Annotated in this window: 184 protein-coding genes, 1 tRNA gene, 3 rRNA genes, 1 other RNA gene and 2 pseudogenes (2 of these 191 only partly in view); 75 read left to right on the plus strand and 116 right to left on the minus strand. The window is 70.9% G+C overall.

Going from position 1 to position 230,686, the window contains the following annotated elements:
- A protein-coding gene (locus PGH47_RS16610; protein WP_271664087.1) for an immune inhibitor A domain-containing protein crosses the window boundary here: on the minus strand, window positions 1-2,286 show its 5' portion. Its footprint begins 63 nt before the window's first position; only the first 2,286 of its 2,349 coding nucleotides appear in the window; its start codon is at window positions 2,284-2,286; its stop codon lies beyond the left edge, outside the window.
- Between the two features lie 388 nt (window positions 2,287-2,674).
- Here PGH47_RS16610 and PGH47_RS16615 point away from each other — a divergent pair, with 388 nt between their 5' ends.
- Window positions 2,675-2,932: a hypothetical protein gene (locus PGH47_RS16615; protein ID WP_093866544.1), complete on the plus strand. Its 258-nt coding sequence runs from the start codon at window positions 2,675-2,677 to the stop codon at window positions 2,930-2,932.
- Window positions 2,933-2,938: 6 nt separating this feature from the next.
- Here the strand turns inward: PGH47_RS16615 and PGH47_RS16620 are convergent, their stop codons facing one another.
- Both PGH47_RS16620 and PGH47_RS16625 read right to left on the minus strand, forming a co-directional pair.
- A complete protein-coding gene (locus PGH47_RS16620; RefSeq protein ID WP_271664088.1) occupies window positions 2,939-3,601 on the minus strand; it encodes an RDD family protein in 663 nt (220 codons plus the stop codon).
- Between the two features lie 90 nt (window positions 3,602-3,691).
- A complete protein-coding gene (locus tag PGH47_RS16625) occupies window positions 3,692-5,236 on the minus strand; it encodes an RDD family protein (protein WP_271664089.1) in 1,545 nt (514 codons plus the stop codon).
- 421 nt (window positions 5,237-5,657) lie between these two features.
- Between PGH47_RS16625 and PGH47_RS16630 the strand changes: the two genes are divergently transcribed.
- Window positions 5,658-6,071 (plus strand): SsgA family sporulation/cell division regulator, encoded by a 414-nt coding sequence (locus tag PGH47_RS16630; RefSeq protein ID WP_271664090.1) that lies wholly within the window; start codon window positions 5,658-5,660, stop codon window positions 6,069-6,071.
- An 11-nt stretch (window positions 6,072-6,082) separates the two neighbouring features.
- On the opposite strand, the gene PGH47_RS16635 is transcribed toward PGH47_RS16630, so the two are convergent.
- Window positions 6,083-7,489 (minus strand): FAD-binding oxidoreductase, encoded by a 1,407-nt coding sequence (locus tag PGH47_RS16635; RefSeq protein ID WP_271664091.1) that lies wholly within the window; start codon window positions 7,487-7,489, stop codon window positions 6,083-6,085.
- A gap of 103 nt (window positions 7,490-7,592) precedes the next feature.
- On the opposite strand from PGH47_RS16635, the gene PGH47_RS16640 reads away from it, so the two are divergent.
- Entirely contained in the window at window positions 7,593-9,044 is a 1,452-nt protein-coding gene (locus PGH47_RS16640; RefSeq protein WP_271664092.1) for a tetratricopeptide repeat protein, read from the plus strand.
- Between the two features lie 10 nt (window positions 9,045-9,054).
- Here the strand turns inward: PGH47_RS16640 and PGH47_RS16645 are convergent, their stop codons facing one another.
- Together PGH47_RS16645 and hppD are read right to left on the minus strand one after the other, a co-directional pair.
- Window positions 9,055-9,927 (minus strand): phage baseplate protein, encoded by an 873-nt coding sequence (locus tag PGH47_RS16645; RefSeq protein WP_271664093.1) that lies wholly within the window; start codon window positions 9,925-9,927, stop codon window positions 9,055-9,057.
- A gap of 69 nt (window positions 9,928-9,996) precedes the next feature.
- Complete coding sequence (gene hppD, locus PGH47_RS16650) at window positions 9,997-11,142, minus strand: 4-hydroxyphenylpyruvate dioxygenase (RefSeq protein WP_271664094.1); 1,146 nt, start codon at window positions 11,140-11,142, stop codon at window positions 9,997-9,999.
- 128 nt (window positions 11,143-11,270) lie between these two features.
- Here hppD and PGH47_RS16655 point away from each other — a divergent pair, with 128 nt between their 5' ends.
- The 7 genes from PGH47_RS16655 to PGH47_RS16685 all read left to right on the plus strand — a co-directional run bounded on the left by PGH47_RS16655 (window position 11,271) and on the right by PGH47_RS16685 (window position 16,528).
- Window positions 11,271-11,750, plus strand: a complete 480-nt coding sequence (locus PGH47_RS16655; RefSeq protein ID WP_271664095.1) for an Lrp/AsnC family transcriptional regulator — start codon at window positions 11,271-11,273, stop codon at window positions 11,748-11,750.
- Window positions 11,751-11,776: 26 nt separating this feature from the next.
- Window positions 11,777-12,424 (plus strand): ABC transporter permease, encoded by a 648-nt coding sequence (locus PGH47_RS16660; RefSeq protein WP_030950710.1) that lies wholly within the window; start codon window positions 11,777-11,779, stop codon window positions 12,422-12,424.
- A complete protein-coding gene (locus tag PGH47_RS16665; protein WP_271664096.1) occupies window positions 12,417-13,667 on the plus strand; it encodes a betaine/proline/choline family ABC transporter ATP-binding protein in 1,251 nt (416 codons plus the stop codon). Before PGH47_RS16660 ends, PGH47_RS16665 begins: the two co-directional genes overlap by 8 nt.
- On the plus strand, window positions 13,664-14,686 hold the full coding sequence (locus tag PGH47_RS16670; RefSeq protein ID WP_333938046.1) for an ABC transporter permease: 1,023 nt from the start codon (window positions 13,664-13,666) through the stop codon (window positions 14,684-14,686). Before PGH47_RS16665 ends, PGH47_RS16670 begins: the two co-directional genes overlap by 4 nt.
- 74 nt (window positions 14,687-14,760) lie before the next feature.
- Window positions 14,761-15,642, plus strand: a complete 882-nt coding sequence (locus tag PGH47_RS16675) for a glycine betaine ABC transporter substrate-binding protein (protein ID WP_376052915.1) — start codon at window positions 14,761-14,763, stop codon at window positions 15,640-15,642.
- Window positions 15,643-15,737: 95 nt separating this feature from the next.
- Window positions 15,738-16,322 (plus strand): ArsR/SmtB family transcription factor, encoded by a 585-nt coding sequence (locus tag PGH47_RS16680; RefSeq protein WP_271664098.1) that lies wholly within the window; start codon window positions 15,738-15,740, stop codon window positions 16,320-16,322.
- Window positions 16,323-16,336: 14 nt separating this feature from the next.
- Window positions 16,337-16,528 carry a hypothetical protein gene (locus PGH47_RS16685; RefSeq protein WP_271664099.1) on the plus strand — a complete coding sequence of 64 codons (192 nt, stop codon included), beginning with the start codon at window positions 16,337-16,339 and terminating at the stop codon, window positions 16,526-16,528.
- Between the two features lie 8 nt (window positions 16,529-16,536).
- Here PGH47_RS16685 and PGH47_RS16690 read toward each other — a convergent pair whose 3' ends face one another.
- The 9 genes from PGH47_RS16690 to PGH47_RS16730 all read right to left on the minus strand — a co-directional run bounded on the left by PGH47_RS16690 (window position 16,537) and on the right by PGH47_RS16730 (window position 25,972).
- Window positions 16,537-17,937, minus strand: a complete 1,401-nt coding sequence (locus PGH47_RS16690; RefSeq protein WP_271664100.1) for a hypothetical protein — start codon at window positions 17,935-17,937, stop codon at window positions 16,537-16,539.
- 56 nt (window positions 17,938-17,993) lie between these two features.
- Complete coding sequence (locus PGH47_RS16695; protein ID WP_271664101.1) at window positions 17,994-18,785, minus strand: S16 family serine protease; 792 nt, start codon at window positions 18,783-18,785, stop codon at window positions 17,994-17,996.
- Window positions 18,786-18,873: 88 nt separating this feature from the next.
- Window positions 18,874-19,983, minus strand: a complete 1,110-nt coding sequence (gene menC, locus PGH47_RS16700; RefSeq protein WP_271664102.1) for an o-succinylbenzoate synthase — start codon at window positions 19,981-19,983, stop codon at window positions 18,874-18,876.
- Window positions 19,980-20,753, minus strand: coding sequence for a chorismate synthase (locus tag PGH47_RS16705; RefSeq protein WP_271664103.1), 774 nt, complete (start codon window positions 20,751-20,753; stop codon window positions 19,980-19,982). The genes menC and PGH47_RS16705 overlap by 4 nt, the downstream gene beginning before the upstream one ends.
- A 246-nt stretch (window positions 20,754-20,999) precedes the next feature.
- Entirely contained in the window at window positions 21,000-21,641 is a 642-nt protein-coding gene (locus PGH47_RS16710; RefSeq protein ID WP_030955484.1) for an IclR family transcriptional regulator, read from the minus strand.
- A gap of 291 nt (window positions 21,642-21,932) precedes the next feature.
- Window positions 21,933-23,726, minus strand: coding sequence for a DEAD/DEAH box helicase (locus tag PGH47_RS16715; RefSeq protein ID WP_126902752.1), 1,794 nt, complete (start codon window positions 23,724-23,726; stop codon window positions 21,933-21,935).
- Between the two features lie 116 nt (window positions 23,727-23,842).
- Window positions 23,843-24,217 (minus strand): type II toxin-antitoxin system death-on-curing family toxin, encoded by a 375-nt coding sequence (locus PGH47_RS16720; RefSeq protein WP_271664104.1) that lies wholly within the window; start codon window positions 24,215-24,217, stop codon window positions 23,843-23,845.
- The gene (locus tag PGH47_RS16725; RefSeq protein WP_271664105.1) at window positions 24,214-24,414 is read right to left on the minus strand and encodes a hypothetical protein; all 201 of its coding nucleotides are present in this window, start codon (window positions 24,412-24,414) and stop codon (window positions 24,214-24,216) included. The genes PGH47_RS16720 and PGH47_RS16725 overlap by 4 nt, the downstream gene beginning before the upstream one ends.
- Before the next feature lie 103 nt (window positions 24,415-24,517).
- Window positions 24,518-25,972 (minus strand): MFS transporter, encoded by a 1,455-nt coding sequence (locus PGH47_RS16730; RefSeq protein WP_271664106.1) that lies wholly within the window; start codon window positions 25,970-25,972, stop codon window positions 24,518-24,520.
- A 267-nt stretch (window positions 25,973-26,239) separates the two neighbouring features.
- Here PGH47_RS16730 and PGH47_RS16735 point away from each other — a divergent pair.
- Window positions 26,240-26,314 (plus strand) — tRNA-Cys (locus PGH47_RS16735).
- A gap of 164 nt (window positions 26,315-26,478) precedes the next feature.
- Window positions 26,479-27,720, plus strand: a complete 1,242-nt coding sequence (locus PGH47_RS16740; RefSeq protein WP_271664107.1) for a hypothetical protein — start codon at window positions 26,479-26,481, stop codon at window positions 27,718-27,720.
- 87 nt (window positions 27,721-27,807) lie between these two features.
- Here PGH47_RS16740 and PGH47_RS16745 read toward each other — a convergent pair whose 3' ends face one another.
- The 10 genes from PGH47_RS16745 to PGH47_RS16790 form a co-directional block, all read right to left on the minus strand.
- Window positions 27,808-29,022 carry an SUKH-4 family immunity protein gene (locus tag PGH47_RS16745; protein ID WP_271664108.1) on the minus strand — a complete coding sequence of 405 codons (1,215 nt, stop codon included), beginning with the start codon at window positions 29,020-29,022 and terminating at the stop codon, window positions 27,808-27,810.
- A 301-nt stretch (window positions 29,023-29,323) separates the two neighbouring features.
- The gene (locus tag PGH47_RS16750) at window positions 29,324-31,633 is read right to left on the minus strand and encodes a xanthine dehydrogenase family protein molybdopterin-binding subunit (protein ID WP_271664109.1); all 2,310 of its coding nucleotides are present in this window, start codon (window positions 31,631-31,633) and stop codon (window positions 29,324-29,326) included.
- A complete protein-coding gene (locus tag PGH47_RS16755; protein ID WP_271664110.1) occupies window positions 31,630-33,306 on the minus strand; it encodes a 2Fe-2S iron-sulfur cluster-binding protein in 1,677 nt (558 codons plus the stop codon). The genes PGH47_RS16750 and PGH47_RS16755 overlap by 4 nt, the downstream gene beginning before the upstream one ends.
- Window positions 33,303-34,196, minus strand: a complete 894-nt coding sequence (locus PGH47_RS16760; protein WP_126902744.1) for an FAD binding domain-containing protein — start codon at window positions 34,194-34,196, stop codon at window positions 33,303-33,305. The genes PGH47_RS16755 and PGH47_RS16760 overlap by 4 nt, the downstream gene beginning before the upstream one ends.
- 235 nt (window positions 34,197-34,431) lie before the next feature.
- The gene (locus PGH47_RS16765; RefSeq protein WP_271664111.1) at window positions 34,432-36,042 is read right to left on the minus strand and encodes a beta-N-acetylhexosaminidase; all 1,611 of its coding nucleotides are present in this window, start codon (window positions 36,040-36,042) and stop codon (window positions 34,432-34,434) included.
- A gap of 15 nt (window positions 36,043-36,057) precedes the next feature.
- Complete coding sequence (locus PGH47_RS16770; protein WP_271664112.1) at window positions 36,058-36,900, minus strand: carbohydrate ABC transporter permease; 843 nt, start codon at window positions 36,898-36,900, stop codon at window positions 36,058-36,060.
- Between the two features lie 5 nt (window positions 36,901-36,905).
- Window positions 36,906-37,880 carry a carbohydrate ABC transporter permease gene (locus PGH47_RS16775; protein WP_271664113.1) on the minus strand — a complete coding sequence of 325 codons (975 nt, stop codon included), beginning with the start codon at window positions 37,878-37,880 and terminating at the stop codon, window positions 36,906-36,908.
- Entirely contained in the window at window positions 37,877-39,169 is a 1,293-nt protein-coding gene (locus tag PGH47_RS16780) for an extracellular solute-binding protein (protein ID WP_271664114.1), read from the minus strand. Before PGH47_RS16780 ends, PGH47_RS16775 begins: the two co-directional genes overlap by 4 nt.
- Window positions 39,170-39,357: 188 nt before the next feature.
- Window positions 39,358-39,648, minus strand: coding sequence for a DUF3039 domain-containing protein (locus PGH47_RS16785; RefSeq protein WP_030946851.1), 291 nt, complete (start codon window positions 39,646-39,648; stop codon window positions 39,358-39,360).
- Window positions 39,649-39,677: 29 nt separating this feature from the next.
- Window positions 39,678-40,250, minus strand: coding sequence for a YqgE/AlgH family protein (locus PGH47_RS16790; RefSeq protein WP_030946849.1), 573 nt, complete (start codon window positions 40,248-40,250; stop codon window positions 39,678-39,680).
- A 308-nt stretch (window positions 40,251-40,558) separates the two neighbouring features.
- Here PGH47_RS16790 and murA point away from each other — a divergent pair, with 308 nt between their 5' ends.
- Window positions 40,559-41,899, plus strand: coding sequence for a UDP-N-acetylglucosamine 1-carboxyvinyltransferase (gene murA / locus PGH47_RS16795; protein ID WP_107905685.1), 1,341 nt, complete (start codon window positions 40,559-40,561; stop codon window positions 41,897-41,899).
- A 159-nt stretch (window positions 41,900-42,058) separates the two neighbouring features.
- Here the strand turns inward: murA and PGH47_RS16800 are convergent, their stop codons facing one another.
- The 6 genes from PGH47_RS16800 to PGH47_RS16825 form a co-directional block, all read right to left on the minus strand.
- Window positions 42,059-42,340 carry an HU family DNA-binding protein gene (locus PGH47_RS16800; RefSeq protein WP_007382399.1) on the minus strand — a complete coding sequence of 94 codons (282 nt, stop codon included), beginning with the start codon at window positions 42,338-42,340 and terminating at the stop codon, window positions 42,059-42,061.
- A gap of 360 nt (window positions 42,341-42,700) precedes the next feature.
- Entirely contained in the window at window positions 42,701-44,125 is a 1,425-nt protein-coding gene (locus tag PGH47_RS16805; RefSeq protein WP_271664115.1) for an NAD-dependent malic enzyme, read from the minus strand.
- A 343-nt stretch (window positions 44,126-44,468) separates the two neighbouring features.
- Complete coding sequence (locus PGH47_RS16810; protein ID WP_271664116.1) at window positions 44,469-46,871, minus strand: HelD family protein; 2,403 nt, start codon at window positions 46,869-46,871, stop codon at window positions 44,469-44,471.
- Between the two features lie 69 nt (window positions 46,872-46,940).
- Window positions 46,941-47,723, minus strand: a complete 783-nt coding sequence (locus PGH47_RS16815; RefSeq protein WP_271664117.1) for an anti-sigma factor family protein — start codon at window positions 47,721-47,723, stop codon at window positions 46,941-46,943.
- A 59-nt stretch (window positions 47,724-47,782) separates the two neighbouring features.
- Window positions 47,783-48,304 (minus strand): sigma-70 family RNA polymerase sigma factor, encoded by a 522-nt coding sequence (locus PGH47_RS16820; RefSeq protein ID WP_010039908.1) that lies wholly within the window; start codon window positions 48,302-48,304, stop codon window positions 47,783-47,785.
- Window positions 48,305-48,623: 319 nt separating this feature from the next.
- Window positions 48,624-49,220 (minus strand): CGNR zinc finger domain-containing protein, encoded by a 597-nt coding sequence (locus PGH47_RS16825; RefSeq protein ID WP_271664118.1) that lies wholly within the window; start codon window positions 49,218-49,220, stop codon window positions 48,624-48,626.
- Window positions 49,221-49,439: 219 nt separating this feature from the next.
- Between PGH47_RS16825 and PGH47_RS16830 the strand changes: the two genes are divergently transcribed.
- Complete coding sequence (locus tag PGH47_RS16830) at window positions 49,440-49,952, plus strand: anthrone oxygenase family protein (protein ID WP_271664119.1); 513 nt, start codon at window positions 49,440-49,442, stop codon at window positions 49,950-49,952.
- 320 nt (window positions 49,953-50,272) lie between these two features.
- On the opposite strand, the gene PGH47_RS16835 is transcribed toward PGH47_RS16830, so the two are convergent.
- The 7 genes from PGH47_RS16835 to PGH47_RS16865 all read right to left on the minus strand — a co-directional run bounded on the left by PGH47_RS16835 (window position 50,273) and on the right by PGH47_RS16865 (window position 60,304).
- On the minus strand, window positions 50,273-51,424 hold the full coding sequence (locus PGH47_RS16835) for a uroporphyrinogen-III synthase (RefSeq protein WP_271664120.1): 1,152 nt from the start codon (window positions 51,422-51,424) through the stop codon (window positions 50,273-50,275).
- Window positions 51,425-51,580: 156 nt separating this feature from the next.
- Window positions 51,581-52,963 carry a nitrate/nitrite transporter gene (locus PGH47_RS16840; RefSeq protein WP_271664121.1) on the minus strand — a complete coding sequence of 461 codons (1,383 nt, stop codon included), beginning with the start codon at window positions 52,961-52,963 and terminating at the stop codon, window positions 51,581-51,583.
- Window positions 52,964-53,171: 208 nt separating this feature from the next.
- A complete protein-coding gene (locus tag PGH47_RS16845) occupies window positions 53,172-54,230 on the minus strand; it encodes a hypothetical protein (protein WP_271664122.1) in 1,059 nt (352 codons plus the stop codon).
- A gap of 159 nt (window positions 54,231-54,389) precedes the next feature.
- The gene (locus PGH47_RS16850; RefSeq protein WP_271664123.1) at window positions 54,390-55,724 is read right to left on the minus strand and encodes an acyltransferase family protein; all 1,335 of its coding nucleotides are present in this window, start codon (window positions 55,722-55,724) and stop codon (window positions 54,390-54,392) included.
- Window positions 55,721-57,925 (minus strand): glycosyltransferase, encoded by a 2,205-nt coding sequence (locus tag PGH47_RS16855; protein WP_271664124.1) that lies wholly within the window; start codon window positions 57,923-57,925, stop codon window positions 55,721-55,723. Before PGH47_RS16855 ends, PGH47_RS16850 begins: the two co-directional genes overlap by 4 nt.
- Window positions 57,925-59,034 carry a hypothetical protein gene (locus tag PGH47_RS16860; RefSeq protein ID WP_271664125.1) on the minus strand — a complete coding sequence of 370 codons (1,110 nt, stop codon included), beginning with the start codon at window positions 59,032-59,034 and terminating at the stop codon, window positions 57,925-57,927. Before PGH47_RS16860 ends, PGH47_RS16855 begins: the two co-directional genes overlap by 1 nt.
- A gap of 298 nt (window positions 59,035-59,332) precedes the next feature.
- Window positions 59,333-60,304 (minus strand): LysR family transcriptional regulator, encoded by a 972-nt coding sequence (locus PGH47_RS16865; protein ID WP_271664126.1) that lies wholly within the window; start codon window positions 60,302-60,304, stop codon window positions 59,333-59,335.
- Between the two features lie 83 nt (window positions 60,305-60,387).
- Here PGH47_RS16865 and PGH47_RS16870 point away from each other — a divergent pair, with 83 nt between their 5' ends.
- Window positions 60,388-61,698 (plus strand): MFS transporter, encoded by a 1,311-nt coding sequence (locus PGH47_RS16870; RefSeq protein ID WP_271664127.1) that lies wholly within the window; start codon window positions 60,388-60,390, stop codon window positions 61,696-61,698.
- Window positions 61,699-61,835: 137 nt separating this feature from the next.
- Here PGH47_RS16870 and PGH47_RS16875 read toward each other — a convergent pair whose 3' ends face one another.
- The 11 genes from PGH47_RS16875 to ftsE form a co-directional block, all read right to left on the minus strand.
- Window positions 61,836-63,209, minus strand: a complete 1,374-nt coding sequence (locus PGH47_RS16875; protein ID WP_271664128.1) for a cytochrome P450 — start codon at window positions 63,207-63,209, stop codon at window positions 61,836-61,838.
- Window positions 63,210-63,278: 69 nt separating this feature from the next.
- Complete coding sequence (gene dacB / locus PGH47_RS16880) at window positions 63,279-64,871, minus strand: D-alanyl-D-alanine carboxypeptidase/D-alanyl-D-alanine endopeptidase (RefSeq protein ID WP_271664129.1); 1,593 nt, start codon at window positions 64,869-64,871, stop codon at window positions 63,279-63,281.
- Between the two features lie 49 nt (window positions 64,872-64,920).
- The gene (locus tag PGH47_RS16885; protein ID WP_271664130.1) at window positions 64,921-65,904 is read right to left on the minus strand and encodes an extracellular catalytic domain type 1 short-chain-length polyhydroxyalkanoate depolymerase; all 984 of its coding nucleotides are present in this window, start codon (window positions 65,902-65,904) and stop codon (window positions 64,921-64,923) included.
- A gap of 77 nt (window positions 65,905-65,981) precedes the next feature.
- A complete protein-coding gene (locus tag PGH47_RS16890; protein ID WP_271664131.1) occupies window positions 65,982-66,539 on the minus strand; it encodes a hypothetical protein in 558 nt (185 codons plus the stop codon).
- Entirely contained in the window at window positions 66,536-67,555 is a 1,020-nt protein-coding gene (locus tag PGH47_RS16895; RefSeq protein ID WP_271664132.1) for a DUF4232 domain-containing protein, read from the minus strand. Before PGH47_RS16895 ends, PGH47_RS16890 begins: the two co-directional genes overlap by 4 nt.
- 68 nt (window positions 67,556-67,623) lie before the next feature.
- Window positions 67,624-68,916, minus strand: a complete 1,293-nt coding sequence (locus tag PGH47_RS16900) for a hypothetical protein (RefSeq protein ID WP_271664133.1) — start codon at window positions 68,914-68,916, stop codon at window positions 67,624-67,626.
- Window positions 68,917-69,016: 100 nt separating this feature from the next.
- Window positions 69,017-69,385: a transfer-messenger RNA gene (gene ssrA, locus PGH47_RS16905) on the minus strand.
- A 122-nt stretch (window positions 69,386-69,507) separates the two neighbouring features.
- Window positions 69,508-70,050 (minus strand): SsrA-binding protein SmpB, encoded by a 543-nt coding sequence (smpB, locus tag PGH47_RS16910; RefSeq protein ID WP_126902135.1) that lies wholly within the window; start codon window positions 70,048-70,050, stop codon window positions 69,508-69,510.
- 59 nt (window positions 70,051-70,109) lie between these two features.
- The gene (locus tag PGH47_RS16915; protein ID WP_271664134.1) at window positions 70,110-71,276 is read right to left on the minus strand and encodes a S41 family peptidase; all 1,167 of its coding nucleotides are present in this window, start codon (window positions 71,274-71,276) and stop codon (window positions 70,110-70,112) included.
- A 68-nt stretch (window positions 71,277-71,344) separates the two neighbouring features.
- A complete protein-coding gene (gene ftsX / locus PGH47_RS16920) occupies window positions 71,345-72,262 on the minus strand; it encodes a permease-like cell division protein FtsX (RefSeq protein WP_126902131.1) in 918 nt (305 codons plus the stop codon).
- Window positions 72,263-72,298: 36 nt separating this feature from the next.
- Entirely contained in the window at window positions 72,299-72,988 is a 690-nt protein-coding gene (gene ftsE / locus PGH47_RS16925; protein WP_030952755.1) for a cell division ATP-binding protein FtsE, read from the minus strand.
- 329 nt (window positions 72,989-73,317) lie between these two features.
- Here ftsE and PGH47_RS16930 point away from each other — a divergent pair, with 329 nt between their 5' ends.
- Window positions 73,318-73,509: a hypothetical protein gene (locus tag PGH47_RS16930; protein ID WP_271664135.1), complete on the plus strand. Its 192-nt coding sequence runs from the start codon at window positions 73,318-73,320 to the stop codon at window positions 73,507-73,509.
- Between the two features lie 109 nt (window positions 73,510-73,618).
- Here the strand turns inward: PGH47_RS16930 and PGH47_RS16935 are convergent, their stop codons facing one another.
- From PGH47_RS16935 to PGH47_RS16950, 4 genes are all read right to left on the minus strand, one after another.
- A complete protein-coding gene (locus PGH47_RS16935; RefSeq protein WP_271664136.1) occupies window positions 73,619-74,227 on the minus strand; it encodes an LPXTG cell wall anchor domain-containing protein in 609 nt (202 codons plus the stop codon).
- A gap of 294 nt (window positions 74,228-74,521) precedes the next feature.
- Window positions 74,522-75,625: a peptide chain release factor 2 gene (prfB, locus tag PGH47_RS16940; RefSeq protein WP_030952750.1), complete on the minus strand. Its 1,104-nt coding sequence runs from the start codon at window positions 75,623-75,625 to the stop codon at window positions 74,522-74,524.
- 82 nt (window positions 75,626-75,707) lie between these two features.
- A complete protein-coding gene (locus PGH47_RS16945; protein WP_271664137.1) occupies window positions 75,708-76,949 on the minus strand; it encodes a serine/threonine-protein kinase in 1,242 nt (413 codons plus the stop codon).
- Window positions 76,950-77,131: 182 nt separating this feature from the next.
- A complete protein-coding gene (locus PGH47_RS16950) occupies window positions 77,132-78,811 on the minus strand; it encodes a serine/threonine-protein kinase (RefSeq protein ID WP_271664138.1) in 1,680 nt (559 codons plus the stop codon).
- A gap of 369 nt (window positions 78,812-79,180) precedes the next feature.
- Here PGH47_RS16950 and PGH47_RS16955 point away from each other — a divergent pair, with 369 nt between their 5' ends.
- The 8 genes from PGH47_RS16955 (at window position 79,181) to PGH47_RS16990 (ending at window position 95,241) form a co-directional block, all read left to right on the plus strand.
- On the plus strand, window positions 79,181-82,774 hold the full coding sequence (locus PGH47_RS16955; protein ID WP_271664139.1) for an FHA domain-containing protein: 3,594 nt from the start codon (window positions 79,181-79,183) through the stop codon (window positions 82,772-82,774).
- Window positions 82,775-82,958: 184 nt separating this feature from the next.
- Window positions 82,959-84,338, plus strand: a complete 1,380-nt coding sequence (locus tag PGH47_RS16960) for an ABC transporter substrate-binding protein (protein WP_271664140.1) — start codon at window positions 82,959-82,961, stop codon at window positions 84,336-84,338.
- Window positions 84,339-84,342: 4 nt separating this feature from the next.
- Window positions 84,343-85,689 carry a carbohydrate ABC transporter permease gene (locus PGH47_RS16965; RefSeq protein ID WP_443048500.1) on the plus strand — a complete coding sequence of 449 codons (1,347 nt, stop codon included), beginning with the start codon at window positions 84,343-84,345 and terminating at the stop codon, window positions 85,687-85,689.
- Entirely contained in the window at window positions 85,686-86,543 is an 858-nt protein-coding gene (locus tag PGH47_RS16970; protein WP_126902770.1) for a carbohydrate ABC transporter permease, read from the plus strand. Before PGH47_RS16965 ends, PGH47_RS16970 begins: the two co-directional genes overlap by 4 nt.
- A gap of 166 nt (window positions 86,544-86,709) precedes the next feature.
- Entirely contained in the window at window positions 86,710-88,974 is a 2,265-nt protein-coding gene (locus tag PGH47_RS16975) for a bifunctional glycosyltransferase/CDP-glycerol:glycerophosphate glycerophosphotransferase (protein ID WP_271664141.1), read from the plus strand.
- Between the two features lie 180 nt (window positions 88,975-89,154).
- The gene (locus PGH47_RS16980) at window positions 89,155-91,356 is read left to right on the plus strand and encodes a bifunctional glycosyltransferase/CDP-glycerol:glycerophosphate glycerophosphotransferase (protein WP_271664142.1); all 2,202 of its coding nucleotides are present in this window, start codon (window positions 89,155-89,157) and stop codon (window positions 91,354-91,356) included.
- 1 nt (window position 91,357) lies between these two features.
- The gene (locus PGH47_RS16985) at window positions 91,358-93,589 is read left to right on the plus strand and encodes a bifunctional glycosyltransferase/CDP-glycerol:glycerophosphate glycerophosphotransferase (protein ID WP_271664143.1); all 2,232 of its coding nucleotides are present in this window, start codon (window positions 91,358-91,360) and stop codon (window positions 93,587-93,589) included.
- A gap of 62 nt (window positions 93,590-93,651) precedes the next feature.
- Window positions 93,652-95,241, plus strand: coding sequence for a hypothetical protein (locus PGH47_RS16990; RefSeq protein WP_271664144.1), 1,590 nt, complete (start codon window positions 93,652-93,654; stop codon window positions 95,239-95,241).
- A gap of 33 nt (window positions 95,242-95,274) precedes the next feature.
- On the opposite strand, the gene PGH47_RS16995 is transcribed toward PGH47_RS16990, so the two are convergent.
- The gene (locus PGH47_RS16995; RefSeq protein ID WP_030947586.1) at window positions 95,275-95,688 is read right to left on the minus strand and encodes an organic hydroperoxide resistance protein; all 414 of its coding nucleotides are present in this window, start codon (window positions 95,686-95,688) and stop codon (window positions 95,275-95,277) included.
- A 121-nt stretch (window positions 95,689-95,809) separates the two neighbouring features.
- Between PGH47_RS16995 and PGH47_RS17000 the strand changes: the two genes are divergently transcribed.
- The 3 genes from PGH47_RS17000 to galE all read left to right on the plus strand — a co-directional run bounded on the left by PGH47_RS17000 (window position 95,810) and on the right by galE (window position 99,316).
- Entirely contained in the window at window positions 95,810-96,286 is a 477-nt protein-coding gene (locus PGH47_RS17000; RefSeq protein WP_271664145.1) for a MarR family winged helix-turn-helix transcriptional regulator, read from the plus strand.
- Window positions 96,287-96,605: 319 nt separating this feature from the next.
- Window positions 96,606-98,318, plus strand: coding sequence for a glycosyltransferase family 2 protein (locus tag PGH47_RS17005; RefSeq protein WP_271664146.1), 1,713 nt, complete (start codon window positions 96,606-96,608; stop codon window positions 98,316-98,318).
- A gap of 17 nt (window positions 98,319-98,335) precedes the next feature.
- On the plus strand, window positions 98,336-99,316 hold the full coding sequence (gene galE, locus PGH47_RS17010; protein ID WP_271664147.1) for a UDP-glucose 4-epimerase GalE: 981 nt from the start codon (window positions 98,336-98,338) through the stop codon (window positions 99,314-99,316).
- 90 nt (window positions 99,317-99,406) lie between these two features.
- Here the strand turns inward: galE and PGH47_RS17015 are convergent.
- Window positions 99,407-99,668, minus strand: a pseudogene (locus PGH47_RS17015) (hypothetical protein); the annotation flags it as partial.
- A 15-nt stretch (window positions 99,669-99,683) separates the two neighbouring features.
- Window positions 99,684-100,310: a TetR/AcrR family transcriptional regulator gene (locus tag PGH47_RS17020; RefSeq protein ID WP_271664148.1), complete on the minus strand. Its 627-nt coding sequence runs from the start codon at window positions 100,308-100,310 to the stop codon at window positions 99,684-99,686.
- 207 nt (window positions 100,311-100,517) lie between these two features.
- Between PGH47_RS17020 and PGH47_RS17025 the strand changes: the two genes are divergently transcribed.
- Together PGH47_RS17025 and PGH47_RS17030 are read left to right on the plus strand one after the other, a co-directional pair.
- Window positions 100,518-101,438 (plus strand): ABC transporter permease, encoded by a 921-nt coding sequence (locus PGH47_RS17025; protein WP_030947557.1) that lies wholly within the window; start codon window positions 100,518-100,520, stop codon window positions 101,436-101,438.
- Entirely contained in the window at window positions 101,431-102,258 is an 828-nt protein-coding gene (locus tag PGH47_RS17030) for an ABC transporter ATP-binding protein (protein ID WP_271664149.1), read from the plus strand. Before PGH47_RS17025 ends, PGH47_RS17030 begins: the two co-directional genes overlap by 8 nt.
- Window positions 102,259-102,342: 84 nt before the next feature.
- On the opposite strand, the gene PGH47_RS17035 is transcribed toward PGH47_RS17030, so the two are convergent.
- Complete coding sequence (locus PGH47_RS17035; protein ID WP_271664150.1) at window positions 102,343-107,274, minus strand: NAD-glutamate dehydrogenase; 4,932 nt, start codon at window positions 107,272-107,274, stop codon at window positions 102,343-102,345.
- Between the two features lie 693 nt (window positions 107,275-107,967).
- Between PGH47_RS17035 and PGH47_RS17040 the strand changes: the two genes are divergently transcribed.
- Window positions 107,968-108,534 carry a DJ-1/PfpI family protein gene (locus PGH47_RS17040; RefSeq protein WP_030947549.1) on the plus strand — a complete coding sequence of 189 codons (567 nt, stop codon included), beginning with the start codon at window positions 107,968-107,970 and terminating at the stop codon, window positions 108,532-108,534.
- 215 nt (window positions 108,535-108,749) lie between these two features.
- On the opposite strand, the gene PGH47_RS17045 is transcribed toward PGH47_RS17040, so the two are convergent.
- Complete coding sequence (locus PGH47_RS17045; protein WP_271664151.1) at window positions 108,750-109,415, minus strand: HAD family hydrolase; 666 nt, start codon at window positions 109,413-109,415, stop codon at window positions 108,750-108,752.
- A 226-nt stretch (window positions 109,416-109,641) separates the two neighbouring features.
- A complete protein-coding gene (locus PGH47_RS17050; protein WP_271664152.1) occupies window positions 109,642-110,157 on the minus strand; it encodes a DUF6912 family protein in 516 nt (171 codons plus the stop codon).
- A 960-nt stretch (window positions 110,158-111,117) separates the two neighbouring features.
- Between PGH47_RS17050 and PGH47_RS43115 the strand changes: the two genes are divergently transcribed.
- The gene (locus PGH47_RS43115) at window positions 111,118-111,387 is read left to right on the plus strand and encodes an Rv3235 family protein (protein WP_333938052.1); all 270 of its coding nucleotides are present in this window, start codon (window positions 111,118-111,120) and stop codon (window positions 111,385-111,387) included.
- Between the two features lie 175 nt (window positions 111,388-111,562).
- Here the strand turns inward: PGH47_RS43115 and secA are convergent, their stop codons facing one another.
- Window positions 111,563-114,409 carry a preprotein translocase subunit SecA gene (gene secA, locus PGH47_RS17060; RefSeq protein WP_271664154.1) on the minus strand — a complete coding sequence of 949 codons (2,847 nt, stop codon included), beginning with the start codon at window positions 114,407-114,409 and terminating at the stop codon, window positions 111,563-111,565.
- Between the two features lie 271 nt (window positions 114,410-114,680).
- Here secA and PGH47_RS17065 point away from each other — a divergent pair, with 271 nt between their 5' ends.
- Window positions 114,681-115,262, plus strand: coding sequence for a GNAT family N-acetyltransferase (locus PGH47_RS17065; RefSeq protein ID WP_271664155.1), 582 nt, complete (start codon window positions 114,681-114,683; stop codon window positions 115,260-115,262).
- Between the two features lie 86 nt (window positions 115,263-115,348).
- Window positions 115,349-116,521: a winged helix-turn-helix domain-containing protein gene (locus tag PGH47_RS17070; protein WP_271664156.1), complete on the plus strand. Its 1,173-nt coding sequence runs from the start codon at window positions 115,349-115,351 to the stop codon at window positions 116,519-116,521.
- A 16-nt stretch (window positions 116,522-116,537) separates the two neighbouring features.
- Here PGH47_RS17070 and PGH47_RS17075 read toward each other — a convergent pair whose 3' ends face one another.
- The 7 genes from PGH47_RS17075 to mtnA form a co-directional block, all read right to left on the minus strand.
- Window positions 116,538-117,284 carry a response regulator gene (locus PGH47_RS17075; protein WP_062156068.1) on the minus strand — a complete coding sequence of 249 codons (747 nt, stop codon included), beginning with the start codon at window positions 117,282-117,284 and terminating at the stop codon, window positions 116,538-116,540.
- 201 nt (window positions 117,285-117,485) lie between these two features.
- A complete protein-coding gene (hpf, locus tag PGH47_RS17080) occupies window positions 117,486-118,178 on the minus strand; it encodes a ribosome hibernation-promoting factor, HPF/YfiA family (RefSeq protein WP_371127647.1) in 693 nt (230 codons plus the stop codon).
- Window positions 118,179-118,493: 315 nt separating this feature from the next.
- Window positions 118,494-119,654 (minus strand): ComF family protein, encoded by a 1,161-nt coding sequence (locus PGH47_RS17085; protein ID WP_271664157.1) that lies wholly within the window; start codon window positions 119,652-119,654, stop codon window positions 118,494-118,496.
- Between the two features lie 382 nt (window positions 119,655-120,036).
- Window positions 120,037-121,878, minus strand: a complete 1,842-nt coding sequence (locus tag PGH47_RS17090; protein WP_271668078.1) for an LpqB family beta-propeller domain-containing protein — start codon at window positions 121,876-121,878, stop codon at window positions 120,037-120,039.
- Window positions 121,868-123,943: an MtrAB system histidine kinase MtrB gene (gene mtrB / locus PGH47_RS17095; RefSeq protein ID WP_271664158.1), complete on the minus strand. Its 2,076-nt coding sequence runs from the start codon at window positions 123,941-123,943 to the stop codon at window positions 121,868-121,870. The genes PGH47_RS17090 and mtrB overlap by 11 nt, the downstream gene beginning before the upstream one ends.
- 1 nt (window position 123,944) lies before the next feature.
- Window positions 123,945-124,634: a two-component system response regulator MtrA gene (gene mtrA, locus PGH47_RS17100; protein ID WP_015659998.1), complete on the minus strand. Its 690-nt coding sequence runs from the start codon at window positions 124,632-124,634 to the stop codon at window positions 123,945-123,947.
- Between the two features lie 161 nt (window positions 124,635-124,795).
- Window positions 124,796-125,947, minus strand: a complete 1,152-nt coding sequence (mtnA, locus tag PGH47_RS17105; protein WP_271664159.1) for an S-methyl-5-thioribose-1-phosphate isomerase — start codon at window positions 125,945-125,947, stop codon at window positions 124,796-124,798.
- 140 nt (window positions 125,948-126,087) lie between these two features.
- On the opposite strand from mtnA, the gene PGH47_RS17110 reads away from it, so the two are divergent.
- The 5 genes from PGH47_RS17110 to PGH47_RS17130 all read left to right on the plus strand — a co-directional run bounded on the left by PGH47_RS17110 (window position 126,088) and on the right by PGH47_RS17130 (window position 131,764).
- Window positions 126,088-127,419 carry a hypothetical protein gene (locus tag PGH47_RS17110; RefSeq protein ID WP_271664160.1) on the plus strand — a complete coding sequence of 444 codons (1,332 nt, stop codon included), beginning with the start codon at window positions 126,088-126,090 and terminating at the stop codon, window positions 127,417-127,419.
- Between the two features lie 118 nt (window positions 127,420-127,537).
- Complete coding sequence (locus tag PGH47_RS17115; RefSeq protein WP_271664161.1) at window positions 127,538-128,266, plus strand: DUF4129 domain-containing protein; 729 nt, start codon at window positions 127,538-127,540, stop codon at window positions 128,264-128,266.
- Window positions 128,263-129,465, plus strand: coding sequence for a DUF4350 domain-containing protein (locus PGH47_RS17120; protein WP_271664162.1), 1,203 nt, complete (start codon window positions 128,263-128,265; stop codon window positions 129,463-129,465). The genes PGH47_RS17115 and PGH47_RS17120 overlap by 4 nt, the downstream gene beginning before the upstream one ends.
- On the plus strand, window positions 129,465-130,454 hold the full coding sequence (locus PGH47_RS17125; RefSeq protein WP_126903288.1) for an AAA family ATPase: 990 nt from the start codon (window positions 129,465-129,467) through the stop codon (window positions 130,452-130,454). Before PGH47_RS17120 ends, PGH47_RS17125 begins: the two co-directional genes overlap by 1 nt.
- Window positions 130,454-131,764 carry a DUF58 domain-containing protein gene (locus PGH47_RS17130; RefSeq protein ID WP_271664163.1) on the plus strand — a complete coding sequence of 437 codons (1,311 nt, stop codon included), beginning with the start codon at window positions 130,454-130,456 and terminating at the stop codon, window positions 131,762-131,764. Before PGH47_RS17125 ends, PGH47_RS17130 begins: the two co-directional genes overlap by 1 nt.
- Before the next feature lie 97 nt (window positions 131,765-131,861).
- Here the strand turns inward: PGH47_RS17130 and rrf are convergent.
- The 4 genes from rrf to PGH47_RS17150 all read right to left on the minus strand — a co-directional run bounded on the left by rrf (window position 131,862) and on the right by PGH47_RS17150 (window position 138,581).
- Window positions 131,862-131,978 (minus strand): 5S ribosomal RNA (rrf, locus tag PGH47_RS17135).
- A gap of 85 nt (window positions 131,979-132,063) precedes the next feature.
- Window positions 132,064-135,184, minus strand: a 23S ribosomal RNA gene (locus PGH47_RS17140).
- Between the two features lie 307 nt (window positions 135,185-135,491).
- Window positions 135,492-137,017, minus strand: a 16S ribosomal RNA gene (locus tag PGH47_RS17145).
- The 16S, 23S and 5S rRNA genes sit together here, the layout of an rRNA operon.
- Before the next feature lie 556 nt (window positions 137,018-137,573).
- A complete protein-coding gene (locus tag PGH47_RS17150; RefSeq protein ID WP_271664164.1) occupies window positions 137,574-138,581 on the minus strand; it encodes a stage II sporulation protein M in 1,008 nt (335 codons plus the stop codon).
- 131 nt (window positions 138,582-138,712) lie between these two features.
- Here PGH47_RS17150 and PGH47_RS17155 point away from each other — a divergent pair, with 131 nt between their 5' ends.
- Window positions 138,713-139,678, plus strand: a complete 966-nt coding sequence (locus PGH47_RS17155) for an RDD family protein (protein ID WP_271664165.1) — start codon at window positions 138,713-138,715, stop codon at window positions 139,676-139,678.
- A 5-nt stretch (window positions 139,679-139,683) separates the two neighbouring features.
- On the opposite strand, the gene PGH47_RS17160 is transcribed toward PGH47_RS17155, so the two are convergent.
- Window positions 139,684-140,298 carry a hypothetical protein gene (locus PGH47_RS17160; RefSeq protein WP_271664166.1) on the minus strand — a complete coding sequence of 205 codons (615 nt, stop codon included), beginning with the start codon at window positions 140,296-140,298 and terminating at the stop codon, window positions 139,684-139,686.
- 262 nt (window positions 140,299-140,560) lie between these two features.
- Window positions 140,561-142,018, minus strand: coding sequence for an adenosylhomocysteinase (gene ahcY / locus PGH47_RS17165; RefSeq protein ID WP_269644767.1), 1,458 nt, complete (start codon window positions 142,016-142,018; stop codon window positions 140,561-140,563).
- A 504-nt stretch (window positions 142,019-142,522) separates the two neighbouring features.
- Here ahcY and PGH47_RS17170 point away from each other — a divergent pair.
- Both PGH47_RS17170 and lepB read left to right on the plus strand, forming a co-directional pair.
- On the plus strand, window positions 142,523-144,736 hold the full coding sequence (locus tag PGH47_RS17170; RefSeq protein WP_271664167.1) for a fructose-specific PTS transporter subunit EIIC: 2,214 nt from the start codon (window positions 142,523-142,525) through the stop codon (window positions 144,734-144,736).
- 294 nt (window positions 144,737-145,030) lie between these two features.
- Window positions 145,031-145,714 (plus strand): signal peptidase I, encoded by a 684-nt coding sequence (gene lepB, locus PGH47_RS17175; protein ID WP_271664168.1) that lies wholly within the window; start codon window positions 145,031-145,033, stop codon window positions 145,712-145,714.
- An 86-nt stretch (window positions 145,715-145,800) separates the two neighbouring features.
- Here the strand turns inward: lepB and PGH47_RS17180 are convergent, their stop codons facing one another.
- The 7 genes from PGH47_RS17180 to PGH47_RS17210 form a co-directional block, all read right to left on the minus strand.
- Window positions 145,801-146,781 (minus strand): cation diffusion facilitator family transporter, encoded by a 981-nt coding sequence (locus tag PGH47_RS17180; RefSeq protein WP_107905737.1) that lies wholly within the window; start codon window positions 146,779-146,781, stop codon window positions 145,801-145,803.
- A gap of 204 nt (window positions 146,782-146,985) precedes the next feature.
- A complete protein-coding gene (gene manA, locus PGH47_RS17185; protein WP_271664169.1) occupies window positions 146,986-148,137 on the minus strand; it encodes a mannose-6-phosphate isomerase, class I in 1,152 nt (383 codons plus the stop codon).
- 118 nt (window positions 148,138-148,255) lie between these two features.
- Window positions 148,256-149,383 (minus strand): SIS domain-containing protein, encoded by a 1,128-nt coding sequence (locus PGH47_RS17190; protein WP_271664170.1) that lies wholly within the window; start codon window positions 149,381-149,383, stop codon window positions 148,256-148,258.
- Between the two features lie 179 nt (window positions 149,384-149,562).
- A complete protein-coding gene (locus PGH47_RS17195; RefSeq protein ID WP_093746251.1) occupies window positions 149,563-149,733 on the minus strand; it encodes a Trm112 family protein in 171 nt (56 codons plus the stop codon).
- A gap of 372 nt (window positions 149,734-150,105) precedes the next feature.
- Window positions 150,106-151,470 carry a phosphomannomutase/phosphoglucomutase gene (locus PGH47_RS17200; RefSeq protein WP_271664171.1) on the minus strand — a complete coding sequence of 455 codons (1,365 nt, stop codon included), beginning with the start codon at window positions 151,468-151,470 and terminating at the stop codon, window positions 150,106-150,108.
- Between the two features lie 103 nt (window positions 151,471-151,573).
- Entirely contained in the window at window positions 151,574-153,190 is a 1,617-nt protein-coding gene (locus PGH47_RS17205; protein WP_271668079.1) for an L-lactate permease, read from the minus strand.
- A gap of 158 nt (window positions 153,191-153,348) precedes the next feature.
- On the minus strand, window positions 153,349-153,804 hold the full coding sequence (locus PGH47_RS17210) for a DUF3499 domain-containing protein (RefSeq protein ID WP_271664172.1): 456 nt from the start codon (window positions 153,802-153,804) through the stop codon (window positions 153,349-153,351).
- 260 nt (window positions 153,805-154,064) lie between these two features.
- On the opposite strand from PGH47_RS17210, the gene PGH47_RS17215 reads away from it, so the two are divergent.
- Window positions 154,065-154,508 (plus strand): metallopeptidase family protein, encoded by a 444-nt coding sequence (locus tag PGH47_RS17215; RefSeq protein WP_125528256.1) that lies wholly within the window; start codon window positions 154,065-154,067, stop codon window positions 154,506-154,508.
- A 41-nt stretch (window positions 154,509-154,549) separates the two neighbouring features.
- Here the strand turns inward: PGH47_RS17215 and PGH47_RS17220 are convergent, their stop codons facing one another.
- From PGH47_RS17220 to PGH47_RS17230, 3 genes are all read right to left on the minus strand, one after another.
- Window positions 154,550-156,094 (minus strand): DUF5719 family protein, encoded by a 1,545-nt coding sequence (locus PGH47_RS17220; RefSeq protein ID WP_271664173.1) that lies wholly within the window; start codon window positions 156,092-156,094, stop codon window positions 154,550-154,552.
- Window positions 156,091-159,771 carry a glycosyltransferase family 2 protein gene (locus PGH47_RS17225; RefSeq protein WP_271664174.1) on the minus strand — a complete coding sequence of 1,227 codons (3,681 nt, stop codon included), beginning with the start codon at window positions 159,769-159,771 and terminating at the stop codon, window positions 156,091-156,093. Before PGH47_RS17225 ends, PGH47_RS17220 begins: the two co-directional genes overlap by 4 nt.
- Window positions 159,772-159,997: 226 nt before the next feature.
- Window positions 159,998-160,261: a WhiB family transcriptional regulator gene (locus PGH47_RS17230; RefSeq protein WP_010986447.1), complete on the minus strand. Its 264-nt coding sequence runs from the start codon at window positions 160,259-160,261 to the stop codon at window positions 159,998-160,000.
- Between the two features lie 714 nt (window positions 160,262-160,975).
- On the opposite strand from PGH47_RS17230, the gene PGH47_RS17235 reads away from it, so the two are divergent.
- From PGH47_RS17235 to PGH47_RS17255, 5 genes and pseudogenes are all read left to right on the plus strand, one after another.
- Window positions 160,976-161,482 carry a cysteine dioxygenase gene (locus PGH47_RS17235; protein WP_271664175.1) on the plus strand — a complete coding sequence of 169 codons (507 nt, stop codon included), beginning with the start codon at window positions 160,976-160,978 and terminating at the stop codon, window positions 161,480-161,482.
- A 34-nt stretch (window positions 161,483-161,516) separates the two neighbouring features.
- Window positions 161,517-162,476: a 2-phospho-L-lactate transferase gene (gene cofD, locus PGH47_RS17240; RefSeq protein ID WP_271664176.1), complete on the plus strand. Its 960-nt coding sequence runs from the start codon at window positions 161,517-161,519 to the stop codon at window positions 162,474-162,476.
- Complete coding sequence (locus PGH47_RS17245; RefSeq protein WP_271664177.1) at window positions 162,473-163,792, plus strand: coenzyme F420-0:L-glutamate ligase; 1,320 nt, start codon at window positions 162,473-162,475, stop codon at window positions 163,790-163,792. Before cofD ends, PGH47_RS17245 begins: the two co-directional genes overlap by 4 nt.
- Window positions 163,793-163,851: 59 nt before the next feature.
- Window positions 163,852-164,853, plus strand: a complete 1,002-nt coding sequence (locus tag PGH47_RS17250; protein WP_271664178.1) for a DNA-3-methyladenine glycosylase family protein — start codon at window positions 163,852-163,854, stop codon at window positions 164,851-164,853.
- Window positions 164,813-165,053 (plus strand): annotated as a pseudogene (locus tag PGH47_RS17255) (hypothetical protein); the annotation flags it as partial. The gene PGH47_RS17250 and the pseudogene PGH47_RS17255, both read left to right, overlap by 41 nt.
- A gap of 60 nt (window positions 165,054-165,113) precedes the next feature.
- On the opposite strand, the gene PGH47_RS17260 reads toward PGH47_RS17255, so the two are convergent.
- Complete coding sequence (locus PGH47_RS17260) at window positions 165,114-166,196, minus strand: nucleotidyltransferase family protein (protein ID WP_269643426.1); 1,083 nt, start codon at window positions 166,194-166,196, stop codon at window positions 165,114-165,116.
- A 296-nt stretch (window positions 166,197-166,492) separates the two neighbouring features.
- Window positions 166,493-168,187 carry an N-acetylmuramoyl-L-alanine amidase gene (locus PGH47_RS17265; RefSeq protein WP_271664179.1) on the minus strand — a complete coding sequence of 565 codons (1,695 nt, stop codon included), beginning with the start codon at window positions 168,185-168,187 and terminating at the stop codon, window positions 166,493-166,495.
- A gap of 140 nt (window positions 168,188-168,327) precedes the next feature.
- Between PGH47_RS17265 and PGH47_RS17270 the strand changes: the two genes are divergently transcribed.
- The 4 genes from PGH47_RS17270 to PGH47_RS17285 all read left to right on the plus strand — a co-directional run bounded on the left by PGH47_RS17270 (window position 168,328) and on the right by PGH47_RS17285 (window position 174,508).
- Window positions 168,328-169,083 (plus strand): TIGR03089 family protein, encoded by a 756-nt coding sequence (locus tag PGH47_RS17270; protein WP_271664180.1) that lies wholly within the window; start codon window positions 168,328-168,330, stop codon window positions 169,081-169,083.
- A gap of 153 nt (window positions 169,084-169,236) precedes the next feature.
- Complete coding sequence (locus PGH47_RS17275; protein WP_271664181.1) at window positions 169,237-170,445, plus strand: LCP family protein; 1,209 nt, start codon at window positions 169,237-169,239, stop codon at window positions 170,443-170,445.
- A gap of 224 nt (window positions 170,446-170,669) precedes the next feature.
- Window positions 170,670-172,484, plus strand: coding sequence for an LCP family protein (locus PGH47_RS17280; protein ID WP_271664182.1), 1,815 nt, complete (start codon window positions 170,670-170,672; stop codon window positions 172,482-172,484).
- Window positions 172,485-172,918: 434 nt separating this feature from the next.
- Window positions 172,919-174,508, plus strand: a complete 1,590-nt coding sequence (locus PGH47_RS17285; RefSeq protein WP_271664183.1) for an LCP family protein — start codon at window positions 172,919-172,921, stop codon at window positions 174,506-174,508.
- A 24-nt stretch (window positions 174,509-174,532) separates the two neighbouring features.
- Here PGH47_RS17285 and PGH47_RS17290 read toward each other — a convergent pair whose 3' ends face one another.
- Window positions 174,533-175,561 carry a glycosyltransferase family 2 protein gene (locus PGH47_RS17290; RefSeq protein WP_271664184.1) on the minus strand — a complete coding sequence of 343 codons (1,029 nt, stop codon included), beginning with the start codon at window positions 175,559-175,561 and terminating at the stop codon, window positions 174,533-174,535.
- Between the two features lie 142 nt (window positions 175,562-175,703).
- On the opposite strand from PGH47_RS17290, the gene PGH47_RS17295 reads away from it, so the two are divergent.
- The gene (locus PGH47_RS17295; RefSeq protein WP_271664185.1) at window positions 175,704-177,158 is read left to right on the plus strand and encodes an LCP family protein; all 1,455 of its coding nucleotides are present in this window, start codon (window positions 175,704-175,706) and stop codon (window positions 177,156-177,158) included.
- 70 nt (window positions 177,159-177,228) lie between these two features.
- On the opposite strand, the gene PGH47_RS17300 is transcribed toward PGH47_RS17295, so the two are convergent.
- Window positions 177,229-177,786, minus strand: coding sequence for an acyl-CoA thioesterase (locus tag PGH47_RS17300; RefSeq protein WP_176576861.1), 558 nt, complete (start codon window positions 177,784-177,786; stop codon window positions 177,229-177,231).
- A gap of 119 nt (window positions 177,787-177,905) precedes the next feature.
- Here PGH47_RS17300 and PGH47_RS17305 point away from each other — a divergent pair, with 119 nt between their 5' ends.
- Window positions 177,906-179,195, plus strand: a complete 1,290-nt coding sequence (locus tag PGH47_RS17305; protein ID WP_271664186.1) for an LCP family protein — start codon at window positions 177,906-177,908, stop codon at window positions 179,193-179,195.
- 62 nt (window positions 179,196-179,257) lie between these two features.
- Here the strand turns inward: PGH47_RS17305 and PGH47_RS17310 are convergent, their stop codons facing one another.
- Both PGH47_RS17310 and PGH47_RS17315 read right to left on the minus strand, forming a co-directional pair.
- Complete coding sequence (locus PGH47_RS17310) at window positions 179,258-179,617, minus strand: four-helix bundle copper-binding protein (RefSeq protein ID WP_030955587.1); 360 nt, start codon at window positions 179,615-179,617, stop codon at window positions 179,258-179,260.
- 219 nt (window positions 179,618-179,836) lie between these two features.
- Window positions 179,837-180,994, minus strand: a complete 1,158-nt coding sequence (locus PGH47_RS17315) for an acyl-CoA dehydrogenase family protein (protein WP_030955588.1) — start codon at window positions 180,992-180,994, stop codon at window positions 179,837-179,839.
- Between the two features lie 189 nt (window positions 180,995-181,183).
- Between PGH47_RS17315 and PGH47_RS17320 the strand changes: the two genes are divergently transcribed.
- A complete protein-coding gene (locus PGH47_RS17320; protein WP_271664187.1) occupies window positions 181,184-182,527 on the plus strand; it encodes a UDP-glucose dehydrogenase family protein in 1,344 nt (447 codons plus the stop codon).
- Window positions 182,528-182,756: 229 nt separating this feature from the next.
- Here PGH47_RS17320 and PGH47_RS17325 read toward each other — a convergent pair whose 3' ends face one another.
- Entirely contained in the window at window positions 182,757-183,257 is a 501-nt protein-coding gene (locus PGH47_RS17325; protein ID WP_271664188.1) for a CGNR zinc finger domain-containing protein, read from the minus strand.
- 122 nt (window positions 183,258-183,379) lie between these two features.
- Between PGH47_RS17325 and PGH47_RS17330 the strand changes: the two genes are divergently transcribed.
- Complete coding sequence (locus tag PGH47_RS17330; RefSeq protein ID WP_030949783.1) at window positions 183,380-183,739, plus strand: VOC family protein; 360 nt, start codon at window positions 183,380-183,382, stop codon at window positions 183,737-183,739.
- Between the two features lie 30 nt (window positions 183,740-183,769).
- On the opposite strand, the gene PGH47_RS17335 is transcribed toward PGH47_RS17330, so the two are convergent.
- Together PGH47_RS17335 and PGH47_RS17340 are read right to left on the minus strand one after the other, a co-directional pair.
- Window positions 183,770-184,885, minus strand: a complete 1,116-nt coding sequence (locus tag PGH47_RS17335) for a dipeptidase (RefSeq protein WP_271664189.1) — start codon at window positions 184,883-184,885, stop codon at window positions 183,770-183,772.
- A 98-nt stretch (window positions 184,886-184,983) separates the two neighbouring features.
- Window positions 184,984-185,343, minus strand: a complete 360-nt coding sequence (locus PGH47_RS17340) for a MerR family transcriptional regulator (RefSeq protein ID WP_176576820.1) — start codon at window positions 185,341-185,343, stop codon at window positions 184,984-184,986.
- A gap of 65 nt (window positions 185,344-185,408) precedes the next feature.
- Here PGH47_RS17340 and PGH47_RS17345 point away from each other — a divergent pair, with 65 nt between their 5' ends.
- Window positions 185,409-186,563, plus strand: coding sequence for an alkene reductase (locus tag PGH47_RS17345; RefSeq protein ID WP_271664190.1), 1,155 nt, complete (start codon window positions 185,409-185,411; stop codon window positions 186,561-186,563).
- Here the strand turns inward: PGH47_RS17345 and PGH47_RS17350 are convergent.
- The 3 genes from PGH47_RS17350 to PGH47_RS17360 are packed head-to-tail and all read right to left on the minus strand — an operon-like array spanning window position 186,512 to window position 189,365.
- Entirely contained in the window at window positions 186,512-187,696 is a 1,185-nt protein-coding gene (locus PGH47_RS17350) for a dipeptidase (RefSeq protein ID WP_271664191.1), read from the minus strand. The two genes, PGH47_RS17345 and PGH47_RS17350, sit on opposite strands and share 52 nt — an antisense overlap.
- A gap of 5 nt (window positions 187,697-187,701) precedes the next feature.
- On the minus strand, window positions 187,702-188,229 hold the full coding sequence (gene purE / locus PGH47_RS17355; protein ID WP_185843892.1) for a 5-(carboxyamino)imidazole ribonucleotide mutase: 528 nt from the start codon (window positions 188,227-188,229) through the stop codon (window positions 187,702-187,704).
- Window positions 188,226-189,365, minus strand: coding sequence for a 5-(carboxyamino)imidazole ribonucleotide synthase (locus tag PGH47_RS17360; RefSeq protein ID WP_107905763.1), 1,140 nt, complete (start codon window positions 189,363-189,365; stop codon window positions 188,226-188,228). The genes purE and PGH47_RS17360 overlap by 4 nt, the downstream gene beginning before the upstream one ends.
- A 153-nt stretch (window positions 189,366-189,518) precedes the next feature.
- Between PGH47_RS17360 and PGH47_RS17365 the strand changes: the two genes are divergently transcribed.
- Complete coding sequence (locus tag PGH47_RS17365; protein WP_271664192.1) at window positions 189,519-190,079, plus strand: GtrA family protein; 561 nt, start codon at window positions 189,519-189,521, stop codon at window positions 190,077-190,079.
- 8 nt (window positions 190,080-190,087) lie between these two features.
- Here the strand turns inward: PGH47_RS17365 and PGH47_RS17370 are convergent, their stop codons facing one another.
- Window positions 190,088-191,359, minus strand: a complete 1,272-nt coding sequence (locus PGH47_RS17370) for an ATP-binding protein (RefSeq protein WP_271664193.1) — start codon at window positions 191,357-191,359, stop codon at window positions 190,088-190,090.
- Between the two features lie 76 nt (window positions 191,360-191,435).
- A complete protein-coding gene (locus PGH47_RS17375) occupies window positions 191,436-192,113 on the minus strand; it encodes a response regulator transcription factor (RefSeq protein ID WP_107905766.1) in 678 nt (225 codons plus the stop codon).
- Window positions 192,114-192,617: 504 nt separating this feature from the next.
- Here PGH47_RS17375 and PGH47_RS17380 point away from each other — a divergent pair.
- Window positions 192,618-194,114, plus strand: coding sequence for an oligopeptide:H+ symporter (locus PGH47_RS17380; protein WP_271664194.1), 1,497 nt, complete (start codon window positions 192,618-192,620; stop codon window positions 194,112-194,114).
- A gap of 97 nt (window positions 194,115-194,211) precedes the next feature.
- On the opposite strand, the gene PGH47_RS17385 is transcribed toward PGH47_RS17380, so the two are convergent.
- The 7 genes from PGH47_RS17385 to PGH47_RS17415 all read right to left on the minus strand — a co-directional run bounded on the left by PGH47_RS17385 (window position 194,212) and on the right by PGH47_RS17415 (window position 201,318).
- Window positions 194,212-195,582, minus strand: coding sequence for a hypothetical protein (locus tag PGH47_RS17385; protein ID WP_376060806.1), 1,371 nt, complete (start codon window positions 195,580-195,582; stop codon window positions 194,212-194,214).
- A complete protein-coding gene (locus tag PGH47_RS17390; RefSeq protein WP_271664195.1) occupies window positions 195,579-196,673 on the minus strand; it encodes a hypothetical protein in 1,095 nt (364 codons plus the stop codon). The genes PGH47_RS17385 and PGH47_RS17390 overlap by 4 nt, the downstream gene beginning before the upstream one ends.
- The gene (locus PGH47_RS17395) at window positions 196,670-197,527 is read right to left on the minus strand and encodes a hypothetical protein (protein ID WP_271664196.1); all 858 of its coding nucleotides are present in this window, start codon (window positions 197,525-197,527) and stop codon (window positions 196,670-196,672) included. Before PGH47_RS17395 ends, PGH47_RS17390 begins: the two co-directional genes overlap by 4 nt.
- 31 nt (window positions 197,528-197,558) lie before the next feature.
- Entirely contained in the window at window positions 197,559-198,245 is a 687-nt protein-coding gene (locus tag PGH47_RS17400; RefSeq protein ID WP_125526044.1) for an LPXTG cell wall anchor domain-containing protein, read from the minus strand.
- A 233-nt stretch (window positions 198,246-198,478) separates the two neighbouring features.
- Entirely contained in the window at window positions 198,479-199,741 is a 1,263-nt protein-coding gene (gene serS / locus PGH47_RS17405) for a serine--tRNA ligase (protein ID WP_271664197.1), read from the minus strand.
- 352 nt (window positions 199,742-200,093) lie between these two features.
- Window positions 200,094-200,696 (minus strand): ATP-binding protein, encoded by a 603-nt coding sequence (locus tag PGH47_RS17410; RefSeq protein ID WP_271664198.1) that lies wholly within the window; start codon window positions 200,694-200,696, stop codon window positions 200,094-200,096.
- Between the two features lie 235 nt (window positions 200,697-200,931).
- Entirely contained in the window at window positions 200,932-201,318 is a 387-nt protein-coding gene (locus tag PGH47_RS17415) for an STAS domain-containing protein (protein ID WP_107905769.1), read from the minus strand.
- Between the two features lie 238 nt (window positions 201,319-201,556).
- Between PGH47_RS17415 and PGH47_RS17420 the strand changes: the two genes are divergently transcribed.
- Both PGH47_RS17420 and PGH47_RS17425 read left to right on the plus strand, forming a co-directional pair.
- Window positions 201,557-202,507 carry an RNA polymerase sigma factor SigF gene (locus PGH47_RS17420; protein ID WP_271664199.1) on the plus strand — a complete coding sequence of 317 codons (951 nt, stop codon included), beginning with the start codon at window positions 201,557-201,559 and terminating at the stop codon, window positions 202,505-202,507.
- Between the two features lie 279 nt (window positions 202,508-202,786).
- Window positions 202,787-204,388, plus strand: a complete 1,602-nt coding sequence (locus PGH47_RS17425; protein ID WP_271664200.1) for an RICIN domain-containing protein — start codon at window positions 202,787-202,789, stop codon at window positions 204,386-204,388.
- 27 nt (window positions 204,389-204,415) lie between these two features.
- Here PGH47_RS17425 and hutI read toward each other — a convergent pair whose 3' ends face one another.
- The 4 genes from hutI to hutU form a co-directional block, all read right to left on the minus strand.
- Window positions 204,416-205,735: an imidazolonepropionase gene (hutI, locus tag PGH47_RS17430; RefSeq protein ID WP_271664201.1), complete on the minus strand. Its 1,320-nt coding sequence runs from the start codon at window positions 205,733-205,735 to the stop codon at window positions 204,416-204,418.
- Window positions 205,732-207,093, minus strand: coding sequence for a formimidoylglutamate deiminase (locus PGH47_RS17435; RefSeq protein ID WP_271664202.1), 1,362 nt, complete (start codon window positions 207,091-207,093; stop codon window positions 205,732-205,734). Before PGH47_RS17435 ends, hutI begins: the two co-directional genes overlap by 4 nt.
- Complete coding sequence (locus tag PGH47_RS17440) at window positions 207,090-208,292, minus strand: allantoate amidohydrolase (RefSeq protein ID WP_271668081.1); 1,203 nt, start codon at window positions 208,290-208,292, stop codon at window positions 207,090-207,092. Before PGH47_RS17440 ends, PGH47_RS17435 begins: the two co-directional genes overlap by 4 nt.
- A 104-nt stretch (window positions 208,293-208,396) precedes the next feature.
- Window positions 208,397-210,061, minus strand: a complete 1,665-nt coding sequence (gene hutU / locus PGH47_RS17445) for a urocanate hydratase (protein ID WP_271664203.1) — start codon at window positions 210,059-210,061, stop codon at window positions 208,397-208,399.
- A gap of 128 nt (window positions 210,062-210,189) precedes the next feature.
- Here hutU and PGH47_RS17450 point away from each other — a divergent pair, with 128 nt between their 5' ends.
- The 5 genes from PGH47_RS17450 (at window position 210,190) to PGH47_RS17470 (ending at window position 213,931) form a co-directional block, all read left to right on the plus strand.
- Window positions 210,190-211,602: a diaminopimelate decarboxylase gene (locus PGH47_RS17450; RefSeq protein ID WP_271664204.1), complete on the plus strand. Its 1,413-nt coding sequence runs from the start codon at window positions 210,190-210,192 to the stop codon at window positions 211,600-211,602.
- A 182-nt stretch (window positions 211,603-211,784) separates the two neighbouring features.
- Entirely contained in the window at window positions 211,785-212,177 is a 393-nt protein-coding gene (locus PGH47_RS17455; RefSeq protein WP_030951831.1) for a hypothetical protein, read from the plus strand.
- On the plus strand, window positions 212,174-212,965 hold the full coding sequence (locus PGH47_RS17460; protein ID WP_271664205.1) for a transcriptional regulator: 792 nt from the start codon (window positions 212,174-212,176) through the stop codon (window positions 212,963-212,965). The genes PGH47_RS17455 and PGH47_RS17460 overlap by 4 nt, the downstream gene beginning before the upstream one ends.
- Before the next feature lie 79 nt (window positions 212,966-213,044).
- Window positions 213,045-213,542 (plus strand): roadblock/LC7 domain-containing protein, encoded by a 498-nt coding sequence (locus tag PGH47_RS17465; RefSeq protein WP_093746277.1) that lies wholly within the window; start codon window positions 213,045-213,047, stop codon window positions 213,540-213,542.
- A 14-nt stretch (window positions 213,543-213,556) separates the two neighbouring features.
- The gene (locus PGH47_RS17470) at window positions 213,557-213,931 is read left to right on the plus strand and encodes a hypothetical protein (RefSeq protein WP_030965085.1); all 375 of its coding nucleotides are present in this window, start codon (window positions 213,557-213,559) and stop codon (window positions 213,929-213,931) included.
- Between the two features lies 1 nt (window position 213,932).
- Here the strand turns inward: PGH47_RS17470 and PGH47_RS17475 are convergent, their stop codons facing one another.
- The 3 genes from PGH47_RS17475 to PGH47_RS17485 all read right to left on the minus strand — a co-directional run bounded on the left by PGH47_RS17475 (window position 213,933) and on the right by PGH47_RS17485 (window position 216,988).
- A complete protein-coding gene (locus PGH47_RS17475; RefSeq protein WP_271664206.1) occupies window positions 213,933-214,520 on the minus strand; it encodes a hypothetical protein in 588 nt (195 codons plus the stop codon).
- Between the two features lie 93 nt (window positions 214,521-214,613).
- Complete coding sequence (locus PGH47_RS17480; protein WP_269643609.1) at window positions 214,614-215,474, minus strand: MurR/RpiR family transcriptional regulator; 861 nt, start codon at window positions 215,472-215,474, stop codon at window positions 214,614-214,616.
- Window positions 215,471-216,988, minus strand: coding sequence for an aromatic amino acid ammonia-lyase (locus tag PGH47_RS17485; protein WP_271664207.1), 1,518 nt, complete (start codon window positions 216,986-216,988; stop codon window positions 215,471-215,473). The genes PGH47_RS17480 and PGH47_RS17485 overlap by 4 nt, the downstream gene beginning before the upstream one ends.
- 141 nt (window positions 216,989-217,129) lie before the next feature.
- Here PGH47_RS17485 and PGH47_RS17490 point away from each other — a divergent pair, with 141 nt between their 5' ends.
- The 5 genes from PGH47_RS17490 to PGH47_RS17510 all read left to right on the plus strand — a co-directional run bounded on the left by PGH47_RS17490 (window position 217,130) and on the right by PGH47_RS17510 (window position 220,940).
- The gene (locus PGH47_RS17490) at window positions 217,130-218,164 is read left to right on the plus strand and encodes an ABC transporter ATP-binding protein (RefSeq protein ID WP_271664208.1); all 1,035 of its coding nucleotides are present in this window, start codon (window positions 217,130-217,132) and stop codon (window positions 218,162-218,164) included.
- A complete protein-coding gene (locus PGH47_RS17495; protein WP_271664209.1) occupies window positions 218,161-218,802 on the plus strand; it encodes an ABC transporter permease in 642 nt (213 codons plus the stop codon). The genes PGH47_RS17490 and PGH47_RS17495 overlap by 4 nt, the downstream gene beginning before the upstream one ends.
- A gap of 1 nt (window position 218,803) precedes the next feature.
- Window positions 218,804-219,466 (plus strand): ABC transporter permease, encoded by a 663-nt coding sequence (locus tag PGH47_RS17500; protein WP_271664210.1) that lies wholly within the window; start codon window positions 218,804-218,806, stop codon window positions 219,464-219,466.
- Window positions 219,467-219,488: 22 nt separating this feature from the next.
- Window positions 219,489-220,421, plus strand: a complete 933-nt coding sequence (locus PGH47_RS17505) for an ABC transporter substrate-binding protein (RefSeq protein ID WP_271664211.1) — start codon at window positions 219,489-219,491, stop codon at window positions 220,419-220,421.
- Window positions 220,422-220,502: 81 nt separating this feature from the next.
- Window positions 220,503-220,940: a hypothetical protein gene (locus tag PGH47_RS17510; protein ID WP_107905782.1), complete on the plus strand. Its 438-nt coding sequence runs from the start codon at window positions 220,503-220,505 to the stop codon at window positions 220,938-220,940.
- Between the two features lie 22 nt (window positions 220,941-220,962).
- On the opposite strand, the gene PGH47_RS17515 is transcribed toward PGH47_RS17510, so the two are convergent.
- A complete protein-coding gene (locus PGH47_RS17515; RefSeq protein WP_271664212.1) occupies window positions 220,963-221,724 on the minus strand; it encodes an SDR family oxidoreductase in 762 nt (253 codons plus the stop codon).
- A gap of 157 nt (window positions 221,725-221,881) precedes the next feature.
- Between PGH47_RS17515 and PGH47_RS17520 the strand changes: the two genes are divergently transcribed.
- A complete protein-coding gene (locus PGH47_RS17520; protein ID WP_271664213.1) occupies window positions 221,882-222,709 on the plus strand; it encodes a helix-turn-helix transcriptional regulator in 828 nt (275 codons plus the stop codon).
- Between the two features lie 342 nt (window positions 222,710-223,051).
- Here PGH47_RS17520 and PGH47_RS17525 read toward each other — a convergent pair whose 3' ends face one another.
- A complete protein-coding gene (locus tag PGH47_RS17525) occupies window positions 223,052-224,440 on the minus strand; it encodes a cystathionine beta-synthase (RefSeq protein WP_030959229.1) in 1,389 nt (462 codons plus the stop codon).
- Window positions 224,441-224,606: 166 nt separating this feature from the next.
- On the opposite strand from PGH47_RS17525, the gene PGH47_RS17530 reads away from it, so the two are divergent.
- From PGH47_RS17530 to PGH47_RS17540, 3 genes are all read left to right on the plus strand, one after another.
- On the plus strand, window positions 224,607-225,632 hold the full coding sequence (locus PGH47_RS17530) for an SGNH/GDSL hydrolase family protein (protein WP_269642071.1): 1,026 nt from the start codon (window positions 224,607-224,609) through the stop codon (window positions 225,630-225,632).
- Between the two features lie 187 nt (window positions 225,633-225,819).
- Window positions 225,820-227,040, plus strand: coding sequence for an acetyl-CoA C-acetyltransferase (locus PGH47_RS17535; RefSeq protein WP_271664214.1), 1,221 nt, complete (start codon window positions 225,820-225,822; stop codon window positions 227,038-227,040).
- 286 nt (window positions 227,041-227,326) lie between these two features.
- On the plus strand, window positions 227,327-228,118 hold the full coding sequence (locus tag PGH47_RS17540; RefSeq protein ID WP_037863950.1) for a hypothetical protein: 792 nt from the start codon (window positions 227,327-227,329) through the stop codon (window positions 228,116-228,118).
- 10 nt (window positions 228,119-228,128) lie between these two features.
- On the opposite strand, the gene PGH47_RS17545 is transcribed toward PGH47_RS17540, so the two are convergent.
- Window positions 228,129-228,440, minus strand: a complete 312-nt coding sequence (locus PGH47_RS17545; protein WP_176576805.1) for a hypothetical protein — start codon at window positions 228,438-228,440, stop codon at window positions 228,129-228,131.
- Between the two features lie 94 nt (window positions 228,441-228,534).
- Here PGH47_RS17545 and PGH47_RS17550 point away from each other — a divergent pair, with 94 nt between their 5' ends.
- On the plus strand, window positions 228,535-228,765 hold the full coding sequence (locus PGH47_RS17550; protein ID WP_030950471.1) for a DUF4287 domain-containing protein: 231 nt from the start codon (window positions 228,535-228,537) through the stop codon (window positions 228,763-228,765).
- Window positions 228,766-228,852: 87 nt separating this feature from the next.
- Here PGH47_RS17550 and PGH47_RS17555 read toward each other — a convergent pair whose 3' ends face one another.
- A complete protein-coding gene (locus PGH47_RS17555; protein WP_176576804.1) occupies window positions 228,853-229,746 on the minus strand; it encodes a Bax inhibitor-1/YccA family protein in 894 nt (297 codons plus the stop codon).
- Window positions 229,747-229,960: 214 nt separating this feature from the next.
- On the minus strand, window positions 229,961-230,686 hold the 3' portion of the coding sequence (locus PGH47_RS17560) for a 4-hydroxybenzoate 3-monooxygenase (protein WP_271664215.1). The gene runs 450 nt beyond the window's last position; only the last 726 of its 1,176 coding nucleotides appear in the window; its start codon lies beyond the right edge, outside the window — the gene reads right to left on this strand; the stop codon is at window positions 229,961-229,963.

A 230,686-nucleotide genomic window follows, 5' to 3' on the forward strand; every position in this document is an offset into this window, starting at 1 on the left:
CTTGATCTTGGTGTTGGTGTCAGTGATCTTGACACCGGCGGTCGGGGTCTGCGCGTCGTAGTACGTGTTGGTCCGGTCGTTGAAGACCGACACCCCCGGACGCGACGGGATCTTGGTCAGCGCGTCGGCGTTGTGCAGGTTGATGCCGTCCGTGCGGAACTTGCTGAACGGGGAGTCGAAGGACTGGATGCGGTTGCGCATCACCGTGCCGTCGGTCCACTTCAGCGCCGCCGGGTGCGAGTCGATCGGCAGGACCAGACCGACACCGGGGTGGGTGCTGGTGTTGTTGTCCGCCTGGGAGGTGTCCCACTTCCAGATCAACAGGCCGTTCTGGTACGGGTAGTGCTCCACCCAGTCCGGACGGGTCGCCGCGAAGCCGAAGTTGTACGGGCCGGTCTTGAGGACCTTGTCGTACGACACGTACTGACGGTTCTCGGCGATGTAGTACTGCGCGTAGTCGTCGGTGATGGACGCGCCGATGCGCGAGAAGCCCTTGGTCTTCCAAGCGGCGTCCGCGGCCTCGGCGTTGTCGGAGAACACCGCCGCGCCGTCGGCCGTCACGGTGATCTGGTCGGCCGCGAAGCCCTTCTGGGCCACGCCGCCGTCGGTCTGGTAGCGGAAGCGCAGGTCGATCTTCTTGCCGGCGTAGGCGTTCAGCGGGAAGACCAGCTTCTTGTACGCGTCGACCGTGCCGGTGAGCGCCGGCTTGCCGCTGGCGTCCTTCGGGAGGGCCGCACCGTCGACCGTGCCGTCGACGGCCGTCCAGTTGGCGCCGCCGTCGGTCGAGACCTCGGTGTAGAGGTAGTCGTACTCGGCCTCGATGTCGTACCAGCCGTCCAGCGTCAGCGAGGCGGAGGTCTTGCCCGTGAGGTCCACGGAACGGGTCAGGGTGTTGGCGAGGTTGTCACCGCTGCCGCTCCACCACTGGTTCGCACCCTGCGCCGGCGCCACGATCTGGGTGGTGACCTTCTTCTTGGGAAGCTCGACCACAAGCGCCTGCTTGTGCTTGGTGTTGTACTCGGCGACACCCAGCTTGTGCCACGAGCTCGTGGCGGCCTTGGCGGTGTCGTACTTGAGCCAGCCGAGCTGGAGCTTGTCCCAGGCGGTCATGTCGCCCGGCAGGTCACCGATCTCCTTCTTGCCGGTCCCGAGCCAGGAACCGGAGGACATCAGGGTCCAGAAGCCGGTGGAGTTGTCGCCGTTGCCGGTGGTGTCGTAGTGGTCCGGCAGACCGAGGTCGTGGCCGTACTCGTGGGCGTAGACACCCAGGCCGCCGTTCTCCGGCTGGACCGTGTAGTCGCCGACCCAGACGCCGGTGTCGCCGATCTTCGCGCCGCCCAGCTTGTTGCCGGCGGGGCCGGTGGCACCCGCGTCGGTGCCGAACGCGTACCAGCGGTGGGCCCAGATGGCGTCGGTGCCCTGCGCGCCGCCGCCCGCGGACTCGTCCTCACCGGCGTGCACGACCTGGAAGTGGTCGATGTAGCCGTCGGCCTCGTTGAAGTCGCCGTCACCGTCGAAGTCGTAGCGGTCCCACTGGTCGAACTGCTTGACGTCCGCCTTGATCTCGGCGTCGGTCTTCCCAGCTGCCTTCTGCTGGGCGACCCACGCGTTCAGACCGTCGCTGACGATGTTCCAGACGCTGGAGCAGTTGGTCTGGCCGCAGGCGTTGTTGCCGTAGCGGGCCTCGTTGTAGGGGACCTTGACCCAGTCGGCGACCTCGCCCTCGACCGAGTAGCGGCCCGAGGACTGCTTCTCGTAGTACTTCTTCACCGACTCGGTCTTCTTGCCGGTGCCGAAGTAGAGGTCCTCGTAGTGCTTCTGGTTGTAGTCCTTCTTCCACGCCGTGGAGTTGTCCAGGGCGCGGTCGGGCTCGGCTATCTGGTTGTGGGCCGGGCCCGCGGTGCCGCCGAACTCGCTGATCTTGTCGCCGAACTCGACCAGGATCGTGAAGATCTTGTCGGTCTTCTCGCGGCCGAGCTCGACGTACTTGCTGTCGCCCTTCTTGCTCTTGAGCTGGACGACCTGCGAGCCCTCGCGCTTGGTCACCTTGGCGTCGCCGGATATGACCTGCTTCAGGGCTTCCTCGCGCTGGGCCTCCTGAGTCTTGCTCATCGGGCCGTCGAGGTTGTGCTCGGCGTGGGTGTTGTCCGCCGGATCGTGCCGCTCGACGGAAGCCGGGGCGCCTTCGTCGGCCTGGGCCACCGCGTAGGTGGAGAAGGTCGCCGCCGCCGTCGCGAGCGCGACGGCGGTCGCCGCCGTTCTGAACGTCCAGGGTCTACTGGTCACTTGAGATCCTCCCCCGCGCCGGGCGCGCGGAAGGAGGGTCCTGGTCATGGAGGATCCGCGCACGTGATCAACGCGTGTAGTCAAGTGACGACATTTGACTAGAGGTTAAGCAGAAAAAACAGACCTTGACTTGAACAGGTCAATTGCATTATGCGGAGCTGTTGTTCGTTTAGCGAACAACGATCTTTTACTAACGGGCGCGTGCTTCCGTCCACTTGCTGGACACCATGACTCCGTGCGCCCCCTGTGCACCGGCACTGTTGGTTAGGTCACGCTTACGGTTTGTTCCTCTCGGGCATGCACGCGGTTAGAGTCGGATGGCGGAACGCCCGGACGTCGGCGGAAAGCCAGGCCGAGACCCCCGTGCACCCCTGATTCCGAGGACACGATGATCATGCCTCGTCCGACTGCCGCACAGCTCTCCTACGGCTCGTGCACCGTGATCTTCTCCACGCTCGCCATGCTGCTGCTGTCACAGACCAGTTCAGGTGTGGGGATCGCGGTCATCGCCGTAGCGGCGCTCATGCTCGGCCTCCTGGTCGCCATGACGGTGCCGATCCCGAAGAGGGCCCGCGTGGTGGCGGTGCGCAAGCCCGCCGGCGCGGAACAGGAGAAGGCGGAGGAGCCCGCGCTCTCGCAGTCCTGACGTTCGTCAGCTGCCGGTGCTGACCACCACCGTCTTCGCCGCCTTGTCGTGCAGGCCCTGCTTGTAGGGCCTGTCGAAATAGCTCCAACCGCCACAGATCACCGTCCAGATGCAGGCGCAGCAGAACGCGAACGGGATCCACAGGACCGCCGCGCGGATCAGCGAGGTCTGCACGGACGGCGTGGCGCCGTTGTCGAGGTTGGCGACCCGCATCTTGAACAGCCGCTTGCCGAGGGTCTGCCCGTCCCTGACGGTCATGACGGTGTCGTAGGCGATGTAGAGCACGGCGGCGATCGCGGACTGCCCGAGGGACTTGCCGTACTCCACCTTGTCGGTGTCCACGTCGAGTTCGGTGACGCCGAAGCCCCATGTGAGCAGCCAGACGAAGACACCGACCAGGATCATGTCGAGGATGCGGGCGATCGTGCGCTTGCCGCTGTCGGCCAGCGGGGGCATCCCGGCGAGGGGGTCGCTGGGGTAACCGCCGCCGCCGTACGGATCACCGCCGTAGGGACCGCCGCCGCCGGGCGGCGGAGGCGGGGGCTGGCCGCCGTACGGAGGCTGATCACCGTACGGCGAACCCGAGCCCCCGGCCGGCGGGGGCGGCTTCCTGAACCTGTCGTCCTCCGGGGGCTGCTGCCCGGAGCCGGGAGGCGGTTCGCTGCTCATGGCCCCGAGTCGACCGCGAACACATGGGTTTCGCATCCGGCGCGGGGCCGTCCGGAGTACGTAAATCCCCTGGGGCGTACGCCGTACGGGTCAGCCCGCGACGAACGTATGTGCCGCCTTGTCGTGCCAGCACTGGTGCCACGGCCGGTCGAACACGCACCACAGGACACCGACGACGCCGATGACGAGCAGTCCGGGGACGCTGAGGACGAGCCAGCGGCGCAGGGCGACACCGAACTGCGGGGGCTCGTGGCCCTCGATGTCCCGCACCTCCAGGCCGAGCGCCTTCTTGCCCAGCGTGCGTCCCCACTTGGCGGTGGGCAGCGCCTCGTAGACCACGCCGAACAGGAGCAGCACGGCGAGGATGATGCCGAGGTACACGGACGTGGTGCCGTCCAGCAGCCAGACGGTGACCGTCTCGCCGGAGAGCTTGGCGGCGTCGATCTTGTCGTTGACGTGGTCGAGGGCCTTGGTGCCGAGCGGCACGGCGGCCACCGCGGTGACGGCGGCCAGCACGACGGTGTCGATCAGCCGGGCGGCGAGCCGCTTGCCGAGGTTCGCGGGGCGGGCGGCGGACTGGCGCAGGGCGGCGGCCTGGAAGGGGTCCAGGGTCGGGGGCTTCCAGGGGGCGACGGGCTGGTCCTCGTCGGTGGGGCCCGCGAGCCGGTGGACCTGCTGCGCCCAGGAGGACTGACCGCCGCCCGCGCCCCCGGCCATCGGCGTGCCGGAGCCGGCGGCCTGCTGCTGCGGCGTGCCGGAGCCGGCGGACTGCTGCTGCGGGGCAACGGACTGACGGGGGACGCCCGGAGCGGCCTGCTGCGGGCCGGAGAGGCCCGCGGGGGCGCCGGCGGACGCCTGGGCGGCGGACCCGGCTCCAGCGGCCCCCTGAGGCTGCGACTGGGCCACCGAGGCGCGATCCGCGGCGGCCTTCCCGGCGCCGAAGCCGGGGCCCTGCGGGGCACCGGCCGCGCCGGGGCGCTCTGCGTCCGCACGAGCGGCGCCCGGGACGGCGGACGCGCCCGTGCCTCCGCCCTGCGCCCCGGCCGCCCCGCCCTGCTGCCCCGTGCGCGGGGTCACCGCGCGGATCGCCATGGTGCCGTCGGCGGGGGCGGGGCCACCGGGGCCCGGGATGCCGGAAGCGACCTGCCCCGAAGAACCCGCGACGGGCCTGCGGATCATGAACGTGTCCCCGGAGGCGACGCCGCCGGAGTCCGCGTCCGGCTCGGCGGGCGAAGTCGCCGTGCCGTCCGCGGGGGCCGCCGTGCGCGGGTCCCGCGGATCGGGTTCGGGCCGGCCCCAGGAGACCCGGCGGTCCTGCTCGCCGCCGAAGCCGGACTGGTGGGCGGAGTCGGCGCCCCAGGCGGACGCCGGCTCGGGACGGCTGCCGTGCTGGGCGGCGCCCGGCGCGGGCTCCTCGTCGAAGAAGTGCGGGCCGGTCTCCTCCACCGAGGGCGGCTGGACCGGCTGCGCACCCGGCGGCGGGGCGAGCGTCTCGCCGTCCGTGGGCGCCGGACGGCTGGTGCCCGGCACCCAGGAGGCGCCGTTCCAGTACCGGACATATCCAGGAATGGACGGGTCCGGGTAATACCCATCGCGGGGCCGGTCGTCACCGGGGGCCGGGGTTGGGGCGCTCATGTCCGTCGTCCGGTATCTGCTCGTGGGTCAAATGGGGGCCTCCACATCTATCAGACCGGCGCAACAAGCACCCCCGGTCCCGCCGGACCCGCCCCTTTCCGGGCAACCTCGTACACGTACTTCACACGAGCGGAACTCCGGTGCGGTACGCCGACGGCACGACCCCGCCACCACTGACCCGCGGCGGCCGTCCGGGCAACGGCGACCTCGCTCTGCCGGCTGGGGGTCCGGGGGTCGTCCCCCGGGAAAGCACAGTCGGGCAACCTCGTACACGTACTTCACACGAGCGGAACTCCGGTGCGGGATCGGGCCGGGAAAAAGTTGGGGGAAGTCGCGTAATGATCCGCGCCCCTGCTCCCTCTCCACTCGTACGGGCCCGTCCACACGGCTCGCACGCGTCACGAGAGAGGAAACGAACGCCATGCATCACACCGTCGTGGAGCGCGAACTGGAGTTGCGGCTCATCCTGTCGCCGGAGCGCAGTGTGCCGGTGCCGGCGCGGCTGAGCTATCACACCGACGATCCGTACGCCGTGCACGTCACCTTCCACATCAACTCCGAGCAGCCCGTGCACTGGACCTTCTCCCGCGATCTGCTCGTCGAGGGGGTGTTCCGGCCGTGCGGGCACGGGGACGTGCGGGTGTGGCCGACCAAGTCCGAGGGCCGCAGTGTGGTGCTGATGGCGCTCAGCTCGCCCGATGGCGACGCCCTGCTGGAGGCACCCGCGGCGCAGGTGTCGGCCTGGCTGGAGCGCACGTTGCGGGCGGTGCCCCCCGGGACCGAGGGCGAGCAGCTGGGGATCGACGACGCGCTCGACCAACTGCTCGCCCAGTGAGGCGCGGGACTTCAGAAGAGTTTGCCCGGGTTCAGGATGTCCAGGGGGTCGAAGACCTGCTTGATGCCCCGCTGCATCTCGATGCCCACCGGGCCGATCTCCCGCGCCAGCCACTCCTTCTTCAGCACACCCACGCCGTGCTCGCCCGTGATCGTGCCGCCGAGTTCCAGCCCGAGGGCCATGATCTCGTCGAACGACTCACGGGCGCGCCGGGACTCGTCGGCGTCGCCCGCGTCGAAGCACACCGTCGGGTGCGTGTTGCCGTCCCCCGCGTGTGCGACGACGCCGATCGTGAGCTGGTGCTTGTCCGCGATGCGCTCCACGCCCTCGATGAGGTCGCCGAGCCGCGAGCGGGGCACGCACACGTCGTCGATCATCGTCACGCCCCGCACCGCCTCCAGCGCGGTCAGGGACAACCGCCGCGCCTGGAGGAGCAGTTCGGACTCGGCCACGTCGTCCGCCGGCACCACCTGCGTGGCCCCGGCCGCCTCGCACAGCGCACCCACGGCGGCCAGGTCCGGCCCCGGGTCCGGGGTGTCGAAGGCGGCCAGCAGCAGGGCCTCCGTGGTGTCCGGCAGCCCCATGTGCGCCAGGTCGTTGACGGCCTTGACCGTCGTACGGTCCATGATCTCCAGCAGTGACGGCACGTGCCCGCCGGCCATGATCCGGCACACCGCGTCGCAGGCGGCGGCCGCGGACGCGAACTCGGCGGCCAGCACAAGCTGCTGCGGCGGCTGCGGCCGCAGCGCCAGGACGGCCCGTACGACGATGCCGAGCGAGCCCTCGGAGCCGACGAACAGGCGCGTCATGTCGTACCCCGCGACCCCCTTCGCCGTACGGCGGCCCGTGGTCATCAGGCGGCCGTCGGCCAGGACGACGTCGAGGCCGAGGACGTACTCCGCCGTCACCCCGTACTTCACACAGCACAGGCCCCCGGAGGCGGTGCCGATGTTGCCGCCGATCGTGCACATCTCCCAGCTGGAGGGGTCCGGCGGGTAGTACAGGCCGTGTTCGCCCACCGCGCGGGAGAGGGCGGCGTTGATGACGCCGGGCTCGACGACGGCGATGCGGTCGACGGGGTTGATCTCCAGGATGCGGTCCATCTTGGTCAGGGACAGCACGATGCAGCCGTCGGAGGCGTTGGCCCCGCCCGACAGGCCCGTGCGGGCGCCCTGCGGGACGACCGGGACGCGCAGCTCGGTGGCGGTGCGCATGACGTGCTGGACCTCTTCGACGGTGCGCGGCAGCACCACCACGGCGGGGGCGCCGGCCGGGCAGAAGCTGGCCATGTCGTTGGCGTAGGAGGCCGTGATGTCGGGGTCGGTGAGGACGGCCTCGGGCGGCAGGCCCGCGAGCAGCCGCTCGGTGAGGTCACCCCGGGCGCGGTCGGGTGCGGCTTCGGTACGGCTCATGATCACAGCGTGACACCCGGGGCCATCGGTGTGAACCCCGCGTACGGCAGCCGACGTAAGGCGGGTGTGGTCGTCGCACCGACGCACCGTTTCACGCACAGTGAGCGCCATGGAGAACGACGCCGTGGAGAACGGACAGGGCACGCGGCCGGGGTTCCCGCGGGTCCGGCGGCGGGTGCTGCTCGCCTCGGTGGCGGGGTGTGCCGTGCTCGGCGGGCTGCTGACGCTGCTGCCGTGGGGGTCGGGCGGGGCCGGGACTCCCCCGCCGGCCCCGGGGGCGCAGGCGCTGGCCGCGGTCACCACGGGCGTGGCCGTCGCGCTGCCCGATCTCGCGGTGCTGATCGACGGGCGGGAGCGGCACTTGCGGGCCCACCCGGGGGACGCCGAGTCGTGGGCGGTGCTGGGCGCGGCGTATGTGGAGCAGGGCCGCCGGACCTCGGACCCGGCGAACTACCCGAAGGCGGAACAGGCGTTGCGCAGGTCCTTGAAGGCGCGCGAGCGGAACGCCGGGGCGCTGGACGGCATGGCGGCGCTGGCGAACGCGCGGCGGGACTTCCGGGCCGCGCGCAACTGGAGCGAGGCGGCGCTGAAGGCGGACCGGAGACTGTGGTCGGCCTATCCGCAGCTGATCGACGCGCAGACCGGGCTCGGTGACTACAAGGCGGCCGACAAGGCGCTGGACCGGCTGGTGGAGCTGCGCAAGGGGCCGGAGGTGCTGGCGTGGGCGGCCGGCGTGTACCGGGACCGGGGCCGGCGGGAGGACGCGGCGGTCGCCCTGTCCGACGCGGCGGCGGGCGCGGAGGCCCCGGCCGAGCGGGCGGCGTATCTGGAGCGGGGCGGGCAGCTCGCCTTCGAACGCGGTGACCTGGACGAGGCCCTGCGGTACTTCAGGGAGGCTGTGCGGCTCGACCCCGACCAGCGGGCGGCGCTCGCCGGGCAGGGGCGGACGCTGGCGGCGCTGGGCCGTACGACGGAGGCGCTGAACGCCTACCGGGCGGCCTTCGCCAAGCAGCCGGATCCGGAGTACGCACTTGAGCTGGGCGAGCTGTACGAGTCGCTGGGGCTGGAGCAGGCGGCGCGGGTGCAGTACGACTCGCTGCGGGAGCGGGTGGCGCGGAGCGCGGAGGGCGGGGTGGACGACGAGCTGGTGCTGGGCCGCTTCGAGGCCGACCACGGCGACCCGGAGTCGGCGGTGCGACGGCTGCGGGACGAGTGGCGCCGGCAGCCGGGGATCGCGGTGGCCGACGCGCTGGGCTGGGCGCTGCACCGGGCCGGTGAGGACGAGGAGGCGCTGAAGTTCGCGCGGGTGGCGACCGACCGCCACCGCGGGGGCGGGGTGCGCAGCGCGCTGTACGTGTACCACCTGGGGATGATCGAGCGGGAGCTTCAGATGCCGGGGGCCGCGCGCCGGCATCTCCAGGAGGCGCTGCGGATCAGCCCCCGCTTCTCGCCGACCCGGGTGCCGCTGGCCGAGCAGGCGCTGCGGGAACTGGGCGAGCCGTCGGTGGAGGACGTGCCGGACATGGACGCCGAGCCCGAGGAGGAGTCCGAGGAGGAGTGAGCGCCCGCTTTCAGGGGCGGTGCGGCTTGTAGTAGACCGAGAACTCGCGGGCGCCCACCGCTCCGGACGCGAAGCCCATGCACAGCCACGGCTTCGGTGTACGCCGCACCGCGAGGCCCTCCGGCTCGCGGAAGGAGAGCGAGTGACCGGCCTCGGTGCGCTCGCGCTGGACCGGTTCGCCGGTGCGGATGTGCAGGCAGGACACATGGGTGTCGCCGCGGCCCGCGGGCGGGTTGCTCTGCGGGTCGTAGGGCGTGCCGGCGAGCTGGTAGAGGTGCTCGCCGTGCAGTGCGAACCCCTGGAAAGGGACCGTCGGGTCGGGGTGCGTGCCGGTCTGCGGGAAGTCGGCGAGGTGGCTGGTGTAGTCGCCGGCGACGAACGCGGCGAGGTCGTAGATCCGGTAGCGCGGTACGTCGTCGACCCGGTGGCGCACCGCGATACGGCCCGTGGCCTGGCAGATCGACGGCTGGTTGCCGGTGGAACCCGGTATCGGGAAGCGGACGTTGACGTCGGCGACCTCGCGGGTGGCGCCGGGGAAGAAGCGGAAGCGGGTGACGCCGCGGCCGTAGCCGTTGTCGCCCGCGGCGCACTCGGTCCAGATCCAGACGGTGCCGTCCGGCGCGTGCTGCACGCCGATGCCGACGCCGTGCCCGAAGCCGCGCAGGTACATGTGGCCGAGGCGGTTGCCCCGCAGGTCGAGGCGGTTCAGGCACAGGTCGCCGGCCTCGGAGCCGCCCCACACGATCTGCAGGACGTACAGGTGCTTGTGCGCCTCGTCGAGGGCGAACGACTGGAGGACGGTCGGCTCCTTGAGCGTGTCCTTCTTCCACAGCCAGCGCTCGGACGCCACGGACAGGTCGAAGCGGTCCAACGTGTCCCCCACCGAGGTCTCCCTCCGGTCGTGCGGATGCCCCCCGTGACACCCGCACGACTGGAGAAGCTCAGAGGGCCGTCACAGGTTCCCGCGCTTGGCCTGCTCCCGCTCGATCGCCTCGAACAGGGCCTTGAAGTTGCCCTTTCCGAAGCCCATCGAACCGTGCCGCTCGATGATCTCGAAGAAGACGGTCGGACGGTCCTGGACCGGCTTGGTGAAGATCTGCAGCAGGTAGCCGTCCTCGTCGCGGTCGGCGAGGATCTTCAGCTCGCGCAGGGTGTCGACGGGGACGCGGGTGTCGCCGACCCACTCGCCGAGGGTGTCGTAGTAGGAGTCCGGGGTGTCGAGGAACTGGACGCCGGCCGCGCGCATGGTGCGGACCGTGGCGACGATGTCGTTGGTGTTCAGCGCGATGTGCTGGACGCCGGCGCCGCCGTAGAACTCCAGGTACTCGTCGATCTGGGACTTCTTCTTGGCGATGGCGGGCTCGTTGATCGGGAACTTGACCTTGAGCGTGCCGTCGGCCACGACCTTCGACATCAGCGCGCTGTACTCGGTCGCGATGTCGTCGCCCACGAACTCCTTCATGTTCGTGAAGCCCATGACCTTGTTGTAGAAGCCGACCCACTCGTTCATCCGGCCGAGCTCGACGTTGCCGACGCAGTGGTCGATGGCCTGGAAGGTGCGGTGGGCGGGCGGCTCGACGATCGGCTTCGCCGCCACGAAGCCGGGCAGGTACGGGCCGTCGTAGCCGCCGCGCTCGACCAGGGTGTGGCGGGTCTCGCCGTACGTCGCGATGGCGGCCAGCACGACCGTGCCGTGCTCGTCCTTCACCTCGTACGGCTCGGCCACCGAGCGGGCGCCGTGTTCCAGCGCGTAGGCGTACGCGGCGCGGGCGTCCGGGACCTCGATCGCGAGGTCGACGACACCGTCGCCGTGCTCGGCCACGTGCTGGGCGAGGAAGTGGCCCCAGGCGGTGGCGGGCTTGATGACGGAGGTGAGGACGAACCGGGCGGAGCCGTTCTCCAGCACATAGCTCGCGGTCTCGCGGCTGCCGTTCTCCGGTCCGGAGTAGGCCACGAGACGCATGCCGAAAGCGGTCGAGTAGTAGTGCGCCGCCTGCTTGGCGTTGCCCACGGCGAAGACGACCGCGTCCATTCCCTTGACCGGGAAGGGGTCGGCCTGCCGGGCGGTGTCGGGAGTGCGGTGTGTGGTCTGCGTCATAGGCGCAGCCTCACTCCGATACGGCAAGGTGCGCAATAGTTTGGTTTTTCACTGGACAATATGTTCAGTGCAGGGTCCGTTTCTGCGGGCTGTCTGTACAGGATGACCACCCCACCAGGGAGGCTGCTGTGGCGATCGATCATCTGGACGGGCGGATCATCGTGCTGCTGGCGCGCGAGCCGCGGATCGGGGTGCTGGAGATGTCCCGGCGGCTGGGGGTGGCCCGCGGGACCGTGCAGGCGCGCCTTGACCGGCTTCAGTCGAACGGAGTCATCCGCGGATTCGGTCCCCAGGTGGAGCCGGCCGCGCTCGGCTATCCGGTCACCGCGTTCGCCACGCTCCAGATCCGCCAGGGGCAAGGGCCGGACGTACGGGCGCACTTGGCGACCGTGCCGGAGGTGCTGGAGCTGCACACCACCACCGGGACCGGGGACATGATGTGCCGGCTCGTGGCGCGCTCCAACGCCGATCTTCAGCGTGTGATCGACCGGGTTGTCGGCTTCGATGGGATCGTCCGGGCCTCCACCGCGATCGTGATGGAGAACCCTGTTCCGCTGCGGATCATCCCGTTGGTGGAGCAGGCGGCACAGGACACGGCCGACGACTAGCCCTCGACCCGGTGGGGTGAGTGCGTGTGAGCTTCTGGGAGTACCTGGGCAACCGCCACCAGCAGCTGTTCGCCGACGCCCTCCAGCACGCCAGCGCCGTCCTGCAGTGCATGGTGGTGGCGACCGTGATCGGGGTGCTGATCGGGGTCGTCACCTATCGCAGCGAGTGGGCCGGCAACTTCGCCACGCTGACCACCTCGGGCATCCTCACCATTCCGTCGCTGGCCATGATCGGTCTGCTCATCCCGATCGTGGGTCTTGGCGTGGCGCCCACGGTGATCGCGCTGACGCTGTACGGGCTGCTGCCGATCGTGCGCAACTCCATCGTCGGGCTGCGCGGGGTCGACCCGTCCCTGGTGGACGCGGCCAAGGGCATCGGGATGTCCCGGCTCACCCGGCTGCTGAAGGTGGAGCTGCCGCTGGCCTGGCCGCCGATCCTGACCGGGATCCGGGTCGCCACGCAGATGCTGATGGGCATCGCGGCGATCGCGGCGTACGCCTCGGGCCCCGGCCTCGGCAATGTCATCTTCCGCGGTCTCGCCTCGCTGGGCAGCGCGAACGCGCTGAACCAGGTGCTCGCGGGCACGGTCGGGATCATCATCCTGGCGCTGCTGTTCGACGCCGCGTACGTCCTGATCGGGCGGCTGACCATCTCCAGGGGGATCCGTGCCTGAGGACAGCGGCAGCAATGGCCACCACGGCGCCGCCATCGAGCTGGAGAGCCTGTCGAAGCAGTATCCGGGCAATCCGACGCCGGCCGTCGACAACGTGAACATGGAGATCAAGGCGGGCGAGGTCGTCATCCTCGTCGGCCCCTCCGGGTGCGGGAAGTCGACGACCCTGAAGATGATCAACCGGTTGATCGAGCCGACCGGCGGCCGGATCCGCATCGGCGGCGAGGACGTCACCGACATCGACCCGGTGAAGCTGCGCCGCAAGGTCGGCTACGCGATCCAGTCCGCGGGACTGTTCCCGCACATGACGGTCGCGCAGAACATCGCGCTCGTCCCGAAGATGATCGGCTGGTCGAAGACACGGATCGCCTCGCGGGTCGAGGAGCTGCTCGACCTCGTCGGACTGGACCCAGGGGAGTTCCGCGGCCGGTATCCGCGGCAGCTGTCCGGCGGTCAGCAGCAACGCGTGGGCGTGGCACGGGCGTTGGCGGCCGATCCGCCGGTGCTGCTGATGGACGAGCCGTTCGGCGCGGTCGACCCGATCACCCGTGATCACCTCCAGGACGAGCTGATCAGGCTCCAGCACGAGCTGCACAAGACGATTGTCTTCGTCACGCACGACTTCGACGAGGCGATCAAGCTCGGTGACCGTATCGCCGTGCTGCGCGAGCAGTCGCACATCGCCCAGTTCGACACCCCCGAGGCGATCCTCACCAACCCGGCGGACGACTTCGTCTCCGGTTTCGTGGGCGCGGGGGCCGCGCTGAAGCGGCTGAACCTGTCCCGGGTACGGGACGTGGAGATCACCGACTATCCGACGGTCACCGTCGACGACCCCCTCCAGGAGATCTTCAACCGGCTCCGCTCCAGCGGCACCAACGAGATCCTGCTGCTCGACAAGCGGGGCCGGCCCTACAAGTGGCTCCGGCGCGGCGACCTGATGCGGGCCCGGGGTTCGCTGGCGCGGGCCGGGACGCTGGTGAGCGACACGGTGACGCGGGACGCCACGCTGCGGGACGCCCTGGAGGCGGTGCTCACCGACAACGCGGGACGGGTCGTGGTGACCGGGCGGCGCGGTGAGTACACGGGCGTCGTCGACATGGAGACGCTGATGAACTCCGTGCACGAACTGCTGGAGGCCGACCGGCTGGAGGCGCTGGCGGCCCAGCACGAGCTGGAGGGAGCGCGGGCGGAGCGCACGCACGCCGAGCAGGAGGGCGAGGGAGGGGGGATGAAGGCGTGAGCGATCCCGAGGGCCCCAGGACGTCCCGGGTGCCGGAGACGTCCTCGGAACCCGAGGTTCCCGGGTCCGGCGAAGCCGCGGGGGCCGGCGAGGCCGCGGGGACCGGCAAGGCCACGGGGGCCGGCGAGGCCGCGGGGACCGGCAAGGCCACGGGGGCCGGCGAGGCCGCGGGGACCGGCAAGGCCACGGGGACCGGCGAAGCCACGGGGACCGGCGAAGCCGCGGGCGCCGGCAAGGCCACGGGGACCGGCGAGGCCACCTACTCCTCGCACGTGCGGCGCCCGTTCCGGAAACTGAGCTGGCAGCAGCTGACGATCGTGCCCGCGATGCTGGTGGTGATCCTGCTCGCGACCTGGCTGTGGTTCCAGCAGGCCGACCTCGACGCGGTCTCCGAGAACGCGCTGTCGAACGGTCAGGTCTCCCAGGCCCTGTGGGAGCACATCGAACTCACGGCGATCTCCACCTTCTTCGTGCTGATCATCGCGATCCCGCTGGGGATCCTGCTCACCCGGCGGGCGTTCCGCAAGGCGACCCCGGTGGCGGTGGCGTTCGCCAACATGGGCCAGGCGACCCCGGCGATCGGGCTGCTCGCGCTGCTGGTGATCTGGCTGGGCATCGGCCGTCGGGCCGCCCTGATCGGCATGATCGCGTACGCCGTGCTGCCCGTGCTGTCCAACACGATGGCCGGTCTCCAGGCGAACGACCCGACCGTGCTGGAGGCGGCGCGAGGCATCGGCATGTCCCCGCTGGGGGTCCTGTCCCGGGTTGAACTCCCCCTCGCCGTCCCCCTGATCCTGGCGGGCGTCCGCACCGCCCTGGTCCTCAACGTCGGTACGGCGACCCTGGCGGTGTTCGGCGGGGGCGGCGGCCTCGGTGTGCTGATCACGGCCGGCATCACCAACCAGCGCATGCCGGTCCTGGTCCTCGGCTCGATCCTCACGGTCAGCCTCGCCCTGCTGGTGGACTGGCTGGCGGCGCTGGCGGAAGTGCTGCTGCGGCCGCGGGGGCTGGACCTGTGAGGCGGCCGACGGTCCTGTGGACGGCCGGGCTGCTGGTGGCGGCCGCCGGGTGCGGTCTGACCAGCGGCTCCCCCATGGTCGACGACGTACGGCCCGGGACGATCGGCCGGGGCGAGCCGCTGAAGGGCGCCGAGCTGACGGTGACGTCGAAGTCGTTCACCGAGCAGCTGATCCTCGGCGCGATCATGGGGATCGCGTTCGAGGCGGCGGGCGCGGACGTGCTCGACCGGACCGGCATCCAGGGGTCCATCGGCAGCCGGGAGGCGGTCCGCAAGGGCGACGCGGACGCCGGGTACGAGTACACCGGCACGGCCTGGATCACGTATCTGGGGCACAGCGACCCCATCACCGACCCGCAGGCGCAGTGGGAGGCGGTGCGCAAGGAGGACGCGAAGAACGGGCTGACCTGGCTTCCGCCGTCCGCGCTGGACAACACCTACGCGCTGGCGATGAACCAGGACAACCACAAGAAGTACGGCACGAACGACCTCTCGGAGGTCGCCGAGCTGTCGAAGTCCGACCCTTCGGCGGTGACGCTGTGCGTGGAGGTCGAGTTCGCCAACCGGGCGGACGGGCTGCCGGGGATGCAGAAGGCGTACGGCATGAGCATCCCGACGGGGAACATCACCCAGATGGACACCGGCATCATCTACACGCAGGTCGCCAAGGGGACATGCACCTACGGCGAGGTCTTCACGACGGACGGCCGCATCAAGTCCATGAACCTCGTGGTCATGGACGACGACAAGCACTTCTTCCCCAACTACAACGCGGCCCCGGTGATCAACACCAAGACCCTGAAGAAGTGGCCGGCCATCACGGGCGTCCTCGACCCGATCACCAAGAAGCTGAACAACTCCGTCGCCCAGGACCTGAACGCGAAGGTGGACGTCGACGGCGAGGACCCGCATCAGGTGGCACTGGACTGGATGAAGCAGGAGGGATTCGTGAAGTAGCGGGGTGGGGTGGTGAGTTGGGGGTCGGGGTTAAAGGTCGGCATGTTCCAAAGAACCCGTTGCAAAGGATTCTTTGCAACGCTACCTTTGCATGCATGACGGAGTCCCACCCGCCCAAGGTTCACGACCTCGACGCCCGCTCCCTGCGCGGACTCGCCCATCCCCTGCGCATGCAGCTGCTCGACGCCCTGCGCTTCGGCGGACCGGCCACCGCCTCCCAACTCGCCGAGAAACTGGGCGAGTCCAGCGGGGCCACCAGCTATCACCTGCGCCAGCTCGCGGCCCACGGCTTCGTGGAGGACGACCCCGAGCGGGGCAAGGGCCGGGAGCGGTGGTGGAAGGCCGCGGTACAGGGGCTGCGCTTCGACGACGCCCTCCTGCGCGACCCCAACCCGGATGTGCGCGGCGCCGCCGACCTCTACCTGCACGAGGTCGCGACCACACAGACGCGCGAGCTGTCGACCTGGCTCGGTACGCGCGGGGAGTGGTCGGAGGCGTGGAACCGCAGCGCGGACATGAGCAGCATGACGCTCCGGCTGACCCCGGAGCTGGCGGACGAACTCGCCGGCAAGCTGCACGACTTGATCGACAGCTACCGCGACCGGCCCGACGTCGCGGACGCCCCCGACGCGAGCACCATGCGCGTGCAGACCCGAACCTTCCCCATCAGCACGGACTGAGAGGCCGAAGCCCGATGCAGCACCCCGAGACCCATCTCGCCCTGCACCACGCCCGCGCCGCCGACCTCCACGCCCAGGCCGAGGCCCACCGCCTCGCCAACGCGGCCCGACCCAACCGGGACCTGCGTATCCGCCTCGGCTGGACCCTCGTGGAGGTGGGCCTGCGACTGGCCACCCCGCCGCGTCAACCGGCCGTGGCCCCCTAGCCGTTCGGTCACAGAGTGGACCGAACGGCGCCCCGGCCGTCACTCGGCCGTCGCTCCGCCTCCGCTTCCCGGCCCACGACGAGGTGAGCGCCGCACACCAGAAGCACGGCCGCGCCGGCGATGCCGACGGCCAGGCGCCAGGGCCCGGTGACGGGCACGGCGAGTGTGACGAGGGAGAGGGCCCAGAGGAGGAGGACGTTCAGCAGGCGGTTCGGGACGCTGAGGATCCAGCCGCGGTCGAGGTCGAGGAGTCGGCTCTCGCCCGTCGAGTCGACCGACGCCTGCTGATCGGCCTTCGTCCGCGCGGACTCCTCGTACTCGGGGGCGAGTCCTCCCGGGATGAACCATCCGTCGTCTCCGACGAAGACCGCACCCGTGCGGTGCGGCCCCTGCCGGCCGCCGTGCCGGTTGCGGTCGGGCGCCCAGACGAGATGGCCCCGCGCACCGCCGACCGTGTCGAAGTACCGGGCGCTGTCCGCATGGACATGCAGCTGCACGGGCCCCTTGGGAGTGTCCAGGGCTAGGCGCACTTTCCCCGCGCCACGGCCGTCGTACCCGGCGACGGTCGCCCGCAGCACCCGCTCGTCACCACGCAGCCGCCGCGGAAATCGCTGGTCCCTGTGGTTCGTCAGATGGGCGACGAAGAGGGCGCCGACGAGGGACAGCCATCCCAGTCCCAGAATCCAGGTCCACCAGTCGTTCAGGGCACGGCCGGAGAGCCAGCGGTCGACCTCAGCCCTGTCGTCGCCGCCCACGGCTCCCAGCTCGGGCCGGCCGGGGGCGTAGGCGACGTAGGCCTTCTGTCCGACCTCCGCGGGGTCGGGCCACTCCGAGCGGAAGTCGACCCGCCGCCCGCTTCCGGCTCCGTCCGGCGAGGGCAGAGTCACGGTCACCGTGCAGTGGTACGTACTGCCGTTCCGGTGTGGGTCCTTGACGACGTCCCGGACCGACTCGACCGGCAACGCCCGTACGACCGCGCCCTCGGCGGCGATCTCCGCCGCCCTGCCCGTCGGCGTGGGAGCACCCACTCCGAGGGCCAGCGGGAGGACCAGCGCCATGACTCCGCCGTAGAAGGACAGGAGTCGTCCGTTCGCCAGAGCAGCGGCGCTGCCCAACCTCGCGGGCAGCACCCCGGGTTCACGCTCCCCGGCGGTCGACGCGCGGTCGGCGAGGGCCCGGCGGACCGACGTGGCGTCCGGGTTGCCCGACGAGCGTCGCAACACCCAAGCCGACGCGGCGAGGGCGGCCAGTACGAGCGCGCAGCCCAGGACCAGAGCGTCGCGCAGGGCGGACTTCGCCAGGAAGAGCCAGCTCGCGAGGAGCAGCGTGAGGAGGAGGCATGCGGTCCACGCCACCACCCTGCCAAGGAGCACGGCCGGGCCGAGCATGCGGATTCCGCGGTTCGTCATGGCACCTGTTCTGGTTGTGGCCGGGCCGGGCCGTGTCGCGGGGCGGGCATCGTGCCTCAGCAGCTCGGCACGGAGCCCTTCCCCGATTCCAGGGCCGTCAGTGCGTTCACCGCGCCCTTCAGGGTGGTGACCGGGACCAGGCGCAGGCCCTTGGGGAGTTCTGCCTTTGCGTCGCCGCATTCGGCCTTGGGGACCAGGAAGACCGTGGCGCCGTCGCGGCTGGCGGCCTGGGTCTTCAGGGAGACGCCGCCCACCGCGCCGACCTTGCCCGCGGGGTCGATCGTGCCGGTGCCGGCGATGGTGCGGCCGCCGGTGAGGTCACCGCCCGTGCCGTCGCCGTTGAGCTTGTCGATGATGCCGAGGGAGAAGAGGAGACCGGCGCTGGGGCCGCCCACGTCCGCGAGCTTCAAGGTGACCTTGACGTCCTTGTCGTTCAGGTCGAGGTAGTTCAGCGCGGCCTCGGTCGCGTCGCCCTGCGACTCCCGCATCTGCTCGGTGTTGAACTGCTCGATCTCACGCGTGCTGCGCCCGCTCGGATAGACCGAGTCACGCGGCATGACCGCCTTGTCCGTGCTGAACCACGCGTCGACCACATCGCCGAGCGAGACGTCCGTGTCGGGCGAGGTCGCCTCGATCGTCGTCATGCGCAGCTCGCCGGTGGTGTCCCGGGTCGGCGCACCGGAGATCGTGATCACCTGCTCGCCCTTGTTCTCGCCCAGCACGTCCGCCGTCAGGCCGGGCTGCGTCAGCGAGAACGGCAGTGGCGCGAAGGCCGCCGTGGCGAGCAGGGCCACGACCGGGAGAGCGCAGAGGGCGATGGCCCGGGGGCGCGTGAGACGAGAGAACACGGGATCAATCTAACGTGACGGCGGCTTCCGGCCAGGCGCAGGTCGGAGCTGCCCAGGCTGCCCCACCGAGGTCACGGACCAGGGCTGGTCAGGTCACGTACAGGTCTCGCCGCTCCCGGGTGAAGCGCCGCAGTGCCTCCGGCAGCGGCCGCACCCCGATGCCCGGCGTCCGCGGCACCGGCAGATGGCCGTCCACCAGCACGAACGGCTCGGTGATGTCCTCGGCGAAGTAGCGGCTGGACGCGGAGGTGTCCCCGGGCAGCGTGAATCCGGGCAGGGCGGCCAGCGCCAGGTTCGGCGCGCGGCCGATCCCCGTCTCCAGCATGCCGCCGCACCACACCGGCACCCCGTGCGCGTGCGCCACGTCGTGCACCCGCCGCGCCTCCAGGTATCCCCCGACCCGCGCGGGCTTGACGTTGACCACCCGGCAAGCGTCCATCGCGATGGCGGACGCGGTGTCGCGGGCGTTGTGCAGGGACTCGTCCAGACAGACGGGCGTCTTGATGCGCTGCTGGAGGCGGGCATGGGCGTACAGGTTGTTCTCGTCCAGCGGCTCCTCGATCAGCAGCAGCCCGAACTCGTCCAGCCGTCGCAGATGCTCGGCGTCCGCGAGCGTGTACGCCGTGTTGGCGTCGACCTGGAGCGGCAGGTCCCACCCGAAGCGGTCCCGCACCGCCCGTACCGGTTCGAGATCCCACCCCGGCTCGATCTTCAGCTTGATCCGCACATATCCCTCGGCGAGGTAGCCCTCCACGGCGTCCAGCAGCTCGGCGATCGTCTGCTGGATCCCGACCGACACCCCGGCCGGCACCCGCTCCCGCACCGCCCCGAGATACGTGGCCAGCGACATCCCGTACGACCGCAGCTCCGCGTCCAGCACCGCCGTCTCCAGCGCCGCCTTCGCCAGCTCGTGCCCCTTGACGCCCGACGTCACCGGCCCGAGGTGGGCCGCGGCGAGCACGGGGAGCGCGGCGACGCGCGGCAGCAGGAAGTCCCGCAGCACGATCTCCGCGCCGGCCACGAACTCCGAGCAGTACCCCGGCTCCGGGTCGGCCGCGAACTCCGACCAGCCCTCGGCGGTGTCGGTGACGACGTGCAGCAGGAAGGTGTCCTTCGTCGTCATCGTGCCGAAGGACGTACGGAAGGGGCTGACCAGCGGAATCGCCACATGGACGATCTCGACGCGTTCGAGCTTCACGAAGCGGCCTCCCGGCGGGTGAGCGTGTACCAGCCGTCCCGAGACATACCCGTTGCGAGGAAACCGTCCGCGAACGCCTTCGTGAAGACGTCCCGTACGGCCCGCCGCCAGCGCAGCGCCAGCTGCGGATCGGCGGCCCGCAGCGCCACGACGTCGTCCGGCACCCGGCACCAGACGTGCCGGTCGGAGAGGTCGCGGCGGGCGAGTGGGCCGCCGTCGGGGGCGGCGTGGGTGGTGGGCGCGACCTCGCGCTCGGCGGGGCCCGCGACACCTTCGTGCCGGCCCGGCTCGATCAGGTCCCAGGTCACCGCCAGCCGGTCGGTCTCGTCGCCGTCGTTCAGGCCGTCCGCCATGGGGCCGTAGAAGTCGACGAGGTACTCGGTGCCCTCGGCGCCCAGCTTGACGAAGTTGAAGCGCGCGTTGCGCCCGACCAGCGGATCGAAGGTCCAGCGCATGGTGCGCGCCCCCAGTTCCACCGCCCACGCCCGCTGCGCCTCCTTGAGCGGCACCCCGAGCCCCCGCTCGGCGGCGGCCAGCACGGAGTACACCTCTCTCGTCAGCGGCGGCCCGAACACGGCGACACAGGCACCGGCGAGCCGCTCACCCTCGAACGCGGCGTGCACGGCCCCGCCCGCGTGGGCGATGCTGTGCAGCGTCTCGGGCAGTAAGGGCGGTGCGGTACGGGGTGTCTGCCATACGTCGCTGAAGTAGTCGGCGACCGCGGCGAACCCGGCGACGTCGTGAACCGTGCGGATGCTGAGTGAGGTCATGGGTCGAGTGTCGGAGGTGGCACGAGCCCTGCCTAGAGCGCATACGCACCACCGTGCGCACGGCCCGACCACCACCCGTCACGGACCTGCGGTCATCGGCCCGGCCTTGCCGGCACCCATTCAGCGGCCCGGCCCTGCCACCACCCATCACGGCCGCTGCCATCAACGGACGGCTCTGCCAGCACCCATCACGGCCCCTCGACGTCAGCGGCCCGGCCCCGCCAGTACCCATCACGGCCCTCGCCGTCAGCGCAGGGCCTCGGCCACCTCCTTGGCAGCGTCCACGACGCGCGGTCCCACCCGCTCCGGCACCGAGTCGGCCAGCATCACCACGCCCACGCTGCCCTCGACCCCGGTCACCCCGAGCAGCGGCGCGGCGGCCCCGCTCGCCCCTGCCTCCAGCTCGCCGTGGGTGAGCGTGTAACCGGGCTCGTCCGTCGGCTGCTGCCGGGCGGAGAGTATGGCCCGGCCCGCGGCACCGCGGTCCAGCGGGTGCCGGAAGCCGGCCCGGTAGGCCACGTGGTAGTCGGTCCAGGTCGGCTCGACCACGGCGACGGCGAGCGCCTCCGTGCCGTCCACCAGCGTCAGATGGGCCGTCGCCCCGATGTCCTCGGCGAGCGAGCGCAGCGCCGGCAGCGCGGCCTCTCGCACCAGAGGGTGCACTTGTCGGCCCAGTCGCAGCACTCCGAGTCCGACCCGGGCGCGGCCGCCCAGGTCGCGGCGTACGAGGGCGTGTTGTTCCAGCGTGGCCAGGAGCCGGTACACAACGGTCCGGTTCACGCCCAGTTTGTTGGAAAGCTCGGTGACGGTCAGCCCGTGGTCCGTATCGGCCAGCAGTTTGAGGACGCGCAGTCCCCGGTCGAGCGTCTGAGAGGTCTCCGCGGTCACGACGCCCACTCCTTAGTGGTGAGGTCGGCAGCCCCCTCGCGGCGGATGCGTCACCGAGTCCCGTCAGTGACGCGCTTCAGAGGCCGCCGATCGGCCTGCGGTCCGGCATTCCGGACCGCGTCGCTTCACGGCTGCGCTCCGCGGCGGCGCTGCCACGGGGCGTGTGCGTAGGCGGACATTAGCGAAGCCGGTTCGCTGAGCGGAAGGCTCCGTCCAGAATCCGGGCATTGGCCGGTACGGACCACGCCCGTTCGTCCTGATATATACGGCACACGCGGCGCCCTGAACTGCTTACTTCATCCGCGTGGCCCACTCCTGGACCTTGGCGATCCGCTGCCGCAACTGCCCGGCAGTGGCCTCCGCACTCGGCGGCCCCCCGCACACCCGTCGCAGCTCGGTATGGATCACCCCGTGCGGCTTCCCGCTCTGATGCACATACGCACTGACCATCGTGTTGAGCTGCTTGCGCAGCTCCATCATCTCCTTGTGCGAGACGACGGGCCGCCGCTCGGCGGGCAGCTCCAGCAGATCCGCCTCGGAGTCCGGCTTCTTACGGCTGTGCGCGATCTGCCGCGCCTGCCGCTTCTGGAGCAGCATCTGCACCTGGTCGGGCTCCAGCAGCCCCGGGATCCCGAGGTAGTCCTGCTCCTCCTCGCTCCCCGGGTGGGCCTGCATGCCGAACTCGGCACCGTCGTAGAGGACCCGGTCGAAGACGGCCTCGGACTCCAGCGCCTCGAAGGAGAACTGCTCCTGCTCGCCGGTGTCCTCGTCCTGCTCCTTGTTCGCCTCCTCCATCTCCTTCTCGGACTCGGCGTACGGGTCCTCCTCGCCCTCCTTCTTCGGCTTGTCGAGGGCGTGGTCCCGTTCCACCTCCATCTCGTTGGCGAAGGTGAGGAGATCGGGGACGGTGGGGAGGAACACGGAGGCGGTCTCGCCGCGCCGCCGGGAACGTACGAAACGGCCGACGGCCTGGGCGAAGAAGAGAGGTGTGGAGATGGTGGTGGCGTACACGCCGACGGCGAGCCGGGGGACGTCGACGCCCTCCGACACCATCCTCACCGCGACCATCCAGCGGTCGTTGTTGCCGCTGAAGTCGTCGATCCGCTTGGACGCCCCGGCGTCGTCGGAGAGCACCAGGGTCGCCTTGCTGCCGGTGATCTCGCGGATGAGCTTGGCGTAGGCGCGCGCGGAGTCCTGGTCGGAGGCGATGACGAGGGCGCCGGCGTCCGGGATGCCCTTCCTGACCTCGGTCAGCCGCTGGTCGGCGGCGCGCAGCACGCTCGGCATCCACTCGCCGCGCGGGTCGAGGGCGGTGCGCCAGGCCTGGGAGACGGCGTCCTTGGTCATGGGCTCGCCGAGCCGCGCGGCGATCTCGTCGCCGGCCTTGGTGCGCCAGCGCATGTTGCCGCTGTAGCTGAGGAAGATGACCGGGCGGACGACGTGGTCGGCGAGCGCGTTGCCGTATCCGTACGTGTAGTCGGCGGCGGACCGCCGGATCCCGTCGTTCCCCTCCTCGTAAGTGACGAAGGGGATGGGGTTGGTGTCGGACCGGAAGGGCGTACCGGTGAGGGCGAGCCGCCGCGTGGCGGGTTCGAACGCCTCAAGACAGGCCTCGCCCCAGGACTTGGAGTCACCGGCGTGGTGGATCTCGTCGAGGATGACGAGGGTCTTGCGCTGCTCGACGCGGTTGCGGTGCAGCATGGGCCGTACGCCGACACCGGCGTAGGTCACGGCGACGCCGTGGTAGTCCTTGCCGAGCGGGCCTGCGCTGTACTCCGGGTCGAGCTTGATGCCTATGCGCGCCGCCGCCTCCGCCCACTGCTTCTTCAGGTGCTCGGTCGGCGCGACCACGGTGACCTGCTGCACGACATGGTGGTGCAGCAGCCAGGAGGCCAGGGTGAGGGCGAAGGTCGTCTTGCCGGCGCCCGGCGTGGCGACCGCGAGGAAGTCACGCGGCTGCTCCTGGATGTACTTCTCCATCGCGCCCTGCTGCCAGGCACGCAGCTTGCTGGCGGTGCCCCAGGGGGCGCGGCCGGGGAAGGCGGGGGACAGATGGTGCGAGGAGGAGGCGGCGGTGGTAGTCACGGTCTCCGTAAAGGGGTTGGGCGGCTCGGCTACGTATGACAACCGGGCCACCCTACCGGCGCCCCGACGGTGCCCAGCCGCGGACGAGGCCGCGTCACGCCCGGGTGGGACCGACGTCACAACCGCCGCAGCCGCCCCGCGATCACTGCGATGTCGCTCTCGGCACCGGAGGCGACATCGATGACGAGGTCGTACGCGGTGTCCTGGTCGCAGCCCTCCAGGTCGACGCCGTTGACGCCGAGGAAGGTCGCTGCGGCCAGCCATGCCGTGCGCTTGTTCCCGTCGACGAGAGGGTGGTTCGTCGCGATGGCGTGCAGCAGCGCGGCCGCCTGCTCGTGGAGGTCCTCGTAGGCCGCCGTGCCGAACATACGGGCGCGGGGCCGGTGCACGGCGGACGCCAACAGCCCGCTCTCGCGCACCTCCGGGGTGCGGCCGCCGAAGGCGATCCGGGCGATCGTCGTGACCTCCGCGACCGTGAGGTGCCTGGTCATTCGCCGAGCCTCCGCAGCAGATCGGCGTGGGCGCCGGCGAGCGACTCCGCCGTACCCCGCGCCGTCGACGACTCACACGCCAGCCGATCCAGTACGGCGTCCAGGGCGATGTCCTCCGGGAGCCGGCCGGTGGCGTCCGCGAGGTCGTCGAGCTCCCGGCGGGCGGCGGGGTCGAGGTGGAGTACGAGCTCGTTCATGGCGGGAGGTTAGGCCGCGCGCCCAACCGCCCACGACCGATTTACGACGGGACCCCGGCACCGCCCGTCCCCACGCACCGCTCCTCACCCGTCCTCGTGCCGCTCACCGCTCCCGCAACCGTGTGGTCACCCACGCTCCCACCAGCGCCACCCCCGCCATCGGCAGGAACACCGCGGCGAACGCGGCCGGGTGGGAGGTGGTGGCGGAGGTGTCCATAGCCGTGTGGGTCACGGAGCCTCCGCCGAGGGCGGCGAAGGCGGCGCCGCCCAGGGCGAGCAGGATCACGTTGGAGAGGCCGTCGGAGATCTGGAGGGCGGCGGAGTTGGTGCCGGCCTCCTCGGGGGCGGAGAGGTGGAGCAGGAGCACGCTGGTGGAGGAGATCACCAGGCCCATCCCGAAGCAGCCGAACGCCCACACCACGGCCAGCGTCCAGGCCGGCACGGAGTCGATCAGCACGCTCGGCGCGGCCGCGATGGTCGCCGCCACCAGCACCATCCCCAGCGTCATCAGCCGTTCCCGGTACGGCTCCATCCGCGGCCGGGACTGCAACCAGGAGCCCAGCGCCCAGGTCCCGCCGCCCGCGGCGAGGGAGAACCCGGCGAGCGTCGGTGACAGCCCCCGCTGGGTGACCAGCATCAGCGGCACGAACGACTCGGCGGCGATGAACGACCCCGCGGCCACCCCGCGCAGCAGCACCACGGAAGGCAGCCCGCGCGCCGCCCGGTACGTGCCGCGCGGGAGCAGCCCGAGGACGGCCGGCACGAGGAGCGCGGCGCCGGCGACGCCGGGGACGAGGGAGAGCCAGCGCAGGTCCTGGGCGGCGTACTGGAGCAGACCCGCGCCTACGGAGATGCCGAGGGCGAGCCGGATGCGGCGGCGGTCGAAGGAGGCGGGGCGGCCGGAGCCGTCGACGGGGCCGCCCGCCAGGCGCCGTATCTGCGGCAGCGCGAGCGCGAGCGGGAAGACGACCAGTACCGGGATACCGACGAACACCCAGCGCCAGCCCAGATGCTCGGTCACCGCGCCGGAGGCCAGCGGCCCCACGATCGACGGCACGACCCAGCTCGCCGCGAACGCCGCCATGATCGCCGGCCGCAGCCGCTCGGGGTAGGCCCGGCCGACGACGACGTACAGCGCGACGATGACCAGTCCCCCGCCGAGGCCCTGCACGGCCCGCCCGAGGATGAACAGCCACATCACGCCGGCGGTCCCGGCCAGCAGCAGCCCGGCTCCGAAGGAGGCGATGCCGGCCGTGAGCGCGCCGAGCGGGCCCCGCCGGTCCGACCACTGGCCCGCGAGCACCATGCCGAACAGGCTGGTGGTGAAGTACCCCGAGAACGCGAACGCGTACAGCGACACCCCGTCCAGCTCCCACGCCGCGACCGGCATCGCGGTCCCGACGGCGGTGGCCTCGAAGGCGATGAGCAGCACGACGGAGACGATCCCGATACTGAGCGCCCGGTAGGGCCTGCCCAGCACACTCTCCTCGGACTCGGGGACCGAGGGCACATCGGATGTCTTCGCAAGATCGGCGTCACGCGGCTCGAGGGCAGTCATGGACGCCAGCGTAAGGTCCACAACCGGCTTTGGCCCCTGTCGGGAGACGGCACGGGGATGGGACCTTGGTCTTACGACCAATGGGGTTCGTGAACGGGGCCGTCATCGGGCCGAGGCGTTCACGAAGGGGCTGTCGTCGGCTCGCGGAGGTTCATGAACGCGGTGTGGCAGTCGCATTGCAGCGGGCCCGGTTCTCTTGAGGCGGTTGCGAGGCGGGCCGTACGGTCGATTCACCGAGTTCGGAACGGAGCACCGCTCCACCGACACGGCCGTGTGCCCGAGTGGCTCAGGGATTCGCCTGCAAAGCGAATTACGCGGGTTCGATTCCCGCCACGGCCTCCAGCCCTCCCCCGCCACGGCCTCCCTCTCTTCCCTCTGGTCGCACTCTCTTCTCTTCATCTCCTCAAACGGGAGCACAACCCTCCGCACCCTCCGGGTGTCCAGGACATGACTGGACGGCAAAGCTCCGGTCGCCGTGCTTCCTGTTCCGACTAGGAGACCCATCCGTGCGCCAGCGCATCCGCCCCTCGCACCTCCGCACGTCGGCGGCCTTCGTGGCCGCCGCCGCGATCGCCGCGGCCGTTCCCGCGGTCGCCGCTCCCTCGGCGTACGCCGAGGAGGCCGCGCCCGCCCTGGTGATCTCGAACCTGCCGAGCACGTCCCCCAAGCCGGGCGACGTGTACGACGAGAACGTCGTCATCACCAACAACGGAACCGCGGCCGCGGACGGCGTCACCTTCCGGGTCCGGCTCACCCGCGGCCTCGACTTCACCGAGGAGGCGAAGGGCTGCTCCTACTCGACCGTCCAGGACCAGGTCCGCCAGGCCGTGTGCGAACTCGACCTCACCGTCGAACCCGGCGCCTCCGTCGAGACGCCCGTGCGGTTCAAGGCGCTGGACAGCGCGCTGATGGAGGCCGTCGAGTACGGCACCTCGGCCACCGGCGAGACCCCGGGCGAGGGCTACGACGACAGCTACCGTCGGATGACCCTGACCGCCGACAGCTCGGCCGACCTGGTCGCCGTCGGCGAGGACACCGAGGCTCTCGCGGGCGGCCAGCAGTCGATCACGGTACAGCTCCGCAACGACGGCCCGGGTTGGATCCAGAACCAGGAGAGCGACGACCAGCCGGCCCTCATGGTGAAGATCCCGAAGGACACCGTCGCCAGTGAAGTGCCCAAGGAGTGCGCGCCGTTCGGCATCGACGGCCCGTCCGGTCCGGGTGGCACGCCGGGCAAGTCCACGTACGTCTGCTGGCCCGACGACCACACCATCGATGTCGGCGAGGCCCTGTCCTTCACGTTCATGCTGGACATCGACAAGGACGCCAAGACCACGACCGGCGAGGTGAAGGCGACCTCCGTCTACGACATCCACCCGGAGTTCGACAAGAACCCCGCCAACGACAAGGCCCCGATCCGGGTCGCCATACCCACCGACTACGAGCCCGGCCCCGCCACCTCGGGCGGTTCCTCCGACGGCGGCTCCACGGACGGCGGCGCCACCACGGGCGGCGACGGCAACGACCCGGAGGGCCAGTCCACCGGCGGCACCGGTTCCACCGGTTCCACGTCGGCCGGCACCTCCACGGGCGGCTCCTCCACCGGCTCCGTCGACGGCAACCTGGCGAGCACCGGCTCCGACGGCACCCCGCTGATCGCCGGCACCGCCGCCGCCGCGGCGGCCCTCGGCGGCGGCCTGATCCTGGCCGTGCGCCGGCGCCGCGCGAGCGCCGCCAAGTCCTCCTGACCGCCGGGGCGGTCTGAGGATCTCTTCCCTGACGCCGACATCGGGCCGGGCAGCTCCCGGCCGGATGTCGGCGTCAGGCGTTCGCGGTCACGTCGTCCGTACCGGCTGGCGCAGCCCGCCGACCGATTCGAGCACCCCGCTCGCCTCGTCCTGGAACACCTCGGTCCAGTAGTGCCGGCCGTCTCTGCCCGCCCTGGTGCCGGTCGGGTCGACCGTCGACAGGACCTGGAGCATGGTCATGGCCAGTTGGTCGTAGGCGTCGCTGGTGAGCGCGTGCCCGGACTCCGCGTCCATCGCCTGCTCGCGGTGCAGCAGCCAGAGGGTGAAGGCGAGCGTCGAGACATCCGTGTTCAGCGGGAACAGTCTTGCCTCGGACTCGCTCCAGTTCAGCACCGCGCCCGACTCGCCGTCGACGACCAGGCTGTTGTCGTCCACGAGATGACCGAGGCGGATCAAGTGATCAGCGCGGGCCGGGAGTTCCGCCTCGGGGTTCACGTCGGCGTAGTACTCGGCCAGTGTGGGCAGGGACACGTCCGGGTCGAGGGAGAACAGGAAGGCGTCCTCGGGCAGGCCCACTTCGCGCAGGAAGCGGCGCGTCGGCTCGTGCGTGAGGGTGCCGGGGAAGTCGACGTCCTCGAAGCGCACCACCTGGCGCCGGCCGAACTCCTCGTCCAGCAGCCGCGCCGGCAGGTCCAGGGCGAGCCCCGAGACCCCGGCCCGGCCGGCGACGAGCGCCAACGGCCGGATCAGGGCGGCCATCCTCCAGAACGGCGCGGGCTCGCCGCCCGTGCCCTCCTCGAACACCGCCAGCAGATGCCGGGAGGCCTCCGCCACCGCCTTGGGGCCGTATCGGCCCACATAGGAGGCGAACTGGCCGCGCAGGCCCGCCAGTTCGTCCGTGGCCTCGGCGAAGCGCACCAGGGTCCGCAGGGACGGCGCCAGGGGGCGACGGTCCATCAGATCCGGGCGGTCGTGCAGGAAGTGCGTCGTCGAGATCTCCCCCGTGATGCCGTCCAGCAGGACGGACTCCGTCTCCAGGCCGCCGGGGCCGAGCAGCCCTCCTATCACCAGCTGGTCCCTGAGCCCGGCCGCCAGCCGGTCCTCGGGGTCGCCCGTCGAGTCCGCGACCGTCCGCAGACCGTCACGGCCGAGCTCGGCGAAGGTCAGCACACCGCTGTCGCCGGGCAGTCCGGGCCCGGTCAGCCAGCGTCGCGTCGACGCGTGCGTGACGTACGGATCCAGCTCGGCCTCGGTCAGGACGATCGCCGTGTCGGCGACGTGAGTCGTGGTCGTCGTGCTCATGGCTCCCCCGCATGCGCTTTCTCGCCACCCCGGGCACGACACGGCCTGCCGACCGGCCCGTCGGACCCGGCCGCCGTCCCCACTGCCCAGAACACTACGCGCCACCACTGACAACGCCTCGGGATCAGCACACCCACTGACAGCGCTTCACATCAGTAGACGCTCGACGCACCCCGGAACGTTCCCTCTTCGCTGGAATCGCTCCCACGAGCTCGACCCACGAGCGGGACAAAACGGGAATCCGGCACATCGTGAACTTCCGGCGGTCCTGCCGGTCGGACGGATCGGCCGACCGGCCGGCTCACTGCGCGTTGACCACCGCGGCCTGCGGCCGGATCGGCAGCCGGTTCACGGGACGACCCGTCGCCGCGCGCACGGCCGACGCGATGGCCGCCGGCGACGTCACCACCGGCACCGCGCTGACCGCCTTGGCGCCGAAGGGCGCGACCACGTCCCGCTCCTCGACCAGCTTCACGATCCGGATGTCGGGGGCGTCCAGCGCCGTCGGCAGGGAGTAGCCCGTCAGATCCGGGTGCCGGATCAGGCCGCGAGCCGAGCGCAGGTTCTCCGTGAGCGCTATGCCCAAGCCCTGCGTCACACCCGCCTCGATGCGCGCCTCCAGCTGCGCCGGGTTCAGCACCCGCCCGACGTCCTGGGCGAGCGCCAGCTCGACCACACGCACCGAGCCCAGCTCGATGTCGACGTCGACCACCGCGCGGATCGCGCAGAAGGACATGCCCACGAAGGCGTCGCCCTGGCCGGCGTCGTTCAGCGGTTCGGTCGGGTGCGGCCGGCACTGGGCCGTCGCCCACAGCTCCTTGCCGTCCATCGCCTCGGTGACGGTGGTCGACAGGACGCCGTCGTACGACGTGATCTTGCCGTCGGTGATCTGGAGCAGCTCGGTGGACATGCCGAACTTGTGTGCCAGGGGCTGGAGCAGCTGCGTACGGACCATCTTGGCCGCGCGCTCCACCGCGCCGCCCGACACCCAGGTGTGACGGCCGCGGCAGCCGGCGCCCGCCGGGGGCTGGTCGGTGTCCACGGGTGCCACGTGCACCTCGTCGATGCCGAGGGTCTCCTGGACGATCTGCCGGGCCAGCGTCGTGAAGCCCTGGCCGGTCTCGACGGCCGCGCAGAGCACCGTCGCCACGCCGTCGTGGACCTTCACGGTCGCCGTGGAGACCTCGTCCGCGCCCTCGGCGCCGAGCATGTGCACCATGCCCAGGCCGTAGCCCACGCCCCGGCGCACGGCACCCGGTTCGCCCGCGCCCTCGGGACCGCCGGGCAGCAGCCACTCGTCCTCGGGAGTGTCCTTGGGCAGGGCCGGAAGCGGGTAGTCCCGTACGGCCTGCAAGAGCTCCGCCACCGGGGCCGGGCAGGTCACCGTCTGGCCCGTCGGCAGGACGTCGCCGGTGGCCAGCGCGTTGCGCAGGCGCAGCTCGGCCGGGTCGACGCCGAGCTTCTTGGCGAGCTTGTCCATCTGCGCCTCGTAGGCGGCGCAGACCTGCATGGCGCCCTCGCCGCGCACATGGCCGGAGGGCGGGTTGTTGGTGCGTACGGCCCAGCCCTCGATGAAGGCGTTCGGGACGACGTACGGGCCGCAGGCGAAGCCCACGGCGGCGGCCAGGGCCTCGGCGGAGGTGTCGGCGTAGGCGCCCGCGTCCAGCAGGATCTGCGCCTCGACCTTGACCAGCCTGCCCTCGGCGTCCGCGTGGTGGCGGTACCGCAGGAGGGTCGGGTGCCGGTGGGTGTGGCCGAGGAAGGACTCCTCGCGCGTGGCCGTCAGCTTCACCGGGCAGCCGGTCTTCAGCGCCAGCAGTCCGAGCGGGAGTTGGAAGCCCTGGTCCTCGCGGTCGGCGGTGGCACCGGGCACGCCGGTGACGACGACCTTGACGCGCTCGGGCTCAAGGCCGTAGCAGGCGGCGGCCCGGTCGCGGTCGGTGTGCGGGTCGGTGGAGGCGAGGTAGAGCTCCACGCCGCCGTCGGGCCGCGGCACGGCGAGCCCGGCCTCGGCACCGATCGGGGCCGGGTCCTGGCGGCCGATGCGGTACAGGCCCTCGACGACGATGTCGCCGGCCGCGTCCGGGTCGCCGTGGCGCAGCGGGATGTGCCGGATCAGGTTGCCGTCGGGGTGCAGCGGCTCGGCCTCGAAGGCCTGCTCGGGGTCGGTGACCGGGTCGAGCACCTCGTACTCGACGATGACGGCCGCGGCAGCCAGCCGCGCGGTGTCGGGGTGGTCGGCGGCGACGGCGGCGATGGGCTCGCCGTGGTGGCGTACGACCTCGGAGGCGAAGACCGGACGGTCGGCCTTGCCGCGTCCGAGCAGCGGGCTGCCCGGCACGTCCTCGTGCGTGACGACGGCCCGTACGCCGGGCATCTCCCGCGCGTGGGCGGTGTCGATGGACTTGATGCGCGCGTGCGGGTGCGGCGAGCGCAGTACGGCCGCCCACAGCAGGCCCTCGGCCCACAGGTCGGCCGCGTACGGGAACGTGCCCTCGGTCTTGGCACGGGCGTCGGCGGGCTGCAGTGAGGCGCCGAGGCCGTGCGGGATCGGCTCGGGGGCGGGTGCTGCCTCCGCGGCTGTGGTCGCGGTGGCGGCTTCGTTGCTCACGCCTGGCCTCCGTCCTGGCCGTACGCCTGGTCATGCGATCCCCGGCCGCCGCGCGGCTCGAACGCCGACGGGTGCACCCCGCCGGCCCCCGGGCCCGCCTGGTGAGGGATACGCGGCTCGTCCCCGTCCTGTTCGCCGTCGTCGGCCCCGGTGTGCGCCTCGCGCTCGGCGACGACCTCCTTGACGGCGTCCACCACGCCCCGGTAGCCGGAGCAGCGGCACAGGTTGCCGCACAGTGCCTGGCGGGTCTCCAGCTCGGTCGGCGCCGGGTTGCCCTCCAGCAGGTCGTGCACGGTCATCGCCATGCCCGGCACGCAGAAGCCGCACTGCACGGCGCCGCAGCGCGCGAGCGCGCGCTGCACGTCCGAGGGCTGTCCGTCGACGGCCAGGCCCTCGACGGTGCGGACCTCGCTGCCGGCGGCCGTCACGGCGGGCACCAGGCAGGACGCGACGAGCCGTCCGTCGACCTGCACGTTGCAGGCGCCGCACTCGCCCTGCGAGCAGCCGTCCTTGGCGCCCGCGAGACCGAGCCGTTCGCGCAGCACGTAGAGCAGCGACTCGCCGATCCAGGCGTCCGAGACGGGCCGGTCGGCGCCGTTGACGCGCAGCACGTAGGAGGCCAGGGGGTGTTCCTCGCCGGGCGGCGGCGGCGCGTCGTCGGCCCGCTCGGAGTCCTCGGCGGCCTCCGCGCTCGACTCGTTGTCGGCGGAGGGCTCTCCGGGGCCCTGGGGGGCCTCTGTGGCGCCACGGGCATCCGTGTCGTCGGAGTCGGGCTCACCGGCCCCCGGGGCGGCCTGTGAGGGCTCTGAAGCGCTCTCGGGGGAGTCGTCGGCGGGCCGTTCGGGGCGGCTCGGGGCGAACGTGCCGGGCTCCACACGCGCGTGGGGCTCCGCGCCGGGCGTCGCGGACGGGTCGCCGTCCCGGTCGAACGCGGCGGACGCGGGGCCGGTCCCGACGGGACGCCGGACAGGGTGCCCGCCGGCCGGCGCGGCATGCGGGTCACCGGCGTGCGGTCCCGGTCGGCCGGGAGCGTGCTCGGCGTCGGTGGGGCGCGCGGGCGTGGTTCCCAGCGCCTCGGCGGGCGCCGCTTCCGCCTGCTGTCCCCAGGGCTGCCCGGGCGCCTGCGTCGCCCAGGGGGCGGCCGCGCCGCCCGGCAGCGTGGCCGGCGGGGTGCCGCCGCCCCACTGCTCGACGAGCGAGGAGGTGGTGAACTCGCCGGATTCGTCCGGAAGGTCGCCTCCGGCGACGGGGATCGACCACTGCCCGGTGACGTCCTGACCGGGCGCGCCGGTGTCCTGGCCCGCCGCGGTCTCGGAGAAGTTCCACTGCTGGGTGGCGCCGGGGTTGTACGTGAACCGGTCGCCGCCCTGCTCCTGCGGGGCGTTCGGGTCGGGCCAGCGGTCGCTCTCGGCGGGGGTGCCGGCGGTGGGCCAGCCGCCGGTGGCCGCGGGGTCGGTGCCCGCGCCGGTGCCCGGCGCGACCGTTATCTGCGGCGGGACGTACCCGTGGCCGGGCGCGGCGAGCGGGCTGTCGGGGTTGGCCAGGAGGGCGTCGATGCCCCCTTCGGGGAGCTTGACGAAGGCGGTGGCGCCGTCGTCGTACTCGCCCTGGGGCAGCGGGTCCCAGCGGCCCGCGCCCTGGGGCGTGCCCTCTCCATGCCGGTCGTCGGTCACGACAGCGCCCTCCCCAGTGCTCGTCGGGCCAGCGCGGCGACGGTGCGCCGCAGGTGCAGTACGGCGGGCGGATGCTGAGTCACGGAACCGTCCTCGGCCGGGGCCGGGTCGGGGATGCAGGCGGCGGCGACGTACTCGCCGAAGGCGTTGAGCGCCTCGGGGACGATCGCGCGGTTGTTGTCCCAGTCGATCAGCTGGGCGACCCACTGCTCGGCCTCCAGGGGCCGCAGCGGCATCGGCGCTATGGCACCGACGGCGCACCTGACTCCGCGCCGGGCGGGGTCGAGCACGACCGCGACGGACGCCATGGCGCGCCCCGGGCCGGTGCGGCCGGTGGCCTTGAGGAAGACCTGCGGGGCGTGCAGCAGCGGCACGCGCACGTAGCCGATGAGTTCGCCGGAGCGCAGCATCTCCATGCCCGCCAGCAGGTGCGACACCGGGATCTCCCGGCGGGCTCCGCCCGGGCCCGCGACGATCAGGGTCGCTTCGAGGGCGGCGAGCACCGGCAGCGCGTCACCGGTCGGGGACGCCGAGGCGATGTTGCCGCCGAGGGTGCCGGCGTTGCGGATCTGCGGCGGACCCGCGGCGCGCGCGGCGGCGGCGAGCGCCGGGATGAGGGCCGCGAAGTCGGGGCGGCCCATGCGCGCGTGCGTGAGGCCCGCGCCGAGCAGCGCGTGGCCGTCCTGGTACTGCCAGCCGCGGATCTCGCTGATCCGGCCGAGGCCGACCAGCGCGGCGGGCCTGAGCTGCCCGGAGTTGACGGCGGCCATGAGGTCGGTGCCGCCCGCCACGGGCACGGCGGCGGGCATCGCGGCGAGTGCCGCCACGGCTTCGTCCAGCGTCGTGGGCAGCGTGACGGCCTGCGCCGCCTGCGGTGCGTGCGTGGTCAAACCGGCTGCCCCTTCCCGCTGCCCCACCTGGTCCCACCTGTGTTGCCGTACGGTACGTGCTGACAGGGCGGACGTGGCAACTCTGGCACATCTTCGCAGGGCACGAAGACAGGGGTCCGCTAGGAGGCATTCGCCCACCTGATCAGGGAGATGGTCCGTTTTCGCACGGCATCACCCGCCATCACCAGTGCGTACCGATTGACACTCTTCGGTGACCCCTTGCCGGTTTTTTCCATTATCTGTTCGGGGGCGGGCCGTCGATCGGCCGGCCCGGCACTCCGGGCCTCCGCTGCCAGGGCCGCGGCCCCGTGGGTGGCCGGTACGCGACCCCCAGGGCGTCAAGTCGGCCGTAGTGGGCGGCCAGTCGGCGCTCGAAGCCCGCGAAGTCCCGTTCCGCCGGGGCGGGCAGGCCGCTCCAGGCCACCTCGGCGAAGGCGGCGAGGCGCGGAAACGCCTGGTAGTCGACGCGCGCCCGGTCCTCCATCACCTCGGTCCACAGATTGGCCTGGGTGCCGAGCACATGCCGGGCCTCGTCGGGCGTCAACTCGGCGGGAACGGGCTCGAACCGATAGACGTCCTCCAGGGTGCGCACGAAGCCGATCGGTACGGGCTCGTCGGCGCCCGCGTCCTGACGGTGGTCCAGATACACCTGCTGCTCCGGGCACATGACGACGTCGTGACCCGCGCGGGCCGCCGCGACCCCGCCCGCATATCCGCGCCAGGACGACACGGCCGCGCCTTTCGCGAGCCCGCCCTCCAGAATCTCGTCCCATCCGATGAGCCGGCGTCCGCGCGCGGTGAGCCAGCTGTCGAAGTGGCCGATGAACCACGCCTGGAGCTCGTCCTCGTCCTTCAGCCCGAGTTCCCTGATGCGCTCCTGCGCGGTCGGCGACTGCCGCCACTGGTCCTTGGGGCATTCGTCGCCGCCGACATGAATGAACTCCGAGGGGAACAGCTCCAGGACTTCCTCGAACACCCCCTCGTAGAAGCGCAGGGTGTTGTCGGTGGGGGCGAGTACGTTCGGATTGATCCCCCAGGTGTCCCAGACGGAGAGGGCGGTGGTGTCGACGACGTCGGTGTTGCCGAGTTCCGGGTATGCGGCGATGGCGGCCTGCGAGTGTCCCGGTACGTCGATTTCGGGGACGACGGTGATATGCCGCTCGGCGGCGTACGCGACGATCTCGCGGATGTCGTCCTGGGTGTAGTAGCCACCGTGCGGCTTCTCCTCCCACAGCGGGGATGCCCGATGGCCGAATTTGGTGCGGGCCCGCCAGGAGCCGACCTCGGTGAGCCGGGGGTACTTCCTGATCTCGACGCGCCAGCCCTGGTCGTCCGTCAGATGGAAGTGGAAGACGTTCAGTTTGTGCGCGGCCAGCAGGTCCAGGTAGCGCAGCACGCCGTCCTTGGGCATGAAGTGCCGGGCCACGTCGAGCATGACGCCGCGCCAGCGGAACCGGGGGGCGTCCCGGATCTCCGTCAGGGGCAACCGCCAGGTACGGCCGGGAAGGGGTGCGCGCCTGAAGGCGTCGGGGCCGAGAAGCTGCAGCATCGTCTGGGCGCCCCAGAAGACACCGGCGGGCGAGCCGCCCTGGACATGGACGCCGTGAGGGGCGACGACCAGGCGGTATTCCTCGGCTTCGAGGCCGGGCCGGACGGACAGATGGAGGACGTCGTACTCGTCCCCCTTCTTGGACGGCAGCGCGAGGCCGGTTGCCGCGCCGAGCGTCGCGCGCAGCCATCGCGCGGTGCCCTCGGTGCCGGGCCCGGCCTCGATACCGAAGCCGTCGCCGAGTTCGAAGAAGCCCTCGGCCCGTTCCGTCCGGTGAGGCAGCGGAATGAGATCCATGAATGATCAGACCTTTCAGTCCTTGACCGCTCCGCCCAGCCCCGACACCAGCCGTCGCTGCACGAGCACGAAGAAGATCAGTACCGGAATCGTCATCACCGTCGAGGCCGCCATCACGCCGCCCCAGTCCGGCTCGTCCGGCTTGTAGAAGACGAGCAGGGCCATCGGGAGGGTCGACTGCGAGGTGTCGCTGATGATGAAGGACTTGGCGAACAGGAAGTCGTTCCAGGCGGAGATGAACGAGAAAACGCTTGTGGCCACCAACCCCGGGAAGACCAGCGGGAAAAGGATCTGCCACAGGAATCGCGAGCGGCTCGCCCCGTCGATGTACGCGGCCTCCTCGATGGCCTCCGGAACGGCCTTCACAAACCCCCGCAGCATCCAGATCGCGAAGGGCAGCGAGAAGGCGATGTGCGGCAGGATCAGCGACCCCAGCGTGTTCAGTTGGCCGAAGTCCCGCATGAGGAAGAACAGGGGGATCGTCAGGGCCTCCACCGGCACCATCTGGGCCACCAGAAACATGATCAGCAAGGTGGTCCGGAAGCGGAACCGGAATCGTGTCACCGCGGTCGCCGCGAGAAACGCGATGAGCGCCGAGGCGATCACGACGGTGCATGCGACGACAAGACTGTTGACGAAGTAACGGCCGAATTCGTTCTGCTCGAAGACCCGCCGGAAGGAATCCAGGGAAGGGTCCAGCGTCCACGGCTTCGGCTCGCTCGACTCGATCTCCCCGGCCGGTTTGAAGGCGCCGAGCACCATCCAGTACAGCGGGAACGCCACCGCCACGGCGATCAGCAGCGCGGACGCCTCCGCGAGCAGCCGCCAGGGCCGCCGTACGAGACGTGCCGGATTCATGGAAGTCACAGTTCCTCCCCCTGTCTGCGCAGCAGCCGCAGATACACGAGCGTCACCGCCAGCAGGATCAGCAGCATCACCACGCCGATCGCCGAGCCCAGGCTGTACTGCGAGGACGCGAACGCCTTCTGGTAGGCGTACACGTTCAGCACGAGGTTCTGGCCGGCGATGCCGCCGCCGCCCGTCATGACGTAGATCTGGGTGAAGACCTTGAAGTCCCAGATCACCGACTGGATGGTGACGACCACCAGGATCGGCCGCAGCATCGGCGCCAGCACCGACCGCCAGATCCGCCACTGCGAGGCGCCGTCCAGCGCGGCGGCCTCCAGCACCTCGGCCGGGACGGAGCGGATACCGGCGTACACCGTGACCATCACGAACGGGAAGGAGCACCAGACCACTTCGAGCAGCACCAGGAAGAAGGCGCTGAACCGCCCGTACGTCCAGGAGTGGTCACCGAGCCCCAGCAGCCGGTTCACCGGACCGAAGTCCGGGTCGAACAGGAACAGCCATACCGTCGACCCGGTGATGGCCGGCGTCGCCCAGGCCCCCAGCGCGGCCAGCATCAGCGCCAGCCGCGGCACGGCACGCACCCGCGTGAGCAGCACGGCGAGCGCACAGCCGACGGCGAGCGTCGAGACGACACAGGCCGCCGCGAAGACGACGGTGGCGAGCAGCACCTGCCAGAACTGCGGGTCCGAGAACAGCTCCGAGTAGTTCCCGAACCCCTGGAAGGTGGTCGGCTCCCCGCCGCTGACCTGGGCCTGCGTGTACTCGAAGAACGAGATCAGCCCGAGCTGATAGACGGGGTAGACGAGCAGCCCGCCGAGCACGACGAGGGCGGGGGCGAGATAGAGCCAGGGCGTCTTCTGATTCCGACGACGGGAACGCCCTTGGGGGCGCGGGGAACTGCGCGAGAACCCACGATCCACCCGCACCCGCCGACGCTCCACAACCCCTACCCCAGTGGGCGCAGTCATCCGACGGAACCGAACGCTTCGTCCATCTTCTTGGCCGCATCCCCCGACGCCCCGGCGACATCCTTCTTGCCGCTGATGACCTCCTGGAACATCGTCGGCAGGACGAGCGAGGAGTCGATCCCCGACCAGGCCGGCGACGCGGGCACGAACTTCGTGCCCGAGGACAGCGTCTGCACGAAGGGCTTCACATACGGCTTCTCCGCCGCGGCCTTCTCCCGCACGTCCCCGAACGTCGGCAGGAACCCCATCGCGTCGAACATCGACGCCTGTGTCTCCTTCGAGGCCAGCTGCTCCATCAGCTGGACCGCCAGCGTCCGGTGCGAGGTGCTCTTCAGGACGCCGATGTTGTTGCCCCCGGCGAACGCCGGCGCGACGGATCCGGCCTTCACTCCCGGCAGCGGCACGACCGCGTACTTGCCCTTGACCTTCCCTGCCTCCACGGCCGCGTGGCTGAAGTCGCCGCCGATCGCCATGCCCGCCTTGCCGGCCGCGAACGCGGTGACCGTGTCGTTGCCGCCCATGCCCGCGCACTTGGCGGCGGGACAGTTGTCGTCGGAGAAGAGGGACGTGTACGCCTTGATCCCCTTCTGCGCGGCCTCGCTGTCGATGGCCGAGGCGTACGAGCCGCCCTTGCCGGTGGCGAGCTCACCGCCGTTGGCCCACACGAACGGCATCGCGCCGTAGGTGTACGCCCCGCCCACCACGAGCCCGTACAGCCCGGGCTCGGCGGCGCGGATCTTGCGGGCCGTCGTCGCCAACTCGGCCATCGTCTTCGGCACTTCGAGGCCGAGTTGCTCGAAGATGTCGGTGCGGTAGTACAGGGCGCGCACCCCGACGTAGAAGGGGGCGCCGTAGATCTTGCCGTCCACGGTGACGGACTGCGCGGCCGTGGGGTCGGTGTCCTTCGCCTCGCTCCAGTCGCCGAACTCCTTGGTGACGTCGAGGAGTCCGCCGTCCTTCACATAGCCGGCGGTGTCGGTGTTGCCGTACTCGATGACGTCGGGGGCGGACTTCGGGTCGTTGAAGGCGGCCTTCACGCGCTGGGCGCGGGTCTCGACCGGGATGTACTCGACGTCGACCTTCGCGCCCTCGTGCTCCTTCTCGAAGTCGGCGACGACGGCGTCGACGACCTTCTCCTTCGGCTGGTTGCCGACCTCCTGGAACAGCCAGACCCGCAGGGTGCCGGTCTTCTCGTCCTTGTCGGAGGAGGAGTTGTCGGAGGTCTGGGGGGCGCAGGCCGTGACGGCCAGGGCGGTGAGCAGTACGGCGAGTCTGGGGGCGAGCTTCATGGAGCGGTCCTCCGGGCGTGCGTTGCAACATATGCAATGACGGTTTCGCTCTGCACAACGCAACGGAGCCTAGGGACTGCGTGAACATGTCCACAAGAGGTCTCAACCACTTCGTGACACGCGAAGGCCCCCGGGGCGCGTCGGAACGCGCCCCGGGGGCCTTCGTGGACCTCAGGCGGGAGGGAGGGCTACTTCTTGTCGCCGCCCTTGCCCTTGTCGTCGCCGCCGCCGGCGCCCATGGACTCGTAGATCTCCTTGCACATGGGGCACACCGGGTACTTCTTCGGGTCGCGGCCGGGCACCCAGACCTTGCCGCACAGCGCCACGACGGGGGTCCCGTCGAGGGCGCTCGCCATGATCTTGTCCTTCTGGACGTAGTGGGCGAAGCGCTCGTGGTCGCCGTCGCCGTGGGAAGTCTGCGGCGTGGGCTCGACGAGGGTCCCCGTACCAGTCCCGCGCTCGGGCTCGAGAGTGCTCATACCGCCAAGGGTACTGAAGCTCACACGCATCAGTTGAGCGACGGGTCGTCCGGGTAGGTGGCCACCATCGCGAGTTCGTTGCGCTGGCGGCGCAGCACCGAGCGCCACAGTCCCTCCGGCGACGGCGACGACACGTCACCTGGCTCGGACTCCACCACGTACCAGGCGCCCTCCACCAGCTCGTCCTCCAGCTGGCCGGGGCCCCAGCCGGCGTACCCGGCGAAGATTCTCAGGGAGCCGACGGCCGAGGCAAGCAGCTCCGGCGGTGCCTCCAGGTCCACAAGGCCGATCGCGCCGTGCACCCGGCGCCAGCCCAGCGGGGCACTCTCGCCGTTCGCGTCACCGGGGATGACGGCAACGCCGAGTGCCGAGTCCAGGGACACCGGGCCGCCCTGGAAGACGACACCGGGCTCGCCGGCGAGGTCGGCCCAGCCCTCCAGGATGTCGCCCACGTCGACGGGGGTCGGACGGTTGAGGACGACGCCGAGGGAGCCCTCCTCGTCGTGGTCGAGAAGGAGCACCACCGCTCGGTCGAAGTTCGGGTCCGCCAGGGCGGGCGTTGCCACGAGCAACCGCCCTGTGAGCGAGGACACCTCGGTCATGCCAGACATGATCCCGCATCTTCCCTTCGTGTGGGGAGGCAATGCCGGTTCGGGAGTGAATGCAGCCATGAATTAAGGAGTGGCCTGGTAAGGCCTCGTTTGAGGGTGGTGGTGGGAGACGGGTGGGCGGACAGAAGCGCCGCCCGGCGCACGGCCGCGACGGTGACCGCTCGTGCCCGGCGGTGAACCGTTCGTGTTGTGACAGAGCTATGACGTTCCTGAGCCGTACTTGGGCTTACTGAAGGGGGGGCGACGGCGATTACCCTTTCCCTCCTGGCCCCTGCCCAACTCATCGGAACGCGAGATACATGACCGTCAACGACGATGTCCTGCTTGTCCACGGCGGAACCCCGCTGGAGGGCGAGATCCGTGTCCGCGGTGCGAAGAACCTCGTACCGAAGGCAATGGTCGCCGCCCTGCTGGGCAGTGAGCCGAGTCGACTGCGCAACGTACCGGACATCCGTGACGTGCGTGTCGTACGCGGCCTGCTGCAACTGCACGGAGTGACGGTCCGTCCGGGTGAGGAACCGGGCGAGTTGGTGATGGACCCCTCGCACGTGGAGAGCGCGAACGTCGCTGACATCGATGCCCACGCGGGTTCCAGCCGGATCCCGATCCTCCTGTGCGGTCCGCTGCTGCACCGCCTCGGGCACGCCTTCATCCCCGGCCTCGGCGGCTGCGACATCGGCGGCCGGCCCATCGACTTCCACTTCGAGGTGCTGCGGCAGTTCGGCGCGACGATCGAGAAGCGTGCCGACGGCCAGTACCTGGAGGCCCCGCAGCGACTGCGCGGCACGAAGATCCGGCTGCCGTACCCGTCCGTCGGCGCGACCGAGCAGGTGCTGCTGACGGCCGTCCTCGCGGAAGGCGTCACCGAGCTCTCGAACGCGGCCGTGGAGCCCGAGATCGAGGACCTCATCTGCGTCCTGCAGAAGATGGGCGCCATCATCGCGATGGACACCGACCGCACCATCCGTGTCACCGGTGTGGACCGGCTCGGCGGCTACAACCACCGCGCCCTGCCGGACCGTCTGGAGGCCGCCTCCTGGGCGTCCGCCGCGCTGGCGACCGAGGGCAACATCTACGTCCGCGGCGCGCAGCAGCGCTCGATGATGACGTTCCTCAACACCTACCGGAAGGTGGGCGGTGCCTTCGAGATCGACGACGAGGGCATCCGTTTCTGGCACCCCGGTGGCCAGTTGAAGTCCATCGCCCTCGAAACGGACGTGCACCCGGGCTTCCAGACCGACTGGCAGCAGCCGCTGGTCGTGGCCCTGACGCAGGCCACGGGCCTGTCCATCATCCACGAGACGGTCTACGAGTCCCGCCTCGGCTTCACGTCCGCGCTGAACCAGATGGGCGCCCACATCCAGCTCTACCGGGAGTGCCTCGGCGGTTCCGACTGCCGCTTCGGCCAGCGCAACTTCCTGCACTCCGCGGTGGTCTCGGGACCGACCAAGCTCCAGGGCGCCGACCTGGTCATCCCCGACCTGCGCGGCGGCTTCTCGTACCTCATCGCGGCCCTCGCGGCCCAGGGCACGTCCCGTGTCCACGGCATCGACCTCATCAACCGCGGCTACGAGAACTTCATGGAGAAGCTCGTGGAGCTCGGCGCGAAGGTCGAACTGCCGGGCAAGGCACTCGGCTGACACACACGTACGCCGATGGGGCGGCCACCCGGTTCCGGGTGGCCGCCCCATCGGCGTTACTGCAGCGCCCTGAAAGGGGGCGCGGGGAACTGCGCGACCAGCCGGGGCGGGCCCGCAGTCGCCCACGGCGCCACACCACAACGGCGCTCGGGCGGACCCTTACTTACCCTTGGCGGCTTCCTTGAGCTTGCTGCCCGCGGAGACCTTCACGCTGTAGCCGGCGGGGATCTGGATCGGGTCGCCGGTCTGCGGGTTGCGGGCGGTGCGAGCGGCACGGTGGGTGCGCTCGAAGGTCAGGAAGCCGGGGATCGTGACCTTCTCGTCGCCCTTGGCGACGATCTCGCCGACGGTCTCGGCGAACGCGGCCAGCACGGCGTCGGCGTCCTTGCGGGTCACCTCGGCGCGGTCGGCCAGCGCGGCCACCAGCTCACTGCGGTTCATGTTGTTACTCCCGTGTTCATTTGCCTTGAGGCGTGCCACGCGGCGGAGCCGCATGTCGGGCACAGCGATGTCGATGCTGCCAGGGTCCTCGGTGTGACCCGGGACCCGGGTCCGTCGTCAGACCCTCGCGCCCAGAGACGCATCCTGCCCCTACCTGCGGCGGGAAAGCCAATCCGGCGCCCGGAGGAGTCGTGAGAACACCCGTGGGTGTCACACGAAGAGAGGGCCTGAGCTTGGCCGTCACGATAAACGGCGTTCCAAGGCCCCAGGTTCCGCGACGCGCCGTTACAAGGGCTTGCCGTGGCGATCCTCACAGCCCATGCACACTTTTCAGGGCTGTGAGGCGCCGAACCCGTGCGATTACTCGCCCGACGTCACCGCGGACACCGCCTTCGCGGCCTCCCGCACCGCGCCGGCGACCGCGCCCGCGACCTTGTCGTTGAACACGCTCGGGATGATGTAGTTCGGGTTCAGCTCGTCCTCGGTCACCACGTCCGCCAGCGCCTTCGCGGCCGCGAGCATCATGTCCGTGTTGACGGTGCGGGACTGAGCGTCCAGCAGACCGCGGAAGACACCTGGGAAGACCAGCACGTTGTTGATCTGGTTCGGGAAGTCGGAGCGGCCCGTGGCCACAACTGCGGCCGTCTGACGGGCGATTGCGGGGTCGACCTCGGGGTCCGGGTTCGCGAGCGCGAACACGATCGCGTTCTCGGCCATGGCGGCCACGTCGGCGCCGTCGAGGACGTTCGGGGCGGAGACGCCGATGAAGACGTCCGCGCCGCGCACGGCCTCCTTCAGCGTGCCGGTCAGGCCCTCGGGGTTGGTGTTGTCGGCGATCCAGCGCAGCGGCGAGTCGGCCGCGGCGTCCACCAGGTCCTCGCGGCCGGCGTGCACCACGCCGTGGATGTCGGCCACGACGGCGTTCTTCACACCGGCGGCGAGCAGCAGCTTGAGGATGGCCGTACCGGCGGCGCCGGCACCGGACATGACGACGCGAATGTTCTCGATGGCCTTGCCGGTGCAGCGAAGTGCGTTCGTCAGGGCGGCGAGGACGACGATCGCGGTGCCGTGCTGGTCGTCGTGGAAGACGGGGATGTCGAGGGCCTCGCGCAGACGGGCCTCGATCTCGAAGCAGCGCGGGGCGGAGATGTCCTCGAGGTTGATGCCGGCGAAGCCGGGGGCGATCGCTTTGACGATCTCGACGATCGCGTCGGTGTCCTGGGTGTCCAGGCAGATCGGCCAGGCGTCGATGCCGGCGAACCGCTTGAACAGGGCGGCCTTGCCCTCCATCACCGGCAGCGCGGCCTTCGGGCCGATGTTGCCCAGGCCCAGCACGGCCGAACCGTCCGTCACAACCGCAACGGAGTTGCGCTTGATGGTGAGGCGACGGGCGTCCTCGGGGTTCTCGGCGATCGCCATGCAGACGCGGGCCACACCCGGCGTGTAGATCATGGACAGGTCGTCACGGTTGCGGATGGGGTGCTTGGACTGCATCTCGATCTTGCCGCCGAGGTGCATGAGGAACGTACGGTCCGAGACCTTGCCGAGGGTGACGCCCTCGATGCCGCGCAGCTGCTCGACGATCTCGTCGGCGTGCGCGGTGGAGGTGGCGGCGATGGTGACGTCGATCCGGAGCTTCTCGTGGCCGGATGCGGTCACGTCGAGGCCGGTCACCGAGCCTCCGTGGGACTCGACGGCTCCGGTGAGCTGGGAGACCGCGGTTCCGCTCGCGGGCACCTCCAGCCGGACCGTCATCGAGTAGGAGACGCTGGGCGCCGTTGCCATGGCCGACTTCCTCTGCTTTCACCGTGTGGCTGGTATGCCGTCCGATCGTCGCACCTACCGCTGAGTAGGAGTTAGCCGGGCGTGGATTGCGAACGTATTGTTCGCCACGTCTTCGCAAGAAAAGAGGCCCACGTCACACGGTGACGTGGGCCTCTCCTACGTTCATGACACCGACCCGCCATGCTCGCCTCGCGGCAAGTGGTCGCTCGTAGCGACGAAGGTTGGGCCCGGGGGCTTGGATCGAGCCGGTGTCACACCCAGGCTAACAAACAGATCTCTCAAGGCCATTCCCGTACCGCGAGTTCATTTCCCCGCCGCCGGCAAAGCCCCCGTTCGGCCCCGCTCAGTCCCGCAGCAGATCCGGCACACCGGACGCGTCCGGCTCGTCCCGGTCCCCCGAGACCACCGTCAGCTGCTGGGTGGCCCGGGTCAGCGCGACGTACAGCACGCGCAGGCCGGCCGGGGACTCGTCCGCGATCTCCGCCGGGGAGACGACGACCGTGGCGTCGTACTCCAGGCCCTTCGCCTCCAGGCTGCCGAGCGCGACGACCCGGTCGCCGAGCCCGGTGAGCCACTTGGCCGCCTCCTCGCGCCGCCGCATGGCGACCACGACGCCGATCGTCCCGTCGACCTGGTCGAGCAGCCGGGCCGCTTCCTCTCGGACGGTCTGCGCGAGCGTGTCGCGTACAACCGTGCTGTGTCCTTTGTTCGTAGTCACGAAACGCGGCCGTACGCCGGTGGAGCGCACCGCCGACGGGGACGTCGAGCCGGGCATGGCCAGGGCCAGCACCTTCGCGGCGAGCTCGGCGATCTCGGCCGGGTTGCGGTAGTTCACCGTGAGCTGGAAGCGGCGGCGCGGGCGGGTGCCGAGGGCCTCGTCGCGTGCCTCGGCCGCCTCGTCCACGTCGGACCACGACGACTGGGCCGGGTCGCCGACGACCGTCCAGGTGGCGTGCCGGCCGCGGCGGCCGACCATGCGCCACTGCATCGGCGTGAGGTCCTGGGCCTCGTCGACGATGACGTGGGCGTACTCGGTGCGCTCGGCCGCCAGCCGCTCGGCGCGCTCCCGCTGCGACTCCTCGCGCACCGGCATCAGCTCCTCCAAGCCGGTGAGCTGGTCGAGCGGGTCCAGGTCGCGCCTCTTGCGAGGGCGGGCCGGGGTGCCGAGGATCGCCTGGAGCTCGTCGAGCATGGCGATGTCGTGCACGGTGAGGCCGTCGCGCTTGAGCGAGCGGGCCACCTTGCGCACCTCGCCGGGGTTGAGGATCCGGCGCGCCCAGCGGCCGAGGCGGCGCTCGTCGGCCATCGCCGCCAGGACCGCCTTCGGGGTGAGCTCCGGCCACCAGGCGTCGAGGAAGGCGATGAAGCTGTCCTCCGTGGCCACGTCCTCGTCGAAGGAGGAGCGCAGCTCGGCGGCGAGCTCCGGGTCGGTGTGCCGGGTGGCGCCGCCCGACTGCGCCCACAGGGCGTCGAGCAGCAGCTTGCGGGCGCGCGGGCGCAGCAGGTTCACCGGTGCCGTGCCGCCGAGGGCGGTGCGGCGGACGCGTTCCAGCGCGTCGGCCTCCAGCTCCAGCCGGCGCCCGAAGGCGACGACGCGCAGGAGGGCGGGGGGTCCGGCGGGGGCCGGCACGGGAGTGTCGTCGTCGCCGAAGGCGAGCTGCCCACCGCGGTCCGCGCCGGTGCCGACGGCGACGGCGGCGCCGCCCGGTCCCAGCTCCAGCGCGCCCCGCGCCGCCTTCCGCAGCACCTTGAGCATGCGGTACGAGCCCTTGGCGCGGGCCGTGGCCGGGGAGTCGTACAGCGTGGCCTCGACCCCGTCGACGAGGGAGCCGATGGCGCGGATGGCGACCTGGCCCTCCTCGCCGAGCGACGGGAGAACGCCCTCGGTGTACGCGACCAGCAGCGGGGTCGGCGAGACGATCAGGATGCCGCCCGCGTACCGGCGCCGGTCCTGGTAGAGCAGGTAGGCGGCGCGGTGCAGGGCGACGGCGGTCTTGCCGGTGCCCGGACCGCCCTCGACATACGTCACCGAGGCGGCGGGGGCGCGGATGACCAGGTCCTGCTCGGCCTGGATGGACGCCACGATGTCCCGCATGGTGTGGCCGCGGGCCTGCCCGAGGGCCGCCATCAGGGCTCCGTCGCCGATGACGGGCAGCTCACGGTCGTCGAGGAACGCCTTGAGCTCGGGGCGCATCAGGTCGTCCTCGACGCCGAGGACCCTGCGGCCCTTGGAGCGGATGACCCGGCGCCGTACGACTCGCCCGGGGTCGACCGGGGTCGAGCGGTAGAAGGGCGCCGCGGCCGGGGCCCGCCAGTCGATGACCAGCGGGGCGTAGTCGGAGTCGAGCACTCCGATACGGCCGATGTGCAGGGTCTCGGCGATGTCGGCGGTGCCGTCCTCGCGCACCGCGCCCTCGGCGGGCTCGACGGCGGTGTAGGCGCCGTCCGGGCCTTTCTTGCCGTCCTTGCCGAGCAGCAGGTCGATGCGTCCGAAGAGGAAGTCCTCGAACTCGTTGTTGAGCCTGTTGAGGTGCACGCCGGCGCGGAAGACCTGCGCGTCCCTCTCGGCGAGCGCGCCGGGTGTGCCGACCTGGCCGCGCTTGGCCGCGTCGTTCATCAGGAACTCCGCCTCGTGGATCTTCTCCTCGAGGCGCCGGTACACCCGGTCGAGGTGTTCCTGTTCGACGCCGATCTCTCGGTCTCGCAGGGAGTCGAGCGCGGTTTCCTGTGGAGCCTGAGCGGCCACCGGGCCCCCTTCTGACGTGCTGGGCAGCCGTCAACCGTACGCGAAGGGGACCCGGAAAAGCTACGTCGACTACACGTCGACCTCGACGAGCTTGTTTCCGTCGAAGTCCATGACCTCGACATGATCGACCTCGTCGGGTGCCATGGACACGCCGCCGCTGACGTAGAGCGGGTTCCTGGCCTGCTCGGTCTTGGCGTCGGGGATGCCGTAGCCCCACTTGGGGACGGACCAGGAGGCCGCCGTCTCGCGCTGGCCGTCCTTGCCGACGAAGATCAGGGAACACTTGAGCGGGCCCTTGACGCCCTTGAGCTCAAGACCCGTCTGGGTGCCCCAGGGCTTCCCGTCCAGGCCGACGGTCGCGGTGACCCCGGTCTTGGCGTCGGATCCCGAGACCTTGTTCTCGATACCGGTGAACAGGTCCTTGGCGGGGTTGGCCGCTGCCACGACCCGGTTCCCGTCGTCACCACCGCTGTCGCTGCCGCCGCTGGCCGCCATCGCGGCGAACGGGCCGGCGACGATCAGCGCGGCGGCCGCGGCCACCATGTAGAAACTGCGCCGGCGCTTCTGGGCGCGGTGCTCGGCGACCTCGTCCACGAGGTTGTGCACGATGCGCGGGCTGGGCTTCGCCGACAGGGACTCGCCGATCGCGGGTGAGCCGGATCCGGGCAGGTCCGCGAGCGCGGCCAGCATCGGTTCCATTCCCGCGAGTTCGTCCAGTTGCTGGGCGCACCATTCGCAGGTCGCGAGATGAGCCTCGAAAGCGGTTGCCTCGGCGTCGTCGAGAATCCCGAGGGCGTAGGCGCCGACGGTTTCGTGCTCGCTCGGGCCCGGTCGTCCCTGCATGGGGCTCATGGACCCAGACATACCCGAACCGCCCATCCCGAATCCCTGGTTTCCCCCGTAAACACTCATCACGCCGTCACCCCCCGCTCCTCCAGAGCCAGCTTCATCGACCGCAGGGCATAGAAAACCCTTGAGCGAACGGTGCCACTGGGTATGCCCAGCGTCTCGGCCGCCTCATTGACGGTACGCCCCTTGAAGTACGTCTCGACCAGAACCTCCCGGTGGGCGGGGGTCAGGTCGTCGAGTGCGTCCGACAGCGTCATCAGCCACAGCGCCTTGTCGATCTCGTCCTCCGCGGGGATGACCTCCAGCGGCGACGGATCGACCTCCTGCGGCCGGGCCTGCCGGCTGCGGTGGCCGTCGATGACGATGCGCCGGGCGACCGTCACCAGCCAGGGGCGTACCGATCCGGTCGCTCGATTGAGCTGTCCGGCGTTCTTCCAGGCACGGATGAGCGTCTCCTGCACAACGTCCTCTGCTCGTTGCCGGTCACCGGCGACCAGTCGAAGGACATACGCAAGGAGGGGTCCGGCGTGCTCTCTGTACAGCGCACGCATCAGCTCCTCATCAGGTTCCGAGGGCTGGGACATGCGATGTCGGGCCCTCGATCCACGTTCATTGGCCACGACGGAATCCTTGCGCACGCCCACCTCCGATGTCCGGGGGTTCCCCCAGTCGGTCGCTCGACTACCCGTACGGAAGGGGCGCGTTGGATGTTCAAAGTGAGGCGACAGTTTTCTGCCGAGTGACGTGACGAGCTGGACATGGCAGCACATTCCCACCGCGCGATCTTTACATTTCCGTCACATCGGCAAGATCATCTCCACGCTTCCCTACGGTGGCGTAGGTAAACGGCATGTAATCGAAATCACTTCGACGGCCGTTTCACAGAAGCCGCATAACGGACTGTCAGGCTCGGGTGAGTGCCACTCGGCGGCGATGCCGGGCCACCCTTTCGCGGTTCCCGCAGACCTCACTGGAGCACCAACGCCTCCTGCGCCCCCGTGAGGTGTCGAGGTAGACGATGGGGCAGTTGTCCCCTTCGCACTCTCTGAGCGCGGCCCGCGCGACGGGGTCGGTGAGCAGCTCCAGCGCGTCCCGGGCGACGGCCCCGAGGAGCGCGGCGCACTCCGGCGGATGATCCAACTCCCGCACCAGCGTGCCGTCCTCCCCGCGTACGGCACGCGGGGCCGGGGGCGCGGCGAGGGCGACGTCGTTCACCCGGGCGAGCGCGATGTCGTACGACGGCCAGGGCTCGGGGGCGAGCGAGCCGCGCACCAACTGTCCTATTCGTCCGCGCAGTTCACGGAAGTCCACCAGCCAGGGCGGGCCGGCGTGGGCCAGCGGGGTGCCGGGCGGGACGAGACCGGCGCCGAGGATCCAGGCACACAGCACCTCGACGGAGTCGAACCGTTCCTCCGGGTGTGTGGTCGCGAGGAGGTCCAGAGACATCCGCCCGGCGTCGAAGCGCAGTTCGTACGGGTCCGTGGCCGTACCCAGTGCCATGTGCCTGTCACCGCCTAGGGGTCAACCCGGTCAGGAGGGGTCGGTGAGATGCCGTGAGGAGAGCTGGGGGGAGATCTGGGGGAACCGTTCCCCCTTACAGTGCCTGCCCCGCGGCGGGGCCGGAACCCCTCGTACCGGCGGTTGGCGCTGGACGACCGCGTATGCGGCTGCGAGTGACGGCCATGTTCGGGGCGCCCGCGCGGCCGTTGACTGAGGGGCATGACACGAAACGACACGATCGCCGGAACGGTACTGGGCGCGGCCACGGTCGCCACCGCCCTGATCGCCGGGGCCTTCTACATCTTCGCCTGCGCCGTGATGCCGGCGCTGGCACGCAGCGACGACCGGGTGTTCGTCGACGTCATGCGCGACATCAACGACGTGATCCAGAACCCGGTGTTCCTGCTCGGCTTCCTCGGGGCGCTGGTGCTGACGGGGGTGTCGGCGTGGCAACTGCGCGACCGGCACTACCGGTGGTGGGTGTGGGGAGCGCTGGTGGCGTACGGGCTGGCGTTCCTGGTGACGGTCGCCTTCAACATCCCGCTGAACAACGGCCTCACGGAGGCCGGGGCGCCGGGCGCGCTGCGGGAGGAGTTCGAGGATCCGTGGGTGGCTTGGAATGTGGTGCGGGCGGTGTTGTCGACGGTGGCGGTGGGGTGTCTGGGGCGGGCGTTGGTGGGATACGGCCGGGCTCAGCGCCGGTCGGCGCCCATCAGCCGGTCCGGTGCGTGACGGCGGGCCGGTCCGTACTCCTTTCAGCCCGTCCGGTGCGTGACGGCGGGCCGGTCCGTACTCCTTTCAGCCCGTCCGGTGCGTGACGGCGGGCCGGTCCGCACTCCTTTCAGCCCGTCCGGTGCGTGACGGCGGGCCGGTCCGCACTCCTTTCAGCCCGTCCGGTGCGTGACGGCGGGCCGGTCCGCACTCCTTTCAGCCCGTCCGGCGTTTGAGGACGAGGCCGTTCAGGCCGATGCGGGGGTCCGGGGGCGGCAGCCCCCGGGGACGGCGACACCGGCTCCGGGTGCCACGTCAACGCCGGCGCCCCGCCACTCGGCTCACGCGTCCGCGTACTTCGCGTCGGCCGCCGGATCCAACGCCAGCCGATACCCCCGCTTCACCACCGTCTGGATCAACTTCGGCGCCCCGAGGGCCGTCCGCAACCGAGCCATCGCCGTCTCCACCGCATGCTCGTCCCGCCCGGCCCCCGGCAACGCCCGCAACAGCTCCGCACGCGCGACCACCCACCCCGGCCGCCGCGACAGCGCCCGCAGCAACGACATCCCCGCAGGCGGCACCGGCCGCAGCGCCCCGTCCACCAGGACCGCGTGCCCCCGGATCTCCACCCGATGACCGGCGATCGGCAACGACCGGGCCCGCCCGGGAAGTTCCTGGCAGAGCAGCTGCACGAGCGGCCCGAGCCGGAAGCGCTCGGGCTGGACGGTGTCGACACCGAGCGCCTGGAGCGGCAGGGCGGTGACCGGCCCGACGCAGGCGGGAACGACGTCGTGGGCGAAGGCGGCGAGCAGTTCGGGCAGCAGCCCCCGCTCCTCCGCCCGCGACAGCAGCGACGCCGCGGCGGGCGCACTGGTGAAGGTGACGGCGTCGAGGCCACGGGAGACCGCGGCGTCCAGCAGCCGGTCCACCGGCCCGATGTCCTCCGGCGGCAGCCACCGGTACACCGGCACCCCGAGCACCTCCGCTCCCCCGGCCCGCAGCGACTCCACGAACCCGGGCAGCGGCTCACCGTGCAGCTGGACGGCGATACGGCGCCCCTCGACGCCCTCCTCCAGCAGCCGGTCCAGCACCTCGGCCATGGACTCGCTGGACGGCGACCACTCCTCGGTCAGTCCGGCGGCCCGCACCGCGCCCTTGACCTTGGGTCCGCGAGCGAGCAGCTCGACCCCCCGCAACCGCTCCAGCAGATCCTCGCCGAGCCCCCACCCGTCGGCGGCCTCGATCCATCCCCGGAACCCGATCGCGGTGGTGGCGACCACGACGTCCGGCGTCCGCTGGATGATCTCCTTGGTGGCCGCGAGCAGCTCGCTGTCGTCGGCGAGCGGCACGATCCGCAGGGCGGGGGCGTGCACGACGACGGCGCCGCGCCGCTGGAGCAGCGCTCCGAGCTCGTCGGCGCGGCGCGCGGCGGTCACGCCCACGGTGAACCCAGCGAGGGGCCCGTGTTCGGGTTGCTGCTGTTCGTCGTACATAAACTCTCGTCCCGCACTCGAGTCGTGTTGCCTGCCTCAGGTGAGCACACCATCGGGTGTTCCTGAACGCACCCGTGGTGGTCCCATCTGCATGCCGATCGAGCCTGTCAACGGTGCGTGACAGGCTCGGTTCGGCCGTATGTCGGCGGTGTTACGTCACACCTCGGCGTAGCTGAGCTGCGGCTTTGCCTCCGTGGCCGGTGTGGTATCGGTCTCGGTGACAGCCGGGCGGCGAAGGTATACGGCCCAGGTGACCACGAAGCAGAGGCCGTAGAAGGCGAGGAAGGCGACGAAGGCGCCGGTGCCGGAGCCCACGGTGAGGAAGGACTGGCGGAAGGCGAGGTTGATGCCGAGTCCGCCGAGCGCGCCCACCGCGCCGATGAGCCCCATGGAGGCGCCGGAGAGCCGGCGGCCGTAGGCGGCGGCCTCCTCGCCGTCCAGTCCCTTGGCGAGGGCCTTGGCGTGGAAGATGCCGGGGATCATCTTGAACGTCGAGCCGTTGCCGAGCCCGCTGAGCACGAACAGGGCGATGAACGCGGTGGTGAACAGCGGCAGCGACTTCTGCATCGAGGCCACGACGATGACGGCGGTCGCGGCGGCCATTCCGACGTAGTTCCACAGCGTGATCTTCGCGCCGCCGAACCGGTCGGCGAGCGCGCCGCCCAGCGGGCGGATCAGGGAGCCGAGCAGCGGGCCGATGAAGGTGACGTAGGCGGCCTGGAGCGGCGTACGCCCGAACTGCGTCTGAAGGACCAGCCCGAAGGCGAAGGAGTACCCGATGAAGGAACCGAAGGTGCCGATGTAGAGGAAGGACATGATCCAGGTGTGAGGGTCCCTGGCCGCGTCCTTGGCGGCGCCGGTGTCGTTCCTGACGGACGAGATGCTGTCCATCTTCAGCCAGGCGAGGGAGGCGGCGATCACGATGAACGGGATGTAGATGCCGAGCAGCAGGCGCGGGCCGCCGCTGGCGCCGATGACGGCGAGACCGACGAGCTGTACGACCGGGACGCCGATGTTGCCGCCGCCGGCGTTGAGTCCGAGCGCCCAGCCCTTCTTGCGGAGCGGGAAGAAGGCGTTGATGTTGGTCATGCTGGAGGCGAAGTTGCCGCCGCCGACGCCGGCCAGCATCGCGCACACCAGGAAGGTGCCGAACGACGTCCCCGGCTTCATGACCAGGAACGCGGCGACCGTGGGCACGAGCAGCAGGCTGGCCGAGACGACCGTCCACATCCGGCCACCGAAGATGGCAACGGCGAAGGTGTAGGGCACGCGGACGATGGCGCCGACGAGCGTCGCCATCGAGACGATGGTGAACTTGTCGGCGGGGGTCAGCCCGTACTCGGGCCCCATGAAGAGCACCATCACGGACCACAGGGTCCAGATCGAGAACCCGATGTGCTCGGAGAGCACGGAGAAGAAGAGGTTCCGCCGGGCGATCTTCTCCCCGGTCTCGTTCCAGAAGGCCTCGTCCTCGGGATCCCAGTGCTCGATCCAGCGGCCTCCCCTGCTCGCGACGGGGGCTGGGCTAGGGGATGTCATGTCGCCTCCACGGTCTTCGGGCTCGATCGCACCACGTCTACGAGTGGCTGATCCCGAAGGTAGGGAGAGCGCGTTTCCTGCCTGTGGCACCGAGTGACCGGAAAGGAACTTTGCTCTCACCGGGTGAGGAGGGGGGATGAGAGGTTTTGCTGCCCGTGCCCCTATATACGGGCCCCGTAAGAGCCCCTGTACAGGGAAGACCGAGGAGTCAGTGCTGCTGCGGCGGCTGCCAGTGGGGGTTCTGCTGGGGGTACGGCGGCTGCGGGGCGCCCTGCTGGGGGTGGGGCTGCTGGTTGGGGTACGGCTGCTGGGGCGACGGTGGGTAGTGGCCGGGGGCGGGCTGGTTGCCATAGGGACCGGCCGGGGGCTGGGCGCCGTAAGGGCCGGCCGGCGCGGGCTGCTGCCCGTAGCCACCCGCAGCCGGCTGCTGCCCGGCGTAGCCAGGAGTCGGCTGATGGCCGTACGGGCCGGGGGCGGCCTGGGTGCCGTAGGGGGCCGGGGCGGCCTGCTGGCCATGGGCGGCCGGGGCGGGCTGCTGACCGTACGCGCCGGGGGCGGGCTGCTGGCCGTACGCGCCGGGAGCAGGCTGCTGGCCGTACGCGCCCGGGGCGGGCTGGTTGCCGTAGGGACCGGTGGCGGCGGCGCCGCCGAACGGATTGCCATGCCCCGGCAGCTGCCCGCCCGGCGGCAGATACCGCACCCGCCCGCTCTCATCGGTGACAGGCATGAAGCCGGCGGCCTGGAGCCGGCCCGCGAACTTCGCGTTCCGCTTCCGCGTCACGACGAGCCCCACCCCGAGCAGCGCCATGAGCCCGACCCACCCGAGACCGGCGAAGAGAATGGCATCGCCGTCCCCGCCGGCCTTCGCGACGGCGAGCACGAACCCGAGGGTGATGCCGCCGGCCGCCCAGTACATCTTCTTCTCGGCGTGCTTGCCGGTGAGGTCGAAGTTGATGCGGGCCTTGAGGAGTTCGTGCGCGTCGGGCACGAGGGGCGGTACGGAGACGCCGTCGCCTGCGTTCGGATACTGCGCCCAGTTCTGCGCGGCGCGGGCGCGGGCCTGCGGGCTCGGGTCGGGCACGATCAGCATCACGAGCGCGTTGTTGCGCCCGCCGCTCTGCCGTACGTCCATGTACTCGTAGCCGAACTGCTGGGCGATGAAGGCGAGCTTGGCGAGCTTCTTCACGGAGGCCATCGGACTGGTGAGCTCGACGGGCTCCCCGGTCGCGATCAACCGCAGCATCTTCTGCACCTGCCGCTTGCTCACCAGCACCAACTCCCCCCGGCCCCAACCCCTCGGGCCACCCCGTTCACGTCCGCAACCCGGCCAGTGTTCCACGGGGCTTCACCGGCGGGAATGCCGGTCGGCCCGGTTCCGTGATCAGCGGAACCGGGCCGACTCGGCGCACCCTCTGCTTCGACACCCCTATTTCGCGCGGTGGCCCGCTCGGGATGAGTTCCTTCGGCGGGGCTTCGTGTTCTTCGTGCCGTTCGGCCACAGCCTCGGGCTTCGTTTTGCCGCGATGTCCTCCACCCATCCCACCGCCAGGATGGTCAGGCCGATGAGAGGCCAGACGAGGAAGAACATCCAGATCATGTAGGTCGAGTCGAGGGCCGCTGTGGCTCGTTCGTCCTGCATGAAGGGGAGTTCGTAGAGGCGGTCGAGGATCGGGACCGTGGCCATGATCAGGAGGTTGTGCCAGAGGTAGATGGTGACCGCTCGGTTGTTGGAGAGGGTCACCAGCTTGTCCCACTTGGCGAGTCTGCCCGGGAGTTCCTGCCAGGACGGGGAGTACTGGAGCAGGATCACCACGAAGCCGAAGGACCAGGTGGCCTGGGCCAGCGGGATGTCGTTGAGGTCCCAGCCGTCCGGGCCCAGATGGCCCGAGGCCCACCACAGGCCGAAGGCCATCACGAGGGCCGCGCAGGAGACCGCCACGTAGCGCGGGATCTTCGCGAGGAACCCGTCGTGGTGGGCCATGCCCAGGACCCAGCAGCTGCCGTAGACCGCGAAGTCGGTGACCGCGTTGCCCGTCTCACCGGGGATCGTGACGATGCCCGTGCCCACGACGGCCGTCAGTCCGAGCGGGGCGAGCAGCGTCGGCCACGGCGCCCGGCGGAACGCCCACAGCAGCAGCGGCGACGCCACGACGAACCACAGGTAGGCACGCAGGTACCAGAGCACACCCGCCGCCTGCACCGCCCACGTGTCCTCCAGCAGGCCCGACTTGGAGCCGATGCTCCAGGGGAACGGCGGAGCGCCGATGGGGACGATGTAGTTGATCAGGTCGACCAGGCCCCAGGTGCCCCCGTGGTCGGGGTCCTTCAACGGGTTCCAGCCGCCCGCGAACATCATGGCCAGCGCCACCGCGCTGAACACCCACAGGGGCGGGAGCAGACGCCGGACACGGCCCCTGATCACACCCCATGCCGGGCGCTTCAGGGAACGCGCCATCAGCGAGCCGGCCAGCGCGAACATCACGCCCATGGACGGGAACAGCACCGTCAGCCAGGCCCAGCCGAAGAGGTGGTAGACCACGACGCGGACCAGGGCGATGGAGCGCAGCAGGTCCAGGTAGCGGTCCCGGCCCGGCTTCTTGGCCGCGGGCGCGGGCACAGGCGGTTCGGCAGCGGCCGGCTCGGGCTCCGGCTCCGCCTCCGTCACACGCTGCTGCGGCACACCGTACGGCGCCGCCGGCCAGGCGGGATCCGACGGTCCGGCGTGCGCGCCGGTGTCCGTCGGCTGGTATCCGTGCGTCATCCGACCGGCCTCCGATCACCGTCGCGCGTGCCCGCCGAGCGCTGCCGCGGCACGGGGCCGCCGGGCGCCTCGACCACGCCGGTGCGGCGCAGCTTCTGCCAGCGCAGGCGGCCGCCGGTGAGCGCCGTGATCCAGGACTGGAGCAGGACGACGTACATGAGCTGGCGATAGAGGATCTGCTGGAGCGGCAGGGAGATGAGGTGGGTCATGCGTTCCTTGTCCAGGCGGAAGGCGTAAGCGGCGCAGACCACCTGGATGGCCAGGACGCCCAGCCAGGCGCCGATGGTCTTCTGCGTCGGGCCGAAGATCAGGCCGTAGAGGAGGAAGACGTCGATCAGCGGGGCCAGCAGCGGCGCGAGGACCATGAAGAGGGAGACCAGGGGCAGTCCGACCCTGCCGAAGCGGCCCGAGGGGCCCTTCTCCACGAGGGCCTTGCGGTGCTTCCAGATCGCCTGCATGGTGCCGTACGACCACCGGTAGCGCTGCGACCACAGCTGCTGGACCGACTCCGGGGCCTCGGTCCAGGCGCGTGCGTTCTCGGCGTAGACGACGCGCCAGCCGTCGCGGTGCATCGCCATGGTGATGTCGGTGTCCTCGGCGAGCGTGTCGTCGCTCATGCCGCCGACCCGCTCAAGGGCCGTGCGGCGGAACGCGCCGACCGCGCCCGGGATGGTCGGCATGCAGCGCAGCATGTCGTACATCCGGCGGTCGAGGTTGAAGCCCATCACGTACTCGATGTGCTGCCAGGCGCCGATCAGCGAGTCGCGGTTGCCGACCTTGGCGTTGCCGGCGACAGCTCCCACGTTGGGGTCGCCGAAGGGCTGCACCAGTTCCCGCACCGTCGCCGGTTCGAAGACGGTGTCGCCGTCCATCATCACGATGATGTCGTAGCGGGCGTTGGCCAGACCGCGGTTGAGGGCGGCGGGCTTGCCGGCGTTCATCTGGCGCACGACGCGGACGTTCGGCAGCCCCATGGCCTCGACGATCCGGGCCGTGCCGTCGCTCGACCCGTCGTCGATGACGATCACCTCGATCGGGTGCTCGCTCGCCATCAGCGACCGGACGGTGTTCTCGATGCACTTGGCCTCGTTGTACGCGGGGACCAGCACCGACACCGGTTCGGTGACCTGCGGGCCCCAGCGGAAGCCCCGGCGGCGCACCCGCCGTGCGTGGACGCCCGACAGCAGCAGCATCAGCAGGAACCGGCTGATGACCAGGAAGCCGATCACCGACAGGCCGACGACCAGCACACCCGTGATGTTGTCCGACGCCTGGACGAGGAAGACCCAGGCCTTGCCCTTCCAGCGGTCGAGGCCGGTGACCTCGGTGTGGGCGCTGGGTGCGCCGAGGGCCTCGGTGAGGTTGTCGAACTCGTAGCCGTCGGCCTTCATCTCCGGCAGGAACGTGTCCAGCGCCTGGACGGTCTGGTGCCGGTCGCCGCCGGAGTCGTGCATCAGGACGATCGCGCCCTTGCCGCCCTTGGGCGTGGCCCGGCGGATGATCTCGTCGACGCCGGGCTTGCGCCAGTCCTCACTGTCGGTGTTGTTGACGACCGTGATGTAGCCGCGCTTGCCGATGTACTCGGTGACCGGCCAGGACTTGTCGTCCATGGCGTCGGCGAAGGAGGAGTACGGCGGGCGGAACAGGGAGGTGCGGATGCCGGCCGCGCCGCTGATCGCCAACTGGTTCTGGGACAGCTCCCAGTCGATGCGCTTCTTCGACTGGAAGGACAGGTCGGGGTGGTTGAAGGTGTGCAGGCCGATCTCGTGGCCCTCTTCGACCATCCGCCGGACCAGGTCCGGGTAGCGGGAGGCCATGGTCCCGGTGACGAAGAAGACCGCGTGCGCGTTGTGCTTCTTGAGCACGTCCAGCACCTTGGGGGTCCACTCCGGGTCCGGGCCGTCGTCGAAGGTGAGGACGAGCCGGTGGTCCGGGACGCTGAGGCTCTCGGTGCGGCCGCTGCGGGTGTCGATGACCGGGCCGCCCTCCAGGATCTTCTCCGGCACCTGGTCGGAGGAGGCGGGCGGGCGGACGCGGTGGTCGGCCAGGATCTCGCTGTGCACGTACCCCCGCAGCATCAACATCGCCATCAGCGCGACGAGGACGAGCGAGGGCAGCAGCAGGCGCATGGGCACACGTCGGCGTCGGGAGCCGTCGGGGGCTCCGGTCGCGGGCCCGTGACGGCGGGTGCGGGAGGCCATCAGAGGGTGTACTCCGGGGACGGGGCGGCGAGCGCGGAGGCGTTGGTGCCCTCCGCGAGAGGAGAGGGATCGCTCGGGCCGTTCGCGACCGTCCCGCTTGCGGGTTCGTCGGTGGTCACGGGGTCGGTCGGCTCCTGGGTGGGGCCGCCGCCGTCCGTCGGGCTCGGGTCGGGGTCGCTCGTGGTGGGCTGCGTGGGCGGATCCGGGTCCGGGGTGGAACCGGTGCCCGGCTTGGTGATGCTCTTCGTGGCCGTCGGCTTCGGGTCGGCCGACGTGCCGGGGTTCTCGGCGGTGGCCGACGCGTCGGACGCACTGGTGTCGGCACCCGGGGACGCGGTGGCGTCCGTGCTCGCCGTCGGCGAAGTGCCGGGCGACACGCTGCCGGTGGCGGAGGGCTGCGGTGCCGACTCCGCGGGCAGCGGCGGGGTGTCGACCTGGCCGGCCGGCTTCTCCTTGGGGTTCTCGACGGGCAGCCACGGCGCGTCGGAGTTGCCGGAGAGCAGCGTGGCGACGATGACCACGGCGTAGACCGCGCAGGCCAGGCCGACCGCCATGCCTATCCGGCGGAAGCGGCGGCTGCGGCGGCCCGACTCGTCGACGAACACCGGTCCGTCGGAGCTCTCGGCGCCGCGCGGGGCGTCCTTGGCCGCGCGCAGCATGTTGTCGAGGTGGAGGCCGACGCCGTCGAGCTGGACGGTGACCTCGTGCGGGTCGTGGGTCGCGCCGGGTCCGTCGGACCGCGCGGACCGCGTCGGCCGCTCGGACTCCTCCGGCCGGTCGGCCCACGGGTCGCGTACGGCGGGCGCGGGACGCGTCTCGCCGGCCGCCGGGTAGGCGTCGGTCCGGCGTGCCGAAGGGCGGTCGAAGGCCGACCAGCCGTCCGCCCGGGCGGAGTCGGGCCGGTGTGCGTCCGACCCGTCGCCGGGTATGCGTGTGTCGGTCGACCCGACCGACGGCAGGACCGCGGTCCGGTCGGCATCGGCCGCGGACGCCCCGGGGGCGCCTCGCAGGACCTGTGTCTCATCGGCGTCCGAGTAGGAACGCCCGCCACCGTGGAGTATCTCCGTCTCCCTTGCTTCGGATCGGGAGCGATGGCTGGGACCAGGCACACCGGCCACGGCTGTCTCGCCGGTAGCCGGAAAGGCCTGGGTGTCACCCCTCGAACCCCCCACGGAAGAACCCCCTCCGGAACCCGGCGCCGATGCGACATCGGGCCACTCCGGTTGGGCGTCTTCTCGCCACTTCTTCACGCGCACGCACATCCCCCCACGGGACCGTTCTGGGCGCGCGTACGACACTGAGCACACGCCGCCGTACCGAGCCCCCACCCGGCCGAGCGCCCCCCTTTACCACAACGTGCTCAGGCCACGAATGTAGCGCACGCGGAGGTTTTGTGGTTCCAGCGTGTCAATTGTGCACTCTCATACTGGCCGAATCCATGGCCGGAATCCATCCATCGGCGGGTCTGCGGAGCCATTCCTCCTCGGCCGAGACCTCGGCCGCCGCCCGTCGAAGAGCGTCGAACGCGGGGTGCACCAGGCCCTTCCTCCACACGAGGGACACGGGAGAGAGCGGCACGGGGTCGACGAGCGGGCGCAGCACCGTCTTCGGCATGGCCGGAAAGTCCACCACGGCGAGGATCGGGTTCCGCGTCTTGGCCATGATCCTCTGGAACTCCTCGTCACCGATCGCGAGCGGCGCGGGCGCGGCCAGCTCGATGCCCCGCTCCTCGAACAGCCGGCGCGCGAGGTCGGTCCACTCCGGTGTACGGGGGTTTCCGGCACCCGCGTACACGGTCTCGCCGGCCAGCGCGGACAGCGGTACCAGCGGCTTTTCGGCCAGCGGGTGGTCCTCGGGCAGCAGGATCGCCATCGGCTCGAAACGTACGGGCAGGTGGTCCAGGCCCGACCGCAGCGCCGGGGCCAGTCCGGCGAACCGTCCGAACGAGCAGTCCAGCCGGCCCGCCACCATCTCGGCGGCGGCGCCCGTCAGACCGCTCTCGTAGCGGGCCATGAGCTCCAGTTCGGGGGCGAGCGCGCGCGCCCGGTGCAGCACCCTGCGGCCGGTGGCCAGGCCCGGCGAGTTCAGGTCCACCAGCAGGGGGCGGGCCTGCCCGAAGGCGGCGAGCAGGTCGTCCTGCGCCTGGAGGGCGCGGCGCGCGTACGGCACCAGCCGCTCGCCGTCGCCGGTCAGGGTGACCTGCCGGGTCGTGCGCACGAACAGCTCGGCGCCCAACTCCCGCTCCAGCCGCCGTACGTCCCGGCTGAGCGCCTGCTGGGCGACGTACAGCCGTGCCGCGGCGCGGGTGAAGTGCAGCTCCTCCGCCACGGCGAGGAAGGCGCGCAGCAGACGCGGGTCGAGATGGGTGGGAGCGGGCATGCGCCGAACCTACAACGCAGGTGCGTGAATCCGCATCGAACAGGTGTTGGACCCCTTGATCGGCTTCCGGCGACGGTGGAGCCATGCCGCAACAGCCCGCCAGAGGAACCCGTCTGTTCACCGTCACCGCCGACACCCTCGTCGCCGTCGACTTCGGTCCCCGCACGAAGGGCCGCCCGCCCGGGCCGTACGGCCGTCTCTTCGCCCGGCCCGGCACCCGCGCCTTCACCCTCGCCAACCTGCTCGCCCGGCTCCCCATGGGCATGTTCAGCGTGAGCGCGGTCGTGATGATCGCCGGGACGAGGGGGTCGTACGCCCTCGCCGGTGCCGTGACCGCGACCGGGCTCGCGGCGACCGCACTGGTCGCGCCCTGGACCGCGCGGCTCGTCGACCGGTACGGCCAGGCCAGGGTGGCCGTCCCCGCCACGCTGGTCGCGGCGCTGGGGAGCCTCGCACTCCTGCTGTGCGTTCGCCACGACGCCCCGGCCTGGACCCTCTTCGCCGCGTACGCCGCCACCGCGACCACCCCCAACACCGGCGGCATGTCCCGGGCCCGCTGGGCCCACCTCCTGGACGGCGACGCCGACGCCCTGCACACCGCGAACTCCTTCGAGCAGGCCGCCGACGAGCTGTGCTTCATGCTGGGTCCGGTGCTCGCGGCCTTCCTGTGCGGGGCGTTCTTCCCCGAGGCTGGGACGCTGGTCGGGGTGGTACTCCTGGTGACGGGCGTCCTGGCCTTCGCGGCCCAGCGCTCGACCGAGCCGCCGCCGTCGGGTCGTACGACGACCGGGGCCACGACGGCCACGCCACCCGCACCGTCACCGCTGCGCTCCGCCGGCATGCCCCCGCTCCTCGCCGTCTGTCTCGCCCTGGGCGCGGTGTTCGGGTCGACGGAGGTCGTCACCGTCGCCTTCGCCGACGCGCAGGGCCACCGCACGGCGGCGGGCGTCGTGCTCGCGCTCCAGGCGGCCGGGTCCTGCGCGGCGGGTCTGCTGTACGGCAGGGTCCGGTTCGCCGGTCCCGCCGAGGACCGTTACCCGTGGTGCGTGGCCGCGATGGCAGCGCTGCTGATCCTCCCGCTGCTCGCCGCGTCCCTCACCGGCTCGCTGCTCCTGCTGTCCGCCGCGCTGCTGGTCGCCGGGATGGCCACGGCGCCGACCATGATCACCAACATGACCCTGGTCCAGCGCCGCACCCCGGACGGCCGCCTCAACGAGGGCATGACCCTCGCGGTGACCGCCCTGCTCGGCGGCATCGCCTGCGGCAGCGCCGCCGGCGGATGGGTGGTGGAACACCTCGCACCGACGGCCGGCTACGGCGTACCGGTCACGGCGGCGGCGGTGGCGCTGCTCGTCGCACTGGCGTGGCCGGGCGTCAGGACCGCGGCGACCTGACGGGCCCGGTGTAGGGACCGCGGCAGCCTGACGGGGCCGGTGTAGGGACCGCCGCAGCCTGACGGGGCCGGTGCCGGAACCGCCGCAGCCTGACAGGACCCGGCGTCAGGACCGCCGCAACCTGACAAGACCCGGTGTCAGGACCGCGCCCTGACCCGAACCCGTGCCGGTCCCTTGGCCATCAGCGTGATCCCTGCTCCCAGCGGCACCTCGCCCTCCTGTGCGTCCGTGAGTTCGAACTCGCGCAGCAGCACCGCAAGTCCCAGCACCGACTCCAGCATCGACAGGTGCTGGCCGATGCAGGCGCGCGGGCCGCCGCCGAAGGGGAACCAGGCATAGCGCGGGCGCCGCGCCTCGGCCTCGGGCGTGAAGCGGGCCGGGTCGAAACGCTCGGGATCCGGCCAGTGGTCGGGGTGGCGGTGGGTGACCCAGGGGCTGACCAGGATGTCGGCGCCGGCGGGTATCCGTACGCCGTCGATCTCCGCGTCGGCGACCGAGCGGCGGCCGACCACGGGCGCCGACGGATACAGCCGCATCGCCTCCTTCAACACCATGGTCAGATACGGCAGCTCCTCCATGTCCGCGGCCGTGGGCGGCCGCCCGCCGGGGCCGCCGAGCACCCGGTCCACCTCCTCGCGCACCCGCCCCTGTTCCTCCGGGTGCCGGGCGAGGAGGTGCAGGGCGAAGGCGAGCGCGGTGGCGGTGGTCTCGTGGCCGGCGAGGAGGAAGATCAGCACCTGTTCGCGCAGTTCGTCGGCGTCGAGGCTGCCGTCCTCGGCGTTCTCGGCGTGCACGAGGAGGGTGACCAGGTCGTCCCCGTCCTCGCGGTCCCGGCGGCTGGCGATGATCCCGTCGCACAGCCCGAACAGCTCCGACTGGAGGCGTACGGCACGGCGGTTGGCGGGGGTGGGCCAGCTGCGGGGCGCCTTGAACGGGGAGAAGCCGCGTTTCAGGGAGTACTCCTGGAGCTGCGGCAGGGTGCGCTCGATGGTCTCGAAGGCCTGCTTCACATCCGTGCCGAACAGGATCCGGCCCACGACGTGGAGCGCGAAGCGGTGCATCTCACCGACCAGTTCGACGCTCCCGCCGGGTGCCGCGCGCCAGACCTCGGCCAGCGCGGCGGCCTCCTCGGCGACCTGCTGCCCGTAGCCGTTCACCCGGCGCCGGGTGAACAGCGGCTGCACCAGCCGCCGTTGCCGGAGGTAGACATCGTCCTGGCTGGTGAGCAGGCCGTTGCCGACCGAGCGGCGCAGTTCGTCGTAGAAGACGTTGTCCTTGCGGAAGTTGGCCGCCTGGGTCGCCAGCACCTGCTGGGCGCCCTCGGCGGAGAACACCGCGTAGAGGTCGGCCCGCAGCCCGGGCGGCCCGGCCCGGAACCGCACCACGTCGCCGTGGTCGCGGCGGGCCCGAAGATAGGCGGTGAGCGGGTCGTTGAGCAGATCGCTCATCGACCCGAGCAAGGGACTCCCCGCCACGACCGGCGCCTGGGCAACCGTCGTCGTCATCGTCATGGTTCCCCCATTCCCGGGCGGTCCCTTCGACTCACCCTTGGGTCGCACATACCTTCGCATGGCGGTTGATCAGCAGAGGGCCGGCTTGCGCCAGCTGCACTCGATGCCGGCGTCCGTCCCGCCCCCGCGCACCGCCGCCGGACCGGCCGTCTCCGCCGTCGACCTGGCCAGTGTCACCACGATCGCGTCCTCCAGGGGTTTCACGGACGAGGCCAGGTAGTTGTTGAGGACGATGCCGTAGACGAGTTCGCGTCCGCCGGCGTCCGTGACGTATCCGGACAGGGCCGACGCGCCCGTCAACGACCCGGTCTTCGCACGGGCGTTGAGGGCGGCGGGGGTGCCGCACATCCGTGAGCGCAGGGTGCCTCCGACGAAGCGGTCGGGGGCGCAGGCGACGGGCAGGGAGCGGTGCCAGTCGGCGTACCAGGGCTCGGAGCGCACGGCGAGGAGGAGCTGGACGAGCTGTCCGGCCGTGAAGTTGTCCATCCGTGAGAGCCCGGAGCCGTCGACCTGCCGCAGCTTGCCGGTGTCGAGGCCGACGCCCTTGAGGTAGCCGCCGATCGCCGCGAGCCCGGCGTCCCAGCTCCCCTCCCCCGAGACCTTGTGCCCCATGGCCTTGGTGAGGATCTCGGCGTGCATGTTGTTGGAGAGCTTCATGAACGGGACGAGCAGGTCCTTCAGCGGCATGGAGTCGTGGGCGGCCAGCCGCCGTGCGGTCGCGGGGGTCGCGAGCCCGGTCCGGGTGGGTCCGGCGACCTTGACGCCCTGCTTCGCGAGCGCGTCCCGGAAGACGGCGGCGGCGTATCCGGTGGGCTCCCACACGGTCACCCACTCCTTGGCACCGGCGCCGCCGACGGGCGTCGTGCCGCTGACGACGACGGTGTTCGTGCCGTGCTCCCGCTCCACGGTGAGGTCGTTCGCGCCGCCGGCGGCGACGGTGTCGGCCGCCACCTCGATGTCGACGTAGTCGGTGTCGGGGGTGACGGTGACGACGGGTTCGTCCCCGGCCGCCGCCCCGGGCCGGACCGTCACGATCACGGTGCCGGTGTCGTAGTCGGTGTCCGGCGCCACGCCCAGAGCGCTGATCTGCGCGGAGTAGTAGGACGACTCGTCGTCGGCGGCCCAGGAACGGCCCAGCCGACGGTCGTCGAACCGGGTGTCGTCGGCGACGAGGCGGCCGTCGACGCGGGTGATCCCGGCCGCCGCGATCCGCTCGGCGAGCGCGTCGTAGTCACCGGCGAGCAGGGTGGGATCCCCGGTGCCGCGCAGATACAGATCGCCCTTGAGCCGGGAGCCGGACTGCCGCCCGGTGGCCAGGACGTCCGTGCCGAACCGGTGGTCGGGCCCGAGGATCTCCATCGCGGCGGCCGACGTGGCGAGCTTGGTGTTGGAGGCGGGCATCAGCCGGGTGGAGGGCAGGTGCTGGTAGAGGAGTTCACCGCTCGCGGCGTCGGCGATCACGACGCCCGCCACGCCGCCCTCCATCCGCGGATCGCCGAGGATCGTGTCGACGGCCTCGGGCAGGCCGGTCCGGTCGGAGTCCGCACCGGCCTGCGCGCCGGGCCCCAGCACGGCGGCGACCAGCGCCACGGCGAGAGGCCAAGTCCACAGTCTGCTACGGGAGTTCGGGCGGCTCCCGGAATCGCTCACGGGTCTGCTCATGCCTCAGCAGCATCCCGGAGAACCGCCCGCGGCGACAGAGCACCTCCACTCAGCCGAGCCCCCAGGCCCGCCCCATCCGGTACGCGCCGCACAGATTCACGTCGAGGACGTACGCCCCGGCGGTTCCGCACTGCTCGCTCCCGCTGCCCGGGTCGACGGGCTGGCCGTGCCCCATCCCGGTGATGCTGTACGTCTCCACGACCGCCCGCCCGGCCGCGTCCCGGAAGACCTGGTGCGGATACCCGGCGACCGTGTCGCCGACGTCGGCGCTCTGGTCGGCGCCGTGCACATCGGTCCACTGCCGCATCAGGTCGGTCATGTTGACGGGCTTCACGGTGTAGTCGGCCGTGCCCTGGAAGGCGACCAGCGTGGGCCACGGACCGCCGAAGCCGGGCCGGGCGGCACGCACCCGGTCGCCCCACTGCTTCGCGGTCTGCGTCGCACCGACGTACATGCACACGTACGGCGACCCGGCGGCCTGCGCGCACCCGTACGGCAGCCCGGCCGCGATCCCGCCGGAGGCGAACTTCTCCGGGTACGCCGCCATCATCACGGAGGTCATCGCGCCCCCGGCGGACAGCCCGGTGACATACACGCGGGAGGTGTCGCCGGAGGTGTCGGCGAGCTGCCGGTCGACCATCTGGGCGACGGACGCGGCCTCGCCCTGGCCGCGCGCGATGTCGCCGGGCTGGAACCAGTTGAAGCAGGACGAGGCGTTGTTGGCGGTCTGCTGCTGCGGCAGGACGACGGAGAAGCCCCAGCGGTCGGCTAGCTGGAGCCATCCGCTGCCGGTGCCGTAGCCGGAGGCGTTCTGCGTGCAGCCGTGCAACGCGACGACCACGGGCCGGCCGGCGGGCAGCCCGTCGGGGACGTAGCGGAACATGCGCAGGGCACCGGGGTTGGTCCCGAACCCGGTCACCTCCTGGAGGGAGGCGGCCGAGGCGCGGCCCGGGGTGAGGAAGGCGGCGATCAGGGCGACGAGCAGGGTCGCCAGGACAGTGACATGACGGCTTGCGGCTCTGGTCGGTGTCATGCCGAGGGACGGTAGAAGCGTGAACCACCCGCCGATATGGCGTGGGGCACCACAACGGGCGCGCCCGCCATGGGTGTTCAGCCGGTGCTCGGCCTGCGGAACTGCCGCAGGAGCGTCTTCGGATCCCGCGCGACCTGCCACAGTCCCGCGGTGAGCAGCACCAGACTGACGACGAAGCAGACCCAGAACACGAACTGGGCGCCCGTCGCGAGATCATGGGTGCCGCCGCCCTCGTAGCGGCAGTACGCCTGCGGAGGGAACACCTCCGACACTCCGACCCCGCCGTAGCGCATGGTGCACGGGTCCTCGCCGGGGTCCTTGACGGTGTCGTCCGCGGTGACGACCAGCAGCCACGCCAACGCCGTCACGGGGATCGTCGCGAAGACGGTCAGCTTCGTCCAGGTCGGCAGGCGGGGGTGGCCGACGAGTCCGTTCAGCGCGACCAGGACGAGGAGGTAGACCGCGCCGATTCCGGCCGCGACGGTCCGCCGGTCGAGCACCGCGTCCAGGAGCCACATCAGCGCAGCCACTGGGGGCGCGGTGAGGACGGTCACCTTGATGCCGGGCGGGACACGCGGCAGGACGAGCAGCCACAGCGCCGCCGCGCACCCGAGGAGGACGAGGAACCCGGTCACGGGCGCGGAGTGCCGGCGGCGGGGTCCCGGTAGGTCTCGTCGCGCTCCCAGGGTCCGACGCCGAGCTTGCCCGTCGTCCCGAGGTCGAATTCCGGGGTCACCGTCACCGGGTCCGCCCCGGGCTTCGCCCGCACGCGGGCGTACGGCGCGTTCACCGCCTCACCGAAGCCGGTGGTGTTGCGCCACGCGAGTGAGGCCACCGCGCCCTCACCGGGACGCAGCACGACGGGCCGAGGGCTGTCGTCGCCACCCAGACCGGTGCTGATCTGGTCGGTCCCGTGCAGGATCCGCACGCCGTCGACGGTGTCGTGGTCCTCGTCGAGCAGTTCCAACTCCGGGTAGCCCTCGACCCGGTAAGGCCGGGTCCCGCAGTTGACGAGGTGCAGTCCGACAGCACGCAGCCCCATCGCCGCGTCCCCCTGGTCGGCGTACAGGCGCACCCCGGACGCGGGGCAGGGTCCCGAGGCGGACGACGCCTCGGCGACGGGAACGCTGCGGACCTCGATCACCTTCGCGCCCGTCACCTCGGGCGCCTGCCCGGTCGGGTCCGCCATGGCGACGGTCCCCTTGGCGGTCCGGCCCGGCCCGACCGCCTCGACGATCCGCTCGACGTTGTCGACGGCGCCGCCGGCCGCCGAGAGGAACCCGACGGTCACCGTGTAGGTGAGCGCCTCCGTGCCCCGGTTGGCGACCTCGAACTCCGCGCTGTAGTCGACTCCCGTACAGCCGCTCTCCTTCCCCCAGCCGTACAGGGCGGTGACCCGGACAGCGCCGTCGGCCGAACCGTCCGTGGACGGCAGCGGCAGCGGCGTCGGGGTGCCGGAGGGGGCGACGGACGGCTCGGCGGTCGGGTCACCGCCGTACCGCGTGAACTCCGAGGGGCACAGCGCCTCCGCCCTGACCCGCCCGTCGTCACCTGCCGCGGCATCATCCCGGGACGCGCTCTGCGTACCGCACGCGGCAAGCAGCAGAAGTCCGACGACAGCGACGGGGGTGGTTCGGGAGGCTCTCGGCATCCGCCCACCTCACCAAGGGACCGCTCCCACGGGCTGTGGCGGAACCCACACCTCCGGTCACAGCAGTGTCACAGATCACTCTGGATGAACTGATCGATCTCGGAGACGAGGTACTTGCCGTGGCCGAACCGCTCCCCGAGGGCCTCGAAGCGGGCGTAGCGCTCCGCGGCGAGAGGCATCCACAGCGCGATCAGAACCCGCAGGAACAGCCGGAAGCCGAGATCGGGATCGACCCGCGTGACGACCTGCTCCAGCGCCCGCGCCGCGTCGGCACCCGGCACACCCTGCCAGTGCGGCTGTACGGTCCTCGACGCCAACTCGGGCGCGAGGTCCCGCAGTTCACCGAGCACCTCGTCCGCCCCGGCCGTCCGCGCCGGCGCCGGTACGGGGTCGTGGTCCGGCGCGACCTCCCGCAACCGCTCCCGGCAGACCTCGGCGATCTGCTCCAGCCACCGCCGTACGTCGCCCCCGAACCGGTCGGGCCGCAAGCCGCAGTCGGACGCGGCGAGCCACAGCGTGGTGAGGGTGTCGTCGGACAGCGGCGAGGCGTGCAGCCGGGTCACGTCCTCCAGCAGCAGGGCGGCGGCGGTGCCCGGTGTCTGCCCGACGTCGTCGCTCCCGGCCGTGCCACGGACGACTTCGAGCCGGGTGCGGTCGTGCCACTCCCCGGCGAACCGCGAGGCCAGCTCGGAGAGGCCGAAGTTCCAGGTGCCGTCGCGCCGCTCGGTGTCGAGGGGCGGCCAGTCGACCTCCAGGCCGTCGTCGATGACCGCGTAGCAGTACTCGAAGGAGTCGCTCAGCTCGACATACCGGTCGTGGCGCACCTTGCCGACCCGTACGGAACACGCCTTCAGGGTCCGCAGCAGCAACCGGAACCCGAGATCCGCGCCGGCTCCGGCGACGGCCGACCTGAGCGCCTCGACCACACCCGGCGCCGCTCGCGCCAGGTCCGCCTCGACCGCACCGACCTCGTCGAGCACGGCGTCGCGCATCTCCGTCTCCACCAGCACGGGGCGGGCGAAGAAGTCCGGGGTGATCGCGCTGATGTACTTCCTGTGCCGTGGGCGCTTCGGCGGTGGTGGCGGAAACGCCTCCGACCATGCGGTCAGCCAGGACCGCACGGTCATGCCCGCGCCGGCCGGATCGAACCGGCCACGGTCGGCGGCCAGCCACAGCGTCCGGATCGTCTCGTCCGGCAGCCCGGACTCCAGCAGGCTCCGGGCGTCGACCCCGACCTGCTCGTCCCCCACGGCATCGCCCTGCGGCACCGGCGGTCGGGCGCCCGCCGGCCTCCCGGCGAGGCCGCTGAGCCCGAAATCCCCGTCGTACATCACGTAGTACGGCTCGTCCGGCCGTGTCATCGTCCCCCTCCTGCGCGTTCTGGGCATGACGAAGGCCCCGCTGCCCGGAGGCGGCGGGGCCTTTGCCCACATGGGTTAGGGAGGTTCGAAAACCTCCCGATCGTGGAGATGGCGGGAATCGAACCCGCGTCCAACGGTGCAAAATCAGGGCTTCTCCGTGTGCAGTTCGCTGTGATTTTCTCGGCCCCGGCGATCACGCGAACAAGTCGCCGACGGGCCCAGTCACTGTTTGGTTTCCCTCTTCACCCCGTGACCGGGATCAAGGTTTAGTTCCCTAGCTGATGCCAGGATCCGGGTCGGGAACAGCCCCGGGCTGACACTTCGCAAGTCGCTACTTAGGCAGCGAGGGCGAAGGAATCGCGCTTGGTGTTGGCGATTATTTTTTGCGACATATGGTTTACGAGATCATTGCCGCTTCCTCGACACGCTTCCCCTGCTTCAACAGCCGCTGTCGAAACCGATCATCCCCATGTTGTTTTTTCAATCCTCCGGACACCCGGAGGGGCGCGCACCCTCTGTGAGGTGCAGTGCCATCGTACGTGACCAGCGCACGACGATGCCAGCGTATTCCCGGCGACCGCCCGCTGCCGCCTACTGGCCCCGCTGCCTGCGCTTCGCCGCCGCGATCGCGCGGTCCGACTCCCGCCGGTCCTGCTTCTCACGCAGGGTCTGGCGCTTGTCCCACTCCTTCTTGCCTCGCGCGAGAGCGATCTCGGCCTTGGCCCGGCCGTCCTTGAAGTACAGGGCGAGGGGCACGATCGTGTGACCCGTCTCCTGCGACTTCGCCTCCAGCTTGTCGATCTCCTCGCGGTGCAGCAGGAGCTTGCGCTTGCGGCGCGCGGAGTGGTTGGTCCAGCTGCCCTGGTGGTACTCCGGGATGTGGGCGTTGTGCAGCCACGCCTCGCCCCCGTCGATCTGGACGAAGCCGTCGGTCAGCGACGTCCGACCCTCGCGCAGCGACTTGACCTCGGTGCCCATCAGCACCAGGCCCGCCTCGTACGTGTCGATGATCGCGTAGTCGTGCCGGGCCTTCTTGTTCTGGGCGACGATCTTGCGCTTGCCGCCCTTCTCGCCGTCCCTGCCCTTCGCGGCAGCGCCGCCCTGCTTGGGCTGGGACTCCTTGGGTACGTACATTCCCTTGCTCATAGTGCCGTCCATTTTCGCACTACGGAGGGGGTGCGGGGAAAGCCGATTTACGACTCTCCGAGCCCGCTGAGTACCGTCTGGGCCCGTCCCAGGACGCCGCGGTCGGCCTCCAGGTCGGGGGTGATGCCCTGCCCGTCGACGGTCCGCCCCGAGGGGGTGCGGTAGTGGCCCACGGTCAGCTCGGCCACGGAGCCGTCGGGCAGCCGGCTCGGCATCTGCACCGAGCCCTTGCCGAAGGTGCGGCTGCCCACGACGACCGCGCGGCCGCGGTCCTGGAGGGCTCCGGTGAGCAGTTCGGCGGCGCTCATGGTGCCGCCGTCGACGAGCGCCACCAGGGGCCTGCCGGTGTCGCCGCCGGGTTCGGCGTGCAGGGCGCGCTGGTCGCCGTCGACGTCGTAGGTGGCGACGAGGCCGCCGTCGAGGAAGGCGGAGGCGGCGGTGACGGCCTCGGTGACCAAGCCGCCGGAGTTGCCCCGCAGGTCGAGGACGATGCCGGAACCGGCCGGGACCCGGCGCACGGCGTCCTGGACCGCGGCGCCGGCGCCCTTGGTGAAGGACGCGATGCGGATGACGGTGATGCCGCCGGCGATTTCCCGGGCGGTCACCGAGTCGATGGACAGCCGGGCGCGTCGCAGTGTGAGGTCCCACGCGTGCGTGCCGCGTTCCATGCCCACCTTCACCGGCGTGCCAGCGGGCTCGTCCCTGGCGTCACCCCTCAGTAAGGCGACGACCTCGGTGACCGGACGCCCGTCGACCTTCTCGCCGTCGACGCTGCGCAGCCGGTCGCCCGTGCGGATCCCGGCGGTGGCGGCGGGCGACCCGGCCCGCACCTTCGTCACCTCGATACGGCCGTCGCGCTCGCGGCGGGCCCAGAGCCCGACGCCGGTGTACGCGCCGTCGAGGGCCTCCTCGAACTCCTCGTACTCCCCCTGGGAGTAGACGGCGCCCCAGCGGTCCCCGCTGCGGCTGACCGCGCGCTCGGCGGCCTCCATGGGGGACTTGCCGGCGGCCATGGCCTTGGCGGCCGCCTCGGCGACCTCCTCGTGCCGGCCCGCGGAGGTGGCCGAACGGGACGCGCCCTCCGGGGATTTCCGGTCAGGGCCGGGCAGCGAGCCGGTCGCGGCACCGGCGACGAGCACGCTCGCGAACACCAATGTCAGGGCGGCCCCGCGGCCGAAGCGGCGGGGCTGACAGAACAGGTCACGACCTGACATGCCGGTGAGTCTAGGACAACGCAATGGGGCCGTACGGCGCCTTGCCCGTACGGCCCCATTGGCGTTGGTCACACCTTCAGGTACTTGCGCAGCGCGAAGAACGCCGCAAGCGCCGGCATGAGCAGGCTCGTCGCGAGGATGAGCGGCAGCTTCGTCAACACCGCGTCCCAGCCGATGAAGTTGATCAGATTCAGCTTCTCCGACAGGGCGAGGCCGTGGTCGATGATGAAGTACCGGGCGACGACCAGGAAGCCACAGGCGACCGTGCCTCCGATGAGCCCGGCGACCGCGGCCTCCATGATGAACGGGGCCTGGATGTAGAAGCCCGAGGCGCCGACCAGCCGCATGATGCCGGTCTCGCGCCGCCGGCTGAAGGCCGAGACGCGCACGGTGTTGACGATGAGCATCAGCGCGACGACGAGCATCAGCGCCATCACCGCCCGCGCGGCCCAGTTCATGCCGTTCAGCAGCCCGAAGAGGTTGTCCAGGATGCCCTTCTGGTCCTGCACGGACTGCACGCCGTCGCGCCCGTCGAAGGCGGTCGCGATGACCTCGTACTTCTCCGGGTCCTTCAGTTTGATGCGGTACGACTCCTGCATCTGGTCCGGCGTCAGCGACGCAGCCAGCGGAGAGTCGCCGAACTGGTCCTTGTAGTGCTTGTAGGCCTGGTCCTGGGACTCGTACGTCACCTTCTGGACGACCGTCATCTTGTCCAGGTCGGCGAGGATCTCCTTCTTCTGGTCCTCGGTGACCGCGCCCTTGGCGCAGTTGGGGTCGGACTCGGCGTCGCTCTTGTTGCAGAGGAAGACCGAGACGTTGACCTTGTCGTACCAGTAGCCCTTCATCGTGTTGACCTGGTCGCTCATCAGGAGCGACCCGCCGAACAGGGCGAGCGACAGGGCGACGGAGACGATGACGGCGAAGGTCATCGTCAGATTGCGGCGGAGACCGACACCGATCTCGGACAGTACGAACTGGGCGCGCATGGCGTCTCTTTCAGGCCTTTCCGTGGACGGGTCGGGTCAGTGCTGGTAGCCGTAGACGCCGCGTGCCTGGTCGCGGACGAGGCGGCCCTTCTCCAGCTCGATGACGCGCTTGCGCATCTGGTCCACGATGTTCTGATCGTGCGTGGCCATCACGACCGTCGTACCCGTCCGGTTGATCCGGTCGAGCAGCTTCATGATGCCGACGGAGGTCTGCGGGTCGAGGTTGCCGGTGGGCTCGTCGCAGATGAGCAGCTTGGGCCGGTTCACGAAGGCGCGGGCGATGGCCACCCGCTGCTGCTCACCACCCGACAGCTCTCCGGGCATCCGGTCCTCCTTGCCGCCGAGCCCGACGAGGTCGAGCACCTGCGGCACGGACTTGCGGATCTCGCCGCGCGACTTGCCGATGACCTCCTGGGCGAAGGCGACGTTCTCGCCGACCGTCTTGTTCGGAAGGAGGCGGAAGTCCTGGAACACCGTCCCCAGCTGGCGGCGCATCTGCGGCACCTTCCAGTTGGAGAGGCGTGCGAGGTCCTTGCCCAGGATGTGTACCTGTCCGTGGCTGGCCCGCTCCTCGCGGAGGATCAGCCGCAGGAAGGTGGACTTTCCGGAGCCGGAGGACCCCACGAGGAACACGAACTCGCCCTTCTCCACTTCCAGGGACACATCCCTGAGTGCGGGGCGGGTCTGCTTGGGGTAGACCTTGGAGACGTTGTCGAATCGGATCACGGATGCACCACGGGTCGCCGGGGGTAGATGAGCGTGACCATACGCGAGTCGGGGGCGGGGGCGCAGTCGCCGGAAGGGGTTGCGCAAGGGTTGTGCCCATTTATGCCGGATCAGGTGACGCCCCGAAAGGGGCGCGGGGCCGTGTCGATGTGCGGCTCCGCCGCGTGTGCGCGACCGGCCACATGGGGCCCGCAGCCGCGAGACAATGACAACCACCCCTCCGAGGGCGCCCGCGCCCTTTGCGGGGGAACCTGGCATTGTGGAAGGGGGAACGTTCTCGGGGCCGAACCCGTTGAACCCCCCGGAGTGACTCGCAAGGAGGGTGGCGCATGACGTACGACCGGCTGGTGTGCGCGAACTGTGCCGCGCCCGTGAGTGAGGGCCGCTGCCCCGTCTGCCGGGCGAATCGCGAGCGGCTTCAGCATGAGAACCCGTTGGCGGGCCTGAACCCGATGACGCTGATCGCCCTGCTGGCGATACTGATCGCGGCGGTGGCCCTGCTGGCGCACCAGACCGTCTAGGGCACCGCACACACCGTACGCGGACATGCCGAGGGGCCCGGAGCGAAACACGCTCCGGGCCCCTCGGCCGTACGACGTCAGTCACACGGCGTGGACATGTCGGCTACCGTCAGGCAGCCGCACCGCCGCGGCCACCGGCGAGGCGCGGCAGCACACGGAAGCCGATGCCACCGGCGATCATGGTGGCGGCGCCGACCAGCAGGAACGTGGTCTGCGCGGCACCGGTCTCGGCGAGCTCGTCGCCGCCGCCCTGGGCGGAGGTGCTGGCGCCGGTGCTGTCGGTGCCGGTCTCGGTCAGGGAGGAGGAACCCTCTTCCTGGGTGGAGGCACCACCGTCGGGGTCGGTGTTGTTGCCCCCGCCGTTGTTGCCGTTGCCGTTCCCGTTACCGTTGCCATTCCCATTGCCGTTCCCGTTGCCCGGGTCGGACGGCTCCGTGGTCGGCTCCTCGGTGGGCTCCTGCGGCTCCGTCGGCTCCTCGGTGGGCTCCGTGGGGTCCGTGGGCTCCTCGGTGGGGATGTCCGTAGGAATGTCCGTCGGGATGTCCGTCGGCTCCTCGGTGGGCGGGTCGCTCGGGTCGTCGTCCCCGATGCAGAGGCCGAGGATGCAGTCCTCGGCCTCCGCGGCGGAAGCGGCACCCGCAGCGGTCAGCGAGGCACCGGCCGCGATCACGGCGCCGGCCGCGAGGCGCGCTATACGGATCCGCGTCTTCTTCGTCATCTGGTTGCTACCCCCAGTAGCTGAATCGTCAATGAGGCAGCACTCAGGGGCCGGCCGTGATCGACGGGGGTAGCAGAACAAGAGCCCCCCGGTTCACATGCGCCCCAGAGATACGCATGCCACGCTTTACCCTTCCCATTTTTCAAGTCTTCGTCAAGGTCGTTGCGCGCGCGATGTCCAAGTACGGGCTCTTTGCCAGGGGTTGGAAGCTGTGAGTGTGATGTAAAACCCAGACATGCAGGCACAGAAAAGGCAACTACCGCCGGAACGGCGGCAGTTGCCTTGTCGACAAACTTACTTCTCCTGCTGCTTGCGCCAGCGAATTCCGGCTTCGAGGAAACCGTCGATCTCACCGTTGAAAACGGCCTCGGGGTTACCGACTTCGAACTCCGTGCGCAGGTCCTTGACCATCTGGTACGGGTGCAGGACGTACGAACGCATCTGGTTGCCCCAGGAGCTGCCGCCGTCCTTGAGGGCGTCCATCTTGGCCCGCTCCTCCTGGCGCTGCCGCTCCAGCAGCTTCGCCTGGAGGACGTTCATGGCGGTCGCCTTGTTCTGGATCTGCGACCGCTCGTTCTGGCAGGAGACGACGATGCCGGTGGGGAGGTGGGTCAACCGGACCGCGGAGTCGGTGGTGTTGACGCCCTGACCGCCGGGACCGGAGGACCGGTACACGTCCACGCGCAGCTCGGACTCGTCGATCTCGATGTGGTCCGTCTGCTCGACCACGGGGAGGATCTCGACTCCCGCGAAGGAGGTCTGGCGGCGGCCCTGGTTGTCGAAGGGCGAGATGCGCACGAGGCGGTGGGTGCCCTGCTCGACCGAGAGGGTGCCGTAGGCGTACGGCACCTGCACGGCGAAGGTGGTCGACTTGATGCCGGCCTCTTCGGCGTACGACGTCTCGTAGACCTCGGTCTTGTAGCCCTTCTGCTCCGCCCAGCGCAGGTACATCCGCTGCAGCTTCTCGGCGAAGTCGGCGGCGTCGACGCCGCCCGCCTCGGCGCGGATGTTGACGAGCGCCTCACGGGCGTCGTACTCACCGCTGAGCAGCGTGCGGACCTCCATCTCGTCCAGTGCCTTGCGGACGGCCGTGAGCTCGGACTCGGCCTCGGCACGGGTGTCCGGGTCGTCCTCCTCCTCGGCCATCTCGAAGAGCACGGCGAGATCGTCGATCCGCCCCCGCAGCGCCTCGGCCTTCCTGACCTCGGCCTGGAGGTGGCTCAGCTTGCTGGTGATCTTCTGCGCCTCGTCCGGGTTGTCCCACAGGGACGGCGCGGCCGCCTGCTCCTCGAGCACGGCGATGTCTGCCCTCAGCTTGTCGAGGTCCAGAACGGCCTCGATCGACTCCATGGTCGAGGAGAGGGACTTGAGCTCTTCGGATACATCGACGACTGCCACGCCTCCAGCGTAACGGCTCCGCCAAGCGGCGAGGTCCGGGTGCTGTCGGCACGGGGTCACCCGGCGTTCCGGCCGACGAAGGCTAGGGCGTCGCCGGAGCCGAATTCTTCGTGTCCTGCGGCGTCGCCCCCGCGTCGTCCTCCGACGTCGCCAGCCACGCCCCCACGCCCGCGGCGGCCGCCAGCACCACCGCGGCCGCCCCCAGGGCCACCCGGCGTCGCCGGGCCACCGCCCGGTGGCGGGCCGAGCCCGGACGCGGGGCGCCCGCGGGCCTGGGCACCCGGGCCGTGCCGCGCGCGCCGCCGGCCAGCTCGTCAGGTGCCGGGACCCTCATCGACGTATGCGTGTCCCGGTTGGAGTCGGCGGGCTTCGCGCCCGGCACGAGCGGTACCGCGCCCCGCCGCCGGACCCGCTCGCCCTGCGGGGCGGCCTCCTCGGCGGCCGGCGCCTCGTCCTCGGCAGGTTCCGCGTCGGGCTCGTCCACGTCCAGCGGCGGCATCCCGGTGACCAGCGGGAGCAGCTCCCGCAGCCGGGCGCCGAGCTCCGAGGCGCGCAGGCGTGAGGCGGGCGCCTTCGCCAGGCACTGCACGATCAGCTGCCACAGTTCGTCGGGGATGCCGGGGAGCGGCGCCACCGTCTCCGTGACGTGGCGGCGCAGCACCGCGCCGGGGTGGCCGCCGCCGAACGGCGTGAAACCCGCCAGCAGCTCGTACAGGACGGTGGCGAGGGCGTAGATGTCGACGGCGGCGCGGGGCGGCAGGCCCTCGACGATCTCCGGCGCCAGGTAGTCCGGGGTGCCGATGATCTTCGTCGCGCGGGTGCGGCGGGGCGAGTCGATGAGTTTCGCCACACCGAAGTCGGTCAGCAGGGCCGGGTGGGAGCCGCCGGGGCCGAGCGGGCCCTGCATGTCGAGCAGGACGTTCTCGGGCTTGACGTCGCGATGGACGACCCCGGCCGCGTGCGCTGCCGCCAGCCCGTCCGCGATGTCCGCGACGATCGCCACCGCGGCCTCCGGTGCGAGCCGGCGGTCCCGGTCGAGCCGGGTGCGCAGGTCGGTGCCGCGGACCAGGTCCATGACGAGCGCGAGGTCGTTGCCGTCGACGACCAGGTCTCGCACGGAGACCACGTTCGGGTGCTCGAGGCCGAGCAGTGCCGTGCGCTCCTGGACGAAGCGTCCGACGAGTTCCTGGTCGGACGCGAGATCCTCGCGCAGCAGCTTGATGGCGACGGGCCCCTCGGGACCCTCGCCCAGCCACACCGTGCCGGCGCTGCCCCGCCCCAGGATCTGGTTGGCGGTGTACCGGCTGCCGATCTTCCGTGCCAAGACTGCTCCTACCGACGCGTGTTGTCGCTGCTGCGTCGTTCCGGGGGACGACCCCCGGACCCCCAGCCGACAATCCCGGGAACCCCGGTCGACAAAACTACGCGCCCGACAGACCAACCTTCACCGCCGAGGCGGAAATCACCCGCCAGATGTCGACAAATAGCCAACCCGGCCGAGGCCGGTCAGTTGGTTCCCGAGCCTCCGCCGGTGCTGCTGCCGAGGTCGCCGATCCAGCCGGTCACGGTGCTGAACCAGTCGGAGAGCTGGTCCCAGTAGCTCTTGCCGGTGCCGATCCACTCCTGCAACGGGCTCAGCTCCCAGATCAGCCAGCCCGCGACGAACAGGATGACGATCGTGAACAGACAGCCCTTGAGGCAGCCGAGGCCGGGGATCCGCATCGGGTTGGAGCTGCGCTGACGCGGCTGACGCGGCTCGCGCTGCGGACGCTGCGGCTCCGGTGTGGGCGGCGGCGCGTACCGCTGGGGCTGCTGCTGCGGCTGACGCTGCGGGGCGTACTGCTGCGGCTGGTGCTGCTGCGGATGACCGTAACCGCCCTGCTGGCCGCGCTGCGGCGGGCGCTGCTGGGGCTGCTGCGGGCGGGCCACCTGGCGCTGCGGGCGGCGGCGCAGCGGGTCCTGGTTGGGGTCGAGGTACTGGACCTGCGTCTGTTCGTTGCGGTCCCTGGCGGCGCGCAGCTGGTTCTGCCAGGGGTGCGGGTCCTCGGGGCCGGGTCCGCCGGGCTGCCCCTGCGGCATCGGCGGCATGACGGCCGTCGGGTCCGCGGCGCCGGGGCCGCCGGTGTGCGGCAGCACGGCGGTGGGGTCGGCGGCGCCCGCCGGGCCGGGGGCGCCGGTGTGCGGCATGACGTTGGTCGCGGCGTTCGGGTCGAACGAGCCGGCGCCGTGCTGCATCACCTGCGTGGGGTCGGCCGAGCCGGGCACGGTGGCCGGCGCCGGGTCCGGGGCGAGCAGGGCGGCGACGCCCTCGGCGGCGGCGATCTGGGCGGAGTTCGCGTGCACGCCGATGCCCTGGGCGACGACGCGCAGGCCGCGGGCGAGGTTCTCGGCGCTGGGCCGTTCGTCGGGGTTCTTGCGCAGGCAGCGTTCTATGACGGTCCACAGCGGGTCGGGGACCGTGGAGGGGCGGCGCGGCTCGGCGCTCAGGTGCTGGTGCAGGACCTCCAGGGCGGAGCCGCCGCCGAACGGCGGACGTCCGGTGACCAGCTCGTACATGAGGATGCCGGCGCCGTAGATGTCGACGGCGGAGGTCTGCGGGCGGCCCTCGGCGGACTCGGGCGCGACGTACGCGGGCGTGCCGACGAACTCGTGGGTGCGGGTCAGGCCCGGGGAGTCCGCGAGGCGCGCGATGCCGAAGTCGGTCAGCAGCGGGTGCATCTGGCCGCCGTCCTGCCGGAGCAGGACGTTGGCGGGCTTCAGGTCCCGGTGGACGACGCCGTCGGCGTGGCTCGCGGCCAGCGCGTCCGCGATCTGGGCCGTGAGCAGGGACGCGGCGACCGGGGTGAAGGGGCCGTTCTCGCGCAGGTAGCGGTGCAGGTCGGGACCCTCGACGAGGTCCATGACCAGGGCCAGCAGCTCGCCCTCGACGACCAGGTCGCGGACCCGGACGATGTTGGGGTGGGTCAGCCTGAGCAGGACGGACCGCTCGCGCAGGAACCGCATGACGATGTCCGCGTCACTGGCGAGCTCTTCCTTGAGCACCTTGATCGCGACCGTCTCGCCGGGCTGCCCCGGCACGGCCGCCTCGGCACCCGCGGTCTCCCGCTGGCGGGCTCGCCAGACGGTCCCCGTGGCGCCACGACCGAGCGGCTCCTCGAGGAAGTACTTGCTGCCTACCGGCCGCACGTCGCGCTCCCTGCTGCTTGTCTACGTTCCGACCCACTGTAGTGCCGTACCCGTGGGCACCGGCCTGTCCTCTTTCTGTGCGTCTTACGTACGACTTCCCGTACATGTTCGAAGGAAAGACGCTCGGCTCTGTCTCGTGGTTGCCGCAAGCGGACGTGACCGATCTCAAGCGATCGCCCGCAGGTCAACTGTCAGGCACTTTTACGGGCAGAGCCGACCAATCAAGATCACTTGCCTTCGGTCGGGGGGCGCGTTGTCAGTGGCAGGTGCGAGGATGCGTGGAGTACTGGCCGATGTGCTCGTGTGGGGTGGGGAGATCCATCAGACGGGCCCTGGTCCGCGCCCGCGCAGAAGGGACCGCTGACGCCGATGCAGATCCGGCTGACCGTCGTAGACCCACTGGCACCGCCTTCCCCGGCGCGTGGTCGCGCCGCGAGCTGCGACGTACTGGTCACGGCACCGGCCGGCACGGCCCTGGCCGCGGTGGCGTCGGCGCTCGCCTCGTCGGTGGCCGGCGACACGGGCACCTCCCGCGGTGCGGGCTCCTCCCGGTCGAGCGGGTTCGAGGGCGCGAAGGAGACCGAGCGCGGCGGCGGCCCGGTCGTGCTGTACGCGGGCGCGGAGCGGCTCGACGACCGGCGCAGCACCCTCGGCGAGCCCCCGCTGACCGACGGCGCGGTGCTGTCCCTGGGCGCCCCTGCGGCCCCCGAACCCCACCCCGAGCTGGACGACGCCCCGACCCAGCTCCATGTGGTGGCGGGCCCGGACGCGGGCGGTGTCCATCTGCTGCACGGCGGCGAGATCCGCATCGGCCGCTCCGCCGACGCCGACGTCCCGCTGGACGACCCGGACGTCTCCCGGCTGCACTGCGCGGTCACGGTCGCCACCGACGGCCGGGTCTCGGTCGCCGACCTCGGCTCGACGAACGGCACCACGCTGGACGGCACCCGGCTCAGCACCCGCCAGGTGCGGTTCGCGCCGGGTGCCCTGCTGCGGATCGGCGAGTCGGCCCTGCGGCTGACCCCGGCCGGCGGTCCTGGCGCGCGGGTGCGGACGGAACCGGACGGTGAGGGGCACGTGCGCGTGCCCGGCGGCGACGGCGATTCCGGCGCCCGCCCGCCGGTCCCCGCGGACCCGGCGGTGCGCCACACACGCGTGGCGGACGGCGGCGATCCGGCCGCGCCCTCGGCCGACCGGTCGGCTCAGGAGCACGATCCCGTCGAGCCGCCGATCGTCCCGCTCCAGGGCGGCGCCCCGCGGATCGAACGGCACGGCGGAGCCGGCGGGACGCTCCCCGCACCACGCGGCGGCGACACCCACGGCGCGGGCTTCGGCCAGGGCGCGTTCGGCGACGACCCCGGCCCTTCCTCCCACACGGCTTCCACGACCACCGGGGCGGCGCTCCCCGAGAACACGGCGGGCGGCACCCGTAAGGGCACCCCGCTGCGCGGCACCGACGTGCCGCCGGGCGTACGCAGGCGGGGCGGCCTCTCGGCGTGGGCGCGCCGGCTGGCCGGCGGCCGCCCCGAGCAGGGGGCGGAACCGGACGGGACGTACGACGATGACGAGCCGGTGGCGGAGTCCGGGCGGCCCGCGGCTGCCGACGGTCCCCGGCAGCCGGAGACCTGGCCGGACCCGGCGTCGCTGCTGCTGACGGCCCTGGGCCCGGGACCCCGGCTGTGGGAGCGCTCACCGGGTCATGCGGAGGCGCTCACGGTCCGGCTCGGCACGGCCGACCGGACGGCGCCCGACGGCTCGGGGCTGCTGCCCGCCGTGCCGGTGACCGCCGATCTGCGGGAGGTCGGGGCGCTGGGCCTGGCAGGTCCGCGCGAGCGGCTCGCCGGGCTGGCCCGCGCGGTGCTCGCCCAGCTCGCGGCACTGCACTCCCCCGATGCCCTGGAAATCGTCCTGCTCAGCGTGGACCGTGCCCGCCCCCTGGAGGAGCGCACCGCCGAGTGGGCGTGGCTGGGCTGGCTCCCGCACGTCCGCCCCGGGCACGGCCAGGACTGCCGCCTGCTGCTGGCCTACGACCGCGAACAGGCGACGGCCCGTACGGAGGAGCTGCTGCGGCGGCTGGAGGACATGACGGCGGAGCCGGCGACGCGGGGCGGGAGCACCGTGGCGGCGGTCGTGCCGGACGGCCGGATCCCCGGTCAGCGCGGGGACCGGCGGCCCTCGTGGGCGCGGGACGACGACGCGGCCGACGTGACGGGCGGGTTCGCGGGGCCGTACACCGTGGTCGTCGTGGACGGCGATCCCGGGGGCTCCGACGTGCGCGAGGCGGTGGCGCGGCTGGCGCAGGAGGGGCCGCGCGCCGGGATACACGTCGTGTGCCTGGCGGAGACGGCCTCGGCGTCGCCCGCTTCGCCGGTGACGGAGACCTACGAGGCGGCGTGCACGGTGTCGCCGACGTTCCGGGAGTGCGGCGCGGTCGCGCTGCTCAGCGGTGACGTGGCGACGGCGCTGCGGCTGCTGCGGGTGGCGCACGGCGGGACCGGCGAGCAGGGCGCCGCGGGCCGCGAGCGCGTGGAGGACGGCGTCGCATGGGACGACACCGCTCAACGGCAAGCCCCCACCGGTACCGCCCAACGACAGGCCCCCACAGGTAACGCCCAGCAGCGCACCCCTTCCGCGGGGGCCCAGCACGCCACTTCCGGAGCCGGTGCCGCCCGCGGTCCGGTCGGGCACGGCACCGTCGCCGCCGTGGACGCCGTCTCGCTCGCCTGGGCCGAGCGGTTCGCGCGGGCACTGGCGCCGTTGCGCACGGAGGGCGGCTTCGGCGAGCGGCACGCGCGCGTGTCCGTGCCGTTGCCCCAGGCGGCACGGCTGCTCGACGAGTTGGGGCTGGCGCGGGCCACGCCCGCGTCGCTGATGGCGCGGTGGGCCGACGCGGCCGACGACCCCCAGGCCCTCGGCGGGCGCGCGTGCGCCGTGCTCGGGGCCGGACCGCGCGGCCCGGTCGGCGCGGACCTCGGTGCGGACGGGCCGCATCTGCTGATCGAGGGCCCGCCCGGCAGCGGGCGTACGGAACTGCTGCGGGCCGTCGTCGCGTCCCTCGCGGCGGCCGAGCGCCCGGACCGGCTGGGCGTCGTGCTGATCGACGGCCGGGACAGCGTCGGCTCGGGCGGCAGTCATGGCGACGGGCTGCTGGCGTGCACCGACATACCGCATGTCACCACCCATCTGACCGCCAACGACCCGGTCCGGATGCGGGAGTTCGCGCAGTCGCTGAGCGCCGAGCTGAAGCGGCGGGCCGAGCTGCTCGGACGGTCCGACTTCGCCGAGTGGCACACGGGGCGAGCCCTGTCGGGCCGAATGGTCACGCAGCGTGCGGCGACGGCCGGTGCCGGATCCGGCACCGGTGACCACACCGGGGACCTGGACAGCCCGCCCAGCTCCACGATGCGGCTGCGGCCCGGAGCGGGGCGCCGGCAGGCCGAGGCGGTGCCGCCGCTGCCCCGGCTCGTGGTGGTCGTGGACGACCTGGACGCACTGGTCTCACCCGCGTTGGGCTCGCCGGGCAGGCCGGCCGCCGGCTCGGTGATACGCGCGCTGGAGGCCGTGGCCCGCGAGGGCGAGCGGCTCGGGGTGCACCTGGTGGCGGCCACGGCGGCCGGCGGCCGTACGGCGGAGTCGGAGACGGCCCGTCGGGCGACCCTGCGGGTGACGCTGGACGCGGTGGCCGCGGGACCGGACGAACCGGCTCCGGGGCGCGGCCGGTTGGCGTGGGCGGACGGACGGGTGCTGCCGTTCCAGGGCGGCCGGGTCACCGGACGCATTCCGCGCACGGCGACGCTGCGGCCGACGGTCGTGCCGTTGGAGTGGCACCGGATGGGTGATCCGCCGGCCCGGCGTCAGGTGCGGGAGCTGGGGAACGGCCCTACGGATCTGGCGTTGCTGGCCAGTGCGGTGGAGCGGGCGGCGCGAGAGGTCTCGGCGACCGAGGTGCCGTCACTCCTGTAACGCCGCCCGCTGCGTTTCGGCCCGTTCCGTGTCCGGGACAGGGCGTTGGGTGCCTGGTCACGAGGCGGTCACGATCGCCTACTTGACAGCGAACGCGGTCTTGCCGCCCCCCATGGCAGGGCGTAGACCAGATCGCACGGGACAGCGCTCGAACGTTCGACGAGGCACGAAGAACGGGGCAGTGATGCGCAGCACGAGCAGCAGGAACCGGACACGCAGGGCCGCCAGGACAGCGGCAGCCGTCTTCGCGGGCGCCCTCGCACTCTCCCTCACCGCGTGCGGTGGGGACGACAAGGACAACGGCAACGAACAGGGCGGCTCCGGCGAGGAGTCCGCGAGCACCGTCACCCTTCCCAAGCTGGACGGCGAGTCCCTCGAGGTCGCCGCCGTGTGGACCGGTGCCGAGCAGGCGAACTTCAAGAAGGTCCTCGCGGAGTTCGAGAAGCGCACCGGTGCCAAGGTCACCTTCGTGCCCGCGCAGGACCCGATCATCAACTTCCTCGGCTCGAAGGTCGCGGGCGGTCAGCCGCCGGACGTCGCGATGCTTCCGCAGCCCGGCGCCATAAAGCAGGCCGTCGAGAAGAAGTGGGCCAAGCCGCTGGGCGCCGACGCGGTCAAGGAGTTGCAGCAGAACTACTCGCCGGGCTGGCAGGAGATCGGCAAGGTCGACAACAAGCAGTACGGCGTCTACTACAAGGCGGCCAACAAGTCCCTGATCTGGTACAACGCCAAGGTCTTCGAGAACGCGGGGGCCGCCGAGCCCAAGACGTGGGACGAGCTGCTCACCACCGCGCAGACCGTCTACGACTCCGGTGTCACACCGTTCTCGGTGGGCGGCGCGGAGGGCTGGACCCTCACGGACTGGTTCGAGAACGTCTATCTCTCCCAGGCCGGGCCCGAGAAGTACGACCAGCTGGCGAAGCACGAGATCAAGTGGACCGACGCGTCCGTGAAGGACGCGCTCACCACGCTCGCCCAGGTGTGGGGCAAGAAGGACTATGTGGCGGGCGGTGCGGGCGGCGCGCTCCAGACGGACTTCCCGGCCTCCGTCACCCAGGTCTTCACCGGTGGCGACCAGCCCAAGGCCGGCATGGTCTACGAGGGCGACTTCGCGCAGGTCAACATCACCCAGGCGAAGGCCGCGGTCGGCACGGACGCGAAGGTGTTCCCGTTCCCGACCGTGGGTGACACCGCGCCGGTCGTCTCCGGCGGCGACGCGGCCGTCATCCTCCAGGACTCCGAGGCCGCGCAGGCGCTGGCGACCTGGCTGGCCTCCCCGGACGCGGCGACGATCCAGGCGAAGCTCGGCGGCTACCTCTCGCCGAACAAGAACGTGGAGAACTCCGCGTACCCGAACGAGGTGCAGCGGAAGATCGCCAAGGCCCTGATCGATTCGGGTGACGACTTCCGCTTCGACATGTCCGACCAGGCCCCGCAGGCCTTCGGCGGCACCCCCGGCAAGGGCGAGTGGAAGGCCCTCCAGGACTTCTTGAAGAACCCGTCGGACGTCGCGGGCACCCAGCAGAAGCTGGAGGCCGACGCGGCCGCGGCGTACGGAAACTGACGTCATGGCTTCCGCGGAAGCGGCAGGGGGCACCACGCCCCCTGCCGCACCCAAGTCACGCAAGAGCGTGACCGGTACCCGCAGGACCGTGGCGGCGCTCTTCCTGCTGCCCGCCCTGGTGCTGCTCGGCGCGCTCGTGGTGTACCCGATCGGGTACTCGGTGATCCGCAGCTTCTACGACCAGTCCGGCGACGGCTTCGCCGGATTCGACAACTACCAGGCCCTGTTCACGGACGACGGCATCCGCACCGCCCTGAAGAACAACATCGTCTGGGTGGTGTTCGCCCCGACCGTCGCGACCGCGCTCGGTCTGATATTCGCGGTGCTGACCGAACGGGTGCGCTGGGGCACGGCGTTCAAGCTGGTCGTCTTCATGCCGATGGCGATCTCGATGCTGGCCGCCGGCATCATCTTCCGGCTGGTCTACGACCAGGACCCGGACAAGGGCGTCGCGAACGCGGTGTGGGTGGGCGTCCACGACACCTTCGCGCAGTCGTCGGCGTTCCCGAAGGCCCACCCGGGCCGTGAGTCGCCCCTCGAAGCGGCGCCGGGCGGCGGTTTCATCACCAAGGCCACGGTCAGCGCGGGCACACCGGTCACGCTGCCCCTGGTCGGCGTCGCCCCGGACGTGATGCCGGACGACGCGGGCAAGGCCGTGGAGGCGAAGGCGGAGCCGGGGAAGGTCACCGGCACCACCTGGCAGGACTTCACCCGCGGCAAGGGCGTCGGCACGCTCGGCGGGGTCGACGCGGCCGAGCTCGGCTATGCCGGGATGAAGATCGAGGCCGTCAAGGACGGCAAGGTCGTGGCCTCCACGAAGGCCGCCGACGACGGCACGTTCACGCTGCCGGCCGCGGCCGACGGGGCGCAGCTGAAGCTCCCTGCGGACAACTTCAAGGAGCCGTACAACGGACTGGACTGGCTCGGCCCGTCGCTGGTCACGCCGTCCATCATCGGGTCGTACATCTGGATGTGGGCCGGTTTCGCGATGGTGCTGATCGCGGCGGGGCTCGCGGGGATCCCGCGCGATCTGCTGGAGGCGGCCCGGGTCGACGGCGCCAACGAGTGGCAGGTGTTCCGCAAGATCACGGTGCCGCTGCTGGCGCCCGTCCTCGCGGTCGTCACCGTCACCCTGATGATCAACGTCCTGAAGATCTTCGACCTGGTCTTCATCATCGCCCCGGGCTCCTCCCAGGACGACGCGAACGTCCTGGCGCTGGAGCTGTACCGCAAGGGCTTCTCCGAGGACCAGCCGGGCATCGCGAGCGCGATCTCGGTGTTCCTGCTGCTGCTCGTGATCCCGGTGATGTGGTTCAACATCCGTAGGCTGCGACGGGAGGTGCGGCGATGACCAAGGAGTCCCTCGGCTCCCGGCTGGCCTCCTTCGTCAGCGGCGGGCTGGTGCGGGTGTTCCTGATCGTCGTGGGCCTGTTCTGGCTGGTCCCGACGCTCGGGCTGCTGCTGTCGTCGCTCCGGCCGCCGGAGGAGATGAGCGCGAGCGGCTGGTGGGAGGTCCTCAGCAAGCCCTCCCAACTCACCTTCGAGAGCTACGACAAGCTGCTGGGCAACAGCGACATCACCGACTCGATCCTCAACACCGTGCTGATCACGGTCCCGGCGACGGTCCTCGTCGTCATGATCGGCGCACTCGCGGGATACGCGTTCGCGTGGATGGAGTTCCCGGGCCGCGACTGGTGGTTCCTCGGCGTGGTCGGCCTGTTGGTGGTACCGGTGCAGGTGGCGCTGATCCCGATCGCCGAACTCTTCGGCAACATCGGCATCTTCGGCTCCCTGATCGGCGTGATCCTCTTCCACGTCGGCTTCGGGCTGCCGTTCGCGGTGTTCCTGCTGCGGAACTTCTTCGCGGAGATCCCACGGGAACTGCTGGAGGCGGCGCGACTGGACGGCGCCGGTGAACTGCGCCTGTTCTTCCGTGTCGTGATGCCGCTGGGCGGTCCGGCGATCGCCGCGCTCGGCATCTTCCAGTTCCTGTGGGTGTGGAACGACATGCTGGTCGCGCTGATCTTCACGGACGCCGACAGCCAGCCGATCACGGTCGCGTTGCAGACCCAGGTACGCCAGTTCGGCAGCAACGTCGACGTGCTGGCACCCGGCGCGTTCATCTCCATGGTGATCCCGCTGGTGGTGTTCTTCGCGTTCCAGCGGCAGTTCGTGTCCGGCGTGATGGCGGGCGCGGTCAAGTAGCCGCAAAGACAGGACGCTTGCGCGGCGGCAGCCGTGAGGGGGCGGGCCCGAAACGGCCCGCCCCCTGTCGTTCACCCGCGGTCCCCCGTATGCCGTAGGACCCGTAACCAAGTCACTCCATTGGCCGTTCCCGGGCCGAACGCCCGCACCGATCGATGGATGTCCCTTGCCCAGGTTCAGTGTCATTGTCCCCGTGTACAAGGTGCAGGCGTATCTGCACGAGTGCCTGGAATCGGTGCTCACACAGTCGTACCCCGATCTGGAACTGATCGCCGTGGACGACTGCTCGCCGGACGCCTGTGGCGCGATCATCGACGAGTTCGCGGCCCGCGACCCGCGCGTGCGCCCGGTGCGTCTGGACCGGAACAGGGGGCTCGGAGCCGCCCGCAACGCCGGTACGGCCGAGGCGACCGGCGACTACCTGATCTTCCTGGACAGCGACGACAGCCTCACCCCCGACAGCCTGCACGCCATCGCCGACCGGCTGAAGGAGACCGGCGATCCGGACGTCCTGGTCTACGACTACGCGCGCACCCACTGGAGTGGCGAGACGGTCCGCAACCAGGCCGCCGGGCAGCTCTCCGAGGAAGGCCCCGCGCCCTTCCGGCTGGCGGACCGCCCGGGCCTGCTGCGGCTGCTGATGGTCGCCTGGAACAAGGCGTACCGGAGGGAGTTCGTCGAGGCGGAGGGCTTCGCCTTCCCGTCCGGCTACTACGAGGACACGCCCTGGACCTACCCGGTCATGATGACCGCCGAGTCGATCGCGACCCTGGACCGGGTGTGCGTGCACTACCGGCAGCGCCGCCGGGGCGGCATCCTCGGCACGGTCAGCGTCCGCCACTTCGACATCTTCGAGCAGTACGACCGGGTCTTCGCGTACGTGGCCCGCCGCCCCGAACTCGCCTGCTGGCGGCCCCTGTTGTTCCGGCGGATGGTGGACCACCTGATCGTGGTGTTCGCCCGCCGCGACCGCCTGCCGCGCCGCAGCCGGGCCGCGTTCCTGCGCCGGGCCCGCACCTACTACCAGCGCTACCACGCCCCCGGCGTCCCCCTCCCGGCACGCACCCGCGTCCACTACACGCTCGTCCGCCTGGGCATGCACCGCACCTATCACGCCCTGCAGCGGTCGGCGGCCCTCGTGCGCCGTACCGCCAAGCTCACCGGCCGGCTGCGCAGGCGCCTGCGCACCGGAGCCCTGCGTCTGCACTACCGCGTCCAGCGCCTGCTGCCGGTGCGCGCCGACCGTGCCGTCTTCACCGCGCACGGCGTCCAGGGGCACGGCTGCCACCCGGGCGCCCTGGAGCAGGCGTTCCGCACCCACGCCCCGCACATCCGCACGGCCTGGGTCGCCGGCGCCGGAGAGCGGGGCTCGATCCCGTCCGGCACCCGCCACGTCCGCCCCGGCACGGCCGCCTACTGGACGGCCCTCGCCCGCTCCAAGTACCTCGTGCACAACGCCGGCTTCGACCGGGGCCTGGTCAAGCGCCGCGGCCAGGTCCTGGTGCAGACCCAGCGCGGCACTCCGCTCAAGCGCATGGGCCTGGACCTGCGCGAACGCCCCGCGGCGGCCGAGGGGTCGAACCTCGACGAGCTCCTCGACGACGTCGACAAGTGGGACTACCTCCTCTCGGGCAACCGCCACTCCACCCTGGTCTGGGAGCGGGTCCACCCGGGCACGTACACCACCCTCGAATACGGCAGCCCGCGCAACGACGTCTTCCAGCAGGCCACTTCGGCGGACGTGACCCGCGTCCGCGAGCAGCTCGGCATCCCCGAGGGCGCGGTGGTGATCCTGTACGCCCCCACGCACCGCGACTACCGCCGCACCCAGAGGGCCGCTCTCGACCTGCACCGCGTCGCGCGCCGCCTCGGCCCGCGCTACGTCGTCCTGGCCCGCGCCCACCACCGCCACGGCGGCCCGCTCGTCGAGAACCCGTCCGGCCGGGTCATCGACGTCACCGGCCACCCGAGCGTCGAGTCGCTGTGCCTGGCCTCGGACGCGCTGGTCACGGACTACTCGTCGATCATGTTCGACTACGCCGGCCTGGACCGGCCGATCGTGATCCACGCCGACGACCGGGAGGCGTACGAGGCAGCCCGCGGCACCTACTTCGACCTGCGGTCCTTCCCGCCGGGCGCGATCTCCCGCGGCGAGGACGAGCTGATCGACATCTTCGCCACCGGCCACTGGCGCGGCTCGCGTTCCGCCCAGCTGAGGGCGGCGTTCCGCGAGCGCTTCTGCCCCCACGACGACGGACGGGCCGCCGAGCGGGTCGTCCGCCATGTGCTGCTGGGCGAGCCGGGCGGGCCGCCGGTCGTACCGCTCGGCAGGCGCCACCCCGTGCCGTCGCCTGCCGCGTCGCTCCCGCACACCCCGCCGGCGACCGTGCCACGACCCGCGAGACCCGTGACCGTCACCGAGAGCCGCTGAACGGCGTTCTCACAGAAGAGGAGTCCGCATGCCCTCCAGCCCGTCACGGCCCACACCGAGCAGGCCGCCCACCTGGCGTCCCGCGGGGCGCCCCGGGCGTCTCGACGCCGGCTGAGTCCGGCCCCCGGCCTCCTCGCGCACCAGGCCGCCGGCACATCGCACACCGACAGGAAGAGCAGTATGCCCCGCTTCAGCATCATCGTTCCGTCCCATGGGGTCGCGGGCCGGCTGCCCCAGGCGCTGGACTCGGTCCTGGGCCAGTCCTTCGGCGACTTCGAGCTGATCCCGGTCACGGACGGCCCCGACGCCCCGGCGCAGGGCGTCGCCGCCGGGTACGCCGAGCGGGACTGCCGGGTGGCGCCCGTGCACTCGCCGCCCGCGGTCGGGCTGGCCGGGGCGCGCGATGCCGGGCTGCGGGCCGCGACCGGTGACTGGCTGCTGTTCCTGGACGGCGACGACACGCTGCTGCCGGGCGCGCTGGCGGCGCTGGACGCCCGGCTGGGCGAGACCGGTGACGTGGACGTCCTGTACTTCGAGCACGAGCGGACCCCGTGGTGGACGGGCGAGCCGACCAACCCGGCCGCGCCGGTGCTGGCGCGCACGCCGGACGGTGCCTTCCCGCCCGAGCGGGCCCCGCACCTCACCGGCGTCGAGCTGCCGGCGTGGAGCGCGGCCTACCGGCGTGCCTTCCTCACCGAACGGCAGCTCACCTTCCCCGAGGGCCGCTTCACCGACATCGGCTTCGGCGGCCTGGTCGCGTTGAGCGCCGAGCGCGTGGCGGTGCTGCGGCAGGTCGTCGTACGGCATCTGCTGCGCCGGCAGGGCAACCGGCTCGGCCTGCCTGGCGGGCATCACTTCGAGCTGCTCGCGCAGGCCGAGCTGGTGCTCGCGCGGGCCGCCGAACTTCAGCTGCCCGCGGAGCGGTTCGGGCCGCTGTTCGAGCAGCTCTTCGCGGCCGTGCTGAAGACGGCCGCTCATCCGCGCAGGCTGCCGCGCCGGCGCCGGGCGTTCTTCCAGCGGGCGAGCGGGCTGTACCGACGCTACCGGCCCGCCGGGTACCGGACGCCGGGCGGCAGTCTGGGGGTGCAGCACCGGCTGCTGGCGAGCGGGGCGTACCTGGCGTTCCGGGCGCTGCGCGGCGCGAACCGGGCGTTGGCGAGGACGGTTTCGGCAGTGCCGCGGCCGCGCGGGCTGCGCACCCGGCTCCGGTACCGGCACCGGCTGCGGACCCGGCTGGACGCGAACCTCGCGGTGTACTGCGCGTACTGGGGCCGCGGCTATGTCTGCAACCCGGCGGCGATCCACGCCAAGGCGCGCGAACTCGCCCCCCACATCCGCTCGGTGTTCCTGGTCGAGGCCGACCGGGCGCACACCGTGCCCAAGGGCGTGGAGTACGCGGTGATCGGCAGCCGTGAGTACTGGGACGTGCTGGCCCGCGCCAAGTACCTGATCAACAACGCCAACTTCGCGGACGCCGTGGTCAAGCGCAAGGGCAGTGTCCATCTGTCGACCCAGCACGGCACCCCGCTGAAGAAGATGGGCGCCGACCAGGCGACCTATCCGGTGGTGGCCGCGGCGACCGGCAGCTTTTCCAGGCTGCTGGCCCGCGTGGACCGCTGGGACTTCAACCTGAGCTCCAACCGGCACTCCACGCAGATGTGGGAGCGGGCCTTCCCCGCCTCCCACGAGACCCTTGAGTACGGCTATCCGCGCAACGACGTCTACTGCACGGCGACCGCCGACGACGTCGCGCGCGTGCGCCGCGAACTGGGCGTCCCCGAGGACAAGAAGGCGCTGCTGTACGCGCCCACGCACCGCGACCACGCCACCGGCTTCGAGACGGGCCTGGATCTTCGGGCGCTGTGCGAGGAGATCGGCGACCAGTACGTGGTGCTGCTGCGCGCCCACTACTTCTACGACCAGGGTGCCGCGCGCGGCACCGGCCGGATCATCGACGTCACCGGGCACCGCTCCGCCGAGGACGTGTGCCTGGCCGCCGACGCGCTGATCACCGACTACTCGTCGATCATGTTCGACTACGCCAACCTGGACCGTCCGATCGTCGTGTACGCCGACGACTGGGACGTCTACCGGGAGCTGCGGGGCGTCTACTTCGACCTGATGGAGGCGCCGCCGGGGCGGGTGGCGCGGACGCCGGGCGAGCTCGCGGCCGTGCTGCGGGACGGCTCGTACGCGGACGAGGAGGCGGACGCCCTGCGTGCCGCGTTCCGGGAGCGCTTCTGCCAGTTCGACGACGGGCACGCAGCCGAGCGTGTCGTACGCCGGGTGCTGCTCGGGGAGCCGCCCGAGGCGCTGCCGCCGGTGGTCCCGCTCGCCGAGCGCGTCCCCGCCCCCGCCGCGACGACCCTTGTGAGGAGCTGACGTGCCCCGCTTCAGCATCATCGTGCCCGTCTTCAAGGTGCAGGGCTTCCTGCGGGAGTGCCTGGACTCGGTGCTCGGGCAGTCGTACACCGACTTCGAGGTGATCGCGGTCGACGACCGCTCACCCGACGGCTGCCCGGCCATCCTGGACGGCTACGCCGAGCGCGACGCACGCGTGCGTGTGCTGCATCTTGCGGAGAACGTCGGTCTCGGCCGGGCCCGCAACGCCGGGCTGGCGCAGGCCGGCGGCGACTACGTCCTGTTCCTGGACAGCGACGACCACTACACGCCGGGTCTGCTGGAGGCGGTCGCCGCGCGGCTGGACGCGACCGGTGACCCGGACATCCTGGTCTTCGACCATGTGCGCACCCATTGGTGGGGGCGCGGTGGCCGCAGCACCTCGGCGGACCTGCTGGCGGCGGCCGGCACCGGCACGGTCAGCGTGCGGGAGAACCCGGAGTACCTGCATCTGTTCCTGGTGGCGTGGAACAAGGCGTACCGGCGCGACTTCTTCCTCGGGCACGAGCTGGCGTACGCCCCGGGCCTGTACGAGGACGCGCCCGTCACCTACCGCTCGATGGTGCTGGCCGACCGGGTCGCCTGTCTGGAGCGGATCGGGGTCGAGTACCGGCAGCGCCGGCAGGGCGCGATCACCAGGACGCCGGGGCGGCGGCATTTCGACATCTTCCCGCAGTACGAGTCCCTGTTCGCGTTCCTGCGGCAGCGCCCGGACCTGGCGTGGGCGTGCCCGCCGCTGTTCGAACGGGCTCTGGACCACATGCTGTTCGTGCTGGCCCGCGAGGACCGGGTGCGGCTCGGGCACCGGCCGGACTTCTACCGGGCGATCCGCTCCTTCTACGCCCGGCACGTCCCCGAAAGCTTCGTCCCGCCCGGCGGCACACGCGGCCAGGAGATGCGACTGCTGGCCACGGCGCCGTACGAGTCGTTCGCCGCGGCCCGTGTGCTGCGCGAGCTGCGCGGGGTCGTCGCGAGCGGCAGGCGGCGGGTGACGCGGGCGGCCGGGCAGCGGGCCGGGCGGGTGCTGTACGCGGCCCGGTCGAGGCGGCCCCTGGATCCGCATCTCGCCGTGTACTCGGCGTTCTCGCACCGGGGTGTGCTGGGCGATCCGGCGGCGATCCACGCGAAGGCCGGCGAGATCGCCCCGCACCTGAGGGGCGTGTGGGTGGTGCGGGAGGACGCGGCGGACACGATGGCGCCCGGCATCGACTTCGTGACGCCGGGCTCGCGGCGCTATCACGAGGTCATGGCGCGGGCGACGTACTGGGTGAACAACGTCAACTGGCCGGGCGCCCTGGGCAAGCGGCCCGGCAGCGTCCACATCCACACCCATCAGGGCACCCCGCTGAAGCACATGGCGGCCGACCTGCTGGCCAAGCCCGGTGCCCGGCACGGCTTCGACGTGCCGAAGATGCTGTGGCGGGCGGACCGCTGGGACCACAGCCTGGTGGCCAACCGGCACTCGGAGCTGGTGTGGGAGCGGGCCTACCCGTGTCACTTCGCGTCGGCGCGGACGGGCAGCCCGCGCAACGACGTGCTGGTGAACGCGAACGCCGAGGCCACTGAAGCGGCCCGCGCCCGGCTCGGTGTGCCGGCCGGGCACACCGTCGTGCTGTACGCGCCGACCCGCCGCGACTACCGCCGCGGCGGCCATGTCGACCGGATCGACCTGGCCCGGTTCGCCCGGGACCTCGGCACCGGGCACACGCTCGTCGTACGGCTGCACCCGTCGCTGGCGAAGGGCATCGCGCGCGGGATGGGCCTGGCCGATCTGCACCGGCGGGGCGTGCTGATCGACGCGACGGACGAGCCGCACGTCGAGGACGTGATGCTCGCGGCCGATGCGCTGGTCACCGACTACTCCGCCCTGATGTTCGACTACGCCAACCTGGACCGGCCGATCGTGGTCCATGCCGACGACTGGGGCGCGTACACGGCGAGCCGGGGCACCTACTTCGACATCACGGCCGACGCGCCGGGTCATGTGTCGCGTTCCTACCGGGAGTTGGCGTGGCTGTTCGCCTCCGGGACCTGGCAGGACGCGGAGTCGGCGCGGCTCGTGCGGGGATTCCGGGAGCGGTTCTGCGAGTTCGACGACGGGCTGGCCGCCGAGCGGGTCGTCCGGACGCTGATGCTGGGCGAGGAGATGGCAGGGCCGGCGGCGGGCCGGGTCCCCGGTCCCGCGAGCGCGCGGTCGCTCCTGGACGCCCACTGACGGGCTCACCCGATGGGGTGAAGTGAGGCAAATCCGTTGACCCCACCGGGAACATACGGCAAATGCCCCGAACCGATACGACCTCGCACGTCGGAAAGGCGGCCGTCGGCACTCTCGTCCGGAGCACGGTGCGCGGTGCCACCGCGCTGCGCGGCGGCCGCGGCCCGCGTCCGACGCAGTACCAGGTCTTCGGCTTTCTGTTCTTCCTGGTGATGCTGCTGGCGTACTGGGCCGTGCCGCTGTGCTGCGACGCGGGCCAGCACGCGGCGGTCGTGGAGCGCCTGAAGGCGGATCTGCTGCGTCCGCGGCATCCGATGGCGGACCTGCCGGGCGCGGGCAGCCCCTACTACTCGCCGTACGCCGTCGCGCAGGGTGCCTTCGCCCGGCTGACCGGGCTGGGCGGCTGGGAGGTGGTGCGGCTGGCCGGGGCGCTGAACCTGGCGGTGGTGCTGACGGGCGTCGGCCGTCTCGTGCGGGTGCTGACGCCGCGGCCGTGGGCGCCGGTGCTCGCGCTGGGCGCGATGACGCTGCTGTGGGGGACCGAGCGGGCCTGGTGGAGCGGGTACCTCAGCCTGATGTCGATGACCGGCAACCTCGGCTACCCGTCGGCGTTCGCCATCGGGCTCACCTTCTGGGCCTGGGCGTGGACCGGGGCGCGGGCCCGTGGGCAGTGGCCGGTGCGCTACGTCGGGCCGAGCGGGCTGCCGGGGTTCGCCGGGTACGCCGGGCTCGGCGTGCTGTACGGGCTGATCCTGCTGGTCCATCCGATCACCGCGGCGGCCGCGGTGCTGGGCGCGGTGGCGTTCGTCGCGGGGTGGCAGCGGGGGTGGGGGCCCGCCGTGCTCGAGCGGTGGGCGGCGACGGCGGGGGTGGCGTTGCTGGTCGCCTGGTCCTGGCCGTACTTCGACGTGTTCGCGCTGGCCGGTGACCACAGCGTGGACGGCATGCACCGGCGGCTGTACGAGCGGCTGCCCGGCCAGTTCTGGCTGGCGCTGCTCGGGCTGCCGGCACTGTGGCTGCGCCGGCGTGCATCCCGGCGCGATCCGCTGGTGCTGCTGTTCGCGCTGGACTGTCTGCTGGTGGCGTACGGCTGGATCAGCGGCCACTACACGTACGGCAGGATCCTCGGGCTCACGCTGGTGCCGCTCCAGTTCGCCCTCGCGGTGGAGCTGGCGGCGCCCCGGCCCTGGAGCAGGGCGCGCCGGGTACTGGGCGGGGCGGCGGCGGCCGGGGCCTGTGTCGGGTTCCTGACCGTGCAGGGCGGGGCGGTGGTGCCGCGGGCGCTGGACCCGGTGGGGCTGGAACAGCCGTCGCACTGGCCGTCGTACGCCTGGGTGGCGCGGCATGTCGGCAAGGGCGAGGTGGTGATCTCCGACGGGCACTACGCGCCGCGTTCGATCCCCGGGTTCGGGCCGGACCTCGCGGCGCCGATCTGGCCCGATCCCGCCCTGGACGAGCGGGACCGGGAGCGCCGGCTCGCCGATGTCCGCGCCTACCTCTCCCCCACGTCGACCCGCACCGAGCGCACTACCGTCGCCCGGCGCTACCACGCGCGCTGGCTGCTGCTGACGCGGTGGAAGCGGGTGCCGGAGGAGGCGGTGGTGGTGGCGTGGAGCCGGGAGACGGGAGAGGTGCTGGCGCGGATCGGGTGACGCGCGCGTCGGGTTCCGGGAGCTCCCGGGGTACTACTCGATGACGAGGTCGACCTCGATGTTGCCGCGGGTGGCGTTGGAGTAGGGGCAGACCTGGTGGGCCTGCTCGACCAGCTTGCGGCCGGTCTCCTCGTCCAGGGTGTCGGGAAGCTCCACGCGCAGCGTCACCTTCAGGCCGAAGCCCTCGCCCTGCTTGCCTATGCCGACCTCGGCGGTGACGGCGGCGTCGGTGACGTCGACCTTGGCCTGGCGGCCGACGAGGCCGAGCGCGCTGCCGAAGCAGGCGGCGTAACCGGCGGCGAACAGCTGCTCCGGGTTGGTGCCCTCCCCGTTGCCGCCCAGCTCCACCGGCGGGGCCAGCTTGAGGTCGATCCTGCCGTCGTTGGAGACGGCGCGACCGTCACGGCCGTGGGTGGCGGTGGCGACAGCAGTGTAGAGCGCGTCCATGGGAACCATCCCTCTCGAGTCACGTTCCGGCGGCTCTGTTGGCGGCCGCCGGACGACCACAAGTAGAGCACACAATTCAATTGCACACAACTAAATGACGGGCAGGGGCTACCCTGGAGGCATGACGACCACGCCCACGGCGGACTGGCTCCGCCTCGACCAGCAGATCTGCTTCTCCCTGAACGCAGCCTCGCGCGCCTTCGGCGGCGTCTACCGCGTGGTCCTGAAGGAACTGGGGCTCACGTATCCGCAGTACCTGGTGATGCTGGTGCTGTGGGAGCACGGCGACCTGCCCGTGAAGAAGCTCGGCGAACATCTGCGCCTGGACTCCGGCACGCTGTCGCCGCTGCTCAAGCGGCTGGAGACGGCCGGCCTGGTGCGCCGGGAGCGCAACGCCCGCGACGAGCGCTCGGTGGAGGTGCGACTCACCGACGAGGGCGTCGCACTGCGCGAGCGGGCGTTGCAGGTGCCGCGCCGGATCGTCGCGGCCACGGGCTTCGACAAGGACGCGATCGGCGAGCTGCGGGAGCGGCTGGACCAGCTCACCGAGGCGCTGGACGCGGCGGCGCTGGAGGAGGCACAGAGGCTGGAGGCGTGACCGGCCGGGCCGTGACCCGTCGGGCCGTGACCGGTACCGCCCGGGCGTTTCGGGCGGCGGACGCAGAGCCGTAGCGAGCCCTCGGGCTGCCGCAACGGAGCTTTGTGCTATTAGCTGACGATTATTGATTACTGACGGCGTATCGCCGCGAATATGGCGTTCGTCCGGCCTACGATCCCGGTGACGTCCTCCTTCCGCCCCGAACTGCCGACGCCCGCGAGTGAACCGGAGCCCGGATGCCGCCGTCTTCCGGCTCGGGCCACAAGCCCCTGCCGGGGGGCGGCAACCCACCATTCCTACGACTCCGGAACGTGGCTCCATGGACCCTCACGCCCGGCACACCGCGCCCGTGCCGCGGGTCGGCGTCGTGGTCATCGGCCACGACGACGCCGCGCACGTGACGGCCGCAGTGCGCTCGGCGCTGGCCCAGGGGCCCGTCGTCGACGAGGTCGTCGCCGTCGACGACTGCTCGACGGACGACAGCGCGGAACTGCTCACGCGCCTCGCCGCGGGCGAACCGCGGCTGCGGGTGGTCCGGCGACGGGTCGACAGCGGCGGCTGCGGCAGCCCGCGCAACACCGGGCTGGACCGGGTGACCTCGCCGTATGTGATGTTCGTGGACAGCGGCGACCTGCTGCCGCCGGGCGCGGCCGACGCACTGCTCAGGGCGGCGACGGACGCAGGGGCGGACGTGGCGGGTGGGTCGTGTGTGCGGCGGGAGGTGCCGGAGCAGGGACGAGCACCCGGGGGGCGCGAGGGACCGGAGAAGGGGCGCGAGGTGCCCTGGGAGGCCGGTCTCTATGCCGCGCGCGCGGTGTACGAGAGCCCGGCGCAGCGCCCGCGTCTCGTCCACGACACGCTCTGCGTCAACAAGCTGTACCGCACCGACTTCCTGCGCGACCACGGCATCCGCTTCCCCGAGGGCCGCTTCCACTACGGGGACCTCGTCTTCAGCGCGCGCGTACTGGCCGCCGGCCCGCGCATCGCCCTCGTTCCGAACCGGGTCTATGTCCGGCAGGTGCGCGGCTGCGCCGACCGGCTCCCGAGTTCCCCGGACCGGGCCGGCATCGCCGACTGGCGGGCACGCACTGAGGCGAACCGGGCGGCGTACGAGATCCTGCTGGCCGCCGGGCGCAAGGAGCTCGCGCGGGAGGCGCGGGCGAAGTTCCTCGACCACGAGCTGCGGATGTACGCGTGCGAGCTGGAGTCGCACGACGTGCACCACCGGCGCGCATGGTGGACGCTCACGCGGGCGTATCTCGCGGAGTACGACGCGACCGACTGGGAGCACCGCCCCACCGCCCCCGGCTGCCTCGTCGGCCGGGTCGTCCTGGCCTCCCCCGAGCCCCGCGACCTGCCCCGCATCCGGGCCCTGGCCGCCCGCCCGGCCCGGCTGCTCCCGCCCTACGCGCACACCCCCGACGGCACCCCAGCCTGGTCGGCCGATCTCCCCCGGATCACCCTCGAACCCCTGCTGACCCGCCCCGTCCGCTTCCTCCCGCTGACCGTCGACGCCGAACTGCGGCCACGCACGCGTACCGCCCTCCTGCGGCTGCGCCTGCACGAGCTGTACGGCCGGATGGCGCAGGCGGGTCCGGAGGCGCTGGAGATGGAGTGGCGGTGCCGGGCGACGGGGCGGGCTGTGGGGCCGCGTACGACGGTGGGGCTCGCCGCGCCGGCCGAAGGGAGCGCGGGCGTCATCCGGTCGGCGGAGGTGACACTCCGGTGGGCCGCGTTCGCGTTCCGCCGGATGCCCGGCGGCGGGGCGCGCGTATGGGATCTGCGGCTGCGGGTGCGCTTCCGAGGCGGCGCGTACCGGGAGGTCACGGCGCAGGTGCGCGCGGGCGCCGAACTGCCGCGCCGGTGCGCCGTGGTGGGCGCCCGGCACTCCGTCGTACTCATGGAGCCGTACAGCTCAAACTCCGGGGCGCTCGCACTACGCGTGGCCCCCGCTTCACGGGGAGTCATGTCGGTTGTCCATGACGGACTCCGCCGCCTGCTTCACTGTCACTCACGACCACAGGCCCACTGACGAGGGGACGGCCGCACATGTCCTGGCTGATCACCGGCGGCGCCGGTTACATCGGAGCGCACGTCGTACGGGCGATGACCGAGGCGGGCGAGCGCGCCGTGGTCTACGACGACCTGTCCACCGGCATCGCCGACCGCGTCCCCGACAGCGTCCCGCTGGTCGTCGGCTCGACCCTGGACCGTGAGCGCGTCGCCCGCGCCATCGCGGCCCACCGCATCACCGGTGTCGTCCATCTCGCGGCGAAGAAGCAGGTCGGCGAGTCGGTCGATCTGCCGCTGCTCTACTACCGGGAGAACGTCGAGGGCCTGCGGGTGCTCCTGGAGGCCGTGACGGCGGCCGACGTGCGGTCCTTCGTCTTCTCCTCCTCGGCGGCGGTGTACGGCATGCCGGACGTCGACCTGGTGACGGAGGAGACGCCGTGCGCGCCGATGTCGCCGTACGGCGAGACCAAGCTGGCGGGCGAGTGGCTGGTACGGGCGACCGGCAAGGCGACGGGCCTGGCCACGGCGTCGCTCCGCTACTTCAACGTGGCCGGCGCGGCCACCCCCGAACTCGCCGACACCGGCGTCTTCAATCTCGTCCCGATGGTCTTCGAGAAACTGACGGAGAACGCGCCCCCGCGCATCTTCGGCGACAACTACCCGACCCCCGACGGCACCTGCATCCGCGACTACATCCACGTGGTCGACCTGGCGGAGGCCCATGTCGCCGCCGCCCGTGCCCTCCAGGACTCGCCGGGCCACGGCCTCACCCTCAACATCGGCCGCGGCGAGGGCGTTTCGGTGCGCGAGATGATCGACCGCATCAACGCCGTCACCGGCTACGACCGCCCCCCGACCGTCACCCCGCGCCGCCCCGGCGACCCGGCCCGCGTCGTCGCCTCCGCCGACCGCATCGCCACCGAACTGGACTGGAAGGCCAAGCACGACATCCAGGACATGATCGCGTCGGCATGGGCGGGCTGGGTACGACAGCACCCGGACGCGGCCCGCGACTGACACGACCTCGCCGAAACGCGATCCGCCCCGCCACGCCGGCCACGCCCCACGGCGACCCGCCGTCCGGCTAGGAGTTGTTCAGATACGTCAGGCGATGGTCGCGTTGTCGTGCCCCTCGGCCGGGAGGGCTGGCACGTCGCGTTCGCGCGGGGTTAGGGAGTCCAGGGGTGAGCCGGGGCGGCGGGTCAGGATTTCGGTGACGACCTCGGGGTCCAGGGCGGTGCTCCAGCAGGGCGGGAAGGATCTCGGGGCCGGTGCCGGCGACGGCCACGACCTCGTGCTCGGCGGACGCCAGGAGCAGGACGAGGCCCTCACGCAGCAGGGCGTTGTCCTCGGCGAGGACGACTCTCACGGCGGTTCCGCCTGCTCAAAGCGCCTTGAGGGCATGCGCGGTGGCACGGGACAGGGCGTCCAGATAGCCCTTGGGCACCTTGGGGCTGCGGATCACGACGGAACGCCAGTACAGCGGGCCGGAGATCAGATCCAGGGCCAGCTCCTCGTCGATGCCCGGGCGCATCTCACCGCGCTTCTCCGCGGCCATCACGATGCCGCTGGCCACGCTCGCCTGCCCGTCCCGCAGCGCCTTCTGCACGGCCTCCGCGATCTCGGGGCTGCGGGCCGCCTCGGCCTGGAGGTCCGGGAGGATCTGCGAGGCGAGGGGGTGCCGCAGGGCGCGTGCGGTCACCTCGTACAGCAGCCGCAGATCGCCCTGAAGGGAGCCGGTGTCCGGGACGGGCAGCCCCATCACGGCCACCGCGGACACCACGTCAAGGACCAGGTGCAGCTTGGAACGCCAGCGCCGGTACACCGCGGTCTTGCCGACGCCCGCCCGGCGCGCGATGCCCTCTATCGACATGCGCGCGTAGCCGACGGCCGCCAGTTCCTCGAAGACCGCCGCTCGGATGGCCTCGGTCACGTCCTCCCGGAGGACGGCCGCCCCGGCGGGGGCCCGGCGGCGCGCAGGCGTCTTGGGCTGGTCGGCGTTGGTCGTCATGCGGACAGCATAGGGCGTTACGACGATACGGTCCCGTCCCCACGTTGCCGTAGCCTCGCTCACGCCACGACGAAACGGTTGCGTTCCGACGCCCACTCGCCCTACGCTCGCGTTGCGACGATACGGTCCCGTCCCGACGTAAGAAGACGTGAAGAGTCACGTAAGAGAGCGTCACCGCACCCCTCCCCACGAGCGAAAGCAGCGGATGTGAGCCAGGTCCTCGACACGCCGCCCCCGACGACACCCGCCCCGGCCCCGCCCGACCTCTCGGCGCTCGCCGCCCGGCACGGTCTCACGGTCAGCGGTGCCCGCCCCTCCCTGCCCCAGTACGTCCGGCAGCTGTGGGCGCGCCGCCACTTCATCGGCGCCTTCGCCACCGCCAAGCTCACCGCCCAGTACAGCCAGGCGAAGCTCGGCCAGGTCTGGCAGGTGATGACGCCGTTGCTGAACGCGGCGGTGTACTACTTCATCTTCGGCATGCTCCTGGGCACCAGCCACGGCGTGCAGGACTACATCCCGTTCCTGGTGACCGGGGTGTTCGTCTGGACGTTCACACAGAGCTCGATCATGGCGGGCACCCGCGCGATCTCGGGGAACCTGGGCCTGGTCCGCGCCCTGCACTTCCCGCGGGCCGCGCTGCCGATCTCCTTCGCCCTGCAGCAGCTCCAGCAACTGCTGTTCTCGATGGCCGCCCTGTTCGTCATCCTGCTCTGCTTCGGCATTCCGGTCGCCGCGTCCTGGCTGCTGGTGCTGCCGGCGCTGTTCCTCCAGTTCACCTTCAACGCGGGCGTCGCGATGGTCATGGCACGCATGGGCGCCAAGACCCCGGACATCGCGCAGCTGATGCCGTTCGTGCTGCGCACCTGGATGTACGCGTCCGGCGTGATGTTCAGCATCAGCCACGTCACGGGCAGCCACAAGGGCCTGCCGTCGTGGGTGCCCGAGCTCCTCCAGGCCAACCCGGCCGCCGTCTACATCGACCTGATGCGCTTCGCGCTCATCGACAGCTTCCACGCGAGCCAGCTCCCGCCGCACGTGTGGGCCATCGCGACGGGCTGGGCCCTGCTGGCCGGCGTCGGCGGCTTCATCTACTTCTGGAAGGCTGAGGAGACGTACGGCCGTGGCTGAGAACCCCAACGACAACATCCCCACCGTCATCGCCGACGGCGTCGACATCGTCTACCGCGTCAACGGCACGGGCGCCGGCCGCGGCTCCGCCACCGCCGCCCTCAACCGCATCCTGCGCCGGGGACAGGCCGAGAAGGCGGCGGGCGTGCGCAAGGTGCACGCGGTCAAGAAGGTCTCCTTCGTGGCGTACCGCGGCGAGGCCATCGGCCTCATCGGCACCAACGGCTCCGGAAAGTCGACGCTGCTCAAGGCGGTCGCGGGTCTGCTCCCGGTGGAGAACGGCCACATCTACACCGACGGCCAGCCCTCCCTGCTCGGCGTGAACGCGGCCCTGATGAACGACCTCACCGGCGAGCGCAACGTCCACCTCGGCGGACTCGCGATGGGCATGTCCCGCGAGCAGGTCAAGGAGCGCTACGAGGAGATCGTCGACTTCTCCGGCATCAACGAGAAGGGCGACTTCATCACCCTGCCCATGCGGACGTACTCCTCCGGCATGGCGGCCCGGCTGCGCTTCTCCATCGCCGCCGCCAAGGACCACGACGTCCTGCTGATCGACGAGGCGCTGGCGACGGGCGACCGCTCCTTCCAGAAGCGCTCCGAGGCCCGGATCCGCGAGCTGCGCAAGCACGCGGGCACGGTGTTCCTGGTCAGCCACAACAACAAGTCGATCCGCGACACCTGCGACCGCGTCCTGTGGCTGGAGCGCGGTGAACTGCGCATGGACGGGCCGACGGACGAGGTGCTGAAGGAGTACGAGGCGTTCACGGGCGACAAGGCGGCCAAGCCGAAACCCAAGCCGGCGCCGGTCTCTTCGTAGGCGCCGTCCCCCCGTACGTGAGGGCGCCCCGGGCTGTGACAGCCCGGGGCGCCCTCACGCGTACGCCTTACGGCGTCACACCGCTCACGTGTGCGTCCGCAGCAGCGTCCTCATCGTGCGCATCGCCACCGACAGGTTGGCGAGGTCGAACTCGTCCGACCCGCGGATCTCCTCCAGGGTCGTGCGCGCCCGGCCGAGGATCGCGCCGTTCTTCTTCTCCCACGAGGTGAAGCGCTGCTCCGGCGTCGCGGTGCCGTTGCCGGCGGCCAGGACGTCCGAGGTCAGCGCCGCGTGGGCGGCGTAGAGGTCCTCGCGGATGGAGGCGCGGGCCATGGACTGCCAGCGGTCCGCACGCGGCAGCTCGATGATGCGGTCCATGAGCTGCGTGATGTTCAGCCGGTCGGCGAGGTCGTAGTAGACCTCGGCGACGTCCATCGGGTCCTTGCCCATGCGGTCGGCCACCGAGACGATGTCGAGCGTCGGGAAGGCGGAGGAGAACCCGGCGACCCGCGTGGCGAGTTCGACGGGGACGCCGACGTCGGTCAGCTCGTCGTGGATCCGCTGGTACCACTCGAGGTCCTCGCCGCGCAGCAGCTTCGGCAGCTGCGACCAGACCTGCTCCACACGCTCACTGAAGAAGTCGACCGTGTCGGCGAGCTGGAGCGGCTGCGGCCGGTTGTTGAGCAGCCAGCGCGTACCGCGCTCGACGAGCCGGCGCGAGTGCAGCCGGATCCGGGTCTGGACGGCGGCCTCGACCTTGTTGTCGAGCGCCTCGACCGCGTCCCACACCTCCGCCGAGCGGAAGATCGCGCGGGCCACGGTCTGCGCCCGGACGATCTCCTCCAGCGAGGCACCCGTCTCCTCGCGCAGCCGGTGCAGATACGTCGTACCGCCCGTGTTGACCGTGTCGTTGACCAGCACGGTCGTGGTGATCTCACGGCGCAGCGGGTGGCTGACGAGGTGCTCCGGGAACTGCTCGCGCAGCTCGGTCGGGAAGTACGCGTGCAGCAGGGTGCTCAGGTACGGGTCGTCCGGCAGCGTGGTGTGCAGCAGCTCCTCGGCGACCGTGATCTTCGTGTACGCCATCAGGACGGCCGTCTCCGGGCCGGTCAGACCGTGGTCGGCGTTCAGGCGTTCGCGGATCTGGCGGTCGGTGGGCAGGAACTCCAGCGCCCGGTCCAGATGGCCTTCCCTGACCAGATGCTTCATGAAGCGCTGCTGGGCGTGGAGCATGGCGCCGGACTGTGCGAGGGCGTTGGCGATCGCCGTGTTCTGCGCGTAGTTGTTGCGCAGGACGAGGCGGCCGACCTCGTCGGTCATCCCGGCGAGCAGCTTGTTGCGCTGCTTGACGGTCATGTCGCCCTCGTTGACCAGGCCGTTGAGCAGGATCTTGATGTTCACCTCGTGGTCGGAGGTGTCCACGCCCGCGCTGTTGTCGATGGCATCGGTGTTGATCTTGCCGCCGTGCCGCGCGAACTCGATCCGGCCCAGCTGGGTCAGACCCAGGTTGCCGCCCTCGCCGACGACCTTGACCCTGAGGTCGGCGCCGTCGACGCGGATGGCGTCGTTGGCCTTGTCGCCGACGTCGGCGTGGGTCTCGGTGCTCGCCTTGACGTACGTACCGATGCCGCCGTTCCACAGCAGGTCCACCGGCGACTGGAGGATGGCCTTCATCAGGTCGGCCGGGGTCATCTTGGCGACCTTGCCCTCGATGCCCAGCGCCTCGCGGATGTGCGCGTTGACCGGGATGGCCTTGGCGCTGCGCGGGAAGACGCCGCCACCGGCCGAGATCAGCTCGGTGTCGTAGTCCTCCCAGCTGGAGCGGGGCAGTTCGAAGACGCGGCGGCGCTCGGCGTAGGAGGTGGCCGCGTCCGGGTTCGGGTCGATGAAGATGTGCCGGTGGTCGAAGGCGGCGACCAGGCGGATGTGCTCGCTGAGCAGCATGCCGTTGCCGAAAACGTCACCGGACATGTCGCCGATGCCGACGACCGTGAAGTCCTCGGTCTGCGTGTCCACCGCCAGCTCGCGGAAGTGCCGCTTGACGGACTCCCAGGCGCCGCGGGCGGTGATGCCCATGCCCTTGTGGTCGTAGCCGGCCGAGCCGCCGGAGGCGAAGGCGTCACCGAGCCAGAAGTTGTACTGCTCGGCGACCCCGTTGGCGATGTCGGAGAAGGTCGCGGTGCCCTTGTCGGCGGCGACGACGAGGTAGGTGTCGTCCTCGTCGTGCCGTACGACGTCGGCGGGCGGCACGACGTCGCCGGCCACCATGTTGTCGGTGATGTCGAGCAGCGCCGAGATGAAGGTCTTGTACGACGCCACGCCCTCCGCGAGCCACGCGTCCCGGTCCACACTCGGGTCCGGGAGCTGCTTGGCGACGAAGCCGCCCTTGGCGCCGACCGGCACGATGACGGTGTTCTTCACCATCTGCGCCTTGACCAGGCCGAGGATCTCGGTACGGAAGTCCTCACGCCGGTCGGACCAGCGCAGACCGCCGCGCGCGACCTTGCCGAAGCGAAGGTGCACGCCCTCGACACGCGGTGAGTAGACCCAGATCTCGAACGCCGGGCGCGGCGCGGGCAGGTCGGGGATGGCCTGCGGGTCGAACTTCATGGAGACGTAGTCGTGCGGGTGACCGCCCGCGGCCTCCTGGAAGAAGTTCGTCCGCAGCGTCGCCTTGATCACTGTGAGGAAGGACCGCAGGATCCGGTCCTCGTCGAGGCTCGCCACCTGGTCGAGCGCCGCGTCGACCTCTTCCAGCAGCGCGTCGACGATCTCGTGGCCCGCGCGCTGGCGGTCCGGCGACATCCGCGCCTCGAACAGGGAGACGAGCAGCCGGGTGGTGTGGACGTTGTTTCGGAGGGTGTCCTCCATGTAGTCCTGGCTGAAGGTGGAGCCGGCCTGGCGCAGGTACTTCGCGTACGCCCGCAGCACCATCGCCTGCCGCCAGGTGAGCCCGGCGCCCAGCACGAGGGCGTTGAAGCCGTCGTTCTCCGCCTTGCCGGTCCAGGTGGCGGCGAACGCCTCCGAGAACCGCTCGCGGGCGTCGTCGCCGAGGTACTCGCCGCCGGCCTGCGGGGCCATCCGCAGCCCGAAGTCGTAGATCCAGGCGACACTGCGGTCCGAGCAGCGCAGTTCGTAGGGCCGCTCGTCGACGACCTCGACGCCGAGGCGGGTGAGGACGGGCAGGACGGCGGACAGGGAGACGGCCGCGCCCTTGCGGTAGATCTTGAAACGGCGCTCCTCGGGGGCGGCGCCGACCGGCTCGTACAGGCTCAGCGAGAAGTTGTTCTCCTCGGTGAGCTGCTCGATGTGGACGAGGTCGGATACCGCCGCGCGCGGGGAGTGGTCGGCCTTGTAGCCCTCGGGGAAGGCGTTGGAGTAGCGGCGCAGCAGCTCGGCGGCGCGCTCCTCGCCGAGTTCGGCGTTCAGCGCGTCGGCGAAGCCGTCGGCCCAGGACCGCGCGGCCTCGACCAGGCGGGCCTCGATGCGCTCCTTGTCGGCGTCGGACAGCTGCGGCAGCTCGGTGCCCTGCGGGACGCGGACGACGAAGTGCAGTCGGGAGAGGATCGACTCGGTGTTCCAGGCGGTGAAGTCGACGCTGGTGCCGTCGAGTTCCTCCTTCAGGATGTCGATGATCCGCAGGCGCACGCCGGTGGTGTAGCGGTCGCGGGGCAGGTAGACGAGGGCCGAGTAGTAGCGGCCGTACTCGTCCTGGCGCAGGTACAGCCGCAGCCGGCGGCGCTCCTGGAGGTAGAGGACGGAGGTCGCGATCTGCTGGAGCTCGGCGACGGGGGTCTGGAAGAGCTCGTCGCGCGGGTACGTCTCCAGGATCTGGAGCAGGTCGCGGCCGTCGTGGCTGTTGGGCGAGAAGCCGGAGACCTGGAGCACCTCGTCCACCTTGCGCCGGATCACGGGGACGCGGCGGACGGACTCGGTGTAGGCGGCCGAGGAGAACAGGCCCAGGAAGCGGCGCTCGCCGACTACCTCGCCGTTCTCGTTGAACTTCTTCACCCCGACGTAGTCGAGGTACGACGGCCGGTGCACGGTGGCGCGGCTGTTGGCCTTGGTGAGGATGAGGAGCTTGTGCTCGCGGGCCTTGGCGCGGGCGTCGGCGGGCAGCCGCTCGAAGGACGGGCTGACCGGGTGGCTGTCGGTCTCGGAGTGGTGCGGGTCGGAGCGCAGGATGCCGAGGCCGGTGCCCGGCACGGCGGCCAGCGAGTCGTCCTCGCGCAGCTCGTACTCGCGGTAGCCGAGGAAGGTGAAGTGGTCGTCGGCCAGCCAGCGCAGCAGCTCGCGGGCCTCCTCGAACTCCTGATCACGGAGGTCGGAGTGGGGCTCCCGCGGCAGCTCGTCGGCCATCCGCAGGGCCAGGTCCCGCATCTTGCTCCAGTCCTCGACGGCCTCACGGACGTCGGACAGGACGCGCAGCAGGTCCGAGGTGATCTGCTTCAGGTCGCCGCGGTCGGTCTCGCGGTCGATCTCCACATGGATCCAGGACTCGGTGTGGGTGTCGTGCGGCAGCTCGCCGGTGGGCGGCGCGGGGAGCACCTCGATGAGCTTGCCCGTGACGTCGCGGCGGACGAAGACCTGGGGGTGGATGACCACATGGATCCCCCGTCCCTGCCGCGTCAGCTCGTTGGTGACGGAGTCGACGAGGAAGGGCATGTCGTCGGTGACGACCTCGACGACGGAATGGCTGCACATCCAGCCGTTCTCTTCGACGGTGGGCGTGTGCACCCGCACGTTGGCCGTGCCCTGGGGGCGGTTCTCGGCCAGGCGGTAGTGCGAGAAGGCGGCTCCGAAGACATCGACCGGGTCGCGGTCTCCGAGGTCCTCGGGGGCGGTGTGCAGGTAGTAGCGCTGGAGGAACGAGAGCACGGTGTCGTGGTCCGGGGTGCCGGGGCTGCTCTCGTCCGTGGTCCCAGTCGGTAGGTACCCCCCGACCGGGCTGTTCTCAGCTACCCGGGCGGCCCTCTCGAGCAGCTCGGCCTTGGCTTCGTCCAGCTTGGTCTGCATTGTCCTCTGGCTCCTGTCGCGCGCCGTTGCGTGACGTTGAAGGAAGTACGGTCTCTTCCCCTCCGGTGTAACGCCGCGACGCGGGGTGTCCGGTCTGCTTCGACGCTATGCCGCGAGGTGAGATGAGCGGGGGTATATGAGCCAATCTTGAGCTGCCCCCGGGGTGTGACGCTGCTCTCCGCGACGTCCTGACCCGGGGTGCACATGGCTTGCCGGGAGCCCTTTCGGCTCCCTCCCGCCCGCGAGGACCAGCGACTGCCGCCCGGTCACGGATGTCGTCCGTGTTCACCGGGCGCAGGGCAGGGGCAACGGTGCCCCCGCGAGCTATCGCGCTGATCACGCCACTAAGGCTATCGCTCCTTACAGGGCCTCCGTCATGAGCCGTATGTGTACAAAACCAGGGGGAGAACTTTGACGTTCTGCACAGGGGCAAACGGTGCGGGGTGGGCGTAACTGGCGGGGTCGGACAGCAGAGGGGAGGCTGAGATGTAGGGCCGGGACGACGACCGCAACCCGGAACCGGGCCGGAATCACGCCATCCGGGACGAAGCCGTGTCTGAAAACAGACGTCACCCGGAGACGGTAGGGAGACGGACAGGGCGGGTCGGCGACGGACGCCGCGCGAACCCTTGGCAAGCCCTCGAACCCGAGGCACGTTGCAGCAGGACGGCCGAGCAGAGGAGCGCATCCGACATGACAGCGAAGATCCTCATCGTCACCGGCGACGCCGCGGAGTCCCTGGAGGTCCTGTACCCCTACCAGCGCCTCCGCGAGGAGGGCTACGACGTCCATATCGCGGCCCCCACCCGCAAGAAGCTGCAGTTCGTGGTCCACGACTTCGAGCCGGGCTTCGACACCTACACCGAGAAACCCGGCTACACCTGGCCGGCCGACCTGGCCTTCTCCGAGGTGGACCCCGGCGATTACGTGGCCGTCGTCATCCCCGGCGGCCGGGCCCCCGAGTACCTGCGCAACGACCCCGAGCTACGCAAGATCCTCAAGTCCTTCTTCGACTCCGACAAGCCGGTGGCCCAGATCTGTCACGGGCCGCTGCTCACCGCGGCGATCGACAGCCTCCGCGGCCGCCGCGTCACGGCGTACCCGGCCCTGGAGCTGGACATGCAGGCCGCCGGCGCCACCTTCCAGGACGCCGAGGCGGTCGTCGACGGCACCCTGGTGTCGTCCCGCGCGTGGCCGGACCACTCCGGCTGGATGCGGGAGTTCCTTACGGTGCTGCGGGCCAAGGCGCCGGTCACCTGAGAGGGGCGGCGCGGTAGGGGTACGGCGCTGCGGGCCAAGGCGCCGGTCACCTGAGAGGGGCGGGGCGGTAGGGGTGCGGCAGGCCTGGCCCCGGGCCGATTGGGACGCCGCGCCATCCGCCGGCCGGGGATTCCCGCCGGCTGGTTGGGGCGGCGCCGCGTCCTACCGCCGCTCGCGCGGCCAGGTTCGACCGCTGCTCACGCGGCCGGGTTCGTTCACGCAGCCAGCCGCTCCGCCTCCGCGACGGCCTCCCCCAGCGTGTCCACGACCGGAACGCCGACCTTCTCCAGGCTGGCCCGGCTGTGCGATCCGCCGGTGTAGAGCACGGCCCGCGCCCCGACGTGCAGCGCCGCCACCCCGTCGTCGGCGGCGTCCCCGATCACCACCGTGCGAGCGGGGTCCACGCTCGCGAGCGCCTTGAGGTGCCGCACCATGTGCTCGGCCTTGCTGCCCCCGGACGGCCCCGTGCGCCCGTCGACCCGTATGAAGTGCTCCTCGATCCCGAACCCGCGCACCAGCGGGACGAGCTCCTCGTGCCCGTACATGCTGAGGATCGACTGACTGCGCCCGGCTGACCGCCACCGTGTCAGCAGGTCCCCCACACCCTCGGTGAGCCCGCACCTGACCCGGTGCTCGGTGTAGTAACGGTGGAAGGTCTCGTCCATGACCTCCCACTCGGCGTCGGTCGGCAGCCGCCCGAGCAACCGCTCGTAGAACTTCGGCACCGGCACGCAGTACAGCGTCCGGTACTGCTCCATCGTGATCGGCTGGAGCCCGAGCTCACCGAACGCCGCGTTCGTCGCCCCGATGATCGCGTCATTGTCGTGGAACAGTGTCCCGTTCCAGTCCCAGACGATGTGCGCCCCTACTTGCATCCCCATGCCGAAAACCGTACCCGCCATCACTGACAATCATGAGAACAGCAGGTCAACGGGGCAGCGCAGGGCCCAGGCGGGGCCGGACCGCAGACGGGCAGCGCTGGATCCGGTCAGGGCTGCGAGGCAGTCTGAACTGGAGGCTGACCGGGCTGCGAGGGTGGTCCGAACTGGAGGCTGACCGGGCTGCGGGGGCGGTCCGAACTGAAGGCTGACCGGGCCGGTGGCGGGCTCAGTCCCCCAGCCCCACCAGGTTCGGGATCTCCTGCGTCGCGAACCACAGCAGCTCGTGGCCCTCGGCCCCGTCCACGACGAACTGCGCGTCGTCGTCCCCAGCGTCCGCCGCCTCCAGCGCACCCGCGGCCGCCGCCACGTCCGTCTCGGCGTCGTCCGCGTCGACATGCACGGCCGCCGCCCTGGCCAGCGCCACACCCCGGGCGATCCGCACCTCGCCCAGCGCCGAGGGGTCCAGCCCCCGGTCGGGGTCGGCGCCGGCCGCTCCGTCGGCCACGTCGACGGCGACGACGACCCGGCGCCGCGCGGCCTCCGCGTCGGCCGCGAGCAGCCGCAGCGAGGCGAGGGCGGCCCGGTTCAGCGCCGCGTACTCCAACTCCTCGATGTCGTCGGAGAGATACCACTCGCGCAACGCGGGCGTGACGGCGTACGCGACGAGCGGTCCGGCCCCCAGCTCTCCCGTCTTGTACGCCTCGGCGAGGCCGGGGAGGGTCAGAGGGACGTAGACGCGCATGGCTGACCGCTTTCGTGTTCGTGGGGCTTCGCGAGTACCCGGAGAGGGCTGTCCCGCACCTCCCGGAGGGCCTTCAGGATACGTGCGGGTGTCCCCTTTCGAGTCCCCACCACCACCCTCCAAGGCGTCCACTCCGGTCCGCGAACTCACCCTGAGCTCCCTTGCGGCCACGGCCTTCCGGGCCGCCCGATCACCCGGATAAGTGAAGATTCCTGCCGCCCCGAGCTGGCCTTCGCTTCCTTGCCGCCGCCCCCCACGGCCCCGTACAAGATCACCATCCACGAAGTTACTGCCCGGTATCTTCCGGGCCCGCCGAACGGGGACCCCATGCACAAGGTCATGACCAGGACGCAGCACCGCCCCGGCACCCGCCCACCGACCCGCCGCGACACCCGCCGCCCGGCCGACTCCGCGCCCCGCACCCCAGCCGGCTCCCCACCGCGCACGCCGAGCGGATCCCCGCCACGCACCGCGGCCGGCTCCCCGCCTCGCACCCCGAGCGGCGGCACACCCCGCACGACGTCCCCCGGAGACCGCCCACCCGGCTCCCCCGGCACCCGGGGCTCCCGGGGCTCCCGCACCCGAACCGGCCCCACGGACACCCGCCCCCAAACCGCCCCGACGCCCACTCCCCGCGTCCCGACACCGCGCGCACCCGGGCTCCCAGCCCGACCCGCCACCCGCGTCCCGACCTCACCCGCTTCGCACGCCCCGACGCCACCCGCTTCGCACGTCCAGACGCCGCACGCCGCCAGGCTCCCGGCAACCGACGGCCTCCGGGCAACCCACGGCCTCCCGGCATCCAACGGCCCCCGGACAACCCGCAGCCTCCCGGCACCCGACGGCCTCCCAGCCGCCGACACATCCCCGCCGAGGCCCGCCGTCCCCCAGCCCCGCCCCACCGACGTCTTCGCCGACCGCCTGCTCCTGGTCCTGAGCGGCCAACGCCCCGTCCACTCGATGCTCCGCCACACCGCGGGCCGCGCCTACGACGAACTCGCCTGGCTGGCGGAACGCGGCCCCCTGCGCACCCGCGGCGCCCGCCCCGTCGTCCGCGACATCGGCTACTTCGAGCCCCGCGCGGGCGCCATCGAGGCCTTCGCCCGCATCGCCGCCGGCGACCAGCTGCGCGCCATGGCGTTCCGCCTGGAACAGGGCGGAGACCTCCGCTGGCGCTGCACAGCCGTGGAACTTGGCGGCCCACGCAGGCCCCGGGCCGACGACGACTGACAGCGACAAGCGCGGCTGGGACCGCTGAGCGCAGAACGGCTCACAGGTAGCCGTAGGGGCCCAAATGCGAAGGGCCGGGCCCCCGAAGGAGACCCGGCCCTTTCAGCCGCTGTACCGACGCGCAAGCACCGTCACCGTCGTCTCGACGGCGGCGCCCCGCGCATCGCGCCCCGCGTCACTTCTTGCGGCGACGACCACGCGACTGCTTGCGCCGCTCCGCGCGCGTAAGGCCGTCGGCCTCGGAGCGCACCGGCTCGTCGTCGTTGGTGAAGTCGCCCTCGACGATGTCACCCTCGCCGTCGACCTTGGGCGCGGTGTAGTGCAGCCGGTCCGGACGGCGCGGAGCCTCCAGCCCCTTGGCCCGGATCTCGGGACGCGCGCCCGCCTGCGCCGGCACCGCGTCCTTCTTCTCCAGGTCGGCCACCGGCTTGGTGTCCTCGACGGGGACCTCCTCGACCTGCTGCTCGACCTGGACCTCCAGGTTGAACAGGTAGCCGACGGACTCCTCCTTGATGCCCTCCATCATGGCGGTGAACATGTCGAAGCCCTCGCGCTGGTACTCGACCAGCGGGTCCTTCTGCGCCATCGCGCGCAGGCCGATGCCCTCCTGGAGATAGTCCATCTCGTAGAGGTGCTCACGCCACTTGCGGTCCAGGACCGACAGCACGACCCGGCGCTCCAGCTCACGCATGATCTCGGAGCCGAGCTGCGTCTCACGCCCCTGGTACTGCTCGTAGACGTCGTCCTTGATGGACTCCGCGATGAACTCGGCGGTCAGACCGGCCCGGTCGCCCGCGGCCTCCTCCAGCTCCTCGATGGTGACCTTCACCGGGTAGAGCTGCTTGAAGGCGCCCCACAGCCGGTCCAGGTCCCACTCCTCGGCGAAGCCCTCGGCGGTCTCCGCGCCGATGTACGCGTCGATCGTGTCGTTCATGAAGTGCTGCACCTGCTCGTGCAGGTCCTCGCCCTCCAGGACGCGGCGCCGCTCGCCGTAGATGACCTCGCGCTGACGGTTGAGGACCTCGTCGTACTTCAGGACGTTCTTACGCGTCTCGAAGTTCTGCTGCTCGACCTGCGACTGGGCGGACGCGATCGCGCGCGTGACCATCTTGTTCTCGATCGGCACGTCGTCCGGGACGTTCGCCATCGACATCACGCGCTCGACCATCTGTGCCTTGAACAGCCGCATCAGGTCGTCGCCGAGGGAGAGGTAGAAGCGGGACTCGCCCGGGTCGCCCTGACGGCCGGAACGACCGCGCAGCTGGTTGTCGATACGCCGCGACTCGTGCCGCTCGGTGCCGAGGACGTAGAGGCCGCCGAGGTCCTTGACCTCCTCGAACTCTGCCTTGACCGCCTGCCCGGCCCGCTCCAGGGCGGCCGGCAGGTACTGGGCCCACTCCTCGATGTGCTCCTCGGGGTCGAGGCCCTGCTGGCGCAGCTCGGCCTCGGCGAGGTCCTCGGGGTTGCCGCCGAGCTTGATGTCGGTACCACGGCCGGCCATGTTGGTGGCCACGGTGACGGCGCCCTTGCGGCCGGCCTGGGCGACGATGATCGCCTCACGGTCGTGCTGCTTGGCGTTCAGCACCTCGTGCTGGACACCGCGCTTGGACAGCTGCTGCGAGAGGTACTCGGACTTCTCGACCGACGTCGTACCGACGAGGATCGGCTGGCCCTTCTCGTGCTTCTCGACGATGTCGTCGACGACCGCCTCGAACTTCGCGACCTCGGTGCGGTAGATCAGGTCCGACTGGTCCTTGCGGATCATCGGCTTGTTCGTCGGGATCGGGACGACGCCGAGCTTGTAGATCTGGTGGAACTCGGCGGCCTCGGTCATCGCCGTACCGGTCATGCCGCACAGACCGGGCTGTTCCTTGTTGTTGTGGTCGTGGCGCTTGTAGAGGCGGAAGAAGTTCTGGAGGGTGATCGTGGCGAGGGTCTGGTTCTCGTCCTTGATGTCCACCCCTTCCTTCGCCTCGATCGCCTGGTGCATGCCCTCGTTGTAGCGGCGGCCGGCGAGGATACGGCCGGTGTGCTCGTCGACGATCATGACCTCGCCGTCGATGACGACGTAGTCCTTGTCGTTCTTGAAGAGCTCCTTCGCCTTGATGGCGTTGTTCAGGTAGCCCACCAGAGGCGTGTTCACCGACTCGTAGAGGTTGTCGATGCCGAGCCAGTCCTCGACCTTGGAGACACCGGCCTCGTGGATGGCGACCGTGCGCTTCTTCTCGTCGACGTCGTAGTCGCCGGTCTCCTCAAGGCCCTTGAGCGGGTTGCCCGCCTCGCCCTTCTTCAGGCGCGTGACCAGCTTGGCGAAGTCGCCGTACCACTTGGTGGCCTGGTCGGCGGGGCCGGAGATGATCAGCGGCGTACGGGCCTCGTCGACGAGGATGGAGTCGACCTCGTCGACGATGGCGAAGTTGTGGCCGCGCTGGACGAGTTCGTCCTGGGACCACGCCATGTTGTCGCGCAGGTAGTCAAAGCCGAACTCGTTGTTCGTGCCGTACGTGATGTCGCACGCGTACTGCTCGCGGCGCTGGGCCGGCGTCATGTTCGCGAGGATGCAGCCGACGTCCAGGCCGAGGAACTTGTGGACGCGGCCCATCATCTCGGAGTCGCGCTCGGCCAGGTAGTCGTTCACCGTGATCAGGTGGACGCCCTCGCCGGACAGTGCGTTCAGGTAGGCGGGGAGCGTGCCGACGAGCGTCTTGCCCTCACCGGTCTTCATCTCGGCCACGTAGCCGAGGTGCAGGGCCGCGCCGCCCATGATCTGGACGTCGTAGTGCCGCTGGCCGAGGACCCGCTTCGCGGCCTCGCGAACGGTGGCGAAGGCCTCGGGAAGCAGGTCGTCCAGGCTCTCACCGTCGACGTAGCGCTGCTTGTACTCATCGGTGAGGGCCCGCAGCTCGGCGTCGGAGAGGTCGACGAAGTCCTCTTCGATGGAGTTGACCTGGTCCGCGATGCGGTGCAGCTTGCGCAGGATCTTGCCTTCGCCTGCACGCATGATCTTCGAGAGGACGGACACGGGGGTTGGTCTCCTTGCCGGTCGGGCCTGGGACGGTCGGTTTCCATTTGGCTTGGCTGAGCAACGGCCATCGTATGCGAGGACCCTGCCGCGCCGGGAGCCTGCCGGGGGCGACGAGCGTCCGCTGCTTCAAATCTCCGTCAAAGGGGACAACGGACGGGGGTCGCGGATGGTGCCGCGTTCCACCCATGAATTGTGCGAAATGCGATCGCGTGCTCACTCACCGCATAAACGTTGGCGCTTGTGAGGAACCCCCGAGGAGAATCGGCCGATGGAACCCGTCACGCTCACCACCGACCGACTCCTGATGCGCGCGGTAGGCCAGAAGGACGCCGACACCGTGTACGAGGCCGCCCAGGATCCGGATATCCAGCGCTGGACCACGATCCCTTCCCCGTACCTGCGCGAGCACGCCCGCAGCTTCACGGAGGAACTGGTCCCCGAGGGCTGGCAGAACGGTTCGATGTTCACCTGGGGCCTCTTCCTCCCCGAAAGGGAGGACCTGGTCGGCATGCTCGGTCTGACGATGCGTTCCATGAGCGAGGCCGAGGTCGGTTTCTGGGGCACGAAGGAGCACCGCGGGAACGGCTATGTCACCGAGGCCGTCCTCGCCGCGGCCCGCTGGGCCTTCGTCCAGTTGTCGATCGACCGTGTGGAGTGGCGCGCGGAGGTCGGCAACGGGCCCTCCCGCGCGGTGGCCGAACGCGCCGGGTTCACCCTGGAGGGCACCCTCCGCTCCGCCATCGTGCAGCAGGGCGTACGCCGGGACTGCTGGGTGGGCTCCCTGCTCCCGTCGGACCTGGCGCTGCCGTCGACGGCGCCGTATCTGCCGCCGAGGGAGCAGCCCGCCTAGCCGCCCCGTCCGCCGCCGCACCGGCCTCGGTGAGCGAAACCCCAGCTCACGCCGCATTGTCAGTGCCAAGCTCTAGGGTGCGGAACATGACCTCCCTGCGCCCCACCACCGACCTCACGGCCGACGAGGCCCGCCGCATCGCCCTGCGCGCACAGGGCTTCCTCGGTGCTCTCGACCGCAGGTCAGGCGTCCGCGGCATCCTCCGTCACCTCGGCGCGGTGCAACTCGACACGATCTCGGTCCTGGCCCGCTCCCACGAGCTCATCCCGTACGCCCGCCTGGGCGCGGTGAGCCGCAAGACGGTCGAGAAGGCGTACTGGACCGAGACGCACGCCTTCGAGTACTGGTCGCACGCGGCCTGCATCCTCCCCGTCGAGGAGTGGCCCCACTTCGCGTTCCGCCGCCGCGCCTACCGCAACCGGCCGCACTGGAACCACGACCTCCCCGACGGCACCTACGACCAGGTGATCAAGCAGCTCCGCACCGAGGGCCCGCTCACGGCGACCGAGCTGGGCGGCGCGAAGCGCACGAGCGAGTGGTGGGACTGGTCGGGCACGAAGGTCGCCGTCGAGCGCGCACTGATGTACGGCGAGGTGGTCTGCGTCGAACGCCGCGGCTGGAAGCGTGTCTACGACCTCGCCGAGCGCGCAATCCCACAGGCGCTGCTGCACGACGAGCTGGACGACACCGAGTGCCTGCGCCGTCTGGTCCGCCTGGCCGGCCAGTCCCTCGGCGTCGGCACGCGCGCGGACATCGCCGACTACCACCGCCTCAAGGGCGAGCAGGTCGACGCGGTGATCGCCGACTCCGGTCTGGTTCCGGTCACGGTCGAGGGCTGGGGCAAGCCGGCCTGGGCCGACCCGGCCGCCCTGGAGACACCTCCGCGCGGCCGTCACCGTACGACTCTGCTGTCCCCGTTCGACTCCCTGATCTGGGAGCGGGCGCGCACGGAGCGCATCTTCGGCTTCACGCACCGCCTGGAGGCGTACGTACCGAAGCAGAAGCGCGTCTACGGCTACTTCGCGATGCCGGTCCTGGCCGGCGGCCGGCTGGTCGGCCGTGTGGACCCGGCCCGCGAGGGCAGCACCCTGGTCGCCAAGCAGGCCACTCTGGACGGCCCGAAGGCGGTCCCCGCGGTGGCGCAGGCACTGGTCGAGGCGGCGAGCTGGGTGGACTGCACGGACGTAAGAGTGGAACGGGTCGACGCCCCGGAGCTGCGCGAGCCGCTCGTCCGCGAACTCGCCCGCCTGACGAGGTGACCCTCAGGATCCGGACTCAGCGGATCTCGAGGATCTTCTCCCGCATCGCGTAGACCACGGCCTCCATCCTGGAGTGCAGCTGGAGCTTCTCCAGGATGTTGCGCACGTGGTTCTTCACGGTGTTCTCGGAGATGAACAACTCCTTGGCGATGTCACGGTTGTTCATCCCCGTCGCGACGAGCTTGAGGACCTCCAGCTCGCGATCCGTCAGCCGCGGCGCCGGCACCAGCCGGCGCTCGTCCGTCCGCTGGATCATCGACTTGAACTCGGTGAGCAGCTTCGACGCCATGGACGGGCTGATCTGCGACTGCCCGTCGGCCACCGCACGGATGGCCGTGGCCACCTCGTCCGTGGAGATCTCCTTGAGGAGATAGCCGGTCGCCCCGGCCTTGATCGCGTCGTAGAGGTCGGCCTCCTCGTCGCTGATCGTCAGCATGATGATCTTCGCGCTGGGAGCCACCTCCTTGATGGAGGTGCACGCCTCGATCCCGCCCCGCTTGGGCATCCGCACGTCCATCAGGACGATGTCCGGCAGCAGGTCGGCGGCCTTGTCGACGGCCTCCGCGCCGTCTCCCGCCTCCCCGACCACCTGGATGTCCTCCTCGGCCGCGAGCACGATCTCCAGTCCACGGCGGAACAGGGCGTGGTCGTCCACGACGAGGACTCTGATCGGCTCCTTGCGTGGAGAGCCCGCGTCAGGGCCCATGCCGACGACATCACCGTCGGCATCCTCGTCCCGCATCGGTCCGAAGCTGTCCGCCATCGTTCCTCCCCCTGAAGGCTGCGGCTGGTCATATGCCATCGCCAACCCAAGGCAGCGGCCCACCGGTTGGGCCGGTGCGGCCATGATTTCATGCCCGGCCGACGCTCAGGTGACGAGCGGGGCGCGAAGTGGTCGCACACCGGTGCCCCTGGGGGCGCACGCGCGCTCCAGGGGCACCGGCTCAGCTGTCAGCCGGGTGGGTCAGCCGCCCAGCGTGCCACCAGCCGCGGGAGATTGCGCCTGGGTGACCATCGGATCCGTGTTGAGGTGGATGACCCCGTAGTCATAGGCGTGCCGCCGGTAGACGACACTCGGTTCCTTCGTCTCGGAGTCGACGAAGAGGTAGAAGTCGTGTCCGACCAGCTCCATCTCGTAGAGAGCCTGGTCGAGGGTCATCGGGGAGGCGACGTGCGTCTTCTCGCGTACGACGAGGGGCCCTTCGCCCTTCACCTCGAGCGAGCCGATCTTCTTGGTGGGAACTCCGTCCGGCTCTTCTTCCTGGAAGGTGTGGCCGTTGCCGTTGAGCGTCGCCGCGCCCGGAACGTGGTCGGGAACCTCCGCCGCCGTGAGCCGGCGTGAGCCTCGGCGCGAGAAACGCTTGTCGTGCTGCTTGCGCAGCCGCGCATCCAACTTCTCCGCAGCCAGATCGAGTGCCGCGTACGGGTCGCTGGCCGCTGCCTCCGCCCGGATCACCGGACCGCGGGAGCGGAGCGTGATCTCCACTCGATCGCTACGGTCGGCCTGTCGCGGGTTGGGCTCCTTGGACACCTCGACGTCGAGGCTGATCACCTTGGCATCGAGCCTCTGGATCTTCTCCAGCTTCAGCTTCTCGGCCACGTGCTTGCGGAACCGCTCGGGCACCTCGGTCTTGCGGCCTTTGACGACGATGTCCACGCAGAACTCCGTTCCCGGATCGCCCCGCTCCATCGGCGGAGCATCTCCCTTTTGCACCAGGCCCCGGGGAACCCCGAAGCCTCGGACTCGGTGACTTCCACCTCCTCCTCCCCCATGGGCAAGATCTCCACCCCATGGCCGCGGCTGATTGCGCAAAACCCGCGGCACGGCATTCGGATATGACGGGGATGGCCTGCGCCTTTCCCTCACAACCGAACATATCTCGCCCGGACGGATGTCGTCACCCTCTACTGCGGCGTACCTCCGTTCAGGTGAATTGACCCTCTCGTTACCTGCAACGATGCAAGTTCTCAGTCAGTTCCGGTTTATTTCGAAAGAATCCGGAGGCGCAGCTACCACTGCCGCACGGATCAGGTCATCAGGCCGTCCGGTACCCATGATTCCCGGCACCTCACGCGTCCGCCGCACAGCGCCCTCCGTCGGTCCGGCCTTCCGTTCCCCTCTGCTTTCCCGACTTCTCGCTCGATACACAAGGGTTGCCCCGTCACCACACCCTGCGGGCTCCGCGGTCCCCCATCTATACGCGTCCACCTCCCCTTCCGTTCCGCCGTACATACTCCGTCCCTCCAGGCCGGCCACGCTCATTCCCTCCAGGCCGGACACACTCCGTCCCTCCAGGCCAGACACACCCGCCGACTCCGTGCCGACCTGCACCCCCTCCCCACCGGACGTCTCCACCCGCTCCAGCGCGCGAGAGCCCGCCGCCGCAGCCCCCGTGGCCATGGCCGCCCGCAAGGCCCGCGCCGCCTCCGCCAGGGACGCACCAGTCGTCATCAGGTCGTCGACGAGCACGACCGGACCGCCGCCCGCGAACAGCCGGCCTCCCCCGGGAGCGACCGTCAGCGCGCCCGCGAGGTTTTCCAGCCGCTGCCGGGAGTTGAGCCCCGACTGGTCGGCCACAACACGCCCCTGCCGCAGCACGGCGAGCACACGGGCCGGCGTCCCGGCCCGCCGCAGCTCACTCGCCGCCGCGAGCGCGATCCGCCGCGCCGGATCATGCCCTCGCGCCCGCACGGCACCCCGTGCCGACGGCACAGGCACGAGCAGCACAGGCGCACCAGCACTGCCGGTCGACCACCCCGCCTCCGCTTCGAAGGCCCGCGCCCGGCCGCCCGGCGCCCGCGCAGCCCGCCCGCTCACATCACCGCCATCCGCACGGGCCTCCCGCAGCCCCGCCCGTACAGCCCCGGCCAGGACCGTCCCGAGCGGCGCCGCCAGTGCCAGCGCGCCGCGTTCCTTGTGGGCCAGCAGCACGGCCCTCACCTCGTCCTCGTACCGCACTGCCGCGTGCACGACCGGCAGTCCGGACGGCTCCGGCACCGGTCGCACCCGGCTCGGTGCGGTCCCGCTCAGGACGGCACGGCACTCCGGGCAGAGCACCGTGCGAGGCCTTCCACAGCCTCCGCACTCGGCCGGCAGCACCAGATCGGTGAGGTCCTGCCACCACCCCCGCATGCCCACCACTGTGCCAATGCCGGCGCCGGCCGACCACCCCTGTGGATAACTCCCTGTGGAAAACTCCGCGGCGCCCTTACTCGGGCACCCATTCCGTCCCGCACCGGACCCGCGCCGGATTCCCGGACCGCCGAATGCCGCGGGCTGGCACCGAATGCCACCGAATACCCCGGACAAGAAAACGGCCGCTTTCGACCGGAGTCCCACTCCGGCCGAAAGCGGCCGCCACACTCGCCGTCGGCACACTCACCGTCGCCGCACAAGCCATCGGCACACACACCGCCGTCAAACCCCGACGGCCGGCCCCGGACGAAACCTCACCCCGGACAGACCGAGCCCGGACAGACCGACCCCGGAAAGCCGGCCCCGCTCGGCCCGACCCTCACCCTGGATAGACCGGCGCCGTCCCGTCAGTCACGACCTTCTGCCACTGCTCCCCGGACGGCAATCGCACGATCCCGTCCTCCGAGTAGCCGACCAGCGGCAGCCGCGCGTCCTCGGACGCCGTGATCTCCTTCACCCCGCTGAGCGCCGCGGGCGCCGGCCCTTCCGGAGTGGAGCCGTCGACCTGCACGTACCGCATGGTCTGCACGCCGCCCTTCTCCCGTCCGACCACGACGAGCCGGCTGTCACCGGCCCACGACATGGCCGAGACCTCCTCCAACGCGGGCGTGGCGGAGCGCAGTTCGCGCACCGAGACGGCCGACTGGTCGCCCTCCTTGCCGGCGTCACTGCGTTCGATCCGCCCGATCAGAAGCGACGACTTCTCGCCCTGCTTCACCACGAGCGCGATCCGGACACCGTCGGCGGCCACCCGCACGGACTCGATGCGCCCCTCGAGCCCGGTCGGCATGTTCACGGTCACCGGATCGTCCACGCCCTCCTTCAGCAGGAGCAGCCGGGAGTTGTCAGGATCGCGGTCGGCGATCCACAGATCGCCCTGAGCGTCCCAGCTCGGCGCCGAGAGCCGCTCGTCCGCCGTCTTGCCCGCACTGGTCAGCTCGGGATCGCCGAGCGGGCCGCCCGCCACCAGTGCCCCGACGTAGAGGTTCTTGCCGTCGAGGCCGACGCCGGCCGCCATGTCCTCGTCGCGTGACACCCCCACCGACTTCAGCTGCGCGTCGCCGTCGCCCAGCGCGCCGGGCACGAGGTCGGGCTTCGTGTCGTTGGTGGCCGCGTCCAGCCGTACCAGCCGGTGCTTGTCGTCGAGGAAGTACAGATAGTCGGCGCGCTCCACCGACCCGCGCGTCGCGACACCCTCCGCATCGTCCTCGGACAGCACGCACAGCTGCCGGCCGCCCGCCCTCAGCGCGACCTCGTCCACGGTGGGCGTGAGTTTCTGGAGGGTGAACAGCAGCTGGGCCGCCATCTCGTTGCACTTGGTCGGCCCGACGCGTGCGGCCTTGTCGTTCAACGGCACGGTCAGCCGGTTCTGATCGTCGGTCGACAGGGTGGTGTCGTCCGACTTCAACGCCGTACCGGTCGGGAAGCTCGACCTGACCACCGGGTTGAGCCAGCTGGTGGGCCCCTTAAGCAGGGAGCGCACGGTCTGCGTCATGGGGTCGACATTGCGGCGCACATAGACCGGATCGGCGACGGCCGCCGTGTGCGGGGAAGCCCCGAGCGTGGTGTTCGTGGCGAAGTAGTACTTGTCGACGGACATGTAGTTGCGTTGGAAGTCCGACTTGCCCATGACGACACCGCGCGGTGGCACGTCGATGCGCCACTGCTTGGTCTTCTTGTCCCGGGTGAGGTGCATCGCCTCGCTGTACTCCCCGCTGGCGGGCGCGTACGACTGCTGCGAGTCGACCGTGGCGACCTTGTCACCGGTCAGCCGGTACGAGAGGTTGTCGGTCTCCTCACGGCCCCCCACACGATCCACGTCGGCGGCCGGCCCGTCGGCGAGCACCATCGTGGACAGCAGGGGCCGCCAGTTGTCCGACGCCTCCTTCGTCAGGTACTTGCGTGCCATCTCGTAGTCCGGATCGTCGCTGGTCAGCGCCTCCAGGAAGCCCGACACGATCTCCGACGACGAGGCGTCCTCGTGCGGCGGCATCGCGAAGACCCGCACCTGCGCCTCCTGCCGCGGCGTGGACTCCACGCCCCGCAGATCCCCGCTGTCGGGCATCGAGGCGCACCCGGCCAGCAGTACGGCGCCACAGGCGACGTACGCCGCCGCGCGCCCCGGCCTGTGCCGGGCGCCCCCCTCGCGGTCAGCGCCCACGAGATGCCTCCCCATGCTTGCTCGACTCCTCGGTGTGCCCGGCTTCGTCGCTCGGCGGCTCCTGCCTCTCGGGCTCGTCGTCCTGGCGTCGCGCGCCCGACGCGGGCCGGGGGACCACGCGTGCGCCGTTGCCGGGCAGTGCCGTGGGATCGGCCTTGGGGGCCGAGGTGGCTCCCAGGCGGGGGGCGATCGGGTCCCTCGACGGCATCGCCGCCTGGTCGCCGTTGTGCTGCGCGGGCACCGTGGCGGCCTTCTCCCCGCCGCCGCGCGGCAGACCGGCGTCATTAAGTCCGCGATTGCGGCGCGAGTCCTTGGGTTCCAGGGGTATCGGCGAGCCCCGTAGCGGCTCGTCAGCGGTCCGCGGCAAGGTCAGCCGGAACTGCGAACCGCCTCCCGGCTCGCCCCACGCCTGGAGCCAGCCGCCGTGCAGCCGCGCGTCCTCCAGCGCGATGGACAGCCCCAGACCCGTACCGCCGGTGGTACGCGCGCGTGCCGGGTCGGCCCGCCAGAAGCGGCTGAAGACGCGCGTCGCCTCGCCGGGCTTGAGCCCGACGCCGTAGTCGCGCACCGCGACCGCGACCGCCCCGCCCGCCGACGCGAGCTTGACCACCACGTCCTTGCCCTCGCCGTGTTCGACGGCGTTGACGACGAGGTTGCGCAGCACGCGCTCCACGCGCCTGGCGTCGGCCTCGGCGACGATGGGCTGCTGGTCGCCGACGATGCGTATGTGAGTGCCCTTGCGCTCGGCGAGCGGCTCGGCCCCGCTGACGACACGCCGCACGACCTCCCTGAGGTCGATCGGCTCCGCCTCCAGCGCCGCCGCGCCCGCGTCGAAGCGGCTGATCTCCAGCAGATCGGCGAGCAGCGACTCGAACCGGTCAAGCTGGTCGGCCAGCAGCTCCGCCGACCGCGCGGTCACCGGATCGAAGTCCTCCCGCGCCTCGTGGATGACGTCGGCGGCCATACGTACGGTCGTCAGCGGCGTCCGCAGCTCGTGCGACACGTCGGACACGAACCGTCGCTGCATCCGCGACAGGTCCTCCAGCTGCTGGATCTTCAGCTGGAGGTTCTGCGCCATCTTGTTGAAGGCCTCGCCGAGCCGCGCGATGTCGTCCTCGCCGGTGACCTTCATCCGCTCCTGGAGCCGCCCGGCCGACAGCCGCTCGGCGATCCCGGCCGCCATCCGCACCGGCGTGACGACCTGCCGCACCACGAGCCAGGCGATGGCCCCGAGCAGTACGACGACGAAGAGCCCCGCGGTGGCCAGCGTCCCCTTGACCAGGCTCAGCGACTTCTCCTCCTGCGTGAGCGGGAAGAGGTAGTACAGCTGGTAAGGGTCCCCGTTGGGGTCGTTGACCTGCTTGCCGATGACCAGCGCCGGCTGGGACTCCTTGTCGGCGTTGGAGTTGTAGTTGATGCGGGTGTAGCTCTGGAACGCACCCGTGCTGCTGTCGATCCGCTCCCGCAGATCCTCGGGCACGCTGCCCGTCGGGTTGACGTCACCGGAGGCCCGCGGCCCGCGTCCCCCGGTGTCGCCGCCCGCGGAGGCCGGCAGGGTCACCACGTCGAAGGCGCCCTGGCCGCCGCTGGAGAGCGAGGAGACGAGATCGCTCATCCACTGGATGACGTTCTGCTCGGAGCGCTCGCCCGTCGCCGGACCGTCGTCGGCGGTCCCGGCCGCGGCCTCGTCGGAGCTCTTCTTGGCCGCCGCGAACCCGCCCGCGGCCTGGCTCTGGGAAGCCTTCACCTTGGCGTCCAGCAGGCCGTTGCGCACCTGCCCGATGACGACGAAGCCCAGCAGCAGCACGACGCCGAGGGACATCAGCAGCGTCGTTGCGACAACCTTGAGCTGGATGTTGCGCCGCCAAAGCCGCATGACGGGCAGCAGCGGGCGGCGTATCCAGCGCAGCACGAGCCGAAGGACCGGGCTGCCCTGGACTCCGCCCTGAAGCAGCCCGCCCTCGAGAAACCGTCCCCAGCGGGAGCCCGCCGACTTCCGGCCGACAGGCCGCTCCGGACGGGACCCGGTCGAACCGGGGGCCGCAGCGGCACTGTCCCGGGACATGTCAGCTCGGCCCTGCCTTGTAGCCGACACCGCGAACGGTCACGACGATCTCCGGCCGCTCCGGGTCCTTCTCGACCTTGGAGCGCAGCCGCTGTACGTGCACGTTGACCAGCCGGGTGTCGGCAGCGTGCCGGTAGCCCCACACCTGCTCGAGGAGCACCTCACGCGTGAACACCTGCCACGGCTTACGCGCCAGCGCGACCAGCAGGTCGAACTCCAGCGGCGTCAGCGCGATCGACTGCCCGTCCCGCTTCACGGAGTGCCCGGCCACGTCGATGACCAGGTCGCCGATGGCGAGCTGCTCCGGCGCGGGCTCCTCGGACCTCCTGAGCCGCGCCCGGATCCGGGCAACGAGCTCCTTCGGCTTGAACGGCTTCACGATGTAGTCGTCGGCGCCGGACTCCAGGCCCACGACGACATCGACGGTGTCGCTCTTCGCCGTGAGCATCACGATCGGCACCCCGGACTCCGCCCTGATCAGGCGGCAGACCTCGATGCCGTCCCGTCCGGGCAGCATCAGGTCCAGCAGCACCAGATCAGGTTTGGTCTCCCGGAATGCAGCCAGCGCCTTGTCGCCGTCGGCTACGAAAGACGGCTCAAAACCTTCACCACGCAACACGATGCCGAGCATCTCGGCCAGTGCGGTGTCGTCGTCGACGACAAGGACTCGTCCCTTCATAAACGACATCATCCCATTCTCATAACAGTGGCGAAGGCAGTGGTGAGATAGGTCACCGGCCAGTGACCTTAGTCGTAGGCGGTCGCCACTGTCTGCCCTGGCTTTCACTACAGGGCGTGACCTTTGAGAGGGTCTGTCCCACTCTGCCCGCCCGACTGGTTCCAGCCGCTATCTCACAACGACTGCGTCACCTGCCGCGACCGGGCGCACAGCTCGGCCAGCGCCTCGGCCGTCACCGGGGACACGACACCCTCCTCCGTGACGATCGCCGTCACCAGCTCCGGCGGCGTCACGTCGAACGCCGGGTTGTACGCCTGCGTCCCCAGCGGCGCCACCGGAATCCCGCCTCCGGGCTCCCCGCCCGCCACCGGCGCCTGAGGCGCGGCGAACTCGGTCACCTCGAACCCGGGCCGCTGCTCGACCTCGATGGACGCCCCGTCCGGCGTGCCCTCATCCACCGTCGTCAGCGGCGCCACCACGATGAACGGCACATGGTGATACCGCGCGAGCACCGCGAGCGGATAACTCCCCACCTTGTTCGCCACCGACCCGTCGGCCGCGATCCGGTCCGCCCCGATCAGCACCGCGTCCACTTCACCGGCGGCGAAGAGCGAGCCCGCCGCGTTGTCGGTGAGCAGGGTGTACGCCATCCCGTTGCGCGCCGCCTCGTACGCCGTCAGCCGCGCCCCCTGCAGCAGCGGCCGCGTCTCGTCCACCCACAGCCGCCTGAGCCGCCCGACCCGCTGCGCCGCGAGCGCCACCGCGAACGCCGTGCCCTCCCCGCCCGACACCAGTGCTCCGGTGTTGCAGTGCGTGAGGATGCGGTGCCCGCCACCTGGCAGCAGCTCGTCCAGCAGCGCCAGGCCTCGCTCGGCCATCCGAGCGCTGGCCTCGGCGTCCTCCTTGTGCAGCGCCCGCGCCGCACCCAGCGCCGCACCCGCCGCCTGCTCCACGTCCCCGCTGCCGGCGAGCTCCGCCCGGTACGCGTCCTGGGCCCGCCGCACACCGAGAGCGAGGTTCACCGCCGTCGGCCGGGCACCCGCCAGCGACTCCGCCGCGGCATCCACGTCGAAGCCTCGCGCGGCGGCGAGCGCGACGCCGTACGCCCCGGCGATCCCGAGCAGCGGCGCCCCGCGCACGGCGAGCGAACGGATCGCCTCCACCAAGGCGGGCGCGTCCGTACAGACCAGCTCGACCTCCTCGGCCGGCAGCCTCGTCTGGTCGAGAAGGACCAGTACGGGGCCTTCTGGTGGTTCGTCCCATCGGATCGCCGGAATCTCGATCGGCCTGCTGTCCTCGCCGGATTGCGCGTGCTGATCAGCCATACGGTCAGTCTGCCCCGTGTACGGCGGACAATTGAAGGTGCGCAGCCCATACCGCGGCCGGTACCCATCCGACCACCCCATGGCACGATGGCTGCCAACCTGCCGCCGCGACCGCGGACGGGCACCGTGAAGGAGCGACGATGAAAGACACTCCGGGCTGGGCCTCGCCCGGATCCGCCCCGTCCGACGGCCAGGAACCCGGCGCATCCGGTCCTGCCGAGCCCGCAGACCGCCCCGACCCCGCGCAGCAGCCGGTAGCGGACCCGCAGGGCCCCGGCCCGAAGTGGTCCAAGGAGCAGCCGCCACCCGGCCAGTGGTCCGCGCCGACCGGCGCACCGACGCCCGGCCAGACCCCACCGCCCCCACCGCCCGGCCCGGGCTGGGGCGCCCCTCCGGCCGGCCCCGGCGGCCCCGGCGGATACGGCGGCGGCCACCCGGGCTACGGCCCCGGCGGACACGGCGGCTGGGGAAGTGGCTGGGGCGGACCCCCACCCGCGGCCAAGCCCGGCGTGATCCCCCTGCGCCCGCTCGGCGTCGGCGAGATCCTCGACGGCGCGGTCTCCACCATGCGCACCTACTGGCGCACGGTCCTCGGCATCTCCCTGACCGTCGCCATCGTGACGGAAATCCTCGTCATCCTCCTTCAGGGCTTCGTCCTGAACGACCGCACCAGCACCGACGCCCTCAACGACCCGAGCGCCAGCCTCGACGAGCTGACCCGTGCCATGGGCGACGCCATGCTCAGCTCCAGCGTGATCTTCCTGATCTCGATGATCGGCGCGATCGTGGCAACAGCCCTGCTGACGACGGTCACCAGCCGCGCCGTGCTGGGCAAGTCGGTGACCACCCGCGAGGCCTGGAGCGACGCCCGCCCTCAGGTGCCGCGCCTCTTCGGCCTGCTCTTCCTGCTGCTTCTCATGACCTTCGGCGTGGTCTTCGCGGGCGCCCTGCCCGGCATCCTCGTGACCGCCGCCGGCTCCAGCGGCGCGGGCGTGGCACTCACCATCCTCGGCATCATCGGCGGCTTCATCGTCGCGCTGTGGCTTTGGTTCCGCTTCTCCCTCGCCTCCCCCGCGCTGATGCTGGAGAAGCAGGGCATCGTCAAGTCCCTGAGCCGTTCCGCCAAGTTGGTCCGCGGCTCCTGGTGGCGGGTCTTCGGCATCCAGTTGCTGGCCACGATCATCGCGAACATCGTCGCGGCGATCGTCGTCATCCCCTTCACGTTCCTCGCCGCCGCCCTCAGTGGCGACGCCGGCGCCAACATCCTGGACGGCACCACCGACCTCGGCTGGACGTTCCTCATCGTCAGCGGCGTCGGCTCGGTGATCGGCTCCATGATCACCTTCCCGATCACGGCCGGCGTCACCGTCCTGCTCTACATCGACCAGCGCATCCGCCGCGAGGCCCTCGACCTCGAACTGGCCCGCGCGGCCGGCGTCCAGGACTACGGCACCAACACTCCGGGGAGCTGAACGGGTGGGCTTCACGGGGGGAGTTCTCACAACGGCGTCAGCACTGCCGGACACAGCCGCACGCGCCTTCCCCGGCGCGGGCGACGCCTCGACACACACCGCGCTCAGCATCCGCGACATGTCCGTACGGGCGCTGTCGCGCTCTGCCGACACATCCATGCTGTCGCTGCTCGCCCGTTCCGACGACGAGCCGCCCCTGACGACCCCGCGCGACCCCGCGCGGGAAGCGGCCCGGCGCGAGCTGTCCAAGGGCATGTACCACGAGAACGACCCCAGCTGGTTCCAGCGCGCCCTGGACTCCTTCTGGGACTGGGTCGAGGACCTGTTCAACAGCGCCTCGACCGTGACGCCCGGAGGACCGCTCGGCCTGGTCGTCGTCATCCTGGTCATCGTGGCGGTGATCGGCGCCCTGTGGTGGCGCCTGGGCACCCCACGCCGCCAACCCACCACCTCCGCCGCCCTGTTCGACGACCGCCCCCGCAGCGCCGCCGAACACCGCGCCGCCGCCGAGGCACACGCCGCCCAGGGCCACTGGAACCAGGCCGTCCAGGAGCGCATGCGCGCCATCGTCCGCTCCCTGGAGGAACGCGCACTCCTCGACGTCCGCCCCGGCCGCACCGCGGACGAGGCCGCCGCCGAAGCGGGACGCTCCCTGCCCGCCCACACCGACCGACTGCGCGCCGCCGCCCGCGACTTCGACGACGTGACGTACGGCGGCCGGACCGCGACCCAACCGACGTACCGGCGCATCGCGGAACTCGACCGCGAGCTGGAGAACACCAAGCCCCAACTCGCGAGCAGCGCCCTCAGCACGGCGCACAACGCCCGCCAGGGAGCCGCCGAATGACCACCGAGGCCACGCTCCCCTCCACCTCGGCCTCGCCCACCGCCCGCCAGCTGTGGACCCGCGCGCGAGGTGTCGCCCTCGCCGTCGTGCTTCTGCTGACGGCCGCCGTCGTGATCGCCACGATCCGCTCCGACGCCCGGCACGGCGCCCTCGACCCACGCTCCGTCGACCCCAAGGGCAGCCGGGCGATCGCCGAACTCCTCGCCGACCGAGGCGTGGACACCCGCGTCGTCGCCACCCTGGACGAGGCACGCGCCGCGTCCGCCGCCGACACCACTCTCCTCGTCGCCGACCCCGACCTGTTGACGCACCGTCAACAATCCCAGCTGCGCTCGGCCACCACGGACACCGGCGGCCGCACCGTCCTCATCGCCCCCGGCAGCTGGTCCGTCGAACGCCTCGTCCCCGGCGTCACCGCGGACCCCGCCACCAGCCTCGACTCGGAGCTCGCCCCCGACTGCGCCCTGCCCGCCGCCAAGCGCGCCGGCACCGCAGACCTCGGCGGCGTCCGCTACACCACGACCCACCTCAACGCGGACGAGTGCTATCCCAGCGAGCGCCTGGCGACCCTCCTGCGCGTCCCGGAGACCACCGGGGACGGCGACACCGTCGTCCTCGGCGCCCCCGACATCCTGTACAACGAACGCCTCGACGAGCAGGGCAACGCCTCCCTCGCCCTCCAACTCCTCGGCTCCCGGCCCCATTTGGTCTGGTACCTCCCCTCGCTCTCCGACACGTCGGCCGCCGACGAGGACGACGAACGCAGCTTCTTCGACCTGCTCCCCTCGGGCTGGCTCTGGGGCACACTCCAGCTCTTCATCGCCGCAGCCCTGGCCGCCCTCTGGCGGGCACGCCGACTGGGCCCCCTCGTGCCCGAAAAACTCCCCGTGGCGATCCGCGCCTCCGAAACCGTCGAAGGCCGCGCCCGCCTCTACCGCAAGGCGAACGCCCGCGACCGCGCGGCCGCCGCTCTTCGCTCCACAACCCGCACGCGCCTCGCCCCCCTTGTCGGTGTCCCCGTCTCCCAGGCGCACGCGCCCGAGGCCCTGCTCCCCGCCCTGTCCGCCCACCTCCACAACCACGGAGACGGACAGGCCCTGCAGACTCTCCTCTTCGGCCCGCCGCCCGGAGACGACGCGGCACTCATCTCCCTCGCCGACCAACTCGACGCCCTCGAAAGAGAGGTACGCCGTCCATGATGGACCCGACCACTGACAACGCCGGGAACACCGGGGACCCGGGCACCGCCCGCGCATCCCTGGAAGCCCTGCGCGCCGAGATCGCCAAAGCCGTGGTCGGCCAGGACCCCGCCGTCACCGGCCTCGTCGTCGCCCTCCTCTGCCGCGGACACGTCCTACTAGAAGGAGTCCCCGGGGTCGCCAAAACGTTGCTCGTCCGCGCCCTCGCATCCGCACTCGAACTCGACACCAAGCGTGTCCAGTTCACCCCCGACCTCATGCCGAGCGACGTGACGGGCTCCCTCGTCTACGACACCCGCTCCGCCGAGTTCTCGTTCCAGCCCGGCCCGGTCTTCACCAACCTCCTCCTCGCGGACGAGATCAACCGCACCCCGCCCAAGACCCAGTCGTCCCTGCTGGAAGCCATGGAGGAACGCCAGGTCACGGTCGACGGCACGCCCCGCCCGCTCCCGGACCCCTTCCTGGTCGCGGCGACCCAGAACCCGGTCGAGTACGAGGGCACCTACCCCCTCCCCGAGGCCCAGCTGGACCGTTTCCTCCTCAAGCTCACGATCCCGCTCCCCTCCCGCCAGGACGAGATCGACGTCCTCACCCGCCACGCCGAGGGCTTCAACCCGCGCGACCTGCGCTCCGCCGGCGTACGCCCCGTAGCGGGCCCGGCCGACCTGGAAGCCGCACGCGCGGCAGTGGCCAAGACGACGATCTCCCCCGAGATCACGGCCTACGTCGTCGACATCTGCCGAGCCACCCGCGAGTCGCCGTCACTGACCCTGGGCGTCTCCCCACGCGGCGCCACGGCCCTCCTCGCCACCGCCCGCGCCTGGGCCTGGCTGACCGGCCGCGACTACGTCATCCCCGACGACGTGAAGGCCCTGGCCCTGCCCACCCTCCGCCACCGCGTACAGCTCCGCCCGGAAGCCGAGATGGAAGGCGTCACCGCAGACTCCGTCATCAACGCGATCCTCGCCCACGTCCCCGTCCCCCGCTGATGGCACTCACCGGACGCGCCGCACTCCTAGCGGCCCTGGGCTCCCTCCCCGTAGGCATCTGGGACCCCAGCTGGACAGGCATCCTCGCGGTCAACGCCCCCTTGCTGGCAGCTTGCGCCTGCGACTTCACACTCGCGGCGCCGGTACGCCAACTGCGCCTGACCCGCTCCGGCGACACCTCCGCCCGCCTGGGCGAAACGGCCGACGTGACCCTCACGATCACCAACCCGTCCCGCCGCCTCCTCCGCGCCCACCTCCGCGACGCCTGGCCCCCCAGCAGCTGGGAACCCGGCACGGAAACGGCGGCCTCCCGCCACCGCGTGACGATCCCGCCCGGAGAACGCCGCCGCATCACCACACGCCTACGCCCCACCCGCCGCGGCGACCGCCAGGCCGACCGCGTGACAATCCGCTCCTACGGCCCCCTGGGCCTCTTCTCCCGCCAGAGCACCCACAAAGTCCCCTGGACGGTACGCGTCCTCCCCCCGTTCACAAGCCGCAAGCACCTGCCCTCGAAACTGGCCCGCCTGCGCGAACTAGACGGCCGCACCAGCGTCCTCACCCGAGGCGAGGGCACGGAATTCGACAGCCTGCGCGAGTACGTCCCCGGCGACGACACCCGCTCCATCGACTGGCGCGCCACGGCCCGACAGACCACGGTCGCGGTACGCACCTGGCGCCCCGAGCGCGACCGCCACATCCTCCTCGTCCTGGACACGGGCCGAACCTCAGCAGGACGAGTCGGCGACGCCCCCCGCCTCGACGCCTCCATGGACGCAGCTCTGCTCCTGGCCGCCCTGGCCTCCCGAGCCGGCGACCGTGTCGACCTCCTCGCCTACGACCGCCGCGTACGCGCCCTGGTCCAAGGCCGCACAGCAGGTGACGTCCTGCCCTCCCTGGTCAACGCGATGGCCACACTCGAACCGGAACTGATCGAAACGGACGCCCGGGGCCTAACAGCCATGGCTCTCCGTACGGCCCCCCGCCACTCCCTGATCGTGCTGCTTACGACCCTGGACGCAGCCCCGATCGAGGAGGGCCTGCTCCCCGTCCTCTCCCAGCTCACCCAACGCCACACAGTCCTGCTCGCATCAGTGGCGGACCCGCACATCGCACGCATGGCAACGGCCCGCGGAAACACGGACGCCGTCTACGAGGCCGCAGCCGCCGCCCAAGCCCAGAACGAGCGCCACCGCACAGCGGACCAACTCCGCCGACACGGCGTCACAGTCGTCGACGCAACACCGGAAGACTTGGCGCCGGCTCTCGCAGACGCATACCTGGCCCTCAAGACAGCAGGCCGCCTGTAACTGGAAGGTATATAGGCCCTTCTACAAGAGGGCCTATACACGGCGCCTGAAACGCAGAAAGGCCCACGCCATACGGCGTGGGCCTTTCCTAAAATTTGTTCGGCGGCGTCCTACTCTCCCACAGGGTCCCCCCTGCAGTACCATCGGCGCTGTAAGGCTTAGCTTCCGGGTTCGGAATGTAACCGGGCGTTTCCCTCACGCTATAACCACCGAAACACTATGAAACTGTCAGCCGCACCGCATGTGGCCATACGGGGCTGTTCGTGGTTTCAGAACCAACACAGTGGACGCGAGCAACTGAGGACAAGCCCTCGGCCTATTAGTACCGGTCACCTCCACACGTTACCGTGCTTCCAGATCCGGCCTATCAACCCAGTCGTCTACTGGGAGCCTTACCCCATCAAGTGGGTGGGAATACTCATCTCGAAGCAGGCTTCCCGCTTAGATGCTTTCAGCGGTTATCCCTCCCGAACGTAGCCAACCAGCCATGCCCTTGGCAGAACAACTGGCACACCAGAGGTTCGTCCGTCCCGGTCCTCTCGTACTAGGGACAGCCCTTCTCAATATTCCTGCGCGCGCAGCGGATAGGGACCGAACTGTCTCACGACGTTCTAAACCCAGCTCGCGTACCGCTTTAATGGGCGAACAGCCCAACCCTTGGGACCGACTCCAGCCCCAGGATGCGACGAGCCGACATCGAGGTGCCAAACCATCCCGTCGATATGGACTCTTGGGGAAGATCAGCCTGTTATCCCCGGGGTACCTTTTATCCGTTGAGCGACGGCGCTTCCACAAGCCACCGCCGGATCACTAGTCCCGACTTTCGTCCCTGCTCGACCCGTCGGTCTCACAGTCAAGCTCCCTTGTGCACTTACACTCAACACCTGATTGCCAACCAGGCTGAGGGAACCTTTGGGCGCCTCCGTTACTCTTTAGGAGGCAACCGCCCCAGTTAAACTACCCATCAGACACTGTCCCTGATCCGGATCACGGACCCAGGTTAGACATCCAGCACGACCAGACTGGTATTTCAACGACGACTCCCCCTGAACTGGCGTCCAGAGTTCACAGTCTCCCAGCTATCCTACACAAGCCGAACCGAACACCAATATCAAACTGTAGTAAAGGTCCCGGGGTCTTTCCGTCCTGCTGCGCGAAACGAGCATCTTTACTCGTAGTGCAATTTCACCGGGCCTATGGTTGAGACAGTCGAGAAGTCGTTACGCCATTCGTGCAGGTCGGAACTTACCCGACAAGGAATTTCGCTACCTTAGGATGGTTATAGTTACCACCGCCGTTTACTGGCGCTTAAGTTCTCAGCTTCGCCCAGACGAATCTGAGCTAACCGGTCCCCTTAACGTTCCAGCACCGGGCAGGCGTCAGTCCGTATACATCGCCTTACGGCTTCGCACGGACCTGTGTTTTTAGTAAACAGTCGCTTCTCGCTGGTCTCTGCGGCCACCCCCAGCTCGGAGAGCAAGTCTCCTCACCAGACGTGGCCCCCCTTCTCCCGAAGTTACGGGGGCATTTTGCCGAGTTCCTTAACCATAGTTCACCCGAACGCCTCGGTATTCTCTACCTGACCACCTGAGTCGGTTTAGGGTACGGGCCGCCATGAAACTCGCTAGAGGCTTTTCTCGACAGCATAGGATCATCCACTTCACCACAATCGGCTCGGCATCAGGTCTCACCCTGTATGAGTGGCGGATTTGCCTACCACTCGGGCTACACCCTTACCCCGGGACAACCACCGCCCGGGATGGACTACCTTCCTGCGTCACCCCATCACTCACCTACTACCAGCTCGGGTCACCGGCTCCACCACTCCGACCTCGTCCGAAGACTCAGCCGGCGGCTTCACGGGCTTAGCATCACTGGATTCGATGTTTGACGCTTCACAGCGGGTACCGGAATATCAACCGGTTATCCATCGACTACGCCTGTCGGCCTCGCCTTAGGTCCCGACTTACCCTGGGCAGATCAGCTTGACCCAGGAACCCTTAGTCAATCGGCGCACACGTTTCTCACGTGTGAATCGCTACTCATGCCTGCATTCTCACTCGTGAACCGTCCACCACTGCCTTCCGGCGCGGCTTCACCCGGCACACGACGCTCCCCTACCCATCCATACGGGCGTTGGCCCTGTTGTATGAATGACACGACTTCGGCGGTACGCTTGAGCCCCGCTACATTGTCGGCGCGGAATCACTAGACCAGTGAGCTATTACGCACTCTTTCAAGGGTGGCTGCTTCTAAGCCAACCTCCTGGTTGTCTCTGCGACTCCACATCCTTTCCCACTTAGCGTACGCTTAGGGGCCTTAGTCGATGCTCTGGGCTGTTTCCCTCTCGACCATGGAGCTTATCCCCCACAGTCTCACTGCCGCGCTCTCACTTACCGGCATTCGGAGTTTGGCTAAGGTCAGTAACCCGGTAGGGCCCATCGCCTATCCAGTGCTCTACCTCCGGCAAGAAACACACGACGCTGCACCTAAATGCATTTCGGGGAGAACCAGCTATCACGGAGTTTGATTGGCCTTTCACCCCTAACCACAGGTCATCCCCCAGGTTTTCAACCCTGGTGGGTTCGGTCCTCCACGAAGTCTTACCTCCGCTTCAACCTGCCCATGGCTAGATCACTCCGCTTCGGGTCTTGAGCGCGCTACTAAATCGCCCTATTCGGACTCGCTTTCGCTACGGCTTCCCCACACGGGTTAACCTCGCAACACACCGCAAACTCGCAGGCTCATTCTTCAAAAGGCACGCAGTCACGAGACATGCAAGCACATATCCGACGCTCCCACGGCTTGTAGGCACACGGTTTCAGGTACTATTTCACTCCCCTCCCGGGGTACTTTTCACCATTCCCTCACGGTACTATCCGCTATCGGTCACCAGGGAATATTTAGGCTTAGCGGGTGGTCCCGCCAGATTCACACGGGATTTCTCGGGCCCCGTGCTACTTGGGTGTCTCTCAAACGAGCCGCTGACGTTTCGACTACGGGGGTCTTACCCTCTACGCCGGACCTTTCGCATGTCCTTCGCCTACATCAACGGTTTCTGACTCGTCTCACAGCCGGCAGACTGTAAAAGAGAGATCCCACAACCCCGCATACGCAACCCCTGCCGGGTCTCACACGTATACGGTTTGGCCTCATCCAGTTTCGCTCGCCACTACTCCCGGAATCACGGTTGTTTTCTCTTCCTGCGGGTACTGAGATGTTTCACTTCCCCGCGTTCCCTCCACTTGCCCTATGTGTTCAGACAAGGGTGACAGCCCATGACGACTGCCGGGTTTCCCCATTCGGAAACCCCCGGATCAAAGCCTGGTTGACGACTCCCCGGGGACTATCGTGGCCTCCCACGTCCTTCATCGGTTCCTGGTGCCAAGGCATCCACCGTGCGCCCTTAAAAACTTGGCCACAGATGCTCGCGTCCACTGTGCAGTTCTCAAACAACGACCAGTACACCGTCACACACCACCCTGTGGTGCTTCACCGGCGCCGGCACTGAGGTCGGGATCAAATCCGTACCCTCAGATACCCAACAGCGTGCCCGGCACGATCAGTTGACCAGATCAGCGTTCCACGCCCCGAGGGGCAGTACTAGCGCCTGATCCATCCTGGATCGTGCCGAATAATCAACGTTCCACCCATGAGCAACCAGCATCAGACATTCGCTGATGTACTGGCCTCTGACCAACCGGAGTTGGTGAGAAGTGCTCCTTAGAAAGGAGGTGATCCAGCCGCACCTTCCGGTACGGCTACCTTGTTACGACTTCGTCCCAATCGCCAGTCCCACCTTCGACAGCTCCCTCCCACAAGGGGTTGGGCCACCGGCTTCGGGTGTTACCGACTTTCGTGACGTGACGGGCGGTGTGTACAAGGCCCGGGAACGTATTCACCGCAGCAATGCTGATCTGCGATTACTAGCAACTCCGACTTCATGGGGTCGAGTTGCAGACCCCAATCCGAACTGAGACAGGCTTTTTGAGATTCGCTCCACCTCACGGTATCGCAGCTCATTGTACCTGCCATTGTAGCACGTGTGCAGCCCAAGACATAAGGGGCATGATGACTTGACGTCGTCCCCACCTTCCTCCGAGTTGACCCCGGCGGTCTCCTGTGAGTCCCCATCACCCCGAAGGGCATGCTGGCAACACAGAACAAGGGTTGCGCTCGTTGCGGGACTTAACCCAACATCTCACGACACGAGCTGACGACAGCCATGCACCACCTGTACACCGACCACAAGGGGGCGCCTGTCTCCAGACGTTTCCGGTGTATGTCAAGCCTTGGTAAGGTTCTTCGCGTTGCGTCGAATTAAGCCACATGCTCCGCTGCTTGTGCGGGCCCCCGTCAATTCCTTTGAGTTTTAGCCTTGCGGCCGTACTCCCCAGGCGGGGAACTTAATGCGTTAGCTGCGGCACCGACGACGTGGAATGTCGCCAACACCTAGTTCCCACCGTTTACGGCGTGGACTACCAGGGTATCTAATCCTGTTCGCTCCCCACGCTTTCGCTCCTCAGCGTCAGTAATGGCCCAGAGATCCGCCTTCGCCACCGGTGTTCCTCCTGATATCTGCGCATTTCACCGCTACACCAGGAATTCCGATCTCCCCTACCACACTCTAGCTAGCCCGTATCGAATGCAGACCCGGGGTTAAGCCCCGGGCTTTCACACCCGACGTGACAAGCCGCCTACGAGCTCTTTACGCCCAATAATTCCGGACAACGCTTGCGCCCTACGTATTACCGCGGCTGCTGGCACGTAGTTAGCCGGCGCTTCTTCTGCAGGTACCGTCACTTTCGCTTCTTCCCTGCTGAAAGAGGTTTACAACCCGAAGGCCGTCATCCCTCACGCGGCGTCGCTGCATCAGGCTTTCGCCCATTGTGCAATATTCCCCACTGCTGCCTCCCGTAGGAGTCTGGGCCGTGTCTCAGTCCCAGTGTGGCCGGTCGCCCTCTCAGGCCGGCTACCCGTCGTCGCCTTGGTGAGCCATTACCTCACCAACAAGCTGATAGGCCGCGGGCTCATCCTTCACCGCCGGAGCTTTTAACCCCCGTCCAGGAGGACAGGAGTGTTATCCGGTATTAGACCCCGTTTCCAGGGCTTGTCCCAGAGTGAAGGGCAGATTGCCCACGTGTTACTCACCCGTTCGCCACTAATCCCCACCGAAGTGGTTCATCGTTCGACTTGCATGTGTTAAGCACGCCGCCAGCGTTCGTCCTGAGCCAGGATCAAACTCTCCGTGAATGTTTACCGGTAATCCGGTGCACACACACGAGAGCGGAACCAGGAGAGGAATAGTCTCCCGGTTCACAGCGTCCTCGCTGTGTTATTTCAAAGGAACCTCGCCCCAACCGAACGGTTGGAGACGGGGTATCAACATATCTGGCGTTGATTTTTGGCACGCTGTTGAGTTCTCAAGGAACGGACGCTTCCTTTGTACTCACCCTCTCGGGCTTTCCTCCGGGCTTTTCCCTTCGGTCTTGCGTTTCCGACTCTATCAGATCTTTCCGATCCGATTTCCTCGGTGCTTTCCAGGTTCGCGCTTTCGCGTTTCCCTTTCCGGCGGTTCCGACTTTATCAGAAGTTTCGGGCCGGACTGACCGGCCGTTCATTTCCGAAATCATCGGGAGGGGGCTTCTTGGGAATCGAAGTTCCACTGAAGCAGACAGACACTCACTCTGCCCGATGGGACTATATCCACTTCCAGGCAACTGTTCGAATCTACCTCCCCACTCGCTCCGTGTCAACGGCTTTTGTGGGGCGAAGAGGAGACTAGCAGCTCAACAGGTGTGCACGCACATCAGGCGGCCGTCGGAACGGCGGCGCTGCGTTCGGCCTCATCGAGGTCGCCCGTGTCTCCGGCGCGGGCGGCACGGCCGCCGAGGACAAATACGTATGCAAGGAAGGCCAGTTCGGCGACGACGCCGATGGTGATGCGTGCCCAGGTGGGCAGGCCCGACGGGGTGACGAAGCCTTCGATGGCGCCGGATACGAAGAGGACTAGCGCTAGGCCGATTGCCATGCCGATCGCGGCGCGGCCTTCCTCGGCGAGGGCCACGCGTCGGGTGCGGGGGCCGGGGTCGATGAGGGTCCAGCCGAGACGCAGGCCGGTGCCGGCGGCTACGAAGACCGCAGTCAGTTCGAGGAGGCCGTGCGGGAGGACGAGGCCGAGGAAGGTGTCCAGGCGTCCTGCTGAGGACATCAGGCCGAAGCCGACACCGAGGTTCAACATGTTCTGGAAGAGGATCCAGAGGACCGGGAGGCCCAGGAAGACGCCGAGGATCAGGCAGAGGGCGGCTGCCCAGGCGTTGTTCGTCCAGACCTGGGCCGCGAAGGAGGCCGCGGGGTGGCTGGAGTAGTACGTCTCGTACTGGCCGCCGGGGCGGGTGAGCTCGCGTAGTTCGCTGGGGGCCGCGATGGTGGCCTGTACCTCGGGGTGGGTGCCTATCCACCAGCCCAGGAGGGCCGCTACGAGAGTGGACAGGAGTGCCGTAGGTACCCACCAGTGGCGCGCGCGGTAGACCGCGGCGGGGAAGCCGTAGGCCAGGAAGCGGGTGACGTCTCGCCAGGAGGCGCGGCGGGTGCCTGTGACCGCGCTACGCGCGCGTGCCACCAGTTGGCTCAGCCGGCCCGTCAGCTGGGGGTCGGGTGCGCTGGACTGGATCAGGGACAGGTGGGTGGCAGTGCGCTGGTAGAGGACGACGAGTTCGTCGGCCTCGGCGCCGGTCAGTCGGCGCTGACGCCCGAGCAGGGCGTCGAGGCGGTCCCACTCGGCGCGGTGGGCGGTGACGAAGACGTCGAGGTCCATCTGCTTTCCTGCTCCCCGGCTGTTCGTCGGCGACTCGTCGTTGGACGTCAGCTTGTCGTACTGCGGCGCGATGCGCCCTCAGCTTGGCAGACTGGCCATTCCGAGGGCAGGTCAGGGGAAGGACGGTCGGCGTGAGTGAGCTGGTGACGGGCGAGGCGGTGGCGCTGGAGTTGCGCCCTGCAAAGCTGCCCAGCAGGGCGCTGGCGGTGCTGCTCGATCTGGCCGTGGCCTTGATCGCCTACCTCGTCGTGACGACGGGCGTCGTGATCGCCACCGCCTCTCTGGACGAGGCCGCGCAGACCGCGCTGTCGATCGCCATGTTCGTGTTGCTGCTGGTCGGCGGGCCTATCGCGGTCGAGACGCTCAGTCATGGGCGTTCGCTCGGGAAGTTGGCCTGCGGGCTGCGGGTGGTGCGGGACGACGGCGGGCCGATCCGGTTCCGGCATGCGCTGGTGCGGGGTCTCATCGGTGTGATCGAGATTCTGATGACGCTCGGGGTTGTCGCCGTCATCGCTTCGCTGGTGTCCGCGCGCGGGCGGCGGCTCGGTGACGTGTTCGCCGGGACTCTCGTCGTTCGGGAGCGCATCCCCGTGACGCGTACGGGATTCGTGCCGCCGCCTCCCCCGTGGTTGGCCGGGCGGTTCGCCGGGCTCGACTTGTCGGCGGTGCCCGATGGTCTGTGGCTGGCCATTCGCCAGTACCTGACGCGGATGCAGCAGCTCGATCCGCAGGTCGGCTGGAGCATGGCGGAGCGGCTCGCGACGGACCTCGCGGGGCGCACGGGCGCTCCGGCGCCGCACGACGTGCCTCCGGCCGCCTATCTGGCCGCGGTTCTTCAGGAGCGGCAGGCTCGGGAGGCGCGGCGCGCCTTCGGTAATGGGGCGGCTATGGCTGCCCCGACACCCCCGGCGCCTGCCGCGTACGGCGGAGGCGTTGCTGCTCCGGTCGGAGTTCCGTATGTGCCCCCGGCCGGGGTTCCGTACGTGCCACAGGCCGGTGCGGAGCATTCACGAGTCGCGCCTGACGTCGTACGGCAGCCGGCTCCTCCGGTGCCGCAGGACGAGCCGCCTGCCACGGGCTTCGCTCCCCCCGCCTGAGCGGATCAGGCCAGCGGGGACGGTGGTGACTCCAGGTCCTCCAGTTCGATGCCTGGTGCCGAGAGGACTACGTCGCCGGCGATGTGCACGGTGTGCTGCTCCCCCGTGTCCAGGGCTGTGACCTGGTATTCGTCCACGGTCAGGGGGCCGTTGTCAGTGGCGTGTGTTTGTCTTTCCACCAAGGCCCAGGACTGGTCCACGGTGCGCGGGGCGAGGACCGGATCCGTGAAGGCCACGAGGCGGACGCGGGTTGCCGAGCCCGAAGGGGTGAGGCGGAGGAGACGGGTGGTGGCGATGAGGAACGCGGGGGACGTGCCGGTGAAGGCGTGGGCGCGCACATTGCCTTCCGTGGCGTGGACTCCCGTGGGGTCGGTGCGGACCCAGGTGACGCCGTCCAGGGCGGCGCCGCGTACTTGCCAGCCGCCGGCGTGGAGTTCGAGGCGGATAGGGCGGCCGAGTTCGTCCAGGGCGAGGTCGACGGAGCCGCTGTGATCGCCCGCGGGGGTGGTCAGCTGGGCGACGTAGCGCCAGCCGGAAGGGCCGGGGGCGCAGTGGAAGTGTTCTTCTGCGAGGGGGGTGTGATCGTGCGGATCGTGGAGCGAATAACGGCCGCGGGGCATCGGGGTCCTGGGGGCTGACGGACGGGCTGGTCCCGGCCACTTCGGCAGATGAGGCTACGTGGGCCGGCCATGCGGGCCAAAGAGGCAGGCCCCCGGCACGGGGGTGCGGGGGCCTGCCTCGGAGGTACTGCCGCTGCGAAGCGGGGCGCGGCGAGCGATGGACCGCTGTCACCGCTGGTTGCCGTACGAGTGTCGTCGTACGGCAACCCGGCTCGGACGGTCCGGCTCGGCGGCGCCGCGGGCCGCGCGGAGCCGGCTCGGCTCAGTAGCGGTAGTGGTCCGACTTGTACGGGCCCTCGACCTCGACGCCGATGTAGGCGGCCTGCTCCGGGCGGAGCGTCGTCAGCTTCACGCCGAGCGAGTCCAGGTGGAGGCGGGCGACCTTCTCGTCCAGGTGCTTGGGCAGCGTGTACACACCGGTCGGGTAGGCCTCCGGCTTGGTGAACAGCTCGATCTGCGCCAGCGTCTGGTCGGCGAAGGAGTTGGACATCACGAAGGACGGGTGACCGGTCGCGTTGCCCAGGTTCAGCAGGCGGCCCTCGGAGAGGACGATGAGCACCTTGCCGTCGGAGAAGGTCCAGGTGTGGACCTGCGGCTTGACCTCGTCCTTGACGATGCCCGGGACCTTGGCGAGGCCGGCCATGTCGATCTCGTTGTCGAAGTGACCGATGTTGCCGACGATCGCCTGGTGCTTCATCTTGGCCATGTCCGAGGCCATGATGATGTCCTTGTTGCCGGTGGTGGTGATGAAGATGTCGGCCTTGTCGACGACCTCGTCGAGGGTCGTGACCTGGTAGCCGTCCATCGCCGCCTGGAGGGCGCAGATCGGGTCGATCTCGGTGATGATCACCCGGGCGCCCTGGCCGCGCAGCGACTCCGCGCAGCCCTTGCCCACGTCGCCGTAGCCGCAGACGACCGCGGTCTTGCCGCCGATCAGGACGTCGGTGGCGCGGTTGATGCCGTCGATGAGCGAGTGGCGGCAGCCGTACTTGTTGTCGAACTTCGACTTGGTCACGGCGTCGTTCACGTTGATCGCCGGGAACAGGAGGTCGCCGTCGCGCTGCATCTCGTACAGGCGGTGGACGCCGGTCGTGGTCTCCTCGGTGACACCGCGGATCTCGGACGCCAGCTGGGTCCACTTCTGCGAGCCGTCCGTGATGGTGCGGTGCAGGAGTTCGAGGATGACGCGGTGCTCGTCGGACTCGGCGGTGTCGACGTCCGGGACCTTGCCGTCCTTCTCGTACTCGACGCCCTTGTGGACGAGGAGGGTGGCGTCACCGCCGTCGTCCAGGATCATGTTCGGGCCGCCGGTGGGGGTGTTCGGCCAGGTCAGGGCCTGCTCCGTGCACCACCAGTACTCCTCCAGGGTCTCGCCCTTCCAGGCGAAGACCGGGACGCCCTGCGGGTTCTCGGGCGTGCCGTTCGGGCCGACGGCGATCGCGGCGGCGGCGTGGTCCTGGGTGGAGAAGATGTTGCAGGACGCCCAGCGGACCTCGGCGCCGAGGGCGACCAGGGTCTCGATGAGGACGGCGGTCTGCACCGTCATGTGCAGGGAGCCGGTGACGCGGGCGCCGGCGAGCGGCTGGGCCTCGGCGTACTCCTTGCGGATCGCCATCAGGCCGGGCATCTCATGCTCGGCGAGGGTGATCTCCTTGCGGCCGAACGCGGCCAGGGAGAGGTCGGCGACCTTGAAGTCCTGTCGGTTCTCGACAGTCGTCATTACGAGCTGCTCCTCGGGGTTGGGTCGAGGGTGGGTACGGCTGGTCTGCGCGGCGGCGGACACCGGGGTGCCCGAAGAGGACACAGGCATGCCCGCGTACGCGCAGCGCAGTCCGTCGGAGGCCCTCTCTCCCTCGGCCGGTCCTTGTCGGGACCGCCCGACCGCCATCAGCAGCGACGTCTGGCTCTGTCCCAAGCTACACCGGGACGCCCGGCCGCCCCCAGTCCACCTCCGAACAGATCGAGCCATCAAGGGGTTCCAGGGCGGGCGAGGAGAGAGGCCGCTCGGAGGCCGGCGGCAGGTCAGGTGACGGTCGCGTGGGGGAGCGATAACAGGACACCAACGAACGGTTCACAGGTGGCGGCAGACCGGGACGTTCCGGGAACTCCGGCCCTATGAGCCTGCGGGGAGGTGCGGCAGGATGCCTGGAGATCGGAACAGCTGATCGATCTTGCGGGCGCCCGGGACGGCGTTTCCGCACGACAAAGGCGTTAGGAGATCGACGTGACCATTCCGGCCGGCCCTCCCCCCACGGGCGGCGGCGACGGCGAGCAGCAGCGGTTGAGGCTGCTCGCCGTGACCGCGTGCCCGACCGGCATCGCCCACACGTACATGGCGGCTGAAAAGCTCGCACAGGCCGCCGAGAGCCGCGGCATCGACATGAAGGTGGAGACGCAGGGATCCATCGGGGCTGAAAACGTTCTCGATGACAACGATGTCAAACATGCCGACGGCGTCATCGTCGCCGCGGACAAGGATGTGGACCTGAGCCGTTTCGCGGGCAAGCGGGTACTGACCGTGGGCGTGGCCGAGGGCATTCGTCACCCGGAGCAGCTGATCGAGCGTGTGATGTCGGCGCCGGTGCACACACCGGGGGGTGCCCCCACGGCCCCCGCGTCCGGCGGCAAGGAACGGAGCGTCGGGTACAAGGCGCTGATGAACGGGGTCAGTTACATGATCCCGTTCGTCGTGGTCGGCGGGCTGCTGATCGCGATCTCGCTGTCGCTCGGCGGGCACACGGACCCGTCGGGCGGTCTGGTCATCCCGAAGGACTCCTTCTGGATGGACATCAACAACATCGGCGTCATCGGCTTCACGCTGATGGTGCCGATCCTGTCCGGTTACATCGCCTACGCCATCGGCGATCGGCCCGCGCTCGTGCCCGGCATGGTCGGTGGCTGGATCGCCAACACCGGTGAGCTGTACGACTCCAAGGCAGGCGCCGGGTTCATCGGCGCGATCGTGACCGGGTTCCTCGCCGGGTACCTGGTGTTGTGGATCAAGAAGGTCCCGGTCCCGAAGTTCGCGCGGCCGATCATGCCGATCATCGTGATCCCGATCGTGGCGACCACCGCGCTCGGCATGTTCTTCATCTACGTCATCGGCAAGCCGATCTCCTGGGTGTTCGAGAACCTGACCGACTGGCTCAGCGGGATGACCGGCACGAGCGCGATCCTGCTTGGGGCGATTCTGGGCCTCATGATCGCGTTCGACATGGGCGGGCCGGTCAACAAGACGGCGTTCCTGTTCGGCGCCGGGCTCATCGCGACCGGCAACCAGACGGTCATGGGGATGTGCGCGGCCGCGATCCCGGTCATGCCGCTCGGGCAGGGCCTGGCCACGCTGATACGGAAGCGGCTGTACACCGAGCAGGAGCGGGAGACCGGGCTGGCCTCGCTGTTCATGGGCTGCTTCGGCATCTCCGAGGGCGCGATCCCGTTCGCCGCGGCGCGGCCCGCGCAGGTCATCCCCGCCAACATGCTGGGCGGCGCGGTCGCCGGTGCGATCGCCGGGGTCGCCGGCGTCGAGGACGCGGTGCCGCACGGCGGGCCGATCGTGGCCGTGCTGGGTGCGGTGAGCGGGGTGCCGATGTTCTTCGTGGCGGTGGTGATCGGTTCGGCCGTCACCGCGCTGACCACGGTCGCCCTCGTCGACCTGGGCGAGCGCAGGCGGCGCGTAGAAGCGGGCCTCGCGTTGGGCGTGGGTGCGCGTGAGGCTGTGCTGGTGGGCGCCGGGGTCGGGGCTACGGGTGCCGACGCCGGCGCTGGTACCGGAACGGGCGCGGGCGGTGGCGGTGACGGTGGCGCCGGCGCAGGGGGCGTGCCGAAGCAGGCCGGCCCGGCTGAGTCCGCCGACGCCGCTGTGCCGGGCAACCGTGCCGACGGGGCCGAGGTGGCCGACTCGACCGAGGTCGCTGACACGGCCGAGGTCGCTGACATGGCCGAGCCTGCTGACGAGGCCGAAGTCGGCGGCGGCTCCGGCGACGTCCTCTCCGGCTATCTCACCGAGCAGACCGTGAAGGTTCGGCTCGGGGCCGCCGACAAGGAGGCCGCGATCCGTGAGATGGCGGAGCTGCTGGGGCGGACCGGGAAGGTCGTGGATCCGGAGGAGCTCGTCGCGACGGCGCTGCGTCGGGAGGCGCAGGGGACGACCGGGCTCGGTGAGGAGATCGCGATTCCGCATGCCAAGACGGATGCGGTGAGTGCGCCGGTCGTCGGTTTCGCGCGGTCCGCTGAGGGTGTCGAGTGGGGCTCGCCGGACGGTACGAAGGCGAGGCTCGTGTTCATGATCGCCGTACCGGAGGCTGCCGCGGGCGACGAGCATCTGCGGATTCTGGCGCTGCTGTCGCGGAAGTTGATGAACGCGGAGTTCCGGGACCGGCTGCTGGCGGCGCCGGACGAGTCGGCCGTGCTCGGGGTGCTGCGCGAGGTCGGATAGCCGCGTCGAGCGGGTCCGCCTCAAGGGGGCGAAGGCGGGCCCGCACCGTTGGCCGCGTCGGGCGGGTCCGCGTCCGTGGCTCGGGGGCGGGCCCGCACCGCCGGGTCACGCACCACCGGGTCACACACCGCCGGGTCACGCACCGCCTGGTCACGCACCGCCGGATCACGCACCGCCGGATCACGCATCACCGGGTCACGCACCACCGGGTCACGGAGGCCAGCTACGCTCCCGCGCGCGGAGGGCCACCAGGCGACGGGCCCTGTGAGGAGAGGTCGTATGGGGAGGGGTGCAATGTCCGGGGCTGGGCGAAGACTTGGGGTCGCGGGCGTCGTAGTGGGGCTGCTGGGGCTGGTGTTGGGGCTCGGCGGGCTCGCGTATGCGCGGGCCGGGTTCGGCGGCGCCGTGGTGTCGAGCGAGAGCATGACGCCGACGTACGGGCCGGGTGACCGGATCTTCTACGAGCGGGCCGACGGGAGCGAGGTGCGGCGCGGGGACGTCGTGCTGCTCTCGGCGCCGGACCGGTACGGGTTCGACGGGCTGGTGGTCAAGCGGGTCATCGGCGTGGGCGGCGACCGCGTGGCCTGCTGCACCGGGACGGGGACGGCCGCGCGCGTCACCGTGAACGGGAAGCCGATCGAGGAGCCGTATCTGAAGGGCGGGGAGGCGGGCGGGTTCGGGATTCCGGCCTACGACGTCCGGGTTCCCGAAGGGCGGCTGTTCCTGCTGGGTGACAACCGGGGGAACGCCCGTGATTCGCGGGCGTTTCTCGACGACCGGGGTGGCACCTTCGCCGAGTCCGGGATCCGCGGGCGCACGAGCGACAGCTATGCCGTGCCCGCCCTCATCGGTAAGGCGATCATGCTCGGGGTGGTGCTTGTGCTGGTCGCAGTCGGGCTGGGGATCGCCGCCCGGGTCGTACGGCGGCGCGGGCCCGCTCCGGTTCCGGTCGCCCCGAACCGGCACCTGCCGGCCTGACGCCCGGACCTGCACAGCGTCAAGGGCAGCGCGGCGATGACAACGGGGCCCGCCGATCGACTCGGCGGGCCCCGTCACCGTACGGGTCAGTGCTCGGTGCCGTGCTGTGCCGGGCCGCCCGGTGTCGCCTCGCGGTCGGCGCCCTTGGCCGCTTCGGCCTCGCTGTAGATGTCGGGCTCCAGGTAGATGACGCGGGCGATCGGGACGGCCTCGCGGATGCGCGCCTCGGCGGCGTCGATGGCGGCGGCGACCTCGGCGGCCGTGTCGTCGTGCTTCACCGCGATCTTGGCGGCCACCAGGAGTTCCTCGGGGCCGAGGTGGAGCGTGCGCATGTGGATGATCCGGGTGACGACCTCGCCGTCGACGGCGGCGGCCTCGATCTTCTCGACGTCCTCGACGCCCGCCGCCTCACCGAGCAGCAGCGACTTGGTCTCGATGGCCAGGACGACCGCGATCAGGACGAGCAGGATGCCGATGCAGACGGTGCCGATGCCGTCCCAGACGCCGTCGCCGGTGAGCAGGGCCAGGCCGACGCCGCCCAGGGCCAGGACCAGACCGACCAGCGCGCCGAGGTCCTCCAGGAGCACGACGGGCAGCTCGGGGGCCTTCGCGTGGCGGACGAACTCCTTCCACGACTTCCTGCCCCGCAGGACGTTCGACTCCTTGATGGCCGTACGGAAGGAGAAGGACTCGGCGATGATCGCGAAGACGAGGACGCCCACCGGCCAGTACCAGTGCTCGATCTCGTGCGGGTGCTTGATCTTCTCGTAGCCCTCGTAGAGGGCGAACATGCCACCGACGGAGAAGAGGATGATCGAGACGAGGAAGGCGTAGATGTAGCGCTCACGGCCGTAGCCGAAGGGGTGCTGCGGGGTCGCCTCGCGCTGCGCCTTCTTGCCGCCGACCAGCAGCAGGGCCTGGTTGCCGGAGTCCGCGAGCGAGTGCACGCCCTCGGCGAGCATCGACGACGACCCGCTGAACGCGAACGCCACGAACTTCGATGCCGCGATCGCGAGGTTGGCGGCGAGTGCCGCCACGATCGCCCTGGTTCCGCCTGACGCGCTCATGTGTCGCGTTGTCCCTTCGCCTTCGTAGCCTTCGTGGCGTTCGCAGCCCTCGCGGCCTCTCGGCCCGCATGGCTTCGTACGTACGCCGCCCGGGGCGTCGCCGAGGGGAGCCTCGCCCCCGATCGGCTTTGCCCGTCCTTTGCCGGTGGGCCATTGTTGCAGCCCGGTCCGACGGTGGCGCGCCGGGTCGTGAGATGCCCTCGGTCAGGCGACGACCGTGGCCCGGAAGACCGTACCGGCCCCGGACACTTCGGCCTTTTCGCCCGCCGGTACGAACACGGAGCGGCCCGGCGTCAGTTCGTGCTCCCCGGCGCGGACGGCTCCGGCCGTGCAGAGCAGGATCTGCGGGGTCGCGCGGGTGAGGTCGTGGGCGGTGGTGCCCTCCGGGAGGACGTACCGGGACAGCCGGAACTCGTCGATCGGGGTCTCGTAGACCTCCTCGCCGTCCGGGGCCGCCTCGGGGCGAAGCACTCCCGCGTCGCCCGCCTCGAAGCGCACGATGCGCAGGAGTTCGGGGACGTCGACGTGCTTCGGGGTCAGGCCGCAGCGCAGGACGTTGTCGGAGTTGGCCATGATCTCCACGCCGAGGCCGTTGAGGTAGGCGTGCGGGATGCCGGCGCCGAGGAACAGGGCCTCGCCGGGCTGGAGTCGGACGTGGTTGAGCAGCATGGCCGCGATGACGCCCGGGTCGCCGGGGTAGTGGTGCGCGATGTCGGCGTACGGGGCGTACTCGCCGCCGAGGCGGGAGCAGGCGGCCGCGGCCTCGGCGACGGTGTGGGCCATCTCGTCCGGGTCGGCGCTGAGGATCGCGGTGAGCACCTCGCGCAGGGCCGCTTCCTCGGGGTGGGCGTGCAGCAGGTCGACGTACGGCTTGAGGGAGTCGACACCGAGGCCGTCCAGCAGGTCGGCGGTGCGCAGCGGGTCGCGGAAGCCGCACAGGCCGTCGAACTCGGTGAGCGCGCAGATCAGTTCGGGCTTGTGGTTGGCGTCCTTGTAGTTGCGGTGCCCGGCGTCCACGGGGATGCCGCGGGCCTCCTCGTCCGCGTAACCCTCCTTGGCCTGCTCCAGATCGGGGTGCACCTGGAGGGAGAGCGGGGCGCCGGCGGCGAGGATCTTGAGCAGGAACGGCAGGTGCGGCCCGAACTTGGCCACCGCCGATGCACCCAGCTCGCGCTCCGGGCCGGCCTCGATCACCTCGACGAGCGTGCCCCGCCCGGTGCGCGACGGCGCGCCCGGGTGCGCGCCCATCCACATCTCCGCCTGCGGTTCACCGGTCGGCTCGACGCCGAGGAGCTTCGGGATCGCGGTGGTGGAACCCCAGGCGTAGGGGCGGACGGTGTTGTCGAGGCGGTCCATGCGGTTGTCTGCCTGCTCTCTGCGGGTAGGCGGGGTCTCTTCGGGGAGGACGCCGGTTCGCCTGGTGTACGACTGCCGGTTGCGCCGTCGTACGACTGTGGGGGCGTCCAGGGACAGATCAGGCCCCCGAGGCGAGCGCCAGGTAAACGGCGGCGAAATCCGTGATGGCGATCAGTTCGGCGAGGGTCTCCAGCTCACCGCCGGGTTCCGGCTCCAGCTCGCTGATCGGTGCGTCGTGGCTGAGGGCGAGGTCACGGGCGCTGGGCGCGGCGGTGAGGCCGCCGATCGGCCGGTCCCGCAGCAGGACCACGCGCGCGTGCAGGGCCGGTGTCTCCTCGACGCGGTCCCGGAAGAAGTCGTCGGGGTCCGCGCTCGCCGCGAGCCGGCCGGCCAGCAGGGCGCTGTGCGAGGCGAGGGCCTCGGGCAGTTCGGCGACGAGGGCCGGGTGGCCGGAGAGCTCGGCGAGCGCTGCGGCGAAACGCCGGCCGGCCGGGCCCGCGGAGACGCCCTCGGTCCAGATCAGCGGGAGCGCGTCGGCGAGTTCGGCGGCGAGGGTCTTGGCGGGGTTGCTGTACGTCGCGATGGCGGGGCCGCAGCGCTCGGCGATGTGGTCGAGGCGGTCGGCGACCTTCTCGACGGCGTCGGGCGGGGCGGTGAGCAGACCGGTGCGGTCCAGGAGCGCGAGGAGCGGGGTGAGCAGGGCCCACAGGACGCCGGGGGCGGAGGCGGCGAGGGACTCGTCCTGCTCGTACGGAGCGGTCGCCATCGGCACGAACAGGCCGTGGTTGCCGTGCATCGCCTCGGTGAGCGGGGTGCCCGCGGGGGCCACGGCGACGACCGTGCAGCCGTGGCGGTAGGCCTGCTCGGCGAGCAGGGACAGGCCGGGTTCGGTGCCGTCGGGGGTGGCGATCAGCAGGAGGTCGACAGAGCCGGCCCAGCCGGGGAGTTCCCAGCGCAGGGCGCCCGCGGCGGGGGCCACGCCGGCCGGTGCCAGCCGGGTGACGGGGCTGGTGGCGCCGGCGAGGGTGCCGAGGAGGTCGGCGACGCAGGTGGCGGCGGCGCCGGGGCCCGCGATGAGGATGGCTCGGGGGCGGCCGTCCGGCTTGAGGTCGTGGACGCCGGCCTCTACGGCGTGCCGGGCGGCGGTGCGGACGCGGGCGCCGGCTTCGGCCGCGCCGCGCAGCAGGGCACGGCGGTCGGCGTCGGCGAGTGCCTCCGGCGTGTCGAGCAGCGATTCGTCGAGCATGGGCGACGGCCTCCGATCGCCGGGGTTTCTTTGGGGTCTGTTGTGCGGGGGTGCGGGGGGGCGGGGGCGCCGGGTTTGCCACCAGGACCGTGCACCGTGCCGGGGCGGCTGTGGAGTCCGTGTTCCCCGTGATGCGGGGCGGCAGGCCTCGTCGTTACGCGGGGCGGCGGGCCTCCTCGTTACGCGGGGCGGCGGGCCTCGTCGACCAGGAGGACCGGGATGCCGTCGCGGACCGGGTAGGCAAGGCCGCAGTCCTGGCCGGTGCAGATCAGCTCGGCTTCCTGCTCCTTGAGGGAGGCGTGGCAGGCCGGGCAGGCGAGGATCTCCAGGAGGCCGGCTTCCAGCGGCATGGCGGGTCCCTTCTGGGGTGGTGGGGGTCGGTGGTGCGTGCGGGTGTGCGGATGTGCCTGGTCAGCGTACCGCCGGTGGGGGCGGGGTGCCGGGGTTGGGCGGCGTTGTGCGGGAGCCGGGGGTTGCCGAGGGATTTCGCCCCCGCCGCCCCTGCCCGTCCCTCCCCCAAGCTCTCGGCTTCGCTCGAGCAGGGGGGACCCCCATCCAGGGGCGCTGCCCCTTCGACCCCGGACTGCTTCTGGGGCTGCCGCCCCAGACCCCGCTGTCGGCCTGAACGGCCTCGTCATCAAACGCCGGACGGGCTGAAAGGCGCGGGCCGGCCTCAAAAGGCGATGCCCAGCAGGTGAGTGGCCGCCAGGCACACCGTGGGATCAAGCCCTGATGATCGCCAGCGCCTCGTCCCGTACCTTTCTCATCGTCTCCTCGTCCCTGGCCTCCGCGTTCAGGCGGAGCAGGGGCTCCGTGTTGGACGGGCGGACATTGAACCACCAGTCGGTGGAGGTGACCGTCAGGCCGTCGAGGGTGTCCAGGCGGATGTCGTCGCGGCCCTCGTAGGCCGTCCTGATCGCGGCGAGGCGGTCCGCCTGGTCGGCGACGGTGGAGTTGATCTCGCCGGAGCCGGCGTAGCGGTCGTACTGGGCGACCAGGCCGGACAGGGGGCCCTCCTGGCCGCCGAGGGCGGCGAGGACGTGGAGGGCGGCCAGCATGCCGGTGTCGGCGTTCCAGAAGTCCTTGAAGTAGTAGTGGGCGGAGTGCTCGCCGCCGAAGATCGCGCCGGACTTCGCCATCTCGGCCTTGATGAAGGAGTGGCCGACGCGGGTGCGGACCGGGGTGCCGCCGTTCTCCCGGACGACCTCCGGGACCGACCAGGACGTGATCAGGTTGTGGATGATCGTGCCCTTGCCGCCGTGCTTGGCGAGCTCGCGCGAGGCCACGAGGGCGGTGATGGCGGACGGGGAGACGGGCTCGCCGCGCTCGTCGACGACGAAGCAGCGGTCGGCGTCGCCGTCGAAGGCGATGCCGAGGTCGGCGCCCTCCTCGCGGACCCGCTTCTGGAGGTCGACGATGTTCGCGGGGTCCAGCGGGTTCGCCTCGTGGTTCGGGAAGGTGCCGTCCAGCTCGAAGTACATCGGGACGACGTCCAGCGGGAGGCCGCCGAAGACGGTCGGCACGGTGTGGCCGCCCATGCCGTTGCCCGCGTCGACGACGACCTTCAGGGGGCGGATCGAGGTCAGGTCGACGAGGGAGCGGAGATGGGCCGCGTAGTCCTCCAACGTGTCGCGCCGCGTGATCGTGCCCGTGCGCTCGGCCGGGGCCGGGGCACCCGACTCCAGCCAGTTCTCGGCCAGTTCGCGGACCTCGGCGAGGCCGGTGTCCTGGCCGACCGGGGCGGCGCCGGCGCGGCACATCTTGATGCCGTTGTACTGGGCCGGGTTGTGCGAGGCCGTGAACATCGCGCCCGGCAGGTCCAGCGCGCCCGAGGCGTAGTAGAGCTGGTCCGTGGAGCACAGGCCGATCTCGGTGACGTCGACGCCCTGGGCCGCGGCACCGCGCGCGAAGGCTCGGGACAGACCGGGCGAGGAGGGGCGCATGTCGTGGCCGATCACGATCGCGCTCGCGTCCGTCACCCGGACGAAGGCGGCGCCGAAGAGCTCGGCCAGCGACTCGTCCCACTGATCGGGTACGACCCCGCGCACGTCGTACGCCTTCACCAGCTGTGACAGATCAGCAGCCACGGACACCCCTCCTGAAAGTCCTGTCGGTCACCACAAACTACCTGCCGGGACCGACAGTGCGCCGGACGGTCGCCGAGTGGACCCCCAGCCGTAACCTTCAAGGTCAGGGCAGCATCCAGCCCAGTACCGGTGAGCTCTGGCCGACCACGATCAGGCACATCACCAGCAGCAGCCCCAGGCTCCACGGCAGGACCCGCCTCAGCAGGTCGCCCTCCTTGCCGGCGAGTCCCACGGCCGCGCACGCGATGGTGAGGTTCTGCGGCGAGATCATCTTGCCGAGCACACCTCCTGAACTGTTGGCGGCGGCCAGGAGTTCCGGCGACAGCCCGGACTCCCGCGCGGCCGTCACCTGCAACGCCCCGAACAGCGCGTTGGCCGAGGTGTCCGACCCGGACACGGCCACCCCGAACCAGCCCAGCACCGGCGACAGGAAGGCGAGCCCGGCGCCTGCCGCCGCCACGAAGTGGCCGATGGTGGCGGCCTGCCCGGACAGGTTCATGACGTAGGCGAGCGCGAGCACGGACGTCACGGTCAGGATGGCGAACCGCAGCTCGTGCACGGTGGCGGCCCACTCCTTGACGGCCACGCGCGCGTGCACGCCCAGAACGACCGCCGTGAGCAGCCCGGCGATCAGCACGAGGGTGCCGCCGGTGGACACGATCGGCCAGCTGAAGACATTGCCGCTGACGGCCTCGCCGTCCGGGTTGGCGACGTTCAGGAAGGGCCAGTCGTACGTCTGGGTCGCTCCGGCCAGCCAGTCCTTGACGACCGGGATCTGGGCGATGGAGAAGATCACGACGATCAGGGCGTACGGCGCATACGCCCGCACGACCTCGCCGCGCGGGTCGTCCTCGTCGAGTTCCTCGCTCCGCGACCCGGTCAGCACGGAAGCGCGTACGGCCTCGGTGGCGGGCACACGCGCGTGCGGTACGGCGACCAGAGCGCCCGCGCCGGCCAACGCGGCGCCGATGTCGGCGAGTTGCGCGGAGACGTAGTTCGAGGCGGCGAACTGGGCGACGGCGAAGGCGACTCCGCACACCACGGCGGGCACCCAGGTCTCCCGCAGCCCGCGCCGGCCGTCCACGAGCCCGACCAGCACGAGCGGCACGACCAGCGCCAGCAAGGGCGTCTGCCGGCCGACCACGGAGGCCACGTCGTCCAGCGGCAGCCCGGTGACCTGGGCGAGCGTCACCACGGGCGTCCCCATCGCGCCGAAGGCGACGGGGGCGGTGTTGGCGACCAGGGCGACGACGGCCGCGCGCACCGGCTCGAACCCGAGCGCCACGAGCATGACCGAGCAGATCGCGACGGGCGCCCCGAACCCGGCGAGGGCTTCGAGCAGGGCGCCGAAGCAGAAGGCGACGACGAGCGCCTGGATGCGCGGGTCGTCCGACAGCCGTCCGAACGACCGCCGGAGGATGTCGAAATGCCGTGTCCGGACCGTCATCCGGTACACCCACAGGGCGTTGACGACGATCCACAGGATGGGGAAGAGCCCGAAGACTGCTCCCTGGACGCCGCTGGAGAGCGTCTGGTCGAGCGGCATGCCGTAGGCGAGCCAGGCGACCATTCCGGCCGCCAGAAGCCCGGTGAGCCCCGCGAGATGCGCCTTCATCCGGACCCCGCCCAGCAGGACGAGCACGATCACAAGGGGCAGGGTCGCCACGAGGGCGGACAGCCCCAGTGAGCCTGCTACGGGCTCCAGTTCCTGGATGTACACGGGCACCTCCGGGATTCCGTCATGCGGAAAGCGATTTCTCGTTTCGGCATACGGAATGGTCGTGTCCGCGACAACAACCCGTCAATGCTTGTGCAGCACTCAACCAAACGAAGGCACCGCGAAGAGGGGGAGGAAAGACAGACGAAGGGAACCGACCGTCAGTTGTCGGGCGAGCGCAGCACCCTGAGATGGCCTCGCCGCGCGACCTCCATCGGGTCGGCGCCACGGCCACCGCCGCCGGCGCCGGCCGCCCGCTCCTGCGGACGCGCCGCCTCGCGCACGGCGTTGGCAAGCGCTTCCAGGTCGTCCCCGCTCGGACGGGCCGGAGCGGAGCCGTCCAGCAGCCGTACGACCTCCCACCCACGGGGGGCGGTGAGGCGCTCGGAGTGCTCGGCGCACAGGTCGTAGCAGTGGGGTTCGGCGTAGGTGGCGAGCGGGCCGAGGACCGCGGTCGAGTCGGCGTAGACGTACGTCAGCGTCGCGACGGCGGGACGGCCGCAAGCGGTGCGCGAACAGCGACGTACAGGGCTCACGACGTTGGACGGTACCGCACTCTTGAGCGGGCCGCGACGACTCTCCCCCGGGTCACCCCACCGTGTCGTGTTGTGAGGCATTCCGCGCGCCCCTCTTGCCCCACCCTCCTGACCTGCCCAAAAGCCGCGTTGCGGAATACCGGGCAGTGACAGAACCGGTCACCACTCAACACAAAACCCACATTTACCTCGACTTCGACGGTCTCGGAGAGATGCCGAATCGAGCCCAAGCTTGGCTGGAATGGTCATCTGCCGACATGCCGTACGGACAGGGGGTGCCGCTCCCGCCACCCCGCCGCGATCGGACAGGTACCTGCCGTGAGGACTACCCTTCATCAGTGATGGACACCCCCGTACCGCCCCGTGCCGCAGGCCCCGGGCCCCGCCGCCGTGATCGCCACGGACGGGGCATGCGCGGCCCGATCGCACCACCCCAGGTCCCCCTCGCCGCCAGCCGCGCCGATGTCTTCGCGGACCTGGTCCAGGACTCCGTGGAGCGCCTCGAACGCCGCTGGCCGCAGCTGACCGACATCGATTTCCTCGTCCTTGAGGTCCCTCGCCTCGACGGCCGGACCTGGAACGACGAGGCGGTCCCCCTGGGCGGCACGATCGCCGCCCGTGAGGGACGCCCAGCGCGCGTGGTCATCTATCGCCGCCCGGTGGAGATCCGCACCAAGGGCCGGGACGAGCGGGCGGCCCTGGTCCACGAGGTGGTCGTGGAGCAGGTGGCGGAGCTGCTGGGACTCACGCCGGAGACGGTCGATCCGCGCTACGGCGAGGACTGACGGCCGCCGGTGCCACTGCTTCCGCGGCACCGGCGGAGCCGCTACTTCTGCAGAACCGACAGGTCCTCGTCCGCCTCGGGCACGGCCACCATCCCCCGGTCGTCCGGCAGCGCCTGCACGGTGAAGGCGGAGACGCCGTCCAGCGACGACGTCAGCGTGCGGGACGCGTACACCGGCCCGCCCGACACCGTCTCGACCGTGAGGGCGTAGGTGCCCTTGAGGCCGCTCGGGACGGGGACCTCCACCTCCTGGGTGGTACCGGACTTGACCGTGTACGTCTTCGAGACCGCCGAACCGCCCTCGCTGCCCGCGGACGCGGTGACCTTGATCTTCGCCGTGGCGGACGGCGCCGTCACGGAGAGCTTCGTGCCCTTCGCGGTGTTGTCCACCGCCGTCGCGCGCTTGCCGACGGCCCTGCTGGCCGGAATGAACGCCGTCTCCTGCGCGGCGCCCTTCCCGCGCACCACCCGAACCGCCGCGACCACGGGCACGGAGTGGTCCGAGGGCGTCAGCACGAGCGACCCCGGCTCGCCCCGCATCACGTCACCGAGGTCGACCGCGCTGGTCATCCCGCCCTTGACGTGCAGCGTCTCGTTCCCGGCGGGTGTGATCGAGCCGGACGGCGAGGCGAGCCGCACCTTCAGGTCCGCGTCGACCTCCCCCGGTGCGAACACGACCAGCCGCACGGCCGTGGCGTCCTTCGGGATGCCGGGCAGCACCAGGCTCCCCGTGGGATCGACGGACGCCGCGAGCCAGTCGCCGCCGAGCTTGTCGTCCAGCGCCTGCACCGAGGCGCCCACCCGGCCGCTGCGCACGCTCACGTGCACGGTGACGTTGTCCTGCTTCTCGCTGGTGAGCGTGGACAGGAGTATCGGCTCGCCGGAGTGCGGCTGAACCGTGATCCCCTCCCCCACCGTGGTCTCCAGGGCGCCGTCCTTGCCGTACAGCTCGATGTCGACGACGGCGGCGGAGTCGTCGGGGTTCGTCAGATGCACGTAGTCCGTGCGGTCGGGGGCCGTGCTGGCGCCCGGGAACCAGAACTCGGTGTCCGGAGCGGTGCAGTTGACGCCCTGGAGCCCGCGCCCCGTGCCCGCCGCGACCTGCGTGGTCTGCTGGACGGTCCAACCGGGCGCGAACTTGCCGTCGGCGGTCCCGACCAGCGCCGGCGAGTCGGCCCCGGAGGCGTCCTCGGTCACCGGCTTCCCGGGCTCCTTGGCCGTGAGGACGGGCTTGTCGGCGGCCGCGGTCTTGCCGCCCTTGCCTGCCTTTCCGTCCTTGCCCGCCTTCTCGTCCTTGGCACCCTTGTCGCCGGCCGCTGGTCCCGACTCCTCGCCCGCGGACAGCAGTTCCGCCTTGCCGTCGCCCGCCGTTCCCTTGGTGACGGGCGTGAACGAGGTGTACGTCGTCTCGGCGAGGTCCGAACTGCTCGGCGCCGGGCACACCAGACTCGTACGCTCCACCGGCAGCTCGGCCGCCGCCTTCGCGGGGCTCGCGCCGGACGCGTCCGGTGACGTCAGCGCCGCGAACCCGGTGACGGCGGCGAGGGCGCCGACGCCGGCGATGAGGGACAGGGTGGTGCGGTTCACTGCTGGCTCCCGTCGGAACGCTCGCTGCCGTGCTGCTGCTGTTGCTGCTGCTGCGCCGGGTCGTACGTGGCGTCGTAACCCTGCTGGTACGTCTGGTCGTACGAGGGGTCGTACGCCGCGCCCTGGGCCTGACCGCCGTACGCGTACGGGTCGTACTGGCCGCCCTGGTACGGGTCCGCCTGGTACCCCTGGTCGTAGGCGCCGCCCGCCGGATACTGCTCGCCGCCCTGAGCGCCCTGGTACTGCTCGCCGCCGTAGTTGCCGTACTCGGCGCCCGCGTAGCTGGGCGTGTCCCACTCGCCGTAGGGCGTCTGCTGCGGAACGGCCGTGGACGGCTCCTGTGCCGGTGGCGGCGGGAACTCCCCGCCCTGAGCACCCTCTTCGGCCTCTGCCTGGGCACGCAGTCGCCGGGCCCTGCGGCCCTCGCCCGCCATGGCCTCGGCCGGGACGGGGGTCTCCTCGGGCAGGTCGTCGTCGACGTCACGGCGGCGTCCGGGCAGGGCCATCACGACGAGCACGAGGGCGAGGAAGCCCTGGGCCCACAGCCAGACGGTGTGGCCGATCGGGTCGTCGTAGGTGACGTCCAGCCTGCCGCCTTCGGCGGGCAGTTCGAAGCCCTGGGCCCAGCCGTCGACCGTGGTCCGGGTGAGCTCCTTGCCGTCGAGCGTTGCCGTCCAGCCGTCGTCGACGCTGTCGGCGAGCCGCAGCACCCGTCCGTCGGAGCCGGCCGGGACCGTGGTGTGGATCTCGACGGGCCCGGCGGCCACCGCCTGGGGCTCACCGGCCGCGCTGCCCGAGCCGGACCCCGCGACGATGGCCGCCCGCGACACCTGGCGGTCGATCCGCCACAGCGCGCTGCCGTTCTGCTCGCTCAGCCGCGACAGACCCGGCGTGGCGTCCAGCACGCGCGTGACGTCGCGCGGCGCGCCCTTGTGGACGAGGACGTAGCGCACGGCGAACGCGCCCAGCTGGTCCGCCTGGTCGGCGCCGGAACCGGCGACGAGGTTGGCGACGATCTTGTCGAGCTTGGCGTTCTCCCCGTCGGCCACGGCCAGTTCGGCGTCGCCCAGACGGGCGCCGGAACCGCGCACGAGCATGTAGCCGACGTGGGCCGAGGAGTCGCTGTCGAGGACGAGGGTGCGGGCCTGGTCGCGGGTGCCGCTCTCCTCGGCGACGAACGCGGGCACCTGCACGGGATCGCGCCGCTCCAGCGGTCCGTCGGCGCCGCGGATCATCCAGCCGGAGGCGACGAGCAGCGGGCCCGCCGCCGCGGTGAAGGCGATCAGCGCGGCGACCGGCTGACGCCAGCCGAAGCTCTGCTCGGCCACGCGCGAGCGTGCCCCGTCGGCGCCGAGCAGGGCGGCGGCCAGGAGGGCGATGCCGTAGACGAGGGTCGCGGGGCCGGCCCAGGTGGAGCCGTTGGAAAGGACCGCGAAGAGGAAGCCCAGCAGGGCGACCACCCAGGCGGTCCGGATCCCCAGCTGACGCTCGGAGCGCAGCAGGGCGGCCAGCGCGGCCAGCACGACGCCGATGAGCATCAGTCCGCTGACGGTGCCGGGCCCGCCGGGGCTGGCGCCGAGCAGGTCCAGGGCGGACGCGGCCGAGGCGCCGTACTCCAGACCGGCCTCGCGGAAGAAGCCGAACGGCAGCAGCGACAGCGACCAGGGAGCGAGCACCAGCAGGGGCGCACCGAACTGGGCCAGGAATCGCAGTCCGTAGGCGGTGATGTCGGTGCGGCGCACCGCCAGCAGACCGACGCCGAGGAGCAGCGCGATGGGCCAGATGATCGGCGTGAAGGCCGTGGCGACGGTCAGCAGCAGGGCGTACGCCCAGGTGGCACGCCAACTGCCGCGCGCCTCGGAGCTGTTCGCCAGGCCGCTGGCCGCGATGCCCGCGCGGGCGATCAGCGGCAGCAGGACGGCGAGTACGGCGGTGCCGATGCGGCCGCCGGCGAGGGCGCCGGCGGCGGCGGGCAGGAAGGCGTAGACGACGGCCGCCCAGGCTCGCAGCAGGCGCGACTCGACGAGCGGACGGGAGGCGAAGTACGCGGTGAAGCCGGCCAGCGGCACCGAGCCGACCAGCAGCACGGTGACCGCGAGCCCGGTCGAGCCCAGCAGGGTGGAGGCGAGCATCGCCACGAGCGCGAGGTACGGCGGCGCGGACTGTGTGCCGCCGGCGCCCACCGGATGCCAGGCGTCCAGGTAACGGGACCACAGCTCGCCGGATTCGGCCGGGGCGGGCAGCAGGGCGCCGCCCGCGAGCGCGCCGCCGCCGAGGAGCTCGCGGCAGGCGATGAGCGAGGCGAACAGCAGCACCAGGAAGAGCACCGGCCCGGGCTTGCGGGCGACGCGCTTGAGGCGTGCGAACTGTTCTATCTCCAGGAAGTCGGCGTCGTCGCCGCCGGGTCCGGACTCGACGGCGCTGCCGTGCCGTCCCGCGCCGGAGGTCACCTCGGGGTCGGAGCGGCCGACGAGGCTGCCCGCGGCCTGCTCGACGGTGGCCCGCACGGTCGCGCCGGGCGGCGGGAACAGGGCCCGCATCTCGACCTTGTCGATGACGGGACGCCCGCGCCTGCGCCGCCCGGCGATGATCCGCTCGGGGCGCAGCAGGGTGCCCATGAGGCCGCGGATCTCGTCGAGGGCCTGTCCGGGGACCTTGCCGACGAGGTAGGCGAGCGTGCGCACGACGGTGCCGACGACGAGGCGCAGCAGCACCCAGGGCAGCACGGCGGTGCGGGTGTTGACGAGCAGGGTGTAGACGGCGCCGGCCTTGTCGACCTTGTGCGGGGAGGCAGCGGTGCGGCCCACGCAGTCGACGGTGCGGCGCTCGCGGGAGGACGCCTCGGCGTGTCGTACGACCGCCTCGGGGGCGATGAGGACACGGTGCCCGGCGGCGGTGGCCCGCCAGCACAGGTCGACGTCGTCCCGCATGAGGGGCAGTCGCCGGTCGAAGCCGCCGAGTTCCTCGAAGACGTCACGTCGGACGAGCATGCCGGCGGTGGACACGGACAGCACCGGGCGCACGTGGTCGTGCTGGCCCTGGTCCTGCTCGCGGCGGTCCAGGCCGGTCCAGCGGCGGCCGGAGTTGGCGATGGTGACGCCGACCTCCAGGAGCTGGCGGCGGTCGTACCAGCCGCGCAGCTTCGGGCCGAGCACGGCGATGTCGTCGCGCCCCAGCTCGTGCTCGTTCTCCACGACGCGCAGCAGCTGGGCCAGGGCGTCGGGTTCGGGGGCGCAGTCGTCGTGCAGGAGCCACAGCCACTGGACCGGCTCCCCGTGGGGGAGTTCGGGCATGTCGTAGGCGTCGTCGCGCCAGGTGCGCGTGACGGGGTCCCAGCCGCTGGGCCGTTTCAGATACGTCAGCTCGTCCGGGGTGAGGAGGGGGGCGGTGCGGTTGGCCTCCTCGACGGCCTGGCCGAATCCGGTGCGCCGCGCGAGGTGCAGTACGCGGTCGGCGCCGAGGGCGTCGGTGATCAGCTGCGCGGACTGGTCCGCGCTGCCGGTGTCGGCCGCGACGGCGAACTGAACGGGACGCTCCTGGCCGAGCAGCCCGGCGAGCACGTCGGGCAGCCAGCGGGCGCCGTCGTGGGAGACGAGCACCGCTGTCACCACATGACGCGGGAACTCAGGAGTGGCAGCGGAGTCGTGCTGGGCTGCCGTGTGGCTGTGCACGGACATCGAGGTACGGGCCCCGGTTCGATGGACTGCGGTGGACGCCCGTGCCCCGAGGGGACACCGGGGCGTCTCGGACGAGCGACCACACTATCGGCTGGGCATCACGGCGGCCCGCCGCCTGTGGATAACCCACCTGCGACGGGCCGTTCGAGACCTGTTCGAGACGTATGTGCGTACGGCCGTTCGGTCCTGCGGCCGGGCCCACGACGGCCTGGCGACCGGTGTGCGGTCAGATGGCCGCCTTCTTCAGCCGTCGACGCTCCCGTTCGGACAGACCGCCCCAGATGCCGAAGCGCTCGTCGTTGGCGAGGGCGTATTCGAGGCACTCGGAGCGGACTTCACAGGCGAGGCAGACCTTCTTGGCCTCGCGGGTGGAGCCGCCCTTCTCGGGGAAGAAGGACTCGGGGTCGGTCTGGGCGCACAGCGCGCGCTCCTGCCAGCCGAGTTCCTCGTCCGCGTCGTCGACCAGCAGTTGCTGCACCAGCTCGGTCATGTGCGCCCCTCGTCTGTCTTTCGCGTCCCCGTGATGTAGCCGTTACCGATTCCGGCTGAACGACACGAGTGAAATTACAAGTGTGCTGCTCCGGGCGAGTCAAGCCGAGATCTGCTATTGAGCCCCTTATTCACTCTGCGGAACCAAGGCCTAGCGGAAAGTGTTCAAATCGGCATAAACCTTGACACGCAGACGAGACCCAGGAGGGCCCCCCGCCCTCCGCAGAGCCTGTACGGAAAAGGACGCCCAGAAGTTCGATCTCGTTGCACACACGCGCGGAAGCGAACCGGATCACAGTCGGATCACAGGATCACAACGACGCCGTGCGCCCGATTGTGCGCCATGTGTCCCGTCCATCTCATGAACAAACCTTTCGTCACAGAGATGACCCGGATGAGGTGAAACATGTCCCACAGGGCGGGCGCCGAGTTGACACCGAAGGTGCGAACCGCTGTCCTTGTGGGCATGCTCGCGAACTCGGCACTCACCTCGACCCGCACCGCCGGGTCCCACGGTGCTGCCCGCGCTCGCTGTAGCTGTTGTTGCTGTTCCAGCTGTTGAGCCTCTCCCGCCGCTCCGGCTGCCTCTGAGTCCACCGCGACTCGGCTGCTTGTTCCCACGCCCCGACCAGGGCCACTGCGTCCCCCGCGATCCGGGCGGACGGCGACCGACACCCAGCCACCCCCCACTTCCGCCAAGGAACCCACGCACCTCATGAACAGCGACAGCGACCTCCAGATCGCCGGCGACATCCTCGAAGTCCCGCACCTCCTCCAGGCACCGCGCGAGCACCCGGCCACCGTCGCCGAGTTCGTCGGCCTGGCCCGCTCCATCGCCGCCGACCGCTCGCAGTGGGAGCACCTCGTCCGCTACGACGCCACCACGCGCTGGTACCACCGGCTGCGCACCGGGCCCGGCTACGAGGTGTGGCTGCTGTCCTGGGTCCCCGGACAGGGCAGCGGCCTGCACGACCACGGCCGCTCCTCCGGCGTCCTGACCGTCCTCGACGGCACGCTCACCGAGCGCACGGAGCGCGGCACGCGCGTGCTGGCGGCCGGCGCCCAGCGGGTGTTCGCCCCGGGGTACGCCCACGACGTGGTCAACGACGCGCTGGAGCCGGCGGTGAGCCTGCACGTGTACTACCCGGGCCTCACCGAGATGCCGATGCACACCTCGTCGGCCTGCGAGGCGCGCACCGAGGCGCGTCCGGTGACTGCCTGACGCGTTGTCGTACCCGCCTGCAAGACTTGGGCCCATGCGCATTGTGGTTCTGGCAGGCGGCATCGGTGGTGCCCGGTTCCTGCGTGGTCTGAAGCGGGCCGTGCCGGACGCGGACATCACGGTCATCGGCAACACCGGGGACGACATCCACCTCTTCGGGCTGAAGGTCTGCCCGGACCTCGACACGGTGATGTACACGCTCGGCGGCGGTATCAACGAGGAACAGGGCTGGGGCCGGGCCGACGAGACCTTCCACCTCAAGGAGGAGCTCGCGGCGTACGGCGTGGGCCCGGAGTGGTTCGGGCTCGGCGACCGGGACTTCGCCACGCACATCGTGCGGACGCAGATGATCGGCGCCGGATATCCGCTGAGCGCGGTCACGGAAGCCCTCTGCGACCGCTGGAAGCCCGGAGTGCGGCTCATCCCCATGACCGACGACCGCGTCGAGACGCATGTCGCGGTCGTGGAGGAGGGCGAGCGCAAGGCCGTCCACTTCCAGGAGTACTGGGTACGGCTGCGGGCCTCGGTGCCCGCCGAGGCGATCGTGCCGGTCGGCGCCGAGCAGGCGAAGCCCGCGCCCGGCGTCCTGGAGGCCGTCGCCCAGGCCGACGTCATCCTCTTCCCGCCGTCCAACCCGGTCGTCTCGGTCGGCACCATCCTCGCCGTGCCCGGCATCCGCGAGGCGATCGCCGACGCGGGCGTGCCCGTCGTCGGCCTCTCCCCCATCGTCGGGGACGCGCCCGTGCGCGGGATGGCCGACAAGGTGCTCGCGGCGGTGGGCGTGGAGTCGACGGCTGCCGCGGTCGCCGAGCACTACGGCTCGGGGCTGCTCGACGGCTGGCTCGTGGACACCGTGGACGCCGGCTCGGTGGAGCGGGTCGAGGCGGCCGGGATCCGCTGCCGGGCCGTACCGCTGATGATGACCGACCTCGACGCCACCGCGCAGATGGCGCGCGAGGCGCTGGAGCTGGCGGAGGAGGTGCGGGGAATTTGAGCGGCGAGCAGCCTGACGGCACACCGGGCTACCGGGTGTGGGCCGTCCCCGGCATCCCCGAGGTCGCGCAGGGCGACGACCTGGCCAAGCTGATCGCGGCCGCCGAGCCCGGTCTCGTCGACGGGGACGTGCTGCTGGTCACCTCGAAGATCGTCTCCAAGGCCGAAGGCAGGATCGTGGAGGCGGGCGACCGGGAGTCCGCGATCGACGCGGAGACGGTACGGGTCGTGGCGCGCCGCGGTCCCCTGCGCATCGTCGAGAACCGACAGGGCCTGGTGATGGCCGCCGCCGGGGTCGACGCCTCCAACACTCCCGCCGGGACCGTGCTGTTGCTGCCCGAGGACCCGGACGCGTCCGCGCGGGCGATCCGTGACGGGCTGCGCGACGCCCTCGGCGTCGACGTCGGTGTCCTCGTCACCGACACCTTCGGGCGTCCTTGGCGAGCCGGGCTCACCGACGTGGCGATCGGCGCGGCCGGCATCCGCGTGCTCGACGACCTGCGCGGCGGCACGGACGCACATGGCAACCCGCTCAGCGCGACCGTCGTGGCGACCGCCGACGAACTCGCCGCCGCCGGTGACCTGGTCAAGGGCAAGGCCGCCGGGCTGCCCGTCGCCGTCGTGCGCGGCCTGGCGCACACCGTGACCGAGGACCACGGGGCCGGCGCGCGGGCCATGGTGCGCGACGCGCGCGACGACATGTTCCGGCTGGGGACCTCGGAAGCGGTACGGGAGGCGGTGGCCCAGCGCCGCACGGTACGGGCGTTCACGGACGAGCCCGTCGACCCCGGGGCCGTACGACGAGCCGTCGCCGCGGCGGTCACTGCGCCGGCGCCGCACCACACCACTCCGTGGCGGTTCGTGCTGCTGGAGTCGCCGGAGTCACGGACGCGGCTGCTCGACGCGATGCGCGACGCCTGGATCGCCGACCTCCGGCGCGACGGCAAGAGTGAGGAGTCGATCGCCAAGCGGGTGCGGCGCGGGGACGTGCTGCGCAACGCGCCGTATCTGGTGGTGCCGTGCCTGGTCATGGACGGTTCGCACACCTACGGCGACGCGCGGCGGGACGGCGCCGAGCGGGAGATGTTCGTCGTCGCCACCGGGGCCGGGGTGCAGAACTTCCTGGTCGCGCTGGCCGGGGAGCGGCTGGGCTCGGCGTGGGTGTCGTCGACGATGTTCTGCCGGGACGTGGTGCGCGAGGTGCTCGGGCTGCCGGAGGACTGGGATCCGATGGGGGCGGTGGCGGTCGGCCACGCGGCGGAGGCGCCGCGGGCGAGGCCGGAGCGGGATGCGGCGGCTTTCGTCGAGGTGCGGTGACCCACGCAGCCCAGCGCCTACGCTCGTAGGACACCTCCCCTCCCCCTAGGACCTCATTCGTGGCAGGACGTTTCTCTCCGCGGCCCACGCGTACGACCGTGCGCGGTGGCCATGTCGCCGTGCCCGGGGGGATACCGCGGCAGGCCGCGGTCGCCGGGCGGGTTCGGACCTGGGTGCCGGAGTGGCCGATCGATCTCGGGCTGGTGCTCGGGCCTCTGCGGCGTGGACCGGGGGATCCGACGTTCCGGGCGATGCCGGACGGCTCCGTGTGGCGGGCCAGCCTCACGCCCGCCGGGCCCGGGACGCTGCGGGTCGCCGCGCGCGGGGCCGAGGTGCGGGGCGAGGCGTGGGGGCCGGGGGCCGAGTGGCTGCTGGAGCGGTTGCCGGAGCTTCTCGGGGCGGCCGACGATCCGTCCGTCTTCGTGCCGCGGCACCGGGTGGTGGCGATGGCCCGGCATCGGCGGCCGGGGCTGAGGCTGACGCGGACCGGGCTGGTGATGGAGTCGTTGATTCCGTCGGTGCTGGAGCAGAAGGTCACGACCGATGAGGCGTATCGGGCGTGGCGGTTGCTGGTGCGGAAGTTCGGGGAGCCGGCTCCCGGGCCCGCGCCGGGGCGCATGTATGTGATGCCGGACGCGCGGACCTGGGCGCTGATTCCGTCCTGGGAGTGGCATCGGGCCGGGGTCGACAACAAGCGGGCGTCGACGATTCTGCGGGCCGTGCGGGTCGCCGCGCGGATGGAGGAGGCCGTGCGGATGCCTCCGGCTCAGGCGCAGGCCCGGTTGGAGGTCGTGCCGGGGATCGGGCCGTGGACGTCGGCGGAGGTCGTGCAGCGCAGTCATGGGGCGGCGGATGCGGTGACCGTGGGGGATCTGCATCTGCCGGGGATCGTGGGGTTCGCGTTGGCCGGGGATCGGGATGCGGATGACTCCGTGATGCTGGAGTTGCTGGAGCCGTATGCGGGGCAGCGGCATCGGGCGGCTCGGTTGATCCTGCTGAGCGGGAGGGTGCCGGCACGGCGGGCTCCGCGGATGCCGCGGGGCGATATCGGCCGCCTGTAGCGACGCCGGCCCGCTGCACGGTGCGGCGCGAGTTTCCTCGCCCCCGCCGCCCCTACCCGTCCCATCCCTCAGGGGCGCTGCCCCTTCACCCCCGACACCCCTGGGGCTGCCGCCCCAGACCCCGCTTTCGGCCTGAACGGCCTCGTCCTCAAACGCCGGACGGGCTGAAAGGGGTGCGGACCGTCACCAACCTGTCAGGCCCGACCCACCCGGCAACGGAAGCGCTTCCGCCAGCAGCCACAGGCCGTCGCAGGCACCGCCTACAGATCCGGTGAGAAGCGCACCGCTCCCGCCGGTATCTGCGCGTCGCACCACACCCGTGCCCCGTCCCGCAGTTCGTTGTCGGCGCCGATCACCGCGCCGTCGCCGATGACCGTCCCCGTGAGGACCGAGCGTTCCCCCACGCGGGCGCGGGTGCCGATGAGGGAGTCGGTGATGATCGCGCCGGGCTCGATGACGGCACCCGGCAGGATCGTGCTGCCGAAGACGCGCGCGCCCTCGGCCACGAACGCGCCCTCACCCACCACCGTGCCGCCCGTCAGCTTCGCGTCGGGGGCCACCCGAGCCGTGGGGAGAATCAGGCGGTCGCCGCACCGGCCGGGGACCGCCGGGGACGGAGCCCGGCCGAGGACCAGGTCCGCCGAGCCCCGGACGAACGCCGCCGGCGTGCCGAGGTCGAGCCAGTACGTCGAGTCGACCATGCCCTGAAGGTGCGCCCCGGCCGACAGCAGGTCCGGGAAGGTCTCGCGCTCCACCGACACCGGCCGCCCCGCCGGAATCGTGTCGATGACCGACCGACGGAAGACGTACGCCCCCGCGTTGATCTGGTCGGTGACGATCTCCTCGGGCGTCTGCGGCTTCTCCAGGAACGCCGTCACACGGCCCGTGTCGTCCGTCGGGACGAGCCCGTACGCCCGCGGGTCCGTCACCTTCGTGAGGTGGAGGGAGACATCCGCTCCCGTCGTCTCGTGCGTACGGATCAACGCCCGGATGTCCAGGCCCGTCAGGATGTCCCCGTTGAAGATCAGGATCGGGTCCTCGGGCCCCGAGTGCAGCCGCGAGGCCACGTTCCGGATCGCGCCGCCCGTGCCGAGAGGCTCCTCCTCCGTCACGTACTCCAGATGCAGCCCCAGCGCCGAACCGTCGCCGAAGTACGGCTCGAAGACCTCGGCCAGGTAGGAGGTGGCCAGGACGATGTGGTCCACGCCCGCCGCTTTGGCCCTCGCCAACTGGTGCGTGAGGAACGGCACACCGGCCGCCCGGACCATGGGCTTCGGCGTATGGACCGTGAGCGGACGCAGCCGTGTGCCCTTGCCGCCGACCAGGAGGATCGCTTCTGTCACCTGTCGTCTCTGCTTCCTGCCGGGACCGGCCGAACTGTCTTTCGGCCGGCCAGTGTATGCAGACCGTTGTGCGGCGCCCTCGACGGCAGTGCGGTATGACGACACATCCCGCGTCTCCTCCCCCGACGGCGGTGAATGCGCTCCCGCCACAGACTCCCCGGTGCTTCCCGAGCGGACCGGTCCTCCCCATGGTTCCCGGTCCGCCGGGCACTTCCCTGTACTTCTCCGTACTCGCCCGTACTCGCCCGTACTTCTCCGTACTCCCCGTACTTCCCCCGTGAAGTGCCCTCCCCGCCTCAGCGGCCCTGGAGACGGGCCGCGGAGGCGCGGGCGGTGCCGAGCTTGGCGTAGAGCAGCCGGCCGGGGCACTCCGTGGAGAAGCCGTCCCGGTGGCCGGAGATCACATTCAGTCGTACGTTCCTGCCCTTTCGGAACAGATTGCCACCGCCGGACGTCAGGTATGTCTTTCCGCGCGGATTGGCACCGTAGAGCCCCAGCTTCCAGGCGGTGAGCCGGGAGATGGCTTTCACGGTGGCCACGGTCGGCTTGGTGGAGCCGTAGCTGCCGAGGACGGCGATCCCCATGCTGTTGCTGTTGAAACCGCGGGTGTGCGCACCCAGGACCGCCTTCGTCACGCCCCCGGCACGCCCCTCGTAGATGTTTCCGCACTTGTCGACGAGGAAGTTGTAGCCGATGTCGCGCCAGCCCATGCTCAGGACGTGGTAGCGGTAGATACCGCGAATGAGCGAGGGAGCCTGGGTGCACCAGTACTTGCCGCCGGACGCGGTGTGGTGCACGAAGGCCGCCTTCACCTTGCTCGTGTAGGCGAACTGCCGCTCCCGCCAACTCTCGTTGGCTCCCCAGCCGCGCCGGGTGACGATGCGCGGACGCGGGCCGATGTACGGCTTCGCCCGCTGCTCCTCGGTGAGCTCGCTGCCGCGCAGCGCCAGCAACTCCCGCTCGGTCTCGGCACGTTCGAGGGCGGGAATCTCGGTGGCGCCCAGGGGTGCGAGTTCGGCGTTGGCGGCGGAGGCGGCGAGGGCCTCGGCGGAGCCGAGCGTCTCCGGGTTCAGCGAGCCGGGGCGGGCGCCGGGCTCGCTCTGCGCCGGGTCGCCGGGGTCGACGAGTTCAAGGTGGAGACCGGCGGGCAGCGGGGTGACGGCCGTGCCGTCCACGGCGGCGTCGTCCCCGCCCTGCTCGCCCTCCTCGGGCTCGGGCCTGGGCTTGACCGCGACAGCCTCGGACTCAGGCTTGGGCTCCGCCGCCTCGGACTTCGGCTTCGGCGCCTCCGCTTCAGACTTCGGCTTCGGCGCCTCCGCTTCAGACTTCGGCTTCGGCGCCTCCGCTTCAGACTTCGGCTTCGGCGCCTCCGCTTCAGACTTCGGCTTCGGCTCCACCGCCTCGGACTTCGGCTTCGGCTTCGGCTCCGATGGCTCCGACTTCGGCTTCCTCGCCCCCGGATCGGGATCCGCGCCCTCCGCCGTCACGCGTACCTGGACGCCGTCCGAGTCGCCGACCCACAGGGGTGCCGTGGCTCCGCGCACCCCGCCCGCGGCGCTCTCGGCGGTGCCCGGGTCGGCCGCGTGTTCGGCGTTGTGGGTCTCGACGTCCTGCCAGCCCGACCAGGTGCCGGTCGCGACCGCGCGGGTGCGGACCTGGACGCGGCCGTGCAGTTCGGTGGCCGGGTCGTCCCAGATGACGCCGACCAGGGAGAAGTGATGTACGTCCCGTCGGGGCAGCCCCTGTTCGGTGGGGGTGCCGGCGGAACGGTCACGGGTGAGAGGGACGAGGGGCAGCGACTGAGTGCTGCCGGGGACGGGCGTCTCGGCGTCCGCACGCCGAGACGCCGATCCGACGGTCGCCGTCGCCCCGCTCCTGGCGGCTTCCGCTCCGAACGCCGGGCGCACGGACGCGGCGGCGGGTGGAGTGAGCGGGAGAGCGAGGGCGGCCGCGCACGTGACACCGATCGAGGAAGCAAGGAATCCACGCATGCTCCTGATGTTGGACATAGTCATACAAAGCTGTCCATTGGGGAACTGACGGCGCGTCGGTCCCCGGCTCCGCCGAACCGGTGGCGGCCCAGCGGCCCGCAAGGGGGTGCGCGAGCACCGCTGCGCGTACCCTTGCGCGGGTGAATGCCACCGATCGCACCCCCGCCGACCTGCTGCGTTCCGCGCTCGCCGCGGATCCCGGACGCCCCCTGGTGACCTTCTACGACGACGCCACCGGGGAACGCGTGGAATTGTCCGTGGCCACCTTCGCCAATTGGGTGGCCAAGACCGCGAATCTGCTTCAGGGCGACCTCGGCGCCGGACCGGGCGACCGGGTCACGGTGCTGCTGCCGACGCACTGGCAGACGGCGGTGTGGCTGCTGGCGTGTTCGTCGGTGGGCACGATCGCGGACGTGGGCGGGGACCCGGCGACGGCCGACGTGGTGGTGAGCGGGCCGGACGACCTGGAGGCCGCGCGGGCGTGCCGCGGGGAGCGGGTCGCGCTGGCGCTGCGGCCGCTCGGGGGCCGCTTCCCGCAGCCGCCGGCCGGCTTCGCCGACTACGCGGTCGAGGTACCGAGCCAGGGTGACCGTTTCGCACCGTACGCCCCGGTCGACCCCGAGGACCCGTCGCTGATCGTGGCGGGCCGTGAGTTCAGCGCCGCGGAGCTGGTCGAGCGCGCCCGGGCGGAGGCGCCGGCCCTGGGGCTCACGGGTCCGGGCTCACGGATCCTGTCGGCCCTGCCGTACGACACCTGGGAGGGCCTCGCCGCCGGCCTGTACGCGGCGCTCGCGACCGGCGGCTCGGTGGTCCTGTGCCGGCACCTCGACGAACTGGGCGAGGAGTCCCTGGCCAAGCGGATCGAGGCGGAACGAGTGACGGCGACGGCGAGGTAGCCCCCGTACCGCCCCGCCGGCACCCGGCGTCAGCACCAGCGCCCACCCTCACCCGTTCGGCCCACCACGACCCACCCCCCACCCCCCATCCACGCGATGGTCGTAACAGCAGCCCACACCACACGCTGTACGCAATGAGGGGTGGACACAGCCGTGACCGACACCGCAGATGCGCACCGGGGGGCGTCGGCCAGCAAGAAGGGGCTTGTGCGGCGCTGGGTCCGGCGCGGGGCGATCGGGGTCGGGCTCGTGGTCGTCATCGCGGGGGGCGTGGCCTGGGGCGTGTACGCCAAGCTCGACTCCAACATCACCCCGGACGAGGCCGCCGCAGCCGAGCTGGCCCGGTACGAGAAGGAGCGCCCCACCTCGCTCGTGCGCGGCGCCCAGAACATCCTCCTGATCGGCTCCGACTCCCGGGCCGGCTCCGGCAACCGCCGCTACGGCAAGGACTCCGGCACCGAGCGCTCCGACACCACGATCCTGCTGCACCTGTCGTCCGACCACCGCAGCGCCACCGCCGTCTCGATACCCCGGGACCTCATGGTCGACGTTCCCGGCTGCCGCCGCTCCGACGGCCGCCGCAGCCAGCCGATGTTCGCGATGTTCAACTACGCCTTCCAGGTGGGCGGTTCGGCCTGCACCGTGCGCACCGTGGAGCGGATGACGAACATCCGCATGGATCACCACATGGTCATCGACTTCCACGGCTTCAAGGAGATGGTCGACGCCCTCGACGGCGTGGAGATCTGCCTCTCGAAGCCCATCGACGACAAGGCCGCCAAGCTCAGGCTCCCGGCCGGGAAGGTGACCCTCGACGGTGAGCAGGCCCTCGGCTACGTCCGCGCCCGCAAGTCCCTCGGCAACGGCAGCGACACCGACCGCATGGACCGCCAGCAGCGCTTCCTCGCCGCGCTCGTGCACAAGGCGCAGAGCAATGACGTCCTGCTGAACCCGGTACGGCTCTATCCGGTCCTGGACGCCGCCACATCGTCCCTGACCACAGACCCGGCGCTGGCCAACTTGCGCGGTTTGTACGAACTCGCGCGGGGGGTGCGCGACATCCCCACCGAACGCGTGCAATTCCTCACGGTTCCGAGGGAGTCGTACGTCTACAACTCCAATCGCGACCAGCTCGTGGAACCCGAGGCCGAGCGCCTCTTCGAACGGCTGCGGATCGACGCGTCGGTGGAAGTCGTGAATTCGACCGAAAAGTCCCAGGGGCCACCTCGCGGTTCCTCGTACAAGCGTTCCATCGGCGGGGACCATAAGTCCGGCGCGAAGGGATCCGACGAGCCCGCCGGGTCCACATCTCCGGCACCCACTTTCCGGGGGAGTACGGCCGCCGAGAACCCCTGCGGGTAAAGCGCTCACCAAGTCGGCGAACCCCGATTCAAAGAAATGCGGCAGATTGCCCAGTTGTAGGGACGTGGAATTTGTCACCGTCCTCGCTCCACGCTGAACTGGGCGGATAGTGTGAGCGATCCGGTGCTCCCTGCCGTAGTTAGGCTTGCGCACTGTTTGACCGAGACCCGAGCGCCTTGGAGGGGGTAGGCGCCGCGTGGCCCCGACGGAGGATTCAGACAACCGTGGACGCGCAAGGCCGTGGGCGGGCGGACGATATCGATCCCGCAGACCAGTGGGTGCTCAATCCGAACACCGGTGAATACGAACTGCGACTGGGTCCTTCCTCTCCGCAGTCACCGGTCCCGGGTCCCCGCAGAGCCGCTTCCCGCGCAGGCACCGCCGCGCGTTCGGCCGGTACCTCCGCAAAGGGCGCCGGTGGCGCCCGTGCCGCGGGCGGAGCGGGCGATGCGGGGGGCACCGTACGGAACAGGACCGCCGCGCCGGGACGCGAGTCCCGTCAGGCACCGGGACGTGAGGTCCCGCCGCAGCGCAGGCGCAGGGGGGCACCCGAGGAGCCACTGCCGGGGCGTCGCAGTCGCCGGCCGGTGAAGAAGAAGGGCAAGGCGAAGAAGGCCGCGCTCTGGACCGGCGGCATCATGGCGTTCGTGGTGGTCGCCGCCGCGGCCGGTGCGTATCTCTACATCGAGCACCTCAACGACAACATCCAGTCCGTGAACGACGACGGCGCGAGCACCGGTGGCTTCAGCAAGGACAAGGCCATCAACATCCTGCTCATCGGCACGGACAAGCGCACGGGCGCGGGCAACGAGAAGTACGGCGACTCGGGCAGCGCGGGCCACGCCGACACCACGATCCTGCTGCACGTCTCCAAGGACCGCTCCAACGCGACCGCGCTGAGCATCCCGCGCGACCTCATCGTGGACATCCCGGACTGCCCGACCACGCAGGAGGACGGCTCCCAGGAGGTCATCGCGGGCGAGACCGGCGTCCGCTTCAACACCAGCCTGGGCCAGGAAGGCCGTACGCCCAGCTGCACCGCCCGTACCGTCACCGAGCTGACCGGCATAAAGCCGGACAACTTCATGGTGGCCGACTTCAACGCGGTCAAGACGCTGACCACGGCGGTCGGCGGTGTCGAGGTGTGTCTGGCCAAGGACATCAACGACCGCGACTCCAAGCTGAACCTCACCAAGGGCAAGCACACGATCGAGGGCGAGGACGCCCTGGCCTTCGTGCGCACCCGGCACTCGGTCGGCTTCGGCGGCGACCTGAGCCGGATCGGGCTCCAGCAGCAGTTCCTGAGCGCGCTGATGCGCAAGCTGAAGTCGAACGACACACTCACCAGCCCGACCAAGATGATCAAGCTGGCCGAGGCGGGCACGAAGGCGCTGACCGTCGACTCCCAGCTCGACACCATCGACAAGCTGAAGGACCTCGGTCTGGAGCTGGGCAAGCTCAACACCAAGAACCTGACCTTCACGACGGTTCCGGTGATAGACAACCCGGCGGAGCAGGTGAAGACGACCGTCGTGCTGAACGAGGCGACGGCGCCCCAGGTCTTCGAGGCGATCCAGAACGACGTCTCCTTCACCGCGGTCAAGCAGCAGAAGCAGAAGGAGGCCGCCGCCGTGGCCGCCCGCCTCAAGGGCACCAAGGCCGACGCCTCCGAGGTGCGGGTGCAGGTCCTCAACGGCGGGGCGCCCTCGGGCAGCGCGTCGGAGACGCTCACCTGGCTGCAGAACGAGGAGGGCGTGTCCAAGTCCGAGAACGCCGGCAACGCCCCGGCGTCGCTTGCGAAGACGACGCTGGAGTACGCGCCGGACCAGGCGGACCAGGCACGTCGGCTCGCCGAGATCATGGGGCTCTCCGGTTCGGCGATGAAGCCGGGCAAGAGCGTCACCAACTCGCAGGGCCTGCCGACGATGACGCTGACGCTGGGCAAGGACTTCAAGGGCGCGGGCAAGTCGGTGACCGCGCCGACGAAGGCTCCGGACGTGGAGAAGTCCACGGCCGACAAGGTCGAGTGCGCGAAGTAGCCGGCGGCCGGTAACGGCCCGACGGGCCCGTCCCACAGCCCACTTGGGGTGCGACGGGCCCGCTGCGGTGCACGGGCCGGGGTATGCGGGCAGTCGTACAGGATCGCCGCAGGAGGACAGCTGTACGGAATCTGCGGCGTGGAACGCAACTGTCTTCGTCGCTCGTTGGTCTGACACACGACACAGGTGTGTCAGCCGGCGTCGGCCGGGAGCGCCGTGCGGCGCACCCGGCGCGGATTTTGCCGACGCGTGGCCAACCCGGCTCGGACCCACAGAGGTCTGACAGGTTGCGAACCGGTGTCGGACAGAGTGGTCTGACATGGTTCGCTCCGCACCGGACAGGGAGGTCCGACGCGGAGCGTGGCCATGTCCGGCCAAGGGTGGGGAAGGGCGGAGAGTTGGCGCAGAGCAGTGTGCGAGGGGAGGCCCCCGCGGTGGACGACACCATGTCGCTCACCCCGCGGGCCGACCAGGACACGCCGGCCGACCAGAGCGGCCGGCACGGTGGCGGGGGTTCCAGAGGTGGCCGGGGAACCGACGGCAGACCCCGCAGACGGCGCGTGCTGCGCTGGTCGGCGACGGTACTGGCGGTGGTGATACTGGGCACCGCGGGTGCCGGCTATCTCTACTACCAGCACCTCAACGGCAACCTGAAGAAGGACGACCTCAACATCGGCGACGCCAAGGACCGCGCCGCCGAGTCCGAGGCGAACGCGGCCGGGCAGACGCCGCTGAACATCCTGCTGATCGGCTCGGACGCCCGCGACACCGAGGAGAACCAGAAACTCGGCGGCGCCAAGGAGACGTTCGGCGGCACACCGCTCGCCGACGTCCAGATGCTGCTGCACGTCTCCGCCGACCGCTCCAACATGTCGGTCGTCAGCATGCCCCGCGACACGCTCGTGGACATCCCCAAGTGCACCGACCCGGACAGCGGCGACGTCTTCGAGTCGCGTCAGCGCACGATGACGAACCAGTCGCTGGGGCGCGGTGGTCCGGGGTGCACGGTGGCCACGTGGGAGAAGCTGACCGACATCCACATCGACCACTTCATGATGATCGACTTCTCCGGTGTGGTGTCGATGGCGGACGCGATCGGCGGCGTCCCGGTCTGCGTCGACAAGAACATCCACTCCAAGGACAGCCAGGGCCACGGCTCCGGGCTGAAGCTGGAGAAGGGCACCACTTACGTCAAGGGCGAGCAGGCCCTGCAGTGGCTGCGCACGCGGTACGGCTTCGAGGACGGCAGCGACCTGGCGCGCGCCAAGGCGCAGCACCAGTACATGAACTCGATGGTGCGTGAGCTGCGCAAGAACGCCAAGCTGAGCAACCCCAACAAGCTGCGCAAGCTCGCCGAGGCCGCGACCAACGCGCTGACCGTCGACGAGGGCATCGGCACGGTCGCCAAGCTCTACGACCTGGCGGGCGAGCTGAAGAAGGTGCCGACGTCGCGCATCACCATGACCACGATGCCCAACCAGTACGTCGGTTCGCGCGTCGAGCCCACCGAGGACGCCACCAAGCTGTTCCGGCTGGTGCGCGAGGACATCGCGCTCGACGGCAAGGACAAGAAGAAGCCCACCGAGGAGACGGCCCCGACCGACCCGGCCGCCGCGGACGAGGAGATCGCCGTGCAGGTGCAGAACGGCACCCGCACCGACGTCCTCGCGCCGGTCTCCGGCCGGGCGACCACCGTCGCCGGGCTGCTCGTCGGCAAGGGCTTCACGCGAGCTGTCGCGGACTCCTCGACGACGCCGACCGCGGACACGACGGTCGTGCGCTACCCGAGTGCCGAACTCGAGGGCGACGCCCAGCGGCTCGCCAAGGCCCTCGGCATCCCGACCAAGGCCGTGGAGAAGTCCACGGACGTCTCCGGCGTCACCCTCGTCGTCGGCGCCGACTGGCGCGAGGGCACGGCGTACAAGGCGCCGAAGCAGGACGACAGGACGCCGGACACGGCGGAGGCGCTGAACGCCTCCGACACCAAGGCGTGCATGAAGGTGAGCGACGGATTCACCTGGTGACGGGCGCCGCGCCCGGCGGCCCGCTCAGCTCGCGCTGAGCACCGCCGGGCGGCGGGAGGCGATGACCTTGCGCGCGAGTGAACGCGGGCTGGTCAGAAAGCCGTAGCCCCAGGACATGTGCATGGTCGCGAGGGCGACGGGGATCTGCAGGCGTGCCTTCAGCGGCAGGCCCTTGCCGGCCGGGACCGAGCCCGCGGCGATCGCCGCGAGGTAGCCGCCGGGGACCGCCAGGGCCCACGGGGTGACCAGGGCGCCCAGCACGAGGCCCGCGGCGATCGCGCAGACCGCCGTCGGCGGGGCGAGGTAGCGCAGGTTGATGGAGCCGGCGTGGTAGCGGGCGACGACGTGCCGCCAGCGGCCGTAGTCCTTGTACTGCTTGGCGAGGGCCTTCACCGACGGCCGCGGGCGGTACGACACCTTCAGCTCCGGTGAGAACCAGATCAGGCCGCCCGCCTCGCGGATCCGGAAGTTGAGCTCCCAGTCCTGGGCGCGGATGAACTCCTCGTTGTAGCCGCCCTGCTGCTCCAGCGCCTCGCGCCGGAACACACCGAGGTACACGGTCTCCGCCTGCTGGGCCGCGCCGCCGGTGTGGAAGGCCGCGTTGCCGACGCCGATCTTCGAGGTCATCGCGGCGGCGACGGCGTGCTCCCAGTCGTTCTCGCCCTCGGCGTGCATGATGCCGCCGACGTTCTGCGCGCCGGTCTCCTCCAGGAGCCGTACGGCGGTCGCGATGTAGTTCGGCGAGAGGATCCCGTGCCCGTCGACGCGGACGACGATCGGGTGCCGGGAGGCCTTGATCGCGGCGTTGAGCGCGGCGGGGGTGCGGCCGGTCGGGTTCGGGACGGTGTGCACGCGAGGGTCTTCGGCCACGAGCTCGGCGGCGATCTCGTCCGTGCGGTCCGCGGAGGGACCGAGGGCGATCACGACCTCCATCTCGCCGGCGTACTCCTGCGCGAGGATCGCTTGGACGGCTCCGCGCAGATGCCGCTCCTCGTTGAGGACGGGCATGATGACGGACACGGCGGGGAGCTGCACGTCGGGATTGGCGTTCATAGGGGCCTCACGTTACCGCGAACGGGGGACACCGGTGCGCCCCGCCGGTGCCGGTGCTCCGGGCAGCAGATCGTATGGCCCTACGGTGCTCACGGATCCCACGTTCGGCCCCCAGGGCAAGCCCCAGCGGAGGTACCGCCCCATGCCCACGCCGCCCCGCCGCTCCCCCGCCCCCGCGCAGCGACGCCCGCAGCCGTCCCGTGGCGGCGAGCGGCCGGTCGCTCCAGCGCGGCGCAGGCGGCCACGCTGGGCCATGCGGGCGGTGACGACGCTGTCCGTCGTGGTGCTCGCCTCCGCCGGCATCGGGCACGCGGTGGTGACCAGCCTGGACGCGAAGATCGAGCGGGTCGACCCGTTCAAGGACATGAAGAACCGGCCGCCGACCGGGCACGGGATGAACGTCCTGCTCGTCGGCACCGACGGCCGCGACCGCATCAGTGACGAGGAACGGCGCAAGTACAAGCTGGGCGGCGCCCCCTGCCACTGCACCGACACGATCATGATCGTGCACATCTCGGCGGACCGGGAGCGGGCGAGCGTGGTGAGCCTGCCGCGCGACTCCTACGCCGAGGTGCCGGCCGGCGAGGGCCGCAGGGCGCACACCATCAAGATCAACGCGGCGTACGCGGAGGGCGGTCCGAACCTCACCGTGCGCACCGTCGAGCACATGACGCACGTCAAGATCGACCACTATCTGGAGGTCGACTTCACCAGCTTCATGAAGACGGTGGACGTGCTCGGCGGGGTGCGGATCTGCACCGCCGAGCCGCTGAAGGACTCCTACACCGGGCTCGACCTGTCGGCCGGCTCCCATCGGCTGATGGGCGGCGAGGCGTTGCAGTTCGTGCGCGCCCGGCACATCGACAGCGACTCCGACCTGGGCCGGGTGCAGCGTCAGCAGCGGTTCATGGCGGCGCTGGTCGAGCGGGCGACGTCGTCGGGGATCCTGCTGAACCCGATGCGGTTCCGGGACGTGACGCGTGCGGTGCTGGGGTCGGTGCGGGCCGACAAGGAGTTCGGCACGGGCGAGCTGCTCGACCTCGGGCGGGCGATGCGGAACTTCTCGCCCTCGTCGTCGGAGTTCACGACCGTGCCGATCGGGCAGCTCGGGTACACGGTCAAGGGCCTCGGTTCCACGGTGAAGTGGGACAACGAGCGGGCCGAGCGCCTGTTCCGGGCCCTGCGGGAGGACAAGCCGCTGGCCGAGCAGCGCACGCGGAACCGGGCCGTCCCGGTGGAGGTCGCCCCGCAGCAGATCCACGTCCAGGTGGAGAACGGCACCGCGCGGGAGGGCCTCGGCAAGCGCGCCGACACGGCGCTGGCGGGGATCGGGTTCCGTACGACGGGACGCCCGGCGCCCTCGGCGGAACACTCCCTGAAGCGGACGGTCGTCGCCCACGACCCCGGCTGGGACCGCTCGGCGAAGTCCCTGGCGGCCGCCCTGCCCGGAAGCGAGCTGCGAGCGGTGAAGGGGCTCGGGCCGACGTTGAAGGTGATCGTGGGCAAGGACTTCAAGCAGGTCCGCAAGGTGCGGGCCGAGGACCCGCTGAAGAGCCACTCCGCGGTGGTCCGGGGCGACGAGACAGGGTGCTCGTAACCCCGGAACAGGGTCGAGAACCGGCCATGCCCTCGGCGCCCCGTCCCCGGGGGCACCGGTTCGGCCGGGCTCAGTCCTGGTAACCCTCCGCCGCCCGCTTCTCGCGCAGCTCCTTGATGGCGCGGCGGCGGGCCAGGCGGTGGGTGCGGCGGATCTGGGCCTCCTGGTTGCGGCGGTTGTCGCGCTCGGTCTCCGGCATCACCGGGGGCACCCGGCGCGGCTTGCCGTCGGCGTCGACGGCGGCGAACACCAGGTACGCGGAGCCGACCTGCTGGGGCGGCGTCGACTCGTTCCAGCGCTCGGCGAGCACCCGTACGCCGACCTCCATCGAGGTCCGCCCGGTCCAGTTGACCTGTGCTTTCACATGGACGAGGTCACCGACGCGGACCGGCTCCAGGAACACCATCTCGTCCATGGACGCGGTGACGGCGGGGCCGCCGGAGTGCCGGCCGGCCACGGCTCCCGCGGCGTCGTCGACGAGCTTCATGATCACACCGCCGTGCACGGTCCCCAGAAGGTTGGTGTCGTTGTGGGTCATGATGTGGCTGAGAGTGGTGCGTGATGCGGATGTCGGTTTGCCCGGGATCTCCGGATTGCCCGACTCCACTGCGGTGACCTGGTCTGTCATGCCGTCCACCTTATGCCGCGCCGTCATTCGCGGACTTTGTGTTGGGTTCGCAACAGCCGTGCCTCTATTTTTCGCCGACCCTTGTAAGACACCTGGCCAAGCCCTGCACACTTAGGCGCATGAATGACTGGCCCCAGGCATGGTCCGACGACAACCGCGGCAGCCGTTACGGACGCGGCAGCGCTGGCGCACAGCCCGAGGGCGCGCGCGTGATGCGGCAGGTGCGCCGCGGCCAGGCGGCGCCGCCCGGCCAGGGCTACGGCGGTGTGCCGCAGCAGCCGTCGTACGTGAACGGCCAGGGGCACGGCGGCTACGCCGACGACGGCTATGACGACGGGTACGACAGCGGCTACAACACGGGCCAGGTCTACGGCGGCGGGGGCGGCGGCCGTGACGGCGGGGGGATGCGCGAGCCGCGGCCCGCGCCGAACTGGCGGCGCCGTATCAAGGTGACCACGATCACGCTGGTGACCTTGCTGGTCGTGACGTCCGTCGCCACCTACTTCTGGGCCGACTCCAAGCTCAACCGTGACGTCGACCTGTCCAAGGTCATCGACCGGCCGGAGGCGGGCGAGGGCACCAACTACCTGATCGTCGGTTCCGACAGCCGCGCGGGCATGTCCGCCGAGGAGAAGAAGAAGCTGCACACCGGCTCCGCCGAGGGCAAGCGCACGGACTCGATGATGATCCTGCATGTCGGCAGCAACGGCGACACCCTGGTGTCCCTGCCGCGCGACTCGAACGTCACGATCCCGTCGTACAAGGGCTCCGACTCCGGCAAGCTCTACGAGGGCACCGGCCGGCAGACCAAGCTGAACGCGGCGTACGCGGAGGACGGCCCCGAGCTGCTGGTCCGCACCGTCGAGGCCAACACCGGTCTGCACATCGACCACTACGTCGAGATCGGCTTCGGCGGCTTCGCCAACATCGTGGACTCCGTCGGCGGCGTCGAGATAGACATCCCGAAGGGCGGCATCAAGGACTCCAAGTCCGGGGCCGACTTCAAGGAGGGCAAGCAGACCCTGAACGGCGAGGAGGCGCTCGCCTTCGTCCGCACCCGGTACGCGCTGCCCGGCTCCGACCTGGACCGTACGAAGAACCAGCAGAAGTTCCTCTCGGCCCTGGCCAACCAGGTCGCCACCCCGGGCACGATCCTGAACCCCTTCAAGCTCTACCCGACGATGGGCGCGGGCCTGGACTCCCTGACCGTCGACAAGGACATGAGCCTGTGGGACCTGGCGTCCATGTTCTGGGCGATGAAGGGCGTCAGCGGCGGTGAGGGCAAGTCGATGAACATGCCGATCTCGGGCAACTCCGGCAACGGCAACCTCCAGTGGGACACCGCGAAGGTGAAGAAGCTGGTGGAGCAGCTGAAGAACGACGAGACGGTGACCGTCTCGGACAAGTGAGGCGCGACCGCACTGATCGAGGGCACCCGCATCGGGTGCCCTCGACTGCTGTCAGGCGGCGGTCACATCGTGGCGCCGGCCATCGCGTGACAGGTCGCGGCGCAGCGGCGACACGCCTCCGCGCAGCGCATCATCTGCGGATCGTCCGGCATGGACATACACGCCTCGGCGCACATCTCACAGGCCTTGGCGCACATCGCGCACATCTCGGCCGACATGGGCGAGCGGCGCATCATCATGTCCGCGCACATACGGGTCGTCTCGGCGCAGTCCATGAGCGCCCGCATGATCTGCATCTGGGCCTGGCCGCCCATCTGCATACAGGAGCTCATGGTCTCCTCGCAGATGCTGTGGCAGGTCATGCACGCGTCGACGCAGTCCTGCATCTCCTTGCTCATCGGCATGGTTCCGGGCTGGGTCATGGCTCCTCCTGGGGGGACGCGGGAGCCCGGGGCGGGCCCCGTGCCCTTCCGTCCTACGCCCGCCCGCGGCGGGGCGCCATCGGGCGGACACGAACAATTCACACCAGAAGTCGCACAGGGCACACACCTCAGCATTCCGTCGTAGGCGGTGCCAGGGGCCCGAACGGGTGAAGGGTGCCCGGGAAACCCGGACACCCTTCACCTTCAAATCCCGCGGGGCTACGGCAGGTTGCGCGCCATGACGATGCGCTGGACCTGGTTGGTGCCCTCGTAGATCTGCGTGATCTTGGCGTCGCGCATCATGCGCTCGACGGGGTAGTCACGGGTGTAGCCGTAGCCGCCGAGGAGCTGGACGGCGTCCGTGGTGACCTCCATCGCCACGTCCGAGGCGAAGCACTTGGCGGCGGCGCCCAGGTAGGTCAGGTCGGCGTCGCCGCGCTCGGAGGCGGCGGCGGCCTGGTAGGTCAGCGCGCGGGCGGCCGAGATCTTCATGGCCATGTCGGCGAGCATGAACTGGATGCCCTGGAAGTCGGCGATCGGCTTGCCGAACTGCTTGCGCTCCTGGACGTAGCCCTTGGCGTAGTCGAGGGCGCCCTGGGCGATGCCGAGGGCCTGGGCGGCGATGGTGATGCGGGTGTGGTCCAGCGTCTTCATCGCGGTGGCGAAGCCGGTGCCCTCCTCGCCGATCATGCGGTCCGCCGGGATACGGACGTTGTCCAGGTAGACCTCGCGGGTCGGGGAGCCCTTGATGCCGAGCTTCTTCTCGGGGGCGCCGAAGGAGACGCCCTCGTCGGACTTCTCCACCACGAACGCCGAGATGCCCTTGGAGCGCTTCGCCGGGTCCGTGACCGCCATCACCGTGTAGTACTCGGAGACGCCGGCGTTGGTGATCCAGCGCTTCACGCCGTTCAGTATGTAGTGGTCGCCGTCGCGGACGGCCTTCGTCTTCATGCCGGCCGCGTCCGAGCCGGCGTCGGGCTCGGACAGGCAGTAGGAGAACATGCCCTCGCCCTTGGCGAGCGGGGTCATGTACCGCTTCTTCAGGTCCTCGGAGCCGGAGAGGATCACCGGGAGCGAGCCCAGCTTGTTCACCGCCGGGATCAGGGAGGAGGACGCGCAGACGCGGGACACCTCCTCGATCACGATCACGGTGGCCAGGGCGTCGGCGCCGGCGCCGCCGTACTCCTCGGGCACGTGCACCGCGTGCAGATCATTGGCGACCAGGGCCTCCAGCGCCTCCTGCGGGAAGCGGGCGTCCTCGTCGACCGCGGCAGCGTGCGGTGCGATCTTCGCCTCGGCCAGGGAGCGGATGGCGTCACGGAGCATGTCGTGCTCCTCGGACGGGCGGTACAGGTCGAAGTCAGCCGATCCGGCCAAGGTCTCTCACGCTCCAAGGACGCTGGGTGGCAAGTGTGATGCCGACGCTAATTACCGTTAAGTAACTCAAATTTTAGGGGTCGGCCCACGGGAGTGATACGTGAGCTTGGCGACAGCTGGGAAGTTGCCCGTCAGGGCCTCCGGTTATGCTCGGGCCCGCACGCCGCCGTCCCCCTTCTGGAGTCCCCCATGGCCCTCAAGATCACCGTGATCGGTACCGGCTATCTCGGCGCCACCCACGCCGCGGCCATGGCCGAGCTCGGGTTCGAGGTGCTGGGGCTCGATGTGGTGCCCGAGAAGATCGAGATGCTCGGCAGGGGCCAGGTCCCGATGTTCGAGCCCGGTCTCGAGGAACTGCTGCGCAAGCACGTCGCCGGCATCGAGGGCTCCACGGGCCGGCTGCGCTTCACCATGGACTGGGCGGAGGTCGCCGAGTTCGGCGATGTGCACTTCGTCTGCGTGAACACTCCGCAGAAGCACGGCGAGTACGCCTGCGACATGAGCTACGTCGACTCCGCCGTCGAGTCCCTCGCCAAGCACCTGCGCGGCCCGAACCTGGTCGTCGGCAAGTCGACCGTGCCGGTGGGCAGCGCCGACCGGCTCGCGGCCCGCATCCTGGAGCTCGCGCCGGGCGGCGGCGAGGTGGAGCTGGCCTGGAACCCGGAGTTCCTGCGCGAGGGCTTCGCCGTGGACGACACCCTGCACCCGGACCGGATCGTCGTCGGCGTGCGCAGCGAGCGTGCCGAGGAGCTGCTGCGCGAGGTCTACGCGAAGCCGATCGCCGACGGCTCCCCCTTCGTCGTCACCGACTTCCCCACGGCCGAGCTGGTGAAGACCTCCGCGAACTCCTTCCTGGCCACGAAGATCTCCTTCATCAACGCGATGGCGGAGGTCTGCGAGGCCGCCGGCGGCGACGTCGCCAAGCTCGCGGAGGCCATCGGGCACGACGACCGGATCGGAAAGAAGTTCCTGCGCGCCGGCATCGGCTTCGGCGGCGGGTGCCTGCCCAAGGACATCCGCGCCTTCATGGCCCGCGCCGGCGAGCTGGGCGCCGACCAGGCGCTGACGTTCCTGCGCGAGATCGACTCCATCAACATGCGCCAGCGCGGGCAGATGGTGGAGCTCGCCCGGCAGGCGCTGGGCGGCGGGCCGTTCCTCGGCAAGCGGGTCGCGGTGCTCGGCGCCACCTTCAAGCCCGACTCGGACGACGTACGGGACTCGCCCGCGCTGAACGTCGCCGGGCAGATCCACCTCCAGGGCGGCCAGGTCACGGTCTACGACCCCAAGGGCATGGGCAACGCCCGCCGCCTCTTCCCGACCCTCGGCTACGCCGACAGCGCGATCGAGGCGGTGCGGGGCGCCGATGTCGTACTGCACCTGACGGAGTGGCGGGAGTTCCGGGAGCTGGACCCGAAGTCGCTCGGCGAGGTCGCGGCGGCCCGGGTCATCCTGGACGGCCGCAACGCCCTCGACCCCGAGCTGTGGCGCAAGGCCGGCTGGAGCTACCGGGCGATGGGACGCCCGACGGCCTAGCGCTCCGCTGGATGAGCCGTGATGTGCGCCGTCGTTCGGCTGCGGCGCCGTCGTGGCTGGTCGCGCAGTTCCCCGCGCCCCTCAAGGGCGTTGCCGAGCCGCCAAACGGTGCCCGGCCGGCGCGACGCCGTTTCGGCCGAGGCTCAGTCGGCCGAAACGGCGTCCTTCGCATTCTGCCGCACCCGGGCGTATCACGCCGAATGAATCTTCAACGACCTTTCGAAATGGCTCACTTCGCTCGGTAGCGCCGCATCTTCGCGCGCGCCCCGCACACCTGCATCGAGCACCAGCGGCCGCGCCCCGCCGGGCTGCGGTCGTAGTACGCCCAGTGGCAGTCGCCCGCCTCGCAGGCCTTGAGCCTGCCCCAGGTGCCCTCGACCAGGGCCTGGGCGATGGCGGCGGCCACCCGGGAGCGCAGCGGCCCCTGGTCGGCGGCGGCGAGGACGGCCGAGCCGTCGGCGGCGTCGACCGCGACCAGCAGCGGGCTCGCCGCCAGCAGCACGCCGAGCGGAGTCACCTCGCGGTGCGCCGGATGGCCCGCGTGGGCGAGCAGGGCCACCCGCAGGGACTCCCGCAGCTCCCGTGCCCCGGCCACGTCCTCCTCGCCCAGCCCGAAGCGCGCCCGGCCCTCCGCCGTGTCCAGCGCGTCCGCGCCCGAGTCCAGGGCCACCGTGTTGACCAGCGACTCGACCAGCTCCAGGCCCCCGGGCGCGGGCGATCTCTCACTCATGGCTGCACGCTATCCCTCAGTTCTCCGATCCCCTTGCGACGTTACCTCCAATACGGGAGCATCGGGTAACCGCGTTACCCGTTGACGCGCTATAGCAGTAACCACGCATCAAGGAGGAAGTCATGGCCATCGCCGAACTGGGCGCCGTCGTCCTGGACTGTCCCGACCCCCGCGCACTCGCCGGTTTCTACGCGGGCGTGCTCGGCGGAAGCGTCGAGGGCGAGGGGGACTGGGTGGACCTGACGGTGCCGGGCGGGCGGGCGCTGGCGTTCCAGGCCGCCCCCGGATTCGTACCGCCGAAGTGGCCCGCGCCCGATCACTCGCAGCAGTTCCATCTGGACCTGAGCGTCGAGGACCTGGACGCGGCCGAGGCGCAGATCCTGGCCCTCGGCGCCAAGCCCCTCGACACCGACGACCGCTCACGCGGCTTCCGGGTCTACGCGGATCCGGCGGGCCACCCGTTCTGCCTCTGCCGGGCCTGACGTCCGCGACCGGGCCGTCCCGGCCGCCGGTCAGCCGTCCAGCTCGGCGATCTTCATCGTCGAGGGTGCCCGGCGGCGCTGCGCCTCTCGGGCCGTGAAGTCGGCCTCGCGCAGCACGCGTTGGACGTTGCCCCAGGTCAGCAGGGCGATGTCGGTCTCGGACCAGCCGCGGCGCAGCAGTTCGGCGACGAGGTGCGGGTAGCAGGAGGCGTCGCTGAGGTCCTGCGGGTGGGCGGCGCCGGCGTCATAGGTGCCGGACAGGCCGACGCAGCCGGGGCCGGCGATCTCGCGGACGTGGTCGAGATGGTCGGCGACGTCCCGGACGGACGGGCCGGTCTGCTCGGCGGTGAGCGGCACCATGCACAGGCCCCGTACCGCGCTCAGCTCGGCCAGCAGGTCGTCGGGGAGGTTGGCCGGGTGCGGGCGCAGGGCGCGGGCGGCCGAACGGGCGCACAGGACCGGTGCCTTGGACACCGCGCACGCCCGGCGCACGGTGTCCGCGGAGGCGCTGGAGAGGTCGGCCAGCACACCGAGGCGGTTCATCTCGCGCAGCACCTCCTCGCCGAACCGGGTCAGCCCCGACTCGCTCGCCCAGGAGACGCCGGACAGGGTCAGGGCGCGCAGCCCGAGGCCGTGCAGGGAGCGCAGGATGCCGAGCGAGTCGCCGAGCGCGGCGGCCCCCGCCGGTCCCGGCAGCACGGCGACCCGGCCGCTGTGCAGGGCGTCGGTGATCGGGCCGGGGGTGTCGGCGAGGCGCAGGCCCTCGGCGTGGGCCCGTACGACGGTCTTCACCAGGTCCAGCTGTTCCAGCGTGGCGCCGACGGCCCGGTCCCCGTCCAGCGCCTCGGGCAGGTGCAGCGCCCAGAACAGCGCGCCCACATGGCCCTCGCGCATCCGCGGCACATCGGTGTCGACGGCGCTCTCGCCGAGCTCCAGGTCGAACCAGGGCAGCCGGCGCAGCGCCCACGGCAGTCCGCTGTAGCCGTCGGCGACGGGATGCGCGGCCAGCAGGCGGTGGGCGCGGGCCAGGAGGTCGGCGCCGGAGTCCGCCTCCGGACCGTCGACGGCCTCGGGCAGCCGCTCGGGCAGATCACCTATCTCGCCGACCTCGGGGCCGGCATCCGCTTCGTACTTGAGGTCTGCCATGGCGGTCTCCGTACGTGATCGACGTACTGGTCAGCAGTACGGTCACGGTCGCACGGACCCGTGGGGCCTTCGAGGTGGACGGGGCGTTCGGGGGTACCTCAGCCCTCCCGCGCCGCCTCGATGACCTCGTCCAGCGTGTCGCGGGAACGGACCAGGTCGGCGATCATGCGGTCGATGCGGGCACGCTCGGCGGTGAGGTCCTCGACGAGCCGGGGCGTGGCGACGGCGGAGGGGCCGCCGTCGGCGTCCCGCATGCACGGCAGCAGCTGGGCGATCCGGCTGCTGTGCAGCCCGGCGGCGAACAGCTCCTGGATCCGGACGACCCGGTCGACGGCCGCCTCGGGATAGTCGCGGTGCCCGCCCGGCGTGCGCTCGGCGCGCAGCAGCCCCTGGGCCTCGTAGTAGCGCAGCGACCGCTCGCTCACACCGGTGCGCCGGGCCAGTTCACCGATCCGCATTCCGCGACCCTCTCGGTCCGTCCGGGCTTGAATCTGACACCAGTGTCAGATTTTACGGTACGGGCATGACGCTCACGGAGTCCCAGAAGGCAACCACCGGCCCGCTTCTCGCCCCGGCCCGCCTGGGCCGGCTGCACCTGCCCAACCACCTCGTCATGGCCCCGCTGACCAGGAACCGTGCGGAGGCGGACGGCACGCCCACTCCCCTGATGGCCACCTATTACGCCCAGCGCGCCTCGGCGGGCCTGATCATCGCCGAGGCCGCCACACCGAACGCGACCGGACAGACGTACCCGAACATCACGGCGATCCACTCGCCCTCGCACGTGGCGGGCTGGCGGCTGGTCACGGAGGCGGTTCGGGCGGCCGGCGGCGGCCCGATGTTCCTCCAGCTCCAGCACGGCGGCCGGGTCGGCCACCCCGCGACCAGCGGACTGACCCCGCTCTCGCCCTCTCCCCTGCCGCTCCCGGAGACGATCTTCACGCCGGACGGGCACCGCCCCGCCGTCGTCCCCCGGGAGATGACCGGCGACGACATCCGCGCCACCGTCGCCGACTTCGCGAACGCGGCACGCAATGCCGTGGCCGCCGGTTTCGAGGGCGTAGAGGTGCACTCCGCCAACGGCCATCTCCTGCACCAGTTCCTGTCCGGCAACACCAACCGCCGCACCGACGGATACGGCGGCTCGCCGGCCGGGCGGATCCGGTTCGTGCGGGAGGTGGTGGAGGCGGTGGCCGCCGCGATCGGGCCCGAGCGCACCGGCGTACGGATCTCTCCGCGCAACACCGTCAACGGCATCGAGGAGACCGACACCGACACGCTCTACCCGGCGCTCGTGGCGGCGCTGGGCGGGCTGGGGCTCGCGTATCTGCATCTGGTGCACGCCGATCCGGCGGACCCGCTGTTCGGGCGGATCCGGGCCGCCTGGCCGGGCGCCCTGATCGCCAACCCGGTGCTCCCGGGGCTGTCCGCGGCGACGATCGGCGCGGAGTCGGGCCGGCTGCTGGCCGCCGGGGCCGATCTGATCGCCCTCGGCCGCCCGTTCCTCGCCAACCCCGACCTGGTGCGGCGCCTCGCGCTCGGGGCGCCGCTGAACCCGGTGCGGGACCGGTACCTGATGTACACGGGCGGGGCGACCGGCTACACCGACTACCCCGCCCTCGACGATCAGCCGTCCAGTGCCTCGATGGTCGCGTTGGACGGACCCCGCGTCGTCTGAAGACCGCGGGCCACGTCCTCCGCCGCGCCCAGCACCCGGACCGCGTTCTGCCAGGTCAGCTTGGCCAGGTCGGGCCTCGACCAGCCGCGGTCCAGCAGCTCGGCGATCAGGTTGGGGTAGCCGGAGACGTCGTTCAGACCGTCCGGGGTGAAGGCGGTGCCGTCGTAGTCGCCGCCGATGCCGAGGTGGTCGACGCCGACGACCTCGCGCATGTGGTCCAGATGGTCGGCGACCGTGGACACCGTGGCGACCGGGCGCGGGTTGGTCTCCTCGAAGGCGCGGTGCACCTTCATCGCCTCGGCGGTCGTGTCGAGGTGGTGGAAGCCGTGGGCGCGCATGTTCTCGTCGGCCGCGACCGTCCAGTCGACCGCCGCCTGGAGCACGAACTTCGGCACGAACGTCACCATCGCGACGCCGCCGTTGCCGGGCAGGCGCTCCAGCACGTCGTCCGGGATGTTGCGCGGGTGGTCGCACACCGCGCGGGAGGAGGAGTGCGAGAAGATCACCGGGGCCGCGGAGACGTCGAGGGCGTCCCGCATGGTCGTGGCCGCCACGTGCGAGAGGTCGACCAGCATGCCCTCGCGGTTCATCTCCCGCACGACCTCACGACCGAAGGCCGACAGGCCGCCCACGCCGGGCTCGTCCGTCGCCGAGTCCGCCCACGCGATGTTGTCGTTGTGCGTGAGCGTCATGTAGCGGACGCCGAGCGCGTACAGCGCGCGCAGCGTGGCGAGGGAGTCGGCGATCGAGTGGCCGCCCTCGGCACCCATCAGGGAGGCGATACGGCCCTCCGCGCGGGCCGCCTCCATGTCCGCCGCCGTCAGCGCCGGGCGCAGGTCGCCCGGATACCGCGCCAGCAACTGCCGTACGCAGTCGATCTGTTCCAGGGTGGCGCTGACCGCCTTGTCGCCCGCGTAGTCCGAGCGGACGTACACCGACCAGAACTGCGCGCCGACGCCGCCCGCGCGCAGGCGGGGGATGTCGGTGTGCAGATGGCCGCCCTGGTCGCCGGCGATGTCGCGGGCGTCGAGGTCGTAGCGGACCTGCTCGCGCAGCGCCCAGGGGAGGTCGTTGTGGCCGTCGACGACGGGGAACTCGCGCAGCAGTTCCCGGGCTGCCTCCAGGGAGGTCATCGGCGTCACTTCCCCGCGCCGAAGCCGAACCCGCCCGCTCCCTCGACCTTGGCGCGCAGTCGCTTGCCCTTCTCGGTGGCCTGGTCGTTCAGGTCCTGCTGGAACTCGCGCATCCGCTGGAGCAGGTCCTCGTCGTGGGCGGCGAGGATGCGGGCGGCGAGCAGCCCGGCGTTGCGCGCGCCGGCGACCGAGACGGTGGCCACGGGCACGCCGGCCGGCATCTGCACGATGGAGAGCAGGGAGTCCATGCCGTCGAGGTACTTCAGCGGCACGGGCACGCCGATCACCGGGAGCGGGGTCACCGAGGCGAGCATGCCGGGCAGGTGGGCGGCGCCGCCGGCACCGGCGATGATCACCTTCAGCCCGCGCTCGGCCGCCTGCTCGCCGTAGGTGACCATCTCGCGCGGCATGCGGTGCGCGGAGACGACGTCGACCTCGTAGTCGATCTCGAACTCGTCGAGAGCCTGGGCGGCGGCCTCCATGACGGGCCAGTCGCTGTCCGAACCCATGACGATGCCTACAACAGGGCTCATTCGGTGATCGTGCCTCTCAGGTAACCGGCTGCGTGACGTGCGCGCTCGAGGACGTCGTCCAGGTCGTCGCCGTAGGTGTTGACGTGGCCCACCTTGCGGCCCGGCTTCACGTCCTTGCCGTACATGTGGATCTTCAGCTGGGGGTCGCGGGCCATGCAGTGCAGGTACGCGGAGTACATGTCGGGGTAGTCGCCGCCGAGGACGTTGACCATCACCGTCCACCCGGCCCGCGGGCGCGGGTCGCCGAGCGGCAGGTCGAGGACGGCCCGGACGTGGTTGGCGAACTGCGAGGTGATGGCGCCGTCCTGGCTCCAGTGGCCCGAGTTGTGCGGGCGCATCGCGAGTTCGTTGACGAGGATGCGGCCGTCGCGGGTCTGGAACAGCTCGACCGCGAGGTGGCCGACGACGCCGAGCTCCTTGGCGATGGTCAGGGCCATCTCCTCGGCCTTCAGCGCGAGGGCCTCGTCGAGGTCGGGCGCCGGGGCGATGACGGTGTCGCAGACACCGTTCACCTGCTGGGACTCGACCACGGGGTACGCGACCGCCTGGCCGTGCGGCGAGCGCACGACATTGGCGGCGAGCTCGCGGACGTAGTCCACCTTCTCCTCGGCGAGGACGGGGACGCCGGCGCGGAAGGGATCCTCCGCCTCGGTCACGTCGTCCACGACCCAGACGCCCTTGCCGTCGTAGCCGCCTCGGACCGTCTTGAGGACGACCGGGAAGCCGTCGCCCTCGGCCGCGAACGCGGCGACGTCCTGCGGGTCGCTCACGATGCGGTGCCGCGGGCACGGGACACCGATCGCATCGAGCCGCGCGCGCATCACTCCCTTGTCCTGGGCGTGCACGAGCGCGTCGGGGCCGGGGCGGACGGGGATGCCGTCCGCCTCCAGCGCCCGTAGGTGCTCGGTGGGTACATGTTCGTGATCGAAGGTGATCACATCGCACCCGCGGGCGAACTCGCGCAGCGTGTCGAGGTCGCGATAGTCGCCGATGACGACATCGCTGACCACCTGCGCCGCGGAATCCTGCGGGGTGTCACTGAGAAGCTTGAACCTGATGCCGAGCGGGATGCCTGCCTCGTGTGTCATACGCGCGAGCTGGCCCCCGCCGACCATGCCGACTACCGGGAACGTCACGCCCCTAGGGTATCGGCCGCGCCGGGGCGACCCTCTTACCGGACTTTTCCGGGTCTCTTCCCCGACGTATGAGCTCACCCACAGGCAATCGCGAAGGGGGGTGGTTAGCATGGCTGAGTTGACGAAACCGACCGACAGGGAGCCTTCACAACCATGGGACGTGGTTCCTCGGGGCTTCATGTGTCGCCTCCGGTGTCCGGAAAATCCGTACGGCAGCGCTTCGACCGGCTGGTCCGTGAGGTCGCGAAGTTCGGCGCGGTGGGCGGCGCGGGGCTGCTCGTCAACCTTCTGGTGTTCAACCTGGTGCGGCATGTCACCGACCTCCAGGTCGTGCGCGCGAGCGTCATCGCGACGGTCGTCGCGATCATCTTCAACTACATCGGCTTCCGGTACTTCACCTACCGGGATCGCGACAAGAGCCGCCGCACCAAGGAACTGAGCCTGTTCCTGCTGTTCAGCGTGGTCGGCCTGGTGATCGAGAACGGTGTCCTGTACGCGGCGACCTACGGCTTCGGCTGGGACAGCCCGCTGCAGAGCAACGTCTTCAAGTTCCTCGGCATCGGCATCGCGACGCTGTTCCGCTTCTGGTCGTACCGCACGTGGGTGTTCCGTGCGCTGCCGGCACCGGAGCCGGAACCATCCGCCGAATCGTTCCTGGAGCCCCCGCGAGGGCCCGCGACGCAGGAGCGCCGGGTCGGCCAGCGCGTCGGCTGAACGGGCCGTTATCTGACCGTCGGCCCCGACTCCTGCGGCTTCTTCGGGGGCTGGGTGCGCGACAGGAACAGCGCTATGACCGGCGGCTTCGCCTGGAGCATCTCCAGGCGGCCGCCGTCGGCCTCGGCCAGGTCACGGGCCACGGCGAGGCCGATGCCCGTGGAGTTGCGGCCGCTGATGGCGCGCTCGAAGATGCGGGCGCCCAGGTCCGCGGGGACACCGGGCCCCTCGTCCGTGACCTCGATCACCGCCTGATTGCCGGTCACGCGGGTGCGCAGCGCGACCGTGCCGCCGCCGTGCATGAGGGAGTTCTCGATCAGCGCGGCGAGGACCTGCGCGACGGCGCCCGGCGTGCCGACCGCCTTGAGGTGCCGCTTGCCCGAGCTGACGATGGCCCGGCCCGCGCTGCGGTAGGCGGGGCGCCACTCGGCCAGCTGCTGCTGGATGACCTCGTCGAGATCGAAGGTGACGGCGGAGCCGGTGCGCGGGTCGCGGGAGTTGGTCAGCAGGCGCTGGACGACGTCCGTGAGGCGCTCCACCTGCGTCAGGGCGATGGTCGCCTCGTCCTTCACCGTGTCGGGATCGTCGGTGAGGGTGATCTCCTCCAGCCGCATGGACAGCGCGGTGAGCGGGGTGCGCAGCTGGTGCGAGGCGTCGGCGGCCAGGCGCCGCTCCGCCGTCAGCATCCGGGCGATGCGCTCGGCGGAGGAGTCGAGGACGTCCGCCACCCGGTCCAGCTCGGGCACGCCGTAGCGCTTGTGCCGGGGCCGGGGGTCGCCGGAGCCCAGTCGTTCCGCGGTCTCCGCGAGGTCGGTCAGCGGCGAGGCGAGCCGGTTGGCCTGGCGCACCGCGAGCAGCACGGCCGCGATCACCGCGAGCAGGGCGACGGCCGCGATGATCAGCAGCGTACGGCCGACCTCCCGCGTCACCGAGGAGCGCGGCTCCTGCACGGTGACCGTCTCGCCCTCCTCGCCGGTCTCCGTGGCACTGATGACGTCGCCGGTCGGCTTGGTGCCGACCTGGATCACCGGCTTCTGCGGGATCCGGATCTCGGCGTAGCGGTCCCCCTGGACCTGCTCCCGCAGCACCTTGGCGTCCACGGTCTCGTCCCCGAGCAGCCGGCTGTCCACGATGCTGGCGAGGCGTACCGCCTCGGTGTCCACCCGCTCCTGCGCGGTGTTGGTGATCGTCCGCGTCTCGACGATCACCAGCGACACGCCGAAGACGGCGATCACGACGAGAACGACGGCGAGGGTGGACTGGATCAGTCGACGGCGCATGTCCTGCTACTTACCTGTGGGGCCTGGATACCGCTGCGGCGTGCTCGCCGGTACGGCGCCGGCCTCGGGACCGGACTCAGCTCTTCTCGAAACGGAAGCCCACGCCTCGCACCGTCGCGATGTAGCGGGGGTTGGCCGCGTCGTCGCCCAGCTTCTTGCGGAGCCAGGAGATGTGCATGTCGAGGGTCTTGGTCGAGGACCACCAGGTGGTGTCCCAGACCTCGCGCATCAGCTGGTCCCGGGTCACCACCCGGCCGGCGTCGCGCACCAGCACCCGCAGGAGGTCGAACTCCTTCGCAGTGAGCTGGAGCTCCTCGTCGCCCATCCACGCCCGGTGCGACTCGACGTCGATCCGTACGCCGTGGGTGGCCGGCGGCTGCTGCGGCTCGGCCGCCCCGCGCCGGAGCAGGGCCCGGACCCGGGCGAGCAGCTCGGCCAGCCGGAACGGCTTGGTGACGTAGTCGTCGGCGCCCGCGTCCAGGCCCACGACGGTGTCCACCTCGTCGGCGCGTGCGGTGAGGATGAGGACCGGCACGGTGTGGCCCTCGGCACGCAGTCGCCGGGCCACCTCCAGACCGTCCATGCCGGGCAGGCCGAGGTCCAGTACGACCAGATCGATACCGCCCTGCATTCCAGCGTCGAGCGCGGTGGGGCCGTCCTCACGCACCTCGACCTCGTACCCTTCCCGGCGCAGTGCGCGGGCCAGCGGCTCCGAAATGGACGCGTCGTCCTCGGCGAGCAGTACTCGGGTCATGGGGTGATGGTAGTCCGCCCATGACAAGAGCTGGAGGGTGATCGACCGCCCGGATTCTCACCGGCCCCGAGCGTGTCTCTTACCTTCGGCCGCTGTGGTACAGACCTATGCCTTCGAGATGCGATCCTGGAAAGGACCTTGGAAAGGGTGTCCGCGGTTCCCTCGACACCTGTGATCCCGGTCTCAAGTCCTTCCATTTCAGGCACTGTCCTGACGTATGGTGACTCTACGCCCGTAGCACTACGGGGACCTTCGGCGCACTTGACGCTGAGGGTCTCTTTTGTGTGCGGGACCGGTGCTCACCGGTCCCCGAAGGAATGACCTGTGGCCGGGCCCCCGAAGGCGGGGGCGTGGATCCCGACGGTCGCCGTCATCCCCTCCGTGATCCGGAGCGGACTGTCCCTGGGCGTGGGACGGACGGCCGTGTCCGCCGGTGCCGGCCGCCCCCCACCGGGCGCGTGAACGTTCTACGTCGGTGCGCGTCCCGACCAGCAAGGATCGACCATGGCGTCCAGCCTGACGAAGGACTCGGCCCGCCCGGGCACCCCCGGCTCCGAGAAGACCTTCTTCGGCCACCCCCGCGGACTGGCCACTCTCTTCATGACCGAGATGTGGGAGCGTTTCTCCTACTACGGCATGAGGGCACTGCTCCCGCTGTACCTGGTCGCTCCGGGCGGCCTGAACCTCAACGCGGCGACCGCGACCGCGATCTACTCGGTCTACGTGTCGATGGTGTACCTGCTCGCCATGCCCGGCGGATGGTTCGGCGACCGGGTCTGGGGCCCGCGCAAGACCGTCGCCGTGGCCGGTGGCGTCATCATGCTCGGCCACCTCACGCTGGCCCTGCCGTCCTCCGGCACGTTCTACGCCGGCCTCGGCCTGGTCGCGATCGGTTCGGGTCTGCTGAAGGCCAACATCTCCACGATGGTCGGCCACCTCTACGACGGCCCGTCCGACCCGCGCCGCGACGGTGGCTTCACGGTCTTCTACATGGGCATCAACCTCGGTGCCTTCGCCGCGCCGCTGATCATCGGCACCATCGGTGAGAACGTCAACTGGCACCTGGGCTTCGCGCTCGCCGCGCTCGGCATGGCGCTGGGCCTGGCCCAGTTCCTGATCGGCTCGCGCCACCTGGCCGAGCGCTCCAGCGTGGTCCCCACCCCGCTGTCCGCCGAGGAGAAGTCCTCCACCCTGCGCAAGGCGGCGATCTGGGCCGGTATCGCGGTCGTCTTCTACGCGATCGTCGGCTTCTCCGGCAACTACACGCTGAACTGGGTCCTGGTCCCGCTGACCCTGCTCGGCGTGATCATCCCGACGATGGTCCTGGTCCGCATCAAGCGCGACAAGGACCTGGACCGCGGCGAGCAGTCGAAGATGTCCGCGTACATCTGGTTCTTCGTGGCCGCGGCCGTGTTCTGGATGATCTACGACCAGGGCGGCTCGACCCTGTCGATCTTCGCCGAGGGCTCCGCCGAGAACAGCGTCTTCGGCTGGGAGTTCCCGGTCTCCTGGTACCAGTCGGTCAACCCGGTCCTGATCATGGCGCTGGCCCCGGTCTTCGCCTGGTTCTGGCTGGCACTGAACCGGCGCGGCAAGGAGCCGAGCACGATCGTGAAGTTCGGCTCGGGTCTGGTCCTGGTAGGCGCGTCGTTCTTCCTCTTCCTGGCCCCGCTGTCGATCGCCGAGGGCGGTCACAAGGCGGCCGCGATGTGGCTGGTGGCGATCTACTTCGTCCAGACCGTCGGTGAGCTGCTGCTGTCCCCGGTGGGTCTGTCGGTGACGACGAAGATGGCGCCCGCGAAGTACGCCTCGCAGATGATGGGCGTCTGGTTCCTGGCCGTCACCGCCGGTGACGCCACGACCGGTCTGCTCTCCATCGCCGGTGTCGACCTGAACAAGACCAACATCGTGGCCCTGGAGGCGACGCTCGCCGTCCTCGCCGGTGTGGCGGTGTGGATGTACCGCAAGAAGGTCAAGGAGCTCATGGGCGACGTCCGCTAGCGCGGGGCTCAAGTCTGACGGGGCCGTTGCACCCAGGTGGGTGTGACGGCCCCGTTGGTTCGCTCGACGTGCGCGGTTCCCCGCGCCCCTGAGGGAATCAGCGCGTCCTGCGCCTCGGCATGAAGGTGAACACCGCTCCCCCGAGCAGCAGTGCCGTCCCCGCCACCAGGCCCAGCGCCTTCAGTGCGGCGTGGTCCTCCGCGCCCGTCGCCGCCAGGCCGCCGTTCGTCGACGAGCCGCCCGCGGAGCCTCCCGCCGAACCGCCGGCCGAGCCGCCGCCGGACGCCCCGCTCGCCTGCTCGGTCGTGTCCAGGGTGAGGGACACCTCCGACTTCGCCGGCGTGCAGGTCGTCGTCGTGCCCAGGGCCTCGATCGTCAGGACGCCCGGCGACAACGTCGATTCGCCGCTCGCGCCCGGCTTGTAGGTGCCCGTGAGGTCGGGGATCTCGATCGGCTCGCCCGACTTGATGTCCTCGGAGTTGGTGGGGCCCTCGACATGGACCGTGCCCTTGTCGGCGCCGCCCAGGGCGACCTCCATCGACGGCTTGACCGAGTCCTTGGGGATGTCGGCGGGGCTGTCCATCACCGACTTCTTGAACTTGACCGTGAGGTCGAAGTTCTCGCCGCTCTTCCTGGCGTTGATCTGGACCGGCGAGGTCGCGTTCTTGTCGCCGATGGGCGTCTTGCACTCGTAGGGGACCTGGACCTCCTTGCCGGTGAAGTCGGTCTGGCCGCCACCGCCCCCGGTTCCGCCGCCGGTGCTGGTGCCGCCGTCGTCTCCGCCCGTCTCGCTCTCACTCGGCGTCGGGCTGGAGGACCCCGTCGGCACACTGGTCGGCAGCGTCGGGATCACCGTGGGCAGACCTCCCGTCGTACCGCCCGAGTTCCCGCCCCCGTCCGTCACCTTGATCGTCGCCGCCTGCTTCACCGCCTCCTTGGGCGCGCACTTGGTGTCCGTGGAGATCGGCTTGTTGACGTTGATGTTGTACGCGTCCGGCGTCAGCTTCACCTCGCCCGGTGCCGTCAGTTTCAGCTTGCCCTTCATGTCGGACAGCTTCATGTCGGTGTTCTTGGGGATCGGCGGGTTCTCCCGCGGACCCTGCATGGCGATGTCCCCGGTCTGCGCGCCGGCCGCCTTCAGGGTGCCCGTCGGCTGGACCGTGTTCGCCTCCAGGTCCAGGATGTTCGGGTTCTTGGAGGCCGCCTGGACGAACTTCCAGACGATCTCCACCTCGTCACCGACCTTCGCCTCGGCGGGCGCGGTGATCTCCACCTTCGTCGTGCCCTGCACCGGCGGCAGCCCCGAGATGGCGGGCGGGATGCACTCGGTCGCGTACGCCACCTCCGCCGCCTGGGCGGTCCCGGCGCTCACGCCGAGCAGGACGCCCGCGCCGCCGAGCATCAGCGCGACGCCGGCCGCACTCGCTCTCCTGGGCCGGGCCGGTACGGCTCTCCTTGGCTTGCTCACGGGGGTCCCTTCCTCGTCGGAGTCGTCGGAGTCGTCGGACTCGTCGGGCTTTCGTCGTGCGGTGCGGAGAGCCGGCCGGCCGTGCCCGGATCGCTGTCCGGGGTGAACCACGGCAGTGCCGAAGAGGGTGGAGCCGCGTGCCTCGCCTCCTCCCGGGGCCTGAGCCCCGGCAGGCGAAACGCGACTTCGGGCAGGCGCAGGCCCCGGCGGCGGGCCGACTGCCGCGGCCGTATCCGGTCCACCACCGCCATCCCGACGCGGAACAGCGCCGCCGGTACGACCAGGCAGACCAGGATCCAGAACAGCGTCACGCCCCAGGGCCGGCCCACGCCCCAGGGCTGCTCGGCCATCACCTTGCCGCCGTACTTCAGGGAGACGGCGTAGTCGCCGTGCGCCCCGGCGGCGAGCTCGACCGGCAGCTCGATGCGTGCCTTGCGGCCCGGCTGGATCGTGCCGCGCCACTGCTGTTCCTCCCACTGCGGGGCGAACACGCCGTGTGAGGTGCCGACCTGGAACACCGGGTTCTTGACGGCGGAGGTGCCGACGTTGCCGACCGTGAAGACGAACGTGCGGGCCGGCGGTGCGCCGAACCAGGTGAGCAGGCCGCTGGATCCGTCCAGCCGGGTGTCCGTGAGCACCGAGAGACGGCCGCCCGCGGGCTCCGCGGGCAGCGGCTCGACCGCGTGCCCGGCGACCTGGAAGATGGCGTCGGCCTCGGCCTTGGGTCCGGTCGCCGTCGCCACGTGCACCACGCACGGGCACGGCACGGGCGGCTCCGCCACCGGCAGCTTCCGGCTGAAGCGCCCTTCGCCGTCCGTGGTCACGGCCCGGCCGTCCGCGTTGGCGCAGGAGTTGGTGCCCCCGCTCACCCCGGTCGACGGCACGGACTGCCCGCAGATCAGGAGCATCAGCAGCGCGCGCGGGCGCCAGCCGGTGCCGGTCACGGTGACCGAACCGCCCGTCCCTGCCTGCGTCTTGGACAGCTTCACGACGGGCGGGTCGTCGGCCGCCGACGCGCTCACGGCCGCCATCGGCGGCAACAGCAGCGCCAGTACCGTCACCAGCGCCGGAATCCGCACCCTGCCCCTCACGTCCCCGCTCCCGTCAACTCCGGCTGCTGCAAAGGCCGTTCGACTTCGGTCGGCCCGCCGTCGTACGGGCCCCGGCGCCTTCGACGTCGTACGGCGAAGAGGGCGCCCGCCGCCGCGAGCGCCCCCGCGGCCCCCGCCACCGCGCCCCACGGCACGAACCGCACCGACACCTGCGCGGTGTCGGCGGCTCCGCCCGCCGCCGTGACGGTGAGCCGCACGTCGACCGCGTCGAGCGCGGGCCGGTCGGGCCAGGGCTCGGTGAGCCGGGTGCGGCTGCCCGGGGGCAGGTCGACGGGCAGGGTGCGCGGGGCGCGGTCGAGGAGGCGGCCGAGGACACCGTCGGCGCGCACCGCGAGACTCGGTGTGAGGGGGGTCGTACCCCTGTTGACCAGTACGTATGTGATGCCGTCGGCCCTGACTGCCACCTGCTCGACGGTCAGCGCGGACAGCTCCGGGCCGGTGACGCGCAGCCGCAGGGCGACGCGCTGGGCGCGGCCGTCGGCGTCCCGGGCGACGATCTCGCCGGAGCGGTCACCGGGGGCCGTGCCCGTCGGGACGGTCACCGTGAACGGGACCTCGGCGCGGGTGCGGGCCGGGATCCGCACCCGGCTCTCCGCGAAGGCGATCGGCACGCCGTCGCCGGTCAGCCGTACGGTGACCGGCTCGGCGCCGCGGTTCGTCACGGACACCGTGTCCTGCTGGAGCGACCCGGGCTCGCCCTCGGTGTAGAAGGACGGGCGCCCGCCCCCGGAGGGCGCGACGAGCCAGGCCTCGGCGGCGGTCGCCGTGGGGGCCACCGCCAGCAGGGACAGAAGCAGCAGGGGCAGGGACAGGACACGGGCGGCTGACGACATCGGCGGCTCCAGCGCTCTCATACGGAGGCGTTCAGCGGCGTACGGTCTGCCCCCTCCGCGTCAGCCACAGCGCGCCCGCCGCACCCGCGAGCAGGACCGTGCCGCCCAGGGTGCCGAGGGCGATGGCCGAGTCCTCGGGGCCGGTCTGCGGAAGTTCGGAACCGGAGCCGGAACCGCTCTGGGCCCCGCTGTCGCCGCCGCCACCGGACGCCGCCGTCACGTCGAGGCTCAGCGACGGACCCGGGCTGTTGGACGGCGTGCACGTGGTGGTCGTGCCGAGGGCCTTGATGGTGAGGATGCCCGCGGTGAAGGTGACCTTGCCGGTCTTCTTCGGGGTGTACGTGCCCGTCAAGTCGTTGATCTTGATGGGGGTGTTGGCGGGGATGGCCTCCTGGTTGGCCGGGCCGGTCACGTTCATGGTGCCGCTGTCGGCGCCGCCCAGCTTGATGGTGGCGCTCGGGTTCATCGCGCCCTTGCCCAGTTCGACCGGGCTGGACGAGACGCCCTTCTGCCACGACATGGTGATCTTGTAGCCGCTGCCGCTCTTGACGCCCTTGATGTCGATGGGCGAGACGGCGCTCTTGTCGCCGATCGGCGTCTTGCAGGCGTAGTTGACGTCGACGACCTCGGCCCTGGCCGCGGGGGCGGCCATCAGCACCGCCGATCCGGCCAGGGCCGCGGCGGTCGCGAGCGCGGCGGTTCGCTTCTGCTTCGACACGGTCCCCTCATTTCCTGACGGCACATCAGATCGGCCGTCAAGGTACGCCCGGGGACTTGAGGAAGGAAGACACGGTGCACACCGGAGTTGTGGCGATCCGGCGTGCACCGAGTGGAAGGGGTGACCGCCGGTACTGCGTTCTCCCGGGGGACAACCCCCGGACCCCCAGCAGAAAAACAGGTCGGCCGACGTGACCGGTGCGGTCATCGCGAGACAACCCGCGTAATTCAAGGTCAGGCCGCACCCAGTACCTCGGGCAGCCCCCACCGCCGCAGCACCTCGGGCACGGCGACCGTCCCGTCCTCGCGCTGGTGCTGCTCCAGGATCGCGGGCACCAGGCGGCTGGTGGCCAGGCCCGAGGCGTTCAGGGTGTGCACGTACGCCGTCTTGCCGCCGCCGGCCGGGCGGTACCTGATGGCGCCGCGCCGGGCCTGGTACTCACGGGCGTTCGACACCGAGCTGACCTCGACGTACCCGCCCAGGCTGGGCAGCCAGACCTCCACGTCGTAGGTCTTGGCCTGCGCGGGGCTGGTGTCCCCGGCGGCGAGCCGGGTGACCCGGTGGTGCAGCCCGAGCCCCGCGACCAGCTCCTGCGCACGGCCGAGCAGTTCCAGGTGCGCGGCCTCCGACTCGTCCGGCCGGGCGAACTGGAACAGCTCCACCTTGTTGAACTGGTGCCCCCGCAGCGTCCCGCGGTCCGCAGTGCGGTGGCTGCCGCTCTCCCTGCGGTAGCAGGGCGTGTAGGCGACGTACCGGCGCGGCAGCTCGCGCTCGTCGAGCGTCTCGCCGCGATGGAGGTTGACCAGGGCGGTCTCAGCGGTGGGCAGCAGGAAGCGGTCGTCCACGCGGTAGACCTCGTCGGCGAACTTCGGGAACTGCCCGGCCGTGTATCCGGCCTCGTAGGTCAGCAGGTGCGGCGGCAGCACGAACTCGTAGCCCGCCCGGCGGTGGGCGTCCAGGAAGTGGTTGAGCAGCGCCCACTCCAGGGCCGCGCCCTGGTCGCGGTAGATCCAGTGGCCGTTCCCGGCCAGGGCCGTGCCGCGCCGGTAGTCGACCAGGCCCAGGTCCTCGGCGAGGCGGACGTGGTCGCGGGCCGGGAAGCCGAAGGCGGGCGGCTCCCCCACGACCCGTACGACCTCGTTGTTCTCCTTGCCGCCGGCCACCACGTCCGGGTCCGGGAGGTTGGGCAGGGCGTCGAGGAACTCCTGATGGCGGGCGGCGAGCCCGGCGAGGCCCGCCTCGGCCTCGGTGAGCCGGCCGGCCAGCTCACCGGCGCCGGCCCGCAGCTCGTCCGCGGGGGCGTCCGTACGGCGCCGCTCGGCGATCTCGGCCGAGATCCGGCGTCGCTCGCCGCGCAGCCGCTCCACGGCGGCGCGGGCCTCGCGGAACTCGACGTCGAGGGCGAGGAAGGCCGGGATGTCGGGGTCCGCACCGCGCTTGCGCAGGCCGGCGAGGACCTGGTCGGGGTGCTGTCGGATGAGGGTGACGTCGAGCATGGCGCTCTGCTCCGTCCGGTCGACCGGAGCGGCAGGGCCCGCCCCGGGGTGGTCCCTCGGGGCGTGGGCGAGAGGGTCTGCTCGCGGTGCCACCACGCCTTCACCGCCGTACGACGCCCTGGGGGCCGTCCGGCGATCTCGTTCGGGCCCGATGACGGGGGCCGGCCGGCGGGGCATTTCCTCCCCGCACTCGGGAGTGGATTCACCGGGGAAGCGAGGCCGCCTTCACAGCGACGGGCGGCTCTCTCGGCTCGCGGACCCGGCTAATTGTCTCCGTCAGCGCGTTGCGGGGAGCGTAGAGCAGCGTCCGGGCGGGGCGGAACCGATTTTCCACCGTGTCCGGACGGGCGCCCTACGCCGGTGCGCCCAGCTCCGCCCACACCGTCTTGCCCGAGACGCCGGGCGTCCGCACGACGCCCCAGTCCAGGCACAGCCGCTGCACGATGAACATGCCGTGACCGCCCGGGCGCCCCGAGCGGTGCGGGGTGCGCGGGGCCGGCTGGCCGGTGCCCCTGTCGGAGACCTCGACGCGGATCACCTTGTTGTCGCAGGCGATCCACATCTCCTCGGGCCCCTCGGCGTGCAGACAGGCGTTGGTGACCAGCTCGGAGACGACGAGCAGGACGTCCTCGGCGGCGGCCCGCTGGTCGGCGGTGGCTGCGGGCAGCCAGTTCCACGCGTACAGCGCCTGCCGGGCGAAGTCACGGGCGAGCGGGACGACCCCGCTCTGGTCCGCGAAGTCCAGCCTGCGGACCTGACGCCCCGCGGACGCCGCTGCGGACGCCTGGGACTCCTCGGGCCTCAGGGGCGGCGCAGCGCCCCCGTCGGGCGCTCCCGCCGCCGACGCGCCCCGCTCGGCGGCCCCCGTCCCTGGCACGCCCCCGTCGGACGCTCCGGAAGCGCCGCTGGGCTCAGGGCCGCGGTCGCCCGGCGAGAAAGGCCGGGTGGTGCTCATCAGCGCTTCACCTCACCGATTCACCAGTTCAACATTCACACGATTCACAAGTCAGTACGCAGAGTCAGTACGCCGGTACACGTCCTTGCCTGATACGTCGGTCACAGTCCCCACGCCCGGTGGCCGACATCACAGCCGACGCGTTCAGGATGTCTCCTGCCCTACCGGGCGAAGGGAACACCCCTGTATTCGGGCCGAATGATGTGACGTCTGATGCAGTGCCGGACGCCCGGGGTCAGCCGGCGCCGTCGGGCCCGTCGGCCAGGGCGTCTTCCAGCGAGTCGTGGACCGTGAAGACCGCCTCGGCCCCCGTGATCTCGAACACGCGGGCGACCACGGGCAGCATGCCCGCGAGATGCACCCCGCCACCGGCGGCCTCCGCCTTCAGGCGCGCCCCCAGCAGCACGTTCAGCCCCGTGGAGTCACAGAACTCGAGCCGCGAGCAGTCGACGACCAGTCGGCTGAAGCCTTTGCCGAGGCAGTCCTCGAGTGGCTCACGCAACAAATCGGCGGTGTGGTGATCGAGCTCACCCGCCGGGGTCACGACGGCACTGGAGCCCTCTTCCCGCACTTCGACCAGAAGTCGGCCAGACTGTGCGCTGCCGACCGTCCCGCGGTCCATGCCGTGTCTCACTCCCGACATCGTGGCTACTGACTGACGCTCTCGAACACTACGCCTTCACTACGGCACCCACACACCCGAACATCCACACAGAATCGGACATTTCGGACCAGAGCGCACTTGCGGTGGGCTCAGGAAAGCGGGTAGGGCTAGTAGAGACACGTAACCGACTCGGCCGGCTTGGAGGCGCCGCACACCGCAGTGCACGACAGGCTTCGGCAGCCATATGCCGAGAACGATGGAGGACATCATGTCACCCCGGCTCGACGCATCGCATACCCAGAGCGCGACGTCGGCATCCCAATCGGAGCATCCGGATTCCGGCGAGCAGCACGGCGAATCGGTCGCCGTCGTCCACGAGGGCGACTTCGACCAGGACGACGCTCTCGCGGGCCTTCCGGACATCCCCCCGTACGACGAGGTGGGCCCGGTGGACGCGCGGGCCCTGTCCAAGACTCTCTTCGAGCGGCTGGAGTCGCTGGAGGAAGGGACGTACGAGTACTCGTACGTCCGCAACACCCTCGTCGAACTCAACCTCGCGCTGGTCAAGTTCGCCGCCTCCCGCTTCCGCTCGCGCAGCGAGCCGATGGAGGACATCATCCAGGTCGGCACCATCGGCCTGATCAAGGCGATCGACCGGTTCGAGCTGAGCCGTGGCGTGGAGTTCCCCACCTTCGCGATGCCGACGATCATCGGTGAGATCAAGCGCTTCTTCCGCGACACGTCGTGGTCGGTGCGGGTGCCGCGCCGCCTTCAGGAGCTCCGGCTCGACCTGGCCAAGGCCGGTGACGAGCTGGCGCAGAAGCTCGACCGCGCCCCGACGGTGGCGGAACTGGCCGAGCGCCTGGGTCTGACCAACGACGAGGTCGTCGAGGGCATGGCGGCCTCGAACGCCTACACCGCCTCCTCGCTGGACGCCCAGCCCGAGGAGGACGACGCCGAGGGCGCGCTGGCCGACCGGATCGGCTACGAGGACCACGGCATCGAGGGCATCGAGTACGTCGAGTCCCTCAAGCCCCTCATCGCCGAACTGCCGCCCCGGGACCGGAAGATCCTGTCCCTGCGGTTCGTCGCGGGCATGACCCAGTCGGAGATCGGCGAGGAACTCGGCATCTCCCAGATGCATGTGTCGCGGCTGCTGTCGCGGACCCTGATCAAGCTCAGAAAGGGACTGACGCTCGAGGAATGACCGGTCCACCGGTGACCGGTCGAGGAGCGCCGCCTCCCGCACGCCGACCCGCACTGTGCCCGGTGCCCCGCCGAACCTGTCGGCGGGGCACCGGGCACAGTGCGTTGGGATCTTTCACCGAACGCATCGGGCGCGGTGCGTTCGGATCTTTCACCGAGAGCTCACGGGTTACCCACAGAAACCCTTTCCCCACGGCCTGGCTTCCTCCACTATGAGCCGTCATACCCGCCGGTAGGTCAGGACTCCGAGCGGGTCGCAAGGCTGCGAGGAGGCGGCGCAATGGCTCGGGCCGACGACGACAGGGACCGTGGCCGCCAGGACCATGGCCACGGCGTCCACGCGGGCGCGTCCGACGCACGGCTCACCGAACTGCTGCGCGCCGAGACGGCCACCGCGTATCCGGCGCTCCAGGAGCTGCGCACCCGCCATCACGCGCACGTCCTCGCCTATGCCCGGCTGTGCACCCCGAACGACTCCATGGCACGGCAGCTGGCGGCCCAGGCGTTCGCCCTGGCGGCCCGTCAGACGGCGCGCGGCATCGACCCCGGTGTCCCCTGGCGGCTCCAACTCCTGCTGCTGACCGCGCGGCTGGCCGGCACCTGGGCGATGGACGAGCGGGCGGCCGGCCTGGACGCGGGGCTGCTGCTCGTCCTGAACACCGCCGGTCCCGCCGGCCCGGTCCCGCCCATGCTGACGGCGTTCCAGTCACTGCCGCCGCGCACCCAGGGCCTGATCTGGTACGGCGTCGTGGAGCGGGAGCCGGTGGAGCGGACCGCCTCCCTCCTCGGCCTGACCCGCGAGGACGTCACCTACGGCACGGCTCCGGCGCTCCAACTGCTGGCCCGCGCCTGTCTGCGCGCCCGCCTCGCCGCCTCCGACGACCCGGACTGCGTCGACTTCGGCCGGCTCATCGAGGAGTCCGTACGGCCCGACAGCCCCCGCGACAGCGCCGATCTGCACGCCCACATGACGCATTGCCCGCACTGCACGACGGCGTACGAGGAGTTGTCGGCCCTGCGGGACTCGCCCCGCACGGCGCTGGCGGAGGGGCTCCTGCCGTGGGGCGGCACGGGGTATGCGGCGGACGGCGCGGGCGAGTCGGCCGGGACGCGGGCCGGGGGTCTCGGCACTCGGGGCGTCCGCGCGGGCCGGAGTGTGACGGGCGGAGTCGGGCCGGCGGACCGTCGTCGGGTGGTGCTGGTGTCGGCGGCGCTGGGCGTGGCGCTGCTGCCGCTGGTGGCGTTCCTGGTGGCGCAGGGCGGATCGACGCCGCAGGACCCGGTGGGATCGGCGAGCGTCCCGGCGCGCGTGCCGCCGGTCGCGGTGACCGTGACGGCGACCGTCTCGGCGACGCCGACGACGTCGTCGCCCTCCCCGTCACCGTCTCGGACGTCCAAGTCCCCGTCGCCGACGAGGAGTCCGTCCCCGACGAAGACGGCCCGCCCGAAGCCCACGACGCCGCCCACGCGTCCGCCGGGCGGCACGTACGCCCAGGTCGTGAACGTCGCCTCGGGGCTCTGCCTGGACGTGGGCGGCGCGTTCTTCAACGGCACCGACGTGATCACCGCGCCCTGCTCGTCGTCCAGTACTCAGCGCTGGCGGGTCGACACGGACCGCGGTGTGCTCCAGTCGGCCGCCGATCCCGACTTCTGCCTGGACAGCCGGGGTTCGACGGACCGGGGCGTCGGCATCTGGTCGTGCGACTCGGTGGACGGCCGCAACGGGCGGAACCTGATGTTCGTGGTGGACGGCGCCGGGCTGATCCGCCCCGCCATCGCCTTCGGGACGGCCGTGACACCGGACGGGGGCGCCGGGGACGCGTTGTCCCTGGAGCCGGCGAGCGGGAGCTCCGCGCAGCGGTGGCGGGCGGGGGCGTCCTGACCGGGACGGCCCGGCGCCCCCGCGACCTCAGATCTCGCGCACGCCGCTCCGCCACACCCCGCTGACCAGCGGCACGCCCGGCCGGTAGGCCAGGTGGACGTGGCTCGGGGCGTCGAGCAGGAGGAGGTCGGCACGGGCGCCCGGGGTGAGGCGGCCGATGTCGTCGCGGCGCAGGGCGGCGGCCCCGCCCGCCGTGGCGGACCACATCGCCTCGTCCGGGGTCATCCCCATGTCCCGTACCGCGAGGGCGATGCAGAACGGCACGGACGAGGTGAACGACGAGCCCGGGTTGCAGTCGGTGGACAGGGCGACGGTGACGCCCGCGTCGAGCAGGCGGCGGGCGTCCGGCCACTCGGCGCGGGTGGAGAACTCGGCGCCGGGCAGCAGGGTGGCGACCGTGTTGCCGTTCGCGAGGGCGTCGACGTCCGCGTCCGTGAGGTGGGTGCAGTGGTCGGCGCTGGCGGCGTCCAGTTCGACGGCCAGCTGCACGCCGGGGCCGTAGGTGAGCTGGTTGGCGTGCACGCGCGGGTGCAGGCCCTTCGCCTTGCCCGCGGTGAGGATCGCGCGGGCCTGGTCGCCGTCGAAGGCGCCCTTCTCGCAGAAGACGTCGACCCAACGGGCGTACGGGGCACAGGCGTCGAGCATCTCGCCGGTGACGAGGGCGACGTAGGCCGCCGGGTCCTCGGCGTAGTCCGGCGAGACGATGTGGGCGCCGAGATAGGTGACCTCGTCGGTGTGGGCGGCGGCGATGCGCAGGGCGCGGGCCTCGTCCTCGACGGTCAGGCCGTAGCCGGACTTGGTCTCGAAGGTGGTGGTGCCCTGGCGCAGGGCCTCTTGGAGGTAGTGGGTGAGGTTGGCTTCCAGTTCCGCGTCGCTCGCCGCCCGGGTCGCCGCGACCGTGGTGCGGATGCCGCCCGCGCTGTACGCCCGCCCCGACATCCGGGCGTTGAACTCCCGCGTGCGGTCGCCCGCGAAGACGAGGTGCGAGTGGGAGTCCACGAAGCCGGGGACGACGGCCCGGCCACCTGCGTCGATCCGATTGTCAGTGGCGGGTGCTTTGCTTTGATCACCGGTCCACACGACGCGGTCGCCCTCGATGGCGATCGCGGCGTCCTGGACCAGTCCGAGGGGGGAATTTCCCCCATTCTCGAATTTGCTCGAACGGGGGGACCCCCATCCGAGGGAGGGGTCGTTGGTGACCAGGGCGGCGATGTTGGTGATGAGCGTGCTTGCGGTGCTCGCGGAGTGGGCGGGGCTGACGGTCGTCGCGTTGCTCATGGCGTCCTCGGTTGCCTGGTCGGCGGTGTGGGGTTCGGGGGCGGTGGCGGGCGGTCGGCCCGGAGTCATCCGCGCAGGGCTTCGACGGCGTCCGCGAGGGCCTTCGGCACATCCGGCACGAGGGTGTGGGCCCCGTCCCGCACGACGTGCCGACCTGCCACGACCGTATGCGACACGTCTGCTGCCGACGCGGCGAATACGGCCGTCTCGGCCCCGAGCCGCGGAAGCGGCCCTGCCGTCCTGACCGAGTCGAGCGCGATCGTCGTGAAGTCGGCGAGCGCGCCGGCCTCCAGGGTGCCCGCCTCGTCCCAGCCGAGGGCCGCGTGGCCGTCGGCCGAGGCCGCCCGCAGCAGGGCCGCCGCCGTCCAGTGACCGCGGGTGCGGGTGCGCAGGCGCTCGTTGAGCTCCATCGCGCGTGCCTCTTCGAGCAGGTCGATCACGGCGTGGCTGTCGGAGCCGAGGGACAGCGGTGAGCCCTCGTTCTGGAGGGCGACGGCCGGACCGATGCCGTCCGCGAGGTCCCGCTCGGTGGTCGGGCACATACAGGTGCCGGTGCCGCTGCCGCCGATGAGGGAGATGTCCTCGGCGGTGAGGTGGGTGTTGTGGACGCCGGTGGTGCGCGGCCCGAGGACGCCGTGCAGGGCGAGGAGCTGGGTCGGGGTGCAGCCGTGGACCTCCAGGCACGCCTCGTTCTCGGCGGTCTGCTCGGACAGGTGCACATGGAGCGGCGCCCGCCGCTCCTCGGCCCACCGCGCCACGGTCTGAAGCTGGTCGGCGGGCACGGCCCGTACGGAGTGGACGGCGGCCCCGATCCGTGCGTGATCCCGTTCCTTGAGAAGTGAAGAGCGTGCGGCCCAGGCCTCGGCGTCCCCGTCGGAGAAGCGGAGCTGGTGGGTGGTCGGCGGCTGCCCGAAGCCGGAGGAGAGGTAGGCGGTGTCGAGGAGGGTGATGCGGATTCCGGCATCGGCGGCGGCCGCGATGAGGGCCTCGCCCATCGCGTTTGGGTCGGCGTAGGGCGTGCCGCCGGGCGCGTGGTGGACGTAGTGGAACTCGCCGACCGAGGTGATGCCGGCCAGCGCCATCTCGGCGTACACCGCACGGGCGAGCGCGTGGTAGGTCTCCGGGGTCAGCCGGTCGGCGACGGAGTACATGACCTCGCGCCAGGTCCAGAAGGTGCCCGAGCCGACCTGGACGGTGCCGCGCAGGGCGCGGTGGAAGGCGTGGCTGTGCGCGTTCGCCAGACCGGGGAGGGTCAGGCCGCGCAGGATCTCCGCGCCGGGCGGCGGGGTGGGGACGTCCGTGCGGACGGCGGTGATGCGACCGTCGCGGCCCGCGGCGGAGCCGCTTGTGGACACAGTGAGGGCGACGCCCGGCTCGACGTGGGTGTCGAGCCAGGCGTGCTCCAGCCAGTAGGTCTTGGTCGTCACCTGGAGGCCAGCCCTTCCAGTACGTCGGCGAGTGCGAGGACCCCGGCCACGCAGTCGTCCTCGGCGGCGAACTCCGCCGGGGAGTGCGAGACGCCCGTGGGGTTGCGTACGAACAGCATGGCGGTCGGGATGCGCCCGGAGAGGATCCCGGCGTCGTGTCCGGCCCCGGTGCCCAGGACGGGCACGGTGAGGTCGGTGTCCTTGCCCAGGATGCGGCCCAGTTCGTCGCGCAGGGCGTGGTCGAACTCGACGACGGGCGTGAACGACTCACGGACGACGTCGAGCTCGATGCCGTGCGCGTCCGCGTAGCCGCGGGCCGCCTTCTCGATGCCGCCGACGACGGTGTCCAGGCTCGTCTGGTCCTCGGCCCGGGAGTCGAGCCAGCCGCGGACCAGGGAGGGGATGGCGTTGACGCCGTTCGGCTCGACGGCGATCTTGCCGAAGGTGGCGACGGCACCGGCGAGTTCGGCCTCGCGGCGGGCCGCGAGCACGGTCTCGGCGTACGTCAGCATCGGGTCGCGCCGGTCCACGAGGCGGGTGGTGCCCGCGTGGTTGGCCTCGCCCCGGAAGTCGAACCGCCACCGGCCGTGCGGCCAGATCGCGCTGGCGATGCCGACCCGGTCGCCGGACAGGTCCAGCGCCCGGCCCTGCTCGACGTGCAGCTCGACGAAGGCACCGATGCGGTCGAGCCGCTCCGGGTCGGCCCCGATGGTGTCGGGGTCGTAGCCGGCGGCCTCCATGGCCCGCGGCAGGCTCACCCCGTCGCCGTCGGTCAGCTTGTGGGCGCCCTCCACGGTGAGCTGTCCGGCGGTGAGCCGGGATCCGACGCAGGCGAGCCCGAAGCGGGCGCCCTCCTCGTCGCCGAAGTTGACGATGGCCAGCGGCCTGGTGAGCTCCGCGCCCCGGCCGCGCAGTTCGTCCAGCGCGGCGAAGGAGGACACCACGCCGAGGGGGCCGTCGAAGGCGCCGCCGTCCGGCACGGAGTCGAGGTGCGAGCCGGTGACCACGGCGTCCCCGGCGGCGGGGTCACCGAGCCAGGCCCACTGGTTGCCGTTCCGGTCGACCTCGTAGGTGAGCCCGCGTGCCTCGGCCTGGTCCTTGAACCAGGCCCGGCAGTCGAGGTCGGCGCCGGTCCAGGCGAAGCGGCGGTAGCCGCGGGATTCGGGGTGCCGGCCGATGGGGAGCAGGTCGCGCCACATCTCGTGGAAGGAGGGGTGGCCGCCGGCCGCGCCCGGGGCGGCAGCGGGCGACGAGGCTTCGAGCCCCGCCGGACCGTTGCCGCTCGGCTCACCTCGGTGCTGCGTCACGCGTCGTCACCCTCGCGCATCGGCACCCGCACGCCCCGCTCGTCGGCGACCGACTCCGCGATGTCGTAACCCGCGTCCACGTGCCGGATGACGCCCATGCCGGGGTCGTTGGTCAGGACCCGGCGGATCTTCTCGCCGCCGAGCTTCGTGCCGTCGGCCACCGTCACCTGGCCGGCGTGGATGGAGCGGCCCATGCCGACGCCGCCGCCGTGGTGGATGGACACCCAGGAGGCGCCGGAGGCCACGTTGACCATGGCGTTCAGCAGCGGCCAGTCGGCGATCGCGTCCGAGCCGTCGAGCATGGCCTCGGTCTCGCGGTAGGGGGAGGCCACCGAACCGCAGTCCAGGTGGTCGCGGCCGATCGCCAGCGGCGCGGCCAGCTCACCGCTCGCCACCATGTCGTTGAAGCGCTCGCCGGCCTTGTCGCGCTCGCCGTAGCCGAGCCAGCAGATGCGTGCGGGCAGGCCCTGGAAGTGGACGCGCTCGCCGGCCATCTTGATCCAGCGGTGCAGGGACTCGTTCTCCGGGAAGAGCTCCAGGATCGCCTTGTCGGTCTTGGCGATGTCGGCCGGGTCGCCGGACAGGGCCGCCCAGCGGAAGGGGCCCTTGCCCTCGCAGAACAGGGGGCGGATGTAGGCGGGGACGAAGCCGGGGAAGGCGAACGCCCGGTCGTACCCGGCGAGCTGGGCCTCGCCGCGGATGGAGTTGCCGTAGTCGAAGACCTCGGCGCCGGCGTCCATGAAGCCGACCATGGCCTCGACGTGCCTGGCCATGGACTCGCGGGCCCGCTGGGTGAAGCCGGCCGGGTCCTTCGCGGCGGCGTCGGCCATGTCCTCGAAGGCGACACCGACCGGCAGGTAGGCCAGCGGGTCGTGGGCCGAGGTCTGGTCGGTGACGATGTCGATCGGGGCGCCCTCGGCGAGCATCTGCGGGAGCAGCTCGGCGGCGTTGCCCAGGAGGCCGATGGACAGCGGCCTGCGCGCGTCGCGGGCCTCGGTGGCCAGCTGGAGCGCGTGCGCGAGGCTGTCGGCCTTCACGTCCAGGTAGCGGTGCTCGATGCGGCGCTCGATGGCGCGCGGGTCGACGTCGATGCAGATGGCGACGCCGTCGTTCATGGTGACGGCGAGCGGCTGGGCGCCGCCCATGCCGCCGAGGCCGGCGGTGAGGGTGATCGTCCCGGCGAGGGTGCCGCCGAACTTCTTCGCGGCGACGGCGGCGAAGGTCTCGTAGGTGCCCTGGAGGATGCCCTGGGTGCCGATGTAGATCCAGGAGCCGGCGGTCATCTGGCCGTACATGGTCAGGCCGAGGGCCTCCAGGCGGCGGAACTCCTCCCAGTTGGCCCAGTCGCCGACGAGGTTGGAGTTGGCGATCAGGACACGCGGGGCCCACTCGTGGGTCTGCATGACGCCGACGGGGCGGCCGGACTGGACGAGCATCGTCTCGTCCTGCTTGAGGCCCTTCAGCGTGCGCACCATGGCGTCGAAGGACCGCCAGTCGCGGGCGGCCTTGCCGGTGCCGCCGTAGACGACGAGCTTGTCGGGGTGCTCGGCGACCTCGGGGTCGAGGTTGTTCTGGAGCATCCGCAGGGCGGCTTCCTGCTGCCATCCCAGGGCACTCAGTTCCGTACCGCGCGGCGCTCGGACGGGGCGGGGTCCTGACATGGTCTGCCTCCCAGCGGACTGTGACTGCGGACTGTTGAGGTGGATATTCACATCCTGACTTCCTGAATAGAACTAGTCAATAGATCGGTGCGCCAGCACTGCCGTCTCTCGGGTGTTTGGCTGGATGCATGGGCTCGTACAACGACACGACGGGGGATGTTGTGGGCAACGGAATCGAGATCCCGGCCGGGGACGCGGAGCGGGTGGCCCGGCGCGACGAGGCGGTGCGGGCGGCCGTGGAGCAGGGCCTGCTCGGGCCCTCCGCGCCCATCGTCGGCCTGCTCGACGTCACGGGCATCCGGGAGTCGGCGGCTGCGCTGCGGGCGGCGTTCGACGCGGTGGTGGCGCCGGGCACCCCGGTGCTGCACGCCTTCGCGGTGAAGGCGACCCCGCTGGTGCCGGTGCTGCGGCTGCTGCGCGAGGAGGGCATCGGCGCGGAGGTGGCGAGCCCGGGCGAGCTGGCGCTGGCGCGGGCGGCGGGGCTCGGCCCGGAGGCCACGGTGCTGGACTCCCCCGCCAAGACGCCGGCCGAGCTGCGTGAGGCGCTGGCACTGGGCATCGCCGTCAACGCCGACAACCCGCAGGAGCTCGCGCGCATCGACGCCCTGATGGACTCCGCCGCCAGCCGCTCACCGCTCGGGATCCGGGTGAATCCGCAGGTCGGCGGGGGTTCGATCGAGGCGACCTCCACGGCCACGGCGACCTCGAAGTTCGGGGTGGCGCTGCGCGACGAGGGGGCCCGGGAGTGGGTCGTACAGGCGTATCGGGACCGCCCGTGGCTGACCCGGCTGCACGCGCACACCGGCTCGCAGGGCATCCCGCTGTCGCTGATGGTCCAGGGGGTCACGCAGGCGTACGCGCTGGCCGAGGAGATCAACGCGCGGATTGGGCGGCGGCAGATCGACACGCTCGACATCGGCGGCGGGCTGCCGGTGAACTTCACCTCGGACGCGACCGCACCGACGTACGCGCAGTACGCGCGGCTGCTGAGCGAGGCGGTGCCGGGGCTGGTCGACGGGCGCTACGGCCTGGTCACGGAGTTCGGGCGGTCGCTGCTCGCCAAGCACGGGACGATCGTGGCGCGGGTCGAGTACGCCAAGAGCGCGGGCGGGCGGCCGGTGGCGGTCACGCACGCGGGCGTGCAGGTGGCCACGCGGACGGTGTACGCGCCGGAGAGCTGGCCGCTGCGGATCGCCGCGTACGACTGCAAGGGGCGCCCGAAGGCCGGTCCGGACGTGGTGCAGGACGTGGCCGGGCCGGCCTGCTTCTCCGGCGATCTGCTGGCCGAGGGCAGTGCGCTGCCGTTGCTGGAGCAGGGAGACTTCGCGGCGGCGCTGGACACGGGGGCGTACTACTTCGCCCACCACTACGCGTACAACTCCCTTGCCCGGCCCGGCGTTCACGGCTTCGCGCCGGACGCCGGCGGCGGCATCGCCTTCGCGACGGTGCGCGAGGCGCAGTCGCTGGACGAGATCGTGGCCGAATCGGGAGGGGCGCACGCCGCGTCGCTCACCACCCTGCGCGCGCCGAAGAACCGTTGACGCGCACCGATGCGGAGCAGTAGGCCATACGTGATCAACTGGAGTGAAAACAGGGCCAGTTGACCCACCTTAGTCGTCCCGCGCATGTTCCACTGGAAAATGCCCGAACGCTCACTCGCCGCACACACGTTGCGTAGTTTGGCCGTCACTCAGCCGAACCCCGCGGCGGGAGGGGAGCGACGGTGCCCGGAATCGACGAGTGCTTGCTGGAGACGATGCGGCTGCCCGGTGCGCGAGGCGCCGCGCTGGTCGACTGGACCAGCGGGCTGGCCCTGGGCACCGTGGGCGATCCACCGGGAGGAGATCACGAGACGGCGGCGGCCGAGGCCGCCGAACTGGCCCGGCTGGCCGCCGAGCAGGGAGCCTTCGGGCCCGAGGACGACACGGACACGGTGGATCCGCCGGTCGAGGACCTGATCCTCAGCAACCGGGACAGCTACCACGTGCTGCGGTTCGTGCCGACGTCGTTCGACAGCAGCGTGTTCCTGTACCTGTGGCTGGCCCGCGCGGACGGCAATCTCGCGCTGGCCCGCATCCGGCTCGGTGAGATGGCCGAACGGCTGGTGCTGGGATGACCGTGGTCGCGAGCACCCCGCCGCCCCGGCTGCCGGTCCGGGACCGGCAGGTGGCCCTCAAGCAGGCCGGGGGCGGCGTCTCGCCGATGCTGACCCGGCTCGCGGAGGAGCGGGCCACCGGCGTGCTGGAGCGCGAGCACGGCACGCTCCACCTGGCCGACGGCCGGGTCGTGCACGCCGAGAGCCCGCTCGCGCCCAGCCTCGGCACGCTCCTGACGACCCATGGCTTCCTGGACGCCGAGACCTGGCAGTCCGTCGAGGCCGGCGCCGAGAAGGAACGGCTCCTAAGCCACGGCGTCACGCCGGGCGCGCTGGAGCTGGCGCAGGTCAGCGCCCTGTACGACGCCGCCTACTTCGCGCTGGGCCCGAGCAGCACACCCGGCCGCTTCCGCTACGGCACCGCGCACTGGCTCGCCTCGGTGCATCCGGTGCCGGTGGCCGAGCTGGAGCACGAGACGCTGCGCCGCCGCGCCCTGCTGCGCCGCATCTGGCCCGACCCGGCGACCGACGCGGCGCCCCTGATCCGGGCCGACCCGGTCGCGGCGCCCGCGGTGCCGTCCCGGCAGGCGGCCGTACTGGAGCGGGTGGACGGCGTGCGCAGGGCCGCGGACATCGCGCGGGCGCTCGGCAGGCCGGCGTTCCACACGCTGGTGCACATAAGGCGGCTGGCCGCCGCGGGGCTGGTGTCCCCGCAGCCGCCGCCCGCCCCGGATCCCCCGCCCGACGCCGCCGCCGACCCCTACGTCGCGCTGCTGAAGAGGGTCAGGGATGCGCTGGAGGCCCTTTGACCGCAAACCCTTCGAGGACCGCGAGCCGGGTGGGGTGCCTCGCCCACCGCAGCGGTCCCGAGCCGAGAGGAGAAACCTGATGGCGGCCGAGGCCCCGATACTCGACGAGTTCCGCCGGCTCAGAGCCCGTGTGCCCCAGCTGACCGGAGCGCTCGCGGCCGGCGTGGACGGCCTCGTGATCGCCCATGACACGCCCGGCGTGGAACCGGACGGCCTCGCCGCCCTGACCGCCGCGGCACTCGGCGTCGCCGTCCGGATGACGGACGCGACCGGCCGGGGCGACCTGCGCGAGCTGCTCGTCCGCGGCACCGACGGCTATGTCGCGACGTACGCGGCGGGCCGTACCGCCGTGCTGACCCTGCTCGCGACGGACCGCGTCAACGTCGGCCGGCTCCATCTGGAGGGCCGCCGGGCCGGTGCCCGCATCGGGGAGCTCGTCGACGCGGAGGCGCTGCCCGCGCGCAGGAGCCCGGCCAGGAGCTCCGCCAAGGAGCCCGCCAAACCCATGCCCACTCGCACGAAGACCGCGCGTTCCGCACGCACCACCGCCAACGCGCGCACCACTAACGAAAGTTGAGAGGAAGACACGTCATGGCCAACACCGAGACCACCCTGAAGGAATGCCTCGCTTCGATCGAGGGCGCGACCGGAGTCGCGCTCGTCGACTACACCAGCGGGATGGCGCTCGGCACGCTGGGCGGCAGCAAGAGCTTCGACCTCAATGTCGCCGCCGCCGGCAACACCGACGTCGTCCGCGCCAAGATGCGCACCATGGAACACCTCGGCCTCAAGGGCGGTATCGAGGACATCCTGATCACCCTCTCCGACCAGTACCACCTGATCAGGCTGATCGCCGGGCGCGGGGGCAACGGCCTTTTCCTCTATCTGGTGCTCGACGGCAAGCGGGCCAACCTGGCGATGGCCCGGCACCAGTTGAAGAAGATCGAGGAGGACCTGGAGGTCTGAGCTAGACGAGCGCCGCGGTGCGGCGGCGGGCCCCGCCGGGGGCCGCGTCGCCCGCGGCGACACCGGTGGTGCGGTAGCCCTTCACGGCCTTGCCCGCGGGGCGCCCGCCCCGGCCGTCGAGCCAGTCGACCCGCACCCACAGCAGCGCGTTCCCGGCCCGCTCCCGCCGGCCGAGCCACACCGCCTTGAGCCGCAGGCCCGCGCCGCAGCCCGCGAGCAGCATCCCGCCGGCCGCCGGCACCGCGAAAGCGCTGCCGAGCGCGGCGAGGAACGCCGCCACCAGCCACCAGCGGTGGCCCCGGCGCCAGTTGCGCACCGCCACCGCGCGGTCCTGGAGCACGTCGTGCTTGCCGGCCCGGCCGGCCGCGCCGATCAGCGCGGCATACCGCCTGCGCCGCACGGACGCCACCACGACCGCGGTGACGATGAACAGTGCGGCGCCGGCCAGGACGCCGATCCTGCGGCCCGTGAAGCCCGGCACCAGCACGCCGATGCCGGCCGCGAACACCCCGAGCCACCAGAGCGGGCCCGCCCCGGCCCGTACGACGACGGCCACCCGGGCCAGTCCCTGTCCTCCACCGCGTGCCACGTTCCGCCTCCCGTCCCAGCACTGCCTGTCCGGCCGCTGTGCGCGCACGCTAGCCAGCCAAAGTGAGACGAGCCTTAAGAAGCTCTCAGGAACTCACTCGACGAACAGTCCCCGGTTCGCCGCCCGCGCGTCGAACTCCTCCAGCCGTGCCTGGGCGTCCGGCAGGTCGTCGCACATGGCCTCCAGCAGGACCCGGCCCAGCAGCATCGGCGCGCAGGCCGTGTCGAAGGCGAGGCCCGTGCCGACGGCGGCGGGCAGCAGCAGGTCGGACACCTTGGCGACCGGCGCGAACGCGGAGTCCGCGACCGTCACCACGGTCAGCCCGGCCTCCTTGGCGTAGCCGAGGGTGTCCACGACCTCGCGCGGATGCCGGGGCAGCGCGAAGCAGAGCAGGGCCGTGGCCCCGGCCCGCACGGCGGCGTCGATCCGGTCGTGGATCATCGTGCCGCCCTCGTGCAGCAGCCGTACGTCCGGATGGACCTTGGCGGCGAAGTACGCGAAGCCGTACGCCTGGGAGGCGGCCGCCCGCAGGCCGAGCACCGGCAGGGGGCGGGAGGCCGAGAGCAGACGGCCGGCCTTCTGCACCGGGCGCGGGTCGGCGAGCACCTCCGCCAGATGCCGCAGGTTCTCGATCTCGGCCTCGACGGCCTGCTGGTACTCGTTGTACGAGCCGGCGTCCGGGGCCTGCTCCACGGGCGCGACCTCGCGCAGGTGCCTGCGCAGCGCCGGGTAGCCGTCGAAGCCGAGGGCGACGGCGAAGCGGGTCACGGACGGCTGGCTGACCCCGGCGAGTTCGGCCAGCTCGACGCTGGACAGGAACGGCACGTCGGCGGCCCGCCGCACCATGCTGTGCGCGATGCGCCGCTGGGTCGGCGTGAGCCGGTGCCCCTCGAAGAGCGCCTGAAGTCGCGCGGCGGGGCTGTCCGTCCCGTTCGTGTTCCTGTCCGCGCTCATGCCGCGCTCCCCCTGAAGATCTCCGTGAACCGGTCAAGCAGTGCGGCCGCCGCCGTCACGTCGCCCGTGAGCGGACGGTCGGCCAGGTCGTCGTCGAGCACCGAATCGGCCAGCTCCATCGCCCGGCCGATCGGAAGCTCAGCCTCGGGCCTGAGGCCGCGCTGGCGCAACGCCCGTACCGCGGCGACGAGTTCGCAGCCGACTACGAGACGGTACGCACCGCACGCGCGCAGTGTCTGCCGCGCGGCGAGCGAGGCGAAGCTGGCCTGCTCCTCCACGCCCCGGGAGAGTACAGCGTGGCCGAGCGAGGCGGGGGCGGAGAAGGCACGCAGGTCGCCGAGGGCGGCAGCGGCGGCGTACTCCAGGATCATCACGCCGGACGAGGCGGGTTCCTGGTCGGCGAGGAAGGGCTTGAGGCGGGTGTAGGCGGGCTCGTTCAGGGTGGAAAGCCGGGACGTCGACAGCCGGGCCACCTGGGTCAGCGCCAGCCGGAAGTGGTCCAGGGCGAGTGCGAGTTGGGCCTGGTAGAAGCCGCCGTGGTGGTAGGCGGCCATGTCCTCGGGGGAGATGAGGGGGTTCTCGGCAGCGGCGTTGATCTCCACCTCCAGCACCTGCTCCAGGGCGTCGGCGGCGTCGTGCGCGGGGCCGTGGATCTGGGGCAGACAGCGGAAGCCGTACGGGTCCTGGATGCGGCCCAGCGGTGGGGTGGGCCGGTCCTCGGCGCCGATCAGCTCCCGCATCCGGCGGGCGACCTCGGTGCTGCCCCGGTGCGGCCGGGCGGTGTGCACGGGGGCGGCGTACGCCTCGTGGGAGCCGTCGACGGCGAGCAGTGACAGGGCGGCGACGACCTGGGTGGCGGCGATGAGGCCGCGCAGTTCGTGCAGGGCGAGGGCGGCCTGGCCGAGGGTCAGGGCGTTGCTGCTGATGAACGCGAGGGCGTCGTTGTTGTCCAGCGGCTGCGGCTGCGGCGCTCCGGAGCCGCGCCAAGGGTGCTCACCGGCCAGGGCGAGGCCGGTCTGCGCGAGCGCCGCGAGGTCGCCGGTGCCGACCGAGCCGAACTCGTTCACGACCGGGTGGGCGCCGCTCTGAAGCGCCTCGCACATGGCGGTGATGACCGTGGGGCGCAGGCCCGCGCCCCCGGCCAGGAGCTGGTTGGCGCGTACGGCGAGCATGGCCCGCACCTGCCGGGCGGGCAGTTCCTCGCCGATGGCGCCGGCGTGGCTGCGCAGCAGTCGCAGGCCGTGCTCGGCGGCGGCCTCGGTGGGCACGTCCTCGTTCCGGTTCGCGCCCACGCCGGTGGAGCGGCCGTAGACGCGGCCGGTCGCGGCGATGAGACGGGCCGCATCCCAGGACTCCTCGGCCCGCTTCATCGCGTCGGTCGCGGGGACCGGCCGGGCGGCCCCGGCGGCGAGGCGTGCGACGTCCTCGACCCCCAGCCCGATCCCGTCGAGGACTACGAGGCCGGTGTGCCCAGGAGACACGACATCCGGCGTGTCCACGATCCGAGACGACATCAAGCCCAATCTCCCCTCAATCCGGACATCCCGTCTTGCTCTTCGGTCATCCGTTACTCCGGATTTACACCAACCCGTTGACAACCTATTCAGCTACCAAGAACTCTGCATGACGTTATACAGCCGGGCAAGGGACATCTCATGATCCAGTTCGACGCGGTCCACAAGCGCTTCCCCAACGGCACGACAGCAGTCCACGATCTCTCCCTGGAGATGCCGGAGGGCGGCGTGACCGTCCTGGTCGGATCCTCCGGTTGCGGCAAGACGACCACGCTGCGGATGATCAACCGGATGGTGGAGCCGACCTCGGGCACCATCCAGGTCGGCGGCAAGGACGTCACCCGGCAGGACGCCGCCGAGCTGCGCCGCTCCATCGGGTACGTCATCCAGCAGGCGGGCCTGTTCCCGCACCGCACGGTCCTCGACAACATCGCCACCGTGCCACTGCTCCTCGGCTGGAGCCGCGGCAGGGCCCGCGCCCGGGCGGCGGAGCTGCTGGAGACCGTCGGTCTCGCGGCCGACGCCGGCAAGCGTTACCCGCACCAGCTCTCCGGCGGCCAGCAGCAGCGCGTAGGCGTCGCCCGCGCACTCGCCGCCGACCCGCCCGTGCTCCTGATGGACGAGCCGTTCGGCGCGGTCGACCCCGTGGTGCGCACCCAGCTCCAGGACGAACTGCTGCGGCTCCAGAAGGAGTTGAGCAAGACCATCGTCTTCGTCACGCACGACGTCGACGAGGCCGTCCGGCTCGGCGACCAGATCGCGATCTTCCGCACCGGCGGCCACCTGGTCCAGTGCGCCTCCCCCGCCGAGCTGCTCGCCCGCCCCGCCGACGACTTCGTGGCCGACTTCCTCGGCGCCGAGCGCGGTCTGAAGCTGCTGTCGCTGCGCACCCTCGCGGACGTCCCGCAGGGTCCGGCGCCGGAGGGCGACACCTGGAGCCTGGTGCTCGACGCAGCGAACAGGCCCCTGCACTGGGCGTCGAAGGACACCGAGATCCCCGTACGGCCGCTGAAGGACGGCGACTCGCTGCTGTCCGCCCTCAACGAGTCCGTCGCCTCCCCCAACGGTCTGATAGCCCGCGTCGACGCGGACGGCCGGCTCACCGGTGTCTCCTCCCGCGACGACATCCACGAGCACGCGGGCCAGGCGCACACGGAAGCCAGGGTGTCGGCATGAGCGTCGACTGGTCGTGGATAGGCGACCACACCGACGACCTCACCACCCTGACGGTCTCCCACCTCCAGGCCGCGCTCGGCGCCGTCTTCCTCGGCGTCCTGATCTCGCTGCCCCTCGCGGTGATCGCCCACCGGATCCGCCCCCTGCGCGGCTTCCTGCTGGGCCTGTCGAACGTCCTGTTCACGATCCCCTCGATCGCGATCTTCGTACTGCTGCTCCCCGTCTCGGGCCTGACCCGCACCACCACCGTGATCGGCCTGACGGTCTACACCCTGGTCGTGCTGCTGCGGAACACCGTCGAGGGCCTGGACTCGGTCCCCGTGAAGGTGAAGGAGGCCTCGAAGGCGATGGGCACGCGCCCCCTGCGCACGCTCCTCACCGTCGAGTTCCCCCTCGCGCTGCCCGTGATCATGGCCGGCGTCCGGATCGCGACCGTCATGTCCATCTCCCTGGTCTCGGTCGCCACCTACATCGGCGACGGCGGCCTCGGCCAGCTCTTCACCGACGGCTTCCAGCGCAACTTCCCCACCCCGGTGATCGTCGGAGTGGTCCTCACCCTGCTCCTCGCGGTCGTCGCCGACGCGCTGCTGGTGGGCCTTCAGTACGTCCTGACCCCGTGGCGGAGGCGGCGAGCCTGACATGTACGAACTCTTCAAGAACCTCGGCGCCTGGCTGGTCGCCGGCGAGCAGTGGTCCGGCTCCGACGGCATCGCGCACCGCCTGGCCGAACACCTCCAGTACTCGCTGCTCGCCACGCTCATCGCGGCGGCGATCGGCCTCCCCCTCGGCCTCTTGATCGGCCACACCGGCAAGGGCGCCTTCCTCGCGATCAACCTCGCGTCCTTCGGCCGCGCCCTGCCGACCGTCGGCCTGGTCGTGCTGGTCTTCCTGGCCGGCGGGCTGTCCATGCTCCCGGTCTACGTGGCGCTGGTCGCCCTCGCGGTCCCGGCGATCGTCACCAACACCTACGCGGGGATGACGGCCGTCGACCCGGACGTGAAGGACGCGGCGCGCGGCCAGGGCATGCGCGGCCACCAGGTCCTCCTCCAGGTGGAACTGCCGCTCGCCCTGCCGCTGATCATGACGGGCCTGCGCCTGGCGCTGATCCAGGTCGTGGCCACGGCCACCATCGCCGCGTACGTCTCCTTCGGGGGCCTCGGCCGCTACGTCTTCGACGGCCTCGCCCAGCGCGACCTCGTGCAGGTGCTCGGCGGCGCGGTCCTGGTCGCCGTGGTCGCCGTCGCCCTGGACCTCGCCCTCTCCGGCCTCCAGCGCTTCCTCTTCCGCCACCGCACTGCCTAGGGACCTCTCGATGAACCTCCCGATGAACCGACGCACGCTCCTCGGCGGCCTCTTCGCAGCCGCCTCCGTCCCCGCCCTCGCCGCCTGCTCCGGCGGCATCACCTCGCTCGACGGCCAGGGCTCCGCCGGCTCCGGCGGCGGCTCCAGCAAGGGCGGCATCACCATCGGCACCGCCAACTTCACCGAGAACCAGGTGCTCGGATACCTGTACGCCGCCGTCCTGGAGGCGGCCGGCGTCAAGGTCGGCGTCCGCCCCAACCTCGGCACCCGCGAGATCCTCATCCCGGCCCTCAAGGGCGGCGACATCGACCTGCTCCCCGAGTACCAGGGCGCCCTGCTGCACTACGTCGCCCCCAAGGCGAAGGCGACCGAGGAGGGCGAGATGCAGAACGCCCTCACCGTCGCCCTCCCCAACGGCCTCCAGGTGCTGCCGTACGGCATGGCCGAGGACTCCGACGCCTTCGTCGTCACCCGTGAGACGGCCGAGAAGTACGGCCTGACCTCGCTCGCCGACCTGAAGAAGCAGAACGGCAAGCTGGTCATCGGCGCGGCGCCCGAGGTGAAGAAGCGGGAGGTCGGCGCCGTCGGCCTGAAGGACGTCTACGGCGTGGAGTTCAAGGAGTTCAAGTCGCTGGACTCCTCCGGGCCGCTGGTCAAGGGCGCCCTGAAGAAGGGCGACGTGGACGTGGCGAACCTGTTCACCACGGACACCGACATCCAGGCCAACGACTGGGTGGTGCTGAGCGACCCCAAGAACCTCATCCCCGGCCAGCACGTCGTCCCCCTCATCGCCGACCGCAAGGCCGACTCCACGGTCCGCAAGGCCCTCGCCGAACTCGGCAACACCCTGACCACCGAGCAGCTCACCGAGCTGAACCGGCTGGTCGACAAGGACAAGAAGGACCCGGAGGACGTGGCGAACGCCTACGCCGAGGAGCACGGCCTGGTGAAGTGACGGCACCCCCTGACGCACCCCCCGACGAACAGGGGGGCTAACCCCAGTGCGGTCGTACCCCCCGCTGCCTAACTTGGGGGTATGACCGGAATGGACGCGCGGGACACCGAGCTCAAGAAGGAACTGAACGCCACCTTGCAGGCACGCAGGGAACTGGGCGACGACTACGAGTCCGCGCTGGTCGACTCGTTCATGGAGAAGGTCGACCAGCGCATCGACGGGGCTGTCGAGCGCCGGCTGCGACGCCAGCTCGCCGAGCAGCAGATGGTGGCGGCGCGGGGCGCGCGCTCGCCGAAGTCCACGGACACCTTCGGCGAGCGCTTCGGCTTCGGCATCGTCTCGCTGGTCCTGGCCATCCCGCTGTCCGCGATCGGCGCCGGCACCGCCCATCTGCCCGGCCTGCTGGTCAGCTGGGTCGGCATCGTCGGCGTCAACGTCGTCCAGGCGGCCCGCACCAACCCCGGTCTGTTCCGGGGCTGGCGCCACAGGGCCAAGGACGAGGACCGCTGGGAGGACTGAGCCTCCCGGCGGACCGGCGGGCTCACGCCTGCCGGGTGGGCATCGCCATGATCTGCCGCAGGTTCACATGCCTCGGCCGGCTCACCGCGTACGCCACCACATCGGCGAGTTCCTCGGCGGCCAGCGTGCCCACGGCTTCGAGCATGCCGTCGACCTGCCCCGACACCTCGGCGTTGTCGGTGTGCAGCCGCAGCTCGCTCTCCACGAACCCCGGCTCCACATTGGTCACCCGCACGTCACGCGGCCCGAACTCGGTGCGCAGGCACTGGGAAAGATGCGTGACGGCGGCCTTCGTCGCCCCGTACACCGCGTAGTTGGGGAACGCGAGATGCGCGCCGACGGACGAGATCTCGACCAGGTCGGCCGTGCGGCCCTCGCCGGCCGCCGCCACCAGATCGCCGGTGAACGCCCGGATGACGCGCAGCACCCCGGTCACATTGGTGTCGATCATCCGCTGCCACTCGTCGAGCCGCCCCGCCTCCACGGGGTTGCCCAGCATGACGCCGGCGTTGTTGACGACGAGGTCGACGGGCCCGTACGCCTCGTGGATCCGTGCCACGGCGGCGGCCACGGACGCGTCGTCGGTGACGTCCGCGACGACGGCCAGCGCGCTGCCGCCGCCCGCGGTGATCTTCGCGGCGACCTCGTCCAGCCGCTGCTCGCGCCGGGCCAGCAGCGCGACCCGTGCGCCCCGCTCCGCGAGCAGCACGGCGACGGCCTCGCCGATCCCGCTCGCCGCTCCGGTCACGACGGCGGTACGGCCGGTCAGGTTCTCGTACGACATGGGACTCCTCCTGGTGAGGGAGCCGCCGGGGCCTCTGCCCGGCGGCCTGCGAACACCCCTCAGCCTCGGCCGCCGCGCCCGCCCTACCCAGGGATGCGTTGTTCCTGTGTCTGGCAGTACCAGGCTCACGGCCGGGCGCGCGGCTACGCTCGAACCCATGGACGGGGACCTGGGAGACTTCCTGCGCTCGCGCCGCGGCCGGATCCGGCCGGAGGAGGTGGGCCTGCCCTCGTACGGGCGGCGCCGCGTCCCGGGCCTGCGCCGCGAGGAGGTGGCGCAGCTGGCCGGGGTGAGCGTCGACTACTACGTCCGGCTGGAACAGGGCCGGGGGCCGAGCGTCTCGGATGCCGTTCTGGACGCCATCGCGCGGGTTCTGCGGCTGGACGAGACGGAGCACGCCTATCTGTACACGGTGGCCCGGCCCCGCCGCCGCGGCCCACGCCGGCCGGAGGCGACACGGGTCCGCCCCGGCATCCAGGCGCTGCTGGACAGCATGGAGCGCACACCGGCCTTCGTGATGGGCCCGCGTATGGACGTCCTCGCGTGGAACTCCCTCGCCGGCACGGTGAACGGCTACGGCGACACCGCCCCTGAGGACCGCAACATCCCCCGGCACGTCTTCCTCGACCCGGCCGCCCACGACCTCTACCCGGACTGGCCGGGCATCGCGGCCCAGGCGGTCGCGCATCTGCGACTGAACGCCGGCCGCCGCCCCGACGACCCCGAACTGAACACCCTCGTCGGAGAACTGTGCGGCAGGAGCGAGGACTTCCGCCGCATGTGGGCGGACCACGAGGTCCAGGCCTGCCTGGCCGGCAGCAAGAGCATCGACCATCCGCTCGCGGGCCTGTTGTCCCTCGACTTCGAGACACTGACCGTCCCGACGGAACCGGAGCAGACGGTGGTGGTGTACACACCGCAGCGAGGCTCGGACACGGCCGAGAGGCTTGCGCTGCTGGGGAGTTGGGCCACCGCAGGGGTGTAGCTCTCCTCGCCGGAAGGGATGTGCGCGGGGACCGCCGCACCCCCGTTGCCGGGGGGCGGGACGACGGCGGTCCCCGCGAAGGACGCGGGCCGGGTCAGGGCCGGGCTTGCGCGTCCGTGGCGTCCATGGAGGTCCGGGAGCCGCTCCGGAGGTCCTTGGACGTTCGGCGCCGGCTCGGGCGGGGAGCCGCTCCCGCCCTGCCGACACCCACTAATGTGCCGGACCCGTGTTAAGCGGGTGCTGCGTGAACGTGTCGCGCTCGTACCAGTTCCGCGACGGTCCGAGCGGCCCCGGCCACCGCAGGTTCGCCGCGGACGCGTCCCGTTCACCGCAGGTTCGCCGCTACTTCCCGCCCTTGGCCAGGAACGCCAGCAGGTCCTGCCGGCTGACCACACCGGTCGGCTTGCCCTCGACCAGCACGATCGCCGCGTCCGCCCCGCCCAGCACCGACATCAGGTCGCCGACCGGCTCGCCCGAGCCGACCTGCGGCAGCGGCGCCGACATGTGCTTCTCCAGCGGGTCGTCGAGGGAGGCCCGCTTGGTGAACAGGGCGTCCAGCAGCTCCCGTTCGACGACCGACCCGACGACCTCGGCCGCCATGACGTCCGGGTGACCGGCGCCCGGCTTCACGATCGGCATCTGCGAGACGCCGTACTCGCGCAGCACCTCGATGGCCTGACCGACCGTCTCGTCCGGGTGCATATGGACGAGGGAGGGGATGGCGCCGTGCTCCTTGTCGTTGAGGACGTCGGCGACGCGCGCGTTCGGGCCCTCGTCCTCCAGGAAGCCGTAGTCGGCCATCCACTCGTCGTTGAAGATCTTGCTGAGGTAGCCGCGGCCGCTGTCGGGCAGCAGCACGACCACGACGTCGTCCGGGCCGAGCCGCTCGGCGACCTCCAGGGCGGCCACGACGGCCATGCCGCAGGAGCCGCCGACCAGCAGGCCCTCCTCCTTGGCCAGGCGGCGGGTCATCTGGAAGGAGTCCTTGTCGGACACGGCGACGATCTCGTCGGCGACGGTCCGGTCGTAGGCGGTCGGCCAGAAGTCCTCACCGACGCCCTCGACGAGATACGGCCGCCCGGAACCGCCGGAGTACACCGAGCCCTCGGGGTCGGCGCCGACGACCTGCACCTTGCCGTCGCTGGCGTCCTTCAGATAGCGGCCGGTGCCGGAGATGGTGCCGCCGGTGCCCACGCCCGCCACGAAGTGGGTGATCTTCCCCTCCGTCTGCTCCCACAGCTCGGGGCCGGTGGAGTGGTAGTGGGAGAGCGGGTTGTTGGGGTTGGAGTACTGGTCCGGCTTCCAGGCGCCCGGCGTCTCACGGACGAGGCGGTCGGAGACGTTGTAGTACGAGTCCGGGTGCTCGGGGTCAACGGCGGTCGGGCAGACGACCACCTCGGCCCCGTAGGCCCGCAGCACGTTGATCTTGTCGGTGCTGACCTTGTCGGGGCACACGAAGATGCACTTGTACCCCTTCTGCTGAGCCACGATCGCGAGGCCGACGCCGGTGTTGCCGCTGGTCGGCTCGACGATGGTGCCGCCGGGCTTGAGCGCACCGCTCTCCTCGGCGGCCTCGATCATGCGCAGGGCGATGCGGTCCTTCACGGATCCGCCCGGGTTGAAGTACTCGACCTTGGCCAGGACGGTGGCCTGGATGCCCTTGGTCACGTTGTTGAGCCTCACCAGCGGGGTGTTGCCGACGAGACTGATCATCGAGTCGTGGAAATGCACCGTTGTCTCCGGATGCTGCAAAAAGGGTGGTCGTAGTGGTTACGCCAGCCTAGGCCCTGCGGCCCGCGGGGGTCCGGTGAAGGTCGTTCACTCGTCGTTGGGATTGGGCGACGGTCCGTGCGGGGCAAGCAGTTGATGTACGGCTACGAGGAGGTGGCGGCGACGCATGACGAGCATGTCTAGGGCGAGGGTGGCCCGGCGGATCGCGGCGGGCGCCGCGTACGGCGGAGGCGGCATCGGTCTGGCCGGCGCGGCGACCGTGGGCCTGCTGCTCGCCGAGGTGCGGATGGCCCGGCGTCACGTGGGCAACGGCACGAGCAACCACGTGCCGAACGCCGACGGCCGCTACGGCCACCTCTACGCGACCCCCGGGGAACAGCCGCTGCGGCTGACGATGCTGGGTGACTCGACGGCCGCGGGCCAGGGCGTGCACCGCGCGGGCCAGACCCCGGGCGCGCTGCTGGCGTCGGGTCTGGCGGCGGTGGCGGAACGGCCGGTGGTCCTGCGCAACGTGGCCCTGCCAGGCGCCCGCTCGGACGACCTGGACCGCCAGGTGGCCCTGATCCTGGCCGACCCGGCCCTGACGCCGGACGTCTGCGTGATCATGATCGGCGCGAACGACGTCACCAACCGGATGCCCGCCACGCGCTCCGTGCGCCACCTCTCCTCGGCGGTACGGCGACTGCGCACGGCCGGCGCGGAGGTGGTGGTCGGCACCTGTCCCGACCTGGGCACCATCGAGCCGGTGCAGCAGCCCTTGCGCTGGCTGGCCCGGCGCGCCTCCCGTCAGCTGGCGGCGGCCCAGACGATCGGCGCCGTCGAGCAGGGCGGCCGTACGGTGTCGCTCGGCGATCTGCTGGGCCCGGAGTTCGAGGCGAATCCGCGCGAGCTCTTCGGCCCCGACAACTACCACCCCTCGGCGGAGGGCTACGCCACCGCGGCCATGGCGGTCCTGCCGACGGTCTGCGCCACGCTGGGCCTGTGGCCGGCGGAGGAGGAGCGCCCCGACGTCACCCGCCGCGAGGGCTTCCTGCCGGTGGCCCGGGCAGCGGCCGAGGCGGCCTCGGAGGCGGGCACGGAGGTCACGGCCGCCATGCAGACGGGCCCCAAGGGCCCCTGGGCCCTGCTCAAGCGCCGCCGCCGGCGGCGCGTCCCGGAACCGGACCGGGCCCCGGTGACACCGTCGTCGTAGCCGCACCGGCGCTTCGGGACCGGCGCTTCGGGACCGGCCGATCCCGGAGTGCCCGGCCCGGCGAGGAAAGCAAGCGCTTATTAAATTGCGGCAAGGGTCACACCGCCATGCCCGTGACCTTGTCCGTACGTACGGGTAACTTCCCTCACAGTCCTGCCCGACCCCCCGGTATGCCCATGGAGCCGTGATGCCCGAAGCCGTGATCGTCTCGACCGCCCGCTCCCCCATCGGCCGCGCCTTCAAGGGCTCCCTCAAGGACCTGCGTCCGGACGACCTGACCGCCACGATCATCCAGGCCGCGCTCGCCAAGGTTCCCGAGCTGGACCCGCGCGACATCGACGACCTGATGCTCGGCTGCGGTCTGCCCGGCGGCGAGCAGGGCAACAACCTCGGCCGTATCGTCGCCGTGCAGATGGGCATGGACCACCTCCCGGGCTGCACCGTCACGCGCTACTGCTCGTCGTCGCTGCAGACCTCCCGCATGGCCCTGCACGCCATCAAGGCCGGCGAGGGCGACGTCTTCATCTCGGCGGGCGTCGAGGTGGTCTCCAGCTTCACCAAGGGCAACTCCGACAGCCTCCCGGACACCCACAACCCGTTCTTCGCCGAGGCCGAGGCCCGCACCGCCGAGGTCGCCCAGCAGGAGGGCACCACCTGGCACGACCCGCGCGAGGACGGCCTCGTGCCGGACGCCTACATCGCGATGGGCCAGACCGCCGAGAACCTGGCCCGGTCCAAGGGCGTCACCCGCCAGGACATGGACGAGTTCGGCGTCCGCTCTCAGAACCTCGCCGAGGAAGCCATCAAGAACGGCTTCTGGGAGCGCGAGATCACCCCGGTGACGCTCCCCGACGGCACCGTCGTCGCCAAGGACGACGGCCCGCGCGCCGGCGTCACCATGGAGGGCGTCCAGGGCCTGAAGCCGGTCTTCCGCCCCGACGGTCTCGTCACCGCCGCCAACTGCTGCCCCCTCAACGACGGCGCCGCCGCGGTCGTGATCATGTCCGACACCAAGGCCCGCGAGCTCGGCCTCACCCCGCTCGCCCGCATCGTCTCCACCGGCGTCTCCGGCCTGTCCCCCGAGATCATGGGTCTCGGCCCGGTCGAGGCGAGCAACCAGGCGCTGCGCCGCGCCGGCCTCACCATCGGTGACATCGACCTGGTCGAGATCAACGAGGCGTTCGCCGCCCAGGTGATCCCCTCCTACCGCGACCTGGGCATCGACCTGGACAAGCTGAACGTCAACGGCGGCGCCATCGCCGTGGGCCACCCCTTCGGCATGACCGGCGCCCGCATCACCGGCACGCTCATCAACTCCCTCCAGTTCCACGACAAGCAGTTCGGTCTGGAGACGATGTGCGTCGGCGGCGGCCAGGGCATGGCGATGGTCATCGAGCGCCTGAGCTGACCCCCCGAGAGCGACTGTCTGCGTAGTCGCCGCACGACCCAGCGTGAGCCTTCGGCCCAGAACCCGAGAAACTCCAAGGTTCTGGGCCGTTTTGTGATCCAATCTCCCCCAGGATGTGACCTATCTCCCTTCGCGGAGGGATTTACGCAGGTCAGAACAGTTTCAGCACCAAACCCCAGACCCAAATCCCTGTCCGTTTCGTGACCTTACGCACTGACAGCTGGATAGTCCGCCCTTCAAGCTGATGTAGGAAGTCGGGGGTCGACTTTGAACCGGGAGTACGTCAGTGAGCGCCATGCCGATTGCTTTGCTGCTCACCACGGCCGCCACCGGCGCCGTGGGCGTCGCCGTCCTGCGCACCCTCATGGGGCTGCGCCGACAGGTCGCGGCCCTGCACACCGAGCTGGCACAGAACAACGCCGCCACGGCCCGTGGTCTCGTCCCGCAGGCCCGTGTCTCCGCCGACACCGATGAGATACGCGCGGCGGTGGCCGAGGCGCTCGCCGAGGAACGCGAGCGGGAACTGGCCGAGGCGCGCGCCTTCTGGGCAGCCCAGGAGGCCCGTGACGCCTCCGACGCTCCCACGCTGCTGGGTCTTTCCGACAGCGAGCTCTTCCTGCCCCGGCAGGCCGACTTCGCGGGTCTTGAGCACCTGGAGCCGGTGACCGAGCCGACCGCCGAGCCCGACGAGTTCGCCGGGGAGTCCCCCGAACTGGCCGCGGCCCGCCGCCGACACCCCTCCCACCCGGACTTCGTCCCGGCCCCGTCGCCGGTGGTGAACGACCATGAGCGCACCGTGGCCACCCTTGAGGACCTGGCCGCCTCCGCCACCGAGCTGACCGACGTCCGCCCCGGCCCCCTGGGCACCCTCGACGTCTACGTCTTCGCCGACGGCACCACCCTGTGCATGACGCCGGGCCACCGCGAGACGGCCGAGCGACTGGCGACGGCGCTGCGCGCGGGCGAGACGCCGGTACTGCTGGGCGGTTCGGGCATCTCGGGCGCGTACACGCTGACGTTCGCGTGCGGCGAGGAGAACGTCTACATCCTGGCCGACCGGGTCATAGCGTCCCTCTAGGCCCCAGGGCTCACACCCCGGCCCGCTTCTGCGCCTCCTCCACCAGCCGCACCGCCTCCTCGACCTCCCCCTCGTCCGTGAGTACGAGGGCCAAGTCGTGGACGGCGACGATGACTTGGTCGGCCGCCGCGAACATCCCGGCGTCGGGCATCTCCCGGGGCTCCGACCCCGGTGCCTCCAGAATCTGCGCCCGCCGGGCGAACTCCCTGGCCAGCGCCAGCGCCTCCGCGGCGGCACTTCTCTGCAGCCGGCTCTGCGGTGCCGCCCGCAACCGGTCGGCGAAGTGATCTACGGCTCGGGTCAGACGCGTCGTATCAACCACGCCGTGAGCGTACGCGACTGTTGCCAACGGGCGAACGCTCAGGCACGGTGACCTGAAGGACCGGCTTACATCCCCTTTGCGTCCGGAGGCGCCGATGTCCCACGTCCTCTCCGAGGAGACCCACCGCAACATGCTCGCCCGCATCCCCCACTGCACCGGTCGTGAAGTCGCCGACTGGTTGCGCGCAGTCGAAGAAGGCCCCGCTCTCTTCAACTTCGAGGAGAAGGTCAGCTGGCTCCGCCACGAGCACAACCTCGCGTACGGCCACGCGAAGGCGCTCATCCACGAGTACGACCTGAGGAGGGCCGCGCGCAAACTGCTCTGAGCGCGCACCGGGACGACGAAGGGCCCCGGGAGAACCCGGGGCCCTTGGTCATGTCTCGCTCACGGCGGTGCCGTGACCGAAGGAGGGTCAGTCGCTGCTGTTGAGGATCGAGATGAGCCTCAGGAACTCCATGTAGATCCACACCAGCGTCATGGTGAGGCCGAAGGCCGCCATCCAGGCCTCTTCGCGCGGCGCGCCGTAGGCGATGCCGTCCTCGACCTGCTTGAAGTCCAGGGCGAGGAAGCAGGCGCCGAGCAGGATGCCGATGACGCCGAACAGGATGCCGAGCGGGCCGCTGCGGAAGCCGAGGCCGTCACCGCCGCCGAAGACCGCGAACAGCAGGTTGATCGCCATCAGGGCGATGAAGCCGAGCGCGGCCGCCATCACGAAGCCGACGAACCGTCGGTTGACGCGGATCCAGCCCGCCTTGTAGGCCACCAGCACCGCGGCGAAGACCGCGAGCGTGCCGAGCACGGCCTGCATGGCCGCACCGCTGGCGATGCGGTTGTCGACGACGCTGGAGACCACACCGAGGAACACACCCTCGAGCGCGGCGTACGACAGGATCAGCGCGGGCGACGCCTTGCGCTTGAAGGACTGGACGAGCGCCAGGACCATGCCGACCAGGCCGGCAGCGATCGCGATGCCGTAGGACCGGCTGATGTTGGCGTCGTCGACCGGCAGCAGCGCCCAGGCGAGCGCGGCGGTGACGATCAGGATGCCGAGCGTGGTGCCGGTGCGCATGAGGACGTCGTCCATCGTCATGCGACCGGTGGTGGCCGGGGCCTGCGGCGGTGCGCCGTACGGGGCCTGCTGGGCGTACGGGTTCTGCGCGTACGGGTTGCCGGCCTGCGGCTGGGCGTAAGGGTTGCCCTGCGTGCCGACAGCGGCGCCCCCGGCCTGCGGCGCGGTGTTGAAGCCCGCGTAGCCGTTGTCGCGGCTGAACCCCCGTCGCGAGAAGACCGGGTTGCTGCTCCTCATTTCACTCCTCCATGGCCGCCGTGCGCGGCCTTGGCTCAAGAGTAATAGGTAGGCAAAGGATTGACCCTAGTGCTTGGGGAGGATCTTTCCCTCGTCGTGCTGGCCAACACGCTACGCGGCCGGGTGATTCCCAGCCACGACGGGGCTCATTCATGACCAACCTGCGACGTGGCCGGAACCTGACGGAGATCACTCCCCCGGCCTTCACCGCCCGTCACCCGAACGGAAACCCGGTGTACGCCTCGGCGAGGTCGGTCTCGGCGGCCCTCGACGCCGCGATCCGCTCCAGCCGCGCCAGCTGGAGCCGGTCCTCGAACGGCGTGGCGCCCGGGGCACGGTGCAGCAGTGTCGTCATGTCGTAGGAGAACCGCTCGGCCTGCCAGACGCGGCGCAGACAGGTCTCCGAGTAGGCGTCGAGGAGTGCGGGCGAGCCCGTCCGCCTCTCGTGCGTCAGCGCCCGCGCGAAGGTGACGACGTCACCGATGGCGAGATTCAGCCCCTTGGCGCCCGTGGGCGGCACGATGTGGGCCGCGTCACCGGCCAGGAAGAGCCGCCCGTGCCGCATGGGTTCGTGGACGTAGGAGCGCATGGGCGTGACGGACTTCTGGGTGATGGGGCCGCGCTCGAGGTGCCAGTCGTCGGCGGTCTCGAAGCGACGCTCCAGCTCGGCCCAGATCTCGTCGTCGCTCCACGAGTCCGCCTCCGTGCCCTCGGGCACCTGGAGGTAGAGGCGGGAGACCGACGGGGAGCGCATGGACAGCAGGGCGAAGCCGCGGTCGTGGCGGGCGTAGACCAGCTCGTCGTGGGAGGGGGCGACATCGGCGAGGATGCCGAGCCAGCCGAAGGGGTACGTCCGCTCGAAGACCCGGACCAGGTCCTCGGGGATCGCCCTGCGGGCCACGCCCCAGAAGCCGTCGCAGCCGACGACGTAGTCGCATTC

It is taken from the genome of Streptomyces sp. HUAS 31 (genome assembly GCF_028198125.1).
Classification (GTDB): domain Bacteria; phylum Actinomycetota; class Actinomycetes; order Streptomycetales; family Streptomycetaceae; genus Streptomyces; species Streptomyces chartreusis.

Coding starts and splice junctions, on each gene's coding strand:
- PGH47_RS17490 (WP_271664208.1), top strand. CDS start 217,130: ATGATCCAGTTCGACGCGGTCCACAAGCGCTTCCCCAACGGCACGACA.
- PGH47_RS17410 (WP_271664198.1), bottom strand. CDS start 200,696: ATGAGCACCACCCGGCCTTTCTCGCCGGGCGACCGCGGCCCTGAGCCC.
- PGH47_RS17415 (WP_107905769.1), bottom strand. CDS start 201,318: ATGGACCGCGGGACGGTCGGCAGCGCACAGTCTGGCCGACTTCTGGTC.
- PGH47_RS16990 (WP_271664144.1), top strand. CDS start 93,652: ATGCCCCGAACCGATACGACCTCGCACGTCGGAAAGGCGGCCGTCGGC.
- PGH47_RS16785 (WP_030946851.1), bottom strand. CDS start 39,648: ATGAGCACTCTCGAGCCCGAGCGCGGGACTGGTACGGGGACCCTCGTC.
- PGH47_RS17370 (WP_271664193.1), bottom strand. CDS start 191,359: ATGCGCCGTCGACTGATCCAGTCCACCCTCGCCGTCGTTCTCGTCGTG.
- PGH47_RS17150 (WP_271664164.1), bottom strand. CDS start 138,581: ATGGACCTCGACGTCTTCGTCACCGCCCACCGCGCCGAGTGGGACCGC.
- PGH47_RS16855 (WP_271664124.1), bottom strand. CDS start 57,925: ATGGCCTCCCGCACCCGCCGTCACGGGCCCGCGACCGGAGCCCCCGAC.
- PGH47_RS17465 (WP_093746277.1), top strand. CDS start 213,045: ATGGCGGCCGAGGCCCCGATACTCGACGAGTTCCGCCGGCTCAGAGCC.
- PGH47_RS17235 (WP_271664175.1), top strand. CDS start 160,976: ATGAACAGCGACAGCGACCTCCAGATCGCCGGCGACATCCTCGAAGTC.
- PGH47_RS16630 (WP_271664090.1), top strand. CDS start 5,658: ATGCATCACACCGTCGTGGAGCGCGAACTGGAGTTGCGGCTCATCCTG.
- PGH47_RS16765 (WP_271664111.1), bottom strand. CDS start 36,042: ATGGATCTCATTCCGCTGCCTCACCGGACGGAACGGGCCGAGGGCTTC.
- PGH47_RS17440 (WP_271668081.1), bottom strand. CDS start 208,292: ATGTGGCGCGACCTGCTCCCCATCGGCCGGCACCCCGAATCCCGCGGC.
- PGH47_RS16840 (WP_271664121.1), bottom strand. CDS start 52,963: ATGACATCCCCTAGCCCAGCCCCCGTCGCGAGCAGGGGAGGCCGCTGG.
- PGH47_RS16615 (WP_093866544.1), top strand. CDS start 2,675: ATGATCATGCCTCGTCCGACTGCCGCACAGCTCTCCTACGGCTCGTGC.
- PGH47_RS17115 (WP_271664161.1), top strand. CDS start 127,538: ATGTCCGTACGGGCGCTGTCGCGCTCTGCCGACACATCCATGCTGTCG.
- PGH47_RS16625 (WP_271664089.1), bottom strand. CDS start 5,236: ATGAGCGCCCCAACCCCGGCCCCCGGTGACGACCGGCCCCGCGATGGG.
- PGH47_RS17215 (WP_125528256.1), top strand. CDS start 154,065: ATGGACACCCCCGTACCGCCCCGTGCCGCAGGCCCCGGGCCCCGCCGC.
- PGH47_RS17045 (WP_271664151.1), bottom strand. CDS start 109,415: ATGGGGATGCAAGTAGGGGCGCACATCGTCTGGGACTGGAACGGGACA.
- serS (WP_271664197.1), bottom strand. CDS start 199,741: ATGCTCGACGTCACCCTCATCCGACAGCACCCCGACCAGGTCCTCGCC.
- PGH47_RS16730 (WP_271664106.1), bottom strand. CDS start 25,972: ATGACTGCCCTCGAGCCGCGTGACGCCGATCTTGCGAAGACATCCGAT.
- PGH47_RS16960 (WP_271664140.1), top strand. CDS start 82,959: ATGCGCAGCACGAGCAGCAGGAACCGGACACGCAGGGCCGCCAGGACA.
- PGH47_RS16800 (WP_007382399.1), bottom strand. CDS start 42,340: ATGAACCGCAGTGAGCTGGTGGCCGCGCTGGCCGACCGCGCCGAGGTG.
- smpB (WP_126902135.1), bottom strand. CDS start 70,050: ATGTACGTACCCAAGGAGTCCCAGCCCAAGCAGGGCGGCGCTGCCGCG.
- PGH47_RS17210 (WP_271664172.1), bottom strand. CDS start 153,804: ATGCCTCACAACACGACACGGTGGGGTGACCCGGGGGAGAGTCGTCGC.
- PGH47_RS16970 (WP_126902770.1), top strand. CDS start 85,686: ATGACCAAGGAGTCCCTCGGCTCCCGGCTGGCCTCCTTCGTCAGCGGC.
- PGH47_RS17065 (WP_271664155.1), top strand. CDS start 114,681: ATGGAACCCGTCACGCTCACCACCGACCGACTCCTGATGCGCGCGGTA.
- PGH47_RS17325 (WP_271664188.1), bottom strand. CDS start 183,257: ATGAGTGAGAGATCGCCCGCGCCCGGGGGCCTGGAGCTGGTCGAGTCG.
- PGH47_RS17050 (WP_271664152.1), bottom strand. CDS start 110,157: ATGCGCGTCTACGTCCCTCTGACCCTCCCCGGCCTCGCCGAGGCGTAC.
- PGH47_RS17305 (WP_271664186.1), top strand. CDS start 177,906: ATGAATGACTGGCCCCAGGCATGGTCCGACGACAACCGCGGCAGCCGT.
- PGH47_RS16965 (WP_443048500.1), top strand. CDS start 84,343: ATGGCTTCCGCGGAAGCGGCAGGGGGCACCACGCCCCCTGCCGCACCC.
- PGH47_RS17535 (WP_271664214.1), top strand. CDS start 225,820: ATGCCCGAAGCCGTGATCGTCTCGACCGCCCGCTCCCCCATCGGCCGC.
- PGH47_RS17230 (WP_010986447.1), bottom strand. CDS start 160,261: ATGACCGAGCTGGTGCAGCAACTGCTGGTCGACGACGCGGACGAGGAA.
- PGH47_RS17340 (WP_176576820.1), bottom strand. CDS start 185,343: ATGCGGATCGGTGAACTGGCCCGGCGCACCGGTGTGAGCGAGCGGTCG.
- PGH47_RS16780 (WP_271664114.1), bottom strand. CDS start 39,169: ATGAAGCTCGCCCCCAGACTCGCCGTACTGCTCACCGCCCTGGCCGTC.
- PGH47_RS17120 (WP_271664162.1), top strand. CDS start 128,263: ATGACCACCGAGGCCACGCTCCCCTCCACCTCGGCCTCGCCCACCGCC.
- PGH47_RS16790 (WP_030946849.1), bottom strand. CDS start 40,250: ATGACCGAGGTGTCCTCGCTCACAGGGCGGTTGCTCGTGGCAACGCCC.
- PGH47_RS17420 (WP_271664199.1), top strand. CDS start 201,557: ATGGAGGACATCATGTCACCCCGGCTCGACGCATCGCATACCCAGAGC.
- PGH47_RS17075 (WP_062156068.1), bottom strand. CDS start 117,284: ATGGCGGACAGCTTCGGACCGATGCGGGACGAGGATGCCGACGGTGAT.
- PGH47_RS17195 (WP_093746251.1), bottom strand. CDS start 149,733: ATGCCGCTGGAAGCCGGCCTCCTGGAGATCCTCGCCTGCCCGGCCTGC.
- PGH47_RS16720 (WP_271664104.1), bottom strand. CDS start 24,217: ATGACCAGGCACCTCACGGTCGCGGAGGTCACGACGATCGCCCGGATC.
- PGH47_RS17470 (WP_030965085.1), top strand. CDS start 213,557: ATGGCCAACACCGAGACCACCCTGAAGGAATGCCTCGCTTCGATCGAG.
- cofD (WP_271664176.1), top strand. CDS start 161,517: ATGCGCATTGTGGTTCTGGCAGGCGGCATCGGTGGTGCCCGGTTCCTG.
- PGH47_RS16955 (WP_271664139.1), top strand. CDS start 79,181: ATGCAGATCCGGCTGACCGTCGTAGACCCACTGGCACCGCCTTCCCCG.
- PGH47_RS17040 (WP_030947549.1), top strand. CDS start 107,968: ATGACAGCGAAGATCCTCATCGTCACCGGCGACGCCGCGGAGTCCCTG.
- PGH47_RS16930 (WP_271664135.1), top strand. CDS start 73,318: ATGACGTACGACCGGCTGGTGTGCGCGAACTGTGCCGCGCCCGTGAGT.
- PGH47_RS17265 (WP_271664179.1), bottom strand. CDS start 168,187: ATGCGTGGATTCCTTGCTTCCTCGATCGGTGTCACGTGCGCGGCCGCC.
- PGH47_RS17350 (WP_271664191.1), bottom strand. CDS start 187,696: ATGACCTCCCTGGAGGCAGCCCGGGAACTGCTGCGCGAGTTCCCCGTC.
- PGH47_RS16690 (WP_271664100.1), bottom strand. CDS start 17,937: ATGACGAACCGCGGAATCCGCATGCTCGGCCCGGCCGTGCTCCTTGGC.
- PGH47_RS16915 (WP_271664134.1), bottom strand. CDS start 71,276: ATGTCAGGTCGTGACCTGTTCTGTCAGCCCCGCCGCTTCGGCCGCGGG.
- PGH47_RS17375 (WP_107905766.1), bottom strand. CDS start 192,113: ATGACCCGAGTACTGCTCGCCGAGGACGACGCGTCCATTTCGGAGCCG.
- PGH47_RS17450 (WP_271664204.1), top strand. CDS start 210,190: ATGGGCTCGTACAACGACACGACGGGGGATGTTGTGGGCAACGGAATC.
- ftsX (WP_126902131.1), bottom strand. CDS start 72,262: ATGCGCGCCCAGTTCGTACTGTCCGAGATCGGTGTCGGTCTCCGCCGC.
- PGH47_RS16685 (WP_271664099.1), top strand. CDS start 16,337: ATGCAGCACCCCGAGACCCATCTCGCCCTGCACCACGCCCGCGCCGCC.
- PGH47_RS16820 (WP_010039908.1), bottom strand. CDS start 48,304: ATGTCCCAGCCCTCGGAACCTGATGAGGAGCTGATGCGTGCGCTGTAC.
- PGH47_RS17110 (WP_271664160.1), top strand. CDS start 126,088: ATGAAAGACACTCCGGGCTGGGCCTCGCCCGGATCCGCCCCGTCCGAC.
- PGH47_RS17425 (WP_271664200.1), top strand. CDS start 202,787: ATGGCTCGGGCCGACGACGACAGGGACCGTGGCCGCCAGGACCATGGC.
- PGH47_RS17550 (WP_030950471.1), top strand. CDS start 228,535: ATGTCCCACGTCCTCTCCGAGGAGACCCACCGCAACATGCTCGCCCGC.
- hppD (WP_271664094.1), bottom strand. CDS start 11,142: ATGACGCAGACCACACACCGCACTCCCGACACCGCCCGGCAGGCCGAC.
- PGH47_RS17555 (WP_176576804.1), bottom strand. CDS start 229,746: ATGAGGAGCAGCAACCCGGTCTTCTCGCGACGGGGGTTCAGCCGCGAC.
- PGH47_RS17035 (WP_271664150.1), bottom strand. CDS start 107,274: ATGCAGACCAAGCTGGACGAAGCCAAGGCCGAGCTGCTCGAGAGGGCC.
- PGH47_RS17000 (WP_271664145.1), top strand. CDS start 95,810: ATGACGACCACGCCCACGGCGGACTGGCTCCGCCTCGACCAGCAGATC.
- PGH47_RS43115 (WP_333938052.1), top strand. CDS start 111,118: ATGCTCCGCCACACCGCGGGCCGCGCCTACGACGAACTCGCCTGGCTG.
- PGH47_RS17295 (WP_271664185.1), top strand. CDS start 175,704: ATGCCCACGCCGCCCCGCCGCTCCCCCGCCCCCGCGCAGCGACGCCCG.
- PGH47_RS16805 (WP_271664115.1), bottom strand. CDS start 44,125: ATGGCAACGGCGCCCAGCGTCTCCTACTCGATGACGGTCCGGCTGGAG.
- PGH47_RS17345 (WP_271664190.1), top strand. CDS start 185,409: ATGACGCTCACGGAGTCCCAGAAGGCAACCACCGGCCCGCTTCTCGCC.
- PGH47_RS16680 (WP_271664098.1), top strand. CDS start 15,738: ATGACGGAGTCCCACCCGCCCAAGGTTCACGACCTCGACGCCCGCTCC.
- PGH47_RS16870 (WP_271664127.1), top strand. CDS start 60,388: ATGCCGCAACAGCCCGCCAGAGGAACCCGTCTGTTCACCGTCACCGCC.
- PGH47_RS17500 (WP_271664210.1), top strand. CDS start 218,804: ATGTACGAACTCTTCAAGAACCTCGGCGCCTGGCTGGTCGCCGGCGAG.
- PGH47_RS16775 (WP_271664113.1), bottom strand. CDS start 37,880: ATGACTGCGCCCACTGGGGTAGGGGTTGTGGAGCGTCGGCGGGTGCGG.
- purE (WP_185843892.1), bottom strand. CDS start 188,229: ATGAGCCCTGTTGTAGGCATCGTCATGGGTTCGGACAGCGACTGGCCC.
- dacB (WP_271664129.1), bottom strand. CDS start 64,871: ATGAGCAGACCCGTGAGCGATTCCGGGAGCCGCCCGAACTCCCGTAGC.
- PGH47_RS16815 (WP_271664117.1), bottom strand. CDS start 47,723: ATGAGCCCCATGCAGGGACGACCGGGCCCGAGCGAGCACGAAACCGTC.
- PGH47_RS17480 (WP_269643609.1), bottom strand. CDS start 215,474: ATGAGCGCGGACAGGAACACGAACGGGACGGACAGCCCCGCCGCGCGA.
- PGH47_RS16995 (WP_030947586.1), bottom strand. CDS start 95,688: ATGGACGCGCTCTACACTGCTGTCGCCACCGCCACCCACGGCCGTGAC.
- PGH47_RS17300 (WP_176576861.1), bottom strand. CDS start 177,786: ATGACAGACCAGGTCACCGCAGTGGAGTCGGGCAATCCGGAGATCCCG.
- PGH47_RS16850 (WP_271664123.1), bottom strand. CDS start 55,724: ATGACGCACGGATACCAGCCGACGGACACCGGCGCGCACGCCGGACCG.
- ahcY (WP_269644767.1), bottom strand. CDS start 142,018: ATGACGACTGTCGAGAACCGACAGGACTTCAAGGTCGCCGACCTCTCC.
- PGH47_RS17505 (WP_271664211.1), top strand. CDS start 219,489: ATGAACCGACGCACGCTCCTCGGCGGCCTCTTCGCAGCCGCCTCCGTC.
- PGH47_RS16770 (WP_271664112.1), bottom strand. CDS start 36,900: ATGAATCCGGCACGTCTCGTACGGCGGCCCTGGCGGCTGCTCGCGGAG.
- PGH47_RS17320 (WP_271664187.1), top strand. CDS start 181,184: ATGGCCCTCAAGATCACCGTGATCGGTACCGGCTATCTCGGCGCCACC.
- PGH47_RS16980 (WP_271664142.1), top strand. CDS start 89,155: ATGCCCCGCTTCAGCATCATCGTTCCGTCCCATGGGGTCGCGGGCCGG.
- PGH47_RS17190 (WP_271664170.1), bottom strand. CDS start 149,383: ATGCTCGACGAATCGCTGCTCGACACGCCGGAGGCACTCGCCGACGCC.
- PGH47_RS17330 (WP_030949783.1), top strand. CDS start 183,380: ATGGCCATCGCCGAACTGGGCGCCGTCGTCCTGGACTGTCCCGACCCC.
- lepB (WP_271664168.1), top strand. CDS start 145,031: ATGTCCGGGGCTGGGCGAAGACTTGGGGTCGCGGGCGTCGTAGTGGGG.
- PGH47_RS17495 (WP_271664209.1), top strand. CDS start 218,161: ATGAGCGTCGACTGGTCGTGGATAGGCGACCACACCGACGACCTCACC.
- PGH47_RS16725 (WP_271664105.1), bottom strand. CDS start 24,414: ATGAACGAGCTCGTACTCCACCTCGACCCCGCCGCCCGCCGGGAGCTC.
- PGH47_RS17125 (WP_126903288.1), top strand. CDS start 129,465: ATGGACCCGACCACTGACAACGCCGGGAACACCGGGGACCCGGGCACC.
- PGH47_RS16875 (WP_271664128.1), bottom strand. CDS start 63,209: ATGACGATGACGACGACGGTTGCCCAGGCGCCGGTCGTGGCGGGGAGT.
- PGH47_RS16705 (WP_271664103.1), bottom strand. CDS start 20,753: ATGACCTCACTCAGCATCCGCACGGTTCACGACGTCGCCGGGTTCGCC.
- PGH47_RS17130 (WP_271664163.1), top strand. CDS start 130,454: ATGGCACTCACCGGACGCGCCGCACTCCTAGCGGCCCTGGGCTCCCTC.
- PGH47_RS16935 (WP_271664136.1), bottom strand. CDS start 74,227: ATGACGAAGAAGACGCGGATCCGTATAGCGCGCCTCGCGGCCGGCGCC.
- mtrA (WP_015659998.1), bottom strand. CDS start 124,634: ATGATGTCGTTTATGAAGGGACGAGTCCTTGTCGTCGACGACGACACC.
- PGH47_RS16900 (WP_271664133.1), bottom strand. CDS start 68,916: ATGACACGGCCGGACGAGCCGTACTACGTGATGTACGACGGGGATTTC.
- PGH47_RS17290 (WP_271664184.1), bottom strand. CDS start 175,561: ATGAACGCCAATCCCGACGTGCAGCTCCCCGCCGTGTCCGTCATCATG.
- murA (WP_107905685.1), top strand. CDS start 40,559: ATGACCGTCAACGACGATGTCCTGCTTGTCCACGGCGGAACCCCGCTG.
- hutU (WP_271664203.1), bottom strand. CDS start 210,061: ATGTCAGGACCCCGCCCCGTCCGAGCGCCGCGCGGTACGGAACTGAGT.
- PGH47_RS17070 (WP_271664156.1), top strand. CDS start 115,349: ATGACCTCCCTGCGCCCCACCACCGACCTCACGGCCGACGAGGCCCGC.
- PGH47_RS17485 (WP_271664207.1), bottom strand. CDS start 216,988: ATGTCGTCTCGGATCGTGGACACGCCGGATGTCGTGTCTCCTGGGCAC.
- PGH47_RS17395 (WP_271664196.1), bottom strand. CDS start 197,527: ATGTCGTCAGCCGCCCGTGTCCTGTCCCTGCCCCTGCTGCTTCTGTCC.
- hutI (WP_271664201.1), bottom strand. CDS start 205,735: ATGACTCCGGGCCGACCGCCCGCCACCGCCCCCGAACCCCACACCGCC.
- PGH47_RS17020 (WP_271664148.1), bottom strand. CDS start 100,310: ATGACGACCAACGCCGACCAGCCCAAGACGCCTGCGCGCCGCCGGGCC.
- PGH47_RS17180 (WP_107905737.1), bottom strand. CDS start 146,781: ATGAGCGCGTCAGGCGGAACCAGGGCGATCGTGGCGGCACTCGCCGCC.
- PGH47_RS17335 (WP_271664189.1), bottom strand. CDS start 184,885: ATGGCAGACCTCAAGTACGAAGCGGATGCCGGCCCCGAGGTCGGCGAG.
- PGH47_RS17085 (WP_271664157.1), bottom strand. CDS start 119,654: ATGCGGGGGTGGTGGCAGGACCTCACCGATCTGGTGCTGCCGGCCGAG.
- PGH47_RS16675 (WP_376052915.1), top strand. CDS start 14,761: ATGGTCGACGACGTACGGCCCGGGACGATCGGCCGGGGCGAGCCGCTG.
- PGH47_RS17225 (WP_271664174.1), bottom strand. CDS start 159,771: ATGTCCGTGCACAGCCACACGGCAGCCCAGCACGACTCCGCTGCCACT.
- PGH47_RS17310 (WP_030955587.1), bottom strand. CDS start 179,617: ATGACCCAGCCCGGAACCATGCCGATGAGCAAGGAGATGCAGGACTGC.
- PGH47_RS17520 (WP_271664213.1), top strand. CDS start 221,882: ATGGACGGGGACCTGGGAGACTTCCTGCGCTCGCGCCGCGGCCGGATC.
- PGH47_RS16830 (WP_271664119.1), top strand. CDS start 49,440: ATGACACGAAACGACACGATCGCCGGAACGGTACTGGGCGCGGCCACG.
- manA (WP_271664169.1), bottom strand. CDS start 148,137: ATGGACCGCCTCGACAACACCGTCCGCCCCTACGCCTGGGGTTCCACC.
- PGH47_RS17160 (WP_271664166.1), bottom strand. CDS start 140,298: ATGCCCCGCGGCCGTTATTCGCTCCACGATCCGCACGATCACACCCCC.
- PGH47_RS16825 (WP_271664118.1), bottom strand. CDS start 49,220: ATGGCACTGGGTACGGCCACGGACCCGTACGAACTGCGCTTCGACGCC.
- mtrB (WP_271664158.1), bottom strand. CDS start 123,943: ATGTCCCGGGACAGTGCCGCTGCGGCCCCCGGTTCGACCGGGTCCCGT.
- PGH47_RS16895 (WP_271664132.1), bottom strand. CDS start 67,555: ATGCCGAGAGCCTCCCGAACCACCCCCGTCGCTGTCGTCGGACTTCTG.
- PGH47_RS16885 (WP_271664130.1), bottom strand. CDS start 65,904: ATGACACCGACCAGAGCCGCAAGCCGTCATGTCACTGTCCTGGCGACC.
- PGH47_RS17460 (WP_271664205.1), top strand. CDS start 212,174: ATGACCGTGGTCGCGAGCACCCCGCCGCCCCGGCTGCCGGTCCGGGAC.
- PGH47_RS17365 (WP_271664192.1), top strand. CDS start 189,519: ATGGGACGTGGTTCCTCGGGGCTTCATGTGTCGCCTCCGGTGTCCGGA.
- PGH47_RS16620 (WP_271664088.1), bottom strand. CDS start 3,601: ATGAGCAGCGAACCGCCTCCCGGCTCCGGGCAGCAGCCCCCGGAGGAC.
- PGH47_RS16640 (WP_271664092.1), top strand. CDS start 7,593: ATGGAGAACGACGCCGTGGAGAACGGACAGGGCACGCGGCCGGGGTTC.
- galE (WP_271664147.1), top strand. CDS start 98,336: ATGTCCTGGCTGATCACCGGCGGCGCCGGTTACATCGGAGCGCACGTC.
- PGH47_RS16745 (WP_271664108.1), bottom strand. CDS start 29,022: ATGAGCACGACGACCACGACTCACGTCGCCGACACGGCGATCGTCCTG.
- PGH47_RS17530 (WP_269642071.1), top strand. CDS start 224,607: ATGACGAGCATGTCTAGGGCGAGGGTGGCCCGGCGGATCGCGGCGGGC.
- PGH47_RS17510 (WP_107905782.1), top strand. CDS start 220,503: ATGACCGGAATGGACGCGCGGGACACCGAGCTCAAGAAGGAACTGAAC.
- PGH47_RS16835 (WP_271664120.1), bottom strand. CDS start 51,424: ATGTACGACGAACAGCAGCAACCCGAACACGGGCCCCTCGCTGGGTTC.
- PGH47_RS17005 (WP_271664146.1), top strand. CDS start 96,606: ATGGACCCTCACGCCCGGCACACCGCGCCCGTGCCGCGGGTCGGCGTC.
- PGH47_RS17380 (WP_271664194.1), top strand. CDS start 192,618: ATGGCGTCCAGCCTGACGAAGGACTCGGCCCGCCCGGGCACCCCCGGC.
- mtnA (WP_271664159.1), bottom strand. CDS start 125,947: ATGGCTGATCAGCACGCGCAATCCGGCGAGGACAGCAGGCCGATCGAG.
- PGH47_RS17515 (WP_271664212.1), bottom strand. CDS start 221,724: ATGTCGTACGAGAACCTGACCGGCCGTACCGCCGTCGTGACCGGAGCG.
- PGH47_RS16865 (WP_271664126.1), bottom strand. CDS start 60,304: ATGCCCGCTCCCACCCATCTCGACCCGCGTCTGCTGCGCGCCTTCCTC.